The 229,940-nt window shown below is 72.0% G+C and carries 193 protein-coding genes, 3 pseudogenes and 3 riboswitches; of the genes and pseudogenes, 99 read left to right on the top strand and 97 right to left on the bottom strand.

Features of this window, described 5'->3' with window-relative positions; all coding sequences use genetic code 11:
* Positions 1-27: 27 nt before the first annotated feature.
* Positions 28-999, bottom strand: a complete 972-nt coding sequence (locus IH09_RS04445) for a helix-turn-helix transcriptional regulator (protein WP_052854189.1) — start codon at positions 997-999, stop codon at positions 28-30.
* Between the two features lie 113 nt (positions 1,000-1,112).
* Between IH09_RS04445 and IH09_RS04440 the strand changes: the two genes are divergently transcribed.
* Together IH09_RS04440 and IH09_RS04435 are read left to right on the top strand one after the other, a co-directional pair.
* Positions 1,113-1,517 (top strand): DUF3224 domain-containing protein, encoded by a 405-nt coding sequence (locus tag IH09_RS04440; RefSeq protein WP_052854187.1) that lies wholly within the window; start codon positions 1,113-1,115, stop codon positions 1,515-1,517.
* A gap of 423 nt (positions 1,518-1,940) precedes the next feature.
* The gene (locus IH09_RS04435; RefSeq protein WP_052854184.1) at positions 1,941-3,281 is read left to right on the top strand and encodes a peptidoglycan-binding protein; all 1,341 of its coding nucleotides are present in this window, start codon (positions 1,941-1,943) and stop codon (positions 3,279-3,281) included.
* 142 nt (positions 3,282-3,423) lie between these two features.
* Here the strand turns inward: IH09_RS04435 and IH09_RS04430 are convergent, their stop codons facing one another.
* From IH09_RS04430 to IH09_RS04410, 5 genes are all read right to left on the bottom strand, one after another.
* The gene (locus IH09_RS04430; RefSeq protein ID WP_052854182.1) at positions 3,424-4,572 is read right to left on the bottom strand and encodes an endonuclease/exonuclease/phosphatase family protein; all 1,149 of its coding nucleotides are present in this window, start codon (positions 4,570-4,572) and stop codon (positions 3,424-3,426) included.
* Entirely contained in the window at positions 4,569-4,769 is a 201-nt protein-coding gene (locus IH09_RS04425) for a hypothetical protein (protein WP_052854179.1), read from the bottom strand. Before IH09_RS04425 ends, IH09_RS04430 begins: the two co-directional genes overlap by 4 nt.
* The gene (locus tag IH09_RS04420) at positions 4,756-4,953 is read right to left on the bottom strand and encodes a hypothetical protein (protein ID WP_052854172.1); all 198 of its coding nucleotides are present in this window, start codon (positions 4,951-4,953) and stop codon (positions 4,756-4,758) included. The genes IH09_RS04425 and IH09_RS04420 overlap by 14 nt, the downstream gene beginning before the upstream one ends.
* Before the next feature lie 87 nt (positions 4,954-5,040).
* Positions 5,041-6,348 carry an ABC transporter ATP-binding protein gene (locus IH09_RS04415; RefSeq protein ID WP_052854169.1) on the bottom strand — a complete coding sequence of 436 codons (1,308 nt, stop codon included), beginning with the start codon at positions 6,346-6,348 and terminating at the stop codon, positions 5,041-5,043.
* Positions 6,349-6,395: 47 nt separating this feature from the next.
* Positions 6,396-8,129, bottom strand: coding sequence for an ABC transporter permease (locus IH09_RS04410; protein ID WP_052854167.1), 1,734 nt, complete (start codon positions 8,127-8,129; stop codon positions 6,396-6,398).
* Positions 8,130-9,084: 955 nt separating this feature from the next.
* Between IH09_RS04410 and IH09_RS04405 the strand changes: the two genes are divergently transcribed.
* Complete coding sequence (locus tag IH09_RS04405) at positions 9,085-9,762, top strand: response regulator transcription factor (RefSeq protein ID WP_052854165.1); 678 nt, start codon at positions 9,085-9,087, stop codon at positions 9,760-9,762.
* A 136-nt stretch (positions 9,763-9,898) separates the two neighbouring features.
* Positions 9,899-11,230, top strand: a complete 1,332-nt coding sequence (locus IH09_RS04400) for an ATP-binding protein (RefSeq protein WP_190233200.1) — start codon at positions 9,899-9,901, stop codon at positions 11,228-11,230.
* A 112-nt stretch (positions 11,231-11,342) separates the two neighbouring features.
* Here IH09_RS04400 and IH09_RS04395 read toward each other — a convergent pair whose 3' ends face one another.
* The gene (locus IH09_RS04395) at positions 11,343-12,005 is read right to left on the bottom strand and encodes a TetR/AcrR family transcriptional regulator (RefSeq protein WP_052854161.1); all 663 of its coding nucleotides are present in this window, start codon (positions 12,003-12,005) and stop codon (positions 11,343-11,345) included.
* A 172-nt stretch (positions 12,006-12,177) separates the two neighbouring features.
* Here IH09_RS04395 and IH09_RS04390 point away from each other — a divergent pair, with 172 nt between their 5' ends.
* From IH09_RS04390 to IH09_RS04380, 3 genes are all read left to right on the top strand, one after another.
* Positions 12,178-13,209: a medium chain dehydrogenase/reductase family protein gene (locus IH09_RS04390; RefSeq protein WP_052854159.1), complete on the top strand. Its 1,032-nt coding sequence runs from the start codon at positions 12,178-12,180 to the stop codon at positions 13,207-13,209.
* Positions 13,210-14,310: 1,101 nt separating this feature from the next.
* The gene (locus tag IH09_RS04385) at positions 14,311-15,339 is read left to right on the top strand and encodes a helix-turn-helix domain-containing protein (protein WP_205379971.1); all 1,029 of its coding nucleotides are present in this window, start codon (positions 14,311-14,313) and stop codon (positions 15,337-15,339) included.
* A 100-nt stretch (positions 15,340-15,439) separates the two neighbouring features.
* Positions 15,440-16,045, top strand: coding sequence for a SigE family RNA polymerase sigma factor (locus IH09_RS04380; protein WP_052854155.1), 606 nt, complete (start codon positions 15,440-15,442; stop codon positions 16,043-16,045).
* Between the two features lie 126 nt (positions 16,046-16,171).
* On the opposite strand, the gene IH09_RS04375 is transcribed toward IH09_RS04380, so the two are convergent.
* Positions 16,172-17,083: a helix-turn-helix domain-containing protein gene (locus tag IH09_RS04375; protein ID WP_052854153.1), complete on the bottom strand. Its 912-nt coding sequence runs from the start codon at positions 17,081-17,083 to the stop codon at positions 16,172-16,174.
* Between the two features lie 202 nt (positions 17,084-17,285).
* On the opposite strand from IH09_RS04375, the gene IH09_RS04370 reads away from it, so the two are divergent.
* A complete protein-coding gene (locus tag IH09_RS04370; RefSeq protein WP_052854150.1) occupies positions 17,286-17,765 on the top strand; it encodes a GNAT family N-acetyltransferase in 480 nt (159 codons plus the stop codon).
* A 369-nt stretch (positions 17,766-18,134) separates the two neighbouring features.
* Here IH09_RS04370 and IH09_RS04365 read toward each other — a convergent pair whose 3' ends face one another.
* Entirely contained in the window at positions 18,135-18,371 is a 237-nt protein-coding gene (locus tag IH09_RS04365; protein ID WP_094791073.1) for a DUF397 domain-containing protein, read from the bottom strand.
* A 300-nt stretch (positions 18,372-18,671) separates the two neighbouring features.
* Between IH09_RS04365 and IH09_RS04360 the strand changes: the two genes are divergently transcribed.
* Positions 18,672-19,133 carry an ATP-binding protein gene (locus IH09_RS04360; protein WP_240150908.1) on the top strand — a complete coding sequence of 154 codons (462 nt, stop codon included), beginning with the start codon at positions 18,672-18,674 and terminating at the stop codon, positions 19,131-19,133.
* Positions 19,134-19,644: 511 nt separating this feature from the next.
* On the opposite strand, the gene IH09_RS04355 is transcribed toward IH09_RS04360, so the two are convergent.
* The 5 genes from IH09_RS04355 to IH09_RS04335 all read right to left on the bottom strand — a co-directional run bounded on the left by IH09_RS04355 (position 19,645) and on the right by IH09_RS04335 (position 25,840).
* Positions 19,645-20,487 (bottom strand): SAM-dependent methyltransferase, encoded by an 843-nt coding sequence (locus IH09_RS04355; protein ID WP_052854147.1) that lies wholly within the window; start codon positions 20,485-20,487, stop codon positions 19,645-19,647.
* A 636-nt stretch (positions 20,488-21,123) separates the two neighbouring features.
* Positions 21,124-21,672, bottom strand: coding sequence for a winged helix-turn-helix domain-containing protein (locus tag IH09_RS04350; protein WP_110952057.1), 549 nt, complete (start codon positions 21,670-21,672; stop codon positions 21,124-21,126).
* 780 nt (positions 21,673-22,452) lie between these two features.
* Complete coding sequence (locus IH09_RS04345) at positions 22,453-23,103, bottom strand: anaerobic ribonucleoside-triphosphate reductase activating protein (protein ID WP_205379970.1); 651 nt, start codon at positions 23,101-23,103, stop codon at positions 22,453-22,455.
* Positions 23,100-24,887: a ribonucleoside triphosphate reductase gene (locus tag IH09_RS04340; protein WP_318279383.1), complete on the bottom strand. Its 1,788-nt coding sequence runs from the start codon at positions 24,885-24,887 to the stop codon at positions 23,100-23,102. The genes IH09_RS04345 and IH09_RS04340 overlap by 4 nt, the downstream gene beginning before the upstream one ends.
* Positions 24,888-24,928: 41 nt before the next feature.
* Positions 24,929-25,156, bottom strand: a riboswitch (cobalamin riboswitch).
* A 162-nt stretch (positions 25,157-25,318) separates the two neighbouring features.
* Positions 25,319-25,840, bottom strand: coding sequence for a CGNR zinc finger domain-containing protein (locus IH09_RS04335; protein ID WP_052854484.1), 522 nt, complete (start codon positions 25,838-25,840; stop codon positions 25,319-25,321).
* 25 nt (positions 25,841-25,865) lie between these two features.
* Between IH09_RS04335 and IH09_RS04330 the strand changes: the two genes are divergently transcribed.
* The 5 genes and pseudogenes from IH09_RS04330 to IH09_RS04310 form a co-directional block, all read left to right on the top strand.
* A complete protein-coding gene (locus IH09_RS04330; RefSeq protein WP_110952056.1) occupies positions 25,866-27,350 on the top strand; it encodes an MFS transporter in 1,485 nt (494 codons plus the stop codon).
* A gap of 409 nt (positions 27,351-27,759) precedes the next feature.
* The gene (locus IH09_RS04325) at positions 27,760-28,716 is read left to right on the top strand and encodes a hypothetical protein (RefSeq protein WP_052854142.1); all 957 of its coding nucleotides are present in this window, start codon (positions 27,760-27,762) and stop codon (positions 28,714-28,716) included.
* 284 nt (positions 28,717-29,000) lie between these two features.
* The gene (locus tag IH09_RS04320; RefSeq protein ID WP_052854482.1) at positions 29,001-30,452 is read left to right on the top strand and encodes an amino acid permease; all 1,452 of its coding nucleotides are present in this window, start codon (positions 29,001-29,003) and stop codon (positions 30,450-30,452) included.
* Positions 30,453-30,563: 111 nt separating this feature from the next.
* On the top strand, positions 30,564-31,460 hold the full coding sequence (locus tag IH09_RS04315) for a GNAT family N-acetyltransferase (RefSeq protein ID WP_052854141.1): 897 nt from the start codon (positions 30,564-30,566) through the stop codon (positions 31,458-31,460).
* Positions 31,461-31,689: 229 nt separating this feature from the next.
* A pseudogene (locus tag IH09_RS04310) lies at positions 31,690-32,139 on the top strand (GNAT family N-acetyltransferase); the annotation flags it as partial.
* A gap of 117 nt (positions 32,140-32,256) precedes the next feature.
* On the opposite strand, the gene IH09_RS39625 reads toward IH09_RS04310, so the two are convergent.
* On the bottom strand, positions 32,257-32,448 hold the full coding sequence (locus IH09_RS39625) for a hypothetical protein (RefSeq protein ID WP_094793016.1): 192 nt from the start codon (positions 32,446-32,448) through the stop codon (positions 32,257-32,259).
* Positions 32,449-32,558: 110 nt separating this feature from the next.
* On the bottom strand, positions 32,559-34,964 hold the full coding sequence (locus tag IH09_RS04305; protein WP_052854139.1) for a SpoIIE family protein phosphatase: 2,406 nt from the start codon (positions 34,962-34,964) through the stop codon (positions 32,559-32,561).
* 293 nt (positions 34,965-35,257) lie between these two features.
* Here IH09_RS04305 and tdh point away from each other — a divergent pair, with 293 nt between their 5' ends.
* From tdh to IH09_RS04290, 3 genes are all read left to right on the top strand, one after another.
* Positions 35,258-36,286, top strand: coding sequence for an L-threonine 3-dehydrogenase (gene tdh / locus IH09_RS04300; RefSeq protein ID WP_052854137.1), 1,029 nt, complete (start codon positions 35,258-35,260; stop codon positions 36,284-36,286).
* Between the two features lie 63 nt (positions 36,287-36,349).
* Positions 36,350-37,537 (top strand): glycine C-acetyltransferase, encoded by a 1,188-nt coding sequence (locus IH09_RS04295; protein ID WP_052854134.1) that lies wholly within the window; start codon positions 36,350-36,352, stop codon positions 37,535-37,537.
* A 10-nt stretch (positions 37,538-37,547) separates the two neighbouring features.
* On the top strand, positions 37,548-38,456 hold the full coding sequence (locus IH09_RS04290) for a LysR family transcriptional regulator (protein WP_052854128.1): 909 nt from the start codon (positions 37,548-37,550) through the stop codon (positions 38,454-38,456).
* A gap of 50 nt (positions 38,457-38,506) precedes the next feature.
* Here the strand turns inward: IH09_RS04290 and IH09_RS04285 are convergent, their stop codons facing one another.
* Positions 38,507-40,048, bottom strand: a complete 1,542-nt coding sequence (locus tag IH09_RS04285) for an AMP-binding protein (protein ID WP_052854126.1) — start codon at positions 40,046-40,048, stop codon at positions 38,507-38,509.
* Positions 40,049-40,078: 30 nt separating this feature from the next.
* Positions 40,079-40,459, bottom strand: a complete 381-nt coding sequence (locus tag IH09_RS40545) for a LysR family transcriptional regulator (RefSeq protein ID WP_107436817.1) — start codon at positions 40,457-40,459, stop codon at positions 40,079-40,081.
* A 238-nt stretch (positions 40,460-40,697) separates the two neighbouring features.
* Between IH09_RS40545 and cynS the strand changes: the two genes are divergently transcribed.
* A complete protein-coding gene (cynS, locus tag IH09_RS04280; protein ID WP_052854124.1) occupies positions 40,698-41,168 on the top strand; it encodes a cyanase in 471 nt (156 codons plus the stop codon).
* Positions 41,169-41,231: 63 nt separating this feature from the next.
* On the opposite strand, the gene asnB is transcribed toward cynS, so the two are convergent.
* Positions 41,232-43,061, bottom strand: coding sequence for an asparagine synthase (glutamine-hydrolyzing) (gene asnB, locus IH09_RS04275; protein WP_052854122.1), 1,830 nt, complete (start codon positions 43,059-43,061; stop codon positions 41,232-41,234).
* A gap of 225 nt (positions 43,062-43,286) precedes the next feature.
* Positions 43,287-44,318 carry a PHP domain-containing protein gene (locus tag IH09_RS04270; RefSeq protein ID WP_052854120.1) on the bottom strand — a complete coding sequence of 344 codons (1,032 nt, stop codon included), beginning with the start codon at positions 44,316-44,318 and terminating at the stop codon, positions 43,287-43,289.
* A 314-nt stretch (positions 44,319-44,632) separates the two neighbouring features.
* On the opposite strand from IH09_RS04270, the gene IH09_RS04265 reads away from it, so the two are divergent.
* A complete protein-coding gene (locus tag IH09_RS04265) occupies positions 44,633-46,258 on the top strand; it encodes an adenosine deaminase family protein (RefSeq protein ID WP_052854118.1) in 1,626 nt (541 codons plus the stop codon).
* 46 nt (positions 46,259-46,304) lie between these two features.
* Here the strand turns inward: IH09_RS04265 and IH09_RS04260 are convergent, their stop codons facing one another.
* From IH09_RS04260 to IH09_RS04240, 5 genes are all read right to left on the bottom strand, one after another.
* On the bottom strand, positions 46,305-46,931 hold the full coding sequence (locus tag IH09_RS04260) for a hypothetical protein (RefSeq protein ID WP_052854481.1): 627 nt from the start codon (positions 46,929-46,931) through the stop codon (positions 46,305-46,307).
* Between the two features lie 177 nt (positions 46,932-47,108).
* Positions 47,109-48,206: a baeRF3 domain-containing protein gene (locus IH09_RS04255; RefSeq protein ID WP_052854116.1), complete on the bottom strand. Its 1,098-nt coding sequence runs from the start codon at positions 48,204-48,206 to the stop codon at positions 47,109-47,111.
* Positions 48,207-48,472: 266 nt separating this feature from the next.
* The gene (locus IH09_RS04250) at positions 48,473-49,735 is read right to left on the bottom strand and encodes an arginine deiminase (protein WP_052854113.1); all 1,263 of its coding nucleotides are present in this window, start codon (positions 49,733-49,735) and stop codon (positions 48,473-48,475) included.
* A 47-nt stretch (positions 49,736-49,782) separates the two neighbouring features.
* Complete coding sequence (locus tag IH09_RS04245) at positions 49,783-51,225, bottom strand: basic amino acid/polyamine antiporter (protein WP_052854110.1); 1,443 nt, start codon at positions 51,223-51,225, stop codon at positions 49,783-49,785.
* A 588-nt stretch (positions 51,226-51,813) separates the two neighbouring features.
* Positions 51,814-54,033 (bottom strand): NADP-dependent isocitrate dehydrogenase, encoded by a 2,220-nt coding sequence (locus tag IH09_RS04240; RefSeq protein ID WP_052854108.1) that lies wholly within the window; start codon positions 54,031-54,033, stop codon positions 51,814-51,816.
* Between the two features lie 265 nt (positions 54,034-54,298).
* Here IH09_RS04240 and IH09_RS04235 point away from each other — a divergent pair, with 265 nt between their 5' ends.
* Positions 54,299-55,000, top strand: a complete 702-nt coding sequence (locus IH09_RS04235; protein ID WP_052854106.1) for a metal-dependent hydrolase — start codon at positions 54,299-54,301, stop codon at positions 54,998-55,000.
* Between the two features lie 24 nt (positions 55,001-55,024).
* On the opposite strand, the gene IH09_RS04230 is transcribed toward IH09_RS04235, so the two are convergent.
* A complete protein-coding gene (locus IH09_RS04230; protein ID WP_052854104.1) occupies positions 55,025-56,362 on the bottom strand; it encodes a phosphoribosyltransferase family protein in 1,338 nt (445 codons plus the stop codon).
* A gap of 389 nt (positions 56,363-56,751) precedes the next feature.
* On the opposite strand from IH09_RS04230, the gene IH09_RS04225 reads away from it, so the two are divergent.
* From IH09_RS04225 to IH09_RS04205, 5 genes are read left to right on the top strand one after another with little or no spacing between them, the layout of a single operon-like run.
* Positions 56,752-57,636: an ABC transporter substrate-binding protein gene (locus tag IH09_RS04225; protein WP_052854103.1), complete on the top strand. Its 885-nt coding sequence runs from the start codon at positions 56,752-56,754 to the stop codon at positions 57,634-57,636.
* Positions 57,637-57,644: 8 nt separating this feature from the next.
* A complete protein-coding gene (locus IH09_RS04220; protein ID WP_094791055.1) occupies positions 57,645-58,616 on the top strand; it encodes an amino acid ABC transporter permease in 972 nt (323 codons plus the stop codon).
* 8 nt (positions 58,617-58,624) lie between these two features.
* Positions 58,625-59,386, top strand: coding sequence for an amino acid ABC transporter ATP-binding protein (locus IH09_RS04215; RefSeq protein ID WP_052854479.1), 762 nt, complete (start codon positions 58,625-58,627; stop codon positions 59,384-59,386).
* Positions 59,386-61,014 (top strand): N-acyl-D-amino-acid deacylase family protein, encoded by a 1,629-nt coding sequence (locus IH09_RS04210; RefSeq protein WP_052854102.1) that lies wholly within the window; start codon positions 59,386-59,388, stop codon positions 61,012-61,014. Before IH09_RS04215 ends, IH09_RS04210 begins: the two co-directional genes overlap by 1 nt.
* Positions 61,011-61,856, top strand: a complete 846-nt coding sequence (locus IH09_RS04205) for a serine hydrolase (protein ID WP_052854101.1) — start codon at positions 61,011-61,013, stop codon at positions 61,854-61,856. Before IH09_RS04210 ends, IH09_RS04205 begins: the two co-directional genes overlap by 4 nt.
* A 115-nt stretch (positions 61,857-61,971) precedes the next feature.
* Here the strand turns inward: IH09_RS04205 and IH09_RS04200 are convergent, their stop codons facing one another.
* From IH09_RS04200 to IH09_RS04180, 5 genes are all read right to left on the bottom strand, one after another.
* Positions 61,972-62,895 (bottom strand): LysR family transcriptional regulator, encoded by a 924-nt coding sequence (locus IH09_RS04200; RefSeq protein ID WP_052854099.1) that lies wholly within the window; start codon positions 62,893-62,895, stop codon positions 61,972-61,974.
* A gap of 22 nt (positions 62,896-62,917) precedes the next feature.
* On the bottom strand, positions 62,918-64,261 hold the full coding sequence (gene lysA / locus IH09_RS04195; RefSeq protein WP_052854097.1) for a diaminopimelate decarboxylase: 1,344 nt from the start codon (positions 64,259-64,261) through the stop codon (positions 62,918-62,920).
* Between the two features lie 231 nt (positions 64,262-64,492).
* Positions 64,493-66,130, bottom strand: coding sequence for an APC family permease (locus tag IH09_RS04190; protein ID WP_052854095.1), 1,638 nt, complete (start codon positions 66,128-66,130; stop codon positions 64,493-64,495).
* 421 nt (positions 66,131-66,551) lie between these two features.
* On the bottom strand, positions 66,552-66,929 hold the full coding sequence (locus IH09_RS04185; protein ID WP_052854094.1) for a hypothetical protein: 378 nt from the start codon (positions 66,927-66,929) through the stop codon (positions 66,552-66,554).
* A gap of 251 nt (positions 66,930-67,180) precedes the next feature.
* Complete coding sequence (locus tag IH09_RS04180) at positions 67,181-68,470, bottom strand: PAS domain-containing protein (protein ID WP_052854092.1); 1,290 nt, start codon at positions 68,468-68,470, stop codon at positions 67,181-67,183.
* 335 nt (positions 68,471-68,805) lie between these two features.
* On the opposite strand from IH09_RS04180, the gene IH09_RS04175 reads away from it, so the two are divergent.
* The 4 genes from IH09_RS04175 (at position 68,806) to IH09_RS38790 (ending at position 74,164) form a co-directional block, all read left to right on the top strand.
* Positions 68,806-70,179 carry an ATP-grasp domain-containing protein gene (locus IH09_RS04175; protein WP_052854090.1) on the top strand — a complete coding sequence of 458 codons (1,374 nt, stop codon included), beginning with the start codon at positions 68,806-68,808 and terminating at the stop codon, positions 70,177-70,179.
* On the top strand, positions 70,176-72,242 hold the full coding sequence (locus IH09_RS04170) for a PEP/pyruvate-binding domain-containing protein (RefSeq protein WP_052854088.1): 2,067 nt from the start codon (positions 70,176-70,178) through the stop codon (positions 72,240-72,242). Before IH09_RS04175 ends, IH09_RS04170 begins: the two co-directional genes overlap by 4 nt.
* Complete coding sequence (locus tag IH09_RS04165) at positions 72,239-73,618, top strand: MFS transporter (protein WP_052854084.1); 1,380 nt, start codon at positions 72,239-72,241, stop codon at positions 73,616-73,618. Before IH09_RS04170 ends, IH09_RS04165 begins: the two co-directional genes overlap by 4 nt.
* A 153-nt stretch (positions 73,619-73,771) precedes the next feature.
* Positions 73,772-74,164: a hypothetical protein gene (locus IH09_RS38790; protein WP_052854082.1), complete on the top strand. Its 393-nt coding sequence runs from the start codon at positions 73,772-73,774 to the stop codon at positions 74,162-74,164.
* Positions 74,165-74,341: 177 nt separating this feature from the next.
* On the opposite strand, the gene IH09_RS04155 is transcribed toward IH09_RS38790, so the two are convergent.
* Entirely contained in the window at positions 74,342-74,716 is a 375-nt protein-coding gene (locus IH09_RS04155) for a cupin domain-containing protein (RefSeq protein WP_052854080.1), read from the bottom strand.
* A 119-nt stretch (positions 74,717-74,835) separates the two neighbouring features.
* On the opposite strand from IH09_RS04155, the gene IH09_RS04150 reads away from it, so the two are divergent.
* Positions 74,836-75,333 (top strand): MarR family winged helix-turn-helix transcriptional regulator, encoded by a 498-nt coding sequence (locus IH09_RS04150; RefSeq protein ID WP_052854076.1) that lies wholly within the window; start codon positions 74,836-74,838, stop codon positions 75,331-75,333.
* A 21-nt stretch (positions 75,334-75,354) separates the two neighbouring features.
* Here the strand turns inward: IH09_RS04150 and ctaD are convergent, their stop codons facing one another.
* The gene (gene ctaD, locus IH09_RS04145; RefSeq protein ID WP_052854075.1) at positions 75,355-77,076 is read right to left on the bottom strand and encodes an aa3-type cytochrome oxidase subunit I; all 1,722 of its coding nucleotides are present in this window, start codon (positions 77,074-77,076) and stop codon (positions 75,355-75,357) included.
* Between the two features lie 245 nt (positions 77,077-77,321).
* Positions 77,322-78,293, bottom strand: coding sequence for a non-homologous end-joining DNA ligase (gene ligD, locus IH09_RS04140; protein ID WP_052854074.1), 972 nt, complete (start codon positions 78,291-78,293; stop codon positions 77,322-77,324).
* A 163-nt stretch (positions 78,294-78,456) separates the two neighbouring features.
* On the opposite strand from ligD, the gene IH09_RS04135 reads away from it, so the two are divergent.
* Entirely contained in the window at positions 78,457-79,980 is a 1,524-nt protein-coding gene (locus IH09_RS04135) for an FAD-dependent monooxygenase (RefSeq protein ID WP_280530266.1), read from the top strand.
* A gap of 226 nt (positions 79,981-80,206) precedes the next feature.
* Complete coding sequence (locus IH09_RS04130; RefSeq protein WP_052854073.1) at positions 80,207-80,539, top strand: ArsR/SmtB family transcription factor; 333 nt, start codon at positions 80,207-80,209, stop codon at positions 80,537-80,539.
* Between the two features lie 268 nt (positions 80,540-80,807).
* Here IH09_RS04130 and IH09_RS04125 read toward each other — a convergent pair whose 3' ends face one another.
* The 5 genes from IH09_RS04125 to IH09_RS04105 form a co-directional block, all read right to left on the bottom strand.
* Entirely contained in the window at positions 80,808-81,248 is a 441-nt protein-coding gene (locus IH09_RS04125; RefSeq protein ID WP_052854477.1) for a MarR family winged helix-turn-helix transcriptional regulator, read from the bottom strand.
* A 368-nt stretch (positions 81,249-81,616) separates the two neighbouring features.
* Positions 81,617-82,309, bottom strand: a complete 693-nt coding sequence (locus IH09_RS04120) for an SRPBCC family protein (protein ID WP_052854070.1) — start codon at positions 82,307-82,309, stop codon at positions 81,617-81,619.
* Positions 82,309-82,887, bottom strand: a complete 579-nt coding sequence (locus IH09_RS04115) for a (2Fe-2S)-binding protein (protein ID WP_094791046.1) — start codon at positions 82,885-82,887, stop codon at positions 82,309-82,311. Before IH09_RS04115 ends, IH09_RS04120 begins: the two co-directional genes overlap by 1 nt.
* A 40-nt stretch (positions 82,888-82,927) precedes the next feature.
* The gene (locus IH09_RS04110; RefSeq protein WP_052854069.1) at positions 82,928-85,327 is read right to left on the bottom strand and encodes a xanthine dehydrogenase family protein molybdopterin-binding subunit; all 2,400 of its coding nucleotides are present in this window, start codon (positions 85,325-85,327) and stop codon (positions 82,928-82,930) included.
* 11 nt (positions 85,328-85,338) lie between these two features.
* Positions 85,339-86,187 carry an FAD binding domain-containing protein gene (locus IH09_RS04105; protein ID WP_052854068.1) on the bottom strand — a complete coding sequence of 283 codons (849 nt, stop codon included), beginning with the start codon at positions 86,185-86,187 and terminating at the stop codon, positions 85,339-85,341.
* A gap of 443 nt (positions 86,188-86,630) precedes the next feature.
* Here IH09_RS04105 and IH09_RS04100 point away from each other — a divergent pair, with 443 nt between their 5' ends.
* The 3 genes from IH09_RS04100 to IH09_RS04090 all read left to right on the top strand — a co-directional run bounded on the left by IH09_RS04100 (position 86,631) and on the right by IH09_RS04090 (position 89,843).
* Positions 86,631-87,461 carry a DsbA family protein gene (locus IH09_RS04100; RefSeq protein ID WP_094791045.1) on the top strand — a complete coding sequence of 277 codons (831 nt, stop codon included), beginning with the start codon at positions 86,631-86,633 and terminating at the stop codon, positions 87,459-87,461.
* A gap of 225 nt (positions 87,462-87,686) precedes the next feature.
* Positions 87,687-88,748 (top strand): aldo/keto reductase, encoded by a 1,062-nt coding sequence (locus IH09_RS04095; RefSeq protein ID WP_110952055.1) that lies wholly within the window; start codon positions 87,687-87,689, stop codon positions 88,746-88,748.
* A 309-nt stretch (positions 88,749-89,057) separates the two neighbouring features.
* Complete coding sequence (locus IH09_RS04090) at positions 89,058-89,843, top strand: hypothetical protein (protein WP_052854065.1); 786 nt, start codon at positions 89,058-89,060, stop codon at positions 89,841-89,843.
* A 205-nt stretch (positions 89,844-90,048) separates the two neighbouring features.
* Here the strand turns inward: IH09_RS04090 and IH09_RS04085 are convergent, their stop codons facing one another.
* Positions 90,049-90,339 carry a zf-HC2 domain-containing protein gene (locus IH09_RS04085; protein ID WP_052854062.1) on the bottom strand — a complete coding sequence of 97 codons (291 nt, stop codon included), beginning with the start codon at positions 90,337-90,339 and terminating at the stop codon, positions 90,049-90,051.
* Between the two features lie 50 nt (positions 90,340-90,389).
* On the opposite strand from IH09_RS04085, the gene IH09_RS04080 reads away from it, so the two are divergent.
* Positions 90,390-91,025, top strand: coding sequence for a sigma-70 family RNA polymerase sigma factor (locus IH09_RS04080; protein WP_052854061.1), 636 nt, complete (start codon positions 90,390-90,392; stop codon positions 91,023-91,025).
* A 138-nt stretch (positions 91,026-91,163) separates the two neighbouring features.
* Here the strand turns inward: IH09_RS04080 and IH09_RS04075 are convergent, their stop codons facing one another.
* From IH09_RS04075 to IH09_RS04065, 3 genes are all read right to left on the bottom strand, one after another.
* On the bottom strand, positions 91,164-91,628 hold the full coding sequence (locus tag IH09_RS04075; RefSeq protein ID WP_052854060.1) for a copper chaperone PCu(A)C: 465 nt from the start codon (positions 91,626-91,628) through the stop codon (positions 91,164-91,166).
* On the bottom strand, positions 91,625-94,000 hold the full coding sequence (locus IH09_RS04070) for a heavy metal translocating P-type ATPase (RefSeq protein WP_110952075.1): 2,376 nt from the start codon (positions 93,998-94,000) through the stop codon (positions 91,625-91,627). Before IH09_RS04070 ends, IH09_RS04075 begins: the two co-directional genes overlap by 4 nt.
* A 68-nt stretch (positions 94,001-94,068) precedes the next feature.
* Entirely contained in the window at positions 94,069-94,350 is a 282-nt protein-coding gene (locus tag IH09_RS04065) for a hypothetical protein (RefSeq protein WP_052854059.1), read from the bottom strand.
* A gap of 375 nt (positions 94,351-94,725) precedes the next feature.
* Here IH09_RS04065 and IH09_RS04060 point away from each other — a divergent pair, with 375 nt between their 5' ends.
* The 5 genes from IH09_RS04060 (at position 94,726) to IH09_RS40540 (ending at position 100,325) form a co-directional block, all read left to right on the top strand.
* A complete protein-coding gene (locus IH09_RS04060; protein WP_052854057.1) occupies positions 94,726-96,039 on the top strand; it encodes a cytochrome P450 family protein in 1,314 nt (437 codons plus the stop codon).
* 92 nt (positions 96,040-96,131) lie between these two features.
* The gene (locus IH09_RS04055; RefSeq protein ID WP_110952054.1) at positions 96,132-97,157 is read left to right on the top strand and encodes an L-tyrosine/L-tryptophan isonitrile synthase family protein; all 1,026 of its coding nucleotides are present in this window, start codon (positions 96,132-96,134) and stop codon (positions 97,155-97,157) included.
* Between the two features lie 673 nt (positions 97,158-97,830).
* A complete protein-coding gene (locus tag IH09_RS04050) occupies positions 97,831-98,799 on the top strand; it encodes a cucumopine synthase-related protein (RefSeq protein ID WP_052854054.1) in 969 nt (322 codons plus the stop codon).
* A complete protein-coding gene (locus IH09_RS04045) occupies positions 98,796-99,839 on the top strand; it encodes an NAD(P)/FAD-dependent oxidoreductase (RefSeq protein WP_052854052.1) in 1,044 nt (347 codons plus the stop codon). The genes IH09_RS04050 and IH09_RS04045 overlap by 4 nt, the downstream gene beginning before the upstream one ends.
* A 141-nt stretch (positions 99,840-99,980) precedes the next feature.
* Entirely contained in the window at positions 99,981-100,325 is a 345-nt protein-coding gene (locus IH09_RS40540) for a transposase (protein WP_404827229.1), read from the top strand.
* On the opposite strand, the gene IH09_RS04040 is transcribed toward IH09_RS40540, so the two are convergent.
* The 3 genes from IH09_RS04040 to IH09_RS04030 all read right to left on the bottom strand — a co-directional run bounded on the left by IH09_RS04040 (position 100,237) and on the right by IH09_RS04030 (position 103,279).
* Positions 100,237-101,052 (bottom strand): ATP-binding cassette domain-containing protein, encoded by an 816-nt coding sequence (locus tag IH09_RS04040; protein ID WP_052854049.1) that lies wholly within the window; start codon positions 101,050-101,052, stop codon positions 100,237-100,239. The genes IH09_RS40540 and IH09_RS04040 overlap by 89 nt on opposite strands.
* Positions 101,049-102,068, bottom strand: coding sequence for a FecCD family ABC transporter permease (locus IH09_RS04035; RefSeq protein WP_244934037.1), 1,020 nt, complete (start codon positions 102,066-102,068; stop codon positions 101,049-101,051). The genes IH09_RS04040 and IH09_RS04035 overlap by 4 nt, the downstream gene beginning before the upstream one ends.
* A 131-nt stretch (positions 102,069-102,199) precedes the next feature.
* The gene (locus tag IH09_RS04030) at positions 102,200-103,279 is read right to left on the bottom strand and encodes an ABC transporter substrate-binding protein (RefSeq protein WP_240150907.1); all 1,080 of its coding nucleotides are present in this window, start codon (positions 103,277-103,279) and stop codon (positions 102,200-102,202) included.
* 271 nt (positions 103,280-103,550) lie between these two features.
* Positions 103,551-103,684: riboswitch (cobalamin riboswitch) on the top strand.
* A 36-nt stretch (positions 103,685-103,720) separates the two neighbouring features.
* Here IH09_RS04030 and IH09_RS04025 point away from each other — a divergent pair.
* Complete coding sequence (locus IH09_RS04025) at positions 103,721-103,942, top strand: CbtB domain-containing protein (RefSeq protein WP_052854044.1); 222 nt, start codon at positions 103,721-103,723, stop codon at positions 103,940-103,942.
* A 21-nt stretch (positions 103,943-103,963) separates the two neighbouring features.
* Positions 103,964-104,722: a CbtA family protein gene (locus tag IH09_RS04020; protein ID WP_052854042.1), complete on the top strand. Its 759-nt coding sequence runs from the start codon at positions 103,964-103,966 to the stop codon at positions 104,720-104,722.
* 162 nt (positions 104,723-104,884) lie between these two features.
* Here the strand turns inward: IH09_RS04020 and metE are convergent, their stop codons facing one another.
* The 3 genes from metE to IH09_RS04005 form a co-directional block, all read right to left on the bottom strand.
* A complete protein-coding gene (gene metE, locus IH09_RS04015) occupies positions 104,885-107,194 on the bottom strand; it encodes a 5-methyltetrahydropteroyltriglutamate--homocysteine S-methyltransferase (protein ID WP_052854039.1) in 2,310 nt (769 codons plus the stop codon).
* Between the two features lie 166 nt (positions 107,195-107,360).
* Positions 107,361-107,579: riboswitch (cobalamin riboswitch) on the bottom strand.
* Positions 107,580-108,194: 615 nt separating this feature from the next.
* Positions 108,195-108,386: a ferredoxin gene (locus IH09_RS04010; RefSeq protein WP_052854036.1), complete on the bottom strand. Its 192-nt coding sequence runs from the start codon at positions 108,384-108,386 to the stop codon at positions 108,195-108,197.
* Positions 108,387-108,406: 20 nt separating this feature from the next.
* Positions 108,407-109,627, bottom strand: coding sequence for a cytochrome P450 (locus IH09_RS04005; RefSeq protein ID WP_052854035.1), 1,221 nt, complete (start codon positions 109,625-109,627; stop codon positions 108,407-108,409).
* Between the two features lie 58 nt (positions 109,628-109,685).
* Between IH09_RS04005 and IH09_RS04000 the strand changes: the two genes are divergently transcribed.
* Positions 109,686-110,402 (top strand): TetR/AcrR family transcriptional regulator, encoded by a 717-nt coding sequence (locus tag IH09_RS04000; protein ID WP_244933815.1) that lies wholly within the window; start codon positions 109,686-109,688, stop codon positions 110,400-110,402.
* Positions 110,403-110,761: 359 nt separating this feature from the next.
* Here the strand turns inward: IH09_RS04000 and IH09_RS03995 are convergent, their stop codons facing one another.
* The 3 genes from IH09_RS03995 to IH09_RS03985 form a co-directional block, all read right to left on the bottom strand.
* Positions 110,762-111,286 carry a nucleotide triphosphate diphosphatase NUDT15 gene (locus IH09_RS03995; protein ID WP_052854033.1) on the bottom strand — a complete coding sequence of 175 codons (525 nt, stop codon included), beginning with the start codon at positions 111,284-111,286 and terminating at the stop codon, positions 110,762-110,764.
* A gap of 363 nt (positions 111,287-111,649) precedes the next feature.
* On the bottom strand, positions 111,650-112,672 hold the full coding sequence (locus IH09_RS03990; RefSeq protein ID WP_052854031.1) for a cytotoxin leucocidin: 1,023 nt from the start codon (positions 112,670-112,672) through the stop codon (positions 111,650-111,652).
* A 448-nt stretch (positions 112,673-113,120) separates the two neighbouring features.
* Positions 113,121-113,600 carry a hypothetical protein gene (locus IH09_RS03985; protein ID WP_052854029.1) on the bottom strand — a complete coding sequence of 160 codons (480 nt, stop codon included), beginning with the start codon at positions 113,598-113,600 and terminating at the stop codon, positions 113,121-113,123.
* 100 nt (positions 113,601-113,700) lie between these two features.
* On the opposite strand from IH09_RS03985, the gene IH09_RS03980 reads away from it, so the two are divergent.
* On the top strand, positions 113,701-114,318 hold the full coding sequence (locus tag IH09_RS03980; RefSeq protein WP_052854026.1) for a TetR/AcrR family transcriptional regulator: 618 nt from the start codon (positions 113,701-113,703) through the stop codon (positions 114,316-114,318).
* A 418-nt stretch (positions 114,319-114,736) separates the two neighbouring features.
* On the top strand, positions 114,737-115,270 hold the full coding sequence (locus IH09_RS39620; RefSeq protein WP_240150906.1) for a hypothetical protein: 534 nt from the start codon (positions 114,737-114,739) through the stop codon (positions 115,268-115,270).
* 199 nt (positions 115,271-115,469) lie between these two features.
* Here IH09_RS39620 and IH09_RS03970 read toward each other — a convergent pair whose 3' ends face one another.
* Together IH09_RS03970 and IH09_RS38785 are read right to left on the bottom strand one after the other, a co-directional pair.
* Entirely contained in the window at positions 115,470-116,300 is an 831-nt protein-coding gene (locus tag IH09_RS03970; protein WP_052854024.1) for an alpha/beta fold hydrolase, read from the bottom strand.
* Positions 116,297-116,830: a hypothetical protein gene (locus tag IH09_RS38785; RefSeq protein WP_190233199.1), complete on the bottom strand. Its 534-nt coding sequence runs from the start codon at positions 116,828-116,830 to the stop codon at positions 116,297-116,299. The genes IH09_RS03970 and IH09_RS38785 overlap by 4 nt, the downstream gene beginning before the upstream one ends.
* A 259-nt stretch (positions 116,831-117,089) precedes the next feature.
* On the opposite strand from IH09_RS38785, the gene IH09_RS03965 reads away from it, so the two are divergent.
* From IH09_RS03965 to IH09_RS03935, 7 genes are all read left to right on the top strand, one after another.
* Complete coding sequence (locus IH09_RS03965) at positions 117,090-117,557, top strand: winged helix-turn-helix transcriptional regulator (RefSeq protein WP_052854021.1); 468 nt, start codon at positions 117,090-117,092, stop codon at positions 117,555-117,557.
* An 82-nt stretch (positions 117,558-117,639) separates the two neighbouring features.
* Entirely contained in the window at positions 117,640-118,032 is a 393-nt protein-coding gene (locus IH09_RS03960; protein ID WP_052854019.1) for an alpha/beta fold hydrolase, read from the top strand.
* A 14-nt stretch (positions 118,033-118,046) separates the two neighbouring features.
* On the top strand, positions 118,047-118,451 hold the full coding sequence (locus tag IH09_RS03955; RefSeq protein WP_052854017.1) for a hypothetical protein: 405 nt from the start codon (positions 118,047-118,049) through the stop codon (positions 118,449-118,451).
* A 676-nt stretch (positions 118,452-119,127) separates the two neighbouring features.
* Positions 119,128-120,192 (top strand): YncE family protein, encoded by a 1,065-nt coding sequence (locus IH09_RS03950; RefSeq protein ID WP_052854014.1) that lies wholly within the window; start codon positions 119,128-119,130, stop codon positions 120,190-120,192.
* Positions 120,193-120,446: 254 nt separating this feature from the next.
* Positions 120,447-121,658 carry an FAD-dependent monooxygenase gene (locus IH09_RS03945; RefSeq protein WP_052854012.1) on the top strand — a complete coding sequence of 404 codons (1,212 nt, stop codon included), beginning with the start codon at positions 120,447-120,449 and terminating at the stop codon, positions 121,656-121,658.
* Positions 121,659-121,796: 138 nt separating this feature from the next.
* Entirely contained in the window at positions 121,797-122,414 is a 618-nt protein-coding gene (locus IH09_RS03940; protein WP_052854010.1) for a flavin reductase family protein, read from the top strand.
* Positions 122,415-122,663: 249 nt separating this feature from the next.
* Positions 122,664-123,497, top strand: coding sequence for an endonuclease/exonuclease/phosphatase family protein (locus IH09_RS03935; protein WP_404827228.1), 834 nt, complete (start codon positions 122,664-122,666; stop codon positions 123,495-123,497).
* A gap of 23 nt (positions 123,498-123,520) precedes the next feature.
* On the opposite strand, the gene IH09_RS03930 is transcribed toward IH09_RS03935, so the two are convergent.
* The 3 genes from IH09_RS03930 to IH09_RS03920 form a co-directional block, all read right to left on the bottom strand.
* Positions 123,521-123,745 (bottom strand): DUF2277 domain-containing protein, encoded by a 225-nt coding sequence (locus IH09_RS03930; protein WP_052854008.1) that lies wholly within the window; start codon positions 123,743-123,745, stop codon positions 123,521-123,523.
* An 87-nt stretch (positions 123,746-123,832) separates the two neighbouring features.
* Positions 123,833-124,603 (bottom strand): alpha-ketoglutarate-dependent dioxygenase AlkB family protein, encoded by a 771-nt coding sequence (locus tag IH09_RS03925; RefSeq protein ID WP_110952053.1) that lies wholly within the window; start codon positions 124,601-124,603, stop codon positions 123,833-123,835.
* A 440-nt stretch (positions 124,604-125,043) separates the two neighbouring features.
* Positions 125,044-126,222, bottom strand: a complete 1,179-nt coding sequence (locus IH09_RS03920) for a PQQ-dependent sugar dehydrogenase (RefSeq protein ID WP_052854461.1) — start codon at positions 126,220-126,222, stop codon at positions 125,044-125,046.
* Between the two features lie 617 nt (positions 126,223-126,839).
* Here IH09_RS03920 and pqqA point away from each other — a divergent pair.
* From pqqA to IH09_RS03890, 7 genes are read left to right on the top strand one after another with little or no spacing between them, the layout of a single operon-like run.
* Positions 126,840-126,998 carry a pyrroloquinoline quinone precursor peptide PqqA gene (pqqA, locus tag IH09_RS36585; RefSeq protein WP_190233198.1) on the top strand — a complete coding sequence of 53 codons (159 nt, stop codon included), beginning with the start codon at positions 126,840-126,842 and terminating at the stop codon, positions 126,996-126,998.
* A gap of 10 nt (positions 126,999-127,008) precedes the next feature.
* Positions 127,009-127,923, top strand: a complete 915-nt coding sequence (gene pqqB / locus IH09_RS03915; protein ID WP_052854006.1) for a pyrroloquinoline quinone biosynthesis protein PqqB — start codon at positions 127,009-127,011, stop codon at positions 127,921-127,923.
* Positions 127,920-128,597 carry a pyrroloquinoline-quinone synthase PqqC gene (pqqC, locus tag IH09_RS03910; RefSeq protein ID WP_052854004.1) on the top strand — a complete coding sequence of 226 codons (678 nt, stop codon included), beginning with the start codon at positions 127,920-127,922 and terminating at the stop codon, positions 128,595-128,597. Before pqqB ends, pqqC begins: the two co-directional genes overlap by 4 nt.
* Positions 128,594-128,851 carry a pyrroloquinoline quinone biosynthesis peptide chaperone PqqD gene (pqqD, locus tag IH09_RS03905; RefSeq protein WP_052854002.1) on the top strand — a complete coding sequence of 86 codons (258 nt, stop codon included), beginning with the start codon at positions 128,594-128,596 and terminating at the stop codon, positions 128,849-128,851. The genes pqqC and pqqD overlap by 4 nt, the downstream gene beginning before the upstream one ends.
* Positions 128,848-130,014 (top strand): pyrroloquinoline quinone biosynthesis protein PqqE, encoded by a 1,167-nt coding sequence (gene pqqE, locus IH09_RS03900; protein ID WP_052854000.1) that lies wholly within the window; start codon positions 128,848-128,850, stop codon positions 130,012-130,014. The genes pqqD and pqqE overlap by 4 nt, the downstream gene beginning before the upstream one ends.
* Complete coding sequence (locus IH09_RS03895) at positions 130,011-131,213, top strand: glycoside hydrolase family 88/105 protein (protein ID WP_052853997.1); 1,203 nt, start codon at positions 130,011-130,013, stop codon at positions 131,211-131,213. Before pqqE ends, IH09_RS03895 begins: the two co-directional genes overlap by 4 nt.
* Before the next feature lie 5 nt (positions 131,214-131,218).
* Entirely contained in the window at positions 131,219-133,099 is a 1,881-nt protein-coding gene (locus tag IH09_RS03890; protein ID WP_110952051.1) for a discoidin domain-containing protein, read from the top strand.
* An 81-nt stretch (positions 133,100-133,180) separates the two neighbouring features.
* On the opposite strand, the gene IH09_RS03885 is transcribed toward IH09_RS03890, so the two are convergent.
* The 3 genes from IH09_RS03885 to IH09_RS03880 form a co-directional block, all read right to left on the bottom strand.
* The gene (locus tag IH09_RS03885; protein WP_052853994.1) at positions 133,181-133,888 is read right to left on the bottom strand and encodes a hypothetical protein; all 708 of its coding nucleotides are present in this window, start codon (positions 133,886-133,888) and stop codon (positions 133,181-133,183) included.
* Between the two features lie 362 nt (positions 133,889-134,250).
* A complete protein-coding gene (locus IH09_RS36580) occupies positions 134,251-134,436 on the bottom strand; it encodes a hypothetical protein (protein WP_110952050.1) in 186 nt (61 codons plus the stop codon).
* A gap of 223 nt (positions 134,437-134,659) precedes the next feature.
* Entirely contained in the window at positions 134,660-135,040 is a 381-nt protein-coding gene (locus tag IH09_RS03880) for a VOC family protein (protein WP_242640581.1), read from the bottom strand.
* Between the two features lie 221 nt (positions 135,041-135,261).
* Between IH09_RS03880 and IH09_RS03875 the strand changes: the two genes are divergently transcribed.
* The 3 genes from IH09_RS03875 to IH09_RS38780 all read left to right on the top strand — a co-directional run bounded on the left by IH09_RS03875 (position 135,262) and on the right by IH09_RS38780 (position 140,638).
* The gene (locus IH09_RS03875) at positions 135,262-136,122 is read left to right on the top strand and encodes an alpha/beta fold hydrolase (RefSeq protein WP_052853989.1); all 861 of its coding nucleotides are present in this window, start codon (positions 135,262-135,264) and stop codon (positions 136,120-136,122) included.
* A gap of 664 nt (positions 136,123-136,786) precedes the next feature.
* Positions 136,787-137,764, top strand: coding sequence for a hypothetical protein (locus tag IH09_RS03870; RefSeq protein ID WP_052853986.1), 978 nt, complete (start codon positions 136,787-136,789; stop codon positions 137,762-137,764).
* Positions 137,765-140,224: 2,460 nt separating this feature from the next.
* Positions 140,225-140,638 carry a hypothetical protein gene (locus IH09_RS38780; RefSeq protein WP_190233197.1) on the top strand — a complete coding sequence of 138 codons (414 nt, stop codon included), beginning with the start codon at positions 140,225-140,227 and terminating at the stop codon, positions 140,636-140,638.
* On the opposite strand, the gene IH09_RS03865 is transcribed toward IH09_RS38780, so the two are convergent.
* Positions 140,591-141,058, bottom strand: coding sequence for a hypothetical protein (locus IH09_RS03865; RefSeq protein ID WP_052854459.1), 468 nt, complete (start codon positions 141,056-141,058; stop codon positions 140,591-140,593). The two genes, IH09_RS38780 and IH09_RS03865, sit on opposite strands and share 48 nt — an antisense overlap.
* Before the next feature lie 1,337 nt (positions 141,059-142,395).
* Here IH09_RS03865 and IH09_RS03860 point away from each other — a divergent pair.
* A complete protein-coding gene (locus tag IH09_RS03860; RefSeq protein ID WP_052853984.1) occupies positions 142,396-142,644 on the top strand; it encodes a hypothetical protein in 249 nt (82 codons plus the stop codon).
* Between the two features lie 1,214 nt (positions 142,645-143,858).
* Here IH09_RS03860 and IH09_RS03850 read toward each other — a convergent pair.
* Both IH09_RS03850 and IH09_RS03845 read right to left on the bottom strand, forming a co-directional pair.
* Positions 143,859-144,731: an undecaprenyl-diphosphate phosphatase gene (locus IH09_RS03850; RefSeq protein ID WP_052853980.1), complete on the bottom strand. Its 873-nt coding sequence runs from the start codon at positions 144,729-144,731 to the stop codon at positions 143,859-143,861.
* A 541-nt stretch (positions 144,732-145,272) separates the two neighbouring features.
* Positions 145,273-145,974, bottom strand: a complete 702-nt coding sequence (locus tag IH09_RS03845) for a TVP38/TMEM64 family protein (RefSeq protein ID WP_052853977.1) — start codon at positions 145,972-145,974, stop codon at positions 145,273-145,275.
* Positions 145,975-146,740: 766 nt separating this feature from the next.
* On the opposite strand from IH09_RS03845, the gene tuf reads away from it, so the two are divergent.
* From tuf to IH09_RS03830, 3 genes are all read left to right on the top strand, one after another.
* On the top strand, positions 146,741-147,913 hold the full coding sequence (gene tuf, locus IH09_RS03840) for an elongation factor Tu (RefSeq protein ID WP_052853974.1): 1,173 nt from the start codon (positions 146,741-146,743) through the stop codon (positions 147,911-147,913).
* Positions 147,914-148,141: 228 nt separating this feature from the next.
* Positions 148,142-148,984 (top strand): patatin-like phospholipase family protein, encoded by an 843-nt coding sequence (locus IH09_RS03835; RefSeq protein WP_052853971.1) that lies wholly within the window; start codon positions 148,142-148,144, stop codon positions 148,982-148,984.
* Positions 148,985-149,231: 247 nt separating this feature from the next.
* Positions 149,232-150,125 carry a spermidine synthase gene (locus tag IH09_RS03830; RefSeq protein WP_318279378.1) on the top strand — a complete coding sequence of 298 codons (894 nt, stop codon included), beginning with the start codon at positions 149,232-149,234 and terminating at the stop codon, positions 150,123-150,125.
* A 274-nt stretch (positions 150,126-150,399) separates the two neighbouring features.
* On the opposite strand, the gene IH09_RS03825 is transcribed toward IH09_RS03830, so the two are convergent.
* Positions 150,400-151,716, bottom strand: a complete 1,317-nt coding sequence (locus IH09_RS03825; protein ID WP_052853968.1) for an MFS transporter — start codon at positions 151,714-151,716, stop codon at positions 150,400-150,402.
* Positions 151,717-151,998: 282 nt separating this feature from the next.
* Here IH09_RS03825 and IH09_RS03820 point away from each other — a divergent pair, with 282 nt between their 5' ends.
* On the top strand, positions 151,999-152,451 hold the full coding sequence (locus IH09_RS03820) for a DUF4442 domain-containing protein (RefSeq protein ID WP_052853966.1): 453 nt from the start codon (positions 151,999-152,001) through the stop codon (positions 152,449-152,451).
* 205 nt (positions 152,452-152,656) lie between these two features.
* Positions 152,657-153,304 carry a DedA family protein gene (locus tag IH09_RS03815; protein WP_052853965.1) on the top strand — a complete coding sequence of 216 codons (648 nt, stop codon included), beginning with the start codon at positions 152,657-152,659 and terminating at the stop codon, positions 153,302-153,304.
* A 125-nt stretch (positions 153,305-153,429) separates the two neighbouring features.
* Here IH09_RS03815 and IH09_RS03810 read toward each other — a convergent pair whose 3' ends face one another.
* Positions 153,430-153,639, bottom strand: coding sequence for a hypothetical protein (locus tag IH09_RS03810; protein WP_052853961.1), 210 nt, complete (start codon positions 153,637-153,639; stop codon positions 153,430-153,432).
* 324 nt (positions 153,640-153,963) lie between these two features.
* On the opposite strand from IH09_RS03810, the gene IH09_RS03805 reads away from it, so the two are divergent.
* The 8 genes from IH09_RS03805 to IH09_RS03770 all read left to right on the top strand — a co-directional run bounded on the left by IH09_RS03805 (position 153,964) and on the right by IH09_RS03770 (position 161,549).
* Positions 153,964-154,962, top strand: coding sequence for an alpha/beta hydrolase (locus IH09_RS03805; protein WP_052853959.1), 999 nt, complete (start codon positions 153,964-153,966; stop codon positions 154,960-154,962).
* Between the two features lie 570 nt (positions 154,963-155,532).
* On the top strand, positions 155,533-156,669 hold the full coding sequence (locus IH09_RS03800; RefSeq protein WP_052853957.1) for an ATP-binding protein: 1,137 nt from the start codon (positions 155,533-155,535) through the stop codon (positions 156,667-156,669).
* On the top strand, positions 156,666-157,073 hold the full coding sequence (locus tag IH09_RS03795; protein ID WP_052853956.1) for a roadblock/LC7 domain-containing protein: 408 nt from the start codon (positions 156,666-156,668) through the stop codon (positions 157,071-157,073). The genes IH09_RS03800 and IH09_RS03795 overlap by 4 nt, the downstream gene beginning before the upstream one ends.
* Entirely contained in the window at positions 157,070-157,450 is a 381-nt protein-coding gene (locus IH09_RS03790; RefSeq protein WP_052853952.1) for a DUF742 domain-containing protein, read from the top strand. The genes IH09_RS03795 and IH09_RS03790 overlap by 4 nt, the downstream gene beginning before the upstream one ends.
* On the top strand, positions 157,425-158,015 hold the full coding sequence (locus IH09_RS03785) for a GTP-binding protein (protein ID WP_052853951.1): 591 nt from the start codon (positions 157,425-157,427) through the stop codon (positions 158,013-158,015). The genes IH09_RS03790 and IH09_RS03785 overlap by 26 nt, the downstream gene beginning before the upstream one ends.
* 10 nt (positions 158,016-158,025) lie before the next feature.
* Positions 158,026-159,390 carry a cytochrome P450 gene (locus IH09_RS03780; RefSeq protein ID WP_052853950.1) on the top strand — a complete coding sequence of 455 codons (1,365 nt, stop codon included), beginning with the start codon at positions 158,026-158,028 and terminating at the stop codon, positions 159,388-159,390.
* Positions 159,391-159,628: 238 nt separating this feature from the next.
* Positions 159,629-160,762, top strand: a complete 1,134-nt coding sequence (locus tag IH09_RS03775) for a cytochrome P450 (RefSeq protein WP_240150915.1) — start codon at positions 159,629-159,631, stop codon at positions 160,760-160,762.
* A gap of 7 nt (positions 160,763-160,769) precedes the next feature.
* Entirely contained in the window at positions 160,770-161,549 is a 780-nt protein-coding gene (locus IH09_RS03770; RefSeq protein WP_205379964.1) for an enoyl-CoA hydratase/isomerase family protein, read from the top strand.
* Between the two features lie 27 nt (positions 161,550-161,576).
* Here the strand turns inward: IH09_RS03770 and IH09_RS03765 are convergent, their stop codons facing one another.
* Positions 161,577-162,116, bottom strand: a complete 540-nt coding sequence (locus tag IH09_RS03765; protein ID WP_052853945.1) for a gamma carbonic anhydrase family protein — start codon at positions 162,114-162,116, stop codon at positions 161,577-161,579.
* Positions 162,117-162,272: 156 nt separating this feature from the next.
* Between IH09_RS03765 and IH09_RS03760 the strand changes: the two genes are divergently transcribed.
* The 3 genes from IH09_RS03760 (at position 162,273) to IH09_RS03750 (ending at position 164,402) form a co-directional block, all read left to right on the top strand.
* The gene (locus IH09_RS03760; protein WP_052854445.1) at positions 162,273-163,070 is read left to right on the top strand and encodes an acyltransferase; all 798 of its coding nucleotides are present in this window, start codon (positions 162,273-162,275) and stop codon (positions 163,068-163,070) included.
* Positions 163,071-163,208: 138 nt separating this feature from the next.
* The gene (locus tag IH09_RS03755; protein WP_052853938.1) at positions 163,209-163,781 is read left to right on the top strand and encodes a helix-turn-helix domain-containing protein; all 573 of its coding nucleotides are present in this window, start codon (positions 163,209-163,211) and stop codon (positions 163,779-163,781) included.
* A gap of 63 nt (positions 163,782-163,844) precedes the next feature.
* A complete protein-coding gene (locus IH09_RS03750) occupies positions 163,845-164,402 on the top strand; it encodes a YbaK/EbsC family protein (RefSeq protein WP_052853937.1) in 558 nt (185 codons plus the stop codon).
* A gap of 42 nt (positions 164,403-164,444) precedes the next feature.
* Here IH09_RS03750 and IH09_RS03745 read toward each other — a convergent pair whose 3' ends face one another.
* From IH09_RS03745 to IH09_RS03735, 3 genes are all read right to left on the bottom strand, one after another.
* Positions 164,445-164,936 (bottom strand): GNAT family N-acetyltransferase, encoded by a 492-nt coding sequence (locus tag IH09_RS03745; RefSeq protein WP_052853934.1) that lies wholly within the window; start codon positions 164,934-164,936, stop codon positions 164,445-164,447.
* Positions 164,933-165,370, bottom strand: coding sequence for a CoA-binding protein (locus IH09_RS03740; RefSeq protein WP_052853931.1), 438 nt, complete (start codon positions 165,368-165,370; stop codon positions 164,933-164,935). Before IH09_RS03740 ends, IH09_RS03745 begins: the two co-directional genes overlap by 4 nt.
* Before the next feature lie 221 nt (positions 165,371-165,591).
* Entirely contained in the window at positions 165,592-166,392 is an 801-nt protein-coding gene (locus IH09_RS03735) for a type VII secretion system-associated protein (protein ID WP_052853929.1), read from the bottom strand.
* A gap of 242 nt (positions 166,393-166,634) precedes the next feature.
* On the opposite strand from IH09_RS03735, the gene IH09_RS03730 reads away from it, so the two are divergent.
* From IH09_RS03730 to IH09_RS03715, 4 genes are all read left to right on the top strand, one after another.
* Positions 166,635-167,261 carry a YigZ family protein gene (locus tag IH09_RS03730; RefSeq protein ID WP_052853926.1) on the top strand — a complete coding sequence of 209 codons (627 nt, stop codon included), beginning with the start codon at positions 166,635-166,637 and terminating at the stop codon, positions 167,259-167,261.
* A 146-nt stretch (positions 167,262-167,407) separates the two neighbouring features.
* Complete coding sequence (locus IH09_RS03725) at positions 167,408-168,880, top strand: APC family permease (RefSeq protein WP_052853924.1); 1,473 nt, start codon at positions 167,408-167,410, stop codon at positions 168,878-168,880.
* 106 nt (positions 168,881-168,986) lie between these two features.
* The gene (locus IH09_RS03720) at positions 168,987-170,153 is read left to right on the top strand and encodes an exonuclease SbcCD subunit D C-terminal domain-containing protein (protein WP_052853920.1); all 1,167 of its coding nucleotides are present in this window, start codon (positions 168,987-168,989) and stop codon (positions 170,151-170,153) included.
* The gene (locus IH09_RS03715) at positions 170,150-173,278 is read left to right on the top strand and encodes an AAA family ATPase (protein WP_052853918.1); all 3,129 of its coding nucleotides are present in this window, start codon (positions 170,150-170,152) and stop codon (positions 173,276-173,278) included. Before IH09_RS03720 ends, IH09_RS03715 begins: the two co-directional genes overlap by 4 nt.
* Positions 173,279-173,303: 25 nt before the next feature.
* On the opposite strand, the pseudogene IH09_RS39615 reads toward IH09_RS03715, so the two are convergent.
* Positions 173,304-173,448, bottom strand: a pseudogene (locus tag IH09_RS39615) (Lrp/AsnC family transcriptional regulator); the annotation flags it as partial.
* Positions 173,449-173,634: 186 nt separating this feature from the next.
* Between IH09_RS39615 and IH09_RS03710 the strand changes: the two are divergent.
* Positions 173,635-174,069 carry a hypothetical protein gene (locus tag IH09_RS03710; RefSeq protein ID WP_190233196.1) on the top strand — a complete coding sequence of 145 codons (435 nt, stop codon included), beginning with the start codon at positions 173,635-173,637 and terminating at the stop codon, positions 174,067-174,069.
* A gap of 91 nt (positions 174,070-174,160) precedes the next feature.
* Here IH09_RS03710 and IH09_RS03705 read toward each other — a convergent pair whose 3' ends face one another.
* The 3 genes from IH09_RS03705 to IH09_RS03695 all read right to left on the bottom strand — a co-directional run bounded on the left by IH09_RS03705 (position 174,161) and on the right by IH09_RS03695 (position 179,017).
* Positions 174,161-175,852 (bottom strand): DUF885 domain-containing protein, encoded by a 1,692-nt coding sequence (locus IH09_RS03705; protein WP_052853914.1) that lies wholly within the window; start codon positions 175,850-175,852, stop codon positions 174,161-174,163.
* A 109-nt stretch (positions 175,853-175,961) separates the two neighbouring features.
* The gene (locus IH09_RS03700; RefSeq protein WP_052853912.1) at positions 175,962-177,359 is read right to left on the bottom strand and encodes a GNAT family N-acetyltransferase; all 1,398 of its coding nucleotides are present in this window, start codon (positions 177,357-177,359) and stop codon (positions 175,962-175,964) included.
* Positions 177,360-177,442: 83 nt separating this feature from the next.
* Positions 177,443-179,017, bottom strand: coding sequence for an alkaline phosphatase D family protein (locus IH09_RS03695; RefSeq protein WP_052853910.1), 1,575 nt, complete (start codon positions 179,015-179,017; stop codon positions 177,443-177,445).
* Between the two features lie 242 nt (positions 179,018-179,259).
* Here IH09_RS03695 and IH09_RS03690 point away from each other — a divergent pair, with 242 nt between their 5' ends.
* Positions 179,260-179,664 carry a VOC family protein gene (locus IH09_RS03690; protein WP_052853909.1) on the top strand — a complete coding sequence of 135 codons (405 nt, stop codon included), beginning with the start codon at positions 179,260-179,262 and terminating at the stop codon, positions 179,662-179,664.
* An 85-nt stretch (positions 179,665-179,749) separates the two neighbouring features.
* Here the strand turns inward: IH09_RS03690 and IH09_RS03685 are convergent, their stop codons facing one another.
* Positions 179,750-180,580, bottom strand: coding sequence for an alpha/beta fold hydrolase (locus tag IH09_RS03685; RefSeq protein ID WP_052853907.1), 831 nt, complete (start codon positions 180,578-180,580; stop codon positions 179,750-179,752).
* A gap of 606 nt (positions 180,581-181,186) precedes the next feature.
* Between IH09_RS03685 and IH09_RS03680 the strand changes: the two genes are divergently transcribed.
* Complete coding sequence (locus tag IH09_RS03680) at positions 181,187-181,933, top strand: GntR family transcriptional regulator (RefSeq protein WP_052853905.1); 747 nt, start codon at positions 181,187-181,189, stop codon at positions 181,931-181,933.
* A gap of 48 nt (positions 181,934-181,981) precedes the next feature.
* On the opposite strand, the gene IH09_RS03675 is transcribed toward IH09_RS03680, so the two are convergent.
* Positions 181,982-183,139: an ROK family transcriptional regulator gene (locus tag IH09_RS03675; protein ID WP_052853903.1), complete on the bottom strand. Its 1,158-nt coding sequence runs from the start codon at positions 183,137-183,139 to the stop codon at positions 181,982-181,984.
* 169 nt (positions 183,140-183,308) lie between these two features.
* Between IH09_RS03675 and IH09_RS03670 the strand changes: the two genes are divergently transcribed.
* A complete protein-coding gene (locus tag IH09_RS03670; protein ID WP_052853901.1) occupies positions 183,309-183,797 on the top strand; it encodes a hypothetical protein in 489 nt (162 codons plus the stop codon).
* 53 nt (positions 183,798-183,850) lie between these two features.
* On the opposite strand, the gene mug is transcribed toward IH09_RS03670, so the two are convergent.
* The 3 genes from mug to IH09_RS03655 all read right to left on the bottom strand — a co-directional run bounded on the left by mug (position 183,851) and on the right by IH09_RS03655 (position 186,714).
* Positions 183,851-184,399 (bottom strand): G/U mismatch-specific DNA glycosylase, encoded by a 549-nt coding sequence (gene mug / locus IH09_RS03665; RefSeq protein ID WP_052853898.1) that lies wholly within the window; start codon positions 184,397-184,399, stop codon positions 183,851-183,853.
* 1 nt (position 184,400) lies between these two features.
* On the bottom strand, positions 184,401-185,843 hold the full coding sequence (gene purB, locus IH09_RS03660; RefSeq protein ID WP_052853895.1) for an adenylosuccinate lyase: 1,443 nt from the start codon (positions 185,841-185,843) through the stop codon (positions 184,401-184,403).
* A gap of 100 nt (positions 185,844-185,943) precedes the next feature.
* Positions 185,944-186,714 carry an SGNH/GDSL hydrolase family protein gene (locus tag IH09_RS03655; protein ID WP_052853892.1) on the bottom strand — a complete coding sequence of 257 codons (771 nt, stop codon included), beginning with the start codon at positions 186,712-186,714 and terminating at the stop codon, positions 185,944-185,946.
* A gap of 156 nt (positions 186,715-186,870) precedes the next feature.
* Here IH09_RS03655 and IH09_RS03650 point away from each other — a divergent pair, with 156 nt between their 5' ends.
* A complete protein-coding gene (locus tag IH09_RS03650; protein WP_052853889.1) occupies positions 186,871-187,494 on the top strand; it encodes a TetR/AcrR family transcriptional regulator in 624 nt (207 codons plus the stop codon).
* 48 nt (positions 187,495-187,542) lie between these two features.
* Here the strand turns inward: IH09_RS03650 and IH09_RS03645 are convergent, their stop codons facing one another.
* The 3 genes from IH09_RS03645 to IH09_RS03635 all read right to left on the bottom strand — a co-directional run bounded on the left by IH09_RS03645 (position 187,543) and on the right by IH09_RS03635 (position 191,365).
* Positions 187,543-188,769 (bottom strand): FAD-dependent oxidoreductase, encoded by a 1,227-nt coding sequence (locus IH09_RS03645; protein WP_110952048.1) that lies wholly within the window; start codon positions 188,767-188,769, stop codon positions 187,543-187,545.
* A gap of 236 nt (positions 188,770-189,005) precedes the next feature.
* Entirely contained in the window at positions 189,006-190,025 is a 1,020-nt protein-coding gene (locus IH09_RS03640) for a hemolysin family protein (protein WP_052853884.1), read from the bottom strand.
* Positions 190,022-191,365: a hemolysin family protein gene (locus IH09_RS03635; RefSeq protein ID WP_052853882.1), complete on the bottom strand. Its 1,344-nt coding sequence runs from the start codon at positions 191,363-191,365 to the stop codon at positions 190,022-190,024. The genes IH09_RS03640 and IH09_RS03635 overlap by 4 nt, the downstream gene beginning before the upstream one ends.
* 446 nt (positions 191,366-191,811) lie before the next feature.
* Here IH09_RS03635 and IH09_RS03630 point away from each other — a divergent pair, with 446 nt between their 5' ends.
* Positions 191,812-192,360 carry a nitrobindin family protein gene (locus IH09_RS03630; RefSeq protein ID WP_190233195.1) on the top strand — a complete coding sequence of 183 codons (549 nt, stop codon included), beginning with the start codon at positions 191,812-191,814 and terminating at the stop codon, positions 192,358-192,360.
* A 193-nt stretch (positions 192,361-192,553) separates the two neighbouring features.
* Here IH09_RS03630 and IH09_RS03625 read toward each other — a convergent pair whose 3' ends face one another.
* On the bottom strand, positions 192,554-193,204 hold the full coding sequence (locus IH09_RS03625) for a GntR family transcriptional regulator (protein ID WP_052853879.1): 651 nt from the start codon (positions 193,202-193,204) through the stop codon (positions 192,554-192,556).
* Between the two features lie 234 nt (positions 193,205-193,438).
* On the opposite strand from IH09_RS03625, the gene IH09_RS03620 reads away from it, so the two are divergent.
* Positions 193,439-194,410, top strand: a complete 972-nt coding sequence (locus IH09_RS03620; RefSeq protein WP_205379961.1) for a multidrug resistance efflux transporter family protein — start codon at positions 193,439-193,441, stop codon at positions 194,408-194,410.
* A 132-nt stretch (positions 194,411-194,542) separates the two neighbouring features.
* On the opposite strand, the gene IH09_RS03615 is transcribed toward IH09_RS03620, so the two are convergent.
* Complete coding sequence (locus IH09_RS03615) at positions 194,543-194,902, bottom strand: helix-turn-helix domain-containing protein (protein WP_052854440.1); 360 nt, start codon at positions 194,900-194,902, stop codon at positions 194,543-194,545.
* 259 nt (positions 194,903-195,161) lie between these two features.
* Here IH09_RS03615 and IH09_RS03610 point away from each other — a divergent pair, with 259 nt between their 5' ends.
* Both IH09_RS03610 and IH09_RS03605 read left to right on the top strand, forming a co-directional pair.
* The gene (locus IH09_RS03610; RefSeq protein WP_052853877.1) at positions 195,162-195,452 is read left to right on the top strand and encodes a toxin-antitoxin system HicB family antitoxin; all 291 of its coding nucleotides are present in this window, start codon (positions 195,162-195,164) and stop codon (positions 195,450-195,452) included.
* On the top strand, positions 195,449-195,820 hold the full coding sequence (locus IH09_RS03605; RefSeq protein WP_052853874.1) for a hypothetical protein: 372 nt from the start codon (positions 195,449-195,451) through the stop codon (positions 195,818-195,820). Before IH09_RS03610 ends, IH09_RS03605 begins: the two co-directional genes overlap by 4 nt.
* 70 nt (positions 195,821-195,890) lie before the next feature.
* Here IH09_RS03605 and IH09_RS03600 read toward each other — a convergent pair whose 3' ends face one another.
* On the bottom strand, positions 195,891-196,559 hold the full coding sequence (locus IH09_RS03600; protein ID WP_052853872.1) for a class I SAM-dependent methyltransferase: 669 nt from the start codon (positions 196,557-196,559) through the stop codon (positions 195,891-195,893).
* A gap of 365 nt (positions 196,560-196,924) precedes the next feature.
* Here IH09_RS03600 and IH09_RS03595 point away from each other — a divergent pair, with 365 nt between their 5' ends.
* Both IH09_RS03595 and IH09_RS03590 read left to right on the top strand, forming a co-directional pair.
* A complete protein-coding gene (locus IH09_RS03595) occupies positions 196,925-197,851 on the top strand; it encodes an aminoglycoside phosphotransferase family protein (RefSeq protein WP_052853870.1) in 927 nt (308 codons plus the stop codon).
* A 372-nt stretch (positions 197,852-198,223) separates the two neighbouring features.
* Positions 198,224-199,144 carry a nucleotidyltransferase domain-containing protein gene (locus IH09_RS03590; RefSeq protein ID WP_318279389.1) on the top strand — a complete coding sequence of 307 codons (921 nt, stop codon included), beginning with the start codon at positions 198,224-198,226 and terminating at the stop codon, positions 199,142-199,144.
* A gap of 306 nt (positions 199,145-199,450) precedes the next feature.
* Here the strand turns inward: IH09_RS03590 and IH09_RS03585 are convergent, their stop codons facing one another.
* Positions 199,451-199,891: a GNAT family N-acetyltransferase gene (locus IH09_RS03585; RefSeq protein ID WP_052853867.1), complete on the bottom strand. Its 441-nt coding sequence runs from the start codon at positions 199,889-199,891 to the stop codon at positions 199,451-199,453.
* Positions 199,892-200,039: 148 nt separating this feature from the next.
* Between IH09_RS03585 and IH09_RS03580 the strand changes: the two genes are divergently transcribed.
* Positions 200,040-200,561 (top strand): GNAT family N-acetyltransferase, encoded by a 522-nt coding sequence (locus IH09_RS03580; protein WP_052853865.1) that lies wholly within the window; start codon positions 200,040-200,042, stop codon positions 200,559-200,561.
* Between the two features lie 113 nt (positions 200,562-200,674).
* Here IH09_RS03580 and bioD read toward each other — a convergent pair whose 3' ends face one another.
* The 3 genes from bioD to bioB all read right to left on the bottom strand — a co-directional run bounded on the left by bioD (position 200,675) and on the right by bioB (position 203,953).
* Positions 200,675-201,376, bottom strand: coding sequence for a dethiobiotin synthase (gene bioD / locus IH09_RS03575; RefSeq protein WP_052853863.1), 702 nt, complete (start codon positions 201,374-201,376; stop codon positions 200,675-200,677).
* 137 nt (positions 201,377-201,513) lie between these two features.
* Complete coding sequence (locus tag IH09_RS03570; RefSeq protein ID WP_052853862.1) at positions 201,514-202,818, bottom strand: adenosylmethionine--8-amino-7-oxononanoate transaminase; 1,305 nt, start codon at positions 202,816-202,818, stop codon at positions 201,514-201,516.
* Positions 202,811-203,953: a biotin synthase BioB gene (gene bioB, locus IH09_RS03565; RefSeq protein ID WP_052854437.1), complete on the bottom strand. Its 1,143-nt coding sequence runs from the start codon at positions 203,951-203,953 to the stop codon at positions 202,811-202,813. The genes IH09_RS03570 and bioB overlap by 8 nt, the downstream gene beginning before the upstream one ends.
* Positions 203,954-204,098: 145 nt before the next feature.
* On the opposite strand from bioB, the gene IH09_RS03560 reads away from it, so the two are divergent.
* Complete coding sequence (locus tag IH09_RS03560; RefSeq protein ID WP_110952046.1) at positions 204,099-205,301, top strand: 8-amino-7-oxononanoate synthase; 1,203 nt, start codon at positions 204,099-204,101, stop codon at positions 205,299-205,301.
* Positions 205,302-205,341: 40 nt separating this feature from the next.
* Here IH09_RS03560 and IH09_RS03555 read toward each other — a convergent pair whose 3' ends face one another.
* The 9 genes from IH09_RS03555 to IH09_RS03515 form a co-directional block, all read right to left on the bottom strand.
* Positions 205,342-206,733, bottom strand: a complete 1,392-nt coding sequence (locus IH09_RS03555) for an NDP-hexose 2,3-dehydratase family protein (protein WP_052853861.1) — start codon at positions 206,731-206,733, stop codon at positions 205,342-205,344.
* A gap of 9 nt (positions 206,734-206,742) precedes the next feature.
* Positions 206,743-207,930, bottom strand: a complete 1,188-nt coding sequence (locus tag IH09_RS03550) for a nucleotide disphospho-sugar-binding domain-containing protein (RefSeq protein WP_052853857.1) — start codon at positions 207,928-207,930, stop codon at positions 206,743-206,745.
* Positions 207,918-208,925, bottom strand: a complete 1,008-nt coding sequence (gene rfbB, locus IH09_RS03545) for a dTDP-glucose 4,6-dehydratase (RefSeq protein ID WP_052853855.1) — start codon at positions 208,923-208,925, stop codon at positions 207,918-207,920. Before rfbB ends, IH09_RS03550 begins: the two co-directional genes overlap by 13 nt.
* On the bottom strand, positions 208,922-209,989 hold the full coding sequence (locus tag IH09_RS03540; protein ID WP_052853853.1) for a glucose-1-phosphate thymidylyltransferase: 1,068 nt from the start codon (positions 209,987-209,989) through the stop codon (positions 208,922-208,924). The genes rfbB and IH09_RS03540 overlap by 4 nt, the downstream gene beginning before the upstream one ends.
* Before the next feature lie 39 nt (positions 209,990-210,028).
* Positions 210,029-210,649, bottom strand: coding sequence for a dTDP-4-dehydrorhamnose 3,5-epimerase family protein (locus IH09_RS03535; protein WP_240150905.1), 621 nt, complete (start codon positions 210,647-210,649; stop codon positions 210,029-210,031).
* Positions 210,650-210,661: 12 nt separating this feature from the next.
* A complete protein-coding gene (locus tag IH09_RS03530; protein WP_052853851.1) occupies positions 210,662-211,651 on the bottom strand; it encodes a Gfo/Idh/MocA family protein in 990 nt (329 codons plus the stop codon).
* On the bottom strand, positions 211,648-213,264 hold the full coding sequence (locus tag IH09_RS03525) for a GMC oxidoreductase (RefSeq protein WP_052853849.1): 1,617 nt from the start codon (positions 213,262-213,264) through the stop codon (positions 211,648-211,650). Before IH09_RS03525 ends, IH09_RS03530 begins: the two co-directional genes overlap by 4 nt.
* Before the next feature lie 148 nt (positions 213,265-213,412).
* Positions 213,413-215,353 (bottom strand): ABC transporter ATP-binding protein, encoded by a 1,941-nt coding sequence (locus IH09_RS03520; RefSeq protein ID WP_052853847.1) that lies wholly within the window; start codon positions 215,351-215,353, stop codon positions 213,413-213,415.
* The gene (locus tag IH09_RS03515; protein ID WP_110952045.1) at positions 215,331-217,136 is read right to left on the bottom strand and encodes an ABC transporter transmembrane domain-containing protein; all 1,806 of its coding nucleotides are present in this window, start codon (positions 217,134-217,136) and stop codon (positions 215,331-215,333) included. Before IH09_RS03515 ends, IH09_RS03520 begins: the two co-directional genes overlap by 23 nt.
* 252 nt (positions 217,137-217,388) lie before the next feature.
* Between IH09_RS03515 and IH09_RS03510 the strand changes: the two genes are divergently transcribed.
* Both IH09_RS03510 and IH09_RS03505 read left to right on the top strand, forming a co-directional pair.
* Positions 217,389-218,420 (top strand): GDP-mannose 4,6-dehydratase, encoded by a 1,032-nt coding sequence (locus tag IH09_RS03510; protein WP_052853846.1) that lies wholly within the window; start codon positions 217,389-217,391, stop codon positions 218,418-218,420.
* 103 nt (positions 218,421-218,523) lie between these two features.
* Positions 218,524-229,940, top strand: a pseudogene (locus IH09_RS03505) (SDR family NAD(P)-dependent oxidoreductase); the annotation flags it as partial.

Raw genomic sequence — 229,940 nt, 5'->3', positions numbered from 1 at the left:
CCGGTCCGAGTTCAAGGCGCTGCCGCTTCAAGGCCCTGCCGCATAGCGGTGTGCCAGGACGGCTACGGCCTGGGCGATGGCCTGTCGTAGCTCGGGAGGGCCGAGTACCTCTGCCTCCGCGCCGAGCCTGAGCAGGTCGCCGACCGCGACGGCCTCCGTTTCCACCGGCAGCTCCACGTGCACCCAGCCTTCGTGGTCCGGTGGCCCGGCGCCGTCCAGGGCCCGGGTGCCCGCCGCACCGAACTGCATGGGCAGCAGCCGCTGCGCCCGGGGTGAGATCCGCAGTCGCGCGGTTCCCTGGTGCAGCATGGCCGTCAGGCGCTGGGCGGACTCCTCCCAGTAGGCGGCCAGATCGAATCCGGCCGGCCGCTCGAAGACCTCTCCCGTGGTGTCCACGGCCAGCAGCCGCGATATCCGATAGGTCCGTACCGCCTCCTCCGCCAGCGCCACCAGGTACCAGATACCGCCCTTGAGGACGATGCCGAGCGGGTGCAGTTCCCGGTGCACCTCGCCGCCCCAGCGCCGGTAGTGCGCACGCAGCACCCGCTGTTCCCACACCGCCTGCGCGACCGGCGCCAGATACGGAACCGGGTCGGCGTCCCGGAACCAGGCCGGCGCGTCCAGATGGAACCGGTCCTGAACGCGCCGCGTCCGCTCCGCCAGTTCGGCCGGGAGCGCGGCCTGGAGCTTCAACCGGGCGGTCGTCAGCACCGCGCCGAGGCCCAGGTCGCGGGCCGGCCCGGGGGCTCCGGCGAGGAAGAGCGAGTCGGCCTCGGCGTCGGTGAACCCGGTCAGCCGGGTGCGGTACCCGTCCATCAGCCGGTAGCCGCCGGCCGGTCCGCGGTCGGTGAGGACCGGGACGCCCGACGCGCCGAGCGCCTCGATGTCCCGGTAGACCGTACGGACCGACACCTCCAGCTCCGCGGCGAGCGCGGGCGCGGTCATCCGCCCGCGGTTCTGGAGGAGCAGAAGCAGGGAGAGAAGCCGGTCGGCGCGCATGAGGTCATTGTGGTCATTGCCCCGCCGTACCTGACAGAAGGTGTCAGGTACGGCGGACAGGCTGGTCACACACCGCACGGGAGAGCCCGTGCGCTGACCGGGAGGACACCCCCATGCCCAGGCAGACCAGCGGCCATTTCACCTACGCCAACTGGGAGGAGCGCGAGGTCGGTCCGAGCGAGCGGTACCCGAGACTCGGCCACGCCTCCGTCACCAACACCTTCACCGGCGGTATCGAGGCCACCGACACCACCTGCGAATACACCATCGCCTACGGCACGGAGACGACCGGTACGTTCACCGGCATGGAGGTGCTGGCCGGCCGGCTCGACGGGTGCGAGGGCACGTTCGTCGTCGAGGAACGCGGTTTGTTCGACGCCGACGGCACCGTCTGCACCTTCGAGGTGGTGTCCGGAACGGGTACGGGGGAGCTGGCCGGGCTCCGCGGCACCGGCAGCTTCACCGCCCGGCACGGCGAACCGTCCTGTGCCTACACCTTCGCCTACGACCTGGGCTGACGGCAGGTCAAGGCGGTGGCCGGCACCCCGGTGCCGTCGGCATCCGACCGCTTACCGGACACCCCACATCACGTAATCAGCCAACAAAAGGACTAAAGTCCCTTTTTTCCGCTTTCCAGACATTCCAGTATTGATCCGGATCATGATCATCATGGATGTGCGCGGCGCCGGCCTTCCCCAGGGCCGGGGCCGCGCGCGCTCATTGGACTGCGAGGTGAGCTAGATGTCTGGCTTTGCTACGCCAACCGCGGTGGGTGCGGTCGCCGCCGCCCCTCACGCGTTTGCCGGGGCCGGCGGACGGATCGCGCCCCACCACACCCACTCCACCGACCGGAACCGTCCGGCCGCCTGCCGCGGTACGGGCCACCTGGACAGCGTCACCGGGGAGCGCCCCGGCAGCCGCTGCGGGAAGCGAGGCACCCGATGACGGCCGCCCCCGCCTTCGAGGACATACGTGTCGAAGCGTGCACCTGCCCCGGGTGCCGGCTCCGGAACGTCCCGGACGCCGCCTGCCGCGCCGCACACGGCCGCCGTATCGCCGCGGTCGCCACCCTGACCGGGGCCACCTTGCTGGGCGGGGCCGGAGCCTCGTTCGCGGCGTCTTCGGCGACGGCCCTAGCCCCGTCGGCGTCGTCGGCCTCCGCCGCCGGCCTGAAGGCATCCGCCACCGCGGCCTCGGGCAACGAGAACCCGCAGGGGCAGCCGGGCCCGCTCGGCGGCAGGCCCAGCCTCAGCCGCATGGCGACCCACGACATGTCGCTGACCCGGCAGCAGATCCTCGCCCGCGCCCAGACCTGGGTCGACGCACGGGTGCCGTACGTGTGGAACGGCTACTGGTCGGACGGCTACCGGCAGGACTGCTCCGGCTTCATCTCGATGGCCTGGGGACTGTCCGCCAACCACTGGACCGGCGACATCCACAACTGGGGCGTGCGGATCTCCAAGGACGCGCTGCAACCCGGCGACATGCTGCTCTACCACAACCCGGCGAACCCCCAGAAGGGCTCGCACGTGGTGCTCTTCGCCGGCTGGACCGACAGTTCGCACACCCGGTACGTGGTCATGGAGAGCGCCGCGGGCATGGGCGCGGTCAAGCGGACCATCCCCTACGCCTACACCTCCAACTCCGCCAAGTACGTTCCGTACCGCTACAAGAACGTCACCACGTCGGGCGGGGAGTCGGGCAACGGCGGTCAGCCGGGCGGTGGCGGCAGCAGCAGTACCGCGTTCCCCGGCGCGTCCGCCTTCGGCCCCGGCGCCAACAACGCGCATGTCACCAAGCTCGGCCAGATGCTGGTCAAGCGTGGTGGCGGGTCGTTCTACTCGCAGGGCCCCGGCCCGAAGTGGTCCGAATCCGACCGCAAGGCCACCCAGGCGTTCCAGAAGGCCCAGGGCTGGAGCGGCGCGGATGCCGACGGTATCCCCGGCAAGGCCACCTGGAGCTACCTGGTCGAGGGCAAGGGCAAGAGCATCGGCGGCGCGACCGGTGGTGGTGGCGGCGCGACCGGTGGCAGCGGCGGCAGTGCCTCCGCCTTTCCCGGGACCAAGTACTTCCGTCCGGGGGTGAACAACGACTATGTCACCCAGCTCGGGAAGCAGCTGGTGAAGAAGGGCTTCGGCAAGCACTACTCCCAAGGCCCCGGCCCCAAATGGTCCGAGTCCGACCGCAGGAACGTGGAGGCCTTCCAGCGGGCCCAGGGCTGGAGCGGCGCCGACGCCGACGGCTACCCCGGCCCGGAAACCTGGAAGCGGCTCTTCCGCTGAGGTAGCCGGTCTGCCGCGGACGCCGTATATGGCGTGCGGTGCCACGGGGGAGTGACGCACCCTCGATCGCGGATCTGCCGTTCCCCGCCGAGCTGATGAAACCGGCTCGGCGGGAAACGGGCCCCGCCTCCTCCGCCCCCGCTCAGCCCGTACGTCCCCCGGCACCGCTCAGCCCGGTGAGGACCGGGCGGTGGTCGCTGCCCAGGTCGGGGAGCACGGTGGTCGTGGTCGCGGTGAGGCCGCGCAGCAGGACGTGGTCGATGCGGACGAGAGGGAACGGCGCGGGCCAGGTGAAGCCGAAGCCCCGGCCGGCCTCCTCCTGGGCCGAGGTGAGGTGGCGCGCCAGCGGGGCCAGGTCCCGGTCGCGGAGGCTGCCGTTGAGGTCGCCGAGCAGTACCAGGCGCGCGGCCGGATCCCGGGAGACGTGGTCGGCGAGGGCGGCCGCGCTCGCGTTCCGGGCCTTGACGGCGAAGCCCTGGTCCGCGCGCAGCCGGACGGACGGCAGGCGGACCGCGTAGAAGGCGGTGTCCCCGCCGGGTGTGCGGGCGACCGCCCGGATGGCGTGCGGCCATGCGCCGCCCAGATGCAGGGCGTCGACTCCGTGCAGCGGGTAACGGGACCACAGGCCGAGGGTGTTGTGGACCGCGTGGTGGCGGTAGGTCGCGCCCAGTGCCCGCTCGTACGCGCGCATGGCCGACGGGGGCACCTTCTCCAGGGCCACGACGTCCGCGCCGGTGGCGATGACCTTCCGGGCGACGGCCTCGGGGGAGGTGCGGTCGCCGCCGACGTTGAGGGTCAGGGCGTGGAAGTCGGCCCGGCCGGTGTCCGGTGCGGGGAACAGTCCCGGAAGGAACAGGCAGGACCAGGTCACCGCCGGTATCAGGGCGGCGGCCACCCCCGCGGGCGAGCGGCGCACCGCCGCCCACCCGAGGAGGGGGAGGACGGCGGCGCCGACCCACGGCAGCGCCGTCTCGGCCAGGCTCCCTAGGTGGCCCGGAGTGTTGGGCAGCAAGCCGGGGAAGGCCAGGAGCCCGGTGAGGAGAAGGGCGGGGACGGCGATGCGCAGGCCGTACCGGGGACGGTTCGCCGGACCGCCCGCCGTCGGCCGCCCGGTGGCCGTCCCCGTACCCTTCCGGCGAACCGGTCGCTGCACGGCGGCACCCTCGCCGTCCGCACCGTCCGAGCGCCCCGTCCCGTCCGTACCGTCCGAGCTGCCTGGGTCGCCTGGCTCGCCCGAGCCGGCCGTGCCACCCGCGCCGGCGCGGCCGGTGTCCCGCCCACGCTCCGTCACGACCTGCCGCCTCCTTTCCGCCGGGACAGCAGATGCCGGCCCGTGAGGGCGAAGCACACCGCCGTCACCGAGGCGCCGAGCAGCGCCGCGCAGAGGAAGCGGGACGCCTCCGACGGGACGAGGGCGACAACGGCCAGCAGGAGGGCCGGAAACCCGGCCAGTACGAAGGCCGTTCGGACGGTCTCACGCGTGGTCATCGTGGCGCTCCTGGCAGGACGGCAGCGGACGGCGGACGGGCGCGGGCGCGGCGGCCGGGCGGCGGGCCTCGGTGGACGCGCCGAGCAGACGCCGGACGAACGCGGCACGCAGGGCGCGTATCAGGGTGCGTGCCGGGGCCCGCCCGGCCACGGGGCGCGGGCGGGGAAGGTACTGCGTGGTCATGGGATGCCACCTCCGGAAGTGATCGGCGGGATCGGCGGGGCGGACGGGCCGCGTCCGCATCGGACGCGCCGCGGGGGCGCGCCCGGTTCAGGCGGCGCTCGCGCGGCGGTACTCCGCGGGCAGCAGCAGCACGCGGTCCTCGGCGTCGTACTCGAAGAGTTCGGCGTACCGGCCCCAGGTGATCGCGGTCCGCAACTGCTGCTGCGCATCGCGCTCCGAGACGTTCCCGCACAGCCGGTCGATCAGGTACGGCTCGCGCAGACGGCCGCTGTCGGAGGCCATGAGGAGGGTCCGGATGGTGGCGATGAGGGGGATGTTGGCGAGCGCGGCGGCGGCGAAGAGGGGCTTGCGGGGCAGGATGTCCGCGCGCGCGAAACCCCGGCCGGCGGTGGTCAGATGGAGCCTGCCGGAGCCGACCCGGGCGTAGCGGAGCAGCTCGGCGGCCTCGACGAGCGGCATCAGATCGTCGACCTCGTAGGACAGGGCGTCGGCCAGTACGGCCAGATCCACGGCGCCGCCGCGGGTGTCCAGGTCCTCCAGCAGGCCGGTGAGCGATTCGACGTTGGCGTGCGGGAGGGGTGCGGCGGCGCGCAGCGGATCGTGTTCGACGAGGGGGGACGGGGCCTGGGCACGCTCGCCCGTCAGGGCCTCGTACGCCTCCTCGACGAGGGCCTCGAAGCCGCGGACGCGACGGTCACGGGGGCGCGGCAGCGCCACCCGCAGCTCGGCCTTGAGGGTGCCGGGGTTGGTGTCCAGCACGAGGATGCGGTCGGCGAGCTGGACGGCCTCCTCGATGGAGTGGGTGACCAGGAGGACGGTGCGGGTGGCGGTGTCCGGGTGGGCGAGCAGGGCCAGCAGCTCGTTGCGGAGAGTCTGCGCGGTCAGCACGTCCAGGGCGGAGAACGGCTCGTCCATCAGCAGCACGTCCGGCTCCACGACCAGGGCGCGGGCGAAGCCGACGCGCTGGCGCATCCCGCCGGAGAGCTCCTTGGGGTAGGCGTTCTCGAAACCGTCCAGGCCGACCATGTCGATGGCCCGCAGGGCCCGGCCGCGGCGCTCGATGAGCGATATGCCCCGTGCCTGGAGGCCGAGTTCGACGTTCTGCTGGACCGTCAGCCAGGGCATCAGGGCGAAGGACTGGAAGAGCATGGCGGTGCCCGGGTTGGGGCCGGTCACGGGTGCGCCGCGGTAGTGGACGGTGCCGCTGGTGGGGGCCAGCAGCCCGGCGACATGGCGCAGCAGGGTCGACTTGCCCGAGCCGGACTTGCCCAGGAGGGCGACGACTTCCCCTTCGTTCAGGGTGAAGTTGATGTCATGGAGGACCGGGAGTATGCCCCCGGTGGGGCCGGCGAAGTCCTTGTGGAGGTTGGTCACGGTGATGACGGGGGTGTTCACGGGGTGGCTCCTGAGGGGAGTGGTGTGGTGGTGGCGGGGGCGGCGGGTCACAGCGCGCAGCGCCGCTGGGCGAAGCGGTACAGCCGGCGCCAGAACAGCCGGTTGATGATGACGACGTAGACGCTCATCAGGACCGCGCCGAGGAAGTTGCGGGCGAAGTCGTTGGCGTCGGTGGCCTGGGTGATGTAGGCGCCGATGCCGACCGCGGTCAGCGTCGTGGTGCCGTAGGTGACCAGCTCGCCGGGGATGGAGGCGTTCCAGGCGCCGCCGGAGGCGGTGAGCGCGCCGGTGGTGTACGAGGGCAGGATCGCCGGGATGATCAGCGTCTTCCAGCGCAGCAGGCCGCGTACGCCCAGGTCGGCGGCGGCCTCGCGCAGATCGCCGGGGATGGCGCTGGCGCCCGCGATGACGTTGAACAGCACGTACCACTGGGCTCCCAGTGCCATCAGGGCGATGGAGCCCCAGTTCAGGGAGATGCCGGAGGCGCCCAGCACGATGACGGCCAGCGGGAAGAGGAAGTTCGACGGGAAGGAGGCCAGTACCTGCACGATCGGCTGCGCGATCCGGTTGACCTTGGGGTTCATCCCGATCCACACGCCGACCGGCACCCACACCACGGTCGAGAAGACCACCAGGACGATGACCCGGCCGTAGGTGATCAGGGCGAGCCAGGCCGCCTCGCCGACCTCGCCGACCGGGACGTTGTCCAGCACGTAGGAGCACGCCTTCGCGACGATCGCCACGACGGCCACCGCGTAGAGCACGGTGAAGACGAGGTCGGCCCGCTTGCGGCGGACCGGATCGTGGCGCAGATGCCCGGGGCTGGTGCCGAGCACCCGCATGGCACGGTCCAGGCGCTCACCGGCCGGGCGCAGGACGCTGCCCAGCCGCGTCGGCACGGTGGAGCGCCGCAGCAGCTCCAGGAACCAGCTGCGCGGCTGCTCGGCGATCTCGCAGTCCTCGGTGCGGAACCGCTCGGCCCAGGCGGTGACCGGCCGCCAGAAGAAGAAGTTGACGGACATGACCATCGTGATCATGACGACGATGGCCAGCGCGACGCGCCATCCCTCGCCGTTGCCGAGCGCCTGCGTCACGTAAGAGCCCACGCCCGGCAGCGCGTTGTCGTTGCCGTTGACGCTGATCGTCTCGGAGGCGGAGAGCGCGAACCACGCCGCGCCGAAGCTGATCATGCCGTTCCAGACCTGGGCGATCATGCCGCTGGGCACGTCCACCTTCCAGAACCGCTGCCAGCGGGTGAGCCGCATCAGCCGGGCCGCCTCGTCCAGTTCCTTGGACTGCGTGGTCAGCGACTGGTAGAAGGCCATCGCCATGTTCCACACCAGCGCCGTGAACACGGCGAAGATCGAAGCGAACTCCAGGCCCAGCGTGGAGTGCGGGAAGAGCGCGATGAAACCGGTGACGGTGATGCTGAGGAACGTCAGGACCGGTACGGACTGGAGGATGTCGATGGCCGGCACGATCACCTTGGCCGCGCGCCGGGAGCGGGCGGCCCAGGTGCCGAACACGAAGGTGAAGAGCACGGCGGGCACCAGCCCGGCGAACATCCGCAGCAGGGAGCGCGCGGCGTAGTAGGGCAGGTCGCCCGGATCGGTGGAGACGACCGGCGGTTTGCCGGCGTCGAAGGGCTGGTCGGCCGTGGCACCGACCCGGACCACGAGATAGAAGACCGCGACGATGCCGAACAGCACCAGCACGTCGACGGGGCGCATACGGGCAACGCGCAGGGCGCTGCGGGAGGGAAACTGACGGAGTTTCGACATGGGGTACCCGAGAGGTGTTGCGGGCATGGCGCAGGACGGCGGCGGCGCGGTGCGGCACCGCCGGGCGCGGCCCGGGACGGGAAGAGCGGGGAGAGCGGAGGAGAGCTGAGGCAGCAGACGGCGCGCGGGGCGGACCGGCGCGCGGCCCGCGTCAGGCAGCAGTCGGCAGCGGCGGCCGGGCGCCGCTGCGGACATCGGCCACCCTGCGGACATCGGCCGCCGTGCGGCACGTCGGTCACCGGAATCGGCGAATGCCGTTTACCGGTAACGGCGGAATGCGCAACTAGGAGGATCGCCGTACAGCACAACGACCACCTCCTCCGGTTGCTTCGGTACGCGCGAGCTCGTCATGCTCTGCGGTACGCCACGGCAATTGCCTGAACGCCGGCCCGCATTCCAGTGAGCGGCCGACTCGGCAACGGGAAAAACCATGGCACATGGCGCGCGGCCCGGTCAAACCGCATACGGAAAGCCCCCGTGACCTCTCGGATTTCACCGGAAAGCGGCAGCGGCCGGCCGTCCCGGAAGGAAACCTGAAGAGAAATTCAGCAAGTTCAGACTTCCTTCAGGAAGTGTTGGGCATCATGAGGGGGTGATGCTCCGCCGCACACGGGACGGCGCGGGTGCGACCGCCTCTGACCAGGTGGCGGCCACCGCTGACCGGCAGCGGAGAGCGGGGACTCCGCGTCGGCTTCCGGAGGGGAGCCGGCAGTGCGGGGAACCCGTGAAAAGGGGAATCCGGTGCGCTGCGAGAAAGGCCGAAGATCTCCGGTGAATTCCTCTTCGTGGTCCGCCGAAGGAAATGGTAAATGACCGCGCCCGTCGGCCCCGGAACGCCCGCGCCGCCGGGAGCGGAGACCGTCATGAAGGAACGTCCCGCCCGGTGCGTGCAATACGCCACCGCACGGCCGGAGGCATGCGCAAACCATATGCCGGGGCATGCGATATTTAAGCGGTGAAAATCTTGGTCATTGAGGACGAGCAGGCACTCGCCGACACACTGCGCCGGGCGATCTCCTCGGACGGTCACTGGGTGGATGTCGCTCATGACGGTCACCGGGGCCTGGAGCTGGCGCTGACCGGCGCTTACGACGCGATCGTGCTGGACCTGATGCTGCCCGGACCGAGCGGCGACGAGGTCTGCCGACGGCTGCGGAAACTGGACGACCACACCCTCGTCCTCATGCTGACCGCCAAGGACGGCGAGTACGACGAGGCCGACGGACTCGACGCGGGCGCCGACGACTACCTGACCAAGCCCTTCTCGCTGATCATCCTGCTCGCCCGGCTGCGTGCCCTCGGGCGCCGGGCCGGACGGGAGCGCCCCACGACCTTGCAGGTCGGCGATTTGACGCTCGATATCGCCGCCCGGCTCTGCAAACGCGATGAGCGGACGGTCGAGCTGACCGCGCGGGAGGCCGCCGTGCTCGGCCGCCTGATGGCCGCGGCCGGCGGCACGGTCTCCAAACAGGACATCCTCGACGAGGTCTGGGACTCACCGGCGGACCTCGACCCCAACATCGTCGAGGTCTACGTCAGTTCGCTGCGCAAGAAGATCGACGCGCCGTTCGGCCGGCACACCCTCCGCACCGTACGCGGCGCCGGCTACCGGCTCGCACCCGATGAGCCCTGACCCGGCACGCGTCCCCGCTCCGCCGCCGGCCTCCGAGCGGCCGCGCCGCCCCCGTACGTTCCGGCCCCATGGGTTCCGGTCCCGCCTGTCCCGGCCCCGTCCGCCGTGGCCCCGCACGCTGCGGGCCCGTACGACGGTGGCCGCAGCGCTGACGATGGTGCTCGCCCTCACCGCCGGCGGCGGCTGGCTCTATCTCACCTTGCGCGGCAACCTTCTGGACAACGCCGGCGCCCGCACCGAACTCGCCGCCCGCAAGATCACCACCTTCCCCGCCGCCTCCCCGGTGCACCCCGTGCCGCTGCCGGAGCCGGCCGGCGGGGTCGACGCGGTCCTCGTCCTGGACGCCCACGGCCACCCGGTGGCCAGCACCGCTCCCGCACCCGCCGCCCGAGCCGCCCGGCTGGCGGACTTCCGGCCCGCCGCCGGCAGCGACTCGGCGGTCCGGGTGTTCTCCGCCGACCAGGTGCTGACCAGCCATGACAGCGTGGTCGCCGTCGTCCGCACCCCCTCGGCGGCCGGCGGACACTACGTCTACGCGCTGACCATGCTCAACGACGTGGCCGACGCCGGCCGCGCGCTCGCCGTCACGCTCCTGGCCGGCGGCCCGCTGGTGGTCCTGCTCACCGGCCTCATCGCCTGGTCCGTGACCGGTGCCGCGCTGCGCCCGGTCGAGGCCATCCGCGCGGAGCTGGCGGCCGTCACCGCGCACCGGCTCGGCCGCCGCGTCCCCGCCCCGGGCGGCCAGGACGAGATCACCCGGCTGGCCCGGACCGTCAACGACACCCTGGAACGCCTCGAACGCTCGGTCACCCGGCAGCGGCAGTTCGTCGCCGACGCCTCGCACGAATTGCGCAACCCCATCGCCGCGGCCCGCGCCGAACTGGAACTGGCGCTGCTCCGCCGGCCCGACCCCGAAACCACGGCCTCCCTCCGGCAGACGCTGCACAGCACCTTGCGCCTGGAACGGATCGCCGCCGACCTGCTCCTGCTGGCCCGCCTCGACGCCCAACGGCCGCCGCCCGCCCACCTCGTAGACCTGTCCCTGCTCGCGGCGGAGGAGATCGCCCGGCGCCGCTCCGCCCGGGTCCCGCTGCGCCTGGACGGCGACGACCCGGTGCCCGTACGCGGGGACCGCGGCCAACTGGAGCGGCTGCTGGCGAACCTCCTCGACAACGCCGAACGGTTCGCGGACTCCGAGGTCCAGGTCACCACCGGAACCGATCCGGCGGACGGCACCGCCGTGCTCCGCGTCGCAGACGACGGGGCCGGTATCCGGCCCGAGGCGGCCGAGCAGGTCTTCGAGCGGTTCACCAGGCTGGAGGCGGACCGCAACCGCGGCAGCGGCGGCACCGGACTGGGCCTGGCCATCGCCCGCGAGATCGCACAGGCCCACGGCGGCACCCTGCGCGTGGCACCGAGCCCGCGCGGCGCCCTGCTGGAGCTCCGCCTCCCACCCGCCGGCCCCTGACGGCGGTGACCCCGGAGTGCGTGCGCGGCGCCTCACCCTGACTGCCCGTCACTCCTGAAATCGCCTCGGACGTGCCGTGCGGACGATCCGATCCGGCCGGGGGAGCGTCCGTTCAGCGGGCGCTCAGGGCGTCCACCTCGGCCGCGAAGAACAGCTCCGGGTCCAGCTCCATCCCGGTGAAGTGGCCCGCCAGTTCCAGGGACAACATGCCGTGGAGGCGGCTCCAGAAGGTCAGGGCGCGGCGGAGGACCGCGGGCGGCGCGGCCGGGTGTCCGGTGGCCCAGGGGCGATGGTCCGCCAGGTACTCGTCGAGGGCGCCCGCCGCACCTGCCGGGGCTTCCCCCGGACCTGCCGCCATCCAGGCGTCGAGCAGCGTCGACATGATCTCCGACGCGATCCCGGTGATGTCCTGCGGCGCGTGATAGCCGGGCACCGGGGTGCCGTACACGAGGAAGTAGCGCTGCGGGTCGTCGAGCGCCCAGCGGCGTAGGGCCTGCGCCAACGCGGCCGGGTGGGTGCCTTCGGGGGAGCCGGTGTCCCGGAAGGTGTCGGCGAGGCTGCGGTAGGCGTCCCTGATGAGCTCGGTGATCAGCTCGTCACGGCTGGCGAAGTACCGGTACAGGGCCGGTCCGCTCATGCCCATCTGCCTGGCGATCGCGTTCAGGGAGAGCGCGGACGCGCCGGCCTCGGCGATCTGCCCCCAGGCCCGCTCCTTGACCTCCGCGCGCACCTGCTGCCGGTACCGCTCACGGGGGGTCGCCGGGCTCCCGGTCATGACCGCCACCTCGCACTTCTCGCTACCGCGCCATCAGGGAGCGAGAGGCTATCACTTACGGCACACCCCTTCGCGGCCGCGCGGCCCGACCGCTTGACACCTTCCCCATAGGCACTCATGCTAGTTACAGCATCTAACGAAAATAAATACATCAAACGCACTGGAGATCGTGATGAGCACCGTCGAGCGCGTCGAGGTGGTCCTGCCGGGCAAGGTCGAGCCGGAGGGCCTTGAGCTCCGCTACGGCCCGGTGCCGTCACCGGCGGGCGGACAGGTCGTGATCGCCATGGAGGCGACCGGAGTGTCCTTCGCCGAGCAGCAGATGCGCCGCGGCCGGTACTACGACCAGCCGCCGTTCCCCTTCGTCCCCGGATACGACCTGGTCGGCACGGTGCTGGCCGTCGGCGAAGGCGTCGGCCGGGACCTGGCCGGCCAGCGGGTGGCCGCCCTGACCAAGACCGGGGGCTGGGCCAGCCACGTGGTACTCGACGCCGCCGACGTGGTGGCGGTGCCCGCCGGCGTGAGCGCGGCCGAAGCCGAGACCGCGGTCGTCAACGGCATCACCGCCTGGCAGATGCTGCACCGCAAGGCCCGCGTGCGCGCCGGCCAGACCGTCCTCGTCCACGGCGCCAACGGCGGAGTCGGATCGATCCTGGTCCAACTGGCGCGCAGCGCCGGCGCCCGGGTGATCGGCACCGCCGCCGCCCGCCACCACGACGGACTGCGCGCCCTCGGGGTGGAGCCCGTCGACTACCGGGGCGGCGACGTCCCTGGACGTGTCCGGGAACTCGCCCCCGACGGGGTGGACGCCGTCTTCGACCACGTCGGCGGGCGCGGTATCACCGACTCCTGGCACCTCCTCGCCCCCGGCGGCACCCTCCTCTCCTACGGGAGCGCCGCCACCCGCGACGGCACGGGGTCGGGACAGTGGCCCGTGCTCAAACTCCTGGGCCGGGTATGGCTGTGGAACCGGCTGCCCAACGGGCGCCGCGCCTACTTCTTCAACATCTGGGCCGGCCGCACCCTCGCCAAGAACCGCTTCCGGTCCCGTCTGCGCGCCGACCTCACCCAGGTGTTCACGGCCCTGCGCAACGGCGAGATCACCGCCCAGGTCGCCGCCGAACTCCCCCTGACCCGCGCCGCCGAAGCGCTCCGCCTGGCCGAGTCGGGCACCGTCGCCGGAAAGGTCGTCCTCGTCCCGTAACCGAGCGCCGTCACCGCCCGCCCCTCCCACACCACCACACCGCGCACGCGTCTCCATTCCCATGGCCGCCTGCGCGGAAGACCATCGTGCCCGCCTTCTTCCTCACTGAAGTCCCCGCTCCGCCCGCCGTGTTCACGATCGGCGGGTCGAGCAGCCCGCACCGCCCGCCGGGGACCGGACGGGCGATGACCTATCGGGTCAAGGGCTTCGTTCGGCATCGCCCATAGCTACCACGCCTCAACAGGGCCTCACGACAGCCGCTTTGGCGACCGAATCCCTGGACCGAGCCGCCGCCCCGAGTGTGGGGCCGCGGCTCGCTTCCGCATGCGCCCCGGCGCCTGCTGCCGTTACGTGTCTGTACATGCCTGTACGTGTCCGTACATGGCTGTATGCGTCGGCAGATGGCCGTACGCGTCTCCGTGGCCCGAAAGAGGTCGAACGGTGACCGTTTTTGACCGTTCAGCTGTCCGTCTCGGGTCTTATTTGGATCATCCGAAAAACAATTCCGTTACGTAACGCTGTGTTCGCGCTCCGTGCGGATCAGCGGTTAGGGTCAACGCAGCGGAAGGGCCCTGGGTGGCCTAGCAACCGAGAACCAGGGCCCTGCCGTTTTCTTCCATCTCGACGAGTCAGAGGAGAACTTGATGCCCCGTGACCCGAAGACTGTTGGGCTCACACATCGCTCGCTCAGCAGCGGGTTCGAAGGTAACACCTTTACGCAGACGGGCCGCAGCCGTGGTGGCGTTGTCGACGGATCGGTCAACATGCGAGGGGGTGCCCTCCTCGTCCGCCCGGTGGCGCACATCGTTCTCCTCTCCGGTGCCCCCGCGGTTCCGGCGACCCTCCCGCTGCAGCGGTTCGCCGCGTCGGCCGCGCAGCGCGTCACGATTCACCATCGCAGGGCCGGCGCGGTGTAAACCCTCCCCGCCGCCACATGTGTGCCGAACGCCGTGCCGGCCACGGCCGGGGCCGCCACCGGGAACCGACGGACAGTCAGTCGTTTCGCCGTCCCTTCGCAGATCGCGGCCGGATACGTAACGAAATTCGGCAACAGCACTCCTGGCCTTCCCCCTGAACGAGAACCCCTTGTCGAGGTTTCCGATGGCTAGCAAGAACTCGCTCACCCGCACCTGCCGACACTGCGGCACCTCGTTCACCCGCCGCAGTCCCCGTGGCCGTCCACCCGAGTACTGCAAGGACGCCTGCCGCACCGCGGCGTTCCGCGGCAGGACATCCCATGCCGTCCGGGCCGTCCCGGCGGAACACGACGCTGCCGTGGTGCGGATCGGCGAGGCCGTCCTGCGCCGGTCCCAGCGATTGCACCGCCGGTCCCGCACGTTCGACCCGTCCCAGCAGCTGCAGGTGCTGGAGCTGTACGCGGCGCTGGTGCGGGACGTGCACGATCTCGGTGCCGTGCTGGTGCGGCAGGCCCGCGAGTACGGGGCCAACTGGGAGTCGGTCGGTGAGGTCCTGGGCGTCAGCGGTGACGCGGCCCGGAACCGTTGGTCGGCCGGCCAGGTGGAACGCGCCCTGGAGCAGCGGGCGAAGCGCGGCAGCCGCCCGCGGTCCCCGAACTCCGCTGCGCCGCCACCCCAGGCGGCCGCCGGCGGTGAGAGCGGGCCACCAGGCCGGGAACTGGCCGGCGCGCTGTCCGGTCTCCAGCGCGGGTCGACGAAATCCGTGCGCGCACTCGCGCGTGAGATCGGTATCTCCCCGTCCTATGTGTCCCGGCTGCTCAGTGGTGAACGCCGCCCGTCCTGGAAGGTCGCCGAGCGGTTCACCCTCGCCTGCGACGGCGACCTGGAGATGATCAGGCCGTTGTGGGACCAGGTTTACGGAAATGCCGCGGAGGGCGAGGGCCCCTCGCGGCGTGCGGACCTCACGGAGGCGGCCACCCTGATGCAGGCGGCCATGCAGCGGATGGATCAGGCGGTCGGCCGGCTCGGTGCGTTCACCGAAGACGGTACGTTCGAGCGCCCGGCGGGCCGGAGCATCACCTCGTTCGCCTGGCCGGTGGCCCATGCGCACGCCGCCTGCCTGCAAGGACGCTCCGATGAGGTCTGCGCGCTGTGGGACCGGCTCGTCACCGTCCCCGACGGCGAGGCCGGCGGCCGGATGCCCGCCACGTGACCCCACAGCTGTTGCCACCCGTCACTCGCGAACAACGGCCCGCCCAGGCCGGGACGGCCGGTGCCAACGGCTTCTCGCGACCGACGCCCATAGGAAGACCATGACGTACCGGCACGGCCCTGCCCACCGGGCCATCACACGGCCGCAGCCCCAACGGGCAGCGCGCACCGGCTATCCGGCGGCGCCCGCCCACCTCGTCGCGCTGCCCATCGACTTCACCGCCTTCTGCGAACTGCGCTATGAGCTGTTCCTCAAGTACGCCCGCCTGCGCCTGGCCGATCGGGGCCACGCCGAGGCGACCGTGCGGGCCGGCCTGGGGGACCTGGCGATCATCTGGCCCCATGTGCTGAGCAGTCCTTGCCCGGCGGAGATCGCCTGGCGTGCCCTCAAACGGCGCATCTCCGACTGCGAACGGCAGCAGCAGACAGGGCCACGCCCGGCCAGGGCTCTGCTGGGACTCGTCTACCGGGCGTTGCCCGAGGGGCAGGCAGATGTCGCGGTGCTGCGTTACCTCCTGGACCTCACCAGTGACCAAGTCGCCGATCTCATGGGCAGTGACCGGGCCGCCGTCGCGTACAGCCTGCGCGCGGCACAGCGGCGGCTGGGTGAGGACCTCGGCTGCCGCCTCCGGCGCCCCTTCCTCTCCTACGCCGCGGACGTCATATCCCGCTCCGCCACACCGGAGAAGTGCGCATACGCGCTGTGAGGCGCCGCCCCCTCCCACCGCGACGGCGCGCCACCGCCCGATGTTCCCCTCAGTACGATGCGTGCTCTCGGCGCAATGCGCGCCGACGGCACGCCGCATGCCGCCACGGCGCCACCGCTGCAGCGGTCAGACCAACTGATGCAGCAGCTTCTTGAGGAAGGCGTCGGTCTCCTCCGGCGGGTCCGCCTCGGCGCACAGCCGGTCCATGATCAACGTGTACTGGTCGACGGCATCCTGCTTGTCCAGATAGATCGCGCCCGTCAGCTGCTCCAGATAGACCTTGTCCGGCAGGTCCGGCTCGCTGAACCGCAGGATGGTGATCGGAGCCCCGGCCGCCGCGTTCGCGCCGACGCTGAACGGGGCCACCTGAAGCGTCACATTCGGCAGTTCCGCCACCTTCAGCAGATGCTCCAGCTGGGCGCGCATGCCCTCCCGGCCGCCGAAGGGGCGACGCACAGCGGCTTCGTCCACCACCGCCCAGACCTTGGGCGCATCCGGGCGGGTCAAGAGCTCCTGCCGCTTCATCCGGAGCTCCACCAGGCGGTCGAGCCGGTCTTCCGAGGCGCTCGGGTAGCCCAGCCGGCTGACCGCGCGGGCGTACTCCTGCGTCTGCAACAGGCCCGGGAGGAACTGCACTTCATAGGTGCGGATCAGTGACGCCGCTTCCTCCAGGCCGATGTGCAGCTCGAACCAGTCCTCCAGCACGTCGTTGTACTGGTGCCACCAGCCGGAGGTGTTGGCCTGGCGGGCCAGCTCGAAATAGTCGGCTCGCTCCGCTTCGTCCAGCACCTTGTAGAGGGTGAGCAGATCGCTCAGGTCGCGTTCCTTGCAGCTGACCTGCCCTCGTTCCAGGCGAGTGATCTTGCCGTGGGAGCCCCGGATCGCCTTGCCCGCATCCTCACGGGAGATGTCGCGTTCCTTCCGCAACCTCCGCAGCTGGGTGCCCAGCACGATACGCAGGGCCGTCGGCCGGACCTGTGGCGCATCGAGGTAACGCCGTATCGACAGCTCAGTACTCGGCCGCATCATGGCGGACATGCAAACTCCCGTCGGTGTCTGTGCGGGTGGGCCATTCTCCCACCCGGTCGCCATCCACAGGAACCCGCCGAGGACGGCCCTGACCGCGGACGACCGAACGACCGCCCGGGTAGCCGACGGGGCGCATACCTTGCCCAACGAGGCGTACTCGGCCGAAGCGTGACCTCTCAAGCGCTCGGGGGCGGCCGGTTAGGGTGCCGGGATGTCCTCATCACTTCGCCTGGAGAAGATCACGCCGGACAACGTCGAAGCCGCCTGCCGGCTGAAGGTGCGGCCCGATCAGGAGGGCTTCGTGGCTCCGGTCGCCTGGTCACTCGCCGAGGCGTACGCGCAACCGGGGATCGCCTGGCCTCGACTGATCTTCGACGGTGAGCAACTCGTGGGCTTCGTCATGGGCTTCTTCTCGGTCCGCTTTCATCCGGACGATCCGGACGACAGGCCGCGCTCCGGACTCTGGCGGCTGAACATCGCCGCAGGCCAACAAGGCCGGGGATACGGCCGATTCGCCGTGGAGTCCGTATGCGAGGAGGTCCGAAGGCGCGGGCTGACGCGGGCAACGATGACCTGGGCGCCGGGAGAACGCGGGCCCGAGGGGTTCTACCTGAGGCTCGGATTTCACCCGACGGGAGAGAAGAGCGGTGATCAGGTAGTCGGCGAACTGGTCCTTACCGGGGTGCAATGACCCCATGTCGTGAAGCGCCGCCGTTATCCGCACGCACGCCAACCACGGACATCCGGATAGCGATCACTTGTGACAGCTTTTTCCCGTACGTGATCAGAAAGAAGACTCCGGCGTCTCAAATAATTCAGTGACTGGGCCAAGACGAACAACTTCGAGATCTCCTGCACCCCGACCATCAGGTGCCGACTCGACGTCGTCGAGGCCCAGTTCACCGCCCTTGTGCTACATCACCCTTGACGGCACCGACCACGCCACCCGTCAGGAACGGGGCGGTGTGATCCACCGCTACCTCAACTGGCGAAACCGCCCCTGCCGAAGACGGTGGCCCACGAGCCGCCGCGGTCGAAGCGGATGCCGCCCGATGCGGCCCTAGCTCACCAGCGCGTCGAACTCGCCGTCCTTTGCCCCGTCGATGAACGCGGCCAGCTCCGCCCGCGTGTAGATCAGCGCGGGCCCTTGAGGGAAACGCGAGTTGCGCACCGCGATCTCCCCGTCCGGAAGCTGGGCAACCTCGACGCAGTTGCCTCCCGGGGCGCTGTGCAGACTCTTCGTCCAGACCGCTCCTGCGATCCGGTCCGACTGAACTCCGTTGTCGATCTTCTGCATCACGTCGCTCCCTTGCGAACACACGTGCCTGAACAGGCACTTACCTGGTACGCAATTGCATATGCACTTACCGGTGCAATTACGTTGGCGGCAACTGTAATTGCAGATGCAGTTGCAGCACTAGCCGTCGCAGGGGATAGTGGCCCCGAATCACCCGTTCGTGACGACTGCCTGAGAGGCTCCACGGAGATCGTGATGACACCCCACCGGGCCGGAAACACCCATGCCCACTTACCCGGAACGGCCGACGGCCACTGGCCGGCGCAGGCGTCGCCCGACGCCCTGGGAGACGAAGCGAGCATGCGGGGAGCCACCGGGTTCGCGGCCTGCGCCCTGATGGCCGACGGGCAGGCGGCCGGCGAGGGCCGTCGGTTCACCTGGTCCACCCTCAGCGGCTGGGGGCTGAATCCGCTCATCGACAACGCGACCCTCATCGTGTCCGAGCTCCTGAGCAACGCGCTCCAGTACGGCCTGGTACACCCTCCGGCCCACCGTGCTGATCGCCGCCCGGTCTGGCTGGGTCTGCTGCGACGCGGTCGGACCGTCCTGTGCACGGTCTGCGACCACAGCACAGCCGTCCCGGTGCTGAGGAAGCCCGACCACCTGTCCCAGTCCGGCCGCGGCCTGCATATCGTCAACTACCTGAGCGCATCCTGGGGTTGGACCACCCCCAATGTCGGCGGCAAGGCGGTCTGGGCGGCCGTCTCACCCCCTTCGCGCGACGACGCCCCCGCCTCCGCCGCTACGACGCGTACGTGGTGAGTGCGGCCGACGGCCACTGACTCGGCTCGGAACCTCGACGGGGCGATGGATCGTCGCCTCGCGGCTGCCTGTGTGGGGTTCCCGGGGTTCTTCCGATGCCGTGTGACGGGCCGCCGTGCCGCTATGGACCGGTGTGCCTCGTGCCGCGGCAGGGCTCTTCCGGCTGAATGATGCGGGTGAGGAGGCCGATGAGCTGTTCGCGCTCGACGGGGGTCAGGGCGGCGGTCAGTTCGTCGTTCGCCTCGTCGCCGAGCCGTTCCGTGTCCGCGGACCCTCGTCGGCGAGGGCCTCGGCGACCAGCCGATGACCACGGGCGGCGCCCGGATGAGGGCAGGGGCGGACGGCCCAAAGATTATGCCCCACACCGCGGGGATCCGGCGGTGCAACGGTGATTCCGCACGCGGAGTGCGCACGGGGGACGACCTGGGTAACTCCGGCATCGCCCCGCACACAGAGCGCATGCGGAGTGCGGAGCGGTATGGGCAGCAACTGGGCTTTCGCGTACCGTGCTTCAGCTCGTGCGGGCGACGCCTGCGTAGAGGGGGATGTCGGTGTCGGCGATGGCGTCCGCGCCGAGGTCTGTGGGGTCCGGGCGCCATCGCTGGACGACCTGGAGGCCGGGCTCGACCAGCTCCATGCCGTCGAAGAACCGCAGTACCTCGTCCTTTCTGCGTGCGTTCACATGGGAACCCCTGGCCCGGAACGTGTCGGAGACGTCCCGTAGCGCGCTGGGGTCGAAGTCGTTCGTCACGTAGGTCAGTGCCAGATAGCTGCCGGCGGGAAATGCCCGGAGGATCTGGCGGACGATGGCGTACGGGTCGTGTTCGGCGGGCAGCCAGTGGAGCACGGCCAGGAGTGTCAGCGCGACGGGCTGGGTCAGGTCGAGGGTCTGTCGAAGTCGCGGGTCGTCGAGGATGCTCTCCGGAGAGCACAGGTCGGCCTGGACGTAGGCGGTACGTCCCTCGGGGTGGCTGGTGTGCAAGGCGCGTGAGTGAGCCAGCACGATGGGGTCGTTGTCCGCGTACACGATCCGGGACTGCGGAGCGATCGACTGGACGATCTCGTGCAGGTTGGGCGACGTCGGAATCCCGGTGCCGATGTCGAGGAACTGCCGGATACCGGCTTCCACGGTCAGATAGCGAGCCGCCCTGTGCATGAAGGACCGGTTCTGCCGGGCGATCATGGCGGCGTTGGGCAGGACGGCGAGCGTTGCCTTCGCCGCCTCGCGGTCGGCGGGATAGTTGGTCTTGCCGCCGAGCAGAAGGTCGTAGACGCGCGCCGCGTGGGGCCTGTCGGTGTGCAGCTCGACCGGTGGCTTACTGGCTGCGGCCATCCAGTCTTCCGGCTCCACCATGCTCAGCACCCTTTCCCTGCCCACCTGACAAAACGGCACCCATCAGGCACCGAGGAGCGCGTGTTGACTGGCCCGTATCGACTCTGCCGTATGACTGATCGGCCGGTCCGGGCGGGCCTGCCGTCTCCACTGACCACCTTTCACCGCAGATCAGTCCCACAAACATGTGCGCAGGAGGCAGGGCGCGGGTGATCCTGTGCAGCCGGTCAGGCGGACAACGAAATGGAGGAAAGCAATCTGTTGGCGTTCGATCGCGCTCCCGGGACCCTGTGAGGCAGGGGTGTGCCGTCTGTCGCGAGCGTGAGGAAGTTCCGGGCAGGGCGGCGAGATGGGGATCCTCGGCGCGGCCGGCCGACTGCGGCAGTCTGAAGGCGCATCGTCGGGACGAGGCGAGGTTAGGCGAGGGGGCCGGGCCGATGCCATGCCCGGTCAGGTGCCCTCGGTCGTCGTACTGCCGCTGATCGTGCCGTCCAGCCGGGGCTGGTCTCCGGGGGGGGGACGGCCGTACGGGACCCGCTGCGCGCCGGTGATCGGTGCCGTGTGCCGTGTGTCATGTGCCGTACCCGTGAGCCGAGTCCGGTTGCCCATGGCCTACAGGCATACGGGCCTACGGCCTACGGGGACGTGAAGCATGGGCTACGGGAGGGGCAGGTACTTGTAGCCGATGCCGAACACCGTGGTGATGGATGCGCGGCGGCGCGGTCCCAGGCGGCGGCGCAGCCGGGCGATGTGCACATCGACGGTGCGGGTGCTGGACCGGGAGTCCGGCCAGACGGCGGCCATCAGCTGCTGTCGGGTGTAGGCGCGGTGCGGGTGCCGGACGAGGTGGGCGAGCAGATCGAATTCGAGCCGCGGCAGGAGGAGCTGGTGTCCTTCGACGGATACGGTCCGGGCCGCGGCGTTGATCTGGATCGGGTCCGGCGGGGCGTCGGCGGTATGCGGGAGACCGGTGGCTGCCACGGTGCGGGCCGGTTCGGTGTGTGCCGGTGCCAGGATGATGCGGACCTCGTCCGAGGGGAGCCGGCGGACCGATACGGGTTCCAGGTCGCGCAGGGTCAGTTGCCACTTGCCGTCCGGGAGCCGGTCGACCGCCCAGGCGGGCTCGTCGCCGGGCCCGGCATCCGTCGGCCGGCGGTACTCGGCCGCCGACTGCGCGGTGAGGGTCGTCGAGGAGTGCAGAAACATGGTCTGGGCCCATTCCTCTTGCAAAGCAGGCGTGTACGGACAGACATGGTGGTGTCCGACGGGCGGAGCGGGATGTGCCGCAACGCCCACGGCCCCGCGTCCTCCCGGCCGTGACGTGGCGACGCAGTCGTAGCTTCGGTCCGAATGAACGCTACATGTGATCGTCTGATTCCGGAAAGTAGCTTCCGGTGCGAGGGGTTGACCTTGACTTGATTTCGCGCCGGGGGTCCGCCGTGCGGCGACAGGCTGGTCGGGGTGGCGGCGCGCCAGAGCCGCCAGGGTGCGCGCGAGGGGTGTGCGACAGGCATACGAGGGCGGTGGGCGCGTGGGCAGGAAAAGCGGCCGAAAGGAGTCGATAGGGATACGAGGGATAGGAGGGACGCGACGGACACTTCGCAGGTGATCGGGGTGTCTGAGCGACGTGGCTCCGGGTCCGGTGGGGCCGTTGATGCCGGGGTGCCGGGGTGCCGGGGTGCCCGGGTGCCGGGGTGCCGGGGTGCCGGGGTGCCGGGGTGCCGGGGTGCTCGCCGGACGCCGGACGCCGGAGCCGCGGCGGCCGTGGCCGGCCATCCGCGAGGGGCGGGCGTAGGGACTGCTGTCCCGACCACTATGGGCCGGGACAACAGCGCGGGGGCGGCGGGAGCCGTAACCCGGCCCCGCGAACCGCCGACGCGACATGGTGCGGATCACCCCGTACGGACGCCACCTGCCGGCCCGGCCGACGGCCATCCGACCGGCCCCACCGACGGCCGTCCCGCCCCGTACCGCCGCCGAGCGGGATCAGCCGCCCGGCCTCCTGGCCCGCTCCGCCGTGGGGGAGGGCCGCGGACCGACGGACTGGCCCTCGGGCCGGGCCTCCTGGCGGACGTGTCCACGGGCGCCCTGTGCGGCCAGCCACCGTTCGAGAGCGGTGAACTCCGCCTCGTCGAGGAGGGCCGGATCGACCGTCGTACGGAGCTGGTGCGCGGTGCCGGAGTCGAGCAGCAGGCGCAGGCTGCGCTGCGCGGGCCGGGCGCTGTTGCGGACGCCGGTGACCTTCTCGTACGCGTCGGGGGTGGCCTTCACGTCGAAGCCGACCCAGTCCACCAGGCCGGCCGCGAGGAGCTGTGCGAAGCGGCGCGGGAAGGCGCCGCCCGTGTGCAGTCCGGTGGCGAAGCCGAGCGCGCGGACCTCGCGCAGGGCGGTCGCCAGGTCCGGCTGGAGCAGGGGCTCGCCGCCCGAGAAGACGACGCCGTCCAGCAGTCCGCGGCGCCGGGTCAGGTGGTCGGTGACCGTCCGCCAGGGCACCGGTGCCGCCGCGCGGACCGGCAGCAGCTCCGGGTTGTGGCAGTAGCCGCAGCGCCACGGGCAGCCCTGGCAGAAGACGGTGGTGACCAGCCGGCCCGGCCAGTCGCAGGTGGAGAGCCGGGACCAGCCGCCGATCCGTATCACGCGCCGGCCCCGGCGGCCTCGCGGAAGGGCAGGCGTTCGGCGTGCTCGCCCTTCTTGCCGATGTTGAAGGAGGAGACGGGGCGGTGGTAGCCCATGACCCGGGTCCATACCTCGCAGTCTTCGCCGCACCGCGGGCAGGTGGTGTGCTCGCCGGACAGATAGCCGTGTCCGGGGCAGAGGGAGAAGGCCGGGGTGACCGTGAGATAGGGGAGCGAGAAGCGTTCCAGTGACCGGCGTACGAGGCGCCGGCAGGCGTCGGCGGTGGAGATCCGCTCGGACATGTACAGGTGCAGCACGGTGCCGCCGGTGTACTTGCGCTGGAGTTCGTCCTGCATCTCCAGGGCCTGGAACGGGTCGTCGGTCCAGCCGACGGGCAGCTGGGAGGAGTTGGTGTAGTAGGGGCGGTCGGCCGTGCCCGCTTGCCGGATGCCGGGGAAGCGGCGGCGGTCCTCCTTGGCGAACCGGTAGGTGGCGCCTTCGGCGGGGGTGGCCTCCAGGTTGTAGAGGTGGCCGGTCTCCTCCTGGAACGTCACCATCCGGGCCCGTATGTGGTCCAGCAGCCGTACCGCCAGCGCGTGGCCTTCGGGGCTGGTGATGTCGTGGGCGTCTGCGGTGAAGTTGCGGATCATTTCGTTGATGCCGTTGACGCCGATGGTCGAGAAGTGGTTGCGCAGCGTTCCGAGATAGCGCTTGGTGTACGGGTAGAGACCGTCGTCGATCAGCCCCTGCACGGTGACGCGCTTGATCTCCAGGCTGTCCCGGGCGAGTTCCAGGAGCCGGTCGAGGTCGGTGAGGAGCGCGGCCTCGTCGCCGGCGTGCAGATGGCCCAGACGTGCGCAGTTGACGGTGACCACACCCAGCGAACCGGTCTGTTCCGCGCTGCCGAAGAGCCCGTTGCCGCGTTTGAGCAGTTCGGTGAGGTCCAGCTGGAGGCGGCAGCACATCGAGCGGATCTGGTGCGGGGACAGCTCGGAGTTGATGAAGTTCTGGAAGTACGGCAGCCCGTACTTGGCGGTCATGGCGAACAGCCGCTCGGCGTTCTCGCTCTCCCAGGGGAAGTCCGCGGTGATGTTGTACGTGGGGATGGGGAAGGTGAAGACCCGTCCCGAGGCGTCGCCCTCGGTCATGACCTCGATGTACGCGCGGTTGATCAGGTCCATCTCCGCCTGGAGGTCCCCGTAGGTGAAGGGCGCCTCTTCGCCGCCGATGACGGGTACCTCCGCGCGCAGGTCGGCGGGGCAGGTCCAGTCGAAGGTGAGGTTGGTGAACGGCGTCTGGGTGCCCCAGCGGGCCGGTACGTTCAGGTTGTGCACCATTTCCTGGATGCACTGCCTGACCTGCTCGTACGTCATCGCGTCGAGGCGGACGTAGGGCGCCATGCAGGTGTCGAAGGAGCTGAACGCCTGGGCGCCGGCCCATTCGTTCTGCAACGTGCCCAGGAAGTTGACGATCTGGCCCACGGCGGACGAGAAGTGGCGCGGCGGGGCCGAGTCGATCTGGCCCGGTACCCCGCCCAGTCCCTCGGCGAGCAGGGTGCGCAGCGACCAGCCCGCGCAGTAGCCGGAGAGCATGTCGAGATCGTGGATGTGCAGTTCGCCGGTCCGGTGGGCGTGGCCGACGGCGGGCGGATAGACCTGGTCCAGCCAGTAGTTGGCGATGAGCTTGCCCGCCGTGTTGAGGATCAGGCCGCCCAGCGAATAGCCCTGATTGGCGTTGGCGTTGACGCGCCAGTCACGGCGCTCCAGGTATTCGGTCACGGTATCGACGGCGTCGACTGCGGTCACGTCAGCCCTCCCACGAGGCATCGGGAATCCGCCGCGCACGGACGTGTGCGGCGTGGCCGGCAGGTCTTCGGACTCGTGGTCACGGACATCCGGGTGTCCTCCTACTGGCCGTCGCTTCCCGGGCCGCGTGCGACGGTGCGCACACCCAGTGCTCGATGACGGCGGTCGTTACCGCTCACCGCTGCGGGGCAGTCCCGGATTCCCACCGGGTTCCCTCTTGCCTCGGCGACGGCCCGAGGGGCGTCGCCGAACCGGCAGCCGCAACACTACATCTGGTGCGTAGAGCGACACGCCGACACCAGATGTTGGGTGACTTTGGTCCCGGGGTGGGGACTTTGGTCCCTCCCGGGCGGGCCGGGGCCCAGCCTCGTTCGGGCCGCGTGCCAGGCCCGGTGGCGATGTCCGGTGTCGTATTCGGCGCCGCGATCGGGTCAGGTGGACCGCCGGGCGCGGTGGCGGCGTACCGCGTCGCGGTTGGCGCAGGCGGGTGAGCAGTACCGCTGCCGGCCGGCCCGGCTGAAGTCCGCGTAAGCGTGGTCGCATTCGGCCAGCGCGCAGCGGCCCAGCCGGTGCATGCCCAGACCGGTCAGATGCAGTGCGGTGCCGACCGAGACCACCGCGCGCAGCAGTCCGGCCAGGCTCAGATCGTCCTCGCGGTAGTGGATGTGCCAGCCGCCGTCGGCGTGGTCGGTCAGCCGGGGGTGCGCGGCGGCGTCCGACAGCAGGGCGTTGAGCAGGGCCGCGCGGCGCTCGTCCGTGGTGGCGTCGACGACCTCCGCCCAGCGGCGGAGGAAGTCCCGTACCTCGGTCAGGTCCGCGTCCCGTACCGGGCGGTCCAGGACCAGGCCCGCCGCGACGCAGCGCTCGGCCAGTTCCGCCGCGTCGGCCGGCGGTGTGTTGGTGAGCTCGACCACAAAGCGGACCGGGTCCTCCCCGTAAGGGTTCAGTTGTATAAGACCATTACAGCAGGGTGGCTCCATGGATCACTCACCACTGGCCGGCCAGGGGCCCGGCTCCGGCGCGCAGCCGGCGCCGGGACGGCCCGCGACCCCGCCCGAACAGCCCCCGGCGTCCCCGGCGAAGCCCGCACCGGGCCGCTGGCTGCCGCTCGTCGCCACCTGCCTCGGCACGTTCCTGCTGCTCGTCTACGCGACGATCGTGACGGTGGCGCTGCCGCGCATGGCCGACGATCTGCATGCGGGGTTCGGCGCTCTGCAATGGATCGTCGACGTCTACACGCTGGCCCTGGCCGGGCTGCTGCTCGGCATGGGCTCCCTGGGGGATGCCTTCGGACGCAAGCGCCTGTACGTGGTCGGCCTCGCCGTCTTCACGCTCGCCACCCTCGGGTGCGGTCTGGCCCCGAACGCGCAGGTCCTCATCGCGGCCCGCGCCGTCCAAGGGGTCGCGGGCGCCGCGATGTTCGGCACGCTGCTGCCGCTGATCGGCCTCACCTATCACGGGCGCGACCGGGCGCGGGCATTCGCCGTCTGGGGCGCGGTCGCCGGTGCGGCGGCCGGAGTCGGCAACGTCCTGGGCGGGCTGCTCACCCAGTTCCTGTCCTGGCCGTGGATCTTCTACGGAGCGGTACCGGTCTGCGCCGCCACCCTCGTACTGTCCGTCAAGGTCCTGGTGCGCGACGCCCGCACACCGGCCCGTATCGACTGGCCCGGGATCGTGACCTTCACGCTGGCCGCGACGGGCATCACCTTCGGCTGCGTCCGCGGCGGCGAGCGGGGCTGGGCGGATCCCTCGACGCTGCTCGCCTTCGCCGTCGGGGCGTGCGCGCTGCTCGCGTTCCTCCTGGCGGAGCGCGCCGCGACGCATCCGATGCTGCCGCTCGCGCTGCTCCGCACGCCCGCCTTCAACGGTCTGCTGATCGCGGCCTGCGGCTACTACCTGGCCGCCTTCGGCTTCCTGCCGGTGCTCTCGCTCTGGCTGCAGAACGGCGTCCGCCTCGGTTCGCTGGCCACCTCGCTGGTCATCACCGTCCAGCCGGCGGCCTTCTTCGCCACCTCCGCGCTGGCCGGCGGCGCCCTGCGCCGGATCCCCGCGCGGTGGGCCATCGGCGGTGGCACGGTGCTCACCGGCGTCGGCGACCTGGCGCTGCTCGCCGTCCAGCCCGGTTCCTCCTGGCCGGTGCTGCTGCCGGGGCTGGTGCTCACCGGCGTCGGCGCGGGACTCGTCTCGCCCGTCCTGCCGGCTCTCGCGATGTCCGCGGCGCCCCCGGAACACAGCGGCGCGGCCGCCGCGGCCGCCAACAGCGCCCGCCAACTCGGCCTCGCCCTGGGCATCGCACTGCTCGGCACCGTGTTCCAGCGGTATGTGCCCGGCACCGGCGACGGCGCCCCGCCCGGGGCGTACGCGGCCGGCCTCGACGCGGTGTTCCTCCTCGCGGGCGTCATCGGGGTCGGCGGCGGGCTGTCGGCGCTGCGGTTGATGCGGCCGCGGGGCGCTGTCCGGTGACGGGAGGTGCCGGGGCGGCGGGGCTGTGCCGGGGCGCGCGGCGGTGCTCGCGCGATTGCGTGGCGGTGGTGCCGTCCGGCGCCCGCGGCCGGTCCCGGCGCCGCTTCTGACGCTGTTTCAGTTGTGATGGTTGCGTGAAGGAATGAATATGCCAAACAGCCTCCCGGTGCCCCGGTGAACAGTGCGGCGGTGGATCTCGGACGGTACGGAGAGAGCGCCGTTTCCGCCGTAATCCCATAGCGGCTAAATGGTGTGGAACCTGATATACCCGGCGACTATTTTCGCTACGTCTTGATGGTGAGTAGGGTGTGGCCCGCTGCCGCATGGATCTCCGGAAGGGATCCTGCCGAATTCGGCGCGGTCGGAATGTATGCGGGTGGGATGACGCCTTCAGGATCGGGAGGGGATCATGGCGGCTGGCGCTTTCGAGGGGCAGTACGTATGGAGTCCAGCGGCCAATGACCGGCAGTTGGCGAGCGCGTGCATGGACATCAGGGCCGGCCGCTACTTCAGCGCGCACGAGGTCCTCCGGGAGACGCGCGAGGATTTCGAGGTGCGGGCCCACCGTTCCCTGGTGCTCGCCTCGGAGGCGGCGGGTTCGGATCTGGCGGAGCGCTGGTTAGCGGAGGAGCCGAGCCCGGAGGCCGCCCTGCTGTGGGCCCGGGTGGCGATGCTCCGGGCGCTGCACATGGCCGACGCCCGCGACCGCCGGCAGGACGCCCTGGTGCGGATAGCGCAGACGGCGTGCGAACGGGCCGCCCAACTGCTGCCCACGGACCCCACCCCGTGGGTCGCCCAGCTGGCGCTGACCCGCCTCAACCGGCCGCAGGACCCGGCCCCGCAGGGGCTGCTCACCGCGCCGACCGGTCCGTGGTACCTGTTCGCGCACATCCTCCGGCTCGACCCCTGGCACCGGGAGGCGCACCATCGGTTCCTGTCGTTCTTCTTCACCCGCTACGGCGGTTCGTCGAGCGCGAGCTGGGACGTCTCGGCGTTCCTGAGCCAGCGGGCGCCGGCCTCCTCGCCGCTGCGACTGCTGCCGCTGGTGGCGCTGGTCGAGGACTACAACCCGTCGGCGCTGCTGGCGGACCGGACGTGGGAGCAACCCCAGTGGATCACCACCGCGCTGGGCATCCACCACAACTGGTTCCCGCAGGTGGCCGGTTACCGGTTCGCCCCGGTGCTGGACCTGGCGTATCTGGGGCACGCGCTCTTCATGGCGAAGCGCGAGTTCGAGGCGCGGGAGGTGTTCACGGCCATGGGGCCGTACGCCTCGCGCATGCCCTGGAGTGTGTTCGGTGATCCCGAGGAGCAATTGACCAAAGCGCGGCGTTCCTGCGGACTTCCGATTCCCAGCGCCCCCTGAACCGCGTCGGTGTCAGCGCGGCCGGTGCCGAAAGAACCGCAGGGCCGGAAAGGCTCGAAAAGGCCCGGAAAGCCTGACGTTGACGCGTACCGGCAGCACGACTGCGTATCCAGTGCCGGAGTCCTGCTGTCCGCTCGAAAAGTTCGACCAGCTCACGCCATTAACGTCTCACCCGCCAGAGCAGAAAGGTTACGGTTGTGGCTCAGCGTACGTCCCCCCCACGTGTGCAGAACTCCCGGGACGCGGACGCCGTCGCTCTCGATGACGACGCGACACTCCATGCGATGGGATATCCGCGGAAACTCACCCGAAGATTCCGCGCATTCGACAATTTCGCCATCTCTTTCACCATCATCAACATCATTTCCGGGATCTTCTCCTCCTTCGGTTTCGGTATGGGGGCCGGCGGTCCGCGGATTCTTGTCTTCGGCTGGATCGGCGTGTCGATCATGGTGCTGTTCGTCGGCGCCGCGATGGGCGAGATCGCCTCCGCCTACCCGACCAGCGGCGCGCTCTACTTCTCCGCGGGCAAGCTCGCCAAGCGGCACCGCGGCGCCTGGTCCTGGTATACCGGCTGGCTGAACTTCGTCGGGCAGGTGGGCGGTACGGCCGCGACCAACTTCGCCGCCGCCACCTTCATTCAGGCATTCATCGTGATGCAGTGGCCGTCCTATGAGCCGACACCCCAGCAGACCGTCGGCATCACCGCGGCAATCCTGCTCCTCCAGGGGCTGGCCAACACGTATACGGTACGGCTGGTTGCGGTGGTGAACCGGATATCCGTGTGGTGGCTGCTGATCGGCATGGTGGTCATCGTCGCCGCCCTGACGCTGATCCCCGCGCACCACCAGTCGCCCTCGTTCGTCACCCACTTCGTGAACAACACCGGTTTCACCAACGGGCTTTACGGCGGAATGCTGGGACTGCTCGTCACCAGCTGGACGTTCACCGGCTTCGACGGCAGTTTCCACATGTCCGAGGAAACCGTGAAGGCAACCGTCAACGCCCCCAGGGGCATCATGCGCGCGATCCTCTACTCCGCGCTCGCCGGACTGGTCCTCATGCTCGCCCTGATCTACGCGATCCGTGACTACGGCCACGCCGCGAGCGCGTCGGCGCCGCCGGTGCAGATTCTCATCGACGCACTCGGCGTGGGCACCGCCAAGTTCCTCCTGCTGATCGTGATCGGCGCCATGCTGTTCTGCGGTCTGGCGAACATGACCAGCAATACCCGGCAGATCTTCGCCTTCTCCCGGGACGGCGCGATGCCCGGTTCCCGCTGGTGGCATTCGGTGTCGGCCCGCACCCGTACCCCCGTCAAGGCCGTCTGGCTCGCCGCCGCCTGCCCTCTGGTACTGGTCCTGCCCGGCTGGTGGTCGCACACCGCCTTCACCGCCGTGGTGAGCATCAATGTCGTCGGGCTCTTCCTCGCCTACGGCGTGCCGATCTTCCTGCGGCTGCGGCTGGACGACTTCCAGGCCGGACCGTGGAACCTGGGACGCTGGGGCAAGCCCGTCGCGGCCATCGCGGTGGCCTGGATCGTCATCAGCAACGTGCTGTTCATGCTGCCGCAGGCGTCCCCGATCACCGCCGAATCGTTCAACTACGCACCGATCGCCCTGGGCGTGGTGCTGCTCATCGCCACGGTCTGGTGGTTCACCACCGCCCGCCGGCGCTTCCAGGGCCCGGTCAGCTACGGCCGCCCCGACGAAGTGGCCGCCATGGACCTGATCTGACCGCGCGCGCAGGCCACCGGCCCACCGGCCACCGACCGGTGGGCCGGTGGCCTGCCCGCCGTCGCCCCCGATCCCGCCGCCCGCAGCAGACCAGAAGGGACGCACCCCGCCATGCACCCGCACGACACAGCCCCGCACACCGGTGAACTCACCGTCACCACCGCCTCCTTGGACGCCTGGCGCCAGGTGGAGGAGTGGGCCGCCGAAGAAGGGTGGAACCCCGGACACGGCGATACGGCCTGCTTCCACCCCACCGACCCGGCCGGTTTCTTCATCGGCAGCCTGGACGACCGGCCGGTCTCCGCGGTCTCGGTCGTCAACTACTCCGCACAGTTCGCGTTCCTCGGCTACTACCTCGTCCACCCCGCCCACCGCCGGCAGGGGCGGGGACTGGCCACCTGGCGCGCCGCCTTCCCGCACGCCGACGGGCGGACCGTCGGGCTCGACGCGGTGCCCGCCCAGCAAGCGACCTACCGGCGGGCCGGGTTCACCGCGGCCTACGAGACCCTCCGGTACGGGGGACGCCCCGAGCGCCCCGACGGCACCGCCTCAACGCCATCGGGCATCGTGCCCGTCGACGCGTCCCGCCTCGATCCGGCCCTCCTCGACGGGATCGCCGCGTACGACCTGCGCTGCTTCCCCGCCGAGCGGCGGGCCTTCCTCGCGCGCTGGCTCACCGCCGACGGCCACACCGCCCGCGTCCGCCTGCGCGACGGCCGGATCACCGGCTACGGAGTGATCAGGTCCGCGCGCGACGGCCACCGCATCGGCCCGCTCTTCGCCGACACCCCCGGCGACGCCGAGGCGCTCTTCGACAGCCTCACCGCCCACCTCGGCCCGGACGACGAGGTCAGCCTCGACATCCCCGAACCCCGGCGCGACGCCCAGGCGCTCGCCACGGCCCGCGGCCTGACCCCGCGCTCGCACACCATCCGCATGTACACCGGCCCGGTCCCGCCGGTCCGGGAGGAGTACACCTACGGCGTCACCAGCCTCGAACTCGGGTAGGGCGGGCCGTCACCGTGGCCCCGGCCGGGCAGCCGGGTGCCGGGGCCCGGGGCGGGGCGGGACGGCTGTACGGCGGCCATCCGGAGGTGGGCCCGACACGAGGAGAGCCGAGGTCCGGCACCTTCTCCTCCGGCGGGCGGACCGCCGGCGCACCGACCCGCCCCGCCTCCGGTCCCGCCCCGCGGCGGCGGCCGACGCCCGCGGAAATCCGGCGGGCTAGCATCGCCCAATGCCGAAGATCACCCACTCGCCCGCACCGGATGCCCGGCCCGTCCCGCCGATACGCGAGCTGGATCTGACCGACGGGCCGACCGCCGCCGCCGTGCACCGCACCGGCCGCAGTGCCTACGCCGTCGAGGCCGGACTCATCGGCTTCGACGGTATCCCGGCGCTCCGGGAGAGCCTGGCGGAGCTGCGGGCGCGTCCGCTGCGCTGGCTCGGCGCGGTGCCCGCCGCGGGGACGGTTGCCGCGTTCGTGGCCTGGCAGGACGAGGGGCCACCGACCGGGGCCGTCGAGATCGACCGGGTCTGCGTGGACCCCGCGTGGTTCCGCCGCGGTCTGGCAACCCGGCTGCTGGACCACCTGATGCACGAGATCGCCCCGGACCGCGACATGGTGGTGACGACCGGCGCCGCCAACCAGCCGGCCGTCACGCTGTACCGGCGGCTCGGATTCACCCGCGCCGCCGACTTCGAGCCGGTCCCCGGGCTCCGCATGGCCCGCTTCGTACTGCGCCGTGGTGCACCGTCCGCGACGGCGGCGCCCGGGGAGCAGCCCGTGGTCTGCCGGTCGCGGCTACGGCAGATAGCGCTCGATGGCCGCCGCGCCGTCCTCCTCGATGAGATTCCTGGCCCATTCAAGGCTCGCGGGGGTGGGCTCGCGCCCGGATGCCATCACCAGGTCCTCCGGATCGAAGGGCCGCTCGCCACCGGTGTACAGCACTTTCGGCCGCTGTTCGGCCGAGCTTTCCCTGCCATTGCTCGTCACGGGACCTCCTCGTGTCGCGTCCGCCCAGGCGCTGGGACGGGCGCTTGGTTCCATCATGGGGCTGCGGCCCAAACGCCGCACGACAGGCGCCGTAGCGGGCGCCGGCCCGGTCAGCCCACCGGGCGCGGGGCGCCGGGATAGTCCGGCGGGAAGGACTGTTCCGTCCAGATGGTCTTGCCGTACGGCGCGTAGCGCGTCCCCCACCGCTGCACCAGCTGCGCGATGATGAACAGCCCCCGGCCGCCCTCGTCGTCGCTCTCGCTGTGCCGCAGATGCGGCGAGGTGTGGCCGGTGTCCGAGACCTCGGTCAGCAGGGTCCGATCGCGCAGCAGCCGCAGATGGAGCGGCCCCGCGGCGTGCCGGACGGCGTTGGTGACCAGCTCGCTGACGACCAGCTCCGTGGTGTACGCGAGCTCCTCCAGGCCCCATGCGCGCAGTTGGCCGGTGGCCAGCTCACGGGCGTGGGCCACCGCCGCCGGCTCGGCGGGCAGCTCCCAGCCGGCGATCTGACGGACGTCCAGTTCACGGGTGCGCACCAGCAGCAGCGCCGAGTCGTCGGCGCCCGCCCCGCCGGGCAGCAGCGCGGCCAGCGCCCGGTCGCACAGCTCCTCCAGCGGCCTGCGGTGATCGGTGAGCACCCGGCCCAGGATGTCCAGGCCCACATCGATGTCACGGTCGCGGGCCTCGACCAGCCCGTCGGTGAACAGGGCGACGAGGCTGCCCACCGCCAGCTCGATCTCCAGCGACTCGAACGGCAGGCCCCCCAGCCCCAGCGGCGGCCCGGCCGGCAGATCGGGGAAGTACAGCCCGCCCTCGGGATCGACGATCGCCGGGGGCAGATGTCCGGCCCGCGCCATGGTGCAGCGCCGCGAGACCGGATCGTAGACCGCGTACAGGCAGGTCACGCCGGTGGCCGCGTCATCGACGCCGGGGTCCTCGGAACCGGGCACGACCCGGTCCGCCGCCGGCTGCCCCACCAGGTCGTCCAGCCGGCCCAGCAACTCGTCGGGCGCCAGATCCAGCCGGGCCAGGGCCTGCACGGTCGTCCGCAGCCGGCCCATCGTGGCCGCCGCCTGGAGGCCGTGCCCGACCACGTCGCCGACGACCAGCCCGACCCGGGTACCGGAGAGCGCGATCACATCGAACCAGTCGCCGCCGACCCCGGCCCGCGCGTCGGTGGGCAGATAACGGTGGGCCAGCTCGACCGCGGACTGCTTGGGCAGCCGCTGGGGCAGCAGATTGCGCTGGAGGGCGAGTGCGGCGCGGCGCTCGCGTGTGAAGCGGCGGGCGTTGTCCAGACACACCGAGGTACGGGCCACCAGCTCGGCGGCGAGCACCGTTTCGTCGCGGTCGAAGGAGGCCGGATGCCCGGCCCGGGTGAAGGTGACCACCCCCAGCGGGGTACCGCCGGTCCGCAGCGGCACGACGACGGTGTGCTCCGCCTGCACCAGACCGCCCGAGGACAGGCTGCGGTACTGGGGTGAGCCCGGCGGATAGCTGACGGGGTGCGGCCGCGGCGCGGGCCCGTCCGCCGCCGCGTCGCCGTACCGGGGGTCGGCGCGGGACGCGACACGCATGAGGACGGGCGCCGCCCCGTCGCCGGGGCCCGGCTCGTCGCCCTCCAGCACGGCCTGCACCAGATCGACGGTGACGAGGGTGGCGAACGCGGGGACGGCCACCTCGGTGACCTCCCGGGCGGTGGCGGTCATGTCGAGGGTGGTGCCGATCCGCCGGCCGGCCTCCACCAGGAGGTTCAGCCGGCGCTGGGTCCGGTAGCGGTCGGTGATGTCGAAGGATTCCTCGCAGAGGCCGAGCACCGTGCCGCCCGCGTCCTGGAGCCGGTAGTAGGAGCAGGACCAGACGTGATCGGTCCCCGGATCGGTGGGCGGCTCGCCGACGAAGTGCAGGTCGAGGATCGGCTCACCGGTGGCGAGCACGTACCGCATGACGGCGTCGAGGGTGGTCGGATACCCCTCGGTCACGAACACGCCGGCCGAATACAGCTCGTCGGCCCGCTTGCCGAGGTACTCCGGCAGCGGCTGCCCGACCTCCCGTTCATAGGCGGTGTTCGACCAGGTCAGACGGAGATCGGTGCCGTAGATGGCCAGGCCGACGGGGGACTGGGTGGCCAGCCCGTGCAGCATGGCCTGCCACGACTCCCATCTGCGCAGCGCGTCCAGCCCGGTCAGCACCAGGAGGCGCGCCGGGCCCGCCCCGCCGTCGGCCAGTGGGCAGACCGTGACCGCCACCCGCAGCGGCCGGCCGTCCCGGTGCCGCGCCGTACGGGCCTCGCTGCCGTTGAGCGGCCCCGGTGGCGCGGCCCCCGCCGGGGCGGGGGCCAGGAACGTGTCGACGGGGCGCCCGATGACGTCCCCGGGCGCGTACCCGAGGAGCTTCTCGGCCGCCGGGCTCCAGCCGATGACCAGGCTCCGGGCGTCCAGCACCGCGGTGGCCGCCCTGGTGACGTCGAGGGGACCACGGAAATCGGCGCTCTCGGCCGCGTTCCCAGCGTTCATGGCATCAGCCCAGCCCGGTTCGGTACCTACAGCATCGAGCGGGATCAGGACCGGCACAACCCGTGCCGGGGGCCGGTGAGGGCATCCGCGTGACCGCCCGGCACCCCCGGTGCCCGTGGGGTGTGAAGGGCAGCTGTGGCCGTGGTTAAGAAATCCTCGATGGACCGGACGGCCGGGGTACGGAAGATTTCCTGCCGTAGATCGCGAAGCCGGGCGCCTGCCCGGCAGGTCACAGCATGCGGAAGTCGCAGCATTCCGAAGTCACAGCAATCCGAGGTACGGGAGCCGTCGCGGTGAAGGCACTGGTCAAGCAGAAGGCGGAGCCCGGTCTGTGGCTCATGGACGTGCCGGAACCGGCCATCGGCCCGGGAGACGTGCTGATCAAGGTCCTGCGCACCGGGATCTGCGGTACGGACCTGCACATCCGTTCCTGGGACGGCTGGGCCCAGCGGGCCATCACCACCCCGCTGACCCTCGGCCACGAGTTCGTCGGCGAGGTCGTCGCAACCGGCCGTGATGTGGCCGACATCAAGGAAGGCGACCTGGTCAGCGGTGAGGGCCATCTGGTGTGCGGCAAATGCCGCAACTGCCTGGCCGGCCGCCGCCACCTGTGCCGCGCCACGGTCGGCCTCGGCGTCGGCCGGGACGGCGCGTTCGCCGAGTACGTGGCGCTGCCCGCCGGCAATGTGTGGGTGCACCGGGTCCCCGTCGATCTCGACATCGCCGCCGTCTTCGACCCGTTCGGCAACGCCGTGCACACCGCGCTGTCGTTCCCGCTGGTCGGCGAGGACGTCCTGATCACCGGCGCCGGACCGATCGGGATCATGGCCGCGGCCGTCGCCCGGCACGCGGGCGCCCGCCATGTGGTGATCACCGACGTCAGCGAGGAGCGCCTGGCGCTGGCCCGCAAGGTCGGCGTCAGCCTCGCCCTCAACGTCGCCGAGCGCCCGATCGCGGACGGCCAGCGGGAGCTGGGCCTGCGTGAGGGCTTCGACATCGGCCTGGAGATGTCCGGCCGGCCCGAGGCGATGCGCGACATGATCTCCAACATGACGCACGGCGGCCGGATCGCGATGCTCGGCCTGCCCGCCCAGGAGTTCCCCGTCGACTGGGCCCGGATCGTCACCTCGATGATCACGATCAAGGGCATCTACGGCCGCGAGATGTTCGAGACCTGGTACGCGATGTCCGTCCTGCTGGAGGGCGGCCTCGACCTCTCCCCGGTGATCACCGGCCGGTACCCGCACCAGGACTTCGAGGCCGCCTTCGAGGACGCGGCGAGCGGCCTCGGCGGCAAGGTCATCCTCGACTGGACCACCTGACCCGCCCTTTCCCACGCCGTTCTTCACCCGCTCCTGTCCCTCCCCGCTTTGGAGACACCCCTCATGTTCGACTCCGTACGCGACGAACTGCGCGGCACCCTCGATGAGATCCGCGCCGCGGGGCTGCACAAGCCCGAGCGCGTCATCGGCACCCCGCAGTCCGCCACCGTCGCGGTCACCGCGGGCGGCCGCCCCGGCGAGGTCCTCAACTTCTGCGCCAACAACTACCTGGGCCTCGCCGACCACCCCGAGGTCGTCGCCGCCGCCCACGAAGCACTCGACCGCTGGGGCTACGGACTGGCCTCGGTCCGCTTCATCTGCGGTACGCAGGAGGTCCACAAGGAGCTGGAGCGGCGCATCTCCGGCTTCCTCGGCCAGGAGGACACGATCCTCTACTCCTCCTGCTTCGACGCCAACGGAGGCGTCTTCGAGACGCTGCTCGGCGCGGACGACGCGGTGATCTCCGACGCCCTCAACCACGCCTCCATCATCGACGGCATCCGGCTCTCCAAGGCCCGCCGCTTCCGCTACGCCAACCGCGACATGGCCGACCTGGAGCGGCAGTTGAAGGAGGCGGCGGGCGCCGGCCGCACGCTCATCGTCACCGACGGCGTCTTCTCCATGGACGGCTACCTCGCCCCGCTGCCCGAGATCTGCGACCTGGCCGACCGCTACGGCGCCATGGTGATGGTCGACGACTCGCACGCCGTCGGCTTCGTCGGCCCCGGCGGGCGCGGCACCCCCGAGCTGCACGGTGTGCAGGACCGGGTGGACATCATCACCGGCACCCTCGGCAAGGCGCTCGGCGGCGCCTCCGGCGGCTATGTCGCGGCCCGCGCCGAGATCGTCGCCCTGCTGCGCCAGCGCTCGCGTCCCTACCTCTTCTCCAACTCGCTCGCCCCGGTGATCGCGGCCGCCTCGCTGAAGGTGCTCGACCTCCTGGAGTCGGCCGGTGACCTGCGCGAGCGCCTGACCGCCAACACCGCGCTGTTCCGCTCCCGGATGACCGAGGCGGGCTTCGACGTCCTCCCCGGCGAGCACGCCATCGCACCGGTGATGATCGGCGAGGCGGCGGAGGCGGCCCGCATGGCGGACCTGCTGCTGGAGCGCGGCGTCTACGTCATCGGCTTCTCCTACCCGGTGGTCCCGCAGGGCCAGGCGCGGATCCGCGTCCAGCTGTCGGCGGCGCACTCCACCGAGGACGTCAATCGCGCGGTCGACGCGTTCGTCGACGCGAGGTCCGCCCTGTAACACTGGGGGCATGATCGAAGCGCGGCGGCTGCACATCCTGCGTGCGGTGGCTGACCACCGCACCGTCACGGCCGCGGCCGCCGCGCTGTATCTCACGCCCTCGGCGGTCTCGCAGCAGTTGGCCGCCCTGGAGCAGGAGACCGGCCACCACCTGGTGGAACGCGGTGCCCGCGGCGCCCGGCTGACCGCCGCGGGCGAGATCCTGCTCAGCCACGCCAACGCCGTCCTGGCACAGCTGGAGCGGGCCGAGTCGGAGCTGGCCGCGTACGGCTCGGGCGAGGCGGGCACGGTGACCGTCGCGGCCTTCGCGACCGGCATCGGACTGGTCGTCGCGCCCGCGATCACGGAGCTGGCCGCCTCCTCACCCGGTATCCGCGTCCGCGTCCGGGACGCCGAGGGCGACGCCAGCCTGCTGATGGTCCTCGACCGGCAGGTGGACGTGGCGGTGGCCGTGGAGTACCGCGGCGCCCCCGGCGAGGACGATCCGCGGCTGACCCGGGTCCCGCTGTACGCCGAGCCGTTCGACGCCGTGCTCCCGGTCGGCCACCGGCTCGCCGGCGCGCCGCGGGTGGCGCTGGCCGACCTCGCGAAAGACCCGTGGATCGGCCCGTACCCCGGCAACCCCTGCCATGACGTGGTCGTGCTGGCCTGCGAGTACGCCGGTTTCGCGCCCGATCTGGAGCACTCCTCCGACGACTTCCGGGCCGTCGTCGCGCTCGCCTCGGCCGCGGCGGGTGTGGCGCTCGTCCCGCGTTCGGCGCTGCGCGGTATGGACCTCGCGGGGGTGGTGGTGCGCCCGGTCGACGGTGTGGCGCCCACCCGCCGTGTCTTCGCGGCGGTGCGCCGCGGCGCCGAGGCCCATCCGCTGTTCCGCCCGGTGCTGGCGGCTCTCGGCGCGGTGGCCGTTCCCCGGGGCTGAGGACGGGCGGCCCCGGCGCGCATGACGCCGGGGCCGCCCGCGGACCGGTGTCAGGCGGCGCCGAGCGCCCGTTCGGCCTGCCGCCGCAGCAGCTTCTTGTCCGGCTTGCCCGCATCGGTCAGCGGCAGCGCGTCGACGAACGTGACGGCGGCCGGTTCGTACATCGCGCCGAGCTCCGCGCGCACCAGGCCGCACAGCAGCTGTCCGTCGATTCCGCTGCCGGGTTCGGGCACCACGGCGGCGTGCACGCGTTCCCTGCGGTCGGCGTCGCGGACTCCGAAGACGGCGCTCTGCCGGACCTGCGGATGGGAGGTGAGCAGCTCCTCCAGCTCGCTGGTGTACACATGGCCGCCGACCACGACGATCATGTCCTTGAGCCGGTCGACGAGGGTCAGATAGCCCTCGGCGTCGAGGAAGCCGAGGTCACCGGTGTGCACCCAGCTGTCCCGCAGGACCTCGGCGGTCAGCTCGGGCTGCTTCCAGTACCCCTTCATGATGCCGGCGGAGCGTATGCAGACCTCGCCGTGCTCGCCCGCCGGCAGGTCGCGGCCCCGCTCGTCGCGGATCGCCACCTCCACCCCGGGCAGCACCTTCCCCGCGGAGCGCAGCCGGTCCGGGCGCCCCGGGTCGTGGTCCGCGGGGGTGAGCACACTGATGCCGCCGGCTTCGTTCTGCCCGTAGATCTGGAGCAGCACCGGGCCGAAGGCCCGTACCGCCTCGGCGATCCGGGCCGGGGAGGACTGGCAGCCGCCGTAGACCAGCGTGCGCAGGCTGGAGGTGTCGGTACGGGCCAGGTCCGGGTGGTCCAGCAGCTGGTAGAGGAGCGGCGGCAGCAGGAAGAGGTCGGTGATGCGCTCGCGTTCGACGGTGGCGAGCACGGCCGCCGGGTCGAAGTCGTCGAGCAGTACCACGGTGCCGCCCGCGCCCAGGGTGGCGTCGGCCAGCAGACCGGCCGCGTGCGCGAGGGTGGTGCAGACCAGTTGGCGGCGTTCCACGGGCTCCGGCGGATGCATGGCGCGCAGCCCGCGCGACTGCCCGAAGGTGCTGCAGATTCCCTTGGGGTGGCCGGTGGTGCCGCCGGTGTGGCGGATGGTGCACACGTCCTCCGCTCGCGCCAGGCTGCGGAGCGGCTCCGCGGAGTGTCCGGCGGCGAGCTCCAGCAGGTCCGTGCCCAGCTGGGTGGGGCCGAGCACCAGGACGGCCGGTACCGGCGCCAACTCGGTGATCTCGGCGGCCCGTTCCGCGCAGCGGGGATCGACGATCAGGGCGCGCGTCTCGACGTCGCGGACGATGGCGGCCTGGGACTCGGCCGAGAGTCCGCCGTAGAGCTCGTTGACCCGGCAGCCGATCAGGTTGGCGGCGTAACGCGCGGCGACCGTCTCCGGCAGGTTGCCGCTCAGCAGGGTGACGGTCTGCCCGCGGTCGATGCCCTGGTCGCGCAGCGCACGGGCCATCCGGTAAACGAGAGCGCGGAACTCGCCCGCGGTGACCCGCCGTCCCTGGTGTAAGAAGGCGTCGTGCCCGGGGTCGCGCTCCAGCGCGTCGAGGTTCTCCGTGACGTACGTGGGGAAGATCTGGGCCTCTGTGGACATGGCGGTTCCTCCTGGGGCGGGCATGCCCGGTCACGTACCCGGGCGGAGCTTTTGGTTGCCACGGGCAACCAAAAGCAGGGTAGCCCCTGCCGATCGGAAGATCCAACTCGGGTGATTCGGCGGAGCGTTGCGGCGACCCGAGGTGGACTGCCGGCGTGGGGGTCGGGCCGGGGGCGCGTTCGCCGCCGTCAGATCCCGCAAGGCGTGGCGGGCGTGGCTCGCGCCGGTGTCGGTCGGCAGCACCGAATGGCCCGAGCGGTCGAGTGGCTGCGCCTGTGTGGTGTGTTCGGGCCGCCTGATCTGCTGGGAGAGGGCCGGCTGTGACATGAGCGGGGCCTCGGTGGCGGGGGTGAAATCGGCGTGCTCGGCCGGCGTGAGCGGATACCCGAGATGGTGCGGTTCCGCGGCCATGGGTCGGCTATAGGCAGGAGCAATCGCAGAAGTAGGGTTTGCGGCTTGGGTGTTATAGGTACCGGTCACGCATGGTGGAACACATCGGCCCCGCCGGCGCGCCGCCGGCAGGAGTGACCATGTGCGTCCTCGCCGGGGGAGTCCGGCGTTTCCGGCGCGATGTGTTCCCCACCCCGGCGATGCTCTTCGCCCGCCTCGCCACCACCCACCGATCGACCCACCGAAAGGGCTCTCTCCCATGGTGCATGCGCAGACCGACCCGCAGGCCCGTCAGGAACTGGCCATCGCGGCCGTCGAGGCCAAGACCCGCAAGGACGTCAGCTGGCAGGAGCTGGCCGACGCCGCCGGCCTGTCGGTGGCGTTCGTGACCGCCGCCGTCCTCGGCCAGCACGCGCTGCCCGCGGACGCCTCACGGGCCGTCGCCGAGCGGCTGGGTCTCGATGACGACGCCGCGCTGCTCCTCCAGACGATCCCGCTGCGCGGCAGCATCCCCGGCGGCGTCCCCACGGACCCGACGATCTACCGCTTCCATGAAATGCTCCAGGTCTACGGCACCACCCTCAAGGCCCTGATACACGAGCAGTTCGGCGACGGCATCATCAGCGCGGTCAACTTCAAGCTCGATGTGCGGAAGGTCGACGACCCCGAGGGCGGCTCCCGCGCCGTCATCACCCTCGACGGTAAGTACCTGCCCATCAAACCGTTCTGATTCCGTGCCGAGGCCGGGGCCGGGGGCGGTGCGCCCCCGGCCCCGGCGGGCCGTGCGGCGGTGTCAGTTCAGTTTGATCACCGGCTTGTGCAGGTCGAACCAGGCCGCCAGGTCGAGCGCCCGCTCCAGCTGGGCGCGCTGGCCCGTGGTGATGGTCGCGCCGTCGGCCACCGAGGCTTCCCGCAGCCTCTCGCGATGGCAGAGGTCCAGGGCCGCGTGACCGGCTGAGAGGAGGTCGGCGGCCTGCGACTGGATGGCCGAGACATAGTTCGGGTCGAAGCTGCCGGGGTAGCCGCTCTTCTTGCGCTGGACGACCGACTCGGGCAGCAGATCACGGGTGGCCTCCCGCAGGATGCTCTTCTCCCGTCCGTCGAACGTCTTGAGGGACCACGGGGTGTTGAAGACGTACTGCACCAGCCGGTGGTCGCAGAACGGCACCCGGACCTCCAGGCCGACGGCCATGCTCATCCGGTCCTTGCGGTCCAGCAGGGCCTGCACCATCCGCGTCAGATGCAGATAGCAGACCTGCCGCATCCGCTTCTCCAGCCCGCTCTCGCCGTCCTTCAGCGGGGTGTCCGCCACAGCCGAGGAGTAGCTGTCGTGGAGGTACGTACCGAGGTCGAGGCGGTCCGCCAGGTCGGCGGAGAGCGTCCCCCGGAAGTCGAGCGGCGCGAGCCCGGCCAGCCACGGGAAGGTCTCCGCCTCGCGCCGTGCGTCGTGGAACCACGGGTAGCCGCCGAACACCTCGTCCGCGGACTCGCCCGACAGCGCCACGGTGGACTGCTCGCGGACCGCCTTGAACAGCAGAAACAGGGAGTTGTCCCGGTCGCCGAGCCCGACCGGGAGGTCGCGGGCCCCGACGGCGGCCCGCCGCACGGCCGGGTCGGACAGCGCCGCGCCGTCCAGCACGATGTCGCTGTGGTCGCTGTGCACATGGTCCTTGACGGCGTGCACGAACGGGGTGTCCTGCGTGGGGCTGATGTCCTCGGCGCGGAAGTTCTCGGCCTGGCCGGGGAAGTCGACGGCGAAACTGCGGACCGTCTCGCCATGTTCCCCCAGCTGCTTGGCGGCGAGCGCGGTCATCGCGGAGGAGTCGAGGCCGCCGGAGAGCAGCGAGCAGCGCGGCACATCCGCCACCAGCTGGCGGGCGATGATGTCCTCCAGCAGCTCGCGGACGTGCGCCACGGTCTCCTGCCGGCTGTCCGTGTGCTCGGTCGCCGTCAGCTGCCAGTAGGCGTGCTCACGCAGGCCGTTGCGGTCCAGCACGGCCACATGTCCGGGCCGCAGCTCGCGCATCCCCTCCCACACCGCGGCCCCGGGAGTCTTGGCGAACGAGAAGATCTCCCGCAGACCGTCCGGGCCGACCTCCGCGGTGGCCAGCGGGTTGGCGAGGATCGCCTTGGGCTCCGAGCCGAACAGCAGACCGTCGTCCGTCTCGTAGAAGTAGAAGGGCTTGATGCCCATCCGGTCGCGGATCATGACCAGCTTCTCGGTCCGGGTGTCCCAGATCGCGAAGGCGTACATGCCGTTGAGCTTCCCGGCCACCTCCTCGCCCCACTGGAGGTAGCCGCGCAGGACGACCTCGGTGTCGGAGTCGGTCGTGAAGCGGTGGCCGCGGCGCCGTAACTCCTCGCGCAGCTCCACGTAGTTGTACGCCTCACCGGAGTACACCATCGCGACCGCGCCGTCGTCGGTGCCCGCCTCCATGGGCTGCGCGCCGCCGGGGAGGTCGATGACGGCGAGCCGCCGGTGGCCGAGCGCGGCCCGCGGCGTCACCCAGGTGCCCCGGGCATCGGGTCCACGGCAGGACATCGTCTCGGTCATGGCATCGACGGATTCCTGGTGAGCGGTCAGGTCACGTCGATAGGAGATCCATCCGGTTATCCCGCACACGGCTATCAGCCTCATTCCTACGGAGACGGTTGCGTGTAGCGACCATCTCTCCGTCGAGGGGTCCGCACTACCCGTAGCGGCCAATCGGGTGCGTGGGGTTTCTCACCGGTAAATTCCTCCTAATAACGGGTTTCGCACCACAGGGGCCAGAGGTGCCCCAGGGGCCTGTGTGACGGCGAGATGGGGCGGGTGGCGACGCTGGCGGCCGTGCCGCCCCACGCCCCGTCAGCGTCCGGGGGTGCTGCCGGTGCCGGTCCATGCCGTCACCTGGCGGGCCGTCCAGGTGTTGATGATCCGGTCCGCGGGCACGCCGCACTCCTCGGCCCGCGCACACCCGTAGATCTGCCAGTCCAGCTGGCCCGGCGCGTGGGCGTCGCTGTCGATGGCGAACAGCGTGCCCGCGTCGAGCGCCTGCCGCAGCAGCGGACGCGGCGGATCGAGGCGGTCCGGACGGCAGTTGATCTCCACCGCGGTGTCGTACGCCGCGCAGGCCGCGAAGACGAGCCCGGCGTCGAACTGCGACGGCGGCCGCAGCGTGCCGGTGAGCTGTCGGCCGGTGCAGTGGCCGAGCACATCGACGAGCGGGTTGCCGACCGCCGCCACCAGCCGCCGGGTCATCGCCGCGGCGTCCATCCGCAGTTTGGAGTGCACCGAGGCCACCACCATGTCCAGCTCCGCCAGCAGTTCCGGCTCCTGGTCGAGGCGGCCGTCGTCGAGGATGTCGCACTCGATCCCGGTCAGCAGCCGGAACGGCGCCAGTTGCTCGTTCACGGCCGCCACCAGCGTCAGCTGCTCCCGCAGCCGGTCGGCGGTCAGCCCGTGGGCGATGGTGAGCCGGGGGGAGTGGTCGGTCAGTACGCACCACCGGTGTCCCAGGTCGCGGGCGGCGCGGGCCATCGCCTCGACGGGGCTGCCGCCGTCCGACCAGTTGGAGTGCAGATGGCAGTCGCCGCGCAGCGCCCGCCGCAGCCGTTGCCCCCGCTCCCCGTCCACCAGCGGGCCGCCCGCCTCCGCCGTCAGGCGCGCCAGATAGCCGGGCACCCGCCCGGCGAGCGCTTCCTCCACCACCCCGCTGGTCTTGGGGCCCAGCCCCTTGACCCGCGCGAGCGACCCGTTCAGCGCCCGCCGCCGTACCTCCTCGCCGGACAGCTCGCCGATCACCGCCGCCGCCGTACGGAACGCCTGTACGCGATAGGTCACCGCGCCCTGCCGCTCCAGCAGAAAGGCGATCCGCTCCAGCGCCTCGACCGGCTCCACGCACCGCTCCTTCCCGGCCGACGGCACCGCTCCGGCCCGGCGGGCGGGCACCGCTCCGTCCTGGCGGGCCGTCCCCGCCGCCTTCCTCCCACGGTGCCGCACCCCGGGACCGGCTGCCACTTTCCCCGGCCGCACCGGCGGCGCGTAAGCGGCCGGGTGCCGAGGGACGGGGCGACGCAGGGGCATGAAGACGGTGGCGGCCGATGGGCCGACCGGTCACCACACGGCCGGACCGCGCTTCCCGCAGGGAGGGATACGCCCCGGGCGCGGCGCCCGCTCATCCGATCGAGGCCGTCATACCGGATTCGTCCCCCATGGGTGTGCCGTATCGGCAAGATGCGCCTGTGCCCACCCTCACCCCCCGCACGCGCCGACGGCGCCACCGCCGCACCCCGCTCCTGCCGGTCCTGGGCTGTGCGGCATTGCTGTCGCTGTTGCCCGCCGCCGCGCCCGCCCCGCAGCCGGCCGCGCCGCCCGCCGCCGACCAGCGCGTTTCCGCCTATCTCAAGGCCGTCGAGGACCGGCCGGCGGCGCTCCGGGCCTTCTTCCGGGACCTGCCCAAGGGCGCCGATCTGCACAACCACCTCTCCGGAGCCGCCTCGACCGAACTGCTGATCCGGCTCGCCGGCGAGGACGGACTCTGCGTCGACGAACGGACCCTGACCGCCCGGCTGGCGCCCTGCGGCCGGCACACCCGCCCGGCCACGCAGGCCCGGACGGACGCCGGCTTCCGGCGGCGGATCCTGCGGGCCTGGTCGATGCAGGACTTCCCGCCGGGGGAGTCCGGGCACGACCACTTCTTCGGCGCCTTCGACAAGTTCCGTGCGGTCTCCGATGCCCACATCGGCAGGTTGCTCGCCGAGGTGGCGGACACCGCCGCCCGGAACCACCAGTTCTACCTGGAGACCATGGTGGCCCCCGCCGCCACCGGCAGCGAACAACTCGCGGCGGACGTCGGCTTCCATCCGGACCTCGCGCGGCTGCACCGGCTGCTCCTGGCCGACGGGAAACTGGACCGCCTCGTACGCCGGGCCGAGCGGGAGACCGACGCGGCGCTGGCGGAGTTCCGCGCGGCGGGGGAGTGCGGCACCGGCCACCCCCACCCCGGCTGCCGGCTGCCCTTCCGCTTCATCTACCAGACGTCCCGAGGAAGTTCACCCGAGCGGGTCTTCACCCAGCTCGCCCTCGGCATGCGGCTCGCCGAACGCGATCCGCGGTTCGTCGCCGTGAACCTGGTGCAGCCGGAAGACGGGGCGAACGCGCTGCGCGACTACCGTCTCCAGATGCGGATGCTGAATTACCTGCACGGCGTCTACCCGCGCGCCCACATCACGCTGCACGCCGGTGAACTCACCGCCGGCCTCGTCGGCCCGTCCGACCTCCGCTTCCACATCGGCGAGGCCGTCCGCACCGGCCGGGCCGAACGCATCGGCCACGGCGTCGACGTGGCCCACGAGGACCACGCCGCCGCCCTTCTGCGCACCATGGCCCGGCGGGGGATCGCGGTGGAGGTGCCGCTGACCAGCAACCGGCAGATCCTCGGTGTCCACGGAGCCGAGCACCCTTTCCCGCTCTACCGTCGCTACGGCGTCCCGGTCGTGCTCTCGACCGATGACCCGGGTATCTCCCGTACCGACATCGGCGAGGAGTACCGTTATGCGGCCCGCACCTACCGGCTCGACTACCGCGAGCTGAAGGATCTGGCCCGTGCCTCGCTGGACCACGCCTTCCTCCCGGGTGACAGCCTGTGGGACGCCGGGCGCGACGGACCGCGCGCCTTCACCCCGGCCGTCCCCTGCCGCGGGGAGCGGCCCGGCACCCGGGCCCCGCGGCAGAGCTGCGCGCACTTCCTCGCCAACAGCCCCAAGGCCACCCTCGAATGGCGGCAGGAGGCCGCCTTCACCCGCTTCGCGGAGCACATCCGCCACCTCGCGCCCTGACGGCGGGTGCCGCGCGGACGGCGAGCCGGTGCCCGGAGGACCGGCGTCAGTACCGCTGAGCCTTGGCGACCCGGGGGGTGAGCTTCACATCGGCCGGTTTGTCGCTGACGGCGAGGGGCTGCGCGCGCTCCCCCGGACCGAGCTTCTCCGCCCCCACGGTCCTGCTCTCGACCGTCTTCCCGGACGTGTCCACGAAGTCGACCTGCACCGCGTACGACGCCTTCTTGTCGGTCCGGTTGACGATGTTCACCACGGCGACCAGCAGACCGGCGGTCTCGGCCCGCGGCTTACCGGTCAGCGACACGTCGGACAGTGCGTTGCCCCGGTCGTGCACCTTCTTCAGTTCGGCCGCCGCCGCCTCGTTGGCGCGGGCCGACTCGGCCGAGACCGATGCCTCGAACGCGGACGCGGCCGCCGACGCGGAGGAGGCCGCGGCGGAGGCGGAGGCGCGGGCGGACTCGGCGCTCGACGCGATGGACGACGGCGGTGTGCCCGAGAACGAGGCGGTATGGGGTGGTGTCGGGCGCGGGCTGAACGAGGCACCGCCGTTGCCGCCGCCGCTGTGGCACGAGACGAGGGCACCCGCGAGCGACCCCGTGGCGAGTACGCACACCAGGGCCGCGGGCAGCCGTCGTCGGTGCGCGCCGGCGCCGGGGGAGAAGGTCCTGCTCATCGCGTCCCGTCCTTTCACCGCGACGCCCCGGCCGCTGCCGCCGGCGCTTCTGTCGGGGTCCGCCTCGTCCATGCTGGGTGTACCGCCCGCCAGCCGCGAACCCTGCTGATCCATTGAGGTGCCGACCGGACGGGCGCCGGGGCTCCGCCACACCGGCGGGCCGGTACCGCCGCCGGGTCAGTACCGCAGGACGCAGGCGATCCGGCCCATACCGGCGAGCGTGTCGTCCGGTACGAAGGTCACCCGGGCGTCGGTCTCCAGGGCCTGTTCCACGATCTCGTCGACCATGTCGTCCCGGGAGTCCGGGTCGCCCGGTTCCGCCGGGACCAGATGGTCGCCGGTCGCCCGGACGGTCTCCCGGTAGTGCTCCTCCACGGCGAGGATCCGCACCCGTCCCTCGGACACGCACTGCCAGACCTCGTCGATCCCGGCGGCGAACTTCTGCCGTCCCTGGGCGTCCGTCAGGTCCGCCAGGACGGCGTCGACCTCCTGCCGCGCCTGTGCCGCGACGGCCGGCAGCACCGCCGCGCGGACGGCCTCGGCCGACGCGCGGCTCAGACCACCGTGCGGGATATGGGCGGTGGCGTGCCGGGCGACCGTGCCGACCTCGTCGAGCAGCGAGAGCGCCGCCGCCTCCCCGAGTACGTACAGCGGCCGGGGGGCGGACGCCAGCAGGTGTTCCACGGCGGTGTCCGCCGTGCGCAGGAACTGGCGGGTCTGCTCGTCGCGGAAGGTGCTGGGCAGATCGCCGATCTGTTCCTTGCGCTCGGAGTCCGGGGCCTCCAGATCCCGGGTCAGCGGGAAGTCCCCGGTGCGGTGCTCCGTGACGTGCTCGGCGCCGCCGCTCCAGAGAGAGATGCGGTCGGCCGAGATGACCAGCGCCCAGAAGGAGGGTTCGGCGGCGTGGGCGGCCACGAGGTTCCGGGTGAGGAACGTGTCGGAGAGCACCACCCGGGCGGGCACCGTGCGCCCCAGCGACCACACCTCATGCTCGCCGGGCGCGGCGAAGATGACCAGCCCGTCCTCGGCGTGCGCCAGATCGATCTCTTTGAGCGCACCGTCCAACTGCCCGATGACGTCGGTCCGCCGCTCCCGGGTCACGGCCGGGTCCGCCGCGAGCCGCTCCTTGGCCTCGGCGAGCAGGTTCCGCAGACGGATGGGGTCCTGCGTGTTGTCCGGTTCGCGGCGGTGGGTCGGCAGCACGATGGAGACCGCCGGGTACGGACGCGGTTTGCGCAGCCGGGCGAGGACGGCAGGACTGAGAACGGGGTGCATGGAGGCCCTTTCCGGCGGAGACGCCGTTGCTCTTCCCTTGGACGGTGGACTGCGTGGGTGGCACGGACGGTGTGGATGGCGTGGATGGGGTGGACTGCCTGGAGTACAGCCGTTTCGTGGTGTGTGAGGTGGCGATCGCCGGCTGAGGGAAATGGCCCCGGGGTGGTGCGTGCCGTGCGAAGCAATCAGACCCTATATCCAATTTTATTCTGTTATGGGAGTTACGCGCGGAGCGTCGGGGACGGCCGCCGCCCCGGGGCCGGGGCTCAGAAGTCGACGGGCTCCCGGATGAGGGGGCAGGTCATGCAGTGCCCGCCGCCCCGCCCCCGGCCGAGTTCGGCGCCGACGATGGTGATGACCTCGACACCGGCCTTGCGCAGCAGGGTGTTGGTCTGGGTGTTGCGGTCGTAGGTGAAGACCACGCCCGGTTCGACGGCGACGGCGTTGTTGCCGCTGTCCCACTGCTGCCGCTCGGACGCGTACACATCGCCGCCCGTCTCGATCACCCGCATCCCCGGCAGGCCGAGCGCCCGGGTGACCACCTCGACGAAGGTGCGGGACCCTTCGTCGCTGATCGTGAGGCCGGGCGCCTTGTCGCTCGGCCGCAGCGAGAACGTGTGCACACTGTCCATGATCTTCGGATACAGGGTGACGACGTCCCGGTCGGCGAAGGTGAAGACGGTGTCGAGATGCATCGCCGACCGCAGTTTCGGCATCCCCGCGACGATGACGTGCTCGGCCGCACCGTTCGCGAACAGCGCCGCCGCCACCTGCGTGATCGCCTGCCGGGACGTCCGTTCACTCATGCCCATCAGCACGACGCCGTTGCCGACCGGCATGATGTCGCCGCCCTCGAACGACGCCTGCCCCCACTCCCGCTCGGGGTCTCCCCACCACACGGTGCTGCCGGTGAAGTCGGGGTGGAACCGGTAGACGGCCTTCATCAGCAGCGTCTCGTCGTGGCGGGCCGGCCAGTACAGCGGGTTCAGCGTCACGCCGCCGTACAGCCAGCACGTCGTGTCGCGGGTGTACAGGGTGTTCGGCAGCGGCGGCATGAGGTACTCCTGCACGCCGGTCGACTCGCGGGCGAGACCGAGGTAGTCGGGCCGGAACTCGTCCGGGAGGTCGGCGGCGGCGAGGCCGCCGATCAGGTACTCGGCGAGGCCGCGCGGATCGAGTGTCTCCAAGAAGGCCCGGGTGCTGTCGATGAGCCCGAGGCCGACCTCGTTCGCGGTGATCTTGCGGTCGAGGAGCCACTCCCGGGCGTCGGGAATCGCCATGGTCCCGGCGAGCAGATCGTGGAGTTCGACGACGTCGACGCCCCGCCCGCGGAGCTTGTTGACGAAGTCGGCATGGTCGCGCTGCGCGTTCTCCACCCACATCACATCGTCGAAGAGCAGGTCGTCGGCGTTGGTCGGGGTGAGCCGGCGGTGGGCGAGCCCCGGCGCGCAGACCAGCACCTTGCGCAGCTTGCCGACCTCGGAGTGGACGCCGAGAACCGGCGGGGCGGCGGTGGTGTCGTTCGTCATGATGGGCCCTTTCTGGGACTCGGCTCGGGCGACGGGCACGGCCGCGGTCAGAGGCTGATCCAGCCGGTCGCCAGGGCGGCCACGCCGGCGACGGCGCCGAGGATCGAGACGGCGCAGATGACCGACTCGGCGGGGGAGAACGGCCGCCGGCCCTGTTCGCGCCGGGCCTGCACGAACAGGAACGTGGCCGGTGCGTAGAGGATGAAGGACATCAGGAAGTAGCTCAGCCCGGCCGCGTAGAGCAGGAAGGCCGTGTAGACGGTGGCCAGCGCCGCGATGATCAGCTGGCCGGTGGTCCGGCCGCTCTCCCGGGCGGCGCCGGCGAGCGGCAGCGAGATCTTGAGGGCGAACGCCGCCGCCAGCAGGAAGGGGATCAGGGACAGCGCACTGGTCAGATCGAGTGCGAAATTGAACGCGTCGCCGGAGAACAGCGTGATGACGAGGACGACTTGGGAGAGCAGGGTCGTCATCATCAGCGCCGGCACCGGGACGTCACCGGCACTGGAGCGGGCCAGGAAGCGGGGCATGTCCTTGTCCTTGGCCGCGACGAACAGCACCTCGGCGGCCATCAGCGACCAGGCCAGATAGGCCCCCAGCACGGAGACGATCAGCCCGGCGCTGACGAACACCTTGCCCCAGGTGCCGACCGCCGCCTCCAGCACACCGGCCATCGACGGCTGGCGGAGCTCGGCGATCTCGCCCATCGGCAGGATGCCGTACGACACGACGGTGACCGACGCGAAGACGGCGAAGACGCTCAGGAAGCCCAGCACGGTGGCGCGTCCGACATCCGCACGCCGTTTGGCGTGCCGCGAGTAGACGTTGGCGCCCTCCACGCCCAGGAAGACGAAGACGGTGGCCAGCATGGTCTCCCGGACCTGGTGGAACAGTGGCCCGGCGTAATCGGCGCCGCCGAAGTTCTCGGCGAAGACATGCGGCTTGAAGAAGAACAGCGCCAGGATGACGAAGACCACGATGGGGACGACCTTGGCCACCGTGACGATCCTGTTGACCGCCGCGGCTTCCTTGACGCCGCGGCGGATGAGGAAGAAGAACGCCCAGAGGCCGGCCGACGACAGGATCACGGCCAGGACGGTGTCGCCGTCGCCGAGCGCCGGCGCGATGGCGCCGATCGTCGACATGATGAGCACCCAGTACGTCACATTGCCGACGCACGCACTGGCCCAGTAGCCGAACGCCGAGAAGAAGCCGAGGTATTCGCCGAAGCCCGCTTTGGCGTAGGCGTAGACACCGGCGTCCAGTTCCGGTCTGCGGACCGCGAGGAACTGGAAGACCAGCGCGAGCATCAGCATGCCGGTGCCGGCGATCAGCCACGCGATCAGCGCACCGGCGACACCGGTCTCCTGGGCGAAACGCCGAGGCAGCGAGAACACCCCGGCGCCCACCATCGAGCCGACCACCATCGCGGTCAGCGTCATCAACGTCAGCTTGGCGGCCGGTGGTGATCCGGCGGTGGCGCCCTGGGCCATGTCGTACCTGCTCTCTGTGGCTGGTGCGGGGGCGGCCGGTCGCTCCTGCCGGCGGGCGGTCCGCTCCGCGACCGGCTCGACCTGATGAGCCGTCATATCGGTGGCGCCGCAGCGCCCGCGCGCGGCGGGACCGGCGCGGCCGAGGACGCCGTACGGCGGAGGGGACAGCGGGCGCGCACGGGGCGCCATGCGTGAACGGGGGAGGCGCGGGGCGGTGTGCGGTCCGTGGCCCGACGGGGCGGGAGGCGGCCGAGCGGCCGGGTATCCGAGTCGGTCGAGAACTCGTTCGCCACACCTCCGGACCACGGCAGCGCCCCGGCGGAACGCGCCTGCTCGCGTTCCGCGCCGGCAGTCACCCCGGCCCCCGGCCCGCGAACGTGGGCGGCACCGGGCCGGGGCATTCACATCGGGAAGAAATTACCAGCTATGTCACTGATTATCCCGATTTGGGAATTCCGGAGTGTAGGCGTCCGCGGTGGACGGCCGGACCTAATCTGACGGGCCGTGACACGAGAAAGGTCCCCGGACCCTCGCCGCCGCTGAGCGGCGAACCGGGCCCGGGGACCTCTCCCCGTACTGCGTGGACTATCAGCCGAGGGTCGCGAGCGCCTCGTTGAAGGTCTTCGACGGACGCATGACGGCCGCCGCCTTGGCGACCACCGGCTGGAAGTAGCCGCCGATGGCGGCCGGCGAGCCCTGGACCGCGATCAGCTCGTCGACGATGACCCGCTCCTGCTCGGTCAGCGTGCCGGCGAGGTGGGCGAACGCCTCGGCCAGCTGCGCGTCATCGGTCTGCCGCGCCAGCTCCTGCGCCCAGTAAAGCGCGAGGTAGAAGTGGCTGCCGCGGTTGTCGATGCCGCCCAGGCGGCGGCTCGGCGATTTGTCCTCGTTGAGGAAGGTGCCGGTGGCCCGGTCGAGGGTGTCGGCGAGGATCTGGGCACGCGGGTTGTCCGTGGTCTGCGCCAGGTGCTCGAAGCTGACCGCGAGCGCGAGGAACTCGCCCAGGCTGTCCCAGCGCAGGTAGTTCTCCTTGAGCAGCTGCTGGACGTGCTTGGGCGCGGAGCCGCCGGCACCCGTCTCGAACAGGCCGCCGCCGTTGATCAGCGGGACGACGGAGAGCATCTTGGCGCTCGTGCCGAGCTCCAGGATCGGGAACAGGTCGGTCAGGTAGTCGCGCAGCACGTTGCCGGTGACCGAGATGGTGTCCTCGCCGCGGCGGATGCGCTCCAGGGAGAACGCGGTCGCCTGCTCCGGCGCCATGATCTCGATCCGGAGACCGTCGGTGTCGTGCTCCGGCAGGTACGCCTTGACCTTCGCGATCAGGCTCGCGTCGTGCGCGCGGCCCTCGTCGAGCCAGAACACCGCCGGGTCGCCGGTGGCGCGGGCGCGGTTGACCGCGAGCTTGACCCAGTCGCGGATCGGCACGTCCTTGGTCTGGCACATGCGGAACACGTCGCCGGCGCCCACCGGCTGCTCCAGTACGGCGTGGCCGGCGGTGTCGACGACCCGGACCGTGCCGGCGGCGGGGATCTCGAAGGTCTTGTCGTGGCTGCCGTACTCCTCGGCCGCCTGCGCCATCAGACCGACGTTGGGCACCGAGCCCATGGTCGACGGGTCGAAGGCGCCGTGCGCGCGGCAGTCGTCGATGACGACCTGGTAGACCCCGGCGTAGCTGCTGTCGGGGATGACGGCGAGGGTGTCGGCCTCCTTGCCGTCCGGGCCCCACATGTGGCCGGAGGTGCGGATCATGGCCGGCATGGACGCGTCGACGATGACATCGCTCGGCACGTGCAGGTTGGTGATGCCGTGGTCGGAATCGACCATCGCCAGGGCGGGGCCCTCGGCCAGCTCGGCGTCGAACGCGGCCTTGATCGCCGCGCCCTCGGGCAGCGAGTCCAGGCCCTTGAAGATGGTGCCGAGGCCGTCGTTCGGGCTCAGGCCGGCCGCGGTGAGCGCCTCGCCGTACCGGGCGAACGTCTCCGGGAAGAAGGCGCGCACGACGTGGCCGAAGATGATCGGGTCGGAGACCTTCATCATCGTGGCCTTGAGGTGCACCGAGAACAGCACGCCCTCGGCCTTGGCGCGGGCCACCTGGGCCGCGAAGAACTCGCGCAGCGCCGCCACCCGCATCACGGACGCGTCCACGACCTCACCGGCGAGCACGGGCACCGACTCGCGCAGGACCGTGGTGCTGCCGTCGTCGCCCACCAGCTCGATGCGGAGCGCGCCGTCCTCGGCGATGACCGCGGACTTCTCGGTGGAGCGGAAGTCGTCGGCCGTCATGTGCGCGACGTTCGTCTTCGAGTCGGCCGTCCAGGCACCCATCCGGTGCGGGTGCGCCTTGGCGTAGTTCTTGACCGAGGCGGGCGCCCGCCGGTCGGAGTTGCCCTCGCGCAGCACCGGGTTGACGGCGCTGCCCTTGATCTTGTCGTACCGCGCGCGAACGTCCCGGTCCTCGTCGGTCTTCGGGTCGTCCGGGTAGTCCGGCAGCGCGTAGCCCTGCTGCTGAAGCTCCGCGATCGCGGCCTTGAGCTGCGGGATGGAGGCCGAGATGTTCGGCAGCTTGATGATGTTGGCCCCGGGGGTCTTGGCCAGCCGGCCGAGCTCGGCGAGGGCGTCGTCGATGCGCCGGCCCTCCTCGAGACGCTCCGGGAAGCTCGCAATGATGCGCCCGGCCAGGGAGATGTCGCGCGTCTCCACGCGGACACCCGCTGTCGAGGCATACGCCTGGACCACCGGCAGGAACGAATACGTTGCCAGGGCCGGGGCCTCGTCGGTGTGCGTATAGATGATGGTCGAGTCAGTCACCAGTACTCCGCTTCACGTCTACAACGTCTCGATATCAAGATATCTCGTGGCCGCCCCTCCCGGACACCGGCCCCCGTGTGCGGCCGCCGGGTACCCGCCGCGCCGTGCGGGCGCGCGCCCTCGCCGTGCGCCGGACGGCGCACGCGGCGGCATCGGTGCCGGGGACGCCGCTTTGTCATGCCCAGTTGGATCTTGCTGGTAGCGTCTGCCGGATGGGGAGGCACGAGACCGTCGTGCCGCTGGGCCGGGGGAGGACGACCACACGATGATGGGCCATTCACACGCGGTGAGCGGTGCGCTGCTCTTCGCGGGCACCGCGCCGTACCTGCCGCCGTTGGTGATGAACGCGCACCTGGCGCCGGAGGAGATTCTGATGGGCACCGTGCTCTGCGCCGGTGCCGCACTGCTGCCCGACCTGGACCACCACGACGGCACCATCGCCAACTTCCTCGGCCCGGTCTCCAAGACCCTGTGCCGCTTCGTCGCCTGGGCCTCCGGCGGCCACCGCCATGCCACGCACTCGCTGTTCTTCGTCGCCTTCATGACCCTCGGCACCTGGGCGGGAGTGACCTACCTGGGGCGGCCGTTCACGCTGGGCATGACCTTCTTCCTGCTGGCACTGGCCGTCCGGGCGCTCAACCTCTGCCCGCCCGGACACGGCTTCTCGGCCTGGGGCACGATCGTGGCGATGGCCGGCATAGGCACCGGCGTGATCGCCAAGTTCATCCCGTCGGCGCCGGGCTGGCTGCCCTACGCCGTCGGACTGGGCTGTGTGGCACACCTGCTGGGGGACTCCATCACCAAGCGGGGCGCCCCCTGGCTGTGGCCGATCAAGACCCGCTACGAGATCGTGGTGATCAAGAGCAGCGGCAACAAGCTGGAGACCGAGATACTCACCCCGATCATGGGCATCCTCACCGTCGTCCTGCTCTGGTTCACCGCGCTCTCGCCCGGGGCCATCAGCTAGGGACGCACCCCCCCCGCAGGGTGGCTACGACGGCGCCGGGGCCAGGTGCTCCGTGAACCAGTCCCGGGCGAGGTCCGTGACCTCCTCCAGGGCACCGGGTTCCGAGAAGAGATGGGTGGCGCCGGCGACGACCGCGAGCTCGCTCTCGCAGCGCAACTGCGCCTGGGCCCGCCGGTTGAGATCCAGCACCATCGGATCGTCGCCGCCGACGATCAGCAGAGTGGGGGCCGTCACCGCGGGCAGCCGCGGTCCGGCCAGGTCGGGGCGACCGCCCCGGGAGACGACGGCGGCGATACCGGCGCCCGGCTCCGCGGCCGCCCACAGCGCGGCCGACGCCCCGGTACTGGCACCGAAGTACCCCACCGCGAGCCCCTCGGCCTCGGGCTGTTCGCGCAGCCAGGCGGTGGCGTCCGCGAGGCGGCCGGCCAGCAGTCCGGTGTCGAAGACATTGGCCCGGTCGGTCTCCTCCTCCTCGGTGAGCAGGTCGAACAGCAGACTGCCGAGACCGGCGCGGTTCAGCCCGTCGGCGACGAACCGGTTGCGCGGGCTGTGCCGGCTGCTGCCGCTGCCGTGGGCGAACACCACCACGCCGGGCGCACCGGCGGGCACCGTCAACCGCCCGCGCAGCACCACCGCACCCGCCTGCATCCGCGCCTCACGCCCCTCGGGCACCGCCGCCTCCGACGGTCCCCGGCGGCTTCCCGCGGGGCGGCCGGACGCGCGCAGCCGGGCCGCGGCCCGGTCCAGGCAGGCGATGACCTCACCGTCCTCGGTCTGCGAGAAATCTTCGTAGAACTGACCGACCGCGAAGAAGTCCCGCGGTGTGCCCAGGCAGACCAGCTCATCGGCCTCCGCCCCCAGCCGGTCCGTCCAGTCCGCCGGCGCCACGGGGACCGCCAGCACGGTCCGCGCCGCCCCGCGGGCCCGGACGATCCGGCAGGCCGCCTGGGCCGTCGAACCCGTGGCCACCCCGTCGTCGACCACCAGCGCCGTCCGGCCCGCCAGCGCCACCGGCTCCCGGTCACCCCGGTACTGCCGCGCACGCTCCGCCAGCACCGTCCGCTCATGGGCCTCGACCTGCGCCAGCTCCGCCGGTGTGACCCGGGCCGCGTGCACCACCGCGTCGTTGATCACCCGGACGCCGCCCTCGCCGAGCGCCCCCATGCCCAGTTCCGGCCGGAACGGCACGCCCAGCTTCCGCACCAGGCACACGTCCAGCGGTGCGTCCAGCGCCTCCGCGACCTCCGCGGCGACCGGCACCCCGCCCCGGGGAAGACCGAGCACCACCACCCCGGCGTCCTGGAGATGTCCCAGCCGGGCGGCCAGCCGCCGGCCGGCGTCGAGCCGATTCGCGAAGAACACGATGCGACCTCCTCGTCACGGAGCGGACCCGGCGCGCCGCGCCCGCGCCGGCCGCCCACCGGACGGACCGGCACCCCGTGCCGACGGCCACCGCGCCGCCCGTCCGCCCGGCCCGCCGGGTCCGGCACCCCGTGACCGGCGGGCCCGTCCGCCGGTCCTGGGCAGCGCCCGGCCACCGGCACGCCGTACTTCCACTGTGCGTCCAACCGGCGCGTACCGCACGGACCGCTACCCGGCGGCGGGCCCGCACCGCACGCGTCCGCCGTGTCCGGGAAAGGGCGGGAGCGGTACGTATTCCGATGCTCAGGCAGGAATAGCTTCATCATCTTCCATTCACCGACGCACGGCTGCCAGCATCTGCGCACCGCCACCGTGTGAGGGAGATTCCGATGACACGCCCCCGTCCTCTGCGCTGTCTGGCAGCCCTGGCGGTGGTCGCTCTCGCGGCCACCGCCTGCGGACGTTCCACCCAGGGCAGCGGCCCCGCCGGCAGCGGCCCGCGGGCCGCCGCGGGCACATCCGCCGCCCAGCTGCTCCCGGCGCGGTACCAGCAGCAGGGCGTCCTGCGCGTCGCCACCGCGGTCGGCTACCCGCCGATGGAGATGTACGAGACCGGGACGACCCGGCTCACCGGCGTCGACCCCGACCTCGCCCAGGCCATCGCCGAGCGGCTCGGACTGAAGCTCGAACTCACCAACGCCGCCTTCGACGGCCTGATCCCCGGCCTCGGATCCGGCCGGTTCGACCTGGTGATGTCCTCGATGACGGACAGCGCCCAGCGGCGCCAGGCGGTCGACTTCACCGACTACTTCCGCACCGGCGGCGTCATCATGACGAAGAAGGGCAACCCCCAGGGCATCAAGACCCTCGCGGACCTGTGCGGTAAGACCGTCGTCCTCGCCAAGGGCAGCTCCAACCTGCACATCGGCGAGGAGCAGAACGCCAAGTGCCGGGAGAAGATGCAGATCTCGCAGAGCGAGGACGCCCCGACCGGGCTGCTGCAACTGGACACCGGACGCGCCGTCGCGACCATCGTCGACTACCCCGTCGCCCAGACCTTCACCGACCGCAGCAGCGCCTACGAGGTCCTGCCGGCCCAGTACGGCACCGCGCCCTGGGGCATCGCGACGGCGAAGAACCAGAGCGGCCTGCGCGACGCCGTCCGCCAGGCCCTCCAGGAACTGATCGACAACGGGCGCTACCAGAAGATCCTCGACACGTGGAAGGTCGGCGGCAGCGCCGTGTCCAAGGCCACCATCAACGACGGGCAGTGAGCGCGGACATGACCCCTCTCGACACGACCGGCGCCGCCCCCGGCGGCACACCGGCACCCGCCACCGGCGGCACGGCGCAGGAGGAGGACCTCACCCTCCAGGTGACCCGGCGGCCCCGCCCCGGACGCTGGCTCGCCGTCATCGCCGCCGTCCTGTTCGCCGGATGGCTCACCTACACCATCATCGTCAACCCCAACCTGCACTGGGACATCGTCGCGAAGTACCAGTTCGACGGTGTGATTCTCGACGGCCTGTGGGTGACCGTCCAACTCACCCTCATCTCCATGGCCGTCGGCATCACCATCGGCGTCCTCATCGCGGTGATGCAGCTCTCCGACAGCCCCGTACTGCGCCTCACCGCCGGCGCCTACACCTGGTTCTTCCGCGGCACCCCGCTGCTCGTCCAGCTCATCTTCTGGTTCAACCTGGCCCTGATCTTCCCGGAGATCAGCATCGGCGTGCCCTTCGACGGGCCCAAGCTCATCAGCTGGCAGTCCAACCAGCTCATCACCGGATTCGTCGCGGCGCTGCTGGGCCTGTCCATCAACGAGGGCGCCTATATGGCCGAGATCGTGCGGGCCGGTATCCAGAGCGTGGACCCCGGCCAGCGCGAGGCGGGCGCCTCCATCGGCATGTCGAACCGGCGGATCCTCTCCCGGATCATCCTGCCGCAGGCGATGCGGGTCATCATCCCGCCGTTCGGCAACCAGTTCATCTCCATGCTCAAGACCACCTCCCTGGTCTCGGTCATCGCCGGCGCCGACCTGATGACCGTCTCCCAGCACCTCTACCTCGCCAACTTCGAGGTGGTCGCGATGCTCATGGTGGCGTCCCTGTGGTACCTGGTCCTGACCACCATCGCCAGCGTCGCCCAGCACGCCGTCGAACGCCGCTACAGCCCCCGCGCCACCCCGCCCCTGCGACACCGGGTCCTGGCCAACCTCACACCCGGGCGCGCCAAGAAGGAGACCGCATCGTGAACGACGTCATCCTCCGGGCCCGCGGCGTCCGCAAACGGTTCGGTGACACCGAGGTGCTGAAGGGCATCGACCTCGAAGTCCGCACCGGCGAGGTGCTCTGCGTCATCGGACCCTCCGGCTCCGGGAAATCCACCCTGCTGCGCTGCTTCAACCACCTGGAGCAGATCGACGCCGGACGCGTCTGGATGGACGGCGAACTGGTCGGCTACGAGGAGCACGGCCCCGCCGGCCGCACCCTGCGCGAACGGCACGCCCGCGACATCCGCCGGCAGCGCGAGCGGATCGGCATGGTCTTCCAGCGCTTCCATCTCTTCCCGCACCGCACCGCGCTGCAGAACGTGATGGAGGGACCGGTCACCGTCCGGAAGCGGCCCCGCGCCCAGGCCGAGAAGCACGCCCGCGAACTGCTGGACCAGGTCGGACTGGCGGACCGGGCGGACCACTACCCGAGGCAGCTGTCCGGCGGGCAGCAGCAGCGCGTGGCGATCGCCCGCGCACTGGCCATGGAACCCACCCTCATGCTCTTCGACGAACCCACCTCCGCGCTCGACCCGGAACTCGTCGGCGAGGTCCTCGGCGTCATGCGCGACCTGGCCCGCAGCGGGATGACCATGGTCGTGGTCACCCATGAGATGGGCTTCGCCCGCGAAGTCGCCGACCGCGTCCTGTTCATGGACCAGGGCGCCGCCGTCGAGGCCGGCCCCCCGGACGAACTGTTCACCGCCCCGCGGCACGACCGCACGCGGGCCTTCCTGTCGACGGTGCTGTGATGAACCGACCCATCGACCTGCTGCTGCGCGGCGGCACCCTCATCGACGGCACCGGCGCCCCCGCCCGGGAGGCCGATATCGCGGTCACCGGCGGACGCGTCGCCGTGCTTTCCCCCGGCACCCCCGTCCGGGCGGCCGAGACCGTGGACGCGACCGGACAGGTCGTCACGCCCGGCTTCATCGACGTGCACACCCACTCCGACGCCCTCGCGGCGCCGCACGGCCCCGACGCCACCGCGCAGCCGGCGGACTCCATCGAGGACCTGCGCCTGGCCCCCCTGCTCCAGGGCGTCACCACCGAGATCTGCGGAAACTGCGGCACCAGCCTGTTCCCCTCGCTCCCGGAACGCCTGCCGGCCCTCGCCGACCATCTGCGGGTGACTTTCGGGCTCGGACCCGTCCAACCCGCAGCCGATTTCGACGCCTTCGCCGCGGCCCAGAACCCGGCCCTGCGCCGGACCCATATCGCCTCGCTCGTCGGCCACGGCACCCTGCGGGCCGGGGTGATGGGCTTCGCGGCCCGCCCGCCCCGGCCCGACGAACTGCGCGGTATGTGCGACCTGCTCGACCGGGCGCTGAGCCAGGGCGCGGCGGGCCTGTCCACCGGACTGATCTATCCGCCCGGCACCTACGCGGACACCGCCGAGATTGTCGCCCTGGCCAAGGTCGCCGCCCGCCACGGCAAGCCCTATGTGACCCATCTGCGCGACGAGATGTCACAGGTGGAAGCCGCCCTGGAAGAAGCCCTGGAGATCGCCGTGCGCTCCGGCGCCCCGCTCCAGGTCTCCCACCACAAGACCGCGGGCCGCCACGCCTGGGGCGCCACCCTGCGCACCCTGCCCCGGCTGGAGGCGGCACGGGCCGACGGCGTGGACGTCCTCTGCGACGTCTACCCCTACACCGCGGGCAGCACCGTCCTGCACGCCATGCTGCCGCCGTGGACGAGCGAGGGCGGCGTCGGCGAACTGCTGGCACGGCTGCGCCGGCCGGAGGCGCGGGACCGCATCCGGGCGGACATCGCGGCGGGCGTCGAGGGCTGGGAGAACACCGTCGGCAACGGCGGCTGGGACCTCATCGCGGTGGCCGCCGCCCGTACCCGCCCCGAGGCCGAGGGCCGGCGGATCGCCGCTCTCGCCGCCGAACGGGGCACCGACCCCGTCGACTACGTCTGCGATCTGCTGCTGGCCGAACAGGGCGAGGTGACCATCATCAGCCACTCGATGCGCGAGGACGACGTCCGCCGGGTGCTGGCCAGCCCGCTGTCGATGATCGGCTCGGACGGCGTCCCCAAACCCGGCCGGCCGCACCCCCGCTGGGCGGGCAGCTTCGCCCGGGTCCTCGGACACTACGGCCGGGACCGGCGACTGCTGTCGCTGGAGACCGCCGTGCACAAGATGAGTGGGCTGCCCGCCCGGCGGTTCGGGCTGACCGGACGCGGTGTGGTGCGCGACGGCGCCTGCGCCGATCTGGTCGTCCTCGACCCGGCGACGGTCACCGACACCGCGACCTTCGACCGCCCGCTGCTGGCACCCGAGGGCGTCGGCACCGTCGTCGTCGCCGGGCAACTGGCCGTGCGCGACGGCCGCCCGACCGCGGTACGGGCCGGAGAGGTGGTGCGGGTCCGATGAGCCTGGCCCAGGTGGCCGCGGCGGCCCGCCGCTCGGCCGCGCTGCCGCTGACCCTCGCCGTCGCCGCCATCGACGTCGACGGTGACGAGTGCGTCGGCGTCGACGACGGCACCGTACTGCCGGTCGCGTCCGCCGCGAAGCTGCTGCTGCTCGCGGAGGTGTCCCGGCGACTGGACACCGGCGAAGTCGGCGCCGGGCAGCGCGTCGAGATCCTCGACGCGGACCTCGCGGACGGCACCGGTCTGCTGCGCCGGCTGGGCCGGACCGGCTGGACGGTCGAGGACCTGGCCTGGCTGACCGCCTCGGTCAGCGACAACACCGCCACCAACGCGCTGCTCCGGCTCGTGGGACGCGAGGCCACCGGCGACCTGGCCGGGCAGCTCGGGCTCGCCCACCTCACCCTGCACGACCGCGTCCGCGACGTCCGGGGCCCGGACCTGCCGCCGGTCTTCGCCACCGGCACCGCACGGGACCTGGCACACCTGGTGGCCCACGCGGTACGCGGCACCCTGCACGCACCGCCGGCCTCGGCCCGCCTGCTGCGGTGGATGCGCGCCAACACCGACCACGGCCTGGTGCCCGCCCTGATCGGCCACGACCCCTACGCACCCGGCTTCCCCATACCGCTGCCCGACGGCCTGCTGGTGGCCAACAAGACCGGCACCGACACCGGGGTCCGCGCCGACGCGGGCGTCATCATCGGGGCGCGCCGCCTGGCGTACGCGGTGGTGGCGCACTGGGACACGGCCCTGGGCGCCAGTACGGAGCGGGCCGCCGTGCACGCCATCCGGGATGTCGGCCGGACCCTCGCGGCCTGCGCCCACCGCCGCGCCCCCGCATGACCGACGGCCGCCGCACGCGGATCCGCTCCGCGTGCGGCGGCCGTCCGGGCCCGGCGGCGGCCGGCTCACGGCCCGCGGCCCGGCCGCCGACTCCGCCCGGCGGCGCTCGCGCCGGTCAGGCCCACTGCATCTCCAGCAGCGACCGGATCTCCTCGGCCGCCGACCGCAGCTCCGCCAGGAATATCCGCAGCAGCGGATTGCGGTTCGTCTCCCGGGTGGCGACCCCTATCCGCCGGTGCAACTGGGGGTGGTCCAGACGGCAGACGTGCACCCCCGCGGTGTCGCCGAGCCCGAGGGCCGGGACCAGCGCGATCCCCATCCCCGCCCGTGCCAGGTTGACCGTGACCTGGTAGTGGTCGCTGCGGCAGCGCACCCGGGGACGGAAGCCCTCGGCCGCGCACGCGCGCTCCAGCACCGGCTCACCGGTGTGACCGCCGTGCGTACCGATCCAGCTCTCGCCCTCCAGCGCGGCCAGCCGCACCGCAGCACGCCGGCCGAGCCGGTGCCGCAGCGGCACCACCACCAACTGCGGTTCGTCGAAGAACATCTGCACCGCCACGGCCGCCTGCCGGCACCAGGGATCCAGCGGATGCTCGAAGACCACCGCGGCATCCAGCCGGCCCGCCTCCAGATCGGGTATCAGCTCGTGCGGCTGGCCCATGATCAGCTCCAGCTCGACCTGCGGCCGTTTCGCCGCGAAGCCCGACAGTGCCCGCGGCAGCAGCTCCAGACCCGCGGAGGCGAAGAAGCCGACCCGCAGCACCCCCGCCTCGCCCTCGGAGTGCGCCCGCAGATCGTCCTGTGCGACGGCCATCAGATCCGCGACGGCCTGCGCGTGCTCGGCCAGCCGCACGCCCGCGGCGGTCAGCCGCAGGCTCTGCGGCGCCCGCTCCACCAGCGCCACCCCGAGCTCCCGCTCCAGCCGCGCCAGTTGGTGCGAGATCGCCGACGGACTCAGATGCAGCGCCTGGGCCGCGGCCACGATGGTGCCCCGGCGGGCGATCTCCAGCAGGACGAGCAGACGGGCACTGTTCAGCATCGGGACAGGTTAGGGCGTGCCGTCACCGTGGCGCTCCGGTGTCCGCCCCGGCGGACCGGACCGGGCCGGGCGCCGCGAGCTCCGCCGGCCCGGCCACGTCCAGCCGCAGCAGATCCTCGTCGGTCTCGCGGCGCACCACGGTGCGGGCCCGGCCCTCGCGGACGAAGACCACGGCGGGGCGCGGCAGCTTGTTGTAGTTGGAGGCCATGGCGTACCCGTAGGCACCGGTGACCGGTGTGGCCAGCACGTCCGACACCCGCAGATCGGCGGGGAGCGCGGCATCGTCGACGATCACATCGCCGCTCTCGCAGTGCTTGCCGACCAGCCGCGCGCGCAGCGGCCGCGGTGCGCCGGGGCAGCGCGGCAGGAACACCTCGTAGCGGCTGCCGTACAGGGCGGGGCGCAGATTGTCGCTCATCCCGCCGTCGACGCTGACGTACGTCCGCACGCCCTCGATCCGCTTGATCGTCCCCACCCGGTAGAGGGTCAGGCCCGCCTGTGCCGCGATCGAACGGCCGGGTTCGACGGTCACCGCACCGTCCCAGCCCGCGCCGCGCACCGCCGCCCGCACCCCGGCCGCCCAGTCGGCGAACGACGGTGCGCGCTGCCCCGCCTCGTACGCGACCCCGAGCCCACCGCCGACGGTGAGCCGGCGGGCGCCCACCTCCGCCGCGAACCGTGCGACGGCCGCGGCACCCGCCGCGAGCTCCGCCGCGTCCAGCACCTGGGAGCCGACGTGCGCGTGGACGCCCTCCAGGATCATCGCCGGGGAGGCGGCCGCCCGCCGGACCGCGGCCGCGGCCACGCCGCCCGCGAGGCCGAAGCCGAACTTCGAGTCGTTGCCGCCGGTCCGGATCGCCTCGTGGGCACCGGCGGCGACCCCCGGCGCCACCCGCAGCTGGACCCGGGCCGGCGGCAGGCCCTCGGTGGCGTGCAGGCGCTCGATCCGGTCCATCTCGTCGAAGCTGTCGACCACCACGTACCGCACCCCGGCGGTGATCGCGGTGCGCAGCTCCGCCTCGTCCTTGTTGTTGCCGTGCAGCACGATCCGGTCTGCCGGCACCCCCGCGTGCCGGGCGACCCGCAGTTCGCCGCCGGAGGCGACGTCGAGCAGCAGCCCCTCCTCATGGGCGAGCCGGGCCATCGCCGTGCACAGGAACGCCTTGGACGCGTACGCGACACCGTCCGGGCCGAAGGCGGCGACCGCCTCCCGGCAGCGCTGCCGCAGATGCTCCTCGTCGTACACGAACAGCGGCGTCCCGAACCGCCGCGCCAGTTCGGTGAGCAGCACCCCGCCGACGGCCAGTCCTCCTGGCCGGGTCTCGGCGGTGCGGGGCAGCAGACCCGTTGCGATGACGGACGACACAGTTCCTCCCGTAAGCAGGCTCGCCGCCATCCTGCGGCCCGGGTGCGCGATGACGAAAGCGCATTCTTCCGGTGCTGAGCCCCATATTTTATGAGGCTCCCGCCGGTCGGCGAGGCGGCGGGCGGAAGCCTCCGAATGGCCCGCGGACCGTATCCCCGCCACCGCCACCGCCACCGCCACCGTCCCCGGAACCGTCGTGTGCTCGACGGGGTGCCGTTCGCCGACCGGCCGTCATCCGCCGGGGATCACCTCGACGGAGCCGATGTACTCCCGGGTCTCCGCGTCCGGGAGCCGGACGGACTGCGCCCAGAAGTAGATCGCCAGGCTGAAGGCGGCGATGAGCGCGATGTCCCACCACAGCGGAATGGCGTCGGTCGCCCCGCAGGACGCCGCCGAGGCCGGGCCCGTACTGCAGAATCCGCCCTGCCAGGAGAGCACGCCCATGCCCGCGAGATACACCGGCAGCCACTGCGCGGAGCGCCAGTCCATGTGCGGGGTGCGCGGGTTGAGCCCCAGCAGCGCCGAGCCGCCCAGCAGCAGATAGCCGAGCGCGATCGCCACGCCGAGCCGCCACAGGGTGTCCCAGCCCGCCCAGTAGATGATCAGGTTCGCCACGATGAAGGCCACGGGTGCCCAGAACATGCCGCCGGGCAGACGGTACGGGCGGGGCCGGTCCGGGTCCTGTCTGCGCAGGCACCCGAAGGCCAGCGGCGCCCCCGCGTACATCAGCACGCTCGCGGACGTGACGAAGCCGACCAGCTTCTGCCAGGTGGGGAACGGCAGGAACACGACGAGCCCGATGACGAAGGCGAAGAGCAGACCGGCCCAGGGGACCCCGCGCGCGGTGGTGCGCTCGAAGACCGCGGGCACATAGCCGTTACGGGACAGCCCGTACGAGACCCGTGAGGTGGCGGTGGTGTAGATCAGCCCCGTACCGGACGGCGAGACGACCGCGTCGATGTACACGAGAACGGCGAGCCATCCGAGGCCGACCGAGGTGGCGAGCCCGGCGAACGGGCCCGTCTTGCCGGGGAAGGTGAGACTGGCCCAGCCGTGCGCGAACGCGCTCTGTGGCAGGGCCGCGATGAAGACCACCTGGAGCGCCACATAGATGAGGACGCCGATGAGGATCGAGCCGATGACCGCGCGCGGGAGGTCCCTGGCCGGATTGCGGCTCTCGCCGGCCAGTTGGTCGGCCTGTTCGAAGCCGAGCAGCGCGAAGATGATGCCGCTGGTGCTGATGGCGGAGAGCACGCCCCTGGCGCCGAACGGGGCGAAGCCCTGGTAGCCGAAGTTGCCGCCGTGGAAGGCGGTCGCGGCGAGGCCGATGACGGTGACGAGCGGGACGGCCACCTTCCACCACGTCGCCACGCTGTTGGTGTGCGCGAGCCATCTGATGCCGAAGAAGTTGACGACGACGAAGAACGCCATGAAGGCGACGGCCAGGGCGTATCCACCGGCCGTCAGATGGTTCCTGCCGGTCTGCACCCAGGGGGCGTGGATGCTGAGGTAGTTCAGCGACGCCATGACCTCGATCGGCGCCACGGTGACCGCCTGCAACCAGGAGAACCAGCCGAAGGACGCACCGGCGGCGCTGCCGAACGCGTAGTGCGGGAAGCGCGCGGTGCCGCCCGCGACCGGGTACATGGCGCCCAGTTCGGCGTGGACGAAGGCCAGCACGATGATGGCGAGCGCCCCGATCCCCCAGGAGACGAGCGCCGCCGTGCCGGCCGCCTGCGCGGCGAGCAGCGCGCTGAACAGCCACCCGGACCCGATGATGGATCCCCCGGAGGCCCAGACGAGGCCGATCAGCCCGATGTCCCGTTTGAGCCCCGGATCCTCGGGCGCGGTGGCGGTGGGCATCTCCATGCGGCATGCACCCCTCGTTCCGGTGAGGATGAGGCACGGGGCGTCGGCGGCGCGTTCTCGGGACGGGACCGGACGCGGCTGAGCCGTGCCAGGATGCCCCATTATCGGGCGAATTACGCGAACGGAGCGGCAGGATCACACCGGCCTTCCGGCTATCGGGCGCCGATCACCGGAATGGCCGCGGGGGGCGGACCACCCCGGCACCACCGCATCCGCCGGATGGCCGAGCCGGACAGGAAGCCGCCCCCACCGCCGCGCCGTTGGCACGGACCACACGCCCGGCGGGCGTGTTCGCCGGGGCGCGTCGGTACGGGACCGGGCGCGTCGGCCGGGTGGACAAGCACGGGGCGGTAGCGGACCGCGGTGCGGCGCGGGGCCGCCCGGTGTCGTCCACCGGGCGGTCCCGCGGGTGCGCGGTGCGTCAGCAGTCCCGAACGGGGTCCGTCTCGCTGGAGATGGCCGTGTCCTTCATGAAGCCGAGCCGGCCGTTGTCCGCCACGGTCATGAGCCAGCGGGTCGGGTGAGGTCCGCCCACCCAGGCTTGGCCGTCCTCCTTGCAGTAGAACCAGCTCGGGTTGGAGTTCATGTACCCCACCACCGTGTCGGGGTCGGGGTAGGAGTGGTTGTTGCCGATGATGCCGTAGACCGGTGCCCCCGACACGTTGTTGCAGTACCACCTGTTGCTCTCGCCGGGCCAGCAGTTGCTCGCGGCCGCCGCCGACGGGGCGGTCGCGAAACCCAGCCCCACCGTGAGCGTGGCGGCGGCCAGAACCCCGCCGAGCGCCTTCCTCGTCCGCATACGTTCCCCCTTGTGTCCGGTCGGTTGAGATGAGCCGTGGAGACCCACATGCCGAGACGTATTCGGCGCGCATGCAGTTGCACCGACTGTCGGTCAGTTCCCTTGGGATGTTGGGGAGTTGGGGCTTGGTGCGCCGTACAAGTGCGGTCCGCGCCCGCCCTGGTGTCCCGATGGCCGGGCGCGGGCGGGTCCGGGGCGGTGATGCCGGTGCGAGGCGCGGGCCGACGGGGTCCACGCCCCCGCCACCGGCGTCAGGCGTAGCTCTGCGGATGGGTGGCTGTGGCGGAGCGCGGGGGCCAGGTCTGGGGGGCGAGGATGCCCAGGACGTAGGCGCGGGCGACGAGGGCGGGGCGGGTGGTGGCGCCCAGCAGGGCCCGCAGGCGGCTGAGGTGGTAGTCGACCGTCTGGCGGGAGAGCCGCAGCGAGGTGGCGATCTCGCCGTTGCTGCGACCGCCGGCGAGCAGCGACAGGATGCGGAGCTGGCTGGCGGTGAGCGGCGGTTGGGGCTCGTGGGCCAGCCCCTGGTGGGTGACGACCGCCCAGACGCTCGCCGCACGGGCCGAACTCCGGCCGACCGTCGTCAGATGCAGCCGGGCGCGGCGTTGCGCTCCCCGGGCGTCGACGAAGACCGCGGACGTCTGGACCCGCCTGCTGCGACGGGATATCAGGTCATGCCATCGGTGGTGCAGCCCGTCGAGCTCCGGCAGCGGGGCCAGCAGGGTGTCGGCCCGGCGGCCGACGAGGTCGGAGAGCCGGGTCTGGAGCAGTTCGGCGGCGGCCGTGCTCGCCTGCTGTATCCGGCCGCCCGCCGAGAGCAGCGCACAGGGCAGTCCGCTGTGGTCGCGCAGCGCGCGCAGGCTCTCCTCGGCCTCCCGGCGCTGGTTCACCGCCCGGGTGCAGTCGGTGATGTCCACGTAGATGCCCGCCACATGGGTCTGCGCGCCCTCCCGGAAGGGGAACCGGTGGCCCGCGGCCTGCCCGCTGCCGCCGTCGTCGCGTTGGTACGTGAAGGTGTGCCGCAGGGGTTTGCCGCGGGTGAGGACGTCCTGGTCCAGGGCGAGGAACTGGGCCGCGGCGGCGGGGGAGTGGAGTTCGTGCACCGTCTTGCCGATGACGTTCTCCGGCGTCGTGCCGTAGCGGTGGGCGTAGGCGTGGTTCGCCCAGAGATAGCGGCCGTCATGGTCCCGGATGAAGGCCGGGGCGGGGACGAAGTCCGCGAACGCCCCGTCACGGCGGGCGGCGGTGGTGCCCGCGCCCGCCACCGCGGCCACACCGCGGGTCCGGCCGTCGGCCGGGGCGTCGCCGAGGGGCCAGCTCACGTCGAAGACCCGCCCCTCGAACCGCACCTGCCAGTGGCGGGTTCCGGGGGAGCGCCAGGGTGCGGCGATGTCCTGCCGCAGGGTGTCGAGGAACCGCCGCGCGGTGCGGATGTCGTCGCCGAAGGCGCCACCGCCGCTCTCGACGGTGCGCAGCTGCCCGTCGGCCTCCCACCAGAGCACGGGGAGCTGCGCGAGCAGCGAGCGGAGACTGGTCTTGTCCACGACGGCCTCTCTGTCATGAAAGATTCAACCGGTTTGCCCGGGGTGACATCGGTATGCGTATCCCCGGCGGTCGTCGGGCATGCCCGGTTTTCGGCCGACCTGGCCTACGCAGGTCTGCGACGCAACGGTCACATCCGCCATACGTCATCACAAAACCTTCACAGCACTTCAACGGCTCCTGCAACTAAGGCATTTGCCTGACCGCGCACCGCCGGAAGCGGAGTGTGCGGCGGCGCCCGGCTGGTTGGCTGGAGCAGAGGGATCGCGGGCGGTATGTCCGCCTGGTCCCGCCGTTTCCCCCGCCCGTTTCCGCACGTTCGAGGAGTCGGATTTCTGTGAGCACGGTGCTGTTCGTCCATGCCAAGGGTGGCCCGCCGCCGGGGTACGCGCTGTCCCGGGTCGCCGCGAAGGCGGTCGTGCACGTGCTGGCGCTCAGCGCGCTGCCGCCCACCGCCGCCGCCGAGCGCCTGTGCGCCTCGGTCGTGGCCCCCGCCGAGCCCGAGCGGCACGACCTGGTGTCGCTGATCGTCGACCACGCCCAGGAGGTGGGCGCGGACGCGGTCGTCACCTTCTCCGAGTACGCCGTCGTCGCCGTCGCACAAGCCTGCGCGAAACTGGGCCTGCCCGGCGCCGGCGACTCCTGCACGCTCGCCCGCGACAAGCGGCTGATGCGGCGCACCTGGCAGGAACGGGGCATCTCCCAGCCCCGGTTCCGCCCCGTCGCCACCGAGCGGGAGCTGCACCGGGCGGCCGCCGCGCTGACCTTCCCGCTGCTGCTCAAGGCGGCCTGGAGCGCGGGCTCCACGGCGCACCGGATCATCAGGTCCGCGGCGGAGATACCGGCGGCCTGGTCCCGGGCCCGGGACGTCATGGCCGAATCCGCGCAACTGGGCTACGCCGAACTCCATGTGGCCGGTGCCGGCGCCGACTTCCTCGTCGAGGAGATCGTGCGGGGCTCGGCCGCGGACTGGTTCGACGAGCCGGGGTGGGGCGACTACGTGAGCGTGGAAGGCGTGGTGGCCGACGGCCACTTCCATCCCGTCTGCCTCAGCGGGCGGATGCCCACGGTCGAGCCGTTCACCGAGCGCGCCGGGATCACCCCCGCCGCGCTGCCGCCCGCCGCCCAGGACCGCGTCGTCGCCCTGGCCCGCGACGCCGTGGACGCGCTGGGCCTGGAGAACTGCGGGACGCACACCGAGATCAAGCTCGGGGCCGGCGGCCGCATGTGGGTGATCGAGACCGCCGCCCGATTCGGCGGCGCGATGACCGTCCCGCAGACCGAGGAGGTCTTCGGTATCGACCTCATCGGCCTGCTCACCGACCACCTCCTGGGACGCCCGGTCACCTGGCCGGCGCAGGTGCGCACCCCGAACGAGGCGCGCGGCGCGGCCGGTTCGCTCGTCGTGCTGGCCGTCGACGGCGCGGGCGACGCCTGGCCCGGCCGGCGGATCTGGGACTTCCCGACCGTGGCGGACGCCGTCCCGGTCAGCGACGGCAGTCGGCTCTCCGTGGTGGCCGAGAGCTCACTGCCCGACGGCACCGTGGTGCCGGTCTACGACCCGGCCGCGGGCGCCAACACCATGGCGGCGCTCTGCCTGCTCTCCGCCGCCGACCCGCGGACCGTCCTCACCGACTTCCGCACCCTGGTGGACGCCCTGCCGCACGTCCTGCCGACGGCTCCGGCCGGGACCGGGGGTGCCCGGATATGACCACCGCCGCCCTCCCCGTCGGCGCGCCCGGCCCCGTCACCGACCGCACGGCCGTCGGCGGACGCCTGTCACTGCCGCTCTTCCACACCCTCTCCGGCGTCCTGGCCGGCCACCCGTACCTGAAGGTCGTCGTGGACCGCGCCGAGCGCACCTGGCATCTGCTCGACACGGCCGTCCACCCCTTCCACGTCGACTACGTCGCCACCCGCGTCCTCGGTATGGACCTGGCGGCGCTGGACGCCTGCCTGGACGACTTCAACGCCTCGGTGTACACGGCCCCGGAGCGCCGCTTCCTGCTGGGCGTCCTTTCGCTGCACACCCACACCCACACCCACACCCACACCCACACCCACACCCACACCGAAGCCGGGGAACGCCCCTTCCTCGTCCTGGAGACGACCGAGGCCGACACCATGTCCGGCGCCCTTCTCGACGAGTTCTACGGCTTCGTCCGCCACCGGGTCGACGACACACTGCCGCTGCTGCTGAAACCGGCGAACCACGGCCAGGAGCAGGAACTCACCGCGATCGGCGACGACCGGGTGCCGCGGATCCTCGCCCACGAACTCTTCGGCAACCGGACCAGGACACCGCTCAACCCCGGCGAGGCCACCGGCCGGCTGCGCCACTTCCGGACCGCCGGGGAGTACGCGGCGGCCGCCGCCGGACTCGGCCGGGCGGACATCGTGGCCATGGCCTGTCTGCCGGATGACGTACCGCGGGTCGCCGGGTTCCTCCACACCGAGCCCAGCACCCCGCTCTCCCACACCAATGTCCTCGCCGCCGGCTGGGGCATCCCCAACGCGATCGTCCGCGACCTGGACCGGATCATCGAACGGGACGGCCTGAACGGCGCCTGGGTCCGCTACCGGGTGGGCGACGACGAGATCACCCTCGTACCGCTGGCCGGGGCCCCGGCCCCGCGAGCGGCGGACCGGCCCCGGCCGCGGATCCGGCTGGCGCCGCCGCGGCTCGCCGACGCGCCCGCGCTCCCCCTGCACCTGCTGCGCCGCACCGACCGGGACCGCTACGGCACCAAGGCCGCCCAGCTCGGCGAGCTCCACCACGTCCTGGAGCGCCGTACCGCCGATCTCACCGCCTACTACGGCCGGCCGCGGCCGCCCCGCCGGGACCTGTACGGCCACCTCGCGTCCCGCCTCGGCCTGCCGGGCGCGCACCCCGGCGACGGCACCGGGCACGCCACCGGCGAACTCCGGCGGGCGGCGGCCGAGTTCGCCGCCCGTACCGTCACGGCCCCCGAAGGGATCGCCCTGCCGTTCGCCCTGCAACACCGCTTCCTCATCTCCTCCCCGGCGCTGCGGCAGGCCGTCCGCCGGCTCAAGGACGCCCTCGCCACCCCCGCACCGCAGGCGCTGGACCCGCTCTGCCGGCAGTTGCAACACCTCATCCGCCACACCCCGGTGCCCGACGGGATCGTCCGGCGGATCACCGGGGTACTCCCGCCCGGTCTCACCGGCCCCCACCGCCTGGTGGTGCGTTCCTCCGCCAACGCCGAGGACCTGCCCGGCTTCTCCGCGGCCGGGGTCTACGCCTCGGTCACCGCCGTCCACGGCACCGGCGAACTCCTCGACGCGGTACGCCAGGTATGGGCCTCCCTGTTCTCGCCGCGCGGCGTGCTCCTGCGCCACCAGGCCGGTATCGCCCCGGACGACACCTATATGGGGGTGATCATCCAGCGGTACGTCCCCGCGGAACTCGGCGGCGTCCTGGTCACCTGCGACCCGACGAGGCGCGCGGACTTCCGCAACGTCTACCTCAACTGCTCCGCGGGCTCACCCGAGCGGATCGTCGACGGAACGGTGCTGCCGCTGCAATACCTCTACAACACCGTCGAGGGCGGCGGCCGTACGGTCTCCCTCGGCTCGGCCGGTACGGACCTGCCGGCCGGGACGCGCCGCCGGCTGGCCGACCTGGCCCTCACCGGCAGGTTGTTGCAGTCCCACTTCGGGGATGCGGCCGGGGACGGACCGCTGGACATCGAGTGGCTGATGACCGGCCAGGGGGCGTTCCGCCTGGTCCAGATCCGCCCCTACGCGCGGTGACCGGCCGGCCGCCCGGCCCGCGGCGCGCCTCGCGGCGGCGGGGCGCGGGCCCGCCGCCGTCCCCGCGGGCCCGCCGGATCATCCGCCTGAACAACGGCTTCCAGCTGCTGTTCAACCTGCTGTGGTGGATGCCGGTGTTCTACGCCTACCAGCGGGAGGCGGGGCTCTCCGACGGGCAGATTTTCGGGATCCAGAGCATCTACTACGTCGCGTTCTGCCTGTTCGAGATCCCGACCGGGATCGTCGCCGACCGCATCGGCACCCGCAACTGCCTGCGGGCCGGCGCGGTCGTGATGACCGCGGCGAACCTCGCACCGGTCGTCAGCCCCGGCTACGCGGGCTTCCTTGTCCACTTCCTGGCCATCGCCGCCGGCCGTTCCCTGACCTCGGGCGCCGCCAGCGCCTACCTCTACGACGGTCTGCGGGCCGAGGGCGCGGGGGAGCACTACCTGAAGGCCGAGGGCACCGCCCGCGCCCTCGGTCTGGCCGCGAAGGTGCTGTGCTGGCCGCTGGTCGGCCCGCTGATGGCGCTCGCCCACGCGGCGCCGTACGTGCTGAGCGCCGCGAGTGCGGCGGGCTCCCTCGTCTGCGCCGTCGCGCTGCCCCGGCTCGCGGGTCCCGGGCGCGGCCTACCGGCGGCCGGGGCACCCGACGGCCGGAAGGAGAGACGGAGTTACGGGGCCTTCCTGCGCGACGCCGGGGCCGCGCTGCGGTGCGTACGGGCCAGCCCCTGGCTCGCCCTGGTCATGGTGCAGGGGGTGGCCGTGTTCACGCTCTCCCGGATCTGCCAGGTGAACCTCTTCCAGCCCATCCTGCTCGACCACGGCATCGCCGAGACCTCGCACGGCGGGGTGCTGGCGGCCATGACGGTGGCGGAGGCGGTGGCCTCGGCGCGCCCCCAGTGGCTCGGGCGGCGGCTGTCGCCGGTGGCCTGGGTGTCCCTGCTCAGCCTCGCGCTGGCGGGCACCCTGGCCGGGATCACCGTCGGCGGGCCCTGGGCCGTGATCGCGCTGCTCTGCGTGTTCGCCGCGGGCACCGGCTTCGCCTATCCCGTCCAGCGCAAGCTGGTGAACGACGTGATTCCGGCGGACGCCCCGCGCGCCACGCTGCTGTCCGTCGAGAGCATCGTGGACCGGGGGGTGTGCGCGCTGGCGGCGGTGGCCGTCGGCGCCTATCTGTCCGCGGGCCGGCTGGACGCGCTGCTCTGGCACAGCGCGGCGCTGACCGGTGTGCTGCTGGCCGTCCTCCAACTGGTCCTGTGGCGCGGCGTGGTGCGCCGGGACGGGGCGCGTACCCGGGCGGACGCGGCACCCGGGCCGACGGCGGTGACGACGGCCCGTGCGGGACGGGCAGTGGCCCGTGAGCCGGCCGGCTGACCGTCCGTCGACGCCCCCGCGTGGACCTCTGGTGCGTTCCGGTGACCCTCCGGCGCCGCCCGGTGGGTCGTCGGTCGGGGTGCCGCATTCGACCTATCGTCACTTATGCGGAAAATGTCCGCATCCCGCTCCGAGTTGAGTGAAGGTGGAAGAATGCTCCGTTCGATCTCCCGTGGGCTCGCCGTCGCCGGTCTGACCGTGGCCCTCGTCGTCCCGATGACCGGCGCCGCGATCGCGGCCCCGAGCAACTCCCGGACCGTCATGTGCGCCACCCACGACGGCTGTTCCGGCAGGCACGACGACCGGCGCGACCGGGGGGACCGGCGCGACCGGGGTGACCGGGACGACCGGCGGGACCGGGGTGACCGGGGTGACCGTTGGGGTCGGGGCGACCGAGGCGACCGGTGGGGCCGGGGTGATGGCTGCCGGTGCGAGGGGCGTGACGGTTTCGGATTCGGCCGCCGCGACGGCTTCGAGTTCGGCCGCCGTGACGGCCTCGGCTTCGACAGGGGCCTCGCCGGTCTCGGCCTGCTCGACATTCTCTAGTCCGCCCGGACCCGGTCGGTCCGCCCGGCCCCTGGTTCGTTCGGAACCCGGCCCCGTCCCGCCCTCGTGGCGCGGCGGCCGGGTTCCGTCCGGCACGGTGGTGACGGACGGCGAATGAGCAATGCGACCGATCGGCGAACGCGACGGGCCCGCGCCCCCCGGCGGTTCCGTATCGGCTCACTGGGCCCACGGCGGCGGGAACGTCGCGTCACCGACGGTGGCCCGCATACCGGCCGAGGTCACCGCGGTCAGCGTGGCCGGGGTCGTTGCGCAGGCGTTGCGGATCCGGAGCGTGTGGTGGGCCGGGACGATGACGGCGTCGCCGCTCGCCGTGCTGATCTCCTGGTCCGCGACGGTGGCCGACACCTTGCCCGACACCACGACGAACACCTCCTCGCGGTCCATAGAGTGGACCTCGCCGGCCGACCCCGGTGCGATCTCCAGCGCCCAGACCGCCAGCTCCGAGCTGCCACGGGACGGTACGGCCAGCGGGCGGAAGGTGAAGCCGTCGCGGGCGAAAACCGGGGCATCGGCGAGGGTCGACAGGGGCATGGGTTCCTCCGAAAGTAGTCAACTGAACTGACTTGTTTGACGGTATGTCCCGGGGTGGAGAAGGTCAACCTGGTTGACTATGATGGGCGGGCACCCCGCAGCCGCTTCCGAGGGACGCCATGGACGAGAACGCCGGCCCGGCCACCGCCTCCGGGGGCCGCCGCCCCGGTGAGGTACCCCTGTTGCTCGCCACGGTCTTCCGTGACATGAGCGACCATCTGCACACCCGGCTGGCCGAACTCGGGCGCGAACCGCTGCGGCCGGCGCACGGCTACGCCTTCCGCTACCTCGCGGACCATCCGCACGCCACGACGGTCGGCCTCGCCGCCCACCTGGGGGTGACCAAGCAGTCCGCCTCCAAGACCGTCGGCGAACTGGCCGACTGGGGCTACCTCCGGCGCCGGCCCCACCCCACCGACCGGCGCGCCCAGATCCTCCGGCTCACCGACCGCGGACAGGAGTACGTCCGGCTGGCCGACACCCTGTGGGCGGAGGCGGAACAGCAGTGGGCCGACCTCATCGGCGCCGACCGCCTCACCGCCGTCCACGACGCGCTGCGCGCCTACGTCGACCACCTGCCGGACGGCCGGCGGACCGGGCTCCGGCCGGTCTGGTGAACGGCGGGCGCCGGGGGCGGCTCAGCCGCCTTCGCCGTCCGCGCGCGGGCCCGCACCCGGGGCGTCCGGCCGGCCCCCGTGGGCGGGGTTCAGGGCCCGGTCCAGCGCGGCGATCTCGGGGTGGTGGAGGTCGAAGGCCGGGCATTCGGAGCGGATCCGCGGCAGGGTACGGAAGTTGTGCCGGGGCGGCGGGCAGGAGGTGGCCCACTCCAGCGAACGGCCGTAGCCCCAGGGGTCCTCGGCCTCGGTCCGCGGCGCATGCCGTGCGGTGTGCCAGATGTTGTAGAGGAACGGCAGGGTGGAGAGCCCCAGCAGGAACGCGCCGATGGAGGAGACGGTGTTCAGCGCCGTGAAGCCGTCGGCCGCCAGATAGTCGGCGTAGCGGCGGGGCATGCCCTCGACGCCGAGCCAGTGCTGAACGAGGAAGGTGGTGTGGAAACCGATGAAGAGCGTCCAGAAATGGATGCGCCCGAGGCGTTCGTCCAGCATTCTTCCGGTGAACTTGGGCCACCAGAAATAGAATCCGCCGAACATCGCGAACACCACCGTGCCGAAGACGACATAGTGGAAATGGGCGACCACGAAATAGGTGTCGCTGACGTGGAAATCCAACGGCGGGGAGGCCAGCACCACCCCGGTCAGGCCGCCGAAGAGGAACGTCACCAGAAAGCCCACGCTCCACAGCATCGGCGTCTCGAACGACAGCGACCCCCGCCACATCGTGCCGATCCAGTTGAAGAACTTCACGCCGGTGGGCACGGCGATGAGGAACGACATGATGGAGAAGAACGGCAGCAGCACGGCGCCGGTGACGAACATATGGTGCGCCCACACCACGATCGACAGCCCGGTGATGCTGATCGTGGCACCGATCAGCCCGATGTAGCCGAAGACCGGTTTGCGGCTGAAGACCGGAATGATCTCCGAGATGATGCCGAAGAACGGCAGCGCGATGATGTAGACCTCGGGATGCCCGAAGAACCAGAAGAGGTGCTGCCACAGCAACGCGCCGCCGTTGGCCGGGTCATAGACGTGCGCACCGAATTTCCGGTCCGCCTCCAGCGCGAACAGGGCGGCCGCCAGCACCGGAAAGGCCATCAGTACGAGCACGCTGGTGAGCAGGACGTTCCAGGTGAAGATCGGCATCCGGAACATCGTCATCCCGGGCGCGCGCAGGCAGATGATGGTGGCGATGAAATTGACCGCGCCCAGGATCGTGCCGAATCCCGCGAAAGCCAGGCCCATGATCCACATATCGCCGCCCAGTCCGGGGCTGCGCACCCCGTCCGACAGCGGGGTATAGGCGAACCAGCCGAAGGAGGCGGCGCCGTCCGGCGTGAGAAAGGCCCCCACGGCGATGAGCGCGCCGAAGAGATAGAGCCAGTAGGCGAACATGTTCAGCCGCGGGAAGGCGACATCGGGAGAACCGATCTGCAACGGCATGATCCAGTTGGTGAATCCCGCGAACAGCGGCGTCGCGAAGAACAGCATCATGATCGTGCCGTGCATCGTGAACGCCTGGTTGTACTGCTCGCTGGAGAGGATCTGCATTCCGGGGCGCGCCAGTTCGGCCCGCATGAACAGCGCCAGCAGACCGCCGAGGAGGAAGAACCCGAACGACGTGACCATGTAGAGGGTGCCGATCCGCTTGTGGTCCGTGGTGGTCAGCCACTCCACCACGGCGGCACCGTGCGCGCGACGCCGCCTGCCGGGTGCCGTTCGCGGCGCTGTCCCTACCGGCATGTCCCACCCCTTTCGGCCCCGGCGGCGAGACCCCGATGGCGTCGCCCGACCGGTTCGCCACGTCCGGGCGGGAAGGGGCCTCCTGCCCGATGGACCTGACGGAGCCGACGCTGTCGGCTTCGAGACGTTGATAGCGCGAAGAACCAGGCCGGGAGAGGGTTGACCCCATGGTGGGCGTGGCGGGCGCCCCGCCCCACCAGCGGCCGCGGTGGCCGAGGGCGGGACGGCGTGAACTCCCGCCGCCGTCAGCCGAGTCGGGTGAGATCGGGGCGCAACCGGTGCCAGACGGGGTGGCGCAACCGCCCGGCGGGCGTCCAGCCGGAGTGGGTGACCTCCGCGACCAGCCGGGCTTCGACCCAGTGGGCGCCGGGCACGTCGACGGGGCCGGCGAAGGGGGAGCGGCCGGCCGGGATCACGCTCAGGTAGCGCACCAGCTCGCGCCGCTCCCGGCCGGACAGCCCCGAGCCCACGGCGCCCGCGTACCGCAGTCCCGCCGGCTCCGCGACACCGACCAGCACCGCACCGGGCAGACCGGCGAGGCCGCCGCGGCCCTCCGTCCAGCCGCCGATGACCACATCCAGGGTCCGTACATGCTTCGTCTTGCGCCATTCGGGCGACCGGACGCCCGGGACGTAGCGGGAGGTGAGCTTCTTCGCCACGACGCCCTCGAACCCGCCGCGCAGGGTGGCCTCCCACGCCTGCTGCCCGTGGCCCTCGGCGTACGCGGGCACCGACCAGTTCGGGCCGCCCAGACCCAGGGCGGCCAGTGCGGACCGGCGCTCGTGGTACGGGGCGTCCAGCAACGGGCGGCCCAGGTACATGAGGTCGAAGAGCACGAGGTGGGCCGGGTGCGCCAGGGCCAGCCGGGCGGCCCGCCGCGGGTTCACCACGCCCATCCGGCGCTGCAACAGCCCGAAGTCGGGGTGCCCCCGGGCGTCCAGGACCACGACCTCACCGTCCAGCACCGCGGGCCGGCCGCGCAGCTGCTCGCCCAGGGCGCCGAGCTCGGGGTATGTCGCGGTCGCGTCGCCGCCCGCCCGGGTGACGAGCCGCACCGTTCCGTCGCCCGGCGTGCCGACGACGCAGCGCGCCCCGTCCCATTTGGTCTCGAACGCCCACGCCGCGTCCTCGCCCCCGCCGGGCAGCGGACCCGGAGTGGCCAGCATCGGCCGGATCTCGGGGTACGGAGCGGATCCACGCCCGTCGCTCGGGGCCATGTCCCGATGATCCAGGGAGGCGGGGCCGCGCGCAGATCGGCCCGCGCGGTCCTCGGCCGCCGCGCTCCACTCCGTCATGACCGGTCGCGCCCGGTGCGCCCCGGGCCGCAGCGGCGTCACAGGACAGCGGCGCCGAGCTGTGTGACCCTGTCACATACCTGGAGTGTTGGCGAAGGGTGTGGTGTTCATGACCTCCGAGAGCCAGCTTGACGACAGGGGCGCCACCACCACGGAGGTGCTCATCGTCGGTGCCGGACCGACCGGGCTCACCCTCGCCTGTGATCTGGCCCGGCGCGGTGTCCGGTGCCGGCTGATCGAACAGTCCGACCGGCTCTTCCCCGGTTCGCGTGGCAAGGGTCTCCAGCCGCGCACCCAGGAGGTCTTCGACGATCTCGGCGTGAGCGACGCGATACGTGCCGCCGGCGCCCCCTTCCCGCCGATGATGAGCTGGGAGAACGGCGAACGCCGCGGGGCGTGGCACCTGATCGGACAGGCACCCGGCAGCCCGCTTTCCCGCTACCCGAGCGTGTGGATGATCCCGCAGTGGCGCACCCAGCAGATACTCCACGAACGGCTGCGACAGCTGGGCGGCGACGTGGAGTTCGACACCTCACTGCTCGATCTGCGGCAGACCGCGGAAGACGTCACGGCCGAACTCGCGCACCGGGACGGGACGCTCCGCACCGTCACGGCCCGCTACCTCGTCGCCGCCGACGGCGGCCGCAGCGCGGTACGGCACGCACTGGGGATCGCGATGGTCGGCAAGGACAGCGGCCTGCGCCCCGCGCTGGTCGCCGATGTCCGCATCGACGGCCTGGACCGCGAGAACTGGCATGTCTGGCCCAAGGCCCCCGGCGGCTCGATGCTGTTGTGCCCGCTCCCCGGCACCGACGACTTCCAGTTCTCCGCGCAGTTCGAAACGGACGACTCGGACACCTCCCGCGATGTGCGCGGCATCATCGCGACCCGCAGCCATCTGCTCGCCGGAGCGGTGACGGACGTACGGTGCGCCTCGTACTACCAGCCGCACGCGGCCCTCGCCCCCCGGTTCCGGTGCGGCCGGGTCTTCCTCGCGGGCGACGCCGCGCACGTCCACCCCCCGGGCGGCGGACAGGGACTGAACACCAGCGTCCAGGACGCGTACAACCTGGGCTGGAAACTGGGCCAGGTGCTGCGCCACGACGCGCGGCCCCGGCTGCTCGACAGCTACCAGGCGGAGCGGCTGCCGGTGGCCGCCGAGGTGCTGGAGCTGAGCACCCGGCTCTACCGCGTCGGCCGCAAACCGGAGGTGGGCAGCGCCGGCGAGGCCGCCCGACGCGGCAGGGCCACCAACCAGTTGGGCGTCGGCTACCGGCAGAGCCCCATGACGGCCGAGGCCCGCGACCGTCTGCCCGAGGGCGCCCTCCGGGCCGGCGACCGCGCCCCCGACGTCGCACTCCCCGGGGCGGCCGGCCATCCGCGGCGGCTCTTCGACGTCTTCCGGGGTCCGCAGTTCACGCTGCTGGCCATCGGCGTCAAACCGCCGTCCGTCTCCGCGCGCGTGCGCACCCACTCGGTGCACGACGACGCCGTGGCGGAGATCTACGGGGAGGGGCTGTTCCTGGTGCGCCCGGACGGTTACGTCGGCCTGGCCACCCACGACCCGGCGGATGTCCGCCCCTACCTGACGGCCGTCGGACTCGGCTGACCGGCGCCGCCCGCACCCCCGTTCCTGCGAACGACCCGCATCGCGGGGAAGCCGGGGATGGATCGGCAATCATGTGGACAACTCACGCTCCGTGCGCAGCGAAGCCGTCCGCGGAGCGGGCCGGGGGACGGGTGATCGGTCCTTACAGTGTGGGCGGGGCCCGGGTGCCATGCGCCGGGCACCCGCTTCCTCGCCGCCGATCACCGCATCCGAAGGAGCCGTCACGATGCCCGACGCAGAAGGACACCCCGAGCCCCAGGAGATGGAGCTGCGCACCGTCCTGCACGCCCTGTCCGACCGCCGGCGCTACGAGGTGGTCTCCCGGCTCACCCGGGAACCGGAGGGCGCCGAACGGCACTGCACGTCCTTCGGCCTGCCGGTCTCCAAGTCGACGCGCAGCCACCACTTCCGTGTCCTGCGGGAAGCCGGGCTCATCCGGCAGACCGACCGGGGCAACAGCCGGATGGCCACGCTCCGCACGACGGACCTCGAAGCCCGCTTCCCCGGACTGATCGACCTCATCAGGAACAACCCCGCGGAACTGCCCGGCCTGGTCTGAGGCCCGCCGGTACACCGCGACGGGACGCCCGTACGGCCCGGCCCGCGCCGCCGCCCCGGGCGGCCCAACGGTCCCAAGTCGCGCCATTTACCGGCTGGTTCAGGCCATAGCGGACCCGGCTTGTTCGGGTCCCAGGCCGCGGAGCGGTCCGTCCGGGCATCGGCGGCGCTCACCACCGGCTGCCGTCCGCGGTCCGGGGGCGGGCGCCGCCGGGCGGTTCCGCACGGCCGGTGCGCACACCGGCGGCGCGGCGGCCGGGCGGGTGCGCTCAGGAGTCCTGGGCCAGACCCTCCCAGTGGTCGGCCAGGGAGGTCAGCAGCCGCATGAGGTCGTCGCGCCGCCCCGGTTCGTACGGAGTGAGCAGCCGTTCGTCCAGCTGGCGCGCCCGGTCGCGGGCGGCGTGCAGCACCCGCTCGCCCTCCTCGGTCAGATACAGCAGCTTGCGGCGCCCGTCGGCGGCGGCGGTGCGGCGCACTATCAGCCCGCGGTTCTCCAGCCGCCGGGCCACGTCCGCCATCGTGGACGTGTCCAGCGCCACCGCCGACGCCATCGACCGCTGATCGTGGCCCGGCGTCGCGTCCACGGCCGTCAGCACCGCGTACTGCGGACCGGTCAGGGTCGTGTCGACCGCGCGCACCCATATCGCGAGATACGCCTGGTAGAGACGGCGCACCTGGTAGCCGGGGGCGGCGGTCAGGGCGGGCGGTATCGCGGGACCGGACTCAAGGCAAGCCGGGGAAGCGGGGGAAACAGGCGTCCCGACGGCACCGGGGGAAGCGGGAGAAACAGGCGTCCCCACGGAACCGGGGGACTCGGGGGAAGCAAGGGATCCCGAGGAACCACGTGAACCGGAGGAACCAAGGGAACCAAAAGAATCGGTCTCATCAGCCATGGGGCAACTCAATCACGGTGATCCGGCGTCAGGGCGGGCCTGTCCGGTCATGGCCAAGGGGCACCTCGGCGGCGGAAAACGGTCCGCGGCGCGGCCGGGGAAGCGGTCCACGACAGGGCGCACCATGGCGCCGGATCCGGTGCGCGCGGCGGCGCGGCCGGTGGCCGCCCCGCAACGGCTCGCGTTCACCCCCGCCCCACCGCCTTGAGCTGCCGCGCCTGACAGGCGAGCCGGCCCAGCAGCCAGCCCTCGAACACGCCGAAGGCGAACGCCGCGGCCACCGGGCCGTACCGGGCGAGGGCCGGCCCGGCGAGCAGCGACAGCCCGTCGAGGGCGGGGGCGGGTGCGGTGGCGGCGGGGGGCGCGACCGCCGCCGGACGGGCCGCCGCCGTGGGTGCGTCGGCGGGTCCCTCGGCGGGTGTCTCCGCGGTGCGTTCACCATCCAGCAGGCCGCCGAGATTCCGGGCGAACTGCTGGAGGATCCGCGTCGAGACGGTGCCGATGGCGCCCTTGCCGAACTGGGCGAGCTTTCCGCGGATCACCAGGTCCGTGGAGAGCTCCAGCCGGGCACCCTCCGGCGCCTCGGCCACCGTCAGCGTCACCTCCGCCTCCGCGTCGCCGCTGCCGTGCGTATCGGCGCCGCGGGCCTGTACCCGCAGCCGCCGCTGCCCGGCGTCGGCCTCCAGGAACCGGACGGTGCCCGCGTACGCGGCGGTGACCGGCCCGACCCGGACCTTCACCCTGCCCTGCCAGCAGTCGCCGTCCCGCCCGTCGAGCACCGCGCCCGGCATACAGGACGCCACCCGCTCCACATCGTTCAACAGGGCGAACACCTCGTCCGGTGCGGCGGGCACCGGGACCGTGTTGCTGAGCCGCATCACTTCTCCTCTCCCTCGCGCCGGGCGGCGGCGCAACTGTCGATCGCCTCGACGATGGACTGATAGCCGGTGCACCGGCAGAGATTGGCCGCCACCACCTCGCGGATCTCCGCCTTGGTCGCCTGCGGCCGCTCGGCGAGGAAGCCCTCGGCGAGCATCAGGAAGCCGGGGGTGCAGAAACCGCACTGCAATCCGTGATGGGAGCGGAACGCCCGTTGCAGATCGCTCAGTTCACTTCCGTCGGCGCCGTCCGACAGTGATTCGACGGTGCGGATCGCGGCCCCTTCCGCCTGCGCCGCGAACATCAGACAGGCCCGTACCGGCCGCCCGTCGAGCAGCACCGTGCAGGCACCGCAGACGCCGTGCTCGCAGCCGACATGGGTACCGGTCAGCCGCAGTTCGTGGCGGAGGATGTCCACCAGCGTGCGGCGAGGCTCCGTGATCACCTCGTACTCCTCGCCGTTCACTTCGAGCGTGATCAGTTGCAGTTCCCGGCCGATCACGGGGGAAGAATCGACGGGAAGTGAGTCCGCACCCGTGTCGCTGTCCGTGCCGGCGTCGGTGTCGGTGTCGGTCATGAAGGGGCTCCTGGGGACGCGGTGTGTTCCTGGCCGGGGGTCATGCGGCGGGCTCCGGGAGTCCGCGCAGTGCGCGGTGCACCGTCTCGGGGGTGAGAGGGGTGCGGTCGAGTTCGACGCCGGTGGCGCGCAGGGCGTCGTTGACGGCGTTCAGCACGGCGGCGGGCGCGCCGATCGTGCCGCCCTCGCCCGCGCCCTTGGCCCCGGTCGCGGAGAAGGCGCACGGCGTCTCCAGGTGGTGGATCGTCACCTCCGGGATCTCGTGGGCGGTGGGCACCTTGTAGTCCAGGAAGCTGGTCGCCGACGGTTCGCCCTGGGCGTCGTACGTCACCTGCTCGAAGAGCGCGCCCGCGATGCCCTGGGCGATACCGCCCCGGCACTGGCCCTCCACCACCTGCGGATTGATCGCCACACCGCAGTCCTCGACACAGACGTAGCGCAGGATCTCCACCCGGCCGGTGCCCTCGTCCAGTTCCACCACCACACCGTGGGTGGCGTTGGAGAACGTCCCGTCGTTGAAGACGTCGAAGGTGGCCGTCGCCGACAGCCCCGGTTCGATGTCCTTGGGCAGCAGATGGGCCCTGAGGTACGCGAGGTCGGCGAGCTCCGGGTAGCCGATCGTGACGGCCGGGTCCCCGCGGCGGTGCACCCGGCCGCGGCCGAGCGCGGTCTCCTCCCACGGGATGCCCCAGCGGTCCGCCGCGATACGGCGCAGCTTCTCGCCGAGCTTGCCCGCGGCCAGCCGTACGGCGCTCCCGCCGACCGTGATCGAGCGGCTGGCGAAGGTGCCCCAGCCGTAGGTGATGCGGTCCGTATCGCCCTGGTGGAGCCGTACGGCGCCGATGTCCAGGCCCAGTTCGTCGGCGACGATCTGCGCCATGGTCGTCTCGTGGCTCTGCCCATGGCTCATCGTGCCCGTGGTCACGGTCACCGCGCCGCTGGTGTCCATCCGGACCTCGGAGATGTCGAACCCCGGCACCACCGCCATCCTGCGCTGCGCGAAGGCCGCGGAACCGTAGCCGGTGCGCTCGCTGAAACACGCGTAGCCGATGCCGAGATGCCGGCCCTCCTCGGCCGCCGCCGTCCGCCGCTCGTACCAGCCCTCGTCCCGCAGCGTCCGCGCGCACAGGTCCAGCGACTCCAGGTAGGAGCCCGGGTCGTAGGTGATGCCGTTGACGCCGGTGTACGGGAAATCGGTGATGACATTGCGGCGGCGGATCTCCACCGGATCCAGGCCCAGCTCCCGGGCGGCCCGCTCGAAGAGCCGCTCCACCACCATCACGTACTGCGGGCGGCTGACCCCCCGGTACGGCGCGGTGGGCGCCTTGTTGGTGGCGACCGCCCGGCCCCGCACCCGGTAGGCGGGGACCTTGTAGACGCCCGGCAGCTCCGCCGACGCCATCAGCGGTTCGATACCGGCGGTGAACGGATAGCAGGAGTAGGCGCCCATATCGCACACCACGTCCGCGTCGATCCCCAGGATCCTGCCGTCCGCGTCGAACGCGGCACGCACGTCGTAGTGCTGCTCGCGGGCGAGGAAGGACGCCGACAGCGCGTCCTTGCGGTCCTCGATCCACTTCACCGGCCGGCGCAGCCGCAGCGCCGCCGCCGCGGTGGCGATCTCCTCGCGGCCCACCACCGACTTCTGGCCGAAGCCGCCGCCCATGTCCGGCACCACCACCCGCACCGCCCGCTCGGCCAGCCGCAGACAGCGCGCGGCCACCGTCCGTACCTGGTGCGGCACCTGGGTGCAGGTCTGCACGACCAGTTGCTCCTCCCGGTCGTCCCAGTGCGCCACCGCACCCCGGGTCTCCAGCGGCAGCGCGTTCTGCCGCCCGGTGCGGGTGTCCACCCGGACGACGCGGTCGGCGGCCGCGAAGACCTCGTCGATACCGTCCGTCGCGCACAGCGACACATCGACCAGGGTGTTGTGCGCGGCCTCCTCGTGGACGAGCGGCGCGTCGGCCGCCAGCGCCGCCGCCGCGCTCGTCACAGGCTGGCGGACGGTATAGCTGACCCGGGCCGCCTCCAGCCCGTCCTCGGCGGCGTACGCGTCCCGGGCGATGACGATGGCGACCGGCTCGCCGACATAGCGGACCCGGTCACGCGCCAGCACCGGCATCGCCGTTTCCACGAACTCCGGCTCCGGGCGCTCCAGTTGGGCGACGATATCGCTGAGCGCCAGATCCCCGGCGGTGAACGCCGCGACCACCCCCGGCACCTCGTGCACGGCGGTGAGGTCGATCGCCTCGATGACGCCGTTCGCGACGGTGCTGCGCACGAACTGCGCGTGCAGCATGCCCGGCAGCGCGATGTCGTCCACGAACCGGCCGCGTCCGGTCAGCAGCCGCGGATCCTCCCGGCGCGGAACCGACCGGCCGACCAGCCGCCCGCCTCGCCCCGGCGCCGCCGGGACCCCCGCCCCTGGGACACCCGGCATCGGACCGTCTCTCATCGGGACACCGCCTCCTCACAGGCGCGCCGGACCAGCGTGGCGATCAACTGCTTCCGGTAGGACGCGCTGCCGTTGGCGTCGTCCGGCGGCTCGACGGCGGCCGCGGCCGCCGCCGCGCACGCGGTGAACGAGCCGCCGCCGGCCAGCACCTCCTCCGCCTCGGGCACCCGTACCGGCACCGGCGCCACACCGCCGAGCGCCACCCGGCCGCCGCGCACCGACGCACCCTGGACATCGAGGTCCACCGCCGCCGACACGATCGCGAAGTCCCCCCGGCGGGCGGCGAATTCGGTGAGCGCGGCGTACGGCGCGGGCCGCGGGAAGACGATCTCGGTGAGCAGCTCATCGGGATCGAGGGCGGTGGTGTACGGGCCGAGGAAGAAGTCCCCGGCCGCGATCCGGCGCCGCCCGCGCGGGCCGTGGACCAGGAACGCGGCGTCCAGCGCGACGGCGAGCAGACACCATTCGGCGGTCGCGTCGGCGTGCGCGACGCTGCCGCCGGCCGTGCCCCGGGTACGGATCGGCAGATGCCCGATCCACCCCATCGCCGCGCGGATGACCTCGAACTCCGCCCCCAGCGTGCCGGGCGGCGCGGTCTCGACCGTGTGATGGGTGGTGAGCGCCCCGACGCGCAGCGCGCCGTCGGCGTCGGTGCCGAGGTGGTCGAGTTCGCGCAGCCCGGCGATGTCGATCAGGTGCTGCGGCCGGGCCAGCCGGAAGTTCATCATCGCGACCAGGCTCTGGCCGCCGGCGATGACTTTGGCGTCCTCCCCGAGTTCGGCGAGCAGCCGGGTGGCGCCCGCGAGGTCGCGGGCCCGGTGATAGCGGAAGGGAGCGGGTTTCATGTTCCTCCTGGACGGGAGGGCGGACGCCGCTCCGGGCCGCGGGGGCGGCGGACGGAGCCGGCGGCGGAAGCGGGCCGGTGACGGGCGGGCGGGGCTGACGGGCAGTCGGCCAGGAGGGCGACGCGGCAACTCTCTCCGGCCTGCGGGCATGCTCTGATCTGCGGTGATGCACGGGGATCGCGGTATCCGACGGAAATGATCCGAACACGTACTATCTCGCCTTGGCAAGGGGGCCGCACCGACTTGGCGTGCTTCTTTCCCCTTGCGGTGGAGGACCCGGCGCGCCCCGCGCGGTGGTGCGGGCGCCACCCGTCGGCGGGCGCGGGGCGGTTCACCTGGCACAGTGGAGACGTTGACGTGGCGGTCGGGATGACGCCGCGGTGGTCGGTGAATGTGGTGGTGTGCGTACGCCACCGCGGAGCATGGTGACAAGGCGGTTTCGCATGGCGGGTTCCACGGAACTCAAAGAAGGTAATGACCAGTCCGGCAAGGGCGCGCCGCGGCGCGGGCGCCGACGGGACAACTGGCGTCATTACACCGTGATCGTCGTGGGGCTCGCGGTGGTCTACGGAGCGGCCGCGACCCTGGGCGCGTACGTCCGCAGCGGTAAGGCCGACGCGGTCGTGGCGCCCGCGGACGCGACGGGTCCCGCGGGAAAGACGAAGCTGGCGCTGCCGGTGAAGCCGACCGTCCCGGTGACGCTGACGGTCTACGAGGACCTGGGCAGCCCGGCCTCCCGGGCCTTCGCCCAGCGGTACGCCGACACCTTCACCCAGCTCCTCGCCTCGGGCCAGGTGCAGATCGACTACCGCCTGGTGACCCAGAGCGACAAGCAGTACGGCGGCAGCGGGGCCAAGGCCGCCGCGGCCGCGGCCGCCTGCGCACAGGACCAGGGCCGGTTCACCCAGTTCGTGGACCAGGTCTGGCAGCACCAGTCGGACCTCGCACACGACGGGCTCGGCAACCGGAAGCTGCTCTTCGCGCTCGCGAAGAAGGCCGGGAAGATCAACGAGGGCACCTTCCGGTCCTGCGTCGAGACCGGTGAACGGCAGGGCTGGGTGGCCGCGTCCCAGGCGGAGTTCGCCGCCGCGGCGCTCGGTGACGACGCCCCGGTCGTGACGGTGAACGAGGTACCGGTCCCGGGCGCCGGCACCTCGCTGACCCCGAAGAAACTGCGCGCGCTGGTCCAGAAGGAGGCACAGCGGGTGGCGGATCAGAAGGTGTCGGAGCGGTCGGCGACGGCCACCACCGTGGCGTCCGGCCCGTCCGCGTGAGCCCCCGGCGCGGCCTGCGCTGACCGGCGGCCGGTGACTTCCGCGGCACGGCCCCGCCGCGGAAGTCCCCGGACCCGGCCGGGCGGCGCCATGGTGAGGTCCGTCTCGGAGGCGCATCCCGGTGGGCCACAGCCGGGCGCACCGCGCGGCGCGGCGTCGCCGCTTGCGCTGGAGTGTGCTCCAGCCCCTAGCGTCTGCGGCACGACCCGACCGAAGGGGAACACCGTGCACTACACACTGTTCGGCAGGACCGGCCTGCGGGTGAGCGAACTGAGCCTGGGCGCCATGACCATCGGGGACGCCTGGGGCTGGGGCGCCGCCAAGGAGGCGAGCGGTCGGATCCTCGACGCCTACGCGGACGCGGGCGGCAACTTCATCGACACCGCCAACAACTACTCGGACGGCGGTTCGGAGAGCATCCTCGGCGAGCTGCTCACCGGTCGCCGGGAGAGCTTCGTCCTGGCCACCAAGTACACCTGCGCGACCCGGCCGGGCGATGTGAACGGGGCCGGCAACCACCGCAAGAACCTCGTCCACTCGGTGGAGGCGAGCCTCGGGCGGCTGCGCACCGACCACGTCGACGTCCTGTGGGTGCACGCACGGGACAACTTCACCCCCGTCGAGGAGGTCATGCGCGCCCTGGACGACCTCGTACGCGCCGGAAAGGTGCTCTACATCGGGGTGTCCGACTGGCCCGCCTGGGAGATCGCGCAGGCGAACACGCTCGCCGAACTGCGCGGCTGGACCTCCTTCGCGGGTTCGCAGCTGCGCTACAACCTGCTGGAGCGGACGCCGGAGCGCGAACTGCTCCCGCAGGCCCGCGCCTTCGATCTGGCGGTACTGGCCTGGGCCCCGCTCGCCGCGGGCAAACTCACCGGCAAGTACCGCCGTGGCGAGTCCGGCAGGCTGGACACGGGGCTCTGGGACCGCCGCCCGGAGCACAACAACGAGGACGAGATCATCACCGCGGTGCTGGAGATCGCCGAGCAGGGCGGCTGGAGTCCGGCGCAGGTGGCGCTGGCGTGGCTCCGGAGCCGGCCCGGCAACATCATCCCGATCATCGGCGCCACCAAGGAGAGCCAGCTCGCCGACAATCTCGCCAGCGTCGGGGTCGAACTCGACGCCGACGCCGTCGAACGGCTCGACGCGGCGAGCGCGGTACCGCTCGGATTCCCGCACGACTTCCTGCGGGAACCGGGCATCACGCAGACCGTCTACGGCGACCGCTGGTCCGCCATCGAGGACCGGCGGTCCACCTACCGGCGTACGACGAGCGAGATCCGCTAGGGCGGCGCCGTCCGCAGGGCCTGTCGTCACCTTCCCGTCGTAGCCGTAGGGGGGCATCGCGAAGGCGGCACCGTCCGCCGGGCCGGGCGGGGACGTTGGCCGCGTCGCGGTGCCGGCGGGTTCGTGGTGCCGGTGGGGCCGTGGTGAAGGCGCCGGTCGCGGCCGTGTGTTGCGGGCTGTGACCGGTCGGCGGGGCCACCCGACGGTGGTGTGCGGTGGTGGCGCGTGGCACCGCGTTCCGCAGGGTCCCGCGCCGGCCGGTGCCCCTCCCGTCGCCCGTGCGGGGCGGGGTGGGACGATGGGGCCGTCATGGATGCGGGGCACGTTCTCAGGGGGCTGCGCGCCGCGGTGTTCGCGGCGGTCTGTGTGCTGCTCGCCGCGCTGGGGCACATGGCGATGTCGGATGCCGTCGTGCCCTGGTGGACGCTGCTCGCCGCCGGTGCCGGATGCACCACCGCGGCCTGGTGTGTCGCGGGCCGCGAGCGCGGACCGGTGCTGGTGGGCGTGTTGACGGTGGGCGCCCAGGCGGCCCTGCACAGCGCGTTCTCCTTCGGGCAGGCCGTCGCCGACGCGGGCGGTGAGCGGCTCTCGCTCGCGCGTCAGTGGGCGAACGCCTGGCTGTGCGGCGCGCAGGGGATGCCGCTCGCCGACATCGAGGCCGCCCGCCGGGCGCAGGAGGTGGGACCGGGGGGCCGCGCGCTCGCCGCGGCGGCCGCCACCGGCACGGCGGGTTCCGGCCACCACGGCGGCCAGGCCCTGCTGGACCAGTTGCCGGGCATGTCACAGCCGATGCCGCACCCGATGGCGGAGGGCGGGATGCACGGCAGTGCGAGCGGCATGCTCGCGGCGCATCTGCTCGTCGCGCTGCTGAGCGCGTGGTGGCTGTGGGGCGGGGAGCGCGCGGCCTTCCGGGTCGTCCGGACCGTGTCGGCGCTCCTGGTCGCCCCGCTGGTACTGGTCTGGCGGATCGTGCTGCCCGACGCCCCGCCCGGCGTACGCCCCCGCCGTCCGGAGCCGCGGCGTGCGGTGCGCACCGTTCTGCTGGCTCATGTCATCTCCTTGCGGGGTCCGCCGCGTGGACCGGCTGTCGTCTGACAGCACGGTCGTACCCCCGGGCCGGACCCGGCGCCGCGTCGTCGGCGCCGGGCGCCCCGGGCTCTGACGTCACCGGTGCCGCCACGGCGGCGACCGGACCACGCGAAGGACTCCAGATGATGACTCCTGTCCGGAAGCCGGCATCCCAGGTGCCGCCGTCCGTAACCGGTCCACCGGACGGCGGGGCGGGCACCCGCACGCCCGGTCAGCCGGCCTGTTCGCCGACCCTGTTCCTGTCCCCGTCCTCGGCGCCCGGGAGCGCGGACACCGCCCGCAGCCGGGCGAGCAAGGCGTCGGCGGACGCCCCCGGTTCCCGGCCGTCCGCCGACGCCCGGCCGGCCGTCAACGCCGCCAGCCGCCGCGCCCGCGCCTCCCAGTCGCGGCAGTCCGCACACGCCGCCAGATGGCCGTTGAGCCCGCGGGCGGTGTGGCCCGGCGGCGGTTCCTCGCCGTCGAGGCGTGCGGAAAGAGCCGTACGAATGCGCGAACAGAGCATGCGGCCATCCTCCCCGAACCCGGGGGCCCGCGGCGAGGGGCGGCCGCGGCATGCGCGATGACGAGGCGGTGACGGCCTGGGCGCTGGTCGCCAGGACCGGCGACGAGGCGGCGGCCGAACAGTTCGTCCGGGCCACCCAGCTCGATGTGCGCCGCTATGTGACGCACCTCAGCGGCGACCCGCAGGCCGCCGACGATCTGACGCAGGACACCTACGTCCGGGCGCTGCGCAGTCTGCCGGGGTTCGAGGGCCGGTCGTCGGCGCGGACCTGGCTGCTGACCATCGCCCGCCGGGTCGTGGCGGACCGTATCCGCTCCCACGCGGCCCGGCCCCGGCTGGCCGCGACCGACGACTGGCAGACGGCGGCGGAGCGCGTGCAGCCGCGCGGTGTGCCGGGGTTCGAGGAGGGCGTCGCCCTGGCGGAGCTGCTGTCCGCGCTGGCGCCGGCGCGGCGCGAGGCGTTCGTGCTCACCCAGTTGCTGGGGCTGCCGTACGCGGCGGCCGCCGGGGTGATGGGCTGCCCCGTGGGGACGGTGCGCTCCCGGGTGGCCCGCGCGCGCGAGACGCTCGTCGCGCTGCTGGCGGAAGCGGAGGCCCTGGCGGACCGGCCGCACCCCGGAGCCGTGTGTGACGCCGGACCGTGGCCGGGTGACCGGCCCCGGGACCTCGCGGGCGCGGTGGCCTGACGCGCCGCTCCCGGTACGCCGACGGGGCTCATGGACGGCGGTCGCCTGTCCATGAGCCCCGTGGGATCGGCCCCGTGGGATCGGCCCCGTGGGATCGGCCCCGTGGGATCGGCCCCGAAGCCCGTCACTGACCGCCCGTCACCGACCGGGGAGCACGGCCCGCGTCCGGACGGTGAGCGGGGGACTGTCGCGGAAGTGCAGCGTGAAGGTGAGCCGGTCGCCGGGCGCGAGCCGCGGCGGCGGGCTGACCATGATGTCCAGGCCGGTGGGGGACATCCGCAGCGAGCCGCCCGCCGGGACGGTGACGGCGCCGGCCATCTCCATCCGCGCCGCGTTCCGCCCGATGTCGACGGTGCGGCTGAGCATCGTGGTGTGCCCCGCCGGACCGGTGACACCGGTCAGCACGTCGTCCGCGCCGCCGGTGTTGCGGACGGTGACGAACGCCGCGGTGGCTTCCGTACTCAAGGGGACCAGGACCCGGCCCTCGTCGGCGCTCAGCTCCGCGGGCGACCCCGCCCGGCCGGCCGTGGTCCAGGCGGTGAGCGCGCCCAGCGTCACCAGACAGGTGAGCAGCGGTACGGCGGCGCCGCGCAGTCGGCTCATGTCGTCCTCCGGGAGGTGTGCGTACGGGCGGGCCGCGCGCCGGAACCCTCGTTCGGGCGGGCCGCCTTCGCCGTGCCTTCGTGCCGCGCCGTGCTGCCCCGCGGTGCCGGGCTGTCCTGCTTCGCTGTGCTATCCCGCTTCGCTGTGCTGTCCCGCTTCGCAGGGGGCCCCGGTTTCCACGACCGCAGGCGCAGGCTGTTGCCCACGACGAGCAGTGAGCTGGCGGACATCGCGGCGGCCGCGAGCATCGGGTTGAGCAGTCCGACGGCGGCGAGCGGCACGGTGACGAGGTTGTAGCCGAAGGCCCAGAGCAGATTGGCGCGGATGGTGCCCAGGGTCCGGCGGGCCAGGTGCACGGCGTCGGCGATGGCCTGGAGGTCCTCGCGCACCAGGGTGACATCGGCGGCGCCGATCGCGGCGTCGGTACCGCTGCCCATGGCGATGCCGAGGTCGGCGAGGGCGAGGGCCGCCGCGTCGTTGACGCCGTCGCCCACCACGGCGACCCGCCCGCCCTGCTCCCGCAAGGCGGTGACGAGGGCGGCCTTGTCCTCCGGGCGGGCCTCGGCGTGGACCTCGGTGATGGCCAGGTGACCGGCCACCGCGCGGGCGGTGGCCGCGCGGTCCCCGGTGGCCAGCACCGGGCGCAGCCCCAGGCGGCGCAACCGGTCGACGGCGCGGTAGCCGTCGGGGCGGAGCGCGTCGCCGATGGCGATGACGGCCTCCGCGGTGCCGTCGACGGTGACCAGGACCGCCGTGTCACCCGCGCCCTCCGCGGTACGTACCGCAGCCGGCAGCGGAGCGGGCAGAGCGTCGAGGTCGCCGGGCCGTTCGAGGGTCACCCGGCGGCCGTCCACGCCGCCGCGTACGCCGAAACCCGGGGTGGCGGTGAAGTCGGCCACGGGCAGCGGCGGTTGGCCGGGCAGCAGGCTGCCGGCGTGCGCGAGGACGGCGCGGGCCAGCGGGTGCTCCGAGCCCTGTTCGACCGCGGCGGCCAGCCGGAGCGTGTCGGCCGGATCGAGGCCGCCGGCCCGCGGGGTGAGGGAGGTGACGCTCATCCGCCCCGTGGTGAGGGTGCCGGTCTTGTCCAGCACGACGGTGTCGATCCGCCGCAGCCGCTCCAGCGCCTGCGGCCCGCTGACCAGGATGCCGAGCTGCGCACCGCGGCCGGTGGCGGCCAGCAGCGCGGTCGGGGTGGCCAGCCCCAGCGCACACGGACAGGCGACGACCAGGACGGCGACCGCGGCGGTGACGGCGGCCTGCGGGTCGGCACCGGCCCCGAGCCAGAACCCCAGGACGGTGACGGAGACGGTCAGCACGGCCGGGACGAAGACGGCCGCCACCGCGTCGGCCAGCCGCTGGGCCTTGGTCTTGCCGGTCTGCGCGTCCTCGACGAGCCGGGTGATCCGGGCGAGCTGGGTGTCGGCGCCCACGGCGGTGGCCCGGATCTCCAGCAGACCGCCGGAGTTGACCGCACCGCCGACGGCCGCCGCGCCGGGACCGACCTCGACCGGCCGGCTCTCCCCGCTGATCAGCGACAGGTCCAGGGCGGAACGCCCCGCGGTGACGGTGCCGTCGGTGGCGACGCGTTCGCCGGGCCGGACGACGAAGTGATCGCCCGTCTTCAGTTGGGACACCGGTACGCGTATCTCGTCCCCGTCCACCCGCACCGTGACGTCCTTGGCGGCGAGTTCGGCGAGCGAGCGCAGCGCGGAGCCGGTGCCGCGCCGGGCCCTGGCCTCCATCCGGCGGCCGGCCAGGACGAACAGCGGTACGCCGACGGCGGCTTCCAGATAGAGGTGCGCGGTCCCGTCATCGGCGGTGGGCAGCAGGGAGAACGGCATGGCCATGCCCGGTTCGCCCGCCCCGCCGAAGAACAGTGCGTAGGCGGACCAGATGAACGACGCGGCGACGCCCAGGGACACCAGGGTGTCCATGGTCGCGGCGCCGTGCCGCAGACCGCGCAGCGCACGGAGGTGGAAGGGCCACGCGCCCCATACGGCGACCGGCGCGGCGAGTACGAAGCACAGCCACTGCCAGTTGCGGAACTGCCAGCCGGGCGCCATCGACAGGACCAGCACCGGGAGCGACAGGAGCGCGGTCACCAGCAGCCGGTCGCGCGCGGCGCGGGCGCCGTCGTCCCGGCGCCCGGCGTGCCCGGCATCCGGACCGTCCGGCCGCTCGGGCGCCACGGCGGGTTCGGGGAGGTGCGCGGTGAACCCGGCGGCCTCGACGGTGGTGACGAGCGCGCTGACGGGTACCGCCGCGGGGTGGCTGATGGTGGCCCGGCCGGTGGCCAGGTTCACCGAGGCCGATACGCCGTCCAGCCGGCCGAGTTTCCGCTCCACCCGGCCCACGCACGCGGCGCAGGTCATGCCGCCGACCGCCAGGGTGGTGGTGCGTGACGGCGCGGGCGGGGTGGCGGAGTCGTGCGGTTGCGTGGTCACCGCGCTCCTCCCACGATGCCGGCCCGCGGCGCGGCGGCACCCATGCCGGGCATACCGCCCATACCGCCGCCACCGGCCGGATCGGTGCCACCGGTACCGGCACCGCCCCCGGGACGCAGACCGGGGGCCACCGGTCCGGCGGCGGAGCCGGCCGCGTACGACAGCGCGAACAGCACCGCCAGCAGGACGGCGAAGCCGGCCACCGGCCGGGCGGGCAGCAGCCGCTGAACGGCCGGGGGAAGGACGGGCCGACGGCGGTCGGCCGGGGACGAGGACATCGCCGCTCCAGTGCTCGGAGGGAGGAGTGGGGGAGGGGAGGAGAACGAGGGGGCGGGGGTGCGCGTGGCAACAGCCGTCCGATGGCGTCATGGTGGCAGCCGCGACCCCGCCCGGACGCACGAAAGCGGCCGGTGAGACGCGTGAGGTTTGTCCTCCGTCCCCGCCGGAACCGACGCGCCCCCGGCCGCGACTAACTGGGTTTGCGGCCCGCGCCGTTCACCTCCGCGCGGACGAAAACCTCCGGTCCCGGCGGGAACTCGACACGCGTCCCGCCCGACCTCTCCAACGCCGTGCCGTCCCGGCCCGGTCCACACCACCGGCCCGCGCCGTCAACCCGGCAGCACCCGGTGACCCACCCCCGTGAGGAGGCCGCCATGGCCGCAATCCCCGACCCCGTCGAGTTGTACGGGGCGGACTACAAGCGCGATCCGTACCCGCTCTACGCCGAACTGCGCGAGCGCGGTCCGGTCCACCGGGTCCGCTTCCCCAGCGGAGTGTGCGCCTGGCTCGTCACCGGGTACGAAGCCGCCCGCCGGACGCTGACCGACGACCGGCTCGGCAAGCACCACTCGCGCGGCAACGCCGCCTGGCGGGCCCGCGCGTCGATCATGCCCGAACCGCAGCACTCCCAGCTCCAGGTGCATCTGCTCCACCAGGACCCGCCCCGGCACACCGCGCTGCGCCGCCTCATCACCGATGCCTTCGCCCCGCTGCGCGTCGACGGCCTCCGCCCCCGCCTCCAGGCCCTCGCCGACGCGCTGCTCGACGAACTCCCCGCCACCGGGCACGCCGACCTCGTCGACGCCTTTGCGGCCCGCTTCCCCTTCCAGGTGCTGGCCGAAGTCATCGGGCTGCCACCGGAGTTCCAGCGGCGCTTCGACCGGGACTGGGGCAAGGTCGTCCAGCCCGTCGGCCCCACGGACCCCGGCCGGGCCGCGTACGAGGCCCGGCTGCGCGGGCTCCAGCGGTACATCGCCGACCTGGTCGTCCACAAACGCCGTGAGTACGGCGAGGACCTGCTCTCCCGGCTGGTGGCCGCCCGCGACGGCGGCCGGCTCGACCAGGAGGAGCTGGACTCCATGATCTTCCAGCTCCTGGTCGCCGGGCAGGAACCGGTGACCCAGCAGATCACCACCGCCCTGCTCACCCTGCTGCGCCACCCCGGGCACCTCGCGGCCCTCGCCCGCCGCCCGGAACTGCTGCCCCGAGCCGTCGAGGAACTGCTCCGCCATGACAGCGCGTTCGAGCTGACGACCTGGCGCTTCTTCGCCGAGGACGCCGACCTGCACGGGACGCGGGTCCCGGCGGGCGACTCGGTGATCGTCTCGCTCTGCGCGGCCAACCGCGACCCCCGGCACTTCGCCGACGCCGAGACCCTCGACTTCGACCGCCCCCACCGCACCCACCTCGCCTTCGGCCACGGCACCCACTTCTGCCCCGGCGCCGCGCTGGCCCGCGTCGAACTCCGGATCGCCCTGGGCACCCTGCTCCGCCGACTGCCCGGCCTCCAACTGGCCGTCCCCGAGGCGGAACTCCGCTGGACCCCCGCGGTACTGGCCCGCGGGGTCGACCGGCTGCCGGTGACCTACCGGCCCGGCCCCGGCGCCGGTACTGGCGCCGCCCCGCCCGCGCGGTGCCCGGTCACCGGACACGGGGCCGCCGCCGGGCACGAGCGCGGCGACCGCTGACCCGGCCGCCCGCCGCCCCACCCTCCCGCGACACCCCCGGCCGCAGCTCGGCCGCCGCCCCGCCACCGCCTCCGGCCACCGAAGGAGCCCCCATGCCACCGACCGGCACCAGACCCGCCACCACGACCACCATCGCGACCGCCATCGCGCCCGTCCACCCGACCGTCACCCCTCCCCAGCCCCCACCGGGCGCCCCCGCCGCACACCTGGCCACCTGTCACGCCATCCTCGCCACCCTCCTGCCGTACCGGCGCACGCTGGACACCGGCCACGACCTCGGCCCCGACGCGTACCCGGCCCAACTGCGCCAGCTCGCCCCGCGGGTCGCGGCGGGTGCGCCGGTCCTGTTCACCCTGCCGGGCTTCCCCTGCAAGTCCCCCAACCCGGCCAAGGTCCTCGGCCACCTCCCGGACGAGGGCGAACGGCTCTCGCTGCGTTTCCTCGACGACCTCTGCGCCCGCGTCACGGCCGTGCACCCGCCCGGCGCCCGGGTACTCATCTGCTCCGACGGGCATGTCTTCAGCGACCTTGTCCACGTCCCCGACCGGCATATCGACGCCTACGGCGATGCGCTGCGCGCCCTGATCCGCGACGAGGGCCTGACCCACCTGGACGTCTTCGACCTGCGGGACGTCTACGGGGACCTGCCGAACGACGCGAAGCGCACCCGGATCCACGCCCGCCACGCACCGTCCCTGGAGACCCTGCGCGCCCAGACACGCGGTGACGAGCCGACCCGGCGGCTCTACCAGGGCATCACCCGGTTCCTCTTCGAGGACACCGTCTCCTTCACCGGCTCCCGCTCGGCGCTGCAGCGCGACTGCCGCACCCGCGCGTACGGCGTCATCCAGCGCAGCCGCGCCTGGGGCGACCTGATCGCCGCACACCACCCCGACGCGTGCCGGCTCTCCATCCACCCGCAGCCACGGGGCTCGGCCAAGTTCGGCATACGCCTGCTCGACGCCCCCGACGTATGGCTGACGCCCTGGCACTCCTGTCTGCTCCGGCACACGGACGGCCGGCGGGAACTGATGCGGCGGGCCGACGCCGAACGGCTCGGCCGCCTGGTCCTGCGCCAGGGACGGCCGAGCCATTACGAGGCCACCGGCGAGGGATGACCGGCGACCGGCGACCGGGGCGGGACGACCGGTGACCGGTGCGGGGCCGGTCGCCGGGTCTGCGCCGGTGAGGGCGGAGAGCCTGTCGGGTGGCCGGCCGTGATCGGTGAGTGATCAGGTTCGCAGGTGCGTCGGGTATGGCGGAGGCCCCGGAATGATTGCGTAGGTGTGTGCTCGTGCGACAACTCCGGGTCCGCCAGCGGCTCATGTGCCCATCGGCACGGCTCAGCCGATCCGGTTCCGAGCCGGCACGCGCGGCCATCGGCCCTCCCCGCGCGGCCATCGCCCGGCGCCGTGCGGTCCGACCCGGCAGGAAGGACCCGGGCGAGCTGTCCCTCGTCCGATTCCTCGGTGAAGTGACCGAAAAGCGTGCGCTGTTCCTCACTCGGAAAGTCGGCAGGCGGAGCCCGCTCTTGGATTGTGGGCGTGAACGCACGCGCCAGCGCCAAGACGCAGGGCGGGGCGGGGTCGATTCCTTGGGATTGCAGTCGCCCGTGGGGGACAGCCCGCAGGCTGAGGGGCGCGGGCACGCAAGGGGCGGCCCGATTTCTTCTTGTGGCGGGTGGGGAAGGCGTGTTGTTCTCGTGCGGAAGTGACAACTGTGGCTTGGAGCACCTTCCCCGTCTCCCGTGACAGGGAAGGTGACATCTCATCGAAACGTAAGGGGAAGACCTTGTCTGAGACGTTACCCGGACGGCGCATTGAGATCGCTTGGCCCGGTGTGGGTTTCACCGTCACCGCGGAACTCGACGATCGCAACCCCGAGTTGGCCGATGCACTGTGGGAATCGCTGCCCTACCAGAGCCTCCAGGGGCACGCGCTGGTGGCGGGAGAGCATCTGTATCACGTGGCGCCGATCCATTCGCTGCTGCACACGCACGCGTCCTACAAGATCGCCGACCGGCGCGAGGCGCCCGACGGGACGGTGTTCTGCTCCGCGCTTCAGCATTTGGGCATCAAGTACGGCGAGTTGACCGAACCGATGCCGGCGGCCCCCGTGGGTCAGGTCCTGGCGGAGGACATATCGACCCTGCTCGAAGCCGGACAGGCCGTCTGGGAGGCGGTCTACTCGACGAAGAAGCAGATCCTGGTGGAGGTCCGCAGGGCGGGCGAGGCGGGCGGCCACCGCATCCCCCGGCTGACCGCCGCAGACGCCGAGGCGAACCAGCTGATCCACGACGTGCACGCCGAGACGGAGCGGATCTGGTTGTCCGAACCCGCCGAGCTCGGCGATATGCACCGAGGATTGATCCCCTCCAGGGCCGGGACCAACGAGACGGTCCTGCCCACCCTTCTGTTCGTCAACGGTGAGACCCGCCCGCTGGGGTACGCCGCCTACGGCGGCCTGATCCGAGCCGCCGTCGCGGACATGCCGATGGACTCCGTGCGCCAGATGGCACGCCTGCTGGTCGGTGTCCCGGCCGAGTTCCTGGGCTACTGCGGTCTGGAGAAGCTGTGGGACTTCACCCAGCGCTTCATGTCCTGCCTGGACCGTCTCGACCGTGACGACTTCCTGGCCGTGGCGAGGCATATGGCCCTCTACATCAACTGCCTGGGGGGCTGGAACCTGCATCTGTTCCCGTGGGACGCCGCGGACCCGCTGCGCCAGCAGCGCCGCGCCGAAGTGGGGCAGCCGGCATGAGCGAGCTGCCCGAACGCACCGAAGCCCTCGTCATCGGCGGAGGGGTCATCGGCACCTCGATCGCCTGCCATCTCGCCGAGGCCGGCGTCGGCACCGTCCTGCTGGAGCGCGGCACGCTCGGATCGGGGGCGTCCGGAGCCACGGCGAACGTCGTACGCACCTACTTCCCCAACGACGCCCGCACCGGCGGCCTCGCCGCCCGCAGCATGGCGGCCTACCACGCCTTCGCCGAGCGCACCGGAACCCCGCTCGGCCTGCAACGTGTCGGGTTCATGGTGCTGTTCACCGAAGAGGAGCAGGTGGCGAAGTTCCGCCGCGACCACGCCGCGCAGCAGGCCGCGGGAGTGGACGTCGAGCTCGTGAGCGCCGCCGAAGCGGCGCGCCTCAACCCGCTGCTCGACGAGCGCACCATCCTGGCGGCGGCCTGGTCGCCCGATGCCTTTTCCTGCGACCCCACCGCGATCGTGCGCGGTTACGCCGCGGCCGCCCAGGAGGCCGGCGCCGTCGTGTGCACGGAGTCCCCCGTCACGGGCATCGACCCCGACGGGCGGGTCCACACCCCCGCAGGCAGCATCCTCGCCGAGAACATCATCTGCGCGGCAGGCCCCTGGTCGGAGACGGTCGGCGACATGGCCGGCGTCCACCTCCCGATGACTCCGGAGCCCACGGAACTGCTCCTCGCCGACCCTCCCGCGGTGCCGTTCACCAACCTGCCGATGACCCTGCACCCCACCAGAATGCGGATCCGCGCCTGGAAGGACCGCATCCTCGTCGGAATGGGCCGCCCCCGGCAGGACGAATCCCGGGAGGCGTGGCTCCAGCGGCTGTCCCGGCAGCTCGGCACCACCTACCCGGCCCTTGAGGGCATCCGCCTCCGTCGCGGATGGACCGGTTCCTTCGACTCCAGCAAGGACGGCACCGCTCTCATCGGCCGGGACCCCTCCCGGCCCTTCTTCTACGCGACGGGGTTCACCGGTACGGGCCTGTGCCAGGCACCCGCGGCCGGAGAGCTCCTCCGCGACCTCTACCTCGGCAAGTAACCCTGAACTGCCGGTCCCCGCGCCGCATCGAGACGATCCGGGTTCTGGCGTCGAATCATCCCGAGTCGGGGATCACGCCCGGGTGATACGCCGCCATGAACCGTCCGATGCGGAGCGGGCCTTCGTGCAGCCGTTGCCGCCCTGGCGAGAGCGGGGTGGCAACGGCTGGACGACCGGATGCTCCGCAACGGGACCGGGTGGCAGTCCCGGACGGGTACGGCTCGGCGGGACGTCCCCGAGCCGTACGGCCCCCGGGCCACGCTCCGTACCCGCTTCCGCCGCTGGGTGAAGGGCGGCACGTTCGCGCGACCACGCGATTTTTCCGGAGCCTCCGCCGTACCCGTCGCACCTGCCGGCCTGATCACTCACCGGTCACGGCCGGCCACCCGGCAGGCTCTCAGCCCTCGCCGTCGGGCCCTCCGCCGGACGCGGGGGAGGACGGCGGCAGCCGCCGGTGGTCGAAGGCGATCAACGGGTCGCCGGTGAGCGGGTGTTCGGTCACCGCGGCCCGCACCCCGAACACCTCGGCCAGCAGCTCGGGCGTCAGCACCGCGCGTGGCGCGCCGGACGCCACCACCCGCCCGCCGTGCAGCACATGCAGCCGGTCGCACAGCGACGCCGCGGCGTTCAGGTCGTGCAGCGAGATCAACGTCGTACGGCGCTGCGCCCGCAGCAGGGCCAGCAGCTCCACCTGGTGCCGTACGTCGAGATGGTTGGTGGGCTCGTCCAAGACCAGCACATCGGGATCCTGCGCGAACGCCCGTGCCAGCAGCACCCGTTGGCGTTCGCCGCCGGACAGCGCCGCGAAGCGGCGGGCGTCCTGCCCCGCCATGCCGACGGCGGCCAGCGACCGGGCCACCGTCTCCCGGTCGTCGCGGTCCTCGCCGGCGAAGGCGCGTTTGTAGGGCGTCCGGCCCATCGCCACCACTTCCCGCACGGCCAGTTCGAAGTCGCTGCCGCGCTCCTGCGGCAGCGCGGCGACATGCCGCGCGGTCTGCCCCGGCGTCAGCGTGCGGATATCGGCGCCGGCCAGCAGGACCCGTCCGGCGGCGGGCCGCAGATGCCGGTAGACGGTCCGCAGGACGGTGGACTTGCCGCTCCCGTTGGGCCCGACCAGCCCCGCGATCTCGCCCGCCGCGGCCATCAGATGCACCCCGGCGACCACGTTCCGCCCCGCGTAGGCGACATGCAGATCCTCGATCCCGACGTTCACCGGCCCACCGCCATCCGCCGGTCCAGGAGGAACAACAGGGCCGGCGCCCCGATCATCGCGGTGACCACACCCACCGGCAGTTCCTGGGTATCCATCGCCGTACGGCACACGATGTCCACCACCACCAGCAACAGCGCCCCGGTGAGCGCGGAGAGCGGCAGCAGCCGCCGGTGATCGCCCCCGACGACCAGCCGGCACAGATGCGGCACCATCAGCCCCACGAAGCCGACCGCCCCGGACACCGCGACCAGCACACCGGTCAGCAGACTGGTCACCACGAACAGCTCCCGGCGCAGGCGGGTGACGTCCACACCGACCCCGGCGGCCGTCTCGTCACCCATGATCAGCGCGTTCATCGCACGGGCGCGCGCCTGCAGAGCCAGCAGCCCGGCCGCCACCGCGAGGACCGGCGGCCACAGCACCTGCCAGGTCGCCCCGCTCAGACTCCCCATGAGCCAGAACAGCACGCTGCGGGTCTGCTGCTCGTCACCGGCCTGAAGCACCAGATAGCTGGTGAATCCGGAGAGGAACTGCCCGATCCCCACCCCGGCCAGCACCAGGCGCAGCGGCGAGAAGCCCCCGCCCCGCCGGGCCATGAACCACACCAGCGCGAACGCGGCGAGCGCCCCCGCGAAGGCGGCCGCCGACAGCCCCAGCCCCAGCAGACCGCCGGTGCCCGCCCCCAGCACGATCGCACCGACCGCGCCGAGCGACGCGCCGTTGGAGATGCCCAGCAGATACGGGTCCGCCAGCGGATTGCGCACCAGCGCCTGGGTCGCCGTCCCCACCAGGCCCAGCCCGGCACCGACGCACGCCGCCAACAGGGCCCGCGGCAGCCGGAGTTGCCACACGATCAGATCGTTGGTACCCGGCCGGGGCGGCGCACCCCCCAGCCGCCGGAACACCACCGACCACACCCGGTCCGGCGCGATGTCCGTGGCGCCCAGGGACACCGCGACGGTCAGCGCCACCACCAGGGCGGCACCCAGCCCCACCGCCAGCACCCCCGTCCGCACACCGCGCCCGGCCCGCCCGGCGGTGTCGTCCCGTACGGGGCCGTCCTCGCGCACGGGGATCTCCTTTCGTACGAGGTCTTGCCGCCGTGCCGGGGGCTTCTCGGCGGCCCGCACCGCGGGGCGCGCCCCCACTACCGGGCCGCCGCGAACTGGGCCGGGTAGAGGGTGTGCGCGATCTCCTCGACCGTGTCCGCATTGCCGACCCCGGCGATCGTCGTACGCTCCGAGCCGATCCGCAGGAACTTCCCGTCCCGCACCGCCTTGAGCCCCCTGGTGGCGGGGAAGCCCTTCAGAAAGGCCGCGGCCTCCTCGAACGCCTTGCGGTTCGCGGCCGCGTCACCGCGGTTGCGCACGGCCAACTGGATCCAGTCCGGGTTCTTGCCGACCACGTCCTCCCACGAGACCCGCTGGAAGGCGCCGTCGCAGCCGTCGAAGACATTGCGGGCCCCGGCCTGGTTGATCACCGCGTTGGCGACCTGCTTGCCGCAGACGGCGATCGGCTGCTTGGTCCCCGCGTCGAAGTCGAAGAAGAAGTAGCCCGGCCGCCGCTCCGGCGGCACCTCACCGATCGCCTTGTGCACCGCGGCGACCTTCGCCCGCATCCCCGACACGAGTTCCGCCGCCCGCTTCGAGGTCCCCGTCACCGCCCCCAGCCGGGTGAGATCGCCCTCCACACCGGACAGGTCCCGCTGCGGCTCCTTGGCCATCGGCGCACAGGCGGTGGAGGCCAGATAGAGGTGCCGGATCCCCGCCGACGCGAATTCCTGCGCGGTCGGCGCGTCACCCGCCCCGCCCATGTGCTCCATCGACGCGAACGTGTCGATGTAGAGATCCGCCCCGGAGCCCAGCAGCTTCTCCTTGGGAATCACCATCTTCCCCAGCACCGGCACCCGCTGCGCCCGCGCGTCGAGATCCGCGGGCAGAGTGCCCTTGCCGGGCGGGAATCCCGTGCCGATGACCCGGTCGCCCGCCCCCAGCCGGAGCAGCATCTCCAGTGCGGCGGCATTGCTCGTCACGATCCTGGCGGGCGCCGCCGGGAACGTGGTCGGCACGCCCTGACAGTCCGTGACCCGTACCGGAAATCCGGAGCCGCCGCTCCCCGTGGCAGCCGGACCGGTCCCCTTGCCGCCCTCCGCCGCACCGCCGCCACCGCACGCCGTGGCGGCCACCGCGACAACCACTGCGAGCCCGCACATCTTCCAGGGACGCATGGACCATCTCCTCTACCACTCACCAGCCGACGGGCCACGGACGCGACCCGGCACAGGTAGTCGGCCGGACCTGCCTCCCGGTTCCCGGCACCCGGTACTTGGCCGACGTCATGTCACGGACCGCGCGACGGCCGGACGGTGCCGGTGGCCGACCGGGAACCGCCGCCCCGCACCGGGGCAGCTACCGGGGACGTACGCGGACGTACCGGCCGCTCCCGCGGACCGCGACCACCGGCCCGCTCTTGGCCATGTACCCGACACGGGGTACCGTCGGTCCGATATCGACGAGGGTGTGGCGGAAGCCGGTGGAAATCCGGCACGGTCGCGCCACTGTGAGCGAGACGGCGAGCCCCCCGGGCGGGCCGTCACGTGAGTCAGACACGCCGCCCTCGTCCTGTGCACCACCGAGATGGGACGCGAACTCCCAGAGGAGGCCCTGCCATGGCGCAGCATGTCGCCCAGCCGACTGCCACCACCCCCGTCGTACCCGCCAAGCTGCCGCTGACAGCGATTGCCCCCTGGGCGGTCTTCTTCGGCATCCTGATGCTCGTCCTGCTGTACTTCGTCGGCGCCGAGCAGGGCGCCACCTCCGTGATCAGCGGTGCGGACGTCCACGAATGGGTACACGACGGACGCCACCTGCTCGGCTTCCCCTGCCACTGACGCGAGGGATGCCGCATACCCATGAACTCCGCAACGGTAAGAAACCTGCTCGTGCGGGGCATGCTCGCCGGTCTCACGGCCGGTGTGCTCGCCCTGATCGTCGCCTACTTCCTCGGTGAGCCGAACGTCGACGGCGCCATCGGCTTCGAGGAGGCCCACGCCCCGGCACATGAGCACGAGGTCGAGCTCGTCTCCCGCGGCCTCCAGTCCACCGCCGGTCTCGCCACCGGTGTCCTGGTCTACGGTGTCGCGTTCGGCGGCATCGCCGCGCTCGCCTACTGCTTCGCGCTCGGCCGCGTCGGCCGCCTCACCCCGCGGGCCACCGCACTGCTGCTGTCCGGCTGTGCGCTGCTCGCGGTGTACGTCGTGCCGTTCCTGAAGTACCCGGCCAACCCGCCGTCGGTCGGCGAGCCCGACACCATCGGCAAGCGCACGACCCTGTACTTCCTGATGATGCTGCTCAGCGTGCTCCTGGCGATCGCCGCCACCCTCCTGGGCAAGCGGCTCGCCCCCCACCTGGGCACCTGGTACGCCACGGTCGTCGCGGTGGCGGCCTTCGCCCTCGTGATCGGTCTGGCGTACGCCCTCCTGCCCGTCATCAACGAGGTGCCGCAGAACTTCCCCGCGACCCTGCTGTGGCGGTTCCGCCTCTCCGCCCTCGCCATACAGATCACCCTGTGGGGCGGTTTCGGCCTCGCCTTCGGCGAACTCGCCGAGCGGCTACTGGCCCCCGAGCCCGCGACGGCGCCCCCGGGAACGGCGGTCGCCGCCTCGGACTGAACGACCCGAAGCCACCGGGGAGAGGGCCCGCGGAACGATCCGGGGGCCCTCTCGCATTCTCGGCCGACACCGTCGCGGAGGCACGGCCGGAGCGCACGATGCGCCCCGGCCTCGCCCCCGCATCACGCGCGGTCAGTACGTCAACAGCTCACACTTCACATCTCACAGCTCACCGCGGATCGTGCGCGCCGCGGCGACCAGGTTCTCCAGCGAGGCGCGCGTCTCGGGCCAGCCACGGGTCTTGAGGCCGCAGTCGGGGTTGACCCACAGCCGTTCCGCCGGGAGGGCTTCAAGTCCGGTGCGCAGCAGGGCGGTGGCCTCCTCGGCGCTCGGCACGCGCGGGGAGTGGATGTCGTACACGCCGGGGCCGGCCTCCCGCGGGTAGCCATGGGCCGCCAGCTCCCGGGCGACCTGCATATGGGACCGGGCGGCCTCCAGGCTGATGACATCGGCGTCCAGATCGTCGATGGCCTCGACGATGTCGCCGAACTCCGCGTAGCACATATGGGTGTGGATCTGGGTGGCCGGACGCACCCCGCCGGTGGTGAGCCGGAAGGCTTCCGTGGCCCACCCCAGATAGGCGGGCCGGTCGGCGGTGCGCAGCGGCAGGGTTTCGCGCAGGGCGGGCTCGTCCACCTGGATGACCGAAGTCCCCGCCGCCTCCAGGTCGTTGACCTCGTCGCGCAGCGCGAGGGCGACCTGGCGGGCGGTATCGGCGAGGGGCTGGTCATCGCGGACGAAGGACCAGGCGAGCATGGTGACGGGGCCCGTCAGCATGCCCTTGACCGGGCGGTCGGTGAGGGACTGGGCGTACGTCGTCCAGCGCACCGTCATCGGCGCGGGGCGCGAGATGTCCCCGGCGAGGATCGGCGGCCGCACGTAGCGGGTGCCGTACGACTGGACCCAGCCGTGCTGGGTGGCGAGGTAGCCGGTGAGCTGTTCGGCGAAGTACTGGACCATGTCGTTGCGTTCGGCCTCGCCGTGTACCAGGACGTCCAGCCCGGCCTTCTCCTGGAAGGAGATCACCTCCCGGATCTCGCCCTTGATGCGCTCCTCGTACCCGGCGGTGTCGATGCGCCCGGCCCGCAGATCGCTGCGCGCGGTGCGCACTTCGGTGGTCTGCGGGAAGGAGCCGATGGTGGTGGTCGGCAGCAGCGGCAGGCCGAGGTGGGCGCGCTGGGCGGCGGTCCGCTCGGCGTACGGCTGGGAGCGGCGGGCGTCGGCCTCGGTGACGGCCGCCGTGCGGGCCCGCACCGCCGGGTCCACGGTGATCGGGGAGCCGGCCCGGGACGCCAGGTGGGCGCGGTTGGCCGACAGTTCGGCGGCGATCGCGCCGGTGCCGCGCGCGAGGCCGTTGGCGAGCGTGACGATCTCGTCGGTCTTCTGCCGGGCGAAGGCGAGCCAGCGCACGATCTGCGGTGCGATATCCCGCTCGGCGGTCGCGTCGAGCGGGACGTGCAGCAGGCTGCACGAGGCGGCCACGTCGACCCGGTCGGCGAGGCCCAGCAGCGTGCCGAGCACGGCCAGGGACTTCTCCAGGTCGTTGACCCAGATGTTGCGGCCGTTGACGACACCGGCGACCAGGCGCTTGCCGGGCAGCCCGCCGACGGCGGCGAGCGCGTCGAGGTTGGCGGCGGCGGCCTCCGTGAAGTCCATCGCGAGCCCCTCGACCGGCGCCTTGGCCAGTACGGGCAGCGCGTCGCCGAGCCGGTCGAAGTAGGAGGCGACCAGCAGCTTCGGGCGGTCGGTGAGTGCGCCGAGGTAACGGTAGGCGCGCTCGGTGGCGTCCAGTTCGGCCGGGGTGCGGTCCTGGACGAGGGCGGGTTCGTCGAGTTGCGCCCACTCGGCGCCCGCGGCGCGCAGGTCGGCGAGGACCTCGGCGTACACGGGCAGCAGCCGGTCGAGGAGGGTGAGCGGGTCGAAGTCGGCGGCCACACCGGGCGCGGGCTTGGCGAGCAGCAGGTAGGTGACGGGTCCGACGAGGACGGGCCGCGCGCTCAAGCCCAGGGCGAGGGCCTCCTTGAACTCGGTCACCTGCTTGGACGAGTCGGCCGCGAACACCGTGTCCGGCCCCAACTCCGGCACCAGATAGTGGTAGTTGGTGTCGAACCACTTGGTCATCTCCAGCGGCGCCACGTCCTGGGTGCCGCGGGCCATCGCGAAGTAGCCGTCCAGCGCGTCCGTGCCGACGGCGGCGCGGTGCCGCTCGGGGATCGCGCCGACCATGACGGTGGTGTCGAGGACGTGGTCGTAGTACGAGAAGTCGCCGGTCGGCACCTCGTGGACGCCGGCCTCGGCGAGCTGCTGCCAGTTGGCGCCGCGCAGTCCGGCGGCGGTGGCCTCCAGGGCGTCGGCGGTGACGCGGCCCTTCCAATAGCCTTCGATCGCCTTCTTCAGTTCCCGGTTCCGACCTTGGCGGGGGTAGCCGTACACGGTGGCCCGTGCTGCCGCGGCTGCGGGCTTGGTGGTCACGGAGATCTCCTTCGCGAGATGAATCCCTGAGATCCCGGAGACGGGGACGAGAGCGCGAAGGGGTGACAGACCGGGCGATACGACCTCGCGCGGCATGGCACGGTCGTCCGCCTGATATGTACGCCGACCCGCCCACGAGGTCACCGGGATGTCCGCGCACGAGGTGTTCGCACACGGGCAGCGGGCAGGTCTTCGGACTCGCGGGCACGTCCTCCCGAGGAGGACATCTACTGGCCGTCGCTTCCCAGGCCCGGACGGGCCCAGTGCGTGGTGACGGCGGTCGTTCCCACTCACCGCTGCGGGGCAGTCCCGGATTCCCACCGGGTTCCCTCTTACGACGCGTCCCGCCTGGCGGACGGGGCGAACCAGCTGCACCTGCCAGCCTACGTGGCCGTGCGCGGGTGCGTACGGCCACGTCCAGCATGCGGATGGTGAGGTGAGACACGCGGCCGCCAGGCGTGAAACGGGCCGCGAGCGGGAAACGCCGCACCCGCCGCGCCCCGGTGAGGAGGCCCCGGTACCCCCGACAGGCCGCGCCGTCCGGGCCGCTCCGCCCGGTGGGGCGAGGCCCCTCAACTCCGGTCGCTCCTGGGGGCCCCGGTCGGCCGGGGCCCGCGACGGACCTCGGCGCGGCCGGCCGTCGACGCGTGGCCCACGGGCGCCGCTGCCGCAGGAGCGGCGTTTCCCACCAGCCGGTGATGCACTTGCAGGCCCTGTGGCGGGCGGTGCCGGAGCCTTCCGTAGCCGACGTCAAGTCGGTGGCGGCCGACGGAAGTTCGTAGCCGTGGTCATGAGTGGTGTGGGCGTGCGGCTTGCTGTCGCGAGCCGGGGCTGTACGCGCGGTCCGAGCCGGGGCGAGCCGGAACGCAGGCGGGTGGCGGCCGTGATGTGCGTGGTGTCGGTGCGCCCGTGCCGGCGGACGTGGGCGGCGCGGCATCTGGCGGGCCGGGTGTGGTCGGGCCGGGACCGGATCCCATCGGCGGGCCGGTCCCGGGCCTGGCTATTCGGTGATCCGGATGGCGCCGGACGGGCAGAGGACGCCGGCCTCACGCGCGGCGGGCCGGCTGTCGTCGTCGGGGTCGGACTTGAGCACCGTGACCAGGCCGTCGTCGTCCTGGTCGAAGATCTCGGGTGCGGTCAGGGCGCAGAGGCCGGCGCCCACGCAGACATTCCGGTCGGCGGTCACTCGCATGGCCACTCCTTTCTCCGGGGTCACCAGGTGACCGGGAGTTCGTTGACGCCCTGGATCGTCGTGCCCGGTCGCAGCGTCAGCTGCTCGACGGGGACGGCCAGACGCAACGTCGGAATGCGGTCGAACAACGCGGTGATGATCACCTCAAGCTCCAGACGGGCCAGGTTCTGGCCGAGGCACTGGTGTACTCCGTAGCCGAAGGCGAGGTGGTGGCGGGCCGAGCGGTGCACGTCGAAGGTGTCCGGGTCCTCGAACACCGAACCGTCGCGGTTGGCGATGGAGTTGGTGATGATCACGCCCTCACCGGCCCGGATGAGCTGCCCGTCGATTTCGATGTCGGCCGTGGCGATGCGGCCGCCCGCGAGGTCGGCGATGGCGAGGTAGCGCAGCAACTCCTCGACGGCGCCGGGTACGAGGCCGGGGTCGGCGCGCAGCATGTCGTGCTGATCGGGGTGCTCCAGCAGGGTGATCACGCTGAGCGAGGTCATCGAGGCCGTCGTCTCGTGGCCGGCGACGAGCAGCAGCAGCGCGGTCGAGATCAGTTCCTCGCGTTCGATCTCGCCGTTGGCCAGCTGCTCGGCGACCAGGCTGCCGAGCAGGCCCGGACCGGGCTCTGCCTGGAGCTTGGTGATCAGCCCGTCCATGTACTCCTCGAAGTCGTCGCGCGCGGCGACCGCACTCGCCACGTCCGTCGCCTGCACCAGCCGCCTGCTCGCGTCCTGGAAGAAGTCGTGGTCGGCGTAGGGCACGCCGAGCAGCCGGCAGATCACCATGGACGGCACCGGCAGCGCGAACCGGCTGACCAGGTCGGCGGGCGGACCCGCGGCGAGCAGTTCGTCGATGAAGCCGTGCACGATCCGCTCGATGTCCGTACGCATGCCCTTGATGCGCTTGACGGTGAACTCGCTGATCGTCATCCGCCGCTTGGCCTGGTGCTCCGGCGGATCCATGCCGATGAACGCCGGGCGCCGGTCCCGGAGGCCCTCGAAACGGGGCGAGGTGGCGGGGAAGTCGGCGTGGGTGCGGTCGGAGGAGAGCCGGGGGTCGGCCAGCAGCTTGCGCGCCGTCTCGTGCTTGGTCGCCACCCAGGCCGGACGACCGTCGTAGAGGGTCACCTTCCGTAACGAGCCCTGCTCGTCCCGGAGCCGGGCGTACCCGTCGGGCAGCTGGTACGGGCAGGTGCGGTCGCTCGGGAAGGCGGGGGCGTCCTGCGTCTGGGGCGTCGTCGCGGTCACGGTCATCGGTCCCCTCGAAGTCTCGCATTTAAAGAACGGTGAGTTCTCTAATTCAGAGGCTAGGGTGTTCCCACAAGGAGCGCAAGGCCCCCTCGGCAAACTCTCAGGAGTCACGCTGTCACCGAACGTCGACCAGACCGTCGAAGCGGCCGTTGACCACCGCAAAGGTCCCCGCCGCCGCGGTGAAGAGCTGGAAAGCGCCATCCTGACGGCGGCGCTGGAGGAACTCACCGAAGTGGGTTATGCCGCGCTGACCATGGAACGGGTGGCCACCCGGGCCCGCACCAGCAAGGCCGCCCTCTACCGCCGCTGGCCCGGCCGCGCCGAACTGGTCGTGGACGCGTGCAAGCTGCATCGCGTCGCCGACATCGACCTCCCCGACACCGGTGCGCTCCGCACGGACATGATCGCCCTCCTGCGGCAGGTCGCCGCGAAGATGACCAGCCCGTTCGGCGGCATCCTGCGTGGCCTGCTCGCCGAGATGACGCGCGATCCCGACTTCGCCAGGCTGATCCGGGAACAGGTCCACACCGCCGGTCCCGCGACGATCCGCGTCATCCTGGAGCGGGCCGTCGAGCGCGGCGAGGTCGAGCGCCGGATCCTGGATTCCCGACGGGCCACGGTCGCGACCGACCTGCTGCGCAACGAGTTCCTGATGTTCGGCGCGCCCATCGAGGACGAGACCATCACCGAAATCATCGACGATGTATACCTGCCACTGGTCCTGAGCCCGGCCTCGAAGACCGCGAGCACTGCGGATTCCGGCGGCGGTGCCGAGTAGCGGCCTGTTCGGTGCGGCAGGGCGCTTTTGACGCCGCTGCGGCGCGGGGGGCGGGCTCAGTGCCCCGCCCGCCAGGTCGTGGACGACACCGTGGGGTGGGCGACAGCGCGGCATGCTCGGCGGGTGGCACCGGCCGTCTGTCCGCTGACGATCGGTCGGAACGGCGGCACCTCGACGCCTGGTCCCGGCTCGTCACGGCCGCCTTCGCAGCGCCACTTCAGCACGATCCGAGATCTCTGAGCGAGGGTCAGAGCCAGAGCCTGTGCCGTCGTGCATCGATGCATCCAGCCGTCAAGGGCAGCCCGCCAGGCATCGGTTGCCGACAACGGCGGAGACTTTCGGCCAAGGCGACTGGTCCATCACCCCCGACGCAGCTCCGACTTGGCAGACCGGGTGCCGTCGACCTCCGTCACGGTCAACCGGTGCGCCGCCGGATACGCGATGTCCACGTCCGGGTACCACGCCGCCAGAATCTGCGCGGAAGGCGTGAACAGCGGGCTGGGCAGGCCGGTGGGGGAGTGCCACTCCCATGCGCTGACGAGATCGGGCTCCGCCGCGTACGGCACGCCGCCGTAAGTGGTGAGGGCCGAAGCCATGGTGATGCGGTTCAGGCCGTGGACCGCATCGTGCAGCATCGCGAACACACGGATATCGGCCGGCTCGGCGCGCAGCCCGGTCTCTTCGGCCAACTCCCTTGCTGCGGCGACCTGCACGCTCTCACCCGGCTCGATCTTGCCGCCGGGTAGCTCCCAGGTCCCGGCCCGGTGCCGCCCGAGCAGTACGCGGCCGTCCTCGTCCAGAACGATGACGCCGACGCCGAACGCGGCCTGTGCGCGCGGTGGCCGATCGCCGCGCTGCCGGCTGGTGACCGTACGATCCCTCATGCCCGTACCCCGCTCCGCATCTCAGACGACGGCCCGGTCGTGAGCATCGGCCGCGCGAGGCTGGCTCAAACGGACCGGATCCGGCCGCTACCTGCCGCAGCCCTTGAATTGGGGAGGCTGCTGTGAATCTCGCCGGCCCGCCGCGACACCGCCGGCGAGATCATGTGCGCCCGCTACGAGCACCTGTGCGCGCGGCTGCGGGGGCTGGAGTTGGGCGCGGTGACGGTGATCTCTCCGCGACGACCACCGCCCCGAGCAGCGTGAGTACCCCAATGGTCGATCACACCACCGCACTCACCGGCAACTCCATGGTGAATCTCGCTCCATGGTCATGGGCCGGAGAGCTCAGATGTGGTCAACCGGTCAGTGACCGGCGCGGATGACCTTCTTCCCGTCCTGGGTGAGCGGGATCGGGATCGACTGGGGGGCGTTGCGCTGCTCTCCGCCGTCGAGATCCTTCTGGACGACGTTCACGTTGAGGGCCACTCCCTGGCCCCCACCGAACTTTCCGCTCGCGAAGGCGTCCACGCCGTCCGCGGTGATCTCGTAACCGGTGGTGTCGACGATCGAGTGGGTGCGGCAGTCGCGGAACACCTCCTCGATGGGGACGAACCACAGCCAGTGGTAGTCACCGTCGTGATTGAGATCCACCTTCTCCTCGAACCAGATCGCCACGCTTCCCGTCATACCGGCGGTGGCCGTCCAGTCGATGTCGTACGTCTGGGTGCCGACCACGAGCGACGCCTCGATGAACGACTTCGGCGGAATCCTGAGCGGGAGGTCGACGCTCCAGTTCTGTGTCTCCTTGTGCGTGAACTCCTGCGTCGAGGAGAGGTTCGTCTCGATCGAGGTGGTCTCACTGACCTTCGCCACCGTGGGGATCTCCGCCGAGACTTCCATGGTGACGCCGATCTTCAGCGATTCCGTCACCGAGATCCGCAGATCCTGCTCGGTCGTCCTGCTCTGCTTGTACGTGACGACCTGCTCCACCGTCGAACCGTTGCGGTAGTTGGTGGTCACCGAGCTGACCTGGCCCGGTATGGGCGAGGGCGCGCTGGGGTCGTAGGTGATACCGCTGTACTTCGCAACCACCTGGTACTTGCGGTAATCGCCGAGCGCGCTCTGCCGGCCGTAGTCCGTGGACGCGGTGAAGCGGCAGCCGTTGGAGCGGGGGAACCGCTCCCTGGCCATCCACTTCCCCCACTCGTCCGTTATTTCCTGGAGCGGACGGGCGGCCACCTTGCGCTTCGGGGCGCTCTGTGGGGCACTCGGCTGACCGGAGGCTGCCGCCGCGGTACCGGCAGTGGCGAGGGAAGCGGGGACGGCCGCGGCGAGGCCGACAGCGGGAGCGAAGGCGAGAACGCGCCGTCTGGAGACATGACTCATGGAGGTCCCAATCCGGTATGAGGCGGCACGGGTGAATCGTCGTGGTGAGCTATGCAATCGGCGATCTTTCGCAGCGCATAGGGACTTTGGTCCCGAACCACCGAATCACCCGGAACTGCACGGATTTCCCCCCGGCGCGGGGCGCTGATCGTTGCGGGAGATCATCCGTCACCGCGTCACCGCGTCACCGCGTCACCGCGTCACCGCGTCCTGGTGGTGCGTCACTGCCAGCGGCGCCCGAGCCTTCGCCGTCGCGTGACGCGGGTGCATCCGCAGCGTGGTCGGTACTGCTCCGCTCCCGAGTATCCGCTGGCCGGTGAGTGTCCAGAGCAGCGGTGTCGCACGAGGCGGCTCCCCCTCCTGGCGCGGACGACGCCCCGTCAGGGCCGGAGCCACGGTCGGAGCTGGAGTCCGGAGTCCGGAGTCGGAGCCAGCGTGGGAACAGGCGTCAGCGCCCCCGTGCCGCCGGTGCGAACGGAATGCCGGAGAGCATCCCGCGCCGCCCCACTATCAACGACTCCCCGAGGAAGCTCACGCCGACGGAGAGCGGTATCGGGCGGGCGCTCTCGTGCATGCCCATCTTCATCGCGAGGAAGTTGAAGCCCGCCATGGTCACGAGACTGCCGACCATGACGAGGAAGGTGCGCCCGGTATAGCGCTGCCACAGAGCCCCGTTCCGGTGGGTGAGTTCGATGCTCGTGCCTCGTAGCGCCCCGAGGGCGATACCCAGTACGGAGCCCGTGACGGCCCACGCGCAGTCGGTGCCGGTCACCCCCGTCATCTTGACCAGGGACAGGACGCCGATACCGGTGAGGATCACTGGTGCTCCGAACAGCTCCCGTACGTTGACCGGTTCACCGATCCGCCGCTTGATCACAACAGCGACCACGAGCACCACGATGATCGCCGTCAGCAGCCAGGGATTCACGCACGTACCACCTATCCAGACGTTGTCACACCTCGCCGTAAATCCTTTATGGCGTGGGCGAGCTAAAAAGATATTAGCTCGGTCGTGCTATAACGACAACATGCCGAAGATTGTCGACCCCGAAGCCCGCCGCCGCGCCGTGGCGCAAGCCGTCCTGGCCGTCGTCGCCCGGCACGGTCTGGAACACGCCTCGCTCCGCAACGTCGCCGAGGAGGCCGGCCTCGCCATCGGCTCGGTCCGCCACTACTTCGCGGACCACGACGAGCTGATGACCTTCACCATGCGGGAGCTGAGCAAGCGCATCGGCGATCGTCTGCGCGCGCACGCCGATCGGCTCCTCGCCCCTGACGGCGACACCGACCGCCGCGCGGCTACAGAGGAACTCCTGGCCGAGTTCCTCCCCCTCGACGAGGCCCGCCGGGAGGAGGCGGTCCTCTGGATCGCCTTCACCGCCGCGACCCACACCCGCGCCGAACTGCGGCCCTACGCGGCCGAAATGCAGCAGGAGATGCGCGCCCTCGTCGCCCGCGTGCTCTCCGAGGCCCAGAGCTCGGGCGGACTGCCGGCCGACTTGGATCTGGATCTGGAGAGCGAGCGCCTGACCGCCCTGCTCGACGGCCTCACCCTGCGAGCGGCACTCCTCCCGGACCCCGTGCCGCCGGAGCGGCTGCGCCAGGTGCTCCGACGGCACTTGGACGCCCTGAAGTCCGGCGGATAGCCGTCGTCGACGGGGGAGACGTACCGGCGCGGGTGTCGGTGGCATGAGTCGACTGCCCCTCAGCGCACTCCAGCACGATCCGCGACCGTTGAGCTGGGGCTGGGGCTGGGGCTGGGGCTGGGGCCTGTCACGCCCCTTGATGTCATCGCTGTCGCCGGTCTGTGGGCTCAACTCATGGGCGTCCTCTGCGACGCGCGGTTCGGCGCGGCGGGCGGGGACATCGGCAGCCATGTGAGCCGTCACCTCGGGCTCGCCCCCCCCGACCGGGTCGTCGCCGAGTACCGTACGGACGCGGGCCTGCCCCTCTTCACCGGCGATCCGGCGATCCGGCGATCCGGTGGACGTCGGCCCGAGGGGCGTGCCTGGCTGGAGGGCGCTGCGGCCTGGGACGGGAATGAGGGCGCCTATGCCGCCCGCCATGCATCGCACGAGGCCCCAGACCGCCGCTTTCGGGCTCACCGATTCGCCGGTCGGTCTCGCCGCGTGGATCGTCGAGAAACTCCGAGCATGGAGCGACTGCGATGGCAACTGCGACTGCGATGGCGACGCCGAGCGGAGCTTCACGAAGGACGAGCCCCTCACGAACCTCACGCTCTACCGGCTCACGGGGACGATCGGCTCGTCGATGCGCAGGTACCACGTCAACGCCGCGATCTCTCCCGCGCAGCAGGTCCGCCGGGTCGAGGTGCCGTCCGGCTTCTCGCTCTTCCCCGGCGACATCGTCCGCCCGCCGCGGGCGTGGCTCGAACGCACGGCGAACGTCGTGCGCGTGACCGAGCCCGCGCGCGGCGGACGCTTCGCGCCGTTCGAGGAGCCCGAGCCCTACGCGGGGAGGAGCTGCGGGCGTTCTTCCGCCCCTATCGGACGGCCGCGACGGGTTGAGGGCGCCACCGCGTACGGGAGCGGCCGACAGCGACGCCGGACGGGTTTCGCAGAGTCCACAGACACGTAATCATCCATACGTGATCGACCACGTTCCACCGTGATCGTGGATGACGCCTACCGGGGAACCGGCCTGACTATGCCGCACCGCCGCGAGAAAGATCAGGCCCGGCACGGGAAAGGTCATTTACGGGCCTGCGCGTACTGGTCTCCCGTCTCAGCTGCCGGCGACAGCTCAAGGAAAACCGGCCGTGTCTCATTTTCGGGCTCTACGCCTTCAAAAACGCCAGGATGTCGGGATTGAGGATATCCGGATGGGTCGACAACATGCCGTGGGGAAGCCCCTCGTAGCTCTTGAGGGTGCTGTGCTTCAGGAGTTTGGCCGACAATGGCGCCGAATCCGGATACGGCACGATCTGATCGTCGGTGCCGTGGGCGACGAGGACCGGTACGTCGATCTTTCTGAGGTCCTCATTGAAGTCGGTCTCGGAGAACGCCTTGATGCATTCGTAGTGGGCATTGGCCGCACCCCTCATCCCCTGCCGCCACCAGTTGTCGATCAGCCCCTGCAAGACTTTCGCACCGGGCCGGTTGAAGCCGTAGAACGGACCCGTCGGTACGTCGATGTAGAACTGCGAGCGATTGGCGGCGAGGGCCGTGCGCATCTCATCGAAGGCTTCGATCGGCAGGCCACCGGGATTGGTGGCCGACTTGACCATGATCGGGGGCACCGCGCTGACGAGCACCGCCTTCCCGACACGGCCGGGCTTGGCGTGCGCCACATAGCGCGTGACCTCACCGCCGCCGGTCGAATGCCCGATGTGGAAGGCTCCTTGCAGATCGAGCTCGTCGGTCAGCGCAGCCACATCGGCGGCATAGGTGTCCATCTCATGACCGGTCGCGGTCTGGGTGGAGCGCCCGTGGCCACGTCGATCGTGGGCGATCACCCGGTAGCCATGCGCAAGGAAGAACAACATCTGGTTGTCCCAGTCGTCTGCACTGAGTGGCCAGCCATGGTGGAAGACGATCGGCTGGGCGTCGCGCGGACCCCAGTCCTTGTAGAAGATGCTTGTGCCGTCGCTGGTGGTGACCGTGCTCATTGCTGATCCTTCCGCGTGGAGGGCTGAAGCGGTTGGGGCGCGCGACATTTGTTCAGTCGCAGCGAAGCAGACAGGGGCCGTAGGGCGAGGCCGTCAATCCCGCGTTCCGGAGGCTGTGGGCCGATCCCATCGCCGGCCACGATACGCCCAAGTCCGGAATGGCTCATCTCCTGCCGTCTATGAACCGTCGGCTTTTCGAGTGGTTCAGGAATAATTTCCGATAGCTGATTGCCTGCGTCTTGGGTGATGTCATTTTCAATTGTGGCCTCAAGTCGTTCGGATGTCTCGAATTCGTCTCCTGGCTCCGCCTTCAGGTCCGGCCTGAGTCCAGGCAGTCCGGCAATGGGCGAACCGGACGGTGATCTGAGCCCCGGTCTCTGAGCCCTGGTCGAGGCTGCGGCCGTCTCAGCCGCGTCGGCATCGGGCGGCACGGTCTCGGAACGGTTGCCGTTGCGGGAGTTGCCACCGTTCCGGCTCGCCGGGTCGCGCTCGTCGGAGCCGAGGTGATCGGTGCTCTCGCCTTCGAGCACGGACTCCCGCGGTCGCTCGATCAGCCGCTGCGGCAGAGGGTCGCGTGACCCCGCGTCGCCGGACGCGCCTGGCCCTGTCGTCCGGGTCACCGGGGAAGTCCTGCGCGTTGCCGCCCACGAGGACGAGGCGTTGGCGACCGACCGACCGACCGACCGACCGACCGACCGACCGACCGACCCGCCCCGTACCAGAGGCCAAGGCGGGCCCAGCAGATACATTTCACCAACTAGTACTTGTTTGCTACCTGGAGGACGGGTCATGGCCGAACGAACCCCGCATATCACCTTTCAGCACGGCCAGTCGTTTCTCGCTGCGATCGCGGAGCGCTGGAACTACCAGATCCTGCGCGAGGTCTTCTTCGGCGTCCGGCGGTTCGGCGAACTCAAGCGCACCCTGGGGATCTCGGCGACCATGCTGACGACCCGGTTGAACGACCTCACCGAGCTGGGGCTGCTGGAGAAGCGGGCCTATCGGCCCGACAAGCCGTGGTACGAGTACCGGCTCACCGATGCGGCACGGGAGTTGGTCGTACCCGCCGTCGTGGCGATCACGCGCTGGGCGGAGAGCCGGTCGGCCGGTGCGGCGGTCGATTCCCGACCTCTCCTCCACACCACCTGCGGGAACGAGACCGAGCCCTATCTCGCGTGCAGCAGCTGCCACCAGCCCATTCTCGCCTCCGCCCTGGAGCCGCTGGCTGAGCGGCAGAGCGAGATGGAGAAGAGGTAGTACACATTTGCTACTAGTGGCGGTAGGCTACTAGTAGCGATGGGTGGAGGTCTTCCGTCAACCGCCCCCGAGGGGAGTGGTCATGGCGGCAGCGAAGTGGCTGGACGGCCTCACCGAGAAGCTGATCCCGACACCGTTCGGACTGATCAATGTGCGGGCGGGAGGTCGCGTCGACGGCCCCGCGATGGTCTGCCAGCCGAGCCCGATAACGGGCGGCGCCATGCGGCAGTACCAGTATGAGCACTTCGTCCCCACCCACCGCATGGTCCCCGCCGGCGTTCCCGTCCTCGTCATCGCGGGCGCGGAAGCCGGTCAATTCCCCGCGCACGCCGTACGGAAGATGGCCGACGCCACCAGAGGGATCACCTTCCGGGTGCTGCCGCGCACCGGCCGCCTCGCCGCCCCCGAGGACCCGGGCGAGGCCCCTGCCGAAGTTGACGCCTACCTCGCCGGCCTGTCCGCCGTGGCAGCCTGAAAGAGAGCGGAGCGATGACACCGACCCCCACCGCGACCAGCGCCGCACCGCCCACTTGGGTGCTCCAGATCATGCACGAGATCGACACGCTCGCCTTCGGCGAGGGATTCGCCCGCATGACCGACGAGACCGAGATGTACTTCGGCACCGCGCACGTGGTCGGCGTCGAGGCCATCAAGGCATTCTTCGTGAAGATCGACGAACCCCTCGACATCACCCACGAAGTCGTCGAGTACTGGACCGCAGCCCAAGGCGTCCACATCCTGCGCGGGGAAGCCACCATGGCGAAGAAGACCGCCCCCGACGCTGTCGTGCGCGCCCCGTTCATGCACATCTATCGTCTCGACGGCGCGGAGCCCGCGCGTATCAGGACCCTGCACATCACCGCCGGCCCGTTGCGAACCGACAGCGTCATATGAGAACCGTCGAGAGACGGGACGAAACCGCCTCGGATCCGGCCGGCCCGACGGGTTGAGGGGGCTGCCGCGGGGCTGTCCGCCCAACAGCGGTGGCGGGAGGGGTGCGGGGCCGCTGCGGGCAGTGCGTCCGGAGCGGCGTCCGCTGCGGCCGCAAAATCACCGCAGGTGCGATTCGGTCCCTGCCCCGCAACGACCGACAAGCCCGCTATACGTCACGGGCGATGGCGATGCAGCGTTCGAGTTCGCCGGGGATGTCGGGGCGGGTGGGCTGGTAGACGATCTCGGTGATCCGCCCCGTGCGTAGGCGCTGAGTCGGTCCCGGATGCGGTCCCGGATGTGGTCGGGGGTGCCGGAGAAGGCCGAGGTGGCCGCCTGACCCCGCCCCCGCGAACCGGCAGGCATCGCCCGTGGTCCCCGCAGCCTCGCGAGGCTACGGCTCGCCGCTGCCACCGGCGGCGAGGTGTTCGTCCGGCCAGCTGCCAAGTCACGCCGCTGGTCGATCACCACACGTCGAGGACTCCGAGCAGGCCGGCGGCAACATCATCCATGGCGCGAAATCCCTCACCAGCAAAGAGCCTTGACGTATGTTGATATGGATGGCCAGGCCACGTAGTGCGTGATCACGTGGTACGGCCGGAGAGGCCCGTGATCTGTCCCAACTCTTGATGGGGGAGTCTTGAGCACCTCGTTTCCCACCGGCGCCGAGCTGGCGGTGCTGAGCCAGAGCGGCCACACGCTGAGTTTCTTCGATCTGGCCTCCGGCCGCCGCAGCGACATCGTGCCCGTACTGCCCGAGGGGCACGAACTCTGCTTCGACCCCGTGCGGCGGCGCCTCTACGCGAGCCATACCTACCGATCGGGCCACTTCGCCGCGCATGACGAAAAGGGCCATGAGGTCAGCGTGATCGATGTCGACACCCACCAGGTCGTCGAGGTGATCGACCTCGCTCCGGAACACGGTCCGCACGCCCTCGCCCTTGATGCCGCGGCAGACCTGCTCTACGTGAGCGTCGAGGAGGGGCCGGCCCGTCCGGGTGGACTGGTCGCCATCGACCTGCGAACCAACGAAGTGGTGGCCCGGTACTCCGCCGACGCGCCGGTGCCGCACTGGGCGGTGCTGGCACCCGACGGCACGGCCGCCTACACCACCAACAAGAGCGCGCTCTTCGCGTCGAGGATCGACCTGACGGGCCGGACTCCCGTGCGACGTATCCCGGTCCCCGGCAGCGAGGGCCTCGCACTGTCTCCCAGGGGCGACCGGCTCTACATCGCCACGCCGACCGCTCTGTCTCCGCCCGACCCCACCGCACCACACGCCGTCAAGGTGATCGACACCACGACCCTCACCACCCTGGCCACGATCGCGCTGCCCGCGACACCGGGCCCGGCGCACGTCACCGGCACGGGCAAACTCCTGGTGGGCTGCTGGCCGCTGTCGGGCTCCCGCGCGAATCCGTTCGCGGAGGGCATCCTGTCGATCCTCGACGCCGAAACCTACCGGTACCTCGGCGAGTTGAACGTGGGCATTACCCCCATCAACATCATCTCCGCCGTCGAAGGGCACCTCGCGTTCGTTTCCCACCTCATCGCCGGCACCGTCACCGTGGTGGACCTCGACGCCCACACCCCGGTCACCACTCTCGAAGTGGACCTCGGCGACCCAGGCGGGGAGTTCTCGAAGAACACGCACAATCAAGGCGCTCACGGACTGGCCTACATTCCACCGAGAGCGGGCGTGTGATGTCGACACCCCCGCCGGACCCGCACTTCTGCGGATCCGGGGGGGCACCGGGCGGTATGGGGGCGGCGAACCGGGACGCCGCCCCGTCTTCGCCGGCGGATCGGGGCCGCCCGGCGCGCCGAGCGGCCGGTGCGGTCCGTGGCCGGGCGGAGCGGCCGCCCACCGCTGCCGCCCCGGGCGACCCGCGGGGGAGGTATGAGCGCGCGACGCCACCGGGCTTCGCGCCCGTGACCAGGACAGGAAGGTCCGCCACCATGAGCACTCCGAGCATCCTCATCTCCGGCGCCAGCATCGCGGGACCGACCCTCGCCTCCTGGCTCGGCGCCGCCGGCTGGGACGTCACCGTCATCGAACGCTTCGACCAGCTGCGCGACGAGGGCCAGAACATCGACATCCGCGGTACCGGCCGCGAAGTGCTCCGCCGGATGGGTCTCGAAGACGTCGTCCGCGCCGCGCACACCCACGAGACCGGCCTGGACTTCGTCGACGAGCGGGGCAGGCCGGTCGCGCGTATCGCCGCCGGCATCGACGACACCTCGGGCGGCACCGCCGAACTGGAGATCCTGCGCGGGCGACTCTCGCGCATCCTCCACGACCACTCGTCCGCCGACGCCGCATACGTCTTCGGTGACCAGATCACCGCGCTGCACGACGACGGGCACGGTGTGGACGTCGAGTTCCGCCACGGGCCGGCCCGCCGGTTCGACGCGGTGGTCATCGCCGAGGGGCTCCGTTCGCGCACCCGCTCGCTGGTGATACGGGACGTGCGCCTGCGCGAACTAGGCCTCTACAGCGCCTACTTCACGATCCCGCGCACCGACGCCGACGACAACCGGTGGCGGTGGCTGATCGCCGACCGCGGCCGTGGGGTGACCCTGCGGCCGGACGACGTCGGGACCATTCGGGCTTCGCTGAACATGCACAGCGCCACGCGCGGACTCGACCGCCTCGACCGCGCGGACATCGTCACGATTTTGCGCGCGACCTTCGCCGACATCGGCTGGGAAACCCCCCGGATCCTCGACGCCCTCGACGACAGCCCGCTGTACTTCGAATCGCTCGGTCAGGCTCGGCTCCCGCGCTGGAGCAGCGGCCGGATCGCCCTGCTCGGGGACACCGCCTACTGCGCCTCGCCGGTCAGCGGTATGGGGACGACCCTGGCCGTCACCGGCGCCTACGTTCTGGCGGGCGAGCTCACCCGCCACACCGATCCGCAGGCCGCGTTCGCCCGTTACGAGGCGGTCATGCGCCCGTTCGCCGAGCGGGCCCAGCAACTCCGGCCCGGGTTCCCCTACATGTTCTACCCCCGCACCCGACTGCAGCGCTCGCTGGTCTGGGCCGGACTACGGGCGGCCGCCAGCCCCCTGGCCAACCGGCTCGTAGGCGGCGCGGGAGCACTGTTCAGCCCGCCCGCGGAAGCGCTCGACCTGCCCGACCACGCCATGGCGTCACGGAACGGCGGGTGACCTGCGCGGGACGCGGCAGGTGGGTCGCCCCGGGTCGTCCCCACGGGCGGCGGAGAGGTGTCGGCGCGCGGTGTTCTCGCCGGGCAGCGCCGTGGATCACCCTGGGGTCCGGGGCCGCCCTCCGGGATACTCGTCATCATGCGTACCGACTTCGACCCCGCCGCTCTGCCCCGTAACGAGTTCTACCGGCTGTTGACCGCGGTGGTCGTGCCGCGCCCCATCGCCTGGGTGTCGACCATCGGCCCGGACGGCGTCGCGAACCTGGCTCCGCACTCGTTCTTCACCATCGCCAGCGTGGCGCCGCCGGTGGTGCAGTTCACCTCTGTCGGCCGCAAGGATTCGTTGCGGAACATCGAGGCCACCGGGGAGTTCGTGGTGAACCTCGCGCCGGAGGGGATGTTCGAGCAGATCAACGACTCCGCCGTCGATTTCCCGCACGGGACGAGCGAGTTCGAGGCGGCCGCGATCACCGCCGAACCGAGCCTGCGGGTCGAGCCGCCGCGGGTCGCGGCCTCGCCCGTGGTGCTGGAGTGCGAGGCGTACAGCACGCTCGGGATCGGTGACTCGACGATCGTGTTCGGACGGGTGGTGCACGCGGCCGTAGCGCAGGACGTGCTGGTGGACGGCCACCCCGCGATCACCCGGCTGCGGCCCCTGTCGCGGCTCGGCAAGAACGAGTGGGGCACGCTCGGCGAGGTCCGGGAGATGGCACGCATCCGGTACGCGGACTGGCAGGGCCCTGACGGCGGCCGGTGAGCAGCAGGGGAGAGGCCGGCCGACTGTTCCGATCGGCTTCGCCCGGCGGCCACTTCCGGCGCGGCGCGGTATCCGGGACGCTGGGGTGACGGGCGCCGGCCTTCGCCGGGGCCCGCCGGGTACCGGATCCCTGGAGTCGCCGTGATCGCTCCCGTCCTCGCTGCCGCACCGGAAGATCCACCCAACCCCGCTCCCGCGGCGGCGCCGGTCAGCCGCCGCTCCGCGCTACGGGCGGCGGCCGCCACGGCGGTGGCCGCGCCGGTGGCGGCGTATGGAGCCGGGCCCGCGTCCGCCGCCGACCGCGGGCCGGGGCTCCGGGTGATGACCTTCAACCTGCGGTATGCGTCGGACACCCCGCCGCACTCCTGGGCCGAGCGCCGCCCCGTGATGCGGGCACTGCTGCGCCGCGAGGCCCCGCACCTGCTCGGGACGCAGGAGGGGCTGTACGGGCAACTGCGCGATATCGCGGCGGATCTCGGCCCCCGGTACGACTGGGTGGGGACGGGACGGGGTGGCGGGAGCCGGGACGAGTTCGTGGCGGTCTTCTATGACGTACACCGACTCGTACCGGTCGAGTACGACCACTTCTGGCTCTCCGCCACGCCACTCCTGATCGGCTCGGCCACCTGGGGAAACACCGTCGTACGGATGGTGACCTGGGTCCGCTTCCGGGACCTGCACGCGGGCGGCGAGTTCTACGCCCTGAACACCCACCTCGACCACGCCCACCAGTACGCGCGCGAGCGGTCCGCCGCGCTGATCACCGAACGGCTCGCCGCCCTGGATCCCGCACTGCCCCGGATCGTCACGGGGGACTTCAATGTCGCGGCGCACCGCAACCCCGTCTACGACGCGATGCTCGGCGGCGGGACCCTCGTGGACAGCTGGGACACGGCCGCGCGGCGCAGCGCGCAGTACGGCACCTTTCACGGCTACCGGCCCCTGGTACCGGACGGCGACCGGGTCGACTGGATCCTGACCTCACCGGGGGTGCGGACCCGGCGCGCCACCATCAACACGTTCGCCGAGCACGGCCGGTTTCCGAGCGATCACCTGCCGGTGCAGGCGCTGCTCGACCGGTGACCCGTGGGGGCCGGGCGCGCGGGTCAGGGGCGGGAGGCGGTGGAGCCGCGGACGCGCAGGCCGTCGAGGAGTTCCCGCGTCGCGGCCGCCACGCTCTCCACGGCGCGGTCGAACACCTCGCGGTTGTGGGCGGCCGGCGCCCGGAATCCGGAGACCTTGCGCACGTACTGCACGGCCGCGGCCCGGATGTCCTCCTCGGTGACCTCGGGCGTGACGGGCGGACGGAGGGTCTTGATACTGCGGCACATGCCTCCAGTCTCCCTCCCGGCGGCCGGATGCGGGGCGCCGGGCTCGGATGCGGGGCGGTCGCACCCGTGGGCGGCGGCGGGCGTGGTTCAGCCCAGCCCGGTGACCCGCATCGTGATGTTGAGACGGCCGCCGGCCATACCGCACGCGGGGTCGCCGCTGCCCGGCCGGACCTTGGGCACCCCGTGGTAGGCGAACCGGGACGGCCCGCCGAAGACGAACAGGTCACCGGAGGCCAGCTCGACGTCGGTGTACGGCTTGGTACGCGTCTGCGTGTTGCCGAACCGGAAGACACAGGTGTCGCCGATGCTCAGGGAGACCACCGGTGCGTCGGACCGCTCCTCCTTGTCCTGGTGCATACCGAGCCTGGCCTGGCCGTCGTAGAAATTGATCAGCGCGGTGTCCGGTGTGTAGCCGTCACCCGCCGCCGGGTCCTCGTACGCCTCGGCCACCGCGCGGCGGCCCAGCCCGACCATCCACTCCGGGAACGCGGCGACCCGGGCGCCGTTCACATCGTCGGCGGTGCGGGTGTACGCGTACGGCTGCCAGTGCCAGCCGATGCACACCGTCTGGACGGACATCGTGCCGCCGCGGGGGAGTCTGGTGTGCCGGATCGGGACCGGACCGCGCGCCCAGCCGCGGCAGGCGGCGACGAGTTCGCGCTGCTGCGCCAGGGTCAGCCAACCGGGGACGTGGACGGCGCCGGGCGCCAGCTGCCGACGGCCCGGGGCGTGGCCGACGGCCGCCGGGGCACCACGGCCGCCGGAGCCAGCGCCGGAACTTTCGCCGAGGGCCTCTCCGGCGGGTGCTGAACCCACGGGTCCCCCGAAGTCCTCGAAACCGGGGAGCGGTGTGCTCATACGTGTCTCACCCGTCTCGTCCCCCTCGTCCGCCGCTCTCGTTTCGTCCCGCCGGGTACCGGTCCGCCGCACCACGCCGCCGCTCGCGTCCCGCTGCTCATATCAGCGTGCCACGCGGGCGGCGGTCCGGGCCAAGACGCCCGAGGTAGGCGGCGGCCGCCGGGTGCCGGGCGGTCGCTCGGCGGAGCCTCGTGCGCGGCGGCGCGGTCGTGTCCGCGCCCCCGCGGTCGGCTGCCTGGTGGTCGCCTGGGCTCTCTTCCAGTCTGCGGGTCCGGGGGCGGCCCGGCTGGCGGAAATCGGACGTCACGGTGGGCGGTCGACCGGACCTCACGGGAAGCCACGGTCCGCCGCCGGACGCCACGGTGCGGCACGCCGAGGGCGCGCCGCACCGCCGTACGGGCTTCGCGTGAGACCGGTGCCAGTGGTGGACGGAACCGCCGCTACTTCAGATCGACCTGGAACACCTTGTCCGAGCCGGGCCCGGCCTTGCCGTTGTTGTCGGCGTTGGTGGTGGTCAGCCACAGGGAGTTCTTACCGGGGACGGTCTCGACCGTGCGCAGCCGTCCGTAGTCGCCGGTGTAGTACGCCTTGGGGGTGCCGGCGGTGGTGCCGTCGACCGGGATGCGCCACAGGCGCTGGCCGCGCAGGGCCGCCATGTAGATCGCTCCGTCGGCGTACGCGACCGCGCTGGGCGATGCCTCGCTGACCGGCCACTGCCGCTTGGGGTTGGTCATCCCGTCGACGGAGCAGGTGCCTTCGCAGGTGGGCCAGCCGTAGTTCTTCCCAGGCTCGATGAGGTTCAGTTCGTCGTACTTGGCGTCGCCGAACTCCGCCTCCCACAGGCGGCCTTGGGCGTCCCAGGTGATGCCCTGCGGATTGCGGTGGCCGTAGGAGTAGAGCAGCGTGCCGAAGGGGTTGCCGGGGGCCGGTTTGCCGTCGGTGGTCATCCGCAGGATCTTGCCGTTGAGCGAGGACTTGTCCTGGGCCAGCTTTCGGTCCTGGGCCTCGCCCGTGGTGGCGTAGAGGTAGCCGTCGGGGCCGAACTTGAGGCGTCCGCCGTCGTGGTACTTGTTCTTCTTGATGCCGTCGACGAGCACCTTGTAGCCGCTGAGCTTGCCGCCGTTGAAGGTCATCCGCGCGATGCGGTTGCCTTCCGAAGCGGTGTGCATCAGATAGACGTAGTGGTCGGTCTTCCAGGACGGCGATACGGCGATGCTCAGCAGGCCGCCCTCGCCGCCCGTGGTGACGACGTTCGGTACCTTGCCGATCTCCTTCTTCGTGCCGTCCTGGGCGAGCGTGAAGACCTTGAACGTATCGCGCTCGGTGATCAGGGCCGAGCCGTCGGGCAGCCAGCTCAGGCCCCATGGGATGGACCAGTCCGACGAGATGGTCTTGATCGAGCCGGGTGCCGAGGTGAGGCCGGGCGCCGTGGCAGCGGCGGCCGCACGGCCCGTCGCTGCGGCGGCGCCTCCGGTGGCGCTGTTCGTCGTGGTCGTGGCGGCACTGTGCGGGGCGGTGGCGGCGCCGCCCGTGCCGGCCGCGGCGATGAGCAGGCCGGTGGCCAGAGTGGCGGCGGCCACCGCGGTGAGGGAGGCGTGCCGGGCTGTGGTGGTGCGCATGCGCATGGGGGGTCCTCCGGTCAGGCAGATGTGACGGGGTGTTCCCTCGGGGGCGGGCATCAGCGGCGCCAGGCTGATAGGAAAGTTTCCTAATGGTCCGGCCCGGAAACTACTGCGCCCATGGGCAGGGGTCAAGGGACGGGAAGGTAGGACGTATCTCCCCGCACGTCGGGGTGAGTTGGCGTCCGAAGATCTTCGGACCGGGTGTGTGCCGTGGGAGATGCTGCTGAAGTGCGGGGTGAGCAGGCGGATTGCCGGTGCGGGGAGTTCACCGCAGAGACGTGATCGCTCCATAGGTCGGATCATTTTTTGTTCCGCCCCATTGACCGCGCCCCCCAAGCTCGGGATTCTGCAGAGCAGCACCATGCAACACACGGCAACGCCATGACAACGCACCGCCACACGACATGGCCGGCGATCCGCCGGCGGCCGGCGCCCCCGGGCCGTCGGCGGACCGGGCCGTCGGCGGACGCGCAAGCGGCACGCGCCCCCTCCGCGGACCGGGCGGCGTCGGCCGCCCCGGCCCACCGTCCCCGGCCACCGGGCGGGCGACGACCCTCGGACGAGCGCGGTGCGGGCGACCGCGACCGACCCCCACACGAAAGGCTGGACCCCACATGAACGACGCCATGGAGCAGCCCCCGCGGAACTCGCAGCCGCCGCACACCCCCGGCCCGGCCGCGCCGCACGGCGAGCAGACCGCCTGGCAGGCCCCGGACTACACGGTCATCGAGACCGCGCTGGAAGTCACCGCCTACTCCCTGAACGCCCGCTGACCGCCCCGCCATGCTGTTGCGGGTGCTCGGCACCGCGGCGGGTGGCGGCGTGCCCCAGTGGAACTGTGCGTGCCCCGGGTGCACCGGGGCACGCGCCCATCCCGACCGGCGCCGCCGCCACGCCTCGCTCGCCGTACGAGCCGACGACGACCACTGGTATCTGATCAACGCCACCCCCGATATCGCCGACCAGATCGAGAGCACGGCCGCGCTGCACCCGGGCCCCGCCGCGCGCCGGACCCCGGTGGCGGGCGTGGTCCTCACCGACGCCGAACTCGACCACACCCTCGGCATCGCCCGGCTCCGCGAGGCCGACCGCATCGAGGTCCTCGCCACCGGCCGCGTCCGCACCGCACTCTGCGAACAAGCGCACCTGGACGCCGTCCTCACGCCGTACGCGGACCTCGTATGGCGGGAGCTGGGCGCGCGGCCCGTTCCGCTGCGCGAGGGATTCGACGTCGAGATCAGCGCCGTCCCGGTCTCAGCCAAGCGCCCCCGCTACGCGGCCGCGGCCCCCGGCCCGGCCGGACCCGACGCCGGCCCCGAACCGTGGGTCGTCGCCCTGCGTCTGCACGACCGCCGCACCGGCGGCACCGCCGTCTACGCGCCCGCGCTCGCCGCCTGGTCCGACGCGTTCCAGGACGCGCTGGCCGATGCCGACTGCGTCCTGGTCGACGGCACGTTCTGGGACGACGACGAACCACGCCGCAGCGGATTCTCCACCCGGACCGCGACCGGTATGGGCCATCTGCCCATCGACGGGCCGGCCGGCACCGCCCGCCGGCTCGCCCCGCTCGCCGCCCGCTGCCTCTACACCCACCTCAACAACACCAACCCCCTCGTGGACCCCGGAGCGCCGCAGCACGAGCGGCTGGCCGAACAGGGGCTCGCGGTGGCCGCGGAAGGCATGGAGATCGCCCTATGAGCACGCCCTTCGAGGAGCGGCTGCGGACCGTGGCACGCGACAGCTACCACGACCGACACCACTTCAACCTCCGCATGCACGCGGGGGAGTTGACGCCGGAGGAGCTGCGCCGCTGGATCCGCAACCGGTTCCACTACCAGCGCTGCATCCCCGTCAAGGACGCCCTGATCACCGCGAAGCTGGGCACACCGGAGCTGCGCCGGATGTGGCTGCGCCGGATCCAGGACCACGACGGGCAGCGGGAGGGCGAAGGCGGCCTGGAACGCTGGCTGCGGCTCGGCGAAGCGGCCGGACTCGACCGGGCGCTGCTGCTGGACGAGGCGGGCGTGCTGCCGGGCGTACGGCTCGCCGTCGACGGCTACGTCAACTTCTGCCGGCTGCGCTCCCCGCTGGAGGCGGTCGCCGCCTCGCTCACCGAACTGTCCGCCCCGGACATCATGCGCACCCGTATCGACGCCTTCGAACGGCACTACGGCTGGATCGACGCGGAGGGGCTCGCCTACTTCCGGGGCCGGCAGGCCCAGGGGCGGCGGGACAGCAAGGAAGCGCTGGCCCTCGTCCTGGACTGGGCGCGCACCGACGCCGAACAGGACCTCGCGGTCGCCGCGCTGACCTTCAAATGCCAGGTGCTGTGGTCGCTGCTGGACGCCGTCGAGCGCGGGGAGCGGCCATGACACGGTGGTGCCCCGCCCTGGCCCCCGCCGTCCAGTTGCGCCACGACCAGGTGCGCGACACCGATCTGCTGCTCCTGCCGGAGCGGGTCGTCGTCCTCGAAGGGAGCGCGGGCGCCGTACTGCGGCTCTGTGACGGGGTGCGCGCCGTGCCGGACATCGTGGCGGAGCTGGCCGTGCGGTACCCGGATGCTCCGGTGGCGGCCGAGGTGCCGGCGTTCCTCGGCCGGATACGCGCCGAAGGCTGGCTGCGATGACCGCGCCCGGGGAGCGCCCGCCGGAGCCCGCCGCCCCGCCTGGGGCGCCCCTGCCGCCCCGCCCCTGGGCGCTGCTCGCCGAACTCACCCACGGCTGCCCGCTGCACTGCCCCTACTGCTCCAATCCGCTCGAACTCACCCGCAGATCCGCCGAGTTGACGACCGAGCAGTGGGTGGACGCACTGCGCCAGGCCGCCGGTCTCGGCGTGGTCAGCGCCCATCTCTCCGGCGGGGAACCGCTGCTGCGGTCCGATCTGGCGGAGATCGTCGCGGCGGCCGACGGCGCCGGTATCCACACCCAGCTCGTCACCAGCGGCGTCGGCCTCGGCCGCGACCGCCTCGGCCGCCTAGCCGACGCCGGGCTGCGCAGTGTGCAGCTGTCCGTCCAGCACGCCGACCCGGGTGCCAACGACCGTATCGCCGGGCGCCGCTCCTTCGCCGCCAAGGAACGGGCCGCCGCCCTGGTCCAGGACTCCGGGCTGCCGCTCGGCCTCAACGTCGTCCTGCACCGCCACAACCTCGACGCGCTGGACGAGCTGATCGATCTCGCGACGGCCTGGGGCGCGGACCGTATCGAACTCGCCAACACCCAGTTCTACGGCTGGGCGCTGCGCAACCGCGCCGAACTGCTGCCCTCCCGCGAGCAGCTCGCCCGCGCGGAGCGGACCGTACGGCGCCGCCGCGCCGAGCTCGCCGGACGGACCGAGCTGGTCTGGGTGGTCCCCGACTACTTCGACGGCAAAGCCAAGCCCTGTATGGGCGGTTGGGGAGCCGTCTCGCTCACCATCACCCCCGACGGAACGACGCTGCCCTGTCCGGCCGCCGCCGTACTCCCCGGACTCGACGCCCCGAACGTCCGGGACCGGCCGCTGGCCTGGATCTGGGACCACTCCCCGGCGTTCACCCGCTATCGGGGCACGGAGTGGATGCGCGAACCGTGCCGCGGCTGCGCGCTGCGCGAACAGGACTTCGGCGGCTGCCGCTGCCAGGCGTTCGCGCTCACCGGCGACGCCGCGGCGACCGACCCGGCCTGCCGGCTCTCCCCGGACCACGCCCTCGTACGCGACCTCGTGGCCGCCCCGCCCGAAGGGGCCTCCGCGGGCCTGGGCCGGCCGCGCAAACCCGCCCGGCGCGCCCCGGCCGCCCCGAAGGGGGCGAGATGAACGCCCGGTTCCGCGGTGCGCTGACCGCCGCGCTCCTCGCCTGCGCCGCCCTCGTGCTCCCCGGCCCGCCCGCCGCGGCGGCGCATCCGGAGCCGGGCACCCCCGCGCGGCAGGCGGCGACCACCCGGCCGGGAGCGGCCACCGACTGGTCCGTGGCGCTGATCGACTCGACCCTCGCCCGCTACACCCCGGCGACGATCGGCGGCTGGTCCTACCCGGTCGGCCTCTACCTCTACGGCCAGTACCTCGTCTACCTGCGCACCCACCAGCAGCGCTATCTCGACTATCTCAAGGAGTACGTGGACCGGTTCGTCGACAGTGCGGGCAACATCGGCCAGGGCTTCAACAGCCTGGACAGCATGCAGGCCGGCCGGCTGCTGGTCATCCTGCACCACGAGACCGGCGCGGACCGCTACCGGATCGCCGCACACAAGATCCGCAAGCGCCTGGACAGCTATCCGCGCACCGCCGACGGCGGCTTCTGGCACGCCACCACGAGCAGCCGGGCACACCAGCTCTGGGGCGACGGGGTCTACATGGTCACCCCCTTCCTCGTCGAATACGGCAGGGAATTCGGCGACACGCAGTACGCCGACGACGAGGCGGCCCGCCAACTCGACGTCTACGGCACGCATTTGCAGAGCCCGAACGGCCTGCTGCGCCACGCCTACGACGAGTCCGGGACCGCCGGCTGGGCCGACCCGAAGACCGGACAGGCGCCCGAACAGTGGTGCCGCGCCGTCGGCTGGTACGCCATGGCCGATGTCGACGTGCTGGACGCGCTGCCCGCCGGCCATCCGCGCCGCGCCCGGCTCACCGGCATCCTGCGCAAGCTCGCGGCGGGCCTGGAACGCACCCAGGACCCGGCCACCGGCCGCTGGTTCCAGGTCATGGACAAGGGGGACCGCCCCGGCAACTGGACCGAGACCTCCTGTACGAGCATGTTCGCCTTCGCACTCTCCCGTGGGGTGCAGCAGGGCTATCTGGACCCGCACTACACGAAGGTCGCCCAGCGGGCGTACACGGGCGTGCTGCACAGCATCTCGCTCGGCGCCGACGGGCGTACCAACCTCACCGGTATCACCGTCGGCACCAATGTCGGCGACTACGCCTACTACATCGACCGCACCCGGGCCACCAACGACTTCCACGGTCTGGGCGCCTTCCTGATCATGTCGGAACAACTGCGGGCGAGGTGACGCACATGAGACGAGGGACGGCCCTCGCGGCTCCGCGTACCAAGGCGGCCACGGTGCTCCTGGCCGTACTGACCCTGCTGTTCGGCGCGCTCGCGCTGCCCGGCACGGCACACGCCGATCTCCAGCACCCGCGCCAGGAGTTCCTGCGCGGTTCGGTCTCCGGGCTCTTCCTCCACTGGGGGGAGCGGACCGCGCCGCAGCACACCAGCTGCGCCGGCTGGGAGAAGGACGTCACCGACGGCGGATGGAATCCGGACTACTGGGTGAAGGAGGCCGGCAAACTGCACGCCCAGTACCTGGTGCTGGCGACCTTCCACAGCCGGCTCGGCTACGCCAGGCCCTGGCCGTCGGACATCCCGGGGAGCTGCCACACCCGGCGGGACTTCCTCGGCGAGCTGATCACGGCGGCCAAGGCCCGCGGTCTGAAGGTCATGCTCTATATGACCGACGACCCGCAGTGGCACGACCAGGGCGGCCATGAATGGCTGGACTCGGCCGGCTACTCCCGCCACAAGGGCCGCGATATCGACCTCACCACCCGGGAGGGCTTCGGCGAGTTCTCCTACGACAACTTCTTCGAGGTCATGGACCGCTACCCCCAGCTGGGCGGTTTCTGGATCGACAACGACAACGACTACTGGCTGACCCACCACCTCTACGAGCAGATCTACAGCAAGCGCCCGGACTACACCCTCAGCAACAACAACGAGGACACGCCGATCATGGACATGATCAGCAATGAGCAGAAGACCGGCATGTCCCCGGCCTACGACTATCCGCAGGCCATCTACACCGCCGCACCCCGGCTGACCGAGGCGGACTTCAAACTCCCCGCCACCGGGGCCTGGTGGTACGACGGATCCGATCCGGACGTCGACCGCAAGCTCACCCTGGGCCGCCTGGTCACCAACGCCGGTTCCTCGATCAAGGCCCTGATGGCCGAGACCGCGCAGGTCAACGGCCGTTTCCCGGCCAAGCAGGAAGCCTTCAACGCCTTCGCCGACGGTTATCTCGACGCCATCTGGGAGTCCCTGCACGGCACCGAAGGCGGCGGCTATCTCCACGGCGGCCTCGCACCCGGCTTCTGGAACGACGGCGCCCACGGCGTCACCACCGTCAGCGCCACCGACCCCGACCGCCACTACCTTCACGTCATCACCCCGCCGTCGAAGCCCACCCTCCGGCTGCGCGACAACGGATACCGGGTGGCCGAGGTGACCAACCTGCGGACTGGCGCGCGGATCCCCTTCACCCAGTCCGGCGGCTACCTCTCCCTGACCGGCCTCGGCGACTGGGATTCGTACGACACCGTTTTCAAGGTCCGTACCGCGGGACGCCAGGGCATCCTGCCCGCCTCCTCGTACACGATGAGCGCCGGCGCCGCGGCGAGCGGACACCCCGCCGCGGCGGCCGCGGACGGCGACTACCTGACGTACTGGGACAACGACCGCACCCTGCCGGTCTCCCTGGACTACGACCTCGGCGCCGCCCGGAAGGTGCGCTACCTCGGCCTCAACCAGCGGGAGGACTCGGTCAGTTACGCCCGCTCGGACACCGAGCAGTCCGCGCGGATCAAGGACTACCGGGTGTACGCCAGCCAGGACGGCAAACACTGGGGGAGCCCCGTGGCGAGCGGCACGCTCCCGAGCCGGCGCGGCGTCTCCTTCATCGACCTTCCCGCGACCACCACCCGCCACCTGCGACTGGAAGTCCTCAGCACCCACGCGGCCGCCACCGACACCAAGCGCTACCGGCGGCTGCGCATCGACGAGAGCTGGCTCGGGACCGCCTATGCGACCCCGGCGGCAATCCGGGCAGCGGCAACGGCCCCGGTACCGAAACCCATTTCGTCCCCGGGTGGCCGACCGGGCCGCCCGGCATCCTGAGATGACGCTGCCGCCGCGGACGGGGGTTTCCGCGACGGCAGCCGACCGGGCGGGCCGCAACGGCCCGCCCGGGGTGTGTCCTCAGGGGTGGTAGCGCTCCGCGATCTCGGTGGCGAGACCATCCCGGACCGTCACCCGGACCCGGATAGCGTCCATCTTGGACGCCTTCTCCAACTGGGCCTCGGTGCACGGCGAGGTGCCGTAGCCGTGGCTGTCCACGGTGACGTTGCCGTTGGAGGCGCAGATCCCGGCGGCGCCCAGGGTCTTGGTCTGCGGCCCGATGAAGAACGCCTGCTCGGGGCCGGACGACGGGGTGACCGTCAGCTTGCCCGGCGCCAGGTAGTTGAGGACGCCCTCCCAGGTGCCGACCACTCCCTTGCCCCGGGACGCAGAGCCGCCACCGTTCGTGGACCCGCCACCGTTCGAGGACCCCGCCCCGGCACCGGATCCGCTCGCTCCGGAGTGCCGGGCACCACTGCCGCCGCCGGTGGCGCCCGCTCCGCTCCCGTGGCTCTGCCCGCTTTCCGGCGACTTGCCGCCGCCGTCGGACCCGTTCTTGGCCGGTGTGGCCGGAGCTCCGTCGGACGGCGCCTGACCAGGAGTGCCGGGGCTGGACGCGTCCGGGCTCGCCTTGACGCCGTCCCGATCGTTCTGGCAGGCGGTCAGCGACAGCGCGGCGACGGCGATCAGCGATGCTGCGGCGATCCGGCGCCCCCGCCGGAGCGACGAGCGGGCGGTGGTGGTGCCGGTGGCGGCGGTGTCGGTGGTGGCGGTGTTCTTCCAGGACATGGGATCCCCCTTGCGCGCAGGCGACTGCATGGTGGTTCGGTGGCTCTCGGAGATCCGGTGTCTTCCCGGCCATCTCCGTGCCGTGTACATGCATCAGTCTGGGCGGAGCCACTGTTGATCCACTAACGCCCGGCCGGTCGCTCCCTAACGTCCGGCTAACGCGGTCGCCGGGCGCCGCCCTGGGAGAAGGACCTGGCCGACTGCTCTCGGCCCACCGCCCTGTCCGGCGGAGTCTGCGGGCCGGCCACGATCCTGCCCCTCCCGACCCCGGCTCCGTCGGGGGACCCGCACACCGCCACGACCATCGTCTGTCCGGGTGTCGCCTGTCTGCCCATCGCCCGACCGGGCATCGCCGTGGCGCGTTACGCCGCCTCGACGACCGGCTTACGCGCCGCGTGCGTCCAGACCTCCAGCAGCACCGCGTACTCCGCCATGTCCTGCGCCGTCCACGCCGCACCGCGCCGGGTGCGCACAAAACGCCGGATCGATTCGTTCGCTTCGGAGGCCGGAACGACCGTAGTTGTAGGGGTAGAAGGAGTTGGGGACATGTGAGACATGCTAGGGGCAGCCACTGACAATGCACCGTCCCGTGCGCCGGCCGAACGCCCCGGACACGCACCCCCGTTGCGGCCCTGACGCCTTCTCACCTCTCTGACCTGCGGAGATCATCGGGCATTCGGCCCGGTTGCCCTGCCTTCATGTGTTCAGTCCCACACGCTCCGCGTTCGGCCCCGCGCCACCGAGCGGACACCGGACGCGGAGCGCGAGCGATCACGGGACGAAGAGGCAGAACGGGTGCCCCGCGGGGTCGAAGCAGACGCGTACGTCGTCCTGCGGCTGCCACCCGGCCCGCGTCGCACCCAGCCCGACCGCGTACGCCTCGGCCTCGTCGAGATCGTCGACGCGAATGTCGAGATGCAGCATCTTCTGCTGCTCCCCGGGCCGTTCCGGCCACACCGGGGGCCGATAGTCCGGCTCGGACTGGAACGACATCCCCGTGCCGCCCTCCGGCGGCCCGAGCAGCACCCAGTCCGGCTCGCTCAGTCTCACCTCCCACCCCAGCAGTCGCCGGTAGAAGTTCGCGAGCGCCCGCGCGTCCGGACAGTCCAAGACCACCGTCGCCAGCACGCACCGCGGCCTGCCGGCAGCCACCTCGCCACCGTTCGCCATCAGCCCTCGCCGCCCGTCCCCTCGCCCTCACCCGGACGGACCGCCGGGCTCGTTCCCTCCCACGCCATGCCGCCCCACCGTTCGCTGCGTCGCACCGCCTCGTTCGCGACGCGCCGCCGCGACACACCCCACTCTCCGGCGCGCCGGACGCCGCAGCCACGCCGTCCGGGCAGGCTGGTCCCCACCAGAGAAGGAGCGTACGCATGGCGAACAGCGCCGAGAAGATCATCGAGGCCAACGGCATCGACCTCTGCACGCAGGCATTCGGCAATCCGGCGGATCCGGCGATCCTGCTCATCCACGGTGCGTCGGCCTCGATGCTGTGGTGGGAGGAGGCACTCTGCGAACGGATCGCGTCCGGCGGCCGGTACGTCATCCGCTTCGACAACCGGGACACCGGCAGATCGGTCAGCTACCCGCCGGGCCGGCCGGGGTACACGCTGGCCGATATGGCGGACGACGCGATCGGCATCCTGACCGCCCTCGGTATCGACCGCGCGCACCTCGTGGGACGGTCGATGGCCGGTGGGATCGCGCTGCTGGCCGCGGAGCGGTACCCCGACCGGGTGGCGTCCCTGACCCTGGTCTCCACCAGTCCGGGCGGCCCGGACCTGCCACCGATGTCGAAGGAGTTCACCGACTACGTCGATGCCGGCGGCCCGGATCCCGCGGACCCCGCGGCCGTGGTGGAGTTCATCGTCGGCCTGCTGCGGATCTACGCGGGCGGCTCACCGCACTACGACGAGGCCGGTGTGCGGGCCCTGGCCGCCCGCGACGTCGCCCGGACGCGCGATCTCGCCTCGTGTTTGACCAACCACTTCGTCATCGACTTCGGCGCGCTGACCGGCCTCCGCCTGGACGAGATCACCATCCGCACACTGGTGGTGCACGGCGCACAGGACCCCGTCTTCCCGCTCGCCCACGGCGAAGCCCTGTGCCGCCTCCTTCCGCAAGCCGAACTGCTGATCATGCCCAGAACCGGCCACGAGCTCCCGCCATCCCTCTGGGACACCGTTGTACCGGCCCTCCTCCACCACACGTCCCAGACCTCCGCCCCGCACTGACCCGCCGTTGTCAGTGGTCGCCCGTACCGTGGTTCCCGTCACCATCCGAGCTGCTGGCGCTACTCGGACCCGGCCCCGCCCCCGTGACAGCGCACGGGGGCGGGGCTCGCTCGCTCCCTCCCTGTCCCTCCCTACGTCTCGGTTGTCGGCTGTGGGCTGGTCACGATCTGTGTGAGCGCGTCGTACCACCGGTGGGTTGGTTGACCGGTGGGTCGGACTACCGGCGGGCCGGCGGCTTGGTCTGTGCGGCTGAGCGGCTTGAGTGAGGGGCAGGTGCCGCCGTCCGCACGGGTTCAGGGGGCAGGCCCATGGCCGACAACTTGCCTGCTCCACTGATGAGTACCGGACGGCCGCCGATCCCGCACGAGCCCGTTGCGCCCCTTCAGGCGCTTCCCTTGGCATCAACACCGCCTTGGATCACGGCACTTCGACTGCAGGCGTCACTCTCGATGCGGCCGCCTCGTACGGATTCCAAGCAGCGGCGGTGATCAAGAGTCAGTCCCCGCCCGAATAGGCAACCAGGCGTGGGCGGTTCACGATGTTGATCGCTCGTTTATCGGAAGTTGAATGACTCTGCCCATACTCACGGCGTTCCAGTGCATCTCCCTTCCGCTTGTATCTCCCTTTCGCTTCATCCCCTTCCGTATGGAAAGCAGGGAAGCTCATGCGACGAATAGCACTGACCGCCGTCTGCGCGGCCACCACGACGGTGGTCGTCCTCGGCCAGACCGCTGCCAGCGCGGCCCCGACAGGCTCTGCTCCAGCCCACTCCGCCCCGGCCTCGACGGTCGTCACCGCCACCAACCAGGCGTCGGCCGCGAAGCTCGACGCCTACTGGACGCCGCAGCGCATCAAGAACGCCAAGCCGCTCGTCCTGCCCAAGCCGAAGGCCGTCGAGGCCGCCGAGAGACCCGACGCCAAGCCGGGCAAGCCCAGACTCGTCCCCGCCGCCGCTCCCAAGGGCGGGCCGGACCTGCGCGCCAAGGCCGAGGCCAACACCAAGGCCGCCGCGGGCCCCAGCGTCTGGTCCACCGTCGGACGGCTGGTCTTCAGCATCCCCGGCAAGGGCGACTACCTCTGCACCGCCAACGTCGTCAACAGCAACAACCACGACGTGCTCGCCACGGCCCGGCACTGTGTCATGGACATCGACACCGGCCAGACTTACACCAACTTCCGCTTCGCGCCCACCTACGACCGCGGCAACGCGCCCCATGGCTGGTGGAACTGGCGTTCCATGGGCTGGCGCGTGGACGACAAGTCCGCCGGCGGCGACAACGCCTTCATCGTGCTGAGCACGGGCGGCAACGACGGCCGGCACGTCCAGGACGTGGTCGGCGGCACGGGCATCGGCTTCAACTGGGACTCCCACAACTACGCCCACGCCCTCGGCATCCCCGGCGACAAGGACTACGCCGTCTGGTGCGAAGGCGCACCCTACGACGCCCAGCAGGGCGGCGTGAGCCTCAAGGTCTGCAACGGCCTCTCGGGCGGCGCCAGCGGCGGCCCGTTCGTCGTCAACTACCAGCCCGACGGCTCGGCCGTACAGACCGCCAGCTACATGGGCTCCTGGGGCGACGCCTACTGGGCCTACTACCGCGACGCGGCCTGGCAGGTCTACAACGGCGCCCAGAACGCCTGACGCACTGCTGCAACCGTGCTCATGGCGACGGGGCACAGCGGGACGGCTGTGCCCCGTCGCTGGTAGTGGCTATTCCTGCGCTGAGGTTGGGGCGGCGTTGAATTCGGGACCTGTACTGCGTGGTGGCTGGGCTGTGGATAGGGTCGGTGGGGGCGTTTCGGGGTGGCGGGTTGGCTTGGGAGTACGCGCTCTGTTGGTCAGGATGGGCGGAGGGGAATGCGGATGTGTCCGCTATGCCCTGTTCGCCGGATTCCGTGAAAGTGCCTGAAACTCGCGTCGGCCGGTGGTGAATCCGCAGGTCGCGCCTTGTGGTCCCCGCGCATGCGGGGATGCTCCCGGGCCGTACCTCCGGCGGCCCCGCGGCCGTTGGTGGTCCCCGCGCATGCGGGGATGCTCCCGGCACACGGAGTGCATGCAGCTCCCAGCTCAAGTGCTCCCCACGCACGTACACGTGGGGCACTCTCGGCCGCGTCGCCACCGCTGGGCGCAATAGGGATCGGGGCGCAACGTCCGCCACGATCTGACGGGCGTGCTACGTGAGACAGGGGTGCCGCACCGGACGGGCAGAAGGGGGCAAGCAGTCCGTGAGACGGTGCTAAAAATCCTCGCCTTTCCCTACAACAACCACCCTGGATGCAGGGGGGCAGCGACTGAGACCACACGGACACACGATCCGCACCGAGCCGAGCAGCAGGGACTGAACGCACCTGCCGGAGGCCGGCCGATACCCTCCCAGGGCTGGACGGCCTGTCGCGCCTACGGTGGTCTCGCCGAGTGACTGCGCGAGTGCGCTGACGAAGGCTCAGCTACCCCAACCCCCTTGAGAAGAAGGAGTGTTTGTCGTCCCAAACCGCAGAACTGAATGCTCAAGCTCTGAGCCGGTGCGACCTCGGGAGACGATGGGTTCCGCCCCGGCAACACGCCCTTCTGTCGGCCGGGAGCAGTTGACATCCATACCGTCCATGCCGGCACCGGAGCTTGACCCGGCGTCATCCGCGTACGGTGCCACCGACGCAAACTCACCGGAATCGTCCGCAGGAATGGCCACAACGGCACCGGCCGGTTGCTCGTAGCCATTGCCGAACTCCAACCGACAACGGCTGCTTGATCTCACACGTGCAGACGTAGCACTCGGGGCGTCTTCGGCGTGCGGGCGTATCGCTGATCCTCGACACAACGAAGGTCCCGACCAAGCTGATCGGGACCTTCGTCGTACTCAGAGGCGGAGCCTGGCGGTGGAACGGCGCCGGCCCCAGATATGGGTCAGTCGACAGCTAGCCGTGCAGTCGCTGAGCGCTCACGCGCGTCGCACCGCAGCTGTTCGGATCGCGGTCAGAGAACCAGGCCCAAGCCAAGTCCAAGGCCCAAGCCGATGCCGTGGTGCCACCGGTGGCCGTAGCCATCCCAGCCATGGTGCCCCCAGCCATGGTGCTCCCAGTTATGGTGCTCCCAACCGTGGTGCCCCCGGTCGGAGTCCGCGGCCCGGGTGACTGACTGGACGGGCGTGTGAGTCGGAGCGGCGGCTGCCGCGATGCCGGACAGGGGGACGAGAGCAGCCGTTGCGAGAACTGCCGAAGCGACGGCACGTCCTACGAGCTTGCGCATCTTTGTCTCCTTGCGCGTTGTGATGGGACGAAGATGCTCTACCCGTCACTCTTTTGACGTATCACCCGAATAGCCGGGTAATTCCGTTCGATTGAAATTTCATTCGAATGATCACTTAATTTCATAGAGGATGCCGGAATCGGAATCCGAGGTTGACCCAGCAGGCTGGCGTGGCATGGAACGGCAGCATCCGGAATGCTCAACTTCCCTCCGACCGGCGCGCGATCCGGCGGCGCATCCTCGCCGGGGACGGCCGTCCGTGCGTTGCCATCGCGCGCGACGGCGGATGCTGCCCTGCGACCACTGCTCTGAGGTCGATCACATCGGCGAGCGTCGTGGCCGCCACGACAACAGCCTTGAGGTGCTCTGCTCATGGCGCCGAGAGAAGAAGACCGCAGGAGTCGGCGGCTGTCGGTGGCGCAGACCTCGGCCGCGACGCGTCAGGCTGACCGAGGCACGTCCCAGGGCTGCGCCAATCACCGCGTCGTCATGTACTTCATGCATGTTGATCTCGGCGAGACCCAGGGAGGGACTCAGTGATCACGAAATCGCGACCGTAAGCCATAGGCGCTCCGGTTCCGGTTCTGTACGGGTCTGAGGACTCCGGGTCATCGGGGAGCGCATATCGCTCATATGGCCCTGCGGCCGCGAGAGCATGGCCGCCGAAATGGCCGGGGCAGGACCGGTGCCCGAGGTTCCGAGCCGGCGGGTGCGTCACCACAAGGGGGCGGAGTAGAGGATCCCGAGGCGAGCGAGCCGAGGCGCCAGCCCTTCCGGCCTTCAAGATCGAGCTGGAAGGGTTTCTGGTCGCGTTCGGCCGGCCCGCCTGGACGGTCGAGCGGTGGGAAATGTGGCGTGCCTGCACGCGGGCTGAGCACTTCGGCGGAACGGACCGGGACTTCTCCTCAACACGGCGATATCTACGCGGAGTACGGGCTCGGTGGCCTGTTGCCCGCGGCTGAACTGCGGCTGCCGCGGGTGGCGAACTGCGATGCGACGCCGGAGGGCGGGGCCCGACCTCGTATGACGTTCGACGAGGCAGACGAGGCAGACAAGGAGGATGAAGCCAACGAGGCCGACGAGACCGACGAGGACATCGAGACCAACGGCGGCAAGGCATCCTCTGGCGCGGACGTGAACCTAGCGCCTGTACGCGGAACTGCGCGCCATCAAGCCGCAGACCAGCTCCGATGGATCGGGCGTTCGGCAACGGCCTTGGCGCTACTCCAGCTGTTCGGCGCCGAGTTCGTGACGCATGGCGGCGCGTAGCTTCGTGAGCGCCGTTTCGTACTCCGCTCGGCCACCCGAGTACGCCTCGTCTCCCGCCAGAGCCCCGGCAGCGGCGTGATCCCGTACGTCGCGGAGGCGTCGGAACGCGTCCTCCGATGCCGCAACGACGGCAACGGAAGCTGTGATCGACATCTGGTAGCGAATCTCGTAGCAGGGAGCGAAGCCGTCGCGCGCGGCCCTCTCCCGTTCCGTGGGACCGAGGTCCGCGTCGCGGGCGAGACTACGAAAGACGTTACGTGCCTTCGACAAGCTCGCGAGGTATTCGCCGTAGAGGGCACGGCGGGTATCGCTGATGCGATCGCGCTGATCTCGACGCCACCGGTGGCGGTCCAGGTATGCGCTGGAGAGGGTGGCTATGACTGCCCCGACGGTCGCGCTGACAAGCGCTGTCCACTGCATGACGGGACGGTAGGCGGACACCTTCACGCAGCGGGAGCCGACAACCGGCCGGGGAAGGATGCCCTGGAGCGGACCCTCGTACCCCGGCGAACCGCCCACGCCGGTTCAGTCGGCGCTGGGCTGCAATGCCGAAGTACCGATCGTGCCGTACGGGTAGGCGGCCGGTGAGCCGCTGGGGTTCACCGACGAGCAGGCGACGTTCGTGCTTCAGCTGTACGCGATCGATCTGCGGTTCGAGGGATCGGGGCTGGCGGACGGGCGTTGAACAACGACCGGCGGGTCGGCCGCTCGGTGCCTTCCCGGCCGCCGGTTGGGGCCAATTCGCCGCTGGCGGCTGCTCTGTGCTGGTCGGGGGTCCCGCCGATGCCCTGCCGGACGGCCGGGACGCGGACGGCGAACCAGGCGGTCGGCCGTGGCCCTCTTCGGGGAGCAAGTTCGACGCGAAGGCACAGATCGTCGCTGTCAGCCCGAATCAGACGGCGAACGCCTGCATTCCGCTGCTGAGGCAACACAGAACGCAACGCGACGGCGAACGGGAAATTAGACATCGAACCGCTGGACACGTTCGTGAACGTGCCGCGAGGCCGGATCGATCCGGTGGGCATATCGGGCACGTCGCATGCGGGGTTCCGGCCGGTGTTGTCGGCGCTGGATCAGACCGAGCCGTGGACGCCGACGAATGGCGCGCGTCGGCTGGCGGATGTCATTCGCCGCAGCCTCGGCAAGGCCAAGGCTGTTCTGTTGAGACGCCGAATGCGTTCGTCCCTGGTGCGCCGGGGGCCTGGCAGAGCGGTCGTTCGGAGCGCGAAAGAGCCGGCTCGACGGCAAGACCACAGCGGGTGATGACCTGCTGTTCGACCACTGCGAGGCACCTCCGGAGACGGACCTGTCTGACGAGCAATCCCTCTTGGAGGGTTTGGCCACCGCGGATGGCGGCTCGGCAGACTGGGCAGGCGGCGGGGCGATCGGCGGCGCCCGCTGAACGGGTACGGGGATCCGGACGCGGGGCCGCTGGACCCGCGCAGCTACTGCCTGAACCAGGTCACCCACGCGACCGACTCATGGCTGACACAGCCGGAACGGGCTGGCCGTGTGGTCGTGGACGCGGTGGTGGCGGATGGTGACCCGCTCGTTCTCCGGGGGCGCCGTCGATGGCCCGGACCGCCGACAAGACAGGCACGCCGTGGACGGCGCCGGCCGGTGTGACGGCGGGTTTCCGGCCGTTCTTGCGCCTGCCCGGAGTGGCGTACAGGGCCGCGTGCAGGTCGGCGCCGCAGCTGGCGTTCTGATGCCCGTCGAAGTTCGGTGGCCAGGCTCTGGATAGCCCGTCAGCGAAGATGACCGAGTCGATCAAGTCCGGTGCCATGGGGTGTGCGATCGAGGAGGTATTCATCATCCTCCTCGGGCCGCTGATGAGTGCGGTGAGTAACGCCCCTGGCATGGTCAGCAGCATCTTCAGCACTGCGCAGGTGATCGGAGGGGGATTTCTCGGGGTTCTTCGGAACATCGCTGACAGGCTGAACACAGAGCTTTCCTGTGTGGACGTCCAGGACAGCCTGCTGGTGCTCCTTACGACGATGGGGTAACTCGCCGCCATGGCAGTTGTGTTGCCGGCGCAGGATGAACAGAAGGGGCGGGATGCCCGCGGCGCCTTGTAGCGGGAGTTCGAGGCGATCGGTTGGCGGAGCGGGTCCGGCGCGAGTGTGAGCGGCAGGCCCGCCTCCACCAGATGGCCGTGCCCGATGCGATGAGGATGCTGGCTGCGGCGATTTCGCTATGGGCCGCGGTCGCCAAGCGGAGGCTGTTGAGTCCAGGGCGTGACGGAGCGGAGATGATGCAGGGCTTGCCCGATGCCGGCCCGTGACATCGCGGTAGACGATGCGGTCGGCGCTGTCGTTGATCGCGGGCGGACAGATCCCCCCGCAGAGCCGAGTTCGGAGCCTCCGTCGCTACTGGGTAGCCGATGGCGTGGGCAGTTGGCGGGTGCCTTCTTCCGGGCGTCTCTCTGGATGGGGCGGAGGTAGTGTCGATGCATGTGGATGCGGTTGGCTCGGGCACACCCACTCGACTGGTCAGGACTAGCGGGAGAGCGCCCGCATGTGTCCGCTATGCCCCATAGGTCGGACTCTGTGGAAGTATCCAAAATCCGCGCTGGCCCGAGGTGAAACCGCAGGTCGCGCCTTGTGGTCCCCGCGCGTGCGGGGATGGTCCCGCAGCGCTGAGCGCGATGGGGGTCGGGGGCGGGTGGTCCCCGCGCGTGCGGGGATGGTCCCCACCCTCGTGGTTCCGCTGGGTTCGCCGAACCGTGGTCCCCGCGCGTGCGGGGATGGTCCCGAGCGGCGCCGCCGCGGCCAAGTCGACTCCGAGTGGTCCCCGCGCACGCGGGGGACAGTCCCGCGATGCAGGAAGTGCTCAGCGACACGCGCCTGGGCAGTGGCGCCGCGCACCACAGCATCATCCGTATCGTCTTCGGAATCGGCAGCATTGAGTTTCCAGTACCGGCCGCCCGCTTGCCATATGCGTCCGGCGCCGTCTGTATGTGGAGGGGCGAGCGCCGTGCACTCCCTCGGGCGCTCTCGCGCGATCTCCAGCTGCCTGCTACGTGGGCAATTTACTGACCGCGGATCGCAGCTATACCCCCAGAATGACCGGGCGATCAAGGACCGGCTTCTGCGTTGCTTGCGTGATTGACCGGGGGACGGAAGGTAGACGATCTTGCGAAACCGGGCCTTCCTGGTGCCCGATCAGAGCTGAGCTCGTCCGACTTCGAGGGCCTTGCAAGACCCGCACAACCGGGTTATCACCCCGCCGATTCGCCCGCGTCGGCGCTCAGTACGCCCGCTCCGACCAGGGCGAACAGGGCGATGCCGAGGAGGATTCGGTAGATGACGAAGGGCATGAAGCTCTTGTGGGAGATGAACTTCATGAACCACGCGATCACGGCGTAGCCGACGATGAAGGCGATGGCCGTGGCGAAGATGGTGGGGCCCCAGGCGACGTGGCCTTGGCCTGCGTCTTTGAGTTCGTATGCGCCTGATGCCACCACTGCGGGGATGGCGAGGAGGAAGGAGTAGCGGGCCGCGGATTCGCGGGTGTAGCCCATCAGCAGGCCGCCGCTGATCGTGGCGCCGGAGCGGGAGACGCCGGGGATCAGCGCCATGGCCTGGCAGATGCCGTACAGCAGGCCGTCCTTGACGTTGAGGTCGGTGAGTGACTTGCGCTGCTGGACGGCGCGGTGTCGGCCGCCGGTCTCGTCGCGGGCCGCCAGCCGGTCGGCGATGCCGAGGACGATGCCCATCACGATGAGAGTGGTCGCGATCAGCCGCAGGTCGCGGAAGGGGCCCGCGATGGCGTCCTTGAGCGTGATGCCCAGCACGCCGATCGGGATCGAGCCCACGATCACCAGCCAGCCCAGCTGGGCGTCATGGTCGTGGCGCAGATCCCGGTTGACAAGTGAGCGGGCCCACGTCGAGATGATCCGTGCGATGTCCTTGCGGAAATAGATGATGACCGCGGCCTCGGTGCCGATCTGCGTGATGGCGGTGAAGGCCGCGCCCGGGTCGTGCCAGCCGGCGAACGCCGCGGTCAGCCGGAGATGCGCACTGGACGAAATGGGCAGGAACTCGGTCAGTCCTTGGACGAGTCCGAGGACGAATGATTCAAACCAAGTCATGGAGAGTACGCAATCCAAGGGTGATCAAGCGCTTACCGGCGCAGGAGGAGGTGAGGAGATGAGGGGATAAGACGTCTAAGTGAGGTTGCGCGGCGGATGTGATCACCGGCCGACGGGGGCAGAGTAATGGCCAAAGGTGTCAGGAAAGCCAAAGGACTCTGGCCGGAGAGCAGCAGTTCGGTGGCGGATCTGTCGTTGGTCGGGCCAACGGGCCAACGGGCCAACGGGCCAACGGGCCACAGGGCCACTGGTCCATCGGTCGGTTGGTCAATCTGGCGATCTGGCGATCTGGCGATCTGGCGATCCGGCAGTCGGGCGGTCTGCCGGTCCGTCTGTTCTCGGCCCGTGGGCCGCACGCCGTCCGCCGCATGCCGTCCGTCGCACGTCGTTCGTCCGCGAACCCGTAACGAGGTTCGTCCGCGAATCCGTAACGAGTCCGCTCCGTAATGAGTCCACTCAGGGGCGACGATGTCCAGGGCGGTCCGGTCTACGTAACCGTGGTCGAGGCCGGTCTCGGTGTCGATGATGGGCGCCCGCCCGTTCAGCGCCCTCGGAACGCCTTGCGTTTGTGCCAGGCCACGGCCAGTGCGCCCAGCCCGCTGAGGACGATGAAGCCCGTCGCGATGAGGAACGCCGGTGAGGTGGGGGACGAGGCCCGCGCGCCCGCGACGACGTACGCCGCGGTGTTCGGGATGCTGCCGAGTGCCGTCGCCAGAAGGTAGGGGAGCCAGCCCATTCGGGAGACCGCGGCGCAGTAGTTCGTGGCGCAGAACGGCAGGCCGGGGAAGAGGCGGATGGCCATCATCGAGCGGAAGCCGTGTTCGCTCAGTTGCCGGTCGGCCGCGGTGAGCCAGCGGGCTCGTAGCAGCGGTCGCAGCGCGTCCTGGCCGAGCAGCCGGCCGAGCCCGAAAGCCAGGCCGGCACCCAGGACCGTGCCGGCGAGCGAGGAGACGAAGCCGGCCTGGCTGCCGAAGAGGGCGCCCGCGGCGAGGTTCAGTACCGGGCGCGGTACGAAGGCGGTGGTGCATACGCCATACGCCAGCGCGAAGATCACGACGGCGGTCGGGCCGGACAACTGTGCGGGCCAGCCGTCGGCCAGCAGACGCTGCGGCCGCCACAGCAGCATCGCGATCGCGGCGCAGGCCAGCAGGGCGAGCAGCAGGGTCAGCCGGGACCAGGGGGAGAAGAGCACACGCGTGCAGCGCGCGGCGAGGCCGTCGGGCGTTGCGGCGGGTTCGAGCATTTCGGGAGCCTAACCGACCAGCGTGTCAACTGGTCGCCGTCCCTCCGCGGCACGGTCCCGACACCTTCAAGAAGGAGGGGAAGGGAGGGGAGAGGAGGGAGGGGTAACGGGAGATGGGAAAGCGGGCTGGGTGAGTGCATGGAGAGAAGGTGAAGTAGTAGATGGATGAAGGGGCGGGGTAGGCGCGGTGGCGCCGGCGGGGCATATGGCGAGCCATCAGGTTGTCGGGCGTCTGGGCGGAGGCCGGGGCCGGGTGCCGGTGGCCGGTACGACAGTGCCGGTAGATAGCGGGCAGCGGCCAGCGGACAACGGCCGGTGAACAACGACCGGCAGGAAATTCATTCGACGCCGGGCCGCCCGGCGGGCACGCTGTGACACATGTTCCGGCACGCCTTCCTTCCGTTCTCGTCCGCAGTCGCGGACGGGCCGAAGGCTGCCGTCTGTTCTCTCGCGGCCCTCGCCGCAGTCGACCGGGCGCCGATCGGCGTTCTCCCGGCTGCCGTGGCCCCCGCAGCCGCAGCTGCCCCCGCAGCCGCAGCCGCAGCGGCAACTGCTGCCCCGGCAGCCGCCGCAGCAACTGCCCCCGCAGCCGCCGCAGCAACTGCCCCGGCAGCAGTTGCCCCCGCAGCGCCCGCGGCCGGCGGCGCGCGAAGCTGACCCTTCCCGGAACGTCCGGTGAGCCCCACAGGGGGAGGGTCGGACCGGCTCAGGGGCTCCCACGGCGTCAAGTCGCCGTACTCACCGCATTGTCGCGAGGAAGAACACCATGCCCAAGACGGCATACGTACGCACCAAGCCGCACCTGAACATCGGCACCATGGGCCACGTCGACCACGGCAAGACCACGCTGACCGCCGCGATCACCAAGGTGCTCAGCGACCGGGGGAGCGGCACGTTCGTCCCGTTCGACCGGATCGACCGGGCCCCGGAGGAGGCCGCCCGCGGCATCACCATCAACATCTCGCACGTCGAGTACGAGACCGGCACCCGGCACTACGCCCATGTGGACATGCCCGGCCACGCCGACTTCATCAAGAACATGGTCACCGGCGCGGCGCAGCTCGACGGCGCGATCCTCGTCGTCTCCGCGCTCGACGGGATCATGCCGCAGACCTCCGAGCATGTGCTGCTCGCCAAGCAGGTCGGCGTCCGGCACATCGTCGTGGCCCTCAACAAGGCCGACGCCGGCGACCCGGAGCTCACCGACCTGGTCGAGCTGGAGGTGCGCGAACTGCTGGGCGCGCACGGCTACGACGGGGAGCATGTGCCCGTCGTACGGGTCTCCGGGCTGCGCGCGCTGGAGGGCGACCCGCGCTGGACGGAGGCGATCGACGCGCTGCTGGACGCCGTGGACACCTATGTCCCGATGCCCGAGCGGTATGTCGACGCGCCGTTCCTGCTGTCGGTGGAGAACGTGCTGACCATCACCGGCCGCGGCACGGTCGTCACCGGTGCCGTCGAGCGCGGCACGGTGCGGGTCGGTGACCGGGTGGCCGTGCTGGGCGCGGAGACCGAGACCACGGTCACCGGTCTGGAGACGTTCGGCAAACCGATGGAGTCCGCCGAGGCCGGGGACAATGTCGCGCTGCTGCTGCGTGGTCTGCACCGGGACCAGGTGCGGCGCGGTCATGTGGTCGCGGCGCCGGGCAGCGTCACACCGCGCCGCCGCTTCACCGCGGAGCTGTACGTACTGTCCACGGAGGAGGGCGGCCGCCGGACACCGCTGTCCACCGGCTACCGCCCGCAGTTCTACATCCGCACCGCGGACGTGGTCGGCGACCTCGACCTCGGCGAGCGGGCCGTCGCCCGCCCCGGGGAGACGGTGACCGTATCGGTCGAACTGGGCCGGGACGTGCCACTGGAGGCGGGCCTCGGCTTCGCCATCCGAGAGGGCGGCCGGACGGTCGGCGCGGGCACGGTGCGCACCGTCGAGGAGTGAGACGGGGTACGCACCAAGCCCTGACATGAGCGCCGCGCCCCATACCTCGCACAGGTACGCCGCGCCCCGTACCTCGCACAGGTACGGGGCGCGGTGGCGCGGGGCACGCGTGCTGTTCCGCCGGGCGGGCGGAGTGCGAGACTGCTGGCCCGGCCGGACCGGTCGATGCGGCTGACCCTGCCGCGACGGTGACCGAGGCGGGCGGCCGGTGAGGGAAGGGGACGTCGGATGACGGGTACGGCACTGGTCCTGGGCGGCGGAGGGCTCACCGGAATCGGCTGGGAGATCGGCATCATCGCCGGTCTCGCGGAGGCGGGCATCGATCTCACCGACGCGGAGATCGTCATCGGCACCTCCGCCGGATCGATCGTCGGCGCCCATCTCACGGCGGAACGCCTCACACCGGCGGAGATGTACGAGCGGCAGCTGGCCGCGCCCGAGAGCCGGGCGTCCGGCCGGCTGGGGCCGACGGCGATGGCCCGGTTCGCGGCCATCGCGCTGAGTTCCCGGGACACGGTGTCGTTCGGTGCGCGGATGGGGCGGCTCGCGCTGGCGGCCCGTACCGTCCCGGAGGCCGCTCAGCGTGCGGCGATCGCCCGCACTCTGGCCTCGTCCGACTGGCCCGCCCGCCGCCTGGTGATCACGGCGGTGGACGCGGCGACGGGGGAGCGGACGGCCTTCGACGACACGAGCGGGGTGACGCTGACCGACGCGGTGGGCGCGAGCTGCGCGGTACCCGGCGTCTTTCCGCCGGTCACCATCGGCGGGCGGCGGTGGATCGACGGCGGGGTGCACTCCAGCGCCAATGCCGATCTGGCCGCCGGATACGGCCGGGTGGTGGTCGTGGCACCGATGGCGGTCAGCGGCGGGCCGATCGCCTCGCCGACCGCGCAGGGCGACGCGCTGGCGCGGGCTGGTGCGCGGGTGTGCGTGGTGAACCCGGACCGCGAGGCCCGTGCGGCGTTCGGCCGCAACGTCCTGGACCCCGCCAAGCGCGCGGACGCGGCCCGTGCGGGACGGCGGCAGGCGGCCGCGCATGTGGCGGAGATCCGGCGGGTCTGGTCGGCGTGAGGAGCGCCGCTCTGCCGGGCCATGCCCTGCTCTGCCCTGCCGGTGGCCCGGATGGAGCGCGGCAGGGCGCCGGGCCGGGCGGCCGGAGTGGACGCAGTGGGCTGAGCGGGCCGAGGCCCGGCCGCGACCGGACGGCGCCCCGACGGGAACCGGACGGCGCCCGGCCCGGCGGCGCTGAGCACCCCCGGCCCGGCCGGGTGCTCACCGCCCTGAACAGGGCATCCGCCCCGACCGGCACAATGGCACCGTGGACGAAACACCCGAGCCGATAGCCGTTCCCCGGACCGTGGACGCGGTACCCGAGCCGATCCCCGTCACCCGGGACGTGGACTGCGGCACCGCCAAGCTGCTGCCGGATATCGACCGTCCGCGCGGCTGGCTGCTGACGGTGGACGGTGCGCCGCAGTCGTACGTGGATCTCGACGCGCCCACGCACCTGGAGTTCGAGTACGTGCGGCGGCTCGCCCACGTTCTGGACGAGGCCGCCGCCCCCGGCCGCCCACTCGACGCGCTACATCTGGGCGGCGGGGCGCTGACCCTGCCGCGCTATCTCGACGCGACCCGTCCGCACTCCCGGCAGACCGTCATCGAGGCCGACCGCGGGCTGCTCTCCCTGGTGGCGGAACACCTTCCGCTGCCCGCCGGTTCCGGTGTCGAGGTGCATGCGCAGGACGCTCGTACGGCCCTGGAAACGGCACCGGCGGAGAGCGCCGACATCATCGTGGCGGATGTCTTCGGCGGCTCGCGGGTGCCCGCGCATCTCACCTCGGTCGAGTACGCGCACGCCGCCGCCCGCGTGCTGCGACCGCACGGCGTCTACGCCGCGAACCTCGCCGACAGCGCGCCCTTCGGCTTCCTGCGCGGCCAACTCGCCAACTTCGCCACGGTCTTCGGCCATCTCGCGCTGATCGCCGAACCCTCGGTGCTGCGCGGCCGCCGCTTCGGCAACGCCGTGCTGCTCGCCTCGCGCGCGGAACTGCCGCTCGGCGCCCTGGCCCGGCGGGCGGCGGGTGACGCGTTCCCGGCCCGGGTGGAGCACGGCGCGGCGCTGCGGCGGCTGATCGCGGACGCCGCTCCCGTACACGATGCCGAGGCGGTGGCGTCCCCCGTACCACCGGACGGCGCCTTCAGCATCGGCTGACCTGACCTGACCTGACCTGACCTGACCTGACCTGACCTGACCCGGACCGACCCGACCCGGGCAGTGGCGGTTGCCCCCGGCGGCCTGCCGTCGCCGCCGCATGTGAACCGTCTCGACGGCGATAGCGACGGCGATGGCGATAGCGGTGTCGCGTACGAGGGCTCGGCCCGCGGCCGTGACGACCGAGCGCTGCTAGCCGTAACCGGGTAGCCGTGACGACCGAGCCCGCGGTGACCGCCGCGGCTGCGGCAACGGCCAGGCGGCGCGACGGCGACTACGACCGGGACGGCCGCGAGGTCCGCGCTTCCTGAGGCGTCTGGGATGTCTGATGCGTCGGCGGTTTCTGAGTTGTTGGCGCCGTCGGCCATGGGACCATACCCGCCGTCGTCCGTCGCGTCAGCCGGCGCACATCGGGGACGCAGAGCACGGCCGCCGTCAGCAGTGCGATCAGAGCCGAGCAGCCCCACAGCGCGGCCGTCCGGCCGACGAGATCCTGTACGGGGCCGGCCAGCGAGGTGGCCACCGGGACGAGGGCGAGCGAACCCAGCGCGTCGTAGGAGGAGACCCGGGAGAACTTCTCCTCGGGGATCTCCTGGTGCAGCGCCGTCATCCACGTCACCGCGAAGACCTCGACCGCGATACCGGTGCCGAACATGATCGCGGTGAGCCCGGCCGTCGGCAGCGGCACCGCCAGCGCGGCCGAGGGCAGCGCGAGCGGGAAGACGCAGAGCACACCGGTCAGCAGCAGACGGCGCGGGGTGAGCCGGGTCATCAGCAGCGCACCGCCCACCGTGCCGGCGCCGAACGCGGCGAGCGCCAGCCCCCAGGGACCGGCGCCGCCCAACTGCTCCTCGGCGACCACCGGCCCGTAGACCGCCTCGGCCGCGGCGACCATCGCGTTGACGACGGCGAACTGAACCACCACGCCCCACAGCCAGGGCCGCGCGGCCACCTCCCGCCAGCCGTCCCGCAGATCGTGCAGCATCCCGCCACCGGGGGCCCGCTCGGGGACGCCGCTGACGTCGAGGAACGCGCGCAGCGCCCCGGCGAGGGCGAAGGAGGCGGCGTCGACGGCCAGTACCCAGCCGGGGCCGACCGCCGTGACCAGGGCGCCGCCGAGCGCCGCGCCGCCGATGTTCGCGCCGTTCATGCCCATCCGAAAGACGGCGAACGCGCGGCCGGAGTGCTCGCCCGAGACGCTGGCGAACACCATGCCCTCGGCCGCCGGGGTGAAGAACGCCTGCCCGGTGCCGCCGAGCGCGGCCAGCAGCGCCATCTGCCACAGCCGCGGTTCCCCGGCCAGCACGAGCAGCGCGAACAGGCCCTGGGAGACGCAGCTGAGCGCGTTCGCGGCGACCATCACGCGATGCCGGGGGAGCCGGTCGGCGAGCGCGCCGCCGACCAGCAGGAAGAGGATGAGCGGGACGGTACGGGCGGCGGCGACCAGTCCGACGTCGGTGGCCGAGCCGCCGGCCCCGAGCACCGCGAAGGCGGCCGCGATCAGCGCCCCGGAGCCGCCGAGACCGGAGAGGACCGTGGCGCCGGTGAGCAGGAGGTAGTTGCGCCCCGCCCAGGCGGGACGGCCCGTCACCGGGACCGCACCGGCCGGGCCGGCGCCCCGGCGGACCGGGTGGCGACGGGGTACGGGGCGCCCGTCGCCCGGTGTGCCGGGTGCGCGGTCGGCGCGTCCCCGGTGTGCTGCTGTTCTGGCCACATGGGCGTCCACGATAGGCGGGCCGGCCTGCGGACCGTACGGCCGTTCCCCCTATGTACGGGGACCCCCGCCCGCACAGGCCGAGCTGCGGCTTCCCCGTCCTAGGAGGGGGAGAATCCGGCCTTCCCCTCCTTTGCTACCCGCTGGTAACCTCTGGCCATGTCTGAGACCCTGCCGAACATCGGCGAGATGCTTCTGGCCACCGTGCCCATGGCCCGCACCCTGAATCTGGAGTTCGTCGAGGCGACCGCCGAGCGTGCCGTGGTGCGCCTGCCCGACCAGAGCGAGTACCACAACCACGTGGGCGGCCCCCACGCCGGCGCCATGTTCACGCTGGGGGAGTCCGCCAGCGGTGCCATCGTCATCGGGGCGTTCGGCGACCAGCTCTCGCGCGCCGTGCCCCTCGCCGTACGGGCGGAGATCGACTACAAGAAGCTGGCCATGGGGCCGGTCACCGCGACCGCGGAGCTCGGCCGTCCGGTCGCCGAGGTGGTCGCCGAACTCGATGCCGGCCGGCGCCCCGAATTCCCGGTCCACGTCGCCATCCGGCGCGCGGACGAGGCCGTCACGGCCGAACTGCGCATCATCTGGACACTGCGCCCCAACGCCTGAGCCGCCCCGGCCCCCGACGGCGGCCCCGGCGGGCCCGGTGGCGGTCCCGGCGCCCGGCCGGTCCGGAGAACGGCGTCCGGCCGCGGCCATCGAGTAGGCTTCCCGGGCGCGCCGTTGCGGCGCGCCCGGGGGATCGACGGGCACCAGTGCCGGTGCCGCCGGGCATTGGCCCACGGGGGCCCGACACCATGCGGAGGAAGCGGCGTTGCACATCCAGGAGTGGCTGGAATCGGTACCGGCCGTGAGCGTGTACCTCCTGGTGGGGGTGGTCATCGGGGTGGAGAGCCTGGGCATTCCGCTGCCCGGTGAGATCGTCCTCGTCAGCGCGGCGATCCTCGCCGCGACCCAGGACCACATCGACCCGGTCGTACTGGGCGCCTGCGCGTCCGCCGGCGCGATCATCGGTGACTCCATCGGCTATCTGATCGGGCGCAAGGGCGGCCAGCCACTGGTGGACTGGGCCGGCCGCAAGTTCCCCAAGCACTTCGGCCCCGATCATGTCGCCATGGCCGAGTCGAAGTTCGACAAGTGGGGGATGTGGGCGGTGTTCTTCGGCCGCTTCGTCGCCCTGCTGCGGATCTTCGCCGGCCCGCTCGCCGGTGTACTGAAGATGCCGTACTGGAAGTTCCTGATCGCCAATGTGCTGGGCGGCATCGTCTGGGCGGGCGGTACGACCGCGCTGATCTACAGCGTCGGCATCGTCGCCGAACCGTGGCTCAAGCGCTTCTCCTGGCTCGGACTGGTCGCCGCGCTGCTGTTCGGCGTCGGCTCGTTCCTCGTCATGAAGCGCCGGGCGCAGAAGGCGGCCGCGGCCCACGAGGCGGAGGCCCCGGTCGCCACGGCGGCCGACTGACGGCCCGGGACACCACACCTCCCGGCCCTTCCGGCCAGGCACGCGGAGCTACGGCCCGGCAGCACTCGCTGCCGGGCCGTTGTCGTACCGTCCGGACGCGGCGCGGGTACCGGACGTGATCCCCGTCAGGGCATCGACCAGATGTCGGGCCCGCCGTCGCGCCATTCGACGAGACCGGCGTCGTCCCAGGGAGGCCCCGCGGCGCAGAAACCCGCCCGGCGCAGGATCGCGGCGACCTCGCCGGGGCGCCGTGCCCGTCCGAGATCCTGTCCGTGGAGCGTGACGCGGCGGCCGCCGGCGCAGGGCGGATGGACGATCACCGGGGCACGGTTCATTCCTCCAGGGTGCGCCCGGTCCGCCGCGGCCGCACTCCGGCCGCATCCGCACCGTCACACCGCGTGACACTCGGAGGTGTCGTTGGGCAGCCGCTCGCCGCGCTCCGACGCAGGTCCCAGGGACTCGGTCCGTGGCCGTGCGGGATACGGGTACCGGCACGTTCGCCCGGGGTGCGCGCCGGGGTCTGTCGTCGGCCGTCGGTCACCGGGGCCGGTCTTTCGCACCCTCTAGTTGATCTTATTGTGGTGTCCTTCGTCCGGCCTGGCGGGGTGGCACCGTGCGGCGCCCGCGCCCGGTCCCGAGCCTCCTAGGAGTACGTCCCGATGAAGTGTCTGCGCGTCAGAGCCGTGATGTGTGCGGCGGCCGTAGGACTGCTCGCCGGTTGCGGCAATCCCGGCGCGGACGCCGTGGACGCGTCCGACGTACCGCGGCTGCGGGCGCACGCCGCGGACGCCAGCGACGGCAGGCCCCGGATGGTGCCGCCGACCGGCCCGCGCGCCACCTTCACCCCGTTCCGTACGACCGGCGACGACGGCACCCAGGTCGTCAAGACCAGGTGGCACGGCCGGAAGTCCGGCTTCACCGGCGACATATGGGCCTGGGTACCGCCGCAGTACAACCAGCCGAAGTACCTCAAGAGCGGCTTTCCGGTACTGATCGCGCTGCCCGGCTCCTGGGGCTACCCGGCCAACTACTGGGCGAGCGCGCCCTTCGCGCTGGAGGAGCGGATCGCCGAGTGGTCGCAGCAGGGCAAGACGCTGCCGTTCATCGTCGTGATGCCGGTGCTCAACCCGGGGAAGAAGTACTACGACGGCAGCGACATACCGGGGCAGCCCAAGATGGGGACCTGGCTCACCCAGGACGTACCGGATTTCGCACGCGCCAACTTCCGTACCTACGACAGCCGTGACGGCTGGGCCTTCATGGGGTCCTCCTCCGGCGGCTTCGCCGGGCTCAAGGCGGTGCTGAAGTACCCGCACCGCTTCAAGGCCGTCATCGCCAACGGCCCGGACACGGCGCCGGACTCGCCGATGTGGCAGGGGCACCCCGCCGAGATGCGCGCCAACGACCCGCGGTGGCTGGCGCGGCAACTGGTCGCACACAAGGGGCCGCAGGTCTATCTGGCGTTCGAACTCGGCACCAAGGAGGCCGCGGTGCCCGACGTCAAGCGCTTCATCCAGGAGTACACCGGCGGGCCGATCCACGCCACGCTCTTCGAGATACCCGACGGGGTGCACAGCGGCCACACCTACATCCAGCGGATGGCCGATTCGCTGCACTGGATCAGCGAGCGGATGCAGGGCCCCGTCCCGTCCGTCTGACACCTCGTCATGAGGCGCCCGGGTCGGGCTGTTGCCGGATACGGGGGAGGAGCGGCCGCAGTGGGCGGTGAACCGGCGGACGGGTTCGGCCAGGCACCTTTGACCCGTCCTTTGCCGCTGCTTGGGGCGGTGGGACGGCGGGCGGGGCCGGGGTCGGCGTCATTGCTTTCGCCAAGCCGGGGGTTCGCATCACGGTCCGTCAGGTACGCGGTTGCCGGGGCCGCCCGGGAGTCCGGCAACGGCCCCCAATATCACCAAAGTGGACCATTTTTGAATCTCCGTCAGGTCACGGAACGGAGCGGATCTGCGTGGACGTCGGGCGTGGCCGTGATGCTAAGATCATCGCACTTGCCAAGCGCTTTAATATCCTGCTATGGCAAAATAAAATCCGCGCATTGCCCTGAGAAAACCGTCACCCCGGGGAGAGTTATGCCATTTGCCGGGCCGTGGACGGTATTCCGGCAGGCGACCGTGCGCGGCCGTTCAGGTATGTCCGGGGGGCGCGACTGATTTTGAACGCAACATCCCGATATTTGACAGCTCGTGGCTCCGTCGTCCGAAGAGAGTCCTATGACGCCATACTTCCAGGATCCAGCGCTCTGGGGTCTGATCGTTGGTACCCCTGCCGCCGCCACCGCGATTGTTCGCGGCAGAAAAAAGATCGCGGAGCTACGCAACGAAAAGGCTGAGCTCAAGCAGCACTACGCCAACCTGGAGAATCATTACACAGAGGCCGTGGAAGAGGCCAAGGACAGAGCAGAAGAGGCCACGAAGAACACGCTGAAGGCCGCCATGCGGACTCTTCAGGGCCTGGCGAGTGAGCAGCAGCTGGCGATTTCCAAGATGCAGGGGGCGTATGGCGAACACCAGATTCTCCAGGACCTCCTCGATATCGACCACATGAACTCGCAGTTCGCCCGGCGAGCACAGTCCATCGCGGTGCTCTGCGACGGCTGGCTGGGCAGGCGGCGCAACGCCGCCTCGCTCTACGACGTGGTCCGCAGCGCGAAGGGCCGCATCCGGCACTTCACGCGCGTCGAGATCCGTTCCCAGAGCAATTTCGCCATTGTGAGCCGCGCCGTCGAACCGGTCGCGCTCACCCTCGCCGAACTGCTGGACAACGCGACCAGCTACTCGGCGCCGGAAACGATGATCGAGATCAACATCCGGCCGGTGCCCAAGGGCGTCTGCATCGTGGTCGACGATGCCGGTGTCGGCATGAACGAGGAGGAGAAGGCGCGGGCCGCCGAACTCCTGTCGAGCGAGCACTCGCCCGGCGTCTCCAGCCTCGGTAACCCGCCGCAGTTCGGATTCACGGTCATCGGTGTCCTCGCCGCCCGTTACGGCTTCAGCGTGTCCGTGGATTCCACCTCTCCCTACGGTGGCGTGCGCGCGGTCGTCCTGCTCCCCGACGATCTACTCACGTCCGTGCATGAGCCCGAGGAGAGTCCAGCCGTGGCCGCGTCCACCCCGATGCCGCCGGAGGAGAACAATCCTCGCCCGGCGGCTCCCGTAACGACGGCCGGCGGTCTGCCGAAACGCCGCCGCCGAGGCGCGATATCGATCGTGCCGACCGAGTCGGAGAGCGCGAACAGCCCGGCCCGTGACAGCGCGACGACAGCTTCCGTCATGGGCGCCTTTCAGCGCGGGACACAATCGGGCCGTCGTTCCACCAATGCAAGCAGTGAAGGGCATGAGACTCCGTGAACTACGATCTTTCGTGGATGCTTGACAGTGCTCTGGAAGTGCCCGAAGCGCAGCACGCGATTCTCGTCTCCGCCGATGGCCTTCTCATGGCGCGCTCGAAAGGGGTCGGCCGGGACCACGCCGACACCGTCGCCGCCGCGATGAGCGGTATGCAGTCGCTGAGCCGTACGGTCGCCGATTTCTGCGGCAGCCCCGACGAGCGGCCGCAGTGGCGTCAGACGCTGGTCGAGTTCGACCACGGCTGGGTTTTCCTCATTTCGGCCGGCGAAGGCGCCTATCTCGCTGTTTCGGCGACGCCCGATGTCGACATGGCGGAGATCACCTTCCGTATGCAGCAGCTGGTCGGACAACTCGGCAAAGCACTGACCAGCCCCCCTCGCGAGAGGGCTGACATCCAACCATGACGACCTCGGACGAACCGGAGCTGGCACAGGAAACAGCGGAACTGGTACGGCCGTATGTCATCACGAACGGCCGCGACCTGCTCGATGACAGTGATTTCTCACTGATCACACTGGTCACCATGCACCGGGAGCCGCCCCGTACAAAGCCTCTCGACCCGGAGAAACTCCGCCTGCTGGAGCTGTGCGCGGGGGGTTTCCTTTCGGTCGCCGAGATAGCCGGGCACATGCAGTTGCCGGTGGGTGTCGTCAAGATTCTGGTGTCCGACCTCACGGCGGAAGGACACCTCTCGACTCGCGCGCCGATACCCAGCGCCCAACTCGTCGACAGGCAAATTCTTGAGGAGGTGCTGAATGGGCTCCAGGCTCGATTTGGATGACAGTGTCTACCTGCGCAGTTCGGTGCAGACCGCCGCGAAAATCCTCGTGGTCGGGCATTTCGCCGTGGGGAAGACGACGTTCATCGGAACGATGTCCGAGATTCCGCCGCTGCGCACCGAGGAAGTCATGACGCAGGCGGGCGCGGGAATAGACGATCCCAAGGGCGCTCCCGGCAAGACCACGACGACGGTCGCCATGGACTTCGGCCGGCTCACGCTCAGCGAGAAGCTGGTCCTGTACCTGTTCGGAACACCCGGTCAGCAGCGCTTCGTTCAGGTGTGGGAAGACCTGTCGCGGGGGGCACTCGGAGCACTGGTGCTGGTCGATCCCGAACGCCTCGAAGAATCGTTCCCGGTGATGGACCTGGTGGAGCACTACGGCATTCCGTACACCATCGCCGTGAACCAGTTCGACGGGACACCGAGCCATTCGCTCGAAGAAATCCGGGAGGCTCTGGACCTGCTCCCCGAGACGCCCGTCGTCAACTGTGACGCGCGTGACCAGCGATCGTCGGCGGATTCGCTGATCGTGCTCGTCCGTTATCTCCAGTCCCGCCTCAACTAGGAGTTCAGGCATGCAATCTCACTCGGAATACCAGGCGCCGCCCGGCTGCCCCGCGCACAACGGTGGCGGGCGCCTGCCCATGCACGGGTCCGAATTCGCCGCCGCTCCCGAGGCTTTCTACGAGAACATGCGGCAGTACGGCGCCGGCGCACCGGTCGAGCTGGCCCCCGGAGTGGAGGCCACCCTCGTCACGGATTACGCCGCGGCGCTGCACGTCCTGCAGAATCCGGATGCCTTCGCACGGGATTCGCGCCGCTGGCGCGCCTGGAACGAGGGGCACATTCCGATGGACAGCCCGGTGCTGCCCATGATGGCGTACCGGCCCAACTGCCTTTTCTCCGACGGCGCGGAACACATGCGGCTGCGGCAGGCGGTGACGGACAGCCTGGCCCGGGTGGACACCCACCGGTTGAGCCGGCACGTCGACCGTGTCGCCACGTATCTCATCAGCCAGTTCAGCGGCCGGGGCCGGGCCGATCTGGTGTCCGACTACGCGCAGTTGCTGCCGCTGCTGGTCTTCAACGATCTGTTCGGCTGCCCCGCCGAGATCGGTGACCGGCTGGTCTTCGGTATCTCCGGGATTTTCGACGGAATCGACGCGGAAAAGGCGAACGAGGTCCTCACCGAAGCCCTGCTCGAACTCGTCGCGCTCAAGCGGGCGACACCGGGTGAGGACATCACGTCCTGGCTGATGCAGCATCAGTCCAGGCTCTCCGACGAGGAAATGATTCATCAGCTCGTCACGCTCATCGCGGCGGGCACGGAACCCACTCAGCACATCATCACCAGCGCGCTCCGGCTGCTGCTGATAGACGACAAGTACGCGGGCGGCCCGCATTCGGCGGGCCTGCTGGTGGACGATGCCATCAACGACGTGCTGTGGAACAGCCCGCCGATCGCGAACTACGCCGTGCATTACCCCGTGCAGGACGTGGACCTCTTCGGCAGCGGGCTGCGGGCCGGCGATCCGGTACTCGTCAGTTTCGCGGCGGCGAACACCGACCCGAACCTTTCGGTGGGCCGGCAGACGCTCAGCAAGCGGGCCCATCTCGCCTGGGGCGCGGGCGCGCACGCCTGCCCGGCCAAGGATCCCGCGCTGCTGATTTCCGTGCTGGCGATCGAGAAACTCCTCAACGGCCTGCCGGATATCGACCTGGCCACGCCCGCGGAAAACCTGACCTGGCGGCCGGGACCGTTCCACCGGGCACTCGACGCACTGCCCGCCCGCTTCACCCCGGTACGGCCCGACAAAAGGGCAGGCGGAGCGTACCCGTCGTTCGGGAACGCCGCCGGAAATGCCCCGTCCCAGCACCAGCAGAAAGCGCCGCAGAAGGGTAGCTGGTGGAGTTCGTTCCTGACCTGGTGGAAGGTGTGACATTCGCAACAGGGTGAGGTGACATCCAGTCGCATAAACGTTCAACCTCACGGGTAGTCAGATCAGGCCAATCTGCCCGGATGTATTGAACGAAGGAGTCGCCGCCGTGGAAGCCGCAGTGGTTGCCCCACCCGTGGTCCCGACCGTCGACCGCCGTTCCGTGGTAAGGCTCTTTTCGCGCTTGCGTACACCGGACGGGCAAGCTGACACCTCGCCCTACTACGCGGAACTCCGGTCGATGGGGGAGTTCGTTCCGGCTCCCTGGGGCGGCCACCTGGTGACCTCCTACGAACTGTGCGACCAGATAGTGCGCGACAGAACCTGGCTGGTTCCCGACAGTGAATGGCGGGCCCGGCAAGGTGATGCGACGCGCTGGAGTGCGGCCTCGTCGCGCGAAATGAGCAAAACACTGCCCGGACTCAACCCGCCGCACCACACACGGGTCCGGCGTTCGGTGGGCAATATGTTCGACCGGAATACCCTGGACACCCTCAAGAATTCCGTCGAGAGGACAACGGAAGACCTCCTGGACAGGCTTGCGGAACAACTGCGGGACGGCGAAGCGGATTTCGGTGCCGTGGTCAGCGATGAACTGCCGGTGGCGACGATCGGCCAATGGCTGGGGCTGCCGCCCGCCGACTATCCGCTGCTGAGGTCGCTCACCCACGACCAGGTGTTCGCACAGGAACTGCTGCCGTCCGCGAGCCAGCTCGCGCAGTCCGACGCCGCGACCCGGCGGCTGCGCGAGTACTTCACCGCACTGGTCCGGGAACGGCGCCGGGCGCCCGGTGACGATCCGGTCTCGGAATGGATTCGCACCTGGGACGGCCTCGAACCGGACCGGGACGCCGCCGACGAAGCCGTCTACCGCCTCGCGCTCTTCGTCGTCCTGGCCGCGCTGGAGACCACGTCGACCCTGCTGTCCACCACGGTGCGGCTGATCGCCGAACATCCGCGGCAGCAGGCGTGGCTGCGCGCCCACCCGCAGGACATTCCCGGGGCGATCGAGGAGGTGCTGCGCCACGACGCCCCCACGCATGTGGTGAGCCGGGTCGCGGGCGAGGACACCACCGTCGCCGGGGTCCACGTCCCCAAGGACCAGATGGTGCACCTCATGGTCGGCGCCGCCAACCACGATCCGGCGCAGCACACCGACCCCGATGTCTTCGACGTACGCCGCAAGGCCACCCATCTGAGCTTCAGCGGCGGCATCCACTACTGCCTCGGTGCGGCGCTGGCCCGTCTCGAAGCGACCACGCTGCTGACCGCGGTGCTCGGGCGGTTCCCCGGTCTGCGCCTCGGCCGTGCGCCGGAATGGGCGCCGCGCGTCGCCTTCCGGCGCCTGGTGACGCTGCCCGTAATCAACCCCTGAGGTACCGATGACGAACGACACCGTGCGCGAGAGCTTCAAGACCCTTGAGGTCGCCCACGAGGGGCCCGTGCTCACGGTCCGGCTGAACAGCCCGGAATCCGGCAACGCACTCTCCGGGCCGATGCTCGACGACCTCCTCACCGTGCTCGGCGCCGCACAGGACGCGCCGGAGGTCCGGGTGCTGATCCTCTCCGGCGCCGGGGCGGACTTCTGCCTGGGCGGCGACCGCGGGGACTTCGCCCGGTCCCTCGCCGCCGACGGCACCGGGGCGAGTCTGCGCAGCATGGGCGACAAGGCCAGGCGGGTGTGCGACGCGCTCGCGACCGCGAACGCCGTGACCATCGCCCGGCTGCACGGTCGAGTGGTGGGCGCGGGGATCGCGCTGGCGGTCTTCTGCGATCTGCGGGCCGGCGCGGACACCTGCCGCTTCCGGCTGCCGGAACTCGCGCTCGGGCTGCCGCCCGCCTGGGGCGGCGTCCTGCCACGGCTGCTGAACGAATCGGGCGCCGCCCGGATCCGGGAGCTGATCCTCACCGGCGAGAGGTTCGACGCGGCGAAGGCGGCGGAACTGTCCCTCCTCCACAAGGCCGTCCCGGAAGAGGAGTTGGACGACGTCATAGCGAAGTGGACCGGGCCGCTGGTCCGCAGGTCCCCCGCGGCCCTGCGGAGCGCCAAGATGATGCTGAACGCGTACGCGGGCGCCAACCGCCTCGCGGACGCCACCCTCTTCGACGCCGAACTGCTGGCGTCCGTGCTGGTGGCCGCCGAGTCCGCGCGGCGCCCCTGACGAGGGCCGGCGCCGGGCCGCTGCGGGTCAGCCCTCGGTGCCGGCCGCCGCCGCTCGATGCCGCCGTACCAGCTCCAGGTACATCGCCGCGTTCAGCTTGATGCTCGCGCGCTCCTCCTCGGTCAGCTCCCGTCTGACCTTCGCCGGCACCCCGGCGACCAGCGAACCGGGCGGCACCCGCATGCCCTGCGGGACGAGCGCCTGCGCGGCGACCAGCGAACCGGCGCCGATGTGCGCACCGTTCAATACGGTCGCGCCCATGCCGACCAGGACGTCGTCCTCGACGGTGCAGCCGTGCAGGACCGCGTTGTGCCCGACGGAGACGCGCGCGCCGACGGTCACCGGGAAGCCGGGATCCACATGCACCGTGCAGTTGTCCTGGATGTTGCTGTCGGCGCCGAGCACGATCGGACCGCAGTCGGCGCGCAGCACCGCGTGGTACCAGACACTGGCGCCCGCGGCCAGGGTGACCTCGCCGAGCACCACGGACGTGGGGGCGGTGAACGCCGCCGGATCGACCACCGGCTCCTTGCCGCCCACCGCTGAGATCAATGCCTGCCCCGACATGCCGCTCTCCCCTCGCCGTCGCCGCCCGGTCGCCGCGTCCACAGCACCGTAGACGACGGACACCGGGGCGGACGGACGAGCGGGGAAGGCGGTGGTGGGGCGAAGATCACAGCGGATCGCGGGGACGGCGCGCGGCGCGCTGAGTACCGTGTGCGGGTGCCGACGAACCAGAACGTGTTCTCATCCGTCGCGGCCTGGCGGCGCCGGGCCGTGTCGCGCGCCGTGCACCGTGGCGCGCGCTGGGTGCGGCAGGCGGCGGCGGTCACGGCCGAGCGGCCGGGACCGTACCGCTTCCGCCGGATCGGCGCCGGCACCCGGCTCGCCTACCCCCAGGGCACCGTCTTCGGCGACCCCTGGATCGAGATCGGCGACCACTGCATCATCGCCCAGGACGTGACCCTGACGGCGGGCATGATGCCGGACCTCGACCTGGGGCCCGCCCCGATCCTGACGCTGGGCAACGGCGTCGTGCTGGGCCGTGGCAGCCATGTGATCGCGGATGTCCGGCTGACGATCGGCGACGACTGCTTCTTCGGCCCCGGGGTCTACGTCACCACCACCAACCACAGCTACGACGACCCCGATGTGCCGGTCGGGAAGCAGTGGCCGCGCACCGACCCGGTCAGCATCGGCCCCGGCAGCTGGATCGGTACGGGGGCGGTCATCCTGCCCGGCGCCCGGCTGGGCCGGAACGTGGTCGTCGCGGCCGGCGCCGTCGTGCGCGGTGCGGTCCCCGACCATGCGGTGGTGGCCGGCGCACCCGCCAGGGTCGTCCGCAGCTGGGACCGGGAGACGGGCTGGCAGCCGCCGCTGCGTACGCCGCCCCCGGTGCCGGTGCCCGAGGGGGTCACCCCCGAGCAGCTGCTCGCGCTCGCCGAGCACGCGGCGGCCGGGGAGGCGGACCGGGCGCTCCCGGACGGCTCGGCGGCGGACGCGGCGCCGGGCGGTTCCTGAGCGGCCGTCAGCCGGGCGGCGCCACCCGCGGTCACGGCGACCCCACGCAGTACAGTGAGCTGCACGCGGAAGTGCACCGGACCGTAGTGCGGCGACGCGCTCGGCAACGGCATTCGACACAGTGAACCGGGACGGACCGTGACCGACCTCGAACAGCTCACCCGGTCGCTCGCCCGCAACCTCAAACGCTGGCGCACCGAACGCGGATACACCCTCGACGCGCTGGCCGCGCGGGCCGGCGTCAGCCGCGGCATGATCATCCAGATCGAGCAGGCCCGGACGAACCCGAGCGTGGGGACCACCGTCAAGATCGCCGACGCGCTCGGCGTCAGCATCACCACGCTCCTGGACTACGAACAGGGGCCGCAGGTGCGGATGGTGGCACCGGGCGAGGCCGTGCGGATGTGGTCCACCGACGCGGGCAGCCACACCACCCTCCTCGTCGGGGCCGAGGCACCCGGGCCCTTCGAACTGTGGGACTGGCGCCTGATGCCCGGCGACGAGAGCGTCTCCGATCCGCATCCGCCCGGCAGCGTCGAGCTGATCCATGTCCGCGCCGGCACGCTGACGCTCATCGTGGACGGCGCGCCGCACACGGTGCCCGCGGGCACCTCGGCGACCTTCGAGGCCAAGGTCGCGCACGGCTACCGCAACGACGCCGCGGAGCCCGTCGAGATGACCATGTCGGTGATCATTCCGCCCGCCCGCTGAGCCGGTCCGCCCCTGCCGGGACCGCCCGCCGGGCCGCTCGGGGCACCTGTTAGCTTGACGCGCATGCCCGTGCCCATGGATGCCTTCGACGAGGTCAGGCCCGCCACCGCGTGCCTGGATCTGCTGACCGAGCCCGTTGCCGCCGCGATCCGCGGCTGGCGCGGATCCGTACCGGTGGAGGAGATCCGCTACGTCGACACCGACCCCGCGATCGCCGACACCGACGCCCTCGTCGAGCACCACGGGCGCTGGCTGCTGGAACAGTCGGCGAACTGCGTCGTGGTCGCGGGCAAGCGCGGCGGCGAGGTGAGCCTGGCCGCCTGCGTGGCCCTCTCGCACACCCGCGTCGACGTCAACGGGGTGGTCCGCCGCCAACTGGGCGCCCGCAAGGCGTCGTTCGCGCCGATGGACACCGCGGTCGGGGACAGCGGCATGGAGTACGGCGGCATCACCCCGATCGGCCTGCCCGCCGGCTGGCCGCTGCTGGTGGACGCCGCCGTCGCCGACGCCCCGTACGTGCTGATCGGCAGCGGCGGCCGCCGCGGCAAGCTCATCGTGCCGGGCAAGGCGCTCGCCGAACTGCCCGGCGTCACCGTGCTGGCGGGGCTGGGCGTCGCCTGACGGCCACCGCCGGGACCGTCGGGGAGCCCGGACGGCCGGGGCTTACGGCCGCGCGCGGGTCCGCAGGTCCAGCGACAGAGCCGTGGAGTGCTCGGCGAAGCCCAGGCTCCGGTAGAGCGGCTCGGCGTCGTCGGTGGCGTGCAGATCGACGCGGGTGACGCCACGCTCGGCGAACCAGGCCAGCAGCGCCTCCGTCGTGGTGCGCGCGAGGCCGCGGCCGCGGTAGCGGGGGTCCGTGCAGACGTTGAAGACGAAGGCGAAGCGGCCGGCGGGGTGGCCGGGGGCCGGCAGCCGTTCCTCGATCCGCCCGACCGCGCACGCCGCCAGATGCGGGGCGGCGCCGGCCGCGTCACCGTCCACCACGAACGCGCCGAGCACCGGATCCGGACCGGTCAGCTGCCGGCGGGCCATCTCCTCGGCGTCCCGCTCCCAGCCGCCGGGCTCGTCCCGGCCGGTCATGGCGGAGAACATCAGGCGGCGCAGCCGGACGAGTTCGGCGGCGTCTTCGGGGCGGGCGGCACGTGGTGTGATCATGAACGGACGCTAGCGCACGCGGGGCGGAGCCCCAGGCGGGGTATCTCGATGGCCGGACAGCGGTCCATCACCATGTCGAGACCGGCCCCGCGCACCCGGTCCCACGCCGCTTCGTCGACCACCCCGAGCTGGAACCACACGGCCTTCGCGCCGATCGCCACGGCCTCGTCGGCGACGGCGCCCGCCAGCGCGCTGTTGACGGACACATCGACCACATCGACCGGGAACGGGATGTCGGTGAGGGTGGCGTACCCCCGCTCGCCGTGGACCGTCTCGGCCTTGGGGTGCACGGGCACGATCCGCTTGCCGTAGTGCTGCAACAGCTCCGCCACGCCGTGCGCCGCCCGCCGTTCGTTGCCGGACAGGCCGACCACGGCCCAGGTCTCGCCGGACCCGGTGAGAATCCGGCGGATGGTGCGGGGGTCGCCGTACACGTGCTGCCTCCTGCGGAGGGGGATGGGTCCTGTGCCGATCAACGGACAGGGCCGTCCGGAGATTCCCGCGCCGACCGGGGAAGCCCCGGGGCGGGGGAGCCGCCGGGCCCCGGGGCGCTGCCGGACCCCGCCCCCGGACAGAGCCCCCGTGCGGAGTCCCCGGACACGCAGACGCCCCGCCCGAAGGGGAAGACGGGCGGGGCGAGTCCTGCGCGGGATGGTCAGCTCTGGCCGCCGGCCATCCCGCTGCCCGCCATCCCCGCCCCCACGACGGTGGCCCCGACCGCGGCGCGGGCCGGCTTGCCGATCGCCATCCCGCTGCCGACCGGCTCGGCCCCGGCCGCCGCCGTCCCCGGGCGCAGCGTCCCCGGGGCGGCCGGTTCCGCCGCCTCGCCCGCCTGCCCCCCGGGCCCGGTGCCGACGGCCGCCAGTGCGGCGCGCAGCTGCTCGGTCTCCACCAGCATGCTCACCGGGCCGGTCGGGTTGAGATAGAGGGCATGGCCCGGCGGCAGATGGTCGACGAGTTCGGCCACCGGCCGCCGGTCGTACAGCAGACGCCCCACGGACTCCAGATAGACCGCGGACGTGTAGACGGGCACCACCGGCGTGCCCTCGGGGGAGGCCGCGGTCAGCGGCGTCCCGGTCGCGCTGACCAGGACGGAGACCTCCGCGCGCGCCAGCGCCGCCGGAACGTCCTGCGCCGGGCCGTAGCCGGTGGCGGCCAGCTGGACCGCGCTGTCGACCGCGTCGGCCGGATCCGGCCAGTCCAGCATCTGCGGGGAGGGCCGGTACTCCGGATTGTCCTGCCACTCCTCGATCTCACCGGTCGGCCCCGACCGCCACTGCCCGATCAGCGCCCACTGCGGCGGCGGTCCCTCGCCGGACCAGGTGAGATCCACCATGGCCAGCCAGTGATCGGGTGCCTGCCGGGCCGCCTCGACGACCTCCGGCGGCGGTTCGGGCATCGCACTGCCCGTCACGGGAACGCCCGCCGCCGTCTCCGACTGTGTGTCCTTGTCCATGAAGCCCTCCGCCAGACCGCCGTTCCGTTCCTGCGTACGTGAGCGGGGCCGGATGCCGAGGCCCTCGCCCGGGGCTCACAGTGCCCACGAGCGGCACGGACGTCGTTCCGACGCACCGAGCGGACCGCGCGGGTACGCCGCCTGGACGCGCGGACTGCGCCCGTACGGCGGACACCGCAGCGCGGCGCGGCGGCGGGAGCGGCCGGTGTCCACCCGTTCCGGGGGCCGCATAGGCTGGTGCGATGCCGGACCAGTACCGGACCCTCGCGCGCGCGGGCGTCCACGAGACCGAGATCAACAAGTCCCGCTTCATCTGCGCGCTCGCGCCCGTCGCGACCGAGACCGAGGCCCAGGACTTCATCGCGCGCGTCCGCAAGGAGCACCCCGGCGCCCGCCACCACTGCTTCGCCTACGTCATCGGCGCCGAGGGCGGTATCCAGAAGGCGAGCGACGACGGCGAACCGGGCGGCACCGCGGGCGTCCCGATGCTCCAGATGCTGGTGCGCCGCGAGGTGCGCTACGTCGTGGCCGTCGTCACCCGGTACTTCGGCGGCATCAAGCTCGGGGCCGGCGGCCTCATCCGCGCGTACGGAGGCGTCGTCGGGGAGACGCTGGACGTGCTCGGCACGATCACCCGGCAGCGCTTCCGGCTGGTGACCGTCACCGTCGACCACCAGCGGGCGGGGCGGGTGGAGAACGACCTGCGGACGACGGGCCGCGCGGTCCGCGAGGTGACATACGGAGCCGAGGTACGCATCGAGGTCGGGCTCCCGGAGGCCGAGCTGGACGCCTTCCGCGGCTGGCTGGCCGACGCGACGGCCGGGACGGCGCTCCTGGAAGTCGGCGGCGAGGCGTACGGGGACCTGTGACGGCCCCGCCGCACCGCGCCCGGTAGCGGGCGCCGCGGAAAAGTCCGGTCACGACCGGTGCGCGGTGGCGCCGGGCGTGTCAGCCTGTGGCCCGGCACCACCGGCCGCGCACCGGCGCGAGAGCCGGCCTGCGAAAGGGCTGATGCATGTCCGACCGGCTCGACACGCGCGCGGGATTCGTCCGCCGGATCGGCCTCTTCCAGGCCACCGCCATCAACATGAGCCAGATGTGCGGCATCGGGCCGTTCGTGACGATCCCGCTGATGGTCGCCGCGTTCGGCGGGCCGCAGGCCGTCATAGGGTTCGCCGCGGGCGCGGTCCTGGCGCTGGCCGACGGGCTGATCTGGGCGAAGCTGGGCGCCTCCTTACCGGGCGCCGGCGGCAGTTACGTCTATCTGCGGCAGGCGTTCCAGTACCGCACCGGCAAGCTGATGCCGTTCCTGTTCGTCTGGACGGCCATGCTGTTCATCCCGCTGGCGATGTCCACGGGCGTCATCGGATTCGTGCAGTACCTGGGCTATCTGTGGCCGGAGATGAGCCAGGGACAGGGCGATGCCGTCGGGCTCGTCGTCACCGCCGCCATCATCGCGCTGCTGTGGCGGCGGGTGGAGAACATCGCCCGGCTGACGGTCGTCCTGTGGACGGTGATGATCGCCGCCGTCGCCCTCGTCATCGCCGCCGCGTTCACCCACTTCAGCCCGGAGCGCGCCTTCACCTACCCCGCGCACGCCGTCGAGCTGACCTCGCATCAGTTCTGGCTGGGCTTCGCGGCGGGACTGACCATCGGGGTCTACGACTACCTCGGCTACAACACCACCGCCTACATGGGCGCCGAGATCAGACAGCCGGGCCGCACCCTCCCGCGTGCCATCGTCTACTCGATCCTCGGCATCATGACGATCTACCTGCTGCTCCAGATAGGCACCCTCGGGGTCGTCGACTGGCGGGACATGCTCGACCCGGGCAACGTGGCGTCCACCTCCGTCGCCTCCGCCGTACTGGAGAAGACCTGGGGCCGGGGCGCGGCCGTCGCCGTCACGGTGCTCATCCTCGTCACGGCCGTCGCCTCCGTCTTCACCGGACTGCTGGGCGGCTCCCGGGTGCCCTACGACGCCGCCCGGGAAGGCGTCTTCTTCCGCGCGTACGGCACCCTGCACCCGCGCCACCGCTTCCCCGTCCTGGGGCTGCTGACCATGGGCGTCGTCATGGCCGTCGGCTTCCTCATCGGCCGGCACACGGACCTGGCCACCATCATCCAGCTGCTGACCACCGTCATGGTGATCGTGCAGGCCCTGGCCCAGGTCGCGGCGGTGACCGTACTGCGCCGCCGGCAGCCGGGACTGCGCCGCCCCTACCGGATGTGGTGCTACCCGCTGCCGAGCCTCGTCGCGCTCGTCGGCTGGCTGGTGATCTACGGCTACGCGGACGAGAGCTCGCCGGGCCGGCACCCCATCGAATGGTCACTGGTGTGGGCCGCGGCGGGCGCCGTGGCCTTCCTGCTGTGGGCGCGCCACGAGAAGGAGTGGCCGTTCGGACCGAAGCGGATCAGCGAGGAGTACCTGCACGGCGCCGATCCGGACGCCGAGGGCGCCGGGGGCGGGGTCCCCGGCCGCGGCTAGAGTGTCCGGAGCTGAGGAACGGCCCGCGCCGGGTGCGCCGGCCGGATGCTGATTCTTGCGAAGCACGAGAAGGCGGAGGCGTGGCGGTGCGGGTGGGAGCTCTGCGGTGAGGATCCTGCACACCTCGGACTGGCATCTGGGCCGGTCCTTTCACCGCGTGAGCCTGCTCACCGCCCAGCGCGCGTTCCTCGACCACCTCGTCGAGACGGTCCGCACCCGGGAGATCGACGCGGTGCTCGTCTCTGGCGATGTCTACGACCGTGCCGTCCCCCCGCTCGCCGCCGTCGAACTCTTCGACGACGCCCTGCACCGCCTCGCCGGCCTCGGCGTCCCCACCGTCATGATCTCCGGCAACCACGACTCCGCCCGCCGCCTCGGCGTCGGCTCCGGCCTGATGCGCCGGGCCGGGATCCACCTGCGCACCGACCCGGCGGACTGCGGCACCCCGGTGCTGCTCGCCGACGGCCACGGCCCGGTCGCGCTCTACGGCCTGCCGTACCTCGAACCGGCCATGGTGCGCGACGAGCTCGGCGCCGGACGGGCCACGCACGCCGAGGTGCTCGGCGCGGCCATGGACCGGGTCCGCGCCGACCTCGCCGGCCGGCCCGCGGGGACGCGCTCCGTGGTGCTCGCGCACGCCTTCGTCACCGGAGGCACCGTCAGCGACAGCGAGCGCGACATCAGCGTCGGCGGGGTCGCCGCCGTCCCCGCGGCCGTCTTCGACGGCGTCGACTACGCCGCCCTCGGGCATCTGCACGGCTGCCAGACGCTCGGCGACCGGGTCCGCTACTCCGGATCGCCGCTCGCCTACTCCTTCTCCGAGGCCGGGCACCGCAAGTCGTCGTGGCTCATCGACCTGGACGCGGCGGGCGCGGTGCACGCGGAACGGATCGACTGCCCGGTACCGCGTCCGCTGGCCCGGATCCGCGGCCCGCTGGAGGATCTGCTGGCGGACCCGGCGCTCGGCGCGCACGAACAGGCGTGGGTCGAGGCGACGCTCACCGACACCGCCCGCCCGCACGAGCCGATGGCCCGGCTCGGCAAACGCTTCCCGCATCTGGTCAGCCTCGTCTTCGACCCGGACGAGGGACCGGCCCGCTCGCTCGCCTCGTACGCTCAGCGGCTGCGCGGCCGCGGCGACCAGGAGATCGCCGAGGACTTCGTGGCACATGTGCGGTCCGGACGCGCGGCCGACGAGGCGGAGCGGGCCGAACTGCGCTCGGCGATCGACGAGGTACGACTCGACGACGCGGTGCACGAGGTGGCGCGATGAGGCTGCACCGGCTGTCCGTCACGGCCTTCGGACCGTTCGGCCGCACCCAGACCGTCGACTTCGACCAGCTCACCCGGGAGGGCCTCTTCCTCCTGCACGGGCCGACGGGCGCGGGCAAGACCTCGGTGCTGGACGCCGTCTGCTTCGCGCTGTACGGGTCGGTGCCCGGGGCCCGGCAGAGCGGCCAGGCGCTGCGCAGCGATCTGGCGGACCCGCTGACCCTCACCGAGGTCGTTCTCGAACTGACCGTGGCCGGACGGCGGCTGGAGCTCACTCGGCTGCCCGAGCAGGTGCGCCCCAAGAAGCGGGGCAGCGGCACGACCCGGGAGAAGGCGCAGAGCCGGCTGCGGGAGTACGTCCCGGCGGCGACCGGCGACGGGTCGGGCGGGCACTGGAAGGCGCTGAGCCGCTCCCACCAGGAGATCGGCGAGGAGATCGGCCAGCTGCTCGGCATGAGCAAGGAACAGTTCTGCCAGGTCGTGCTCTTGCCGCAGGGCGACTTCGCCCGGTTCCTGCGCGCCGACGCCGAGGCCCGCGGCCGGCTGCTCGGCCGGCTCTTCGACACCCGCCGGTTCGCCGCCCTCGAAGAGCGGCTCGCCGCGCGCCGCAAGGCCGCCGCGGACCGGGTCGCCGCGGGCGACGAACGGCTGCTGGCGCTGGCGCACCGGATGGCGCAGGCGGCCGGCGAGCACCCCGATCTCGCCGACCCCGCGCTCCCGGCCCCGTCCGGCGGCGGCCGGGGCGGCGCGGCGACCGCGGCCGTACCGAGGCAGACCGGGCCCGCGGCGCGCACCGGACGGCGGGGCGCCGATGCTCCTGCCGACGCGCCCGGCCCCGGCGAGCCGGGATTCGCCGAGGCCGTGCTGGTCCGGGCCGCGGTGGCCCGGGTCGGCGCCCGGGAGCGGCTGGAGATCGCGCAGGCCACGGCAGGGGCCGCCGAGGCCGCGGCGCGGTCGGCGGAGCGGTGGCTGGAGGAGGCCCGGGAACGGGACCGGCTGCAACAGCGCCACGCGGATGCCCGTCGGCGCGCCGCACAGCTCGACGCCCGCACCGCGGAGCGGGACCGGACCCGCGACCGGCTGGTGCGGGCCCGCGCCGCCGCGGACGTCGCCCCCGCGCTCGCCCTCGACGACGCCGCCCGCCGCGAACTGACCGCCGCGCGCCAGGCCGAACGCCGGCACCGGAGCGCACTGCCGCCCGGCCTCGCCGACGCCGAAGGGCACCGGCTCGCCGCGCGGGAACGGCGGTCGCGGGAAGACCTCGGGTCGCTCGCGGCGGCCCGGCGCGCCGAACGGCGGGCCGCCGACATCGGCCTGGAGCGCGCCGGACTCGACCGCGAGGCGCGCGCCGACGAGCAGACCCTGCTGGACGCCGCCGCCTGGCTCGCGGACTGGGACACCACCCGGCAGTCCCTCCAGCGGCGCATCGAGACGGCCCAGGAGGCCGCGACCCGGACCGGACAGCTCGGCACCCTGCTGGAGGCGGCCGCCGCCCGGCTGGCGGCGGCCCGCAGGCGCGACGCCCTCACCGGCGAAGTCCGCTCCGCCGAACGGGAGTTGCTCACCGCCCGGGAGCGGACCACGGCCGCCCATGAGCGTTGGCTCGACCTCAAGGACCGACGGCTGCGCGGGATCGCCGCCGAACTCGCGGACGGCCTCCAGGACGGGCGGCCGTGCGCCGTGTGCGGCGCGCGCGAACACCCCGACCCGGCCCGCGCGGGCGCCGGCCACATCGACCGCGCGACCGAGGAAGCCGCCCTGGCCGCCCACCGCGGGGCCGAGGACGCCCGCCAGGAAGCGGCGGCGCGCTGCCAGTCCGCCAAGGAGGCACTGGCCGCCGCGGCCGCCACCGCGGGAGACACGCCGACGGCCGAACTCGCCGCGCACGCCGACGAGTTGCGAAAGTCCTTCGCCCGCGACCGGGCGGCCGGCGCGGAGCTGCACACCGCGCGCGAAGCCCTCGGCCGGGCGGAGGGCGAGTACGAACGGCGCCGCACCGAACAGCAGCGCGCCGAGCGCCGGGCCGCCGCCCGCACCTCCCACCGCGAGGCCCTGGAGCGCGAACGGACCGCGCTGGAGACGGAGTTGGACCGGGCGCGGGGCGACTGCGCGAGCGTGGCCGAACGGGCCGGACGGCTGGAGCGGGAGGTGGCCCTGCTCACCGCCGCCGCCGAGGCGTCCCGTACCGCCGACGCCTGCGCCCAGCGGTCCGCGGAAGCCGGCACCGGACTGTCGGACGCCGCCCGGCGCGCCGGATTCGACACCCCCGAGGACGCCGCGGCGGCGCTGCTGCACGACGGCGAATGGCGGGCGTTGCAGGAGCGCCTCGACGCCTGGCAGGCCGAATCGGCCGCGGTGGCGGCGGAGCTGGCCGATCCGGCCGCGGTCGCCGCGGCGGCCCTGCCACCCGTGGACCCGGACGCCGCGCGCACCGCGCTGGAGGCCGCCGGAGCGCGGCTGCGGACCGCCTCCGCGACCCATGCCGCGGCCCGCGAACGCTGCGCCGAGCTCGACCGGCTCTCGGCCCGCGCGCAGGCCGACGCCCGCGCACTGGCCCCGCTGCGCGCCGCGTACGACCGCATCGCGCGGCTGGCCTCGCTCACCTCCGGCACCTCCGCCGAGAACGAACGGCGGATGCGGCTGGAGTCCTACGTACTCGCCGCCCGGCTCGAACAGGTCGCGGCCGCCGCCAGCGCGCGGCTGCACCGGATGTCCGCCGGCCGCTACACCCTCGTCCACTCCGACGAACGGGCCGGCGGCGCCCGGCGTTCCGGCCTCGGTCTGCACGTCATCGACGCCTGGACCGGTCATGAGCGGGACACCGCCAGCCTCTCCGGCGGCGAGACGTTCTTCGCCTCGCTCGCGCTGGCGCTCGGGCTCGCCGATGTCGTCACCGACGAGGCCGGTGGCACCCGGCTGGACACCCTCTTCATCGACGAGGGGTTCGGCAGCCTCGACGAGCAGACCCTGGACGAGGTGCTGGACGTGCTGGACTCGCTGCGCGAACGGGACCGCAGCGTCGGCATCGTCAGCCATGTCGCCGACCTCAGGGCGCGCATCCCGGTCCAGCTGGAGGTCGTCAAGGACCGGACGGGCTCCACGGTCCGGCACCGCGTCCGGGCCTGAGCCGCCGGGGAGGGGCGGGGCCCGGTCAGCGGCCGACCGGGCGGCGGCGGCAGCGGTGAGGAGTGGACGACGCTGGTCGTCACCGGGCCGAGCGCGCCGATCCGGCCCGACACCTCCTCCAGAGGCCTCATCGACCGGGTGGCGACCTTGAGGCCGAAGCAGTCGTCACCCCCGCCGGTCCCGGGGCACCCGTGAACTACCTCAACTCCGGCACCGCGGACCTCAGTTGGCGCCAGTTCTTCTTATAAGCCCCAGAGCTCACGAATTGGGGTGAAGTGGAGGGAGAAGGGCTCTACGGGCCGGCAAGGAGGGGTATGACGACCGCCACCTGTTCGTCCGGCTCCGGGGGAGATCCCATGAAAACCGCCACCCGTCTGACCGCTTCGCTGGCCCTGGGGATGGCGCTGGCCGCGACCACGGCCGCCGTCCCCGGGGACGCGACCGCCGCGCCGCACCCGCACCAGATCCGGGCCGCCCGCAGCGTCACCCTCACGAACGCGGACGACGGCCGCACCGTGACCGTGGCCCGTGGCGACACGGTCACGGTCAAGCTGACCGGCATCCGGGACCAGGGTGTCAGGTGGGCGTGGAGCGAGCCGGCCGCCACCGCGCCCGGTGTCCTCCGGCGCTCCCGGGGCGGCACCTCACCGGACGGCGGCGCGTCCGCGGTCTTCCGCGCGGTGGGCCGTGGCACCAGCGATGTCACCGCCTACCGGCGCTGCGTCGCCGCTCCCGGCCATGTGTGCCCCCGCATCGTCATCCGGTGGCGGGCCGCGGTCGTCGTGAAATGACGGTGACGCCTCGGATGCCGCGGCGGCCGGTCACCGCACGAGGTGGGGTGACCGGCCGCCGCCGGGACGGGCCGCCGCGCGGCCGCCGGTGTCAGAGCGCCGAGATCTCGCTCAGCAGATCGTCCAGCCCCAGCGAACCCTGCGACAGCGCGGCCATGTGCCACGCCTTGAGGTCGAAGTCCGCGCCGTGCCGCGCACGGGCCGCCGCCCGGCCCTGGAGCCAGACGCGCTCGCCCAGCTTGTAGCCGATGGCCTGGCCGGCCATGCCCTGGTAGCGGATGACCTCGCTCTCGATGTAGTCGGCCGGGCGGCTGCTGTGCCGGGCCAGGAACTCCTGGGCCAGCTCGGGCGTCCAGCGCTCGCCCGGGTGGAAGGGGGAGTCCGCGGGGATCTCCAGCTCCAGATGCATGCCGATGTCGATGACGACCCGGATCGCCCGCAGCATCTGCGCGTCCAGATAGCCCAGCCGCCGCTCGGCGTTGGTCAGGAAGCCCAGCTCGTCCATCAGGCGCTCGGCGTACAGCGCCCAGCCCTCGGCGTTCGCGCTGACGCCGCCCACCGTCGTCTGGTAGCGCGAGAGGTCGTCGGCGACATGCGCCCACTGCGCCAGCTGGAGGTGATGGCCGGGCACCCCCTCGTGGTACCAGGTGGAGACCAGGTCGTACGCCGGGAAACGGGTCTCGCCCATCGTCGGCAGCCAGGTGCGGCCGGGCCGGGAGAAGTCCAGCGAGGGCTCGGTGTAGTACGGGGCCGCGGCGCTGCCCGCCGGGGCGATCCGGGACTCGACCCGGCGCACCCGCTCGGCGAGCTCGAAGTGGGTACCGTCCAGCGCCTCGATGGCCTCGTCCATGAGGGACTGGAGCCACTGCCGGGTCTCCTCGACGCCCTCGATGGCCTCGCCGTGCTCATCGAGCCAGGCCAGCGCCTCCCACGGGGTCCGCGCACCGGGCAGGACCTTGCCGGCCTCCTTCTCCATCTCGGCCAGCAGCCGGTGGAACTCGGACCAGCCGAACGCGTACGCCTCGTCCAGATCGAGGTCGGCGCCGTTGTAGTAGCGGGCCAGCCGGCCGTAGCGCTCCCGGCCGACCACGTCCGGGGCACCGGCGACGGCCGGGGCGTAGCTGTCGCGCAGCCAGCCGCGGAGTTCGGCCAGCGCGCCGGTCGCCACCGCTGCGGCCTCGGTCAGCTCGCCGCGCAGCCGCTCCGGGCCCGGGTCGGTGAACTCGGCGAACCAGCCGCGGTCCGTACCGATCCATTCGTCCAGCTGGTCGAGGACGGTGGCCACTTGGCGCGGTCCGCCGAGCAGCCCCCGCTCGCGGCCGGTTTCGAGGGCGGCGCGGTAGCCCTCCAGCGCGGCGGGCACCGCACGCAGCCGCCGGGCGATGGCCGCCCAGTCCTCGTCGGTGTCGGCGGGGGTGACGGTGAAGACCTCGCGGATGTGGTGCAGCGGCGAGCTGATGTTGCTGACCGTACGCAGGTGCTCGCCCGCCTCGTGCACCGCCAGCTCGGCCGTCAGCCGCTCGCGCAGCAGGCGCCCGCAGCGCCGCTCGGCGGCGCTGTCCGCACCCGGCCGCGCCTCGGCCTCGGTGAGCTTCTCCAGGGTCGTGCGGGCGAGCTGGGCCACCGCTTCCTGGCCCGTGGGGGAGAAGTCGGGGAGTCTGCCGGAGCTCTCGGCGATGCCGAGGTAGGTACCGGTGATCGGGTCGAGGCCGACGAGGGCGTCGACGTAGGCGTCGGCGACCTGGCGGGGCAGCGGGCCGTCGGAAGAAGTGGTGTGGGACATGCGGCCATCCTCATACGGGCGCCCCCGTCCCGTCACCCGGAATACTCGGTATGCACCAGTCGTGCCGGCTGCCGGTGGCGCCGGGCGCGCCCCGGCCCCACCGCCGCGCTCAGCGGCGGGCGGAGCCGTCCGGCACCTGTACCGGCCCGTGGCCGCCGCGCAGGACGGGTACACCCGACGGCCGCGCGGTGATCACCAGCGTGCCCTCCTCGATCTGGTAGTCCAGCGGGACGCCGAGCCCGCGCATCGCCGCCACCATCGCGGTGTTGGACGCCTGGGTGACGGCGTACACGCTCTCGGAGCCCGCGTCGGCCGCCATCGCCACCAGCCGGCGCAGCAGCTCCGCGCCGATCCCGCGCCGCTGCCAGGCGTCCTCGACCAGCAGCGCCACCTCGGTCTCGTCGCCGTCCCACAGCAGATGCCCGAGCGCCACCAGCCGGCCGGAGGCGGTCTCCACCGCGAGGGTGCGGCCGAACCGCGGGCTGAGCAGATGCCCCAGATAGCGGTCCGCGTCGGAGACCGGGCCGTGGTAGCGCCGCGCGAGGGTGTCCGCGGAGCAGCGGGCGTGCATCTCGCGGGCGGCGGCCCGGTCGGCGGTACCGGCGCGGCGGACCGTGAGGGCGTTGCCCGCCGGCAGCGTCAGTACGTCGCGCCGCGGCGGCACCCGCTGGCCGAGCCTGGTGTCCAGGTCGACCAGTGCGCGTACCCGGGCGAATTCGGTGGGCGTGAACGGCAACTGCGGCCTTTCGATGGTTAGGGAGCCCCCGGAGGGGTCGCGGAACGTCATGGTGTGCTCGGCCAGCACGCCTTCGGCGGGCACCTGCGCGGTGCGCGGCCGGCCGTGCGGCGCGCCCGCGGGCACCGAGTGGATGGTGCAGCGGCCCAGCAACTGCCGCAGTGCCAGCGGCAGTTCGGCGGAGTCCAGGGCGGTACGGGTCGCCAGGCTCAGCATCCGGGTGGGCGCGTCGACGAGATCGTGGGCATCGGCCCGCTCCAGCCAGCTGTGCGCGCCGCCCGCACCCGCCACCGCCCGGGTCAGCTCGGCCGGCGCCAGATCGGCCGGTGCACGCAGCAGGAACTCGTCGACCGTGCCGTCGGAGAGCGGATGGGTCTGGAGGCTGAGGATGTCCACCCGCCGCGCGGCCAGCGCCCCGCACAGGGCGGCCAGGCTGCCCGGCTCGTCCCGGACCGTGGTCCGCATCCGCCACAGCGCCGTCCCCGGCCGGCCGGTCCGGGGTGCCTCGGCCGGGGCGGGCGCCGTGGCGCCGGTATCGGCCGCGGTCGGCGGTGGCGCGTGCCCGTGGCGGCGGGACCACCAGACGTGGAACGCGGACGTGGCCAGCAGGGCGGCGGCCGCGGCGCACAGCAGCACCGGGCCCGAGGGGCCGTGGGCCACGGCATTGGCGACGCCGTCCGCCACGGCCACGGCCGTGAACAGGGCGGCCAGCTCGACGAGGTCCCGGCGCCAGTGGTGGGGGCGGGAAGGGGCAGTCTGCGATTCGGTCATACCGGCAGCCTCGCCGACCGGTGTTGCCTGGCCGCCAACACCTTGTGTCCGACGGGTAAAACACGTAATCGATGCATTGGCCTCTACTGTCCCACCCGTCCTGGTTGCAGCACCTTGCTGAACAGCACCTGTCCACCCTCCTGGCGCAGCCGCACGGTCAGCTCCCCGCTGCCCCCGTCGATATCGACCTCGCCGAAGTACTGCGGAGTCTCCGCGGGCGAGGTGTTGGCACGGTCCGGTGCCTTGACGAACGGCTGCGCCGGCCCGAATGTTCCGTCCAGCTTCACCGCCGGGAAGCCGCCCGCGTTCAGCGGCCCCGACACGAACTCCCAGAACGGCTCGAAGTCCTTGAACGCCGCCCGCTCGGGCGCGTAGTGCTGCGCCGACGTGTAGTGGACGTCCGCCGTGAGCCAGACCGTACCGGTCACCCGATCGCGCTTGATGTGCCGCAGCAGCTCGGCCATTTGGAGCTCGCGCCCCAGCGGAGCACCGGGATCCCCCTGCGCCACCGCCTCGAAGTCCGTCGCACCGTCCTGGACGACCAGGCCCAGTGGCATGTCCGCGGCGATCACCTTCCACACCGCACGCGAGCGGGACAGCTCACGTTTGAGCCAGCGCAGCTGCTCGGCGCCCAGGATCCCCTGCCGGTCGTCCGTCTGCCGGCCCGGCGAATTGGCGTTGCGGTAGCTGCGCATGTCCAGCACGAACACATCGAGCAGCGGGCCGTGGTGCACCACCCGGTAGACCCGGCCGCCCCGGTCCGGGTGCAGCGTACGGATCGGGAAGTACTCGCCGAACGCGCGCAGCGAGCGCGCCGCGAGCACATCCGCGTTCTTCTCCGTGTACCGGTCGTCGTCCAGCAGCTGCCCCGGATACCAGTTGTTGTGCACCTCGTGGTCGTCCCACTGCACGATCGTGGGCACCTGGGCGTTGAACCGGCGCAGATTCGCATCCAGCAGGTTGTACCGGAACGCGCCACGGAACTCCGCGAGCGTCTCCGCGACCTTCGCCTTCTCCTCCGTCGTCACATTCCGCCACACCCGGCCGTCCGGCAGCGTCACCCGGGACGGGATCGGGCCGTCGGCGTAGATGTTGTCGCCGCTGCACAGGAAGAAGTCCGGATTCCGGCGCCGCATCTCCTCGTAGATCCGGTAGCCGCCGCGGTCCGGATTGATCCCCCAGCCCTGTCCGGCGAGGTCGCCCGACCACAGGAAGCGGACGTTCTCACGGCGGCGGTCGGGCGCGGTACGGAAGGTGCCGGTCACCGGCTCGCCGGTGCGCCGCGGGTCGTCCGGGTCGGCCAGCAGCACCCGGTAGTGGATCTGCTCACCGGCCGGCAGGCCGTGCAGCGCGGTGACGCCCGTGAAGTCGCCGCCCGCCCCGACCACCGGGCCGTGCCAGGTTCTGGCGTGCCGGAACGACTCGGTTGCGGCGGTCTGCACGATCATCCGGGCCCGCCGGTCGGACCGTACCCACACCAGACCGGAGGAGGCCGTCACATCCCCGGTCTGCACGCCCCAGCCGGCCCCCGGCCGCCCGCTGCGGGCCTGCGCGGGCGCGGCGGAGGACAGGGCGGGCAGCGCCAGCGCCGCCGAACCGGCCGCCGCGCCCTGAAGCAGCGACCGCCGTCCGAAACCGCCGCCGGATCCCTGTGCCATCTCCAACCTCCGTAGTTCGTCCGGCCTCGATGACAACCCGGTCGTACGGCCGTCCGGTGCCGCGCGGGCGAACGCCCGGTGAACGCTGTCGGGGCTGCGTCCCGCTGGCGCCCGCCCTACGTCCCGCGGCCCCTGCCCCGGACCGTGGTCGCACGACCAACGACCGATCGCCGGGGCGCCGGCCCCGCCCCTACAGTCCGGGTACGTGCCGCCGGACGGCGGCGCATGGGAAGGGAAACCCGATGCCGGCCAACGGTTCCGCGCATATCCGTATCGCCCGCCCCACCCACGACCTGGCCGCGGCCGAACGCTTCTGGCGCACGGGCCTGGGGCTGTCGGAGCTCTTCCGGCACGCCCCCGAGGCGGGGGAGCACGGCCTGCTGATGCTCGGCCGGCCGGACGCCGCCTGGCATCTGGAGCTGACCACGGACCCCTCCGGCGACCTCGAACCGTCCCCCACTCCGGACGATCTGCTCGTGATCTACCTGGGCGAGCCGGTGCCCGCCGAACTGGTCGCCCGGCTGGAGCGCTCCGGCGGCAGACGCGTCGCCGCCTACAACCCCTACTGGGACGAATGGGGCGTCACCCTGGAGGACCCCGACGGCTACCGCCTGGTGCTCTGCGAACGGGAGTGGTCCAACTCCTGAACCGCGCTCCGGGCACCCGGCGCGACCGGACCGCCGGGCGCGCCGCCCGTCGTGCCGCGGCGCTCAGCCCACCGTGCCGCGGCGCTCAGCCCACCGTGTCGAGGACGACCCGGGCCACCAGCGCCGGATCGTCGTTCATCGGCACATGCCCGCAGCCCGGCAGCCGCACCAGCCGGGCACCCGGGATCGCCTGCTTGGCGCGCACGCCCTGGCGGCGCGGCAGCACCCGGTCCCGGCTGCCCCACCCGATCGTCACCGGCACGTCCGGCACATCGGCGGTGAACCGCACCCCGCGGCCGGCCGCCAGTGCCGGCGCGAACCCGGGCGCCTCGCGCATCGCCCGGGTCTCCGCCACGACCGCATCGGCCGACCGGCGCCCGGGGTGGGCGTAGATGGCGCCGGTGAGTGAGGCCCGCCCCACCGTGGAGCGCGCCAGCGTCCGCACCACCGGCCGCGGCAGCGCGTGCGCGCCGGCCCGCATCCCGCGCAGCACCCCGAAGGCGTAGCGGCGCTCCGCCGGTGTCCAGAAGCCCGCGGGGGAGAGCGCGGTGACGGACCGTACGGCCCGCGCGCTGCCCAGTTCCAGGGCGAGCAGTCCGCCCAGTGAGTTCCCCACCACATGCGGGCGGTCGACGCCCAGCTCGGCGAAGGCCGCGACGAGCAGCGGGATCACCGAGGGCAGGTCGTACGCCAGCCCGTCGGGCAGCGCGGGCGAGGCGCCGAAGCCGGGCAGGTCGAGGGCGATGACCTCGTGGGACGCGGCGAGGATGTCGCAGACCGGCCGCCATGCCTGGAGATGGTGGCCGATCCCGTGCAGCAGCACGATGGGCTCGCCCGAGCCCTTGCGCTCGTAGGCGACCGTGAACGACGGCCGGTCCGCGGGGCTGACGCGGGCGAAGGAGACCGGGGCGGCCATGGGGGACTCCTCAGGGGACGATGTGGACGGTGGTGTGACCGGGACGTGCGGGGACACCATGCCAGCAATGGTTACCGATCGGTATGGGGCGGGTCTACCGGCCGGTACGAAGTGGCCGGTCCGCGCCCGTCCCGCGCATGGCACCGCGCCGTAGGTCACCCGCCCGCCCCGCCGCCCGGTGCCGGACTCGCCGGCCACGCGCCGAGCGGATGACGGAGCGAAAGGTGTGACGGACGGCGGGGGCAACGCGCCCGCGCGTCACCCTCGTACGGTTCCCCAGGCTCCGGCCCCTGCCCGCGGAGTCCCGCGCGGCGCCCCGCGGACCGGGGTGCGGACCCGGCGGCCCGGCCATCCCGCCCGCCGCACCGGAGGGCGGGCGCGACCCTGCGCGTGGCGACCGTCGTCGCAGGTGGTGAGGGTGGGCCCGGTGCGGCGGCCGAGTCCGTAACGGATCCCGGATTGGTCTTGACCAAGGGTGGGGGCGGCCATATCGTCTGGATACTGCAACAACCTTTAATAAAGAAGCGCTCACATACCGGCTCCTGTGCGAGCCCGCATGCGGTGGGGGCGCCGCCCCGCGGGGCAACGGCCAGTGCGGAGGACAGGGTGGGGACCACGCAGCTCGAAACGGTGCCGGAGCCGAAGTACTGGCACCTCAAGACCGTGCTCAGCGATGCGCTGGACTCGGAGTTCAGGGTCGGCGAGATTCTGCCCAACGAACGTGACCTGGCGGCCCGGTTCGGCGTCGCACGCGCCACGCTCCGGCAGGCACTGGAGCAACTGGAGCTCGAAGGCAGGCTCCAGCGCCGCCGCGGTGTGGGCACCACGGTCGCCCCGCCGCGCGTCGGCATCGCCGTCGACCCCGACCGCCACACCTGGCCCGGCGCCCCCGGCGACGACTGGCAGCCGGTGGACGCGGCCGAGGCCGAGGCGCCGCCCGCCGCCGTCGCCCGCCTCCTGGAGACGGCCCCCGGCGACCGGGTGCACATCGTGCGCCGCAGCCGCGTCACCCACGGCCAGCCGGTCGCCGCCGAGCTGCTGTACGTCCGCGCGGACGCGGTCCCCGACTGCTCCGGTGTGGCCTCGGTCAGCGCCCCGGCCCGCGCCGCCGCCGTCCTGCACGCGTTGCAGGCCCTGGAGCTGGAGAGCCAGGACCGTACCGTCGAGCTCGGCTCGGCCCGTGCGGAGGACGCCAGGCAACTGGACCGGCTGCCCGGCGCCCCGGTGCTCGTCGTCACGACGCGCTATGTCGCCGACGGCCGTACCACCGCAGTCGCGGTCTCCACCTACCGCGCCGACACCTGCCGCCTCACCTTCGGCGCGAGCGACCCGGTCGCGCTGCTCGCGGGCTGAACGGCCCGCCGCCGACCGGGCCACGGCCCTGGACGACCGGCCGCCGGTTCACCGGCGGCCGGTCACCGTGCTCTCCACCGCGAAGAGTTCGCCCTCGACATGGTCCAGGGCGAGCCGCAGCGCGCCGGTGGCCACCGCCGCTTCGCCCAGCACCGACAGGGCGACCTGCGGCGGACGCAGACAGTAGCGCGCCAACTCGCCGCGCAGCGGCTCCAGTACGTCGGCCAGACCGGCCGCCCAGCCGCCGATCACCACCAGCTCCGGGTCCAGCGCCAGCGCCAGGGCCGCGACATCGTGCACCAGCCGCTGCTGGAAACGGTCCACCGCGTCCCGCGCCCGCGCATCGCCCTCGCGGGCCAGTGCGAACACCGTGGCGACCTGCGCCTCGTCCAGCGGGTGCAGCGGCTCCCCGGTCGTGGACAGCAGCTTCTCCGGCGTTGCCTCGCGCCCCAGCAGATGCAGTGCGCCGATCTCCCCCGCCGCCCCGCCGTACCCGCGGTGCAGCCGCCCGCCGATCAGCGAACCGGCCCCCGGGCTCAGGCCCGCCAGGACGAACACGATGTCGTCGGAGTGGGTCGCCGCGCCCTTCCAGTGCTCGGCCACCGCGGCGGCGTTCGCGTCGTTCTCCACCAGCACCGGGCAGCGGAAGGAGCGCCGCAGCCGCTCGCCGAGCGGGAGCCCCGTCCAGCCGGGCAGCGCGGTGCACAGCCGTACCGTGCCGTCCGCCTCCACGATGCCGGGGCTGCCCACGCCGACCGCCCGCAGCGAACCGCGTGCCACCCCCGCGCGGCGCAGCAGCTCGGCGACCACGGCGCGTACCCGCTCCAGCCGTTCGTCGGCCTGCGCGGTCTCGTCCACCGGGCGCTGTGCGGAACCCAGCACCCGCCCGCTCAGGTCGGACAGCAGGGCCGCGATCCGGTGCGGTCCGATCTCGATGCCCAGCAGATGCCCGGCCTCGGTACGGAACCGGAACCGGCGGGCCGGCCGCCCCTGGCGGCGCGTCTCGCCCCCCTCGGCCGCCGCCTCGACGACCAGCCCGGTCTCGATGAGCCCCTCCACCACGCCCTCGACCGTCGGCCGGGACAGGCCCGTCACCTGGACGAGATCGGTGAGGGTGGGGGAGTCCGCGGCGCGCAGCGCGTGCAGTACCACCGCGGAGTTGATCCGTCGCAGCAGGGACGGATCCCCGCCGGTGAGCCGCCCCAACGTCCGTCTCCCTCGCTTCGCGTGTCTGGCGGATCGTAGCCGGTCGGTGGGTGCGCGGCGAGCCCCGCGAGCCCCCGGGGCCTCGCCTCGGCCGGCCGCGGACGCGCCGCCGGTGCCGCCCGCCGCTGACGGGCGGCCAATTGTCAGACCCCGGCGGTTTACTGACGGTATGACGTCCGCACCGCACAGCACCACGGCCCGGCAGCTGGCCCTCATCGACCAACTGCGGGACCGCCCCTTCCCGGCGCACCACGACCTCGCAGCGACGGCCGGCGGTGTGCCGGGCGAGCCCGTCCGGAGCGTGCCGGGCGGCCATGTGGCGCAGCTGTGGGAGGGCCCGCCCCTCTGGGACGCCGACCCGGCCGACGCCGAGGAGATACGCGAGGAGTGCGCGGCCGGCCTGGCGGCGCTGACGGCCGTGCTGTCGTTACGGTGGGGCCCGCCCACCGTCGTGGAGCTGGCCGGCCGGCTGGAGCGGCTGGCGTGGGGGCTGCCGGTCCGTCCGCCGCTGGACCTCCTCTGCGGACAGGTGGCACGGGTGCACACCTGGCAGGCCGGGGGCCGCTGGGTGGCGATAGGCGCGGGACAGGGCGGCCCGGAGCTGCCGTACCGGCTGCTGGCGGCGATAGGGGAGGGGACCGTGGAGGAGGTGCCGTAGGTATACGCGAGCGCGCGGTGCCGCCGGTGGGGGCGCCACTCCGGCGCCCCGCCCTACGCGTCCTCCCAGGCCGCCGCGCGCAGCCTGCCGTACTCCTCCGCCATGGTGGCCAGGGTCCAATGGGCGTTCAGACCACTCGGGTTGGGCAGCGCCCAGACGCGGGTGGTGCCCAGGGTGCGCCGCTGCGGCCCGATCACGGCGTGCTTGTCGTCGAACGCGACGCGATAGGCCGTCACCCCCGCCACCGCCAGCCACCGCGGCCGCAGCCGGGCCACCTTCTCGGCCAGCAGCCGCCCGCCCTCGCGGTACTCCTCCGCCGTCAGCTCGGACGCCTTGGCGCTCGCCCGCGCCACGACATTGGTGATGCCCAGACCATGGGCGAGCAGCTCTTCCTGCTCGGCGGGGCGCAGCAGCCGCGGGGTGAAGCCGGACGCGTGCAGGACGGGCCAGAAGCGGTTGCCGGGCCGGGCGAAATGATGGCCGGTGGCGGCCGTCATCAGCCCGGGGTTGATACCGCAGAAGAGGACCCGCAGCCCGCTCGCGGCCACGTCCGGGACGAGGTGGTCGCGAGCGGCCTGCAACTCTTCGGGGGTGAAGGCCACGTCAGAGGATGGAGCCCGGGGCGTACGCCGCGGCCTCGGGGTGCTGCCCCACGATCTCCTCGATCCGGGCGACGACGGCGGCCACCTGACCGGCGGCCGCGCCGGTGAAGGACAGCTTGTCCGCCATCAGCGCGTCCAGCTGCGCCTTGTCCAGCGGGATCCGCGGGTCCGCCGCCAGCTTGTCCAGCAGCTCGTTGCGCTCCGCGCCCTGCTCGCGCATGGCCAGCGCCGAGGCGACCGCGTGCTCCTTGATGGCCTCGTGCGCCTCCTCGCGTCCCACCCCGGCCCGTACGGCGCCCATCAGCACCTTCGTGGTGGCGAGGAACGGCAGATACCGGTCCAGTTCACGGGCGACGACGGCCGGGAAGGCGCCGAACTCGTCCAGCACGGTCAGGAAGGTCTCCAGCAGGCCGTCCAGGGCGAAGAACGAGTCCGGCAGGGCGACCCGGCGCACCACGGAGCAGGACACATCGCCCTCGTTCCACTGGTCGCCGGAGAGCTCGCCGGCCATCGAGGCGTAGCCGCGCAGGATCACCATCAGGCCGTTGACGCGCTCGCAGGAGCGGGTGTTCATTTTGTGCGGCATCGCCGAGGAACCGACCTGGCCGGGCTTGAAGCCCTCGGTCACCAGCTCGTGCCCGGCCATCAGCCGGATCGTCTTGGCGATCGACGACGGCGCGGCGGCCAGCTGCACCAGCGCGGAGACCACGTCGTAGTCCAGCGAACGCGGGTAGACCTGCCCGACCGAGGTGAACGCCTGGCCGAAGCCGAGGTGCGCGGCGATCCGCTGCTCCAGCTCGGCGAGTTTGGCGGTCCCTTCGGCGCCGCCGCCCATCAGGTCGAGCATGTCCTGGGAGGTGCCGACCGGGCCCTTGATACCGCGCAGCGGGTAGCGGGCCAGCAGGTCCGTCAGCCGCCCGTACGCCACCAGCAGTTCGTCCGCCGCGGTGGCGAAGCGCTTGCCCAGCGTCGTGGCCTGCGCGGCGACATTGTGCGAGCGGCCCGCCATGACCAGCTCCGCGTGCTCGGCGGCCAGCGCGCCCAGCCGCGCCAGCACCGCGACGGTACGGTCGCGCACCAGCTCCAGCGACAGTCGCACCTGGAGCTGCTCGACGTTCTCCGTCAGGTCGCGGGAGGTCATGCCCTTGTGGACCTGCTCATGCCCGGCGAGCGCGTTGAACTCCTCGATCCGGGCCTTCACGTCGTGCCGGGTGACCTTCTCGCGCTCGGCGATCGAGGCCAGGTCGACGGTGTCCAGAACCCGCTCGTAATCGGCGAGCGCCTGCTCGGGAACCTCCACCCCCAGGTCCTTCTGGGCACGCAGCACGGCGAGCCACAGCTTCCGCTCCAGCTTGACCTTGTACTCGGGGGACCACAGCACGGCCAGCTCCGCGGAGGCGTAGCGGCCGGCCAGGACATTGGGGATGCGAGGCTTCGCAGACACAGCAGTCACGTGGCCAGAGTCTACTGTCCGTTTACGCAGGCCAGCGCCCCGGTCCCGGTTGTGCGATCCGCCAAGGCGCGGCCGGACGGCGGAGGCGGCCTCAGCCCTTGTAGGGCAGCAGCTCGGGCCGTTTGGCGGGCCGGCCATCGCCGGACGACCGCCCGGTGAGCCGCCGGCCCACCCACGGCACCAGGTGTTCACGCGCGAACCGCAGATCCGCCGCCCGCCGGGTACCCCAGCCCGGTGGCGCCGCGGCGGGCAGCGGTGCGTCCCAGTCCGACTCCGCGTCCAGGCCCAGCGCCTGCCAGACGGCCTCCGCCACCCGGCGGTGCCCCTCGGCGTTGAGATGCAGCCGGTCGTCCGCCCACAGCCGCGGATCGCCGAGCGTCCGCGATCCGTACAGATCGACGACCACCGCGCCGTGCCGCTCCGCCGCCTCGTCGATCCGCGTGAACAGCTGCTCCATCCGGGGCCGGAAGCGCTCCAGGACCGGTCCGCGCCGGCCCGGACTGCGCATCAGCACCAGCTGTCCGCCGCCGTCGGCCAGCCGCGCCGCGGCCCGGTCCAGCAGCGCGCACACCCGGTCCACCTCGCACGAGGGCCGCAGTACGTCGTTGAGCCCGCCGACCAGGGTCACCAGGTCCGCGCCCATCGCGGCCGCGGGGCCGCACTGCTCGTCGACGATCTGCCCGATGAGCTTGCCGCGCACCGCGAGATTGGCGTAGCGGAAGCCGGGTGACCGGGCGGCCAGCCGCGCGGCGAGCAGATCGGCCCAGCCCCGGTAGGAGCCGTCCGGCAGACCGTCCGACATGCCTTCGGTGAAGCTGTCGCCGACCGCGACGAAACTGGTGTAGTGGGCATTCATCTCCATGGCGCGGCGATCCTATCCCGCGGTGTACGGTCGGATGCCGGTCGGGGGCACCGGGCCGACAGCCGGAAATGCGCGGTGCGGAACACGCGGCGCGGACGCAGGGACGATGCGGGGAAGAGGGAGCGGTGTGCGAGGACGGGCAGAGGTGGACGTGCGATGACTCCGCGCCGGAGCGCTGACCCCGACGCGCTGACGTTCACCGAGCGGGCCCGCCGCGAGCAGCTCATCGAGTGCACCATCGACCTGATCTCCACCCGCGGGTACCCGGCGGCCTCGCTCTCCGCCATCGCCGAGCGGGCCGGACTCTCCAAGGCCGCCGTCCTCTACCACTTCACCTCGAAGGACAACCTCACCCGGGCGGCGCTCGACCGGGTACTGGAGCAGTTCGGCGCGTACGTCACCGAGCGCGTGGCGCGGGCCGCGGACCCGAAGGACGCGATCATCGCCTACGTACGCGCGATGATCGGCTACCAGCAGGCCAACCGCCGCCAGGTCCGCGTGATCACCGAGATGCTCCTCGACGACCACGGCGGCACCCGGCTGAAAACCCCCGGTGCGCACGACACCCACGAGCGGTGGCAGACCCTCGCCGCTCTCCTGGCGGACGGCCAGCGGGCGGGCGTACTGCGGGAGTTCGACCCGCAGACCCTCGCGCTCGCGATCGGCGGGGCGATCGACGGGGTGATCGGACACTGGCTGGCCCACCCCGGCCTCGATCTGGACGCGGCCGCCGCGGAGCTGGAGACGTTCACCCTGTACGCCATCGAACGCCGCGGCTGACGGCGCCGCGCGCCGCGGTCGCACCGGCGGCGGCGCGCCCGTCGGCGCTCAGGCCGGGCGCCGGGCGAAGACGGGGGTGCGTTCCGGGCGGATACCGACCCCGCCGAGGTAACCGGTGACGGTCCGCAGTGGCGGCACCCGCCGCAGCAGCCGGATCGGCACCGGCAGCCGGTCGCCGTCGAGCGTGCCGTCCAGTGCGGAGCGGATCAGCGCGTGCTCGGACCGCTGGGACTGCTGGACGACGGTCACCGGCAGCTGCCGCCGCTTCTGCACGCGTGCCAAGTCCGCGGTGCCGGCCGTGCCCCGGCGCAGCGGCGCCGCCAGGATCCGGGCCGCCGCGACCGCGTCCTGCAGCGCCAGATTGACGCCGACGCCGCCGACCGGCGACATGGTGTGCGCCGCGTCCCCGATGCACAGCAGGCCGTCCCGGTACCAGCGCCGCAGCCGTCCGAAGGTCACCTCCAGCAGCTTCACCTCGTCCCAGGACCGGATCGCGCCGGTCACCCCGGCGTCCCAGCCGAACAGGGCGCCCAGCCGGTCCCGGAGCCACTGGATGTCCCGGGCCCGCAGCTCCGCGTCCCGGCCCTTCCCGATCAGATACGAGGTCTGGTAGTACGTGCCCCGGTCCATCGTGACCGCCGCCTGGCCGCCGCCGAACCGTGCGAAGACCCGCCCCTCCTTGAGCCCGTCGGACGGCGCGTCCACCCGTATCTGCCAGACGTCCATGGGCACCTCGAACAGGTCCTGGCGGAGCCCGGCGGCGTGCCGGACCGCCGAGTCGCGGCCGTCGCAGGCGACGGTCAGATCCGCGGCGATCTCACCGGCCACCCCGTCCTCGTCCACGAAACGGACCCCGGTCACGCGGCCGCCCTCGGTGCGCAGCCCGGTGACCTCCGTGCGCATCCGCAGGGTGAAGGACGGCTCCTCGGCGGCGGCGCTCGCGATCAGGTTGAGGAAGTCCCACTGCGGGACCATCGCGAAGTACTTGTGCCGCCCGGGGATGCGGCGCATATCGGCCATGACGACCGTGGTGCCGTCGAGCTGTGCCCGCATCTCCTCAAGCCGGGGGAACGGCAGCCGCGCGAACGCCTCGCCCAGCCCGAGGTCGTCCAGCAGCCGCAGCGTCGACGGGTGGACGGTGTCGCCGCGGAAATCGCGCAGGAAGTCCCGGTGCTTCTCCAGGACCGTCACCTCGACACCGGCCCTGGCGAGCAGCAGGCCGAGCATCATGCCTGCCGGTCCGCCGCCCACAATGCAGCACGTCGTGCGGTTCATGCCGTTGCTCCCTTGTCGCGTACGGATGGGTGGACCGGCAGCGCGATACGAGCGACTAACCGATCGGTCAGTAATCTAACCGATTGGTTGGACGGTGGGGCGTGGTGGGGTGCGACAGGTGGTCGGAGCGAGAGAGGGGGTGTTGCGTTCATGACAATGTCGCCTCTCAAAAGGAGGTGGCGACGCTGCCATGGGCGCGCGTCGCCACCTCTTCGTCGGCTACCGGCCTCCGGCCGTCAGACGGCGGGCTGCTGGAGCACCAGCTCCCGCAGCACGTCCTCCATCGTGACCAGCCCGGCCAGCTTCCCGTCGTCACCGGTCACCGCGGCCAGATGGGTACGGGAGCCGCGCATCGCCGTCAGGACGTCGTCCAGCAGCGTCGCGGCCCGGACCCGGGCGATCGGGCGCAGCGCGGCGACCGGGAACGGCTCCTCGCGCGGGATGTTGTCCAGCGCGTCCTTGACGTGCAGATAGCCGAGGATGCGACGGGTGTCGTCGACGACCGGGAAGCGCGAGAAACCGGAATCGGCGGCCAGCCGCTCCAGGCCCTCCGGGGTGATCCCGAGCCGCGCCGACACCACCCTCTCGACGGGCAGAACGACGTCCCGGACCGGGCGGCGGCCCAGCTCCAGGGCGTCCCGCAGCCGTTCCTTGGCGCGGTCGTCCAGCAGCCCGGCGTTCCGCGAGTCCTCGACCATCTTGGCGAGCTGGTCGTCCGAGAACGTCGCGGCCACCTCGTCCTTGGTCTCCACCCGCAGCAACTTGAGCAGGCTGTTGGCGAGCTTGTTCACCGCGAAGATCACCGGGCGGAGCGCCCGGGTCAGCGCGATCAGCGGCGGGCCCAGCAACAGCGCGCTGCGCACCGGGTCGGCCAGTGCGACGTTCTTCGGCACCATCTCGCCGAAGAGCATGTGCAGATACGTCGCCACGGCCAGCGCGATCACGAACGAGAGCGGGTGCACCAGCACGTCCGGCATGCCGACGGCGTTGAACACCGGCTCCAGCAGATGGGCGATGGCCGGCTCCGCGACCGCGCCCAGCACCAGGGTGCACAGGGTGATGCCCAGCTGCGCGGCGGCCAGCAGGGCGGAGACGTGCTGCAGACCCCAGAGCACGCTGTCCGCGCGGCGGTCGCCGCTTTCGGCGTGCGGTTCGATCTGGCTGCGGCGCACCGAGATCAGCGCGAATTCGGCGCCCACGAAGAAGGCGTTGACGACCAGCGTCAGCAGGCCCACGAAGAGCTGGAGTGCGGTCATCGGCCGGCCTCCGCGTCCCGGGCGTCGGCGCTGCCGGGCAGCGGGGCGCGCAACAGCACGCGCGCCGCGCGGTGGCCGGACGCGTCGAGTACTTCCATCGACCAGCCGGCCACCTGGAGGCGGTCGCCGTCCACCGGGATCCGGCCGAGCTCGGTGGCGATCAGGCCGGCCAGCGTCTCGTACGGGCCCTCGGGCAGGCGGAGCCCGATGCCCTGGAGCTGGTCGGTGCGGGCGGCGCCGTCGGCGTGGAACAGGCCGCGGCCGTCTGTGTCGGTGCCGGCCGGTGCCAGGTCGGGGATCTCCAGCGGGTCGTGTTCGTCACGGACCTCGCCGACGACCTCCTCGACGATGTCCTCCAGCGTCGCGACGCCGGCGGTGCCGCCGTACTCGTCGATGACCACGGCCATCGTGCGCTTGCCGGACAGCCGGTCCAGCAGCCGGTTCACGGGCAGGGTCTCGGGGACGAGCAGCGGCTCGCGCAGCAGCTCTGAGACGGGATGGCGGGGGCGGCGCTCGGCCGGGATCGCCAGCACGTCCTTGATGTGCGCGACGCCGACGACGCTGTCGAGGCTGCCGCGGTAGACGGGGAAGCGGGACAGACCGGTCGCCCGGGTCGCGTGCGCGACGTCCTCGGCGGTGGACTGCACGTCCAGGGCCGTCACCTGCACCCGCGGCGTCATGACGTTCTCCGCGGTGAGGTCGGCGAGGTTGAGGGTACGGACGAACAGCTCGGCGGTGTCCGGCTCCAGCGCGCCCTCCCTGGCGGAGTGCCGGGCCAGTGCCACCAGCTCCTGCGGGCCGCGGGCGGACGCCAGTTCCTCGGCGGGCTCCATGCCCATCCGGCGGACCATGTGGTTAGCGGTGGTGTTCAGGTGACCGATCAGCGGCTTGAAGGCGGCGCTGAAACCGCGCTGCGCGGTGGCGACCTTCTTCGCGACGACCAGCGGACTGGAGATGGCCCAGTTCTTCGGGACCAGCTCGCCGATGACCATCAGGACGACCGTGGAGAGCGCCGTACCGAGGACCACGGCCACCGAATCCGCGGCGGAGCGCGGCAGACCCGTCGCGTCCAGCGGTCCGGCCAGCAGGGCGGCGATGGCCGGCTTGGACAGCATGCCGATGACCAGGCCGGTGACGGTGATGCCGAGCTGGGCACCGGAGAGCTGGAAGGTGAGGCCGCGGACGGCCTTCAGGGCGCTGTCCGCACCGCGCTCGCCGCGCTCGGCGGCGCGTTCCAGATCGCTGCGCTCCACGGTCGTCAGCGAGAACTCGGCCGCGACGAAGACACCACAGGCCAGGGTGAGCAGGAGCGCGAGGGCCAGCAGGAGCAGCTCGGTCATCGGGTCACCTCCGCCCTGTGATCGAACAGGACCGGGAGGTTCGCGCTATGTCGGGAGGATGCTCGACTACTGGGAGGTTCGCCCATGGTTGGACGCTCACACACCTTTCACTCGGGGAGGGGGAAACACCATGGTAAAGGACCCGCAAAGCAGCGGCCGGGTGCGGAGCGGCGGCCGACGGACGGTCCCGACGGCCTCGGCATCGAGGTGCCTGACCCGGCGGCTCCAGTGATGGCGCCCGGACCAGCGGCATTGTTGGGATCTTGCGCTATGGGGGACCGCGGCTGCTGGCGGAGCGTACGAGGCCGGGCTCCTGGTGCTGCTCGCCGCGGAGCTCGGTCTCCCGGGAACCGCTGACTTCGTCGCTTCCGGCGCGCTGTGGTTCCCGGAGAGGGGCAGCCTCTAGGCTGCCACCCGGCACCGGCCCCGACCCAGGAGCGCACATCATGTTCGAACCGGCCCGGCAGCACCCGTATCCCGACGCCCTCGGGCCGGACGAGACGCCCGCGCCGCACGCACTGCTCGCGCCGCTGACCGGGTTCCTGGGCACCTGGACCGGCCGGGGCCGTGGTGGGTATCCGACGCTCGCCGAGGAGTTCACATACGCGCAGGAGGTCACCTTCAGCCACGACGGGCGGCCCTTCCTCCGCTACGAGGCGCGTGCCTGGCTGCTCGACGCGGACGGTGCCCCGCTGCGGCCGTCGGCCCGGGAGAGCGGCTGGTGGCGGTTGCAGCCCGGTGGGCACGTGGAGGCACTGATCACCCAGCCCACGGGCATCGCGGAGATCCTGGTCGGTCACGCCGATGGCGCCACGGCCGACCTCACCACCCATGAGGTGGCGCGCACACCCACCGCCAAGGAGGTGAACGCGACCCGCCGCCGCTACACCCTGACCGACGAGGACACGCTCACCTTCGTCCACGACCTCGGGGCGGTCGGCCAGCCGCTCCAGCACCACCTCTCGGCAGAGCTCCGGCGCGGGGGCGGGCGTTAGGGCCTGTCGTCACGTTCCCGCCGTCGGCCGTAGGGCGGCTCCGGGGCGGCGACTCGGGCGGGCCGCCGCGCGAGTCCGTCGGCCGCAGATCAGCAGCGCCGATCGTGATCGCCCGCCCCCATGCAACCACCTGCGCGCGACAGCGGTGGCCGGGATCCGGCGCGGCCCCATCCGGGCCCCGGCTTGGGCGGCCTCACGCCTCCGGACCGTCCACCGCGTCGAGTTCGCCCCAGATCTCGCCCGTCAGCTCCGCCGCGGCGTCCGGTGCACCCGCCGCGCAGGCGTCGATCAGCGCGTCGTGCCGCGCGGCCGAGGCGCGTGCCGCGGTGCTGGAGAACCGGCGGCGCTCCAGTCGGCGCAGCAGCGGGGTGTAGCGCCGGACCGTCTCGGCCAGCGCCGCGTTCCCGCACACCTCGATGGGCACGGCGTGCAGCGCGTCGTCGGCGGCGATGGCGGCCGTCGGGTCCGCGGCGTCCAGCGCGCGGACGAACGCGGCGTTGGCCGCCCGCATCCGCGCCAGGTGCGCCTCGGTCATCCGCGGGACGGCCGTCCGGACGGCCAGCGCGTGCATCGCCCGGACGACGGCCAGCGCGTCGTGGATCTCCTGTGCCACCACGGGGGCGACCCGGGTGAAGCTCTGCGGTTTCGACACCACCAGCCGCTCCCCGGCGAGGCGGGCGAGCGCCTGCCGGACGGGAGCGCGGGAGAGCCCGAGGCGCTCGGCGAGTTCCGCGTCGTTGAGTTTCTGCCCGGGAGGCAGTTCGCCGGAGACGATCGCCTCCAGCAGCGCGTCGTACGCCTCGTCGCGCAGCAGCCTTCTCGGCACCGGTTCCAGTGCGGTCACGCCCCGATCCTAAGCGCCCACCCCGCCCGTCGGGACCGTTCGGGTGGTCACTAACATTTCAGATGTCAATTGCCCCGGAGCTGTGCTGCGCCAGCCGCGGACACCGGTCCAGGGGCAGGTCAGCGGTGAGAGGGCGGGGGAGACGCGGTGCCGATACGAATACCGGCAAGGGAACGGACCGCACCACGGGTGGACCCGGGGAGCGCCGGGGCGGGGACACCGGCGCGTGGGGGCGTGGCCGGCCCCATGGCGCTGGGCATCGCCGCCGCCGCCTGCTTCGCCACCACCTTCGTGCTCAACCGCTGGATGAGCGTCGCGGGCGGCTCCTGGATGTGGAGCGCGAGCCTGCGCTATCTCTTCATGGTCGTCCCGATGGTCGCGCTGGTCGCCCTCCGCGGCGGGCTGCCCGGCGTACTGCGCAGCCTGCGCGCCCGCCCCACGGTCTGGCTGGTCTGGTCGACCGTCGGCTTCGGGCTCTTCTACGCCCCGCTGACCTGGGCCGGCGAGGCGGGCGCGGGCTGGCTGGTCGCCTCCACCTGGCAGCTGGTGATCGTCGCGGGCATCGTCATCGGCGCCCTCGGCGGCGGCCGGATCCCGCCGCGCACCCTGGGCGTCTCCGCACTGATCGTCGTCGGCGTCGCCCTGGCCCAGCTCCAGCACGCCCGCGGTACCGGGCTTGGCACGGTCCTCCAGGTGGTGCTGCCGGTCGCGGTCGCCGCCGTCGCCTACCCCCTCGGCAACCGCAGGCTGCTGGGGCTCGACGGCCTGGACGGCGTCCAGCGCACCCTGGCGATGACGCTCGGCTCGCTCCCGCTGTGGCTGGCGCTGGCCGGTACCGCGGCCGTGACCCAGGGCCCGCCCACGGGCGGCCAGTTGGTGCAGTGCCTGGCGGTCGCCCTGATGTCCGGCGTGGTGGCCACCACCCTCTTCTTCCGCGCCACCGACCGGGTGCGCCACCACCCCGCCGCGCTGGGCGCCGTGGAGGCGACCCAGGCGGCTGAGGTGCCCTTCACCCTGCTCGGCGAGGCGCTGGTGGTGGGCGTCGCGGCGCCCACGGCGGCGGGCTGGGCCGGACTGGCGCTCATCGTCCTCGGACTGTGCGCGCACGCGCTGGGCCGGACACCGGGTGGCACTGCCGCCCGCCGGGATGATGTCGCCCCGGCCTGCGCCCCGGCCCCCGAGGTCAGCGGCCGCCCACGGCGGTGAGTCGGGCCCAGTGGTGGGCCGGGCCCGGTGGTGCGGCTCCGTGGCGACCGACACCGCCGTGAGTGTTGGCGCCGGCCTCCAGGCCCAGCTCGCCGACGCTCAGCCGACGGCCGGCGCAGGCCGCGCGGGCGGTCAGGCGCTCGGCCGCATCCACGCCATCGTGAAGCACGTCGGCACGCCCGAGGGCGTCGCTTCCTTGCGGTACGTCCGCGGCGACCGGCCGACGATGGCGCGGAAGGTGCGGCTGAACGTTCCCGGACTGCCGAAGCCGACCTCGAAGCAGATGTCCGTCACGCTGCGGTCGGTCTCCCGCAGCAGGAACATCGCACGCTCGACACGGCGGCGCTGGAGGTAGCGGTGCGGTGTCTCGCCGAACGTGGCCCGGAAGGTGCGGGCGAAGTGCGCCGGTGAGACATGGGCAATCCGAGCCAGGGCCGGCACGTCCAGCGGCTGTGCGTAGGCGCGGTCCATCGCATCCCGCGCCCGAAGCATGCGGCGGTTGGTCTCTTCCACGGCGCGGTTCACGACGCCATCACACCATGGCTCTCCGTCCGCCCCTGACAGAGCGGTGACCTGGTACGGGACCGCCGGCCGGACGCCGGTGGCAGCGGGCACGATCGAGGTGGCCGCCGGGACGGACCGGGAGGCGGTGGCCGCCGGACGGGCAATCGGGGGAAGGGGGTGCGGGCCGGGCCGGACGTCGGAGCCTGGCTGCTTGCTGGTGCTAGCGGATGCGCGCTAGCTTGGAGGAGTGGCGAAAACACAGCTGAACGTCCGTGTGGACGAAGCCACCGCCGAGGCGGCGCGGGCGCGCGCTCTACAGCGGGGAGTGAGTGTGAACCGCTATATCGAAGAGCTCGTCCTCAAGGACGCGGGAGAGGTCGGCCAGACCTTCGTCGAGGCCGCCTCCGACTTCATGAAGCAGTACGAGCGGGTCTTCGCGGAGGAATTCGGCCTCGACCCGGGCGGAGACCGGGGCCGCGAACGGACCACCGGCCGGGAACGGTCCACCGGCCGGGAAGGACACCCGGGCGCGAGGTGACGGTCCGCATCGATCTCGCCTGGCTCCTCCTGATCGCCGAACAGCACACCCCCGGCGATCCCCAGGTCACCGACTGGGGCGCCCTGGTGGCCGCCGTCAGCCGCCACGAGGCGGAGATCCTCGGCGTCCCCGTCTACCCCGACCCCCAGGACCGGGCCGCCGCCCTCCTGCAACTCCTGCTCCAGGTGCCCGCGCTGGAGGGCTCCAACGCGATGTTCGCCACCGCCGTCGCCTACGGCTACCTCGTCGCCAGCGGCCTGAAGATAGCCACTTCCCCCGAGCGGGTCCGCGACCTCGCCCACCTCATCAGGGCGGGCGCGACGGATGTACACACCATCGCGAACGAACTGCGCACCTGGACCGTGTGACGCCACCCGCCACCCGGCATCTGCCTCACCCGGGAACACGTACCGAGCGGCGCCGACCCCGGCCGTCCGCTCAGCCGATCGGCCGCCGCGCCGTGCCCAGTACCGCGGGCGACATGGGCAACTGCGGGCCCCGCTCCGGCACGTTGAGCCGCCGCACGCCCACCACCTCGAACCCCGCCGCCCGGATCTCCCCGAGCGGATCGCGCCAGCAGTGACAGCCGCCCGTCAGCAGCGGCCACACCGTACGGTCCAGCGACCACTGCACCGCCGCCAGCCCACCGCCGGACGCCCGCCCGTGCTCGAAGAACCGCAGCTCACCGCCGGGGCGCAGGACCCGCAGCAACTCGCCGAGCGCCCGCCGCACATCGTGCACGGAGCACAGCACCAGCGACGCCACCGCCACGTCGAACGCCTCGCTCTTGACCGGCAGTCGCTCCGCCACACCCGGCACCAGATCGACCGGCACCTCGGCGCGCGCCGCCGCCGTCCGCGCCATCCGCCGCAGCGTGGGCTCCGGCTCGATCGCCACCACCTCCGACACCGTCCCCGGGTAGTGCGCGAAGTTCAGTCCGGTGCCCGCGCCCACCTCGATGACCCGGCCCATCACCCCCGTCAGCAGCTCACGTCGGAGCGCGGCCAGCCCCGCCCGTCCCTCCGCGGCCGCCGCGCAGCGCGCGTAGTAGCGGGCGAAGATCGGATGGTGCACGGTTTCCCGTGAAACTTTCCTGCGCTGCCACATGACGGCCCCTTCCGGCGACGACGGCCACTGCGCTCGCTGTCAGTCTCCCCGCCGACGGGCGACCGAGTCCCCGAACGTGGGTGTGAGACAGTCCGCCCCTGGGTGCGGTATCGCGTATTCCTCACCGGTCCGCCCCTGTTGGGGCGCGAAGCGTCGCCGCGTCCCAGGGCGTCCACGTTCCCGGAGATCACTCCGGAGCATCACCCCATGGGTACCGCATCACCCCGCAGGTATTCCCCGATCCGTTGGGATCGCGTGTGGTTAAAGTGGCGGCATGCTTTGACGCCTGCCCGAGATCCGGGCGCCTCCGGGACCTCCTTCGTTCGTCGCATCCCGACTCCGAACCCACGAAGGAGACTTTTCCCATGAACACGTCGACTCTCATCGACGTCCCCGACGAGTTCGCCGCGTCCTACGGCGCGCACGGTGCCGAGGCGCGGGCCTGGATCGCCGAACTTCCCCGTCTCGGCGGCGACTTCCTGGAGCGCTGGGGGCTGCGGCTCGACGGCCCGGCCGCATACGGCATGGCCTCGCTCGTCCTGCCCGTGCTCCAGGCCGACGGCGCACCCGCCGTCCTCAAGCTCCAGCAGCTCCGCGAGGAGACGGCCGGCGTCGCCACCGGTCTGCGGGCATGGCGCGGCGACGGCATGGTGCGCCTGCTCGACCATGATGTGGCGAGCGGCACGCAGTTGCTGGAACGGCTGGACGCGGCGCGGCCCCTGTCCTCGGTGGCCGACGACCAGGTGGCCGTGCAAGTCCTGGCCGAGCTGATGGCCCGGCTGACCACGGTGCCCGCTCCCCAGGGCCTGCGCCGCTTGTCCGACCTCGCCGCCGCCATGCTCGACCGGACCCCGCAGGCCGTGCCGGCCCTGCGCGACCCCGCGGAACGGCGACTGGTGCGCACCTGCGCCTCCGCCGTGGCCGAGCTGATCGGCGAACCCGGTGACCGTCTGCTGCACTGGGACCTGCACTACGACAACGTCCTCGCCGGGGAGCGGGAGCCGTGGCTGGCCATCGACCCCGAACCGCTGGCGGGCGACCCCGGATTCGAGCTGCTGCCGGCGCTGGACAACAGATGGGACGAGGTGCTGGCGACGGGTGACATCGCGCGGGCGGTGCTCCGCTGCTTCGACCTGCTGACCGAGGTCGTCGGCCTGGACCGGCGGCGGGCCGCCGGCTGGACTCTCGGCCGCGTGTTGCAGAACGCGCTGTGGGACATCGAAGACGGCAAGACCGCGCTGGGACCGGCCCAGATCGCCATCGCCACGGCCCTGCTGCACCGTTCGTCGTAGCTGCTCGCCACAGCCACCCCGGAAGGGCCGTACGCCGCAGTTGTCGGGAAGCGCGGGGTGACGGGCCGGGAGCCGTACCGTCCAGGGCTCCCACCCCACCCTGCCGTGCCCGCCCGCCGTGCCGGAGCATCGTGGCGCGGGCCGGGCGGGGCGCGGCCGGGGCACTTGCCGCACTCAGGCGATACCGCGACACGATGGCGTCCGGTACACGTGCGGGTGAGCCCGGCAACGCACTGCGCCCGGCAACGCACTGCGCCCGGCAACACACCGCGATCGAGGGCGAAGCCGTGGCACGGTGGCGAGGTGGACGACCCCAGGGATCGACAACTGCCGCACCGTCCCCGTGCCGTGGCCGGAGGCGGCTTGACGGACGTGGACCTCCCGCACACCGTGCGGGAGGTGCTGCCCGACCTGCTGCACGAGATCCGGTCGGTGCTCGGCGACCGGCTGGTGGGCCTGTATCTGTACGGGTCGGCGGTGAGCGGCGACTACGACGAGGGGGTCAGCGACATCGACCTGCTGGCAGCCGTCGCCGACGACCTGGGGCCCGGCACTCTGAGCTCGCTGGACGCCGGCCACCGCCGCTTCTGGGCCGGGCACCCGGATTTCCTCGACCGACTCGACATCCTCTATCTGCCTGCCGCGTCCCTCTCCCGTGAGCTGAGTGCCGTGGATGAACCGCCGGTTCTGGCCACGGTGTCACCCGGTTCACCGTTCCGGACGGGCCCTGCGGCGCAAGGCTGGATTCTGAACCGGCGGCTCGTTCACGACACGGGGATCACGCTCCACGGCCGTCCGGTGGAATCGGCGGTGGCCGGGGTGCCCGCGGGGCTGGTGCGCGAGGCCGTGGCCCGCGACGTGCTGTCGCTCCGTACCGGGGCTTCCCGGGTGACCCACCGGGGCGGACACGCCTACGTGGTCCTGACCGCCTGCCGGGCCCTGCTGACGCTGACGACGGCGAGGCAGGCGAGCAAGGCCGAAGCCGCGCGCCGGGTGCGTGCCCGGTGGCCGCGTTTCCGCCCGGTGATCGACGCCGCGCAGGAGTGGCGCCTGTCCCAGGCCGTACGCGATGAGACTCCGCTGCCGAGCGAACTCTCCACGCAACTGGCCGGTCTCCTCGATGCCGTATGCGCGGTCGCTGCGGACTGCGCGGGACCGGCGACCGGAGAAGGCGCCGTCCGACCGGCGTCCCCGGCCGCGGAGAGCGGCTCCGGTACCACCGGCCCGTCCTCCCCGGCGGTTGCTTTACCGACACCGGACCGGAGGCCAAGCCGCCGCGCCCCCGGCGATTGACGATCCGCAGGCACCCGATCCCCGCCGAGCCCCGCCGATCCGCGCCGGTTCCTCCGGTACGGGAAGAACCGGCGCGGGCCGCCGGCCGGGTCCGCGGATGCGAGGGCGATTCCCGGTCCCCGGCACCGACGAGACATACGCCCGCGCCCTGCGGGCCGACCCGCTCACCGCCCGGACCCGACCGCGCGCTTCCTGCGCGGTGGCGCGGTGACCTCGTCGGCCCGGGGCCGAACCGTCAGTGCGGGCCGGTCGTTCTACGCACGGCGAAGGCCGGAGCACGGCCGCGCGGGACGGCCGGAGCCCGGTTCAGGCCAGCCGCAAATCGATGAAGGGCACGCTGTCACCCGGCAGCAGATATCTGTCCACTTCGACGAATCCGTGCGCGTGCGCGAACCGCAGGCCGTCCACGTTGGAGGCCAGGACGACCGTCTCGACCAGGTCCGCGCCGAGCTTCCGCGCCTGCGCCAGCCCTTGTGCGAAGAGGTCCCCGCCGAACCCCTGCCGCCGGTGAGCGGGGAGCACCCGGGCGATCACGGTGGCCACCGACGCGTCGTTCGTGGGCGGACGCACCGTCGAGCAGCCCACGAGAACGTCCCCGAGATACGCGACCGCCAACCGGTTGCGCAGGACGCGCTCACGCACCTCGTCGAGGGACAACGCGGCGGTGGGGATGATCGCGTTGTGGACGTAGCGCCAGTCCTGAAGCATGGCGTCGCCGTCCACCGGCGCGATACGAAGATCGGTCATCGCAGCAGGAAACCGGGCGCATCGCGGGACGTCAACTGCGATAGCTTGCCGCGCTCCGTCGGTCTCTGCCTCGGCACCGGCAACGGACTCCGGCGGCAGAAGTAAGTCCGTTGCCGAGCGCAATCCGTGACGGATAGCGTCGCTCGCCATGACTCCCACGCTGCGCACCGACCGACTCTTGCTTGAGCCCTACGTACCCGCTGATGAGGACGGTTTCGTGGCGTTCTTCACGGATGCCCGGGTTTCCAGGTGGATGGGCGACGGGCCCTGGCCCGAGGCCGACTATCGCGCCACGTTCGCCCGGATCTTCGACCACGCCTACGCAAGCGACGGTTTCGACGTCTGGGTGGTGCGCCAGGACGGCCGCCTGGTGGGCCACGCGGAGATCAAGCCGGCGAAGGTCGTCGAGGGGCATGAGCTGATTTATGCCCTCGCACCCGAGATGTGGGGGCGCGGTCTCGGCACCGAGCTGGCGCGGGCGGTGGTCGCCCACGGCTTCGGAACGCTGAACCTGGAGCAGGTCCACGCGACCGTGGCGGAGCCGAATACCGCCTCGCTGACGGTCCTTCGCAGGCTCGGGTTTCGTCACCTCCGGGATATCGCCGAGGACGACGGGACCATCACTCGGGTGCTCTCCTGCGATCGGGGCGAGCAGCAGGCCCGGACGTAGCCGAGGCCGGTCGGCGCCGCCGGCGGACCATCTCCCCGCCCTCCCGCGGCATGCCTCACCCAGCCGCCGTCAGGCGGGAACCCGGCCGCCGTTACGCCGAGCCCCGGCCACCGTCAGGCCGGGATCCGGAACGTGTCCGAGCCGCCCAGTTCGGGGGCCAGCCAGCCGGGCGCCGCGGTGCGGAAGGCGTCCGGGGGCAGTGCGCCGGAGCCCTCCGGTACGAGGCCCAGGAGCGGGGCGCCCGCGGCGTCGGGCAGTTCGGCGAGGTTGCAGCGGGCGGCGAGACCGGGTGTGGCGGGCCAGCTGCCGATGACGATGCCGGGGCAGTCGAGTCCGTACGAGCGCAGGGCCAGGGCGGTCAGCGCCGTCGCGTTGAGGGTGCCCAGGCCGGGCTCGACGACCACTAGGACCGGGGCGCCGGCCAGCCGGGCGGCGTCGGCGAGGGTGTTGCCGTGCGCGTCGAAGCGTACGAGGAGCCCGCCCGCGCCCTCGACCAGCACCAGGTCGTGCGCGGCGGCCAGTTTGGCCGCGGTCTCGGCGATCTCCACGGGGCCGACCGGCGGCAGCCCGGCCCGCCGCGCCGCCGTCGCGGGCGCCAACGGCTCCGGATAGCGGGCCAGTTCCACCGCGGTGACCGGACCGGCCAGCCGCTCGACCTCCGCCGCGTCGCCCGTCTCGTGGGCGGTGACGCCGGTCTGCGCCGGTTTGAGTACGGCGACCGAGCGGCCCCGGCCGAGCGCCGCCGCGGCGATCGCGGCCGTGGTGACGGTCTTGCCGATCTCCGTGCCCGTGCCCGTCACGAACAGCACCGACATGGTGTTCCTCCGATGGTGGGTTGGATGACTTGCGGGATGGATGGATTGGGGGATGGGCGGCTTGGGGTGGCGCCCAGGCCGTGGTCCCGGCCGTGCGGCGGAGGCGACGGCTCAAGTGGCCTCCACCGCACGGGAGTTCAGCCCGCGCGGGCGGCGGCGCACACCGCGGCGCAGACGCGCGCCACGTCCTCGTCGCCGGTGATGTACGGCGGCATCGTGTAGAGGAGGTCCCGGAACGGGCGCAGCCATACACCCTCCCGGACCGCCGCCCGGGTCGCGGCCGCCAGGTCCACCTCGTGGTCGAGCTGGACGACGCCGATCGCACCCAGGACGCGTACCTCGCGTACCCCGGGGATGCGCTCCGCCGCCGCGAGGCCGGTGCGCAGTCCGGTCTCGATCCGCGCGACCTCGCGGGCCCAGTCCTGGGACAGCAGCAGGTCGATGGCGGCGCCGGCGACGGCGGTGGCGAGCGGATTGCCCATGAAGGTGGGGCCGTGCGCCAGCACCGGCAGCGCGCCGCGCGAGATGCCGTCCGCGACGGCCGTCGTGCACAGCGTCGCCCCCAGCGTCAGGTACCCGCCGGTCAGCGCCTTGCCCACGCACATCACATCCGGTGCGACACCGGCGTGTTCGGCCGCGAAGAGGGTGCCCGTACGGCCGAAGCCGGTCGCGATCTCGTCGAAGACGAGCAGCACGCCGTGCGCGTCGCACGCCTCCCGCAGCACCCGCAGATACCCGGGGGAGTGGAAGCGCATACCGCCCGCGCCCTGCACCACGGGCTCCACGATCACCGCCGCCAGCTCCTCGGCGTGGCGGGCGATCAGCTCGCGCAGATGCGCCGCGTACGCCGGGTCGGGTGCGGCGTCGAAGCCGGGCGGCGGCGCGTCCGCGAAGATCTGCCGGGGCAGCACGCCCTGCCACAGCTCGTGCATCCCGCCGTCCGGATCGCAGACGGACATCGGCTGCCAGGTGTCGCCGTGATAGCCGCCGCGCCACGTCAGCAGCCGTTGTTTACGGGGCTTTCCGGCCGAGCGCCAGTACTGGAGGCACATCTTGACGGCGACCTCGACGGAGACCGAACCGGAGTCGGCGAGGAAGACGTGCTGCAGCGGCTGCGGGGTGATGTCGACCAGCCGTTTCGCGAGCCGTACGGCGGGCTCGTGGGTGAGTCCGCCGAACATCACATGGCTCATCCGGTCCAGTTGCCCGTGCGCGGCCTCGTCGAGCACCGGGTGGCGGTAGCCGTGCACCGCCGACCACCACGACGACATCCCGTCCACCAGCTCGGTGCGGCCCTCGACCGGTTCGGCCAGCCGCAGCCGGACGCCGGACGCCGACTCGACCAGCAGCGGCTCGGTGCGGCCGGGCATCGGTCCGTACGGATGCCAGACGTGCTCCCGGTCGAGGGCGAGCAGTTCCCCGGGGGTGAGCGGCTCAGGCATTGGGCGGGAGGTCGGTGCCGGCGCCGCGGCGGCGGACCGCGACCAGACCCTGCCGGGTCGCCTCGTCCGGTGCGGGAGCGGGTACGGGGGGTGTGCCGGCGGGGTCGGCGGCCGGGGCCGCAGCGGCACCCGTGCGGTGCGGGGGGAGCGTGGTGGTGTCCGTGCCCTCGACCTCGAAACCGGCGTCGGCGATCATCGCCAGATCGTCCTTGCCTGCCTGCCCCTCGCTGGTCAGATAGTCGCCGAGGAAAAGGGAGTTGACCAGGTGCAGGGCGAGCGGCTGCATGCTGCGCAGATGGACCTCGCGGCCGCCGGCCAGCCGGACCTCGACGTCCGGGCAGACGAACCGGACCATCGCCAGGATACGCAGCGCGCGCTGCGGGGTGAGGTTCCACTCCTCGGCGAGCGGCGTGCCCTCGAACGGGATGAGGAAGTTGACCGGGACGGAGTCGGGGTCCAGCTCGCGCAGCGCGTAGACGACATCGACCAGATCCGCGTCGCTCTCGCCCATCCCGGCGATCAGCCCGGAGCAGGCCGACAGGCCCGCGGCCTGGGCCTGCTGGACGGTGGCGACCCGGTCGGCGAAGTCGTGGGTGGTGCAGATGTCGCCGTACGTGGCTTCCGAGGTGTTGAGGTTGTGGTTGTAGGCATCGGCGCCCGCCGCGTGCAGCCGGCCCGCCTGGCCGTCGGTGAGCAGTCCGAGGCAGGCGCACACCTCGACGCCCTCGTTCTGCTCCTTGATGGCGGAGATGGTCTCCGAGACGCGCTCCACATCCCTGTCGGTGGGACCGCGGCCACTGGCGACCAGGCAGACGCGCTTGGCGCCGCCGGCCACCCCGGCGGCGGCCGCCTCGGCGGCGTCACCGGGCTTGAGCCAGGTGTACTTGAGGATCTCCGCCTTCGAGCCCAGCCGCTGCGAGCAGTACGAGCAGTCCTCGGGGCACAGGCCCGACTTGAGGTTGACGAGGTAGTTGAGCTTGACCCGCCGCCCGAACCACTGACGGCGTACCTTTCCGGCCGCGGCCACGACATCGAGCAGTTCGTCATCGGACGTCGCCAGCACGGCGAGCGCCTCGTCACGGGACGGCACCTCGCGCCGTAGTCCCTTGTCCACCAATGTGTTCAGCAGGTCCATGGCGTTGATCCTGACGTACGCCACCGCCATCGGCCAAGGAGGATTCCTACAACGAGGTGCGTAAGGGGTGTGGGTATCGCCACAGTGTGGGTGGGCTGAACGACCGCTAACTTCTATCGACAGCCCACAATCGAGAAGGATGCCGATGCCGCAGGACCACGCCCCGTCGCCGCCCCGCGGCGCCTCGCCCGCGACGCTCGCCGACCCGCCCGCCGCGGCCTTCGACTGGATCGACGAGGCGTGCGCCGAGCGGCACCGCGCCGGGCTGGTCCGCACCCTGCGGCCGCGGCCGGCCGACTCCCCGCTGCTCGACCTGGCGAGCAACGACTACCTGGGGCTCGCCCGGCACCCCGAGGTGACACGGGGCGCCGCAGCGGCCGCCCACCGCTGGGGCGCGGGCGCGACGGGATCCCGGCTGGTCACCGGCAGCACCGAACTGCACGCCCGGCTGGAGCGCGAACTCGCCGCGTTCTGCGGCTTCGAGGCGGCCCTGGTGCTCTCCTCCGGCTACGCCGCGAACCTCGCCGCCGTCACCGCGCTCACCGCCCACGGCACCCTGGTCGTCTCGGACGCGGGCAACCACGCCTCCCTCATCGACGGCTGCCGGCTCTCCCGCGCCCGTACCGCCGTCGTCCCGCACGCCGCTCCGGCGGCCGTCCGCACCGCGCTGACCGGCCATGACGGGCGGGCGCTGGTGGTCACCGACGCGGTGTTCTCGGTCGACGGCGACGCCGCGCCGCTGCCGGCCCTCGCCGAGGTCTGCCGGGCCCACGGCGCCGGCCTCCTGGTCGACGACGCACACGGACTGGGGGTCCTGGGGGACGGCGGACGCGGGGCGCCCGCCGCCGCCGGGCTGGCCGGCCGCGGCGATGTGGTGGCCACCGTGACGCTCTCCAAGTCGCTCGGCAGCCAGGGCGGGGCGGTCCTGGGCCCGGCCCGGGTCATCGAGCATCTGGTCAACACGGCCCGGACGTTCATCTTCGACACCGGGCTCGCACCGGCCGCGGTAGGCGGCGCCCTCGCGGCGCTGCGGCTGCTGGGCCGCGAACCGCGGCGCGCCGCACGGGCGCGGGAGGTCGGCGCGGAACTGCACCGCCGGCTCGCGGCGGCGGGCCTCGCGGTGGTCCGGCCGGACGCCGCGGTGGTCTCCGTACGGGCCCCGTCGCCCGGACAGGCGCTCCGGTGGGCGGCGGACTGCCGGCGGGCCGGGCTCGCGGTCGGCTGCTTCCGCCCGCCGTCGGTGCCCGACGGGATCTCCCGGCTGCGGCTCACCGCCCGCGCGGATCTGACGCCGGCCCAGCTCGATACCGCGGTCGACGTGATCGTGGCGACCGCGCCGACGCCCTGAGCGAGATCCGTACGGACCGCGGGGCGCCGGCGCCGGGGCGTCAGCCGGCGGCCGGGACCGGGGCACCGGCCGTCATCGCGTGGTAGCAGGCGATCAGCGTGCGGGCCTGGACGTTGACGTAGTGCTCGTGCCGCACCAAGCCGCTCAGCTGGCCCGGGGTGACCCACACATAGCCGGGCGGCGGATCCAGCGGCGCCTCCTCCTCGGTCGCCTCGACGATCAGATAGCGGCTCTCCGCGTTGATGAAACGGCCGCCCTCCTCGGAGTGCAGGGCCTCGTACCGGATACGGGAGCGGTCGGCGCGCAGCACCAGGTCCAGGAACGGCGGGCGCTCCCCGGCCGGCAGATGGGCATAGTTGCCGGGCGTGTACTGCACGGTGGGCCCGAGCTCGACGGGCTTGACGAAACCGGCCTCCACCCGGGCGTGCATCAGCAGGTGCCCGACCCCGCCGATGGTCCGGGTCAAGAACGCGGTGACACCCGTGCCGACCGGCTCGAAGAGCGGCTGCGTCCAACTGGTCACCTCGCGGTTCCCGGCCTGCACCGACACCGCCACGACCCGGAAGTAGCGGCCCTCGTCGTGATCGATGGACATCCGGCCCCGCGTCCAGCCCGGTACCCGGGCCAGCGGGACGCACTCGGCCCGGACCCGGTTGCGGGCCCGCTCACCGGTGAACCACGACAGCAGCCGCGTATCGGAGTGCAGCGCCCCCGCCTCGTCGTGGTCGAGGGGCGCGCAGGCCAGGACCGTGCGGGAGTCCATGTTGACGACGTTGTCCCGCAGCAGCAGCTCGCCGATCTGGCCGAGCGTCAGCCAGCAGAAGTCGTCGTCCAGCGGAACGTCCGCCCGGGTTTCGACGATCATGTTGCGGTTGCTCTTGCGGAAGAACCACGAACCGTGTTCCGACTGGAGCGCGTCGGCCAGGACCCGCTCCGGGTCCGGCCGGACGAAATGCTCCAGATACTTCACATCCGCGCCCTTGTGGGCCTTGGTGTAGTTGCTGCGCGTCGCCTGGACGGTGGGGGACAGCTGCAACAGATTCCGGTTGCCCGGCTCCATCTTGGCCTGCATCAGGAAATGCAGCACCCCGTCGAACTCCTTGGCGAGGATGCCGAGGATGCCCACCTCGGGCTGTCTGATGACGGGCTGCTGCCATGCGGTGACCGGGCCGTCCGCCGCCGTGTCGACACGGAGCCCCTCCACCGTGAAGAAGCGCCCGCTGCTGTGCCCCAGATTCCCGGTCTCCCGCTCGAACGACCAGCCCCGCAACTCGTCGAAGGGGATGCGGTCCACCCGGAAGGCGTGCGCCGCGCCCCGCGCCGCGAGCCAGGCGGCGAAGTCCTCGGTGCGCAGCATCGCCCCCTGCCGGGCCCTGGCCGACCGGGACATCCGTACGGGAGTCGCGGTGTCCGCGCGCTCCGACAGCTTCATATCGACCCCTCAGCGGACTCGGTCGCGGACCTGGACGAGCTGTTCGAGATCGGCGGCGACGCGGGACGGTGCGGGCATCTCACCCATGGCCCGCCGCAGCTCCTCGGCCGCCTTGCGGTGACCCGGCTCCGTCACCACCGACTCCAGCGCCGCCCGCAGCCGCACCGGATCGTCCTGGTGCGCGGCACCGTCGAGAATGACGGCGGCCCCGGCGGCGGCCAGCTGCTCCCCGTACGCGAACTGGTCCGCCAGCTGCGGCAGGACGAGCTGCGGCAGACCGAAGGACGTCGCGGTCATGCCCGTGCCGGTACCGCCGTGGTGCACCACCGCGTCGCAGTCGGCGAAGAGCAGATGCAGCGGCACCGGATCGACCATCCGCACCCCGTCCGGCACCGGACCCACCGCCGCCCGGTGCACCTCGGGAACGGTCGCGACCGCCTCCACATCCGGCAGTCCCTCGAACGCCGCCAGGATGCGCCGCAGCAGCGGCACCCCGTTCAGCTCCAGCGTCATCGACCCCAGCGAGACGGCGACCCGCCGCACCGGTGACCCCGCCGGCCGCCGCTCGCGCAGCCACCCGGGCAGCTCACCGCTGCCGTTGAAGGGCACGTACCGGATCGGCCGGCCCGGTGCGAGCCCCGGCAGTTGGAGGCCCGGCGGGCACGGGTCGAGGACGACCGTGGGATCGGGCAGCTCCGCGAGCCCCAGCTCCGCGCAGTGCCGCCGCAGCGCCCGCCGGGCGCCGGCGAGGAACGGCCCGGACAGCGGATCGACCCCGTAGCGGTGATGCACGACCGGGATGCCCAGCGCCCCGCCCACGGCGAGGACATTGCACTCCAGCGCGTCGGAGACGAGCACATCGGGGCGGAACTCGCGGGCGAAGGCGACGTACTCGGGCAGTACGCGCTCGCTGTGGACCAGCCAGTTGGGCGGGAACTCGCTCAGCTGCTCCGCGGTCCAGCGGCCGATCACCTCCAGCGGCCGCTTGCCCGGCGGCAGCAGCCGGCGCAGCTCCTCGTCGGCGCGGAACCAGTCGCCGAGCGAGACGGCGTTCAGCCCGGCCTGCCGGGCCACCCCCAGCACATCCGGCTGCCCGGCCACCAGCAGCTCGTGGCCGGCGGCGCGCAGCGCCCACGCCAGCGGGACCAGCGGCATGAAATGGGTCGCGGCGGGGCTCGGGATCATCAGGACGCGCATGGGGTCTCCAGGTCGTGAGCGGGCGGACTCTGGTGCTTGCCGGCCGTCCACCAGCCGGGGTTGTCGCGGTACCAGGCGACCGTCTCCGCCAGGCCCTGCTCGAAGGGAACCCACGGGGTGTACCCCAGCTCCTCGCGGATCTTGCTCTCGTCGAGGGAGTAGCGCCGGTCGTGGCACTTGCGGTCGGCGACGTACCGGATCATGGAGTCGTCCGCACCGCAGAGCTCCAGCAGCCGTCGCGTCAGGTCGGCGTTGGTGCGCTCGTTGCCGCCGCCGATGTGGTAGACCTCCCCGGCCCGGCCGCCCGTCAGCACCAGCTGGATGCCCCGGCAGTGGTCGTCGACGTGCAGCCACTCGCGGACGTTGAGCCCGTCGCCGTAGAGCGGCACCGGCCGGCCCTCCAGCAGCTGGGTGACGAAGAGCGGGATGACCTTCTCGGGGTGCTGGTACGGCCCGTAGTTGTTGGAGCAGCGGGTGATCGACAGGTCCAGGCCGTGGGTCTTGACGTACGACCGGGCGATCAGGTCGGCGGCGGCCTTGGACGCGGCATAGGGGGAGTTGGGCTCCAGCGGGGACCGCTCGGTCCACGAGCCCTCGGCGATGGAGCCGTACACCTCGTCGGTGGAGACGTGCACGACGCGCGCGACGCCGCTGCGCAGACAGGCTTCGAGGAGGGTCTGGGTGCCGAAGACATTGGTCGTGACGAAGTCGGCGGCGGCCTCGATGGAGCGGTCGACATGCGATTCGGCGGCGAAGTGCACCACCGCGTCATGGCCGGGCAGCAGATCGAGGAGGAGCGGCAGATCGGTGACATCGCCGTGGACGAACGTCAGCCGGGGGTGGTGGTCGGGGAGATTGGCGCGGTTGCCCGCGTAGGTGAGCTTGTCCAGGACGGTGACCTGAGCGTCCTCGTAGCCGGGATAGCCGCCGGCGAGCAGGGTGCGGACGTAGTTCGAGCCGATGAACCCGGCGGCACCGGTGGCCAGCACCCTCATGCCGCCACCTCGATCCGGGCGTGGTCGCCGACGACCAGGCAGTGGTGGTCCGCGCCCTCGGCCCGCGCGTCCACGGTCGCCGCGCGGCCGATCAGCGAGCCGCGCAGGCCCCGGACCTGGGTCACGGTCGCGCCGTCCAGGGTGATCGAGTACTCGATCCGGGTGTCCCGCAGCACACAGTCGCGTCCGATCGCGGTGTGCGGACCGATATGGCAGTTCTCCACCACACTGCCCGCGCCGACGATCACCGGCCCTTCGATCCGGGAGCCGGCGACCCGGGCCCCGGCCCCGATGATCACCGGCCCGCGCAGCTCGCTCGCCGCGTCCACCTCGCCCGCCACGCCGGACACGATGTCGTCCAGCAGCTTGCGGTTGCACTCCAGCACATCCGCCACGCTGCCGGTGTCCTTCCAGTACCCGCCGTACTCGCCCGCCCGGACCACCGCGCCGGACGACACCAGCCACTGCACGGCGTCGGTGATCTCCAGTTCGCCCCGGGCGCTGGGTCCGATGGCGGCGACGGCCTCGTGGATGGCCGGGGTGAAGAAGTACACGCCGATCAGCGCGAGATCGCTGCGCGGCCGGGCGGGCTTCTCCACCAGGCGCAGCACCTCGCCGTCCGGGCCGAGTTCGGCCACCCCGTACGCGCTGGGATCCGCCACCTTGCGCACGAGGAGCTGGGCGGCCGGGCGGTGCGCGGCGAACTGCTCGGCGGTCTCCCTGATGCCGTCGGGCAGCATGTTGTCGCCGAGGTACATGACGAAGTCGTCGTCGGCGAGGAAGTCCCGCGCTATGGCGACCGTGTGCGCCAGACCGCGGGGCGCGTCCTGTTCGATGAACGTCAGCCGCAGCCCCAGCCGGGAACCGTCGCCGAGCGCCGCGGCGATCTGCGGCCCCCGGTCCCCGACGATCACCCCGACCTCGGTGACCCCCAGCTCCCGGATGTTCTCCAGCACATATTCCAGCACCGGCTTATTGGCAATGGGAATGAGCTGTTTGGGCATGGAATGGCTGAACGGCCGCAGACGGGTCCCCGACCCGCCCGCCAACACCAGGGCCTTCATGACAGTTCCTCTTCTCGCCTCGCGGACGGGCATCGCAGGTCACCGCTCGCGCAGCCGTGCATAGTGCGCGAGACACTCGTCGTACGTCGGCAGCAGCCCCGCGGCGATTGCCTCGGCCGCATTCGGCGCGGCCGCGTCCTTGTCGGACATCACCGGGTCGCAGGTGAGATTCCAGGGAATTCCCAGCTGCGGATCCAGCGCATTGACGTCGATCATCGTGCCGGGCACATACTCCGTGGAGCAGAGGTAGTTCATGCACACGTCGTCGGTCAGCGCGAGAAACGCATGGCCGAGTCCGTCGGCCATGTACACCGAGACCCCCGACTCCTCGTCCTGGTGCGTGATCTCGAACTCCCCGAACGTGGGGGAGCCGACCCGCAGATCCACCGCCACGTCGAGCACCGCGCCCCGGACGCACGTCACGAGCTTCGCCTGCCCCGGCGGCAGGCTCGTCGCATGGATACCGCGCAGCGTCCCGCGCCGCGACACCGAATAGTTGGCCTGCCCGATCCGGAAGGGATAGCCGATGGCCTCGGTCAGCGCGGCCGAGCGGAACGCCTCGTAGAAGGAGCCCCGCCGATCGGGAATCTTCCGCGGGGTGATGCGGAACGCGTTCGGGATTTTCAGCTCGGACACGTCGAATTGCTGGTCGGGACGCAACGGATACTCCTGTCACCTGTCCGCGTAGACCGCTTGACGGGCCATGTCGTCGATCAGTCCGACCAGCCGCACGGAGGCGTCCAGTTCGGAACCGGTTCCCGCGTCATGGACCACCGCGCCCACGAAATCCTCGATGATGCGGGCGAATTGGTCGTCGGCCGGCAGCACGATCTCCTCACGGTGGTCCTGACGCTCCACCCGGACGACGGGCTGCCACGATGCGGGCGGCGTGAAAACGCGGTCCAGGCTCAGCCGGCCGGTACTGCCCAGAATCTCGTAATCGGTGCGGTACGAATGCTCCATACCGAACGAGAGCTGTGCCGGAATTCCCGACGGAGTGGTCAGCAGCACGCTGCCCGACAGCACGGCGCCCTGCCGGCGGCGCAGCGTCGCGCCCACCACCGTCAGCTCCGGCCCCAGGAAGTACAGGGCTGCGCGGAGCGGATAGACCGCGACGTCGAGGAGCGCGCCGCCGCCCACCTCGGGCTGATAGCGGATATCGCCGTCCGGCTTCGGCGGGATGGTGAACGCGCTCCGGAAACCGCGCAGTTCACCGATCGCGCCGTCGGCGACCAGGTCCGCGACCCGGGCGTGCTGCGAGTGGTGCAGGAACATGGCGTTCTCCCGCAGCACCAGACCGCGCTCACGCGCGAGGCGGACGAGGGCCTCGCTCTCGGCGCGGGAGGCCGACAGGGGCTTCTCGGCGAAGACGTGCTTGCCCGCCTCCAGGGCGCGGGTGACCCACGGCGCGAGCAGCATCGCGGGCAGCGGTACGTACACCGCGTCGATGTCGGGGCGGGCGAGCAGCGCGTCGTAGCCGTGCACCGCCGCGCAGCCGAACCGGTCCGCGAAGCGCTGCGCCTTCTGCGGGGTGCGGCTCGCGATGGCGACCGGTGTCGCGTCCGGGTTCGCGCAGAGCGCCGGGAGCGTGCGGCGCCAGGCGATGTCGGCGCAGCCGAGCACGCCGAAGCGCACCGGGGTCCGGGAATCCGGCGGCGTCATGGGGTGGTCCTCCGTACCTCGTCGGGCAGGTCCTCTGCGATGACCCGCTCGATGTTGCGCTCGGCGAGCGCGGTGATCGTCACGAACGGGTTGACACCGACCGACCCGGGGACGAGCGAGCCGTCGGTGACGTACAGGTTGCGGTATCCGGACACCCGGCCGTAGAGGTCGGTGGCTTCGCCGAGCACACAGCCGCCGAGCGGGTGGTAGCAGAAGTCGTCGGCGAAGTTGCGGGTGTCGCCGAACAGGTCGTAGCGGTAGATCGTCGTGTTGGCCCGGTTGATCCGGTCGAAGAGCGAACGGGCGGCGTCCACGGCCGGGGTGTTCTGGTCCCGGGTCCAGTCGAGCCCGAGCCGGTCGGTGGCCTTGTCGTAGGTGAAGCTGCCGCGTTCGGGATTCTTGGTGATCGCCAGATAGAGGCTGACCCAGGTCTCCAGCCCCGCCGGCATGGGGGCTATCTCCGCATACACGGGGTGGGTGGGGTTGGCCCGGTCGTCGATGGCGAGCGTGGGGATGGACGACTGTCTGCTGCCGGTGGGGTCCCAGAGGTGGTTGGCGCGGGCGGTCATGATGTTGCCGTTGGTGCCCCAGCCGGTGCCGAGCCGGGCGCTCAGATCGGGCAGGGCGCCGGTCTCCCGGGCCCGCAGCAGCAGTTCGGTGGTGCCGAGGCTGCCCGCGCCGAGGAAGAGCGAGCGGCAGCCGATCTCGGTGCGCTCCAGCACGGCGCCGAACGGGTCGCTCCGTTCGACCGACAGGACATAGCTTCCGTCGCTCTCCCGGCGGATGGACGTGACCCGCGAAAGCGTCTGGATGGTGACCTTGCCGGTGCCCAGGGCCGCCGCCAGATACGTCTTGTCCAGGCTGTTCTTGCCGCCGTTGTTGCCGTAGATGACCTCCGAGTCCAGCGCGGACTTCGGTACGGTCCCGGCTGCTTCGCGCTGCATATGGCCGAAGTCGTAGACATTCGGCACGAATGAGGTGCCGATACCGGCCCGCCCGGCGGCGGTCCGCGACACCCGGGCGAACTGGTAGTAGTCCGTGCTTTCGAAGAAATCGGTGGGAATGCTGTTGACCTTCAGCATCGCATTGGCCCGCGGGAAATAGCGGTCGTACATCTGCCCGGCGTCGACGCGCGGCAGCACTTCCTCGAAATACGAGCGCAGCGGGGTCACCGCCATCCCGCCGTTCACCAGCGAACCGCCGCCCACGCCCCGCCCGACGTAGACCGACATCTCACGGAACCGGACCTTGTCCAGCACGCCCGCGTACGACTCGATGTCGCGGTTCACCACGTCCAGCCAGAGGAAGCTGCCCAGGGGTGCCTCGGTCCGTGTCCGGAACCATGTGGAGCGGCGGTCCGGGTTGGTCATCTTGCAGAAGACCTTGCCGTCCGGGCCCGCCTGGTTCCAGAGCTGGCCCATCTCCAGCATCAGTGTGGACACGCCGGCCTCGGCCAGCCGGAGCGCCGAGACGGCCGCGCCGTACCCGGTGCCGACGACGATGGCGGGCACGAAGGAGCGGCTGCCGTCGCGCGGCGCCTGGCCCCGCACCGCCGCGTGCGCCGCGGTGACCGTGGTGGCTCCGGCGGCCGCGGCCGCGCTCAGCGTCGCCATACCGAGGAAACGCCGCCGGGAAAGTGTCGAATGCGCTGACACGCTGAATTGCACCAAGCCTTTCGGTCGGGCAGGGAGGGGAACGAGGCGATACGGACACGGAGAATGTTTTCGCTGCACGCTATCCAGCGGAACGCTAGGAATTTCCTTATAACGTGTCCGGGCGCCCGGCCGAATGCGCGGCCCCGGCCGCCGGCTCCTTGAGCGCCGCGTACAGGCGCGCATATGTTCCGCCGTTGTCCAACAGTTCGCTGTGCGTGCCCTGTTCGGCGATCCCCCCGGATTCCATGACCACGATGACATCGGCGTCGCGGATGGTGGACAGCCGGTGCGCGATGACGAAACTCGTCCGCCCCGCGCGCAGCGAACCCAGCGCACGCTGGATGAGCACCTCGGTACGGGTGTCGACCGCGCTCGTCGCCTCGTCCAGCACCAGGATCGCGGGATCGGTGAGGAACGCCCGTGCCACGGTGATCAGTTGCCGCTCACCGGCGCTGGCGTTCGAGCCCTCGTCGTCCAGCACGGTGTCGTACCCGTCCGGCAGCGTCCGCACGAACCGGTCCACGCAGGTGGCGCGCGCCGCGGCCACGATCTCCTCGCGGGTGGCGCCGGGGCGGCCGTACGCGATGTTCTCGGCGATGGTGCCGCCGAACAGCCAGGCGTCCTGGAGCACCAGCCCGAACTGCGCGCGCACCTCCTCGCGCGTCATCAGCGCGGTGTCCGTGCCGTCCAGCAGGATGCGGCCGCCGGTCGGCTCGTAGAACCGCATGAGGAGGTTGCCCACCGTGGTCTTGCCCGCCCCGGTCGGTCCGACGATCGCCACCGTGCTGCCGGGCGCGACGGTGAGCGACAGGTCCTCGATCAAGGGCGTGCCGGGGGAGTACCGGAACGACACCCGCGCGAACTCCACCTGGCCGCGCACCCGCGCGGGCCGCACCGGCGCCCGCGGATCCGGCCGCTGCTCGTCCGCGTCGAGCAGCGCGAAGACCCGCTCGGCGGACGCCACTGCGGACTGCAGCCGGCCCGCGATGCTCGCCACCTCGACGATCGGCTGGCTGAACTGCCGCGAGTAGAGGATGAACGCCTGGACGTCCCCGAGGGACAGCGCGCCGCTCAGGACCCGCAGTGCGCCGACGACCGCCACGGCGATATAGCCGAGAGCGGCCACGAACGTCATCGCCGGTTCGATGGCGCCGGACGCGAACTGCGCCTTGACACCGGCCGCGAACACGGCGTCGTTGTGCTCGTCGAAACCGCGCTCGGCCAATTCGCGCCGGCCGAACCCCTTCACCAGCGCGTGCCCGCCGTACATCTCCTCCACATGCGCGCTGAGCGAACCGGTGGCGGCCCACTGTTCGGCGTACCGCGGCTGGGCCCGCCGGGCGATCCACGCGGCCAGCAGCGCCGACACCGGCACGCTCGCCAGCATGACGAGCGCCAGCAACGGCGAGATCACCACCATCAGGACCAGCATGCTCAGGATGGAGAACACCAGGATGATCAGCTGGCCGAGCGTCTGCTGGAGGATCTGCTGGAGGTTGTCGACGTCATTGGTCACCCGGCTCAGCAGTTCGCCCGCGGGATGCCGGTCGAAGTAACTCAGCGGCAGCCGCGCGAGTTTCGCCTCGACCCGCTCGCGCAGCTCGAAGACGACGCGCTGGACGACGGTCGCGGCCAGCCGGCCCTGGAGCAGGGTGCACAGCGACGCGGCGAGATACAGCGCGAGGGTGATCAGCAGCAGCCGGCCGACCCCGCCGAAGTCGATACCCCGGCCGGGCACCACGTCGACCGTCGAGAACACCCGGGCGAGCGTGTCATGGCCCTCGGCGTGCAGCCGGGCCAGCGCCTCCTGCCGGGTCGTACCGGCGGGCAGCTGCCGGCCGGCGACCCCGGCGAAGATCAGGTCCGTGGCCTGGCCCAGGAGCTTCGGACCGAGGGCGCTGAGCGCGACCCCGGCGATCCCGAGCACGAGCAGTACGGCGACCCGCGGCCGGTGGGGCCGCAGCAGGCCCAGCAGCCGGCGGCCCGTCCCGGGAGCGGTGTCCGGGCCGGTGGCCCGCGGGCGGTTACGGCTGTTCGGCCAGCGCATCGGCGGCCTCCTCGGCGCTGAACCGGTGGACCGGGGACGGCCCCGCGGGCTGTACGGGCCGCGTCGGCGGGGAGAGTTGGGACCGGGCGATCTCCTGGTAGGCCGGGCAGTCGCGCAGCAGCGCGTCATGGGTGCCGTGGCCCACGATCCGGCCCTCGTCCAGGACCACGATGCGGTCGGCGTGCCGGACCGCGGCGACCCGCTGGGCGATGGTGACGACGGTCGCGCCGGCCAGCTCGGGCGCGAGGGCGGCCCGCAGCGCCGCGTCCGTGGCGTAGTCGAGGGCCGAGAAGCAGTCGTCGAACAGATAGATCCGGGGTCTGCGCAGCAGCGTGCGCGCGATGGCCAGACGCTGCCGCTGCCCGCCCGACAGATTCGTACCGCCCTGCGCGACCGGCGCGCCGAGGCCGTCGGGCAGCCGCTCGACGAAGTCCCGCGCCTGCACGGTCTCCAGCGCGCGCCACAGCTCCTCGTCGGTGGCCGCCGGATTCCCGAAGCGCAGATTCGACGCGATCGTGCCGGAAAAGAGCTGAGACCGCTGCGGTACGAAGCCGACCGTGCGGAAAAGCACTTCGGTATCCCATTCCCGGACGTCCGCGCCGCCCACCCGAACGGCGCCGGCCGTGACATCGAACTGCCGGAGCACGAGATTGAGCAGCGTCGTCTTACCGCTTCCGGTACTGCCGAGAATGGCCACCTGTTCACCCGGGCGTACCGTGAGATCGATGTCCCGCAACACCGGTTCCTGCGCGTCGGGATACCGGAACTCCGCGGCACTCAATTCGAGTCCGGTACCGGTATCCGGCCGGGCTCCGGATACTGGTGGCGGAACGCTCGGCGCGGTGCCGAGGACTTCCTGGATACGGCCGGCGGAGACCCTGGCCCGCGGTACCGACAGGAATACGAACGTCACCATCACGACCGACATGAGGATCAGGCTCAGATAGCCGAGAAAGGCACTCAGCGCACCCACCTGCATGGCACCCGATCCGATGCGGCCGGCGCCGAACCAGACCACCGCCACCCCGAACACGTTCAGCACCAGCAGCACGACCGGGAACATCGTCGCGATCTGCCGGCCGACCCGCAGGGAGATCCCGTTCAGCTCGGAGTTCAGCTCCCCGAACCGTTCGCGTTCGCGAGTGTCCTGGACGAAGGCGCGCACCACCCGGACCCCGGTGATCTGCTCGCGCAGCACCCGGCCCAGCCCGTCGAGCCGGGTCTGCATCAGCGCGTACCACGGGCTCATCCGGGACAGCAGAACACCGAAGACCGCAGCGAGCACCACCACGAGAGCCACCAGGCACAAGGACAGCGGCACATCCTGACGCAACGCCAGCACCAGGCTCCCGACGCACATCAGCGGCGCCGGGACCACCACCCCGAACGCCGAGACCACCAGCATCTGCACCTGCTGGACATCGTTGACGGTCCTGGTCAGCAGCGACGGTGTGCCGAACCGCCCGACGTCGTGCGCGGCGAAATCCAGCACCCGGCGGAAGACCGCGGAGCGCACATCGCGGCCGAGCGCCATCGCCGTACGGGAGGCGAGCAGCGCCGCGGCGAGCGAACAGCAGACCTGCACGAGCGCCACCGCCAGCATCACCGCGCCGGTACGCCGGACGGAGTCCGCCTCGCCCTTGACCACACCGTCGTCGATGAGGGCGGCACCGAGCGTCGGCAGCGCCAGCGCCGCCAGGATCTGCACCAGTTGCAGCAGTAACAGCAGGGCGACGGTGCGGGCGTAGGGCCGCAGGCGGACGCGCAGGAGTGTGATCAGCACCGTGATTCTCCGGACGGCAGGGTCGGCCGGCCGCCGACCTACCCAGTCCAGCGCACCGGGCACGCGAGAATCACTAGTCTTCCGCGGCCCCGGACCACGGTCCGGGCTGCTCAACTCGTGAATTCCCTAGTGTGCAGGGGTTTTCTTGACACCCGCCGACGGGGGCTGCGAGCGTGCCGTCCATATTGGCCGGACAGGCGGCATATCTCGGTGCCAAGGTCGAGGACCGGCATTTCACGGGAAGGGGATGAGATGTCCAAGCGCGCGCTGATCACCGGGATCACCGGGCAGGACGGTTCTTACCTGGCCGAACACCTGCTTTCGCAGGGATACCAGGTGTGGGGACTGAACCGGGGCCAGGCGAATCCGCGGAAATCACGGGTCAGCCGGCTCGTATCCGAACTGTCCTTTGTGGACGGTGATCTGATGGACCAGGCGAGCCTCGTGTCCGCCGTGGACAAGGTGCAGCCAGACGAGGTCTACAACCTCGGCGCCATTTCCTTTGTGCCGATGTCCTGGCAGCAGGCCGAACTGGTCTCCGAGGTCAACGGCATGGGCGTGCTGCGGGTGCTCGAAGCCATCCGCATGGTGAGCGGTCTGAACGGCTCCCGCCACGGCAGCGGCGCACAGATCCGCTTCTACCAGGCGTCCTCGTCGGAGATGTTCGGCAAGGCCGCCGAGACCCCGCAGAGCGAGACGACCCGCTTCCACCCCCGCAGCCCCTACGGCGTCGCGAAGGCGTACGGGCACTTCATGACCCGCAACTACCGCGAGTCCTTCGGCATGTACGCGGTCTCCGGCATGCTCTTCAACCACGAATCCCCGCGCCGCGGCGCCGAGTTCGTCACCCGCAAGATCTCGCTCGCCGTCGCCCGCATCAAGCTCGGCCACCAGGAGAAGCTGCACCTCGGCAACCTCGACGCCGTACGGGACTGGGGCTACGCCGGCGACTACGTGCGCGCGATGCACCTCATGCTCCAGCAGGACGAGCCGAGCGACTACGTCGTCGGCACCGGCGCCATGCACTCGGTGCGCGACGCGGTCCGGTTCGCGTTCGATCACGTCGGCCTCGACTGGCGCGACCACGTCGTCATCGACCCGGCCCTGGTCCGCCCCGCCGAGGTGGAGATCCTCTGCGCCGACTCCGCGCGCACCCGCGCCGAACTGGGCTGGGAGCCCACCGTCGACTTCCCCGAACTCATGCGGATGATGGTCGACTCCGACCTCAAGCAGGCCACCCGCGAGCACGAGTACGGGGACCTTCTGCTGGCCGCCAGCTGGTAACCCGCCCCAGGGGCGGCCCTGCCGCCACCGGGGCGCACCGCGCGGGGTGCGGGAAGTCCGGCCACTGGCCGTCGAGATCGCTGTCGAGATGGGTTGAGTTGAGATGGACAACGAACAGAAGCTCCGGGACTACCTCAAGCGAGCGACTGCTGATCTCCAACGCACGCGGCAGCGGGTGCAGGACCTGGAATCGGCGGCGCAGGAGCCCATCGCCATCGTCGGCATGACCTGCCGCTACCCCGGCGGCGTACGCAGCCCCGAGGACCTGTGGCAGATGGTCGTCAGCGGTGCGCACGGCATCTCGGACTTTCCCGCCGACCGCGGCTGGGACCCGGAGGCCCTCGCCGCGTCCGCGACCGCCTCGGGCGGCTTCCTGCACGACGCCGCCGAGTTCGACACCGCCTTCTTCGGGATCTCGCCGCGCGAGGCCGTGGCCATGGACCCCCAGCAGCGCATCCTGCTGGAGTCCGCCTGGGAGGCCGTCGAACGCGCCGGCATCGACCCCGGCGGACTGCGCGGCAGCCGGACCGGTGTCTTCATGGGCGCGATGGCCCAGGAGTACCGGGTCGGCCCCGCCGACGGCGCGGAGGGCTTTCAGCTCACCGGCAACACCGGCAGCGTGCTGTCCGGACGCATCTCCTACTTCCTGGGCACCGTCGGCCCCGCCGTCACCGTGGACACGGCCTGCTCGTCCTCGCTCGTCGCCCTGCACCTGGCCACCCAGGCGCTGCGCGCCGAGGAATGCTCCCTCGCGCTCGCCGGCGGCGTCACCGTCATGTCCAGCCCCGCGACCTTCCTCGAATTCAGCCGCCAGGGCGGTCTGTCCGCCGACGGCCGCTGCCGGTCCTTCGCCGACTCCGCCGACGGCACCGGCTGGGCCGAGGGCGTCGGCGTCCTCGTCCTGGAGCGGCTCTCCGACGCCCGGCGCAACGGCCATCACGTCCTGGCCGTGGTGCGCGGCAGCGCGGTCAACCAGGACGGCGCCTCCAACGGCCTCACCGCCCCCAACGGCCCCTCCCAGCAGGCCGTCATCCAGCAGGCCCTGGTCAACGCCCGGCTCTCGCCCGGCGAGATCGACGCCGTCGAGGCCCACGGCACCGGCACCACGCTCGGCGACCCCGTCGAGGCCCAGGCCCTGCTCGCGACGTACGGCCGCGACCGCGCCCCCGAACGCCCGCTGCTGCTCGGCTCGGTGAAGTCCAACATCAGCCACACCCAGGCCGCCGCCGGCGTCGCGGGCGTGATCAAGATGGTCATGGCGATGCGGCACGGCGTCCTGCCGAGCACGCTGCTCGTGGACGCCCCCTCGTCCCACGTCGACTGGTCCCAGGGCGCGGTCCGGCTGCTCACCGAGAACCTCCCCTGGCCCGAGACGGGAGCGCCGCGGCGGGCGGCCGTCTCCTCGTTCGGCATCAGCGGCACCAACGTCCACACCATCGTCGAACAGGCCCCCGAGGCACCGCCGGCCGCCGAACCGGAGCAGACGCCGGCCGTCGCACCGGACGTCGTACCGGTCCTGCTGTCCGGCCGGACCCAGGACGCCCTGCACGCACAGGCCGGACGGCTGCTGACCGCCCTGGACGAGGACCCCGCACCCGGCGTCCTCGACACCGCCTACTCCCTGGCCACCACCCGGACCGCCTTCGCCCACCGGGCGATCCTCGTCGCCGCCGACCGCGAGGAGGTACGCGCCCAGCTCACCGCCCTCGCCACCGGCGGCCACCCGGCGGGCCTGGTCCAGGGCACGGTCCAGGGCGACGGGAAACTCGCCTTCGCCTTCACCGGCCAGGGCAGCCAGCGGCTCGGCATGGGCCGCGAACTCCACGACCGCTACCCCGTGTTCGCCCAGGCACTGGACGAGGTCCTCGCCGAACTGGACCCCCACCTGGACCGCCCGCTGCGCGACGTCATGTGGGGCGAGCGGGCGGCGGACCTGGACGAGACCGGCTACGCACAGCCCGCACTGTTCGCCGTCGAGGTCGCGCTGTTCCGCCTGCTGCGCTCCTGGGGCGTCAAACCCGACTTCCTGACCGGCCACTCCATCGGCGAGATCACGGCCGCCCACGTCGCCGGCGTACTGTCGCTGCCCGACGCCGCACGGCTCGTCGCCGCCCGCGGCCGGCTGATGCAGGCACTGCCCGCGGGCGGCGCGATGGCGGCGGTACAGGCCACCGAGGACGAGGTCCTACCGCTGCTGACCGACCGCGTCGCCATCGCGGCCGTCAACGGCCCGTCGGCCGTCGTCCTCGCCGGCGACGACGACGCGGTGACCGAACTCACCGCGCACTTCGCGGCGCAGGGCCGCAAGACCACCCGGCTGCGCGTCTCGCACGCCTTCCACTCGCCGCGCATGGACCCGATGCTCGACGCGTTCCGCCGCGTCGTGGCCGGACTGTCCCTCCAGGCCCCGCTCACGCCGATCGTCTCCAACCTCACCGGCGAACCGGTCACCGTCCAGCAGGTCACCTCCGCCGACTACTGGGTGGACCACGTCCGCCAACCGGTACGGTTCGCCGACGGCATCCGCTGGCTGCGCGACCACGGCACCACCACCTATCTGGAGCTCGGCCCCGACGGGGTGCTCTCCGCCCTGACCCGGACCTGCCTCGACGAATCCGGCGACGACGACCTCGCCACGCTCCCCGTGCTGCGCTCCGGCCGCCCCGAGACCCACACGCTCACCACCGCACTCGCCGGCCTGCACGTGCGGGGCGTCCCCGTCCGCTGGGACGCCTGCTTCGCGGACACCGGCGCGCGCCACGTCGACCTGCCCACCTACGCCTTCCAGCGCCGCCGGTACTGGCCCAAGAACGGTGCGGCCCACTCCGGAGACCTGCGCTCCGCGGGACTGGGCGCGGCCCACCACCCGCTGCTCTCCGCGGCCGTCTCCCTGGCCGACTCCGACGGCGCCCTGCTCACCGGCCGCCTCTCCCTGCTCACCCACCCCTGGCTCGCCGACCATGCGGTACAGGGCTCGGTCCTGCTCCCCGGCACCGCCTTCCTGGAGCTGGCCATCCGCGCCGGTGACGAGGTCGGCTGCGACCGGGTCGAGGAACTGACCCTCGCCGCACCGCTGGCCCTGCCCGAACAGGGCGGCATCCAGGTGCAGTTGTGGATCGGCGGCCCGGACGCGTCCGGCCGCCGCACCCTCGCCGTCTACTCGCGCCCCGACGGCGCCGACGAACTCCCGTGGACACAGCACGCCACCGGTGTGCTGACCACGGGGGAACGGCGTGCCGACTTCGACGCCGCGGTGTGGCCGCCGGCGGACGCGCGAGCGGTGGACGTGGCCGGGCTGTACGCACGGCTGGCCGCGGACGGCTTCGCGTACGGACCGGTGTTCCAGGGGCTCCGCGCGGCCTGGCGGCGCGGGGACGAGATCTACGCCGAGGTGGCACTGCCGGAGGGCACCGGCGGCGAGGCGAGCGCGTTCGGCGTGCACCCCGCACTGCTCGACGCCGCACTGCACGCGGCGGCCCTCACCGGGCCGGACGGCCCGGAAGCGGGCGGCCAGGGCGGCGTGCCGTTCTCCTGGGAGGGCGTGTCGCTGCACGCGACCGGTGCCGCGGCGCTGCGGGTGCGCCTGACCCCGGCGGACGACGGCGCCGTGTCGATCGCGGTCGCGGACGTCTCCGGCGCCCTGGTCGCGACGGTGGACTCGTTGCTGCTGCGCGCCGTGGGCGGCGAGCAGCCGGCCGCGACCGGTCCCGGCCGCGACTCACTGTTCCGGCCGGACTGGGTGCCGGTCCCGGCACCCGCCGCCGACGCGGTGACGGGTCCGGTGGCGGTGCTGGGTTCGGATGTGTTCGGCCTTGCCGAAGCTCTGCGGGGCGCGGGGGCCGAGGTCGTCACGGCGGCGGACGTGGTGTCGCTGGACGCTCCGGTGCCGGGCACCGTGCTTGTGTCCGTGCAGACCGCGCCGGGTGCGGAGGCCGTCGGCTCGGTGCACGAGCTTGTCTCGCAGGCGCTGGGCCGGGTGCAGGAGTGGCTGGCGGAGGAGCGGTGCGCCGACTCCCGCCTGGTGTTTGTGACGCGTGGTGCTGCGGGTGGTGAGGATCTGGCGGCGGCGTCGGTGTGGGGGCTGGTGCGGTCTGCGCAGACCGAACACCCGGGCGTCTTCGGCCTGTTGGATCTGGAGCCTTCGGTTTCGGGGGAGTCCGTCGAGGTGTCGGCCGCCGCATTGGTGCGGGCGTTGGCAGTGGACGAGCCGCAGCTCGCTGTGCGGGACGGTGAGTTGCGGGCGCCGCGTCTGGTGCGTGCGGCTGCCGGTGGGCAGGCGGTGGCGCCGGTCTGGGATGACGGCGATGGTGCGGTGCTGATCACCGGTGGTACGGGTGGGGCTCAGGCGGTGGCCTGTGATGTCGCGGATCGCGATGCCGTGGCCGGTCTGCTGGCCGAGCATGCGGTGTCGGCGGTGGTGCATGCCGCGGGTGTGCTCGATGACGGTGTCGTCGGGTCGATGAGCGCTGAGCGGCTGGCCGCCGTACTGCGGCCGAAGGTGGATGCGGCGTGGCATCTGCACGAACTCACCCGGGACCTGGACCTGTCGGCCTTCGTGGTGTTCTCGTCGGTGGCGGGGACGTTCGGTGGCGCCGGTCAGGCGAATTACGCGGCGGGTAACGCCTTCTTGGACGCTTTGGTCCAGCGGCGTCGTGCCGAGGGTCTGGCGGGTGTGTCCCTGGCGTGGGGCCCCTGGGCGCAGGACACCGGAATGACCAGCGGTCTCGGTGAGGGGGATCTTCGCCGGCTGGCGGAGTCCGGTATGCCGGCGCTCCCGGTCGCGCAGGGTGTGGCGCTCTTCGACGCGGCCCTCGCCACCGCCGAACCGGTGCTGCTGCCGGTCCGGCTGGACCTTCCGGCCCTCCGTGCCCAGGACCGGCTCCCGTCCGTGCTGCGCGGCCTGGTCCGCGGCCGGACGCGGCGCGCGGTGGTGGCGGGTACGGCGACGGCCACCGGTCTCGTACAGCGGCTGGGCCGCCTGGCCGAGGCCGACCGGCACGAGGCGCTGGTGGAACTGGTACGGACCCAAGTGGCGCAGGTGCTCGGCCACTCGGGGGGCGAGGAGATCGATGCGGCCGCACCATTCCGCGCCCTCGGCTTCGACTCGCTGACCGCCGTCGAGCTGCGCAACCGGCTGAAGACGGCGACGGGCCTGCGGCTGCCGGTCACGCTGATCTTCGACTATCCGACGGTCCAGGCCCTGGCCGGATACCTCCGGGACGAACTGCTGGGCGCGGACGCGGCCGTGACCGCACCGGAGACCTCGCGCATCACGGCCGGCGCCGACGACCCGATCGCGATCGTCGGCATGGCCTGCCGCTACCCCGGTGGCGTCGGCTCGCCGGAAGACCTGTGGCGGCTGGTCACGGAAGGCACCGACGCGGTGTCCGGCTTCCCGGTCAACCGCGGCTGGGACGTGGACGGCCTCTTCCACCCGGATCCGGATCACGCGGGGACGGCGTACACGCGGTCCGGTGGGTTCCTGCACGATGCGGGTGAGTTCGACCCGGAGTTCTTCGGGATGAGTCCGCGGGAGGCGCTGGCGACGGATGCGCAGCAGCGGTTGCTGCTGGAGACGTCGTGGGAGGCGATCGAGCGGGCCGGTATCGACCCGGTCTCGCTGCGTGGCAGCCGGACCGGTGTCTTCGCGGGCGTCATGTACAGCGACTACAGCGCCGTGCTCGGCGGCGGTGAGTTCGAGGGCTTCCAGGGCAGCGGGACCTCGCCGAGCCTCGCCTCGGGCCGGGTGTCCTACACGCTCGGGCTGGAAGGCCCGGCCGTCACGGTCGACACGGCCTGCTCGTCGTCCCTCGTCTCGCTGCACTGGGCGATGCAGGCGCTGCGCGCGGGGGAGTGCTCGCTGGCGCTCGCCGGTGGTGTGACGGTCATGTCCACCCCGTCCGTGTTCGTGGAGTTCTCCCGGCAGCGCGGTCTCTCGCCGGACGGGCGGTGCAAGGCGTTCTCCGATGCGGCCGACGGTGTCGGCTGGTCCGAGGGTGTCGGCATCCTCGTCGTCGAGCGGCTGTCCGACGCCCGGCGCAACGGCCACCAGGTGCTGGCCGTGGTGCGCGGCAGCGCGGTCAATCAGGACGGTGCGTCGAACGGCCTCACCGCGCCCAACGGCCCGTCCCAGCAGCGCGTCATCCGTCAGGCCCTCGACAGCGCCGGTCTCTCCCCGGAGGACGTGGACGCCGTCGAGGCGCACGGTACGGGGACGACGCTGGGCGATCCGATCGAGGCGCAGGCGCTGCTGGCGACGTACGGCCGCGACCGGGACGCGGACCGGCCGCTGCTGCTCGGCTCGGTGAAGTCCAACATCGGCCACACCCAGGCCGCCGCCGGCGTCGCCGGGATCATCAAGATGGTCATGGCGATGCAACACGGTGTGCTGCCGCGCACCCTGCACGCGGACACCCCCTCCGGCAAGGTCGACTGGAGCCTCGGCGAGGTCCGGCTGCTGACCGAACAGACCGCGTGGCCGCAGACCGGCCGCCCCCGCAGGGCCGCCGTCTCCTCCTTCGGCATCAGCGGCACCAACGTCCACACGATCATCGAGCAGCCCCCGCTGCCCCAGACCGAGCAGCCGGCCCCCGCACCCGCCGGCGCCGTGCCCTGGCTGATCTCCGGCCGGACCCACGACGCCCTGCGCGCGCAGGCGGCCCGGCTGCGCGCCTACGTCGAGGCGCGCCCCGAACTCGACCCGGCCGATATCGCGTACTCCCTGCTCACCACCCGCTCGCAGTTCGACCGGCGGGCCGCCGTGGTGGCGGGTGAGCGCACCGAGCTGCTGCGCGCCCTCGCCGCGCTCGCCGCCGACCGGCCCGACGCCGCCCTGACCGAGGGCGAGGCGGCCCGCGCCGGCAAGGTCGCGATGCTCTTCGCCGGCCAGGGCAGCCAGCGGCTCGGCATGGGCCGTGAACTCCACGGCAGGTTCCCGGTGTTCGCCGAGGCGCTGGACGGTGTGCTCGCCGGACTCGACCCCTACCTGGAGCGGCCCCTGCGCGAGATCCTGTTCGCCGCCGAGGGCTCGGCCGAGGCCGCGCTCCTGGACGACACCGGCTGGACCCAGCCGGCCCTCTTCGCCGTCGAGGTCGCGCTGTTCCGCCTCGTCGAGTCCTGGGGCGTCCGTCCCGCGCGGTGCAGGCCACCGAGGACGAGGTTCTGCCGCTGTTGACCGACCGGGTGTCGGTGGCGGCGGTCAATGGTCCGTCGGCGGTGGTGATCGCGGGTGACGAGGACGTGGTCCTGGCTGTCGCGGCGCATTTCGCGGCGGAGGGGCGCAAGACCAAGCGGCTGCGGGTGAGCCATGCCTTCCACTCGCCGCGTATGGACGCGATGCTGGACGATTTCGCGACGGTGGCCGGGAGCGTCTCCTATCACCCGCCGCGGATCCCGTTCGTCTCCAACGTCACCGGTGCGCTGGCCACCGATGAGCAGGTGTGCAGCCCGCGGTACTGGGTCGAGCACGTCCGCCACGCCGTCCGCTTCGCCGACGGGGTGCGGACCCTGCGCGCCGCCGGTGCGACGACCTTCCTGGAACTCGGTCCCGACGGGGTGCTGTCGGCCATGGTCCAGGACACCCTGGGCGACGAGGACGACAGCAGGCTCGTGCCGCTGCTGCGCGCGGACCGGGCCGAGGAGACGGCCGTCACCACGGCCCTCGCGCGCCTCCATGTGCACGGCGTCGCCGTGGACTGGCCCGGCTGGTTCGCCGCGCCCGGCGCTCGGCGGGTGGACCTGCCGACCTACGCCTTCCAGCACGAGCTGTACTGGCCGCAGCCGCCGGTGACCACGGCCGACGCGGGCACCGACCCGGCACAGCAGCGGCTGTGGGCCGCGGTGGAGCGCGGCGACGCGGGCGAACTCGCCGCCCTGCTCGGCCTGGAGGAGGCGCAGCACTCCTCCCTGAACTCCCTGCTGCCCGCCCTCACCTCGTGGCGGCAGGGCACCCAGGAGAAGACCCTGCTGGACTCGTGGCGGTACCGGGTCACCTGGACCCGGCTCCGCAAGCCGGCCGCCCCCGCACTCGACGGCGACTGGCTGCTCGTCACCACGGACGCCACCGATGGCGCCCTCGCCGACGAGTTGTCCGCCGCCCTCGGCGACCACGGTGCGCGGGTGCGGCGGCTCGTACTCGACGAGTCGAGCGCCGACCGGACCGGCCTCGCCGCCCGGCTCACCGAGTTCACGGACCTCGCGGGCGTCCTGTCCGCGCTGCCGCTGGACGAGCGGCCCGGCGCGGACCACCCGTCGCTCACCACCGGACTCGCCCTCACCGTCGCCCTCGTCCAGGCCCTCGGGGACACCGGCACCGAGGCCCGGCTGTGGACGGCGACGCGCGGCGCCGTGTCGACCGGCGCGGAAGACCCCGTCACCCGGCCGCTCCAGGCGGCGGCGTGGGGCCTCGGCCGGGTCGCCGCCCTGGAGTACCCCCGGCTCTGGGGCGGTCTGATCGACCTGCCCGAGACCCTGGACGAGAGCGCCGCCCGGCGGCTGGCGGGCGCGCTGAGCGGAGCCGACGGCGAGGACCAGATCGCGGTCCGGGCCACCGGTGTCTCCGCACGCCGCCTCACCCGCCACCCCGTACCGGACCTCCCCGCCGCGGATGAGTTCACCGCCCGGGACACCGTCCTGATCACCGGCGGCACCGGTGCGCTCGGCGCCGAGGTCGCCCGCTGGCTCGCCCGCAGCGGCGCCCGGCATCTCGTCCTCACCAGCCGTCGCGGCCCCGACGCCCCCGGCGCGGACCAACTCCGCGCCGAACTGGTGGAGTTGGGCGCGGGCGTCGATATCGTCGCCTGCGATGTGGCCGACCGTACGGCGCTGGCCGCCGTCCTGGCCGCCGTCCCGGACGAGCTGCCGCTCACCGGCGTCGTGCACGCCGCGGGCGTCGGCCAGGCCGCCCCCCTGGACGAGACCGGTATCGCCGACTTCGCCGGGCTGATGGCGGCGAAGGCCGCGGGCGCGGCCCACCTCGACGCCCTGCTCGGCGACCGCGACCTCGACCTGTTCGTCCTCTTCGGTTCCGTCGCCGGCGTCTGGGGCAGCGGCGGCCAGAGCGCGTACGGCGCGGCCAACGCCTACCTGGACGCCCTCGCCGAGCACCGGCGGGCCCGCGGTCTGACCGCCACCTGTGTGGCCTGGGGCCCCTGGGCCGAGGCCGGGATGGCCCTCGACGACGCGATCTCGCAGAACCTCGCCCGGCAGGGGCTCGGCTTCCTCGCCCCGCGCCCCGCACTGGCCGAACTCCGGCGCGCGATCGTGCAGCGCGAGACGACCGTGACCGTCGCCGACGTCGACTGGGACCGCTACGTCCCCCTCTTCACCGCGATGCGCCGCAGCCCCCTGCTGCTCGGCCTGCCCGAGGTACGCGCCCTCGACCGCGGCACCGCGGACCGGACCGCGGCCGCCTCCGAGTTCGCCGTCCGCGTCCGCGCCGCCGCCGGCGCGGACCAGGAGCGGCTGCTCGCCGAACTCGTCCGCGCCGAGGCAGCGGCGGTCCTCGGACACGCCTCCGCCGACGGCGTACCGGAGCAGCGCGCCTTCCGCGACATCGGCTTCGACTCGCTGACCGCGGTGGAACTGCGCAAGCGGCTCGCCACGGTCACCGGCCTCGCCCTGCCCAGCACCCTCGTCTTCGACCACCCCACCCCGCTCGTCCTGGCCCGGTACCTGCGCGCGGAGATCCTGGGCGCCGCGGTCGAGGTCGCCGGGCCCGTCGCCACCACGGCGGCGGCCGACGACGAACCGATCGCCATCATCGGGATGGGCTGCCGCTTCCCCGGCGGCGCCACCTCGCCCGAACAGTTCTGGGACCTCGTCTCGTCCGGCGTGGACGCCGTCTCGGACTTCCCCGCCGCGCGCGGCTGGGACGCCACCGGCCTCTACGACCCCGACCCCGACCGGGCCGGCGCCACCTACTCCACACAGGGCGGATTCCTGCACGACGCGGGCGAGTTCGACCCCGCCTTCTTCGGCATCTCGCCGCGCGAGGCGCTCACCATGGACCCCCAGCAGCGGCTGCTGCTGGAGACCACCTGGGAGGCCGTCGAACGCGCCGGTATCGACCCCGCCGCGCTCCGTGCCACCCTCACCGGCACCTACATCGGCTCCAGCCACCAGGACTACGGACGCGGCGCCGACGCCAGCTCCGAGGGCCACCTGGTCACCGGCAGCATCCCGAGCGTCCTCTCCGGCCGCCTCGCGTACGTCTTCGGGCTGGAAGGCCCGGCCGTCACCGTCGACACCGCCTGCTCGTCCTCGCTCGTCGCCCTGCACCTGGCCTGCCAGTCGCTGCGCAACGGCGAGACCACGCTCGCCCTCGTCGGCGGCGCCACCGTCATGACCACCCCCGACCCGTTCGTCGCCTTCAGCCGGCAGCGGGCCCTCGCCACCGACGGGCGCTCCAAGGCGTTCGCCGACGCGGCGGACGGGATGACCCTGGCCGAGGGCATCGGCGTCCTCCTCGTCGAGCGGCTCTCCGACGCCCGGCGCAACGGGCACCCGGTGCTCGCCGTGGTCCGCGGCTCCGCCATCAACCAGGACGGCGCCTCCAACGGCCTCACCGCGCCCAACGGCCCCGCCCAGCAGCGCGTCATCCGCCAGGCCCTCGCCAACGCCGGGCTGGCCGCGGCCGAGGTGGACGCGGTGGAGGCGCACGGTACGGGCACCGCCCTGGGCGACCCGATCGAGGCGCAGGCCCTGCTCGCCACCTACGGCAGAGACCGCGATCCGCAGCAGCCGCTGCTGCTCGGCTCCGTGAAGTCCAACATCGGCCACACCCAGTCCGCCGCCGGTGTCGCGAGCATCATCAAGATGGTCATGGCGATGCGGCACGGAGAACTGCCGCAGACCCTGCACAGCGACCACGCGTCGTCCCGGGTGGACTGGGACTCCGGCGCGCTGGAGCTGCTGACCGAGCCGACGCCGTGGCCGGCGAACGGACGGCCGCGGCGCTGCGCGGTGTCCTCCTTCGGCATCAGCGGGACGAACGCCCACGCGGTGCTGGAGGAGGCCCCTGCCGACGAGAGCGCCGTGGTCGCCGATGGTGACGCGCTGCTTCCCGCCGCCGTGCCGTGGGTGGTTTCGGCTCGGGCCGCGGGCGCCGTACGGGAGCAGGCGGCGAGTTTGCTGGCGCGCGTGGACGGCGATGCGGAGCTGCGTCCCGCCGATGTCGCCCACTCGCTGGTGGCCTCGCGGTCGCTTTTCGAGCACCGGGCCGTGGTCGTGGGCACGGACCGCGCCGAACTGCGGGACGGGCTCGCCGCCCTCGCCGCGGGCGAGCCGTCCACCGCCGTGGTCGGCGGCGTCGCCGACATCGCGGGCAAGACGGTGTTCGTCTTCCCCGGGCAGGGGTCGCAGTGGGTGGGCATGGGTGCCCGGCTGCTGGCGGAGTCCCCGGTGTTCGCCGAGCGGATCAGCGCCTGTGAGGAGGCTCTGCGGCCGTTCGTGGACTGGTCGTTGACGGAGGTGTTGGGGGCGGTTGAGGGTGCGCCGTCGTTGGAGCGGGTGGATGTGGTG

The sequence above is a fragment of the Streptomyces celluloflavus genome, assembly GCA_000720995.1.
GTDB classification, from domain to species: Bacteria; Actinomycetota; Actinomycetes; order Streptomycetales; family Streptomycetaceae; genus Streptomyces; species Streptomyces celluloflavus.
Note: the sequence above shows the minus strand (reverse complement) of the source record. Positions and strands in the feature narration are given on the sequence as shown.

Excerpts from the sequence above, each read along its gene's own strand:
- IH09_RS04325 (WP_052854142.1), top strand. The coding sequence starts at position 27,760 with ATGGCGGCTGGCGCTTTCGAGGGGCAGTACGTATGGAGTCCAGCGGCC.
- pqqB (WP_052854006.1), top strand. The coding sequence starts at position 127,009 with ATGCTGTTGCGGGTGCTCGGCACCGCGGCGGGTGGCGGCGTGCCCCAG.
- IH09_RS03765 (WP_052853945.1), bottom strand. The coding sequence starts at position 162,116 with ATGTCGGGGCAGGCATTGATCTCAGCGGTGGGCGGCAAGGAGCCGGTG.
- IH09_RS04065 (WP_052854059.1), bottom strand. The coding sequence starts at position 94,350 with ATGTCCTCGTCCCCGGCCGACCGCCGTCGGCCCGTCCTTCCCCCGGCC.
- IH09_RS40545 (WP_107436817.1), bottom strand. The coding sequence starts at position 40,459 with ATGGCCGCGGAACCGCACCATCTCGGGTATCCGCTCACGCCGGCCGAG.
- tuf (WP_052853974.1), top strand. The coding sequence starts at position 146,741 with ATGCCCAAGACGGCATACGTACGCACCAAGCCGCACCTGAACATCGGC.
- IH09_RS04395 (WP_052854161.1), bottom strand. The coding sequence starts at position 12,005 with ATGACCGGGAGCCCGGCGACCCCCCGTGAGCGGTACCGGCAGCAGGTG.
- IH09_RS03750 (WP_052853937.1), top strand. The coding sequence starts at position 163,845 with ATGCCCGTGCCCATGGATGCCTTCGACGAGGTCAGGCCCGCCACCGCG.
- IH09_RS03770 (WP_205379964.1), top strand. The coding sequence starts at position 160,770 with ATGACGAACGACACCGTGCGCGAGAGCTTCAAGACCCTTGAGGTCGCC.
- IH09_RS04200 (WP_052854099.1), bottom strand. The coding sequence starts at position 62,895 with ATGCTGAACAGTGCCCGTCTGCTCGTCCTGCTGGAGATCGCCCGCCGG.
- IH09_RS04120 (WP_052854070.1), bottom strand. The coding sequence starts at position 82,309 with ATGCGGCTCAGCAACACGGTCCCGGTGCCCGCCGCACCGGACGAGGTG.
- IH09_RS03820 (WP_052853966.1), top strand. The coding sequence starts at position 151,999 with ATGTCTGAGACCCTGCCGAACATCGGCGAGATGCTTCTGGCCACCGTG.
- IH09_RS03540 (WP_052853853.1), bottom strand. The coding sequence starts at position 209,989 with ATGAAGGCCCTGGTGTTGGCGGGCGGGTCGGGGACCCGTCTGCGGCCG.
- IH09_RS03800 (WP_052853957.1), top strand. The coding sequence starts at position 155,533 with ATGACGCCATACTTCCAGGATCCAGCGCTCTGGGGTCTGATCGTTGGT.
- IH09_RS04305 (WP_052854139.1), bottom strand. The coding sequence starts at position 34,964 with ATGAACGCTGGGAACGCGGCCGAGAGCGCCGATTTCCGTGGTCCCCTC.
- IH09_RS04390 (WP_052854159.1), top strand. The coding sequence starts at position 12,178 with ATGAGCACCGTCGAGCGCGTCGAGGTGGTCCTGCCGGGCAAGGTCGAG.
- IH09_RS03835 (WP_052853971.1), top strand. The coding sequence starts at position 148,142 with ATGACGGGTACGGCACTGGTCCTGGGCGGCGGAGGGCTCACCGGAATC.
- IH09_RS03930 (WP_052854008.1), bottom strand. The coding sequence starts at position 123,745 with ATGTGCCGCAGTATCAAGACCCTCCGTCCGCCCGTCACGCCCGAGGTC.
- IH09_RS03860 (WP_052853984.1), top strand. The coding sequence starts at position 142,396 with ATGACCGAGTCGATCAAGTCCGGTGCCATGGGGTGTGCGATCGAGGAG.
- IH09_RS04055 (WP_110952054.1), top strand. The coding sequence starts at position 96,132 with ATGCCACCGACCGGCACCAGACCCGCCACCACGACCACCATCGCGACC.
- IH09_RS04320 (WP_052854482.1), top strand. The coding sequence starts at position 29,001 with ATGGGATATCCGCGGAAACTCACCCGAAGATTCCGCGCATTCGACAAT.
- IH09_RS04375 (WP_052854153.1), bottom strand. The coding sequence starts at position 17,083 with ATGTCCGCCATGATGCGGCCGAGTACTGAGCTGTCGATACGGCGTTAC.
- IH09_RS03655 (WP_052853892.1), bottom strand. The coding sequence starts at position 186,714 with ATGGAGATGAATGCCCACTACACCAGTTTCGTCGCGGTCGGCGACAGC.
- IH09_RS03955 (WP_052854017.1), top strand. The coding sequence starts at position 118,047 with ATGACACCGACCCCCACCGCGACCAGCGCCGCACCGCCCACTTGGGTG.
- IH09_RS03550 (WP_052853857.1), bottom strand. The coding sequence starts at position 207,930 with ATGCGCGTCCTGATGATCCCGAGCCCCGCCGCGACCCATTTCATGCCG.
- IH09_RS03970 (WP_052854024.1), bottom strand. The coding sequence starts at position 116,300 with ATGAGCACGGTCACCACCAGCGACGGCACAAGCATCTTCTACAAGGAC.
- IH09_RS03735 (WP_052853929.1), bottom strand. The coding sequence starts at position 166,392 with ATGGACAAGGACACACAGTCGGAGACGGCGGCGGGCGTTCCCGTGACG.
- IH09_RS04110 (WP_052854069.1), bottom strand. The coding sequence starts at position 85,327 with ATGCCGGGTGTCCCAGGGGCGGGGGTCCCGGCGGCGCCGGGGCGAGGC.
- IH09_RS04295 (WP_052854134.1), top strand. The coding sequence starts at position 36,350 with ATGTTCGACTCCGTACGCGACGAACTGCGCGGCACCCTCGATGAGATC.
- IH09_RS04210 (WP_052854102.1), top strand. The coding sequence starts at position 59,386 with ATGAACCGACCCATCGACCTGCTGCTGCGCGGCGGCACCCTCATCGAC.
- IH09_RS04330 (WP_110952056.1), top strand. The coding sequence starts at position 25,866 with ATGGATCACTCACCACTGGCCGGCCAGGGGCCCGGCTCCGGCGCGCAG.
- IH09_RS03885 (WP_052853994.1), bottom strand. The coding sequence starts at position 133,888 with ATGTCCTGGAAGAACACCGCCACCACCGACACCGCCGCCACCGGCACC.
- IH09_RS04355 (WP_052854147.1), bottom strand. The coding sequence starts at position 20,487 with ATGGTGGAGCCGGAAGACTGGATGGCCGCAGCCAGTAAGCCACCGGTC.
- IH09_RS04030 (WP_240150907.1), bottom strand. The coding sequence starts at position 103,279 with ATGCGTCCCTGGAAGATGTGCGGGCTCGCAGTGGTTGTCGCGGTGGCC.
- IH09_RS04250 (WP_052854113.1), bottom strand. The coding sequence starts at position 49,735 with ATGACGAACGACACCACCGCCGCCCCGCCGGTTCTCGGCGTCCACTCC.
- IH09_RS03945 (WP_052854012.1), top strand. The coding sequence starts at position 120,447 with ATGAGCACTCCGAGCATCCTCATCTCCGGCGCCAGCATCGCGGGACCG.
- IH09_RS04235 (WP_052854106.1), top strand. The coding sequence starts at position 54,299 with ATGATGGGCCATTCACACGCGGTGAGCGGTGCGCTGCTCTTCGCGGGC.
- IH09_RS39620 (WP_240150906.1), top strand. The coding sequence starts at position 114,737 with ATGCATCGCACGAGGCCCCAGACCGCCGCTTTCGGGCTCACCGATTCG.
- IH09_RS03875 (WP_052853989.1), top strand. The coding sequence starts at position 135,262 with ATGGCGAACAGCGCCGAGAAGATCATCGAGGCCAACGGCATCGACCTC.
- IH09_RS03965 (WP_052854021.1), top strand. The coding sequence starts at position 117,090 with ATGGCCGAACGAACCCCGCATATCACCTTTCAGCACGGCCAGTCGTTT.
- IH09_RS03585 (WP_052853867.1), bottom strand. The coding sequence starts at position 199,891 with ATGACCGATCTTCGTATCGCGCCGGTGGACGGCGACGCCATGCTTCAG.
- IH09_RS03785 (WP_052853951.1), top strand. The coding sequence starts at position 157,425 with ATGGGCTCCAGGCTCGATTTGGATGACAGTGTCTACCTGCGCAGTTCG.
- IH09_RS04245 (WP_052854110.1), bottom strand. The coding sequence starts at position 51,225 with ATGGCCCAGGGCGCCACCGCCGGATCACCACCGGCCGCCAAGCTGACG.
- IH09_RS03510 (WP_052853846.1), top strand. The coding sequence starts at position 217,389 with ATGTCCAAGCGCGCGCTGATCACCGGGATCACCGGGCAGGACGGTTCT.
- IH09_RS03640 (WP_052853884.1), bottom strand. The coding sequence starts at position 190,025 with ATGACCGCACTCCAGCTCTTCGTGGGCCTGCTGACGCTGGTCGTCAAC.
- ligD (WP_052854074.1), bottom strand. The coding sequence starts at position 78,293 with ATGGCCCCGAGCGACGGGCGTGGATCCGCTCCGTACCCCGAGATCCGG.
- IH09_RS03580 (WP_052853865.1), top strand. The coding sequence starts at position 200,040 with ATGACTCCCACGCTGCGCACCGACCGACTCTTGCTTGAGCCCTACGTA.
- IH09_RS04020 (WP_052854042.1), top strand. The coding sequence starts at position 103,964 with ATGAACTCCGCAACGGTAAGAAACCTGCTCGTGCGGGGCATGCTCGCC.
- IH09_RS04365 (WP_094791073.1), bottom strand. The coding sequence starts at position 18,371 with ATGCAGAAGATCGACAACGGAGTTCAGTCGGACCGGATCGCAGGAGCG.
- IH09_RS04440 (WP_052854187.1), top strand. The coding sequence starts at position 1,113 with ATGCCCAGGCAGACCAGCGGCCATTTCACCTACGCCAACTGGGAGGAG.
- rfbB (WP_052853855.1), bottom strand. The coding sequence starts at position 208,925 with ATGAGGGTGCTGGCCACCGGTGCCGCCGGGTTCATCGGCTCGAACTAC.
- IH09_RS04220 (WP_094791055.1), top strand. The coding sequence starts at position 57,645 with ATGACCCCTCTCGACACGACCGGCGCCGCCCCCGGCGGCACACCGGCA.
- IH09_RS03940 (WP_052854010.1), top strand. The coding sequence starts at position 121,797 with ATGCGTACCGACTTCGACCCCGCCGCTCTGCCCCGTAACGAGTTCTAC.
- IH09_RS36580 (WP_110952050.1), bottom strand. The coding sequence starts at position 134,436 with ATGTCCCCAACTCCTTCTACCCCTACAACTACGGTCGTTCCGGCCTCC.
- IH09_RS03990 (WP_052854031.1), bottom strand. The coding sequence starts at position 112,672 with ATGAGTCATGTCTCCAGACGGCGCGTTCTCGCCTTCGCTCCCGCTGTC.
- IH09_RS03695 (WP_052853910.1), bottom strand. The coding sequence starts at position 179,017 with ATGGCACAGGGATCCGGCGGCGGTTTCGGACGGCGGTCGCTGCTTCAG.
- IH09_RS04155 (WP_052854080.1), bottom strand. The coding sequence starts at position 74,716 with ATGCCCCTGTCGACCCTCGCCGATGCCCCGGTTTTCGCCCGCGACGGC.
- IH09_RS04060 (WP_052854057.1), top strand. The coding sequence starts at position 94,726 with ATGGCCGCAATCCCCGACCCCGTCGAGTTGTACGGGGCGGACTACAAG.
- IH09_RS04205 (WP_052854101.1), top strand. The coding sequence starts at position 61,011 with ATGAGCCTGGCCCAGGTGGCCGCGGCGGCCCGCCGCTCGGCCGCGCTG.
- IH09_RS04385 (WP_205379971.1), top strand. The coding sequence starts at position 14,311 with ATGGCTAGCAAGAACTCGCTCACCCGCACCTGCCGACACTGCGGCACC.
- pqqD (WP_052854002.1), top strand. The coding sequence starts at position 128,594 with ATGACACGGTGGTGCCCCGCCCTGGCCCCCGCCGTCCAGTTGCGCCAC.
- IH09_RS04080 (WP_052854061.1), top strand. The coding sequence starts at position 90,390 with ATGCGCGATGACGAGGCGGTGACGGCCTGGGCGCTGGTCGCCAGGACC.
- IH09_RS03865 (WP_052854459.1), bottom strand. The coding sequence starts at position 141,058 with ATGCAGTGGACAGCGCTTGTCAGCGCGACCGTCGGGGCAGTCATAGCC.
- IH09_RS03790 (WP_052853952.1), top strand. The coding sequence starts at position 157,070 with ATGACGACCTCGGACGAACCGGAGCTGGCACAGGAAACAGCGGAACTG.
- IH09_RS03775 (WP_240150915.1), top strand. The coding sequence starts at position 159,629 with ATGGGGGAGTTCGTTCCGGCTCCCTGGGGCGGCCACCTGGTGACCTCC.
- pqqA (WP_190233198.1), top strand. The coding sequence starts at position 126,840 with ATGAACGACGCCATGGAGCAGCCCCCGCGGAACTCGCAGCCGCCGCAC.
- IH09_RS04255 (WP_052854116.1), bottom strand. The coding sequence starts at position 48,206 with ATGCACCCCGTTCTCAGTCCTGCCGTCCTCGCCCGGCTGCGCAAACCG.
- IH09_RS04435 (WP_052854184.1), top strand. The coding sequence starts at position 1,941 with ATGACGGCCGCCCCCGCCTTCGAGGACATACGTGTCGAAGCGTGCACC.
- IH09_RS03570 (WP_052853862.1), bottom strand. The coding sequence starts at position 202,818 with ATGCCTGAGCCGCTCACCCCCGGGGAACTGCTCGCCCTCGACCGGGAG.
- IH09_RS04045 (WP_052854052.1), top strand. The coding sequence starts at position 98,796 with ATGAGCGAGCTGCCCGAACGCACCGAAGCCCTCGTCATCGGCGGAGGG.
- IH09_RS04360 (WP_240150908.1), top strand. The coding sequence starts at position 18,672 with ATGCGGGGAGCCACCGGGTTCGCGGCCTGCGCCCTGATGGCCGACGGG.
- IH09_RS03845 (WP_052853977.1), bottom strand. The coding sequence starts at position 145,974 with ATGCTCGAACCCGCCGCAACGCCCGACGGCCTCGCCGCGCGCTGCACG.
- IH09_RS03980 (WP_052854026.1), top strand. The coding sequence starts at position 113,701 with ATGCCGAAGATTGTCGACCCCGAAGCCCGCCGCCGCGCCGTGGCGCAA.
- bioD (WP_052853863.1), bottom strand. The coding sequence starts at position 201,376 with ATGTCGGTGCTGTTCGTGACGGGCACGGGCACGGAGATCGGCAAGACC.
- IH09_RS04085 (WP_052854062.1), bottom strand. The coding sequence starts at position 90,339 with ATGCTCTGTTCGCGCATTCGTACGGCTCTTTCCGCACGCCTCGACGGC.
- IH09_RS03635 (WP_052853882.1), bottom strand. The coding sequence starts at position 191,365 with ATGACCGAGCTGCTCCTGCTGGCCCTCGCGCTCCTGCTCACCCTGGCC.
- IH09_RS03685 (WP_052853907.1), bottom strand. The coding sequence starts at position 180,580 with ATGGCCGCCCCGGTCTCCTTCGCCCGCGTCAGCCCCGCGGACCGGCCG.
- IH09_RS04285 (WP_052854126.1), bottom strand. The coding sequence starts at position 40,048 with ATGTCCACAGAGGCCCAGATCTTCCCCACGTACGTCACGGAGAACCTC.
- IH09_RS03705 (WP_052853914.1), bottom strand. The coding sequence starts at position 175,852 with ATGTCCCACACCACTTCTTCCGACGGCCCGCTGCCCCGCCAGGTCGCC.
- IH09_RS04260 (WP_052854481.1), bottom strand. The coding sequence starts at position 46,931 with ATGAGCAGGACCTTCTCCCCCGGCGCCGGCGCGCACCGACGACGGCTG.
- IH09_RS04445 (WP_052854189.1), bottom strand. The coding sequence starts at position 999 with ATGCGCGCCGACCGGCTTCTCTCCCTGCTTCTGCTCCTCCAGAACCGC.
- IH09_RS04290 (WP_052854128.1), top strand. The coding sequence starts at position 37,548 with ATGATCGAAGCGCGGCGGCTGCACATCCTGCGTGCGGTGGCTGACCAC.
- IH09_RS03725 (WP_052853924.1), top strand. The coding sequence starts at position 167,408 with ATGTCCGACCGGCTCGACACGCGCGCGGGATTCGTCCGCCGGATCGGC.
- IH09_RS03920 (WP_052854461.1), bottom strand. The coding sequence starts at position 126,222 with ATGCGCACCACCACAGCCCGGCACGCCTCCCTCACCGCGGTGGCCGCC.
- IH09_RS03560 (WP_110952046.1), top strand. The coding sequence starts at position 204,099 with ATGCCGCAGGACCACGCCCCGTCGCCGCCCCGCGGCGCCTCGCCCGCG.
- IH09_RS04090 (WP_052854065.1), top strand. The coding sequence starts at position 89,058 with ATGGATGCGGGGCACGTTCTCAGGGGGCTGCGCGCCGCGGTGTTCGCG.
- cynS (WP_052854124.1), top strand. The coding sequence starts at position 40,698 with ATGGTGCATGCGCAGACCGACCCGCAGGCCCGTCAGGAACTGGCCATC.
- IH09_RS04370 (WP_052854150.1), top strand. The coding sequence starts at position 17,286 with ATGTCCTCATCACTTCGCCTGGAGAAGATCACGCCGGACAACGTCGAA.
- IH09_RS03810 (WP_052853961.1), bottom strand. The coding sequence starts at position 153,639 with ATGAACCGTGCCCCGGTGATCGTCCATCCGCCCTGCGCCGGCGGCCGC.
- IH09_RS04225 (WP_052854103.1), top strand. The coding sequence starts at position 56,752 with ATGACACGCCCCCGTCCTCTGCGCTGTCTGGCAGCCCTGGCGGTGGTC.
- IH09_RS03890 (WP_110952051.1), top strand. The coding sequence starts at position 131,219 with ATGAGACGAGGGACGGCCCTCGCGGCTCCGCGTACCAAGGCGGCCACG.
- IH09_RS04025 (WP_052854044.1), top strand. The coding sequence starts at position 103,721 with ATGGCGCAGCATGTCGCCCAGCCGACTGCCACCACCCCCGTCGTACCC.
- IH09_RS04130 (WP_052854073.1), top strand. The coding sequence starts at position 80,207 with ATGCCCGACGCAGAAGGACACCCCGAGCCCCAGGAGATGGAGCTGCGC.
- IH09_RS03670 (WP_052853901.1), top strand. The coding sequence starts at position 183,309 with ATGACGTCCGCACCGCACAGCACCACGGCCCGGCAGCTGGCCCTCATC.
- ctaD (WP_052854075.1), bottom strand. The coding sequence starts at position 77,076 with ATGCCGGTAGGGACAGCGCCGCGAACGGCACCCGGCAGGCGGCGTCGC.
- IH09_RS04105 (WP_052854068.1), bottom strand. The coding sequence starts at position 86,187 with ATGAAACCCGCTCCCTTCCGCTATCACCGGGCCCGCGACCTCGCGGGC.
- IH09_RS03530 (WP_052853851.1), bottom strand. The coding sequence starts at position 211,651 with ATGACGCCGCCGGATTCCCGGACCCCGGTGCGCTTCGGCGTGCTCGGC.
- IH09_RS04005 (WP_052854035.1), bottom strand. The coding sequence starts at position 109,627 with ATGACCGTGACCGCGACGACGCCCCAGACGCAGGACGCCCCCGCCTTC.
- IH09_RS03615 (WP_052854440.1), bottom strand. The coding sequence starts at position 194,902 with ATGCTTCGGGCGCGGGATGCGATGGACCGCGCCTACGCACAGCCGCTG.
- IH09_RS03780 (WP_052853950.1), top strand. The coding sequence starts at position 158,026 with ATGCAATCTCACTCGGAATACCAGGCGCCGCCCGGCTGCCCCGCGCAC.
- IH09_RS04010 (WP_052854036.1), bottom strand. The coding sequence starts at position 108,386 with ATGCGAGTGACCGCCGACCGGAATGTCTGCGTGGGCGCCGGCCTCTGC.
- IH09_RS03650 (WP_052853889.1), top strand. The coding sequence starts at position 186,871 with ATGACTCCGCGCCGGAGCGCTGACCCCGACGCGCTGACGTTCACCGAG.
- IH09_RS03960 (WP_052854019.1), top strand. The coding sequence starts at position 117,640 with ATGGCGGCAGCGAAGTGGCTGGACGGCCTCACCGAGAAGCTGATCCCG.
- IH09_RS03995 (WP_052854033.1), bottom strand. The coding sequence starts at position 111,286 with ATGAGGGATCGTACGGTCACCAGCCGGCAGCGCGGCGATCGGCCACCG.
- IH09_RS03690 (WP_052853909.1), top strand. The coding sequence starts at position 179,260 with ATGCCGGCCAACGGTTCCGCGCATATCCGTATCGCCCGCCCCACCCAC.
- IH09_RS04115 (WP_094791046.1), bottom strand. The coding sequence starts at position 82,887 with ATGACCGACACCGACACCGACGCCGGCACGGACAGCGACACGGGTGCG.
- IH09_RS03745 (WP_052853934.1), bottom strand. The coding sequence starts at position 164,936 with ATGATCACACCACGTGCCGCCCGCCCCGAAGACGCCGCCGAACTCGTC.
- IH09_RS03805 (WP_052853959.1), top strand. The coding sequence starts at position 153,964 with ATGAAGTGTCTGCGCGTCAGAGCCGTGATGTGTGCGGCGGCCGTAGGA.
- IH09_RS38790 (WP_052854082.1), top strand. The coding sequence starts at position 73,772 with ATGCTCCGTTCGATCTCCCGTGGGCTCGCCGTCGCCGGTCTGACCGTG.
- IH09_RS03715 (WP_052853918.1), top strand. The coding sequence starts at position 170,150 with ATGAGGCTGCACCGGCTGTCCGTCACGGCCTTCGGACCGTTCGGCCGC.
- IH09_RS04315 (WP_052854141.1), top strand. The coding sequence starts at position 30,564 with ATGCACCCGCACGACACAGCCCCGCACACCGGTGAACTCACCGTCACC.
- IH09_RS03730 (WP_052853926.1), top strand. The coding sequence starts at position 166,635 with ATGCCGGACCAGTACCGGACCCTCGCGCGCGCGGGCGTCCACGAGACC.
- IH09_RS03600 (WP_052853872.1), bottom strand. The coding sequence starts at position 196,559 with ATGTGGCAGCGCAGGAAAGTTTCACGGGAAACCGTGCACCATCCGATC.
- IH09_RS04190 (WP_052854095.1), bottom strand. The coding sequence starts at position 66,130 with ATGGAGATGCCCACCGCCACCGCGCCCGAGGATCCGGGGCTCAAACGG.
- IH09_RS04425 (WP_052854179.1), bottom strand. The coding sequence starts at position 4,769 with ATGACCACGCGTGAGACCGTCCGAACGGCCTTCGTACTGGCCGGGTTT.
- IH09_RS03595 (WP_052853870.1), top strand. The coding sequence starts at position 196,925 with ATGAACACGTCGACTCTCATCGACGTCCCCGACGAGTTCGCCGCGTCC.
- IH09_RS04420 (WP_052854172.1), bottom strand. The coding sequence starts at position 4,953 with ATGACCACGCAGTACCTTCCCCGCCCGCGCCCCGTGGCCGGGCGGGCC.
- IH09_RS04150 (WP_052854076.1), top strand. The coding sequence starts at position 74,836 with ATGGACGAGAACGCCGGCCCGGCCACCGCCTCCGGGGGCCGCCGCCCC.
- pqqC (WP_052854004.1), top strand. The coding sequence starts at position 127,920 with ATGAGCACGCCCTTCGAGGAGCGGCTGCGGACCGTGGCACGCGACAGC.
- IH09_RS04380 (WP_052854155.1), top strand. The coding sequence starts at position 15,440 with ATGACGTACCGGCACGGCCCTGCCCACCGGGCCATCACACGGCCGCAG.
- IH09_RS03850 (WP_052853980.1), bottom strand. The coding sequence starts at position 144,731 with ATGACTTGGTTTGAATCATTCGTCCTCGGACTCGTCCAAGGACTGACC.
- IH09_RS03870 (WP_052853986.1), top strand. The coding sequence starts at position 136,787 with ATGCGACGAATAGCACTGACCGCCGTCTGCGCGGCCACCACGACGGTG.
- IH09_RS04170 (WP_052854088.1), top strand. The coding sequence starts at position 70,176 with ATGACCACCGCCGCCCTCCCCGTCGGCGCGCCCGGCCCCGTCACCGAC.
- IH09_RS03645 (WP_110952048.1), bottom strand. The coding sequence starts at position 188,769 with ATGAACCGCACGACGTGCTGCATTGTGGGCGGCGGACCGGCAGGCATG.
- IH09_RS03700 (WP_052853912.1), bottom strand. The coding sequence starts at position 177,359 with ATGACCGAATCGCAGACTGCCCCTTCCCGCCCCCACCACTGGCGCCGG.
- IH09_RS03925 (WP_110952053.1), bottom strand. The coding sequence starts at position 124,603 with ATGAGCACACCGCTCCCCGGTTTCGAGGACTTCGGGGGACCCGTGGGT.
- IH09_RS03520 (WP_052853847.1), bottom strand. The coding sequence starts at position 215,353 with ATGCGCTGGCCGAACAGCCGTAACCGCCCGCGGGCCACCGGCCCGGAC.
- IH09_RS04410 (WP_052854167.1), bottom strand. The coding sequence starts at position 8,129 with ATGTCGAAACTCCGTCAGTTTCCCTCCCGCAGCGCCCTGCGCGTTGCC.
- IH09_RS04100 (WP_094791045.1), top strand. The coding sequence starts at position 86,631 with ATGGCGGGTTCCACGGAACTCAAAGAAGGTAATGACCAGTCCGGCAAG.
- pqqE (WP_052854000.1), top strand. The coding sequence starts at position 128,848 with ATGACCGCGCCCGGGGAGCGCCCGCCGGAGCCCGCCGCCCCGCCTGGG.
- IH09_RS03555 (WP_052853861.1), bottom strand. The coding sequence starts at position 206,733 with ATGAAGCTGTCGGAGCGCGCGGACACCGCGACTCCCGTACGGATGTCC.
- IH09_RS04185 (WP_052854094.1), bottom strand. The coding sequence starts at position 66,929 with ATGCGGACGAGGAAGGCGCTCGGCGGGGTTCTGGCCGCCGCCACGCTC.
- IH09_RS03630 (WP_190233195.1), top strand. The coding sequence starts at position 191,812 with ATGTTCGAACCGGCCCGGCAGCACCCGTATCCCGACGCCCTCGGGCCG.
- IH09_RS04350 (WP_110952057.1), bottom strand. The coding sequence starts at position 21,672 with ATGTTTCTGCACTCCTCGACGACCCTCACCGCGCAGTCGGCGGCCGAG.
- IH09_RS04265 (WP_052854118.1), top strand. The coding sequence starts at position 44,633 with ATGGGTGTGCCGTATCGGCAAGATGCGCCTGTGCCCACCCTCACCCCC.
- IH09_RS04070 (WP_110952075.1), bottom strand. The coding sequence starts at position 94,000 with ATGACCTGCGCCGCGTGCGTGGGCCGGGTGGAGCGGAAACTCGGCCGG.
- IH09_RS03895 (WP_052853997.1), top strand. The coding sequence starts at position 130,011 with ATGAACGCCCGGTTCCGCGGTGCGCTGACCGCCGCGCTCCTCGCCTGC.
- IH09_RS03525 (WP_052853849.1), bottom strand. The coding sequence starts at position 213,264 with ATGGCGACGCTGAGCGCGGCCGCGGCCGCCGGAGCCACCACGGTCACC.
- IH09_RS03710 (WP_190233196.1), top strand. The coding sequence starts at position 173,635 with ATGAAAACCGCCACCCGTCTGACCGCTTCGCTGGCCCTGGGGATGGCG.
- bioB (WP_052854437.1), bottom strand. The coding sequence starts at position 203,953 with ATGGACCTGCTGAACACATTGGTGGACAAGGGACTACGGCGCGAGGTG.
- IH09_RS04075 (WP_052854060.1), bottom strand. The coding sequence starts at position 91,628 with ATGAGCCGACTGCGCGGCGCCGCCGTACCGCTGCTCACCTGTCTGGTG.